Genomic DNA, 165696 nt, shown 5'->3' with positions numbered 1-165696 from the left:
CAACCACTTGCGCTTCCGATCTCTCGTTAGCGGGAGGCGAATTCTACAGCGTTACACGCTGCTGTCAACACCTCTTTTTCTCCGCTTTCGACCGAGAAGATCGAAACGTTAATAGAGCCTAACAACACTGCTCTACCAACTCCTTCCAGGCTTCGATGAACTGAAGCAGGCCGCTGTCGAATCTCGTATAACTCTTTGTTTACCAAGGAGTTTTCCGTTTCGACTGCGCCGGAAGTGGGGCGAATTATAGACGTACAGGATTTGCCGTCAACACCTTTCTTCACAATTCTGTCATATAGGTCAAAAAGGCCCCAGAAACGCGAAAGCCGGCCCCAAAGGGCCGGCTTTCAACACGCCTTACAAGCTAGGGAAGGCAAACTGTGACGCTTCATGACTGGCCCGTTGCGGCCAGCGCTGGGTAATTGCCTTGCGCCGGGTATAGAAGCGCACCCCATCCGGTCCATAAGCATGCAAGCCACCAAACAACGAGCGCTTCCAGCCACCAAAGCTGTGGTAGGCCACCGGCACCGGCAGTGGAACGTTCACGCCGACCATGCCCACTTCAATCTCGTCACAGAACAGACGCGCCGCTTCACCATCACGGGTGAAGATGCACGTGCCGTTGCCGTATTCGTGATCGTTGATCAACTGCATCGCCGCTTCCAGGCTATTGACCCGTACCACGCACAGCACCGGCCCGAAGATTTCTTCTTTATAGATACGCATCTGCGGCGTCACGCGATCAAACAAACTGCCGCCAAGGAAGAAACCCTGCTCATGCCCGGCAACGCTCAAGCCACGGCCATCGACCACCAGCTCAGCCCCCGCAGCCACGCCGTCTTCTATATAGCCACTGACCTTATCCCGCGCCTGGCCAGTGACCAGTGGCCCCATATCCAGACCGCACGACGTGCCCGCCCCAATCTTCAGCGCCTTGACCTGCGGTACCAACTTGGCGATCAACGCATCCGCCACCTGATCGCCCACGCAGACAGCCACCGAGATCGCCATGCAACGCTCACCACAGGAACCATACGCCGCGCCCATCAAGGCACTGACCGCGTTATCCAGATCCGCATCCGGCATCAGCACCGCATGGTTCTTCGCACCGCCCAGCGCTTGCACACGTTTGCCGCGCTTGGTCGCTTCGGCGTAGATGTACTCGGCAATCGGCGTCGAGCCCACAAAGCTCAAGGCCTTGACCTCCGGCGCTTCGATCAGCGCATCCACCGCGCCTTTGTCGCCATGTACCACGCTCAGCACGCCCTTAGGCAGGCCGGCCTCCTGCAGCAATTGCGCGATCAACAGCGTCGAACTCGGATCACGCTCCGACGGTTTGAGGATAAAGCAGTTGCCGCAGACGATCGCCAGCGGGTACATCCACAACGGCACCATCGCCGGGAAGTTGAACGGGGTAATCCCGGCCACCACGCCCAATGGCTGGAAATCGGACCAGGCATCGATGTTCGGCCCCACATTGCGGCTGTACTCTCCCTTGAGAATTTCCGGCGCCGAGCACGCGTACTCCACGTTCTCGATCCCACGCTTCAATTCCCCTGCCGCGTCTTCCAGGGTCTTGCCGTGCTCCTCGCTGATCAACTGCGAGATACGCGCTTCGTTCTGCTCCAGCAACTGCTTGAAACGGTACATCACCTGGGCACGCCTGGCCGCCGGCGTATTACGCCAGGCCGGGAACGCCGCCTTGGCCGAGTCGATCGCGCTTTGGATGGTTTCGCGACTGGCCAGCGGCACTTGGTGAATCACTTGGCCGGTGGACGGGTTGTACACATCGGCAGTGCGACCGGACTCGCTGACCAACTGGCCGTTGATCAAATGCTGGATAAGGCTCATGCAGGGCTCCTGAAAAGTTGTTCTATATAGAAGGAGAAATCAGTCGATCTTGTTCAGCACTTCGCCGACCGCATCGAACAAGCGATCCAGGTCCTGCGGCTTGCTGTTGAAGGTCGGCCCGAACTGCAGGGTGTCGCCGCCAAAACGCACGTAGAAGCCGGCTTTCCACAAGGCCATGCCGGCCTCGAATGGACGCACGATGGCATCACCGTCACGCGGGGCAATCTGGATCGCGCCGGCCAGGCCGTAATTGCGGATATCGATCACGTTCTTGCTGCCCTTCAAACCGTGCAGCGCATTCTCAAAGTGCGGGGCGACTTCGGCTACGCTCTGCACCAGGTTTTCCTTCTGCAGCAGGTCCAATGCAGCCAGCCCAGCCGCGCAAGCGACCGGATGCGCCGAGTAGGTGTAGCCGTGAGGGAATTCCACCGCGTACTCAGGCGTCGGCTGGTTCATGAACGTCTGATAGATCTCGCTGCTGGCAATCACCGCGCCCATCGGAATCGCGCCGTTGGTGATTTGCTTGGCGATGCACATCAGGTCCGGGGTCACGCCGAAACTGTCGGCACCGAACATCGAGCCGGTACGGCCGAAACCGGTGATCACTTCGTCGAACACCAACAGGATGTTGTGCTGGTCGCAAATCTCACGCAGGCGCTTGAGGTAACCCTGCGGCGGCACCAGCACGCCAGCGGAGCCGGCCATCGGTTCGACAAACACCGCGGCGATGTTCGATGCGTCATGCAACTCGACCAACTTGAGCAGTTCATCGGCCAACGCAATACCGCCCTGCTCCGGCATGCCGCGCGAGAATGCGTTGCTCGCCAGCAAGGTGTGAGGCAGATGGTCAACGTCCATCATCGCTTGACCAAACATCTTACGGTTGCCATTGACACCGCCCAGGCTGGTGCCAGCGATGTTCACCCCGTGATAGCCACGGGCACGGCCAATCATCTTGGTCTTGGTGGCCTGACCTTTTAGGCGCCAGTACGCACGCACCATCTTCACCGCCGTATCGGCGCACTCGGAGCCGGAGTTTGTGAAGAACACATGGTTGAGGTTGCCCGGGGTCAGGTCGGTGATTTTTTCCGCCAGTTGAAACGACAACGGATGACCGTATTGGAAGGCCGGCGAGTAGTCCAACGTACCCAGTTGCTTGGCGACCGCTTCCTGGATTTCCTTGCGGGTGTGCCCGGCGCCGCACGTCCACAGGCCCGACAACGAATCGTAGATCTTGCGGCCCTTGTCATCGGTCAACCAACTGCCTTCGGCGGCCACGATCAGGCGCGGGTCACGCTGGAAGTTACGGTTGGCGGTGTACGGCATCCAGTGAGCGTCCAACTTCAGTTGGCTGGCCAGGGACGAAGGGGCGTTTTCGGGCATGTTCATCAGCAAAACCTCGCAAGGCAAAAGGCAGCGTCGGGATTGAAAAGCGTTCTTGCAGCTAAATTGCCATGAGGATAAAGTCGATGAAACCCAACTCTTCTAACCTTCAGTCAGGCTCTCACTAAACTATGAGCATCCGTCGACCCGATCCGCTGGCCCAAGTCAGCGACTTCGATATTCGCCTACTGCGCATATTTCGCAGTGTGGTGGAGTGTGGCGGCTTCTCGGCGGCGGAAAGCGTGCTCGGCATTGGGCGCTCGGCCATCAGCCAGCAGATGAACGATCTGGAACAACGCCTTGGATTACGCCTGTGCCAGCGCGGGCGCGCCGGATTCTCCCTGACCGAAGAAGGCCGCGAGGTCTATCAGTCGGCGCTGCAACTATTGAGTGCCCTGGAAAGCTTTCGCACCGAGGTCAACGGCCTGCACCAGCATTTGCGCGGCGAACTGACCATCGGCCTCACCGACAACCTCGTCACCCTGCCCCATATGCGCATCACCCACGCCCTGGCGCAGTTGAAGGAACGCGGCCCGGACGTGCAGATTCAGATCCGCATGATCGCCCCCAATGAAGTGGAACAGGGCGTACTCGACGGCCGCCTGCATGTTGGCGTGGTGCCCCAGGCCAGCGCGCTGTCCGGCCTGGAATACCAGGCGCTGTACAGCGAACGCTCGCTGCTCTACTGCGCCGTCGGCCATCCGCTGTTCTACGCCGACGACAAGCAGTTGGACGATATACGGATCGACAGCCAGGATGCGATCGCCCCGACCTTTCGCCTGCCCGCCGATATCCAGGCCCACTACCAGGCACTCAACTGCACCGCCAGCGCTTCGGACCGCGAAGGCATGGCGTTCCTGATCCTCACCGGCCGCTACATCGGCTACCTGCCCGATCACTACGCCAGCCTGTGGGTGCAACAAGGCCGACTACGCGCGCTGAAACCGGCTACACGTTTTTACGATTTGAGCCTGGCATCGGTCACGCGCAAGGGGCGCCGCCCTCATTTGGTGCTGGAAAGTTTCCTCGAGAGCCTCGCGGCAACCCGCTAATTCGGGCCTCGCACAAAAAGCTGAGCAAGTGGACAGCTTTTTGCAAGGACACCAGGACCTAGAACCGTCCGCCTCGAGTTTGCCCGCCATGCCACCAGAAACGTCCAGCCCCAGCGATCTGATCTACGGCCTCAACGACCGCCCAAAACCCCTGCCCGCCCTACTGGCCGCCCTGCAACATGTATTGGCCGCCTTCGTCGGCATCATCACGCCGCCGTTGATCATCGGCTCCACCCTGGGCCTGGCTGCTCACCTGCCCTACCTGATCAGCATGGCGCTGATGGTCTCCGGTGTCGGCACGTTCATCCAGGCGCGCAGGCCGTTTGGCATCGGCGCCGGCATGATCTGCCTGCAAGGCACCAGCTTTGCGTTTCTCGGCGCCGTACTGTCGGCGGGCTTCCTGGTGAAGCAACGCGGCGGCAGCCCGGAAGACATCATGGCGATGATCTTCGGTGTGTGCTTTTTCGGCGCCGCCGTACAAATCGTCCTGAGCCGGTTTATCGGGCAACTGCGCCGGGTAATCACACCGCTGGTCACCGGCATCGTGATTACCCTGATCGGCATCAGCCTGATCAAAGTCGGTATCACCGACCTCGGCGGTGGTTTTAATGCCCCCGACTTCGGCGCGCCCATCAACCTGGCCTTGGGCCTGTTCGTGGTGTTGACGATCATCTTGCTCAACCGTTCGAACACACCCTGGGTACGTCTCTCGGCGATCATCATCGGCCTGGCCCTCGGCAGCCTCGCGGCCTGGTTCAGCGGAAAACTGGTGCCCCAGGCCCTGCCCGACCTGCCGTTGATCAGCCTGCCGATCCCGTTTCGTTATGGTTTCAACTTCGACTGGAGCGCCTTCCTACCGATCGCGCTGATATATCTGATCAGCAGCATCGAAACCGTGGGCGACCTTACCGCCAACTGCATGATTGCCCGCCAGCCCATCAGCGGCCCTTCTTATATAAGCCGACTCAAGGGCGGCGTACTCGGCGACGGGGTGAGTTGCATGATCGCCGCCACCTTCAGCGCGTTCCCCAACACCACGTTCGCCCAGAACAATGGCGTGATCCAACTCACTGGCGTGGCGAGCCGTTATGTCGGCCTGTACATCGGCGTGGTGCTGTTTTGCCTCGGTTTGTTTCCGTCGATCGGCGTGGTGCTGCAGCAAATCCCCAAGCCGGTATTGGGCGGCGCGACCCTGGTGATGTTCGGCAGCGTGGCGGCCGCCGGCGTGCGTATTCTCGCCCAGGCGCCGCTGGACCGACGCAGCATGCTGATCATCGCCACCTCGTTTGGCGTCGGCCTGGGCATTGCCGCCCAACCGAACCTGCTGCACTTGATGCCGACGCTGGTACAAAACCTGTTCGACTCGGCCATCACCAGCGGCGGGCTGACCGCCATCGCGTTGTGCCTGTTACTGCCGGAAGCCAAAGCGAGCGCCGCCACAAACAGCGCGCTGCAAGGCGATACGCTGGAACCGCTTTAATGGTTTTATTGCTTCAGGACTTGTCTGAGGCTTGAGGGTGGGTTATCTGTGCACACGTCGCCTCTATCGATCAGCACGGAAACCTCCATGAGCCTCGAAGTTCCTGCCCACAACACCCTCGCTGGGAAGCCCGCCAGCCGCATTCGACAAAAGAACGAGCAAGCGATTCTTCAAGCCGCCGAAGACGAGTTCGCGCGTCACGGCTACAAGGGCACCAGCATGAACACCATCGCTGCCAGCGCCGGGCTGCCCAAGGCCAACCTGCATTACTACTTCACCAACAAGCTGGGCCTGTACATCGCGGTGCTCAGCAATATCCTCGAACTGTGGGACAGCACCTTCAACGCGCTGACCGCAGAGGACGACCCGGCCGTGGCCCTCACCCGCTACATCCGCACCAAAATGGAATTTTCCCGACGACAGCCCCAGGCCTCGCGGATCTTCGCCATGGAGATCATCAGCGGCGGCGAATGCCTCACCGAATACTTCGGGCAGGACTACCGCGCCTGGTTCAGTGGCCGGGCGGCGGTGTTCCAGGCCTGGATCGAAGCCGGCAAGATGGACCCCGTCGACCCCGTCCACCTGATCTTCCTGCTGTGGGGCAGCACCCAGCACTATGCCGACTTCGCCACCCAGATCTGCCGCGTCACCGGGCGCACCAAGCTGACCAAGCAAGATATGGAAGACGCCGGCACCAACCTGATCCATATCATTCTCAAAGGCTGTGGCATCAAGCCTGTCCTCTAGACGACGCCTCTTATGCCTTTCACGCTCATCGGCCTTTGCGAGTTTCGCGAAGAAATACGCAAAAGCCGCTTTATTACCCTCGCCGCACCGATCACCAGTGCGCAAGAAGCGCAGGCGTTCATCGAGCAGCACAGCGACCTGAACGCCACGCACAACTGCTGGGCCTGGAAGCTCGCCGACCAGTACCGCAGCAACGACGACGGCGAACCTGGCGGCACCGCCGGGCGACCGATCCTCGCCGCCATTGAGGCCCAGGGCTTCGATCAGGTGGTGGTGCTGGTGATTCGCTGGTACGGCGGCACTCAACTGGGTACGGGCGGGCTGGCGCGGGCGTATGGCGGCGGCGCCAACAAATGCCTGCAAACCGCCGAGCGCATTGAGCTGATCAGCCGCGTGCCGTTGAGCTGCGCCTGCGGGTTTTCCGAGCTGAACCTGGTCAAGTTGCGGGTCGCCGAACTCGGCGGGCTGGTGGTGGAGGAACACTTCACCGCCAACGGCGTGGAGCTGCAACTGGCCCTGGGCGAAGCACACATCGATACCCTGCAAAGCCAGCTTGCCGACCTGAGCCGAGGGCGAATCCTGCTGCAATGCTGAAACTGCTAAGGTTATCCGCTGAACTCCCTGAACCGCGACGCCAAAGGAAGCCCTCCATGTCTACGCCAAAAACCGCACTGATCATCGGCGCCTCACGCGGGCTGGGCCTTGGCCTGGTCAAGCAGTTGCTCAAAGATGGCTGGGACGTGACCGCCACCGTGCGTGACCCGAACAAGGCCGACGCCCTGAAAGCCGTGGGCCCGGTACAGATCGAGAAACTCGACATGGACGATCAGCAAGCCGTGATCGCCCTGAGCCAGCGTCTCAAGGACCGCACATTCGACCTGCTGTTCGTCAACGCCGGCATCAAGGGCCCGGCGAACCAGGAGCCAGGCCACGCCACCCTGGCGGAAGTCGGCCAGTTGTTTTTCACCAACGCCGTGGCGCCGATCAACCTGGCCCAGCGCTTTGCCGGGCAGATCCGCAAGGACTCCGGCGTGCTGGCGTTCATGAGTTCAGTCCTGGGTAGCGTGACCATCCCCGACGGCTCCGACCTGGCGCTCTATAAGGCGAGCAAGGCCGCCCTCAACTCGATGACCAACAGCTTTATCACCCAGCTCGGTGAGCAAAAAATGACCGTGTTGTCGCTGCATCCAGGTTGGGTCAAGACCGACATGGGCGGCGAAAACGCGCACATTGATGTCGAGACCAGCGTGCGCGGCCTGGTCGATCAGGTGAATGGCTACACCGGCAAAGGCGGCCATCACTTTGTGGACTACAGAGGCAACACCGTTCCCTGGTAAGCCGCAATCAAATGTGGGAGCGAGCTGGCGTGCGATGAGCTCGAGAGCAGCACGCTCCTACAGGTAGACCGGATCTAGAACTACACGTAATCTAGCCACCTCGCCCTCACCGGCGACCCTGGATCAGCAGACAGGGCAACACTGAGCTGGCAAACCTGAACCCATCATTCAGAGGAGCCGGCCCATGCCTGCGACCCGTATCTGGTTAAAAAACCCCCTCGCGATTTTCACTGCCAACGGCCTCGATGCCCGTGGCGGCCTGGTGCTGCAAGACGGTGTGATCACCGAACTGCTGGCCATCGGGCAAGCGCCTGCACTGCCCTGCACACAAGTGTTCGACGCCCGCGAGCATGTGGTCCTCCCGGGGCTGATCAACACTCACCACCACTTCTACCAGACCCTGACCCGCGCCTGGGCGCCGGTGGTCAATCAGCCGCTGTTTCCCTGGTTGAAAACCCTGTACCCGGTGTGGGCGCGGCTGACCCCGGAAAAACTCGCGCTGGCCAGCAAAGTCGCGCTGGCGGAATTGCTGCTCTCGGGCTGCACCACGGCGGCAGACCACCACTACCTGTTCCCGGACGGCCTGGAACATGCCATCGACGTGCAAGTCGACACGGTGCGCGAACTGGGCATGCGCGCCATGCTCACTCGCGGGTCCATGAGCATGGGCGAAGCCGACGGCGGCTTGCCGCCGCAACAAACCGTGCAACAGGGCGCGGTGATTCTGGACGATAGCGAACGCCTGATCCGCCAGTACCACGAACGCGGCGACGGCGCGCAAATCCAGATCGCCCTGGCGCCCTGCTCACCGTTTTCCGTCACCCCAGAAATCATGCAAGCCAGCGCCGAACTGGCCGAGAGCCTCGACGTGCGCCTACACACGCACCTGGCGGAAACCCTCGACGAGGAAGACTTCTGCCTACAACGCTTCGGCCTGCGCACCGTGGACTACCTCGACAGCGTCGGCTGGCTCGGCCCGCGCACCTGGCTGGCCCATGGCATTCACTTCAACCCGGATGAGATCGCCCGCCTGGGCGCCGCCGGCACCGGTATCTGCCATTGCCCAAGCTCGAACATGCGCCTGGCCTCCGGCATCTGCCCGACCCTGGACCTGCTCGCCGCCGGGGCCCCGATCGGCCTGGGCGTGGACGGCTCGGCGTCCAACGATGCGTCGAACATGATCCTCGAAGCCCGCCAGGCCCTGTACATCCAGCGCCTGCGTTATGGTGCGGAAAAGATCACCCCGCAAGGCGTGCTGGGTTGGGCGACCAAAGGCTCGGCGCAGTTGCTTGGCCGTTCGGATATCGGTGAGTTAGCCGTAGGAAAGCAGGCCGATCTGGCGCTGTTCAAACTGGATGAGCTGCGCTTTTCCGGCAGTCACGATCCGATTTCGGCGCTGCTGTTGTGCGGCGCCGACCGGGCGGACCGGGTGATGATCGGCGGGAAGTGGCGGGTGATCGACGGCCAGGTTGAAGGCCTGGACTTGAAAAGCTTGATCGCCGATCACAGCCAGGCCGCCCGCCAGCTCATCGCTGGAACCTGAGTCAAACACCGTTCTGCGGGACGCGGAAGAACCGGTTACACCCCCAACAGCGACAACATGATAAAGGTCGCAAACAGCACAAAGTGGGTCATCCCTTCGATGGCGTTGGTTTCGCCATCGTTGAGGTTGATCGCACTGACGATCAGCGTGATCAACACCATCACGCTTTGCACCGGCGTCATCGCCATCTGGAACGGCTGGCCGGTGTAGAGCGCCATCGCTTCCATCACCGGCACCGTCAGGATCACCGTCGACAACGATGCGCCCAGTGCAATGTTGACCACCGACTGCATGCGGTTGGCCAGGGCGGCGCGCAAGGCGGTCAGAATTTCCGGCGCCGCCGAGATGGCCGCGACCACAATCGCCGTCACCACCGGCGGTGCGCCCGTGCCTTCCAGGCCCAGGTCGAGGGTCTTGGACATCACCTCGGCCAGCGCCCCAATCACAATCACCCCGAACACCAGCGTACCGATGGAAAGCGCCAGGTTCACCGGCGGCGCCTGTTCTTCCGGCAACGTCTTGCGGCGTTTGTCCGGGTAGCTGTAGCTGAAGAAATAACTGTGCGGGCCCACCTGCATGCGCAGGAACAGGGTGTAGAGCACCACCATCGCGCCGATGGTGAAGGCCGAGTAAATCTTCCAGTCTGCTTCGGGGATGAATTCCGGCACCACCATCGACACGCCCATGGCGGTGAGGATCATCACGCTGTAGGTCCGCGCCGAATCATCATTGTAGGACTGTTCACCATGCTTGATGCCGCCCATCAGCGCGGCCAGGCCGAGGATGCCGTTGATATCGAGCATGACCGCCGAGTAGATGGTGTCGCGCACCAGCGTCGGTGACGGTTCGTTGCTCATCATGATCGCCAGGATCACCACTTCCACCAGCACGGCGGCCAGGGTCAGGATCATGGTGCCGTAGGGGTCGCCAACCTTTTCCGCGAGTTGCTCGGCATGGTGGGCGACGCGCATCGACGCGACCACGATAAAGCCGATCAGCGCCATGCCGGCCAGCAGCGCGACCATTTGCCCGTTATGGAGCATCCAGTGCTCCAGCGGGTATGCGGCGATGGCGGCAATCAGCGCCAGCAGCATGAATTTTTCTTGCTTGAGGAATGTGAGCATTGCGGGCCTTTTGTGCGGCAAATCAGTCGTGGATGAGGTACAGACTGCACTACACCGCTAACGTTTCGTTACAGCTTAGTTCGCACCGCCCTTGTGCGAATAGGACCGATACTCTCCTCCTGGTCAGGTTTTGCCGATTATTTCAGTCATCGCCTGTAGAATGCCGCCATTGCACCTGATGAGATTTTAGACATGTACGATTGGCTCAACGCCCTGCCCAAGGCTGAACTGCACCTGCACCTGGAAGGCTCGCTGGAGCCTGAGCTGCTGTTCGCCCTGGCCGAGCGCAACAAGATTGCGCTGCCCTGGAACGACGTCGACACCCTGCGCAAGGCCTACGCCTTCAACAACCTGCAAGAGTTTCTCGACCTGTATTACAAGGGCGCCGATGTGCTGCGCACCTCCCAGGACTTCTACGACCTGACCTGGGCCTACCTGCTGCGCTGCAAAGCGCAGAACGTGATCCACACCGAGCCCTTCTTCGACCCGCAAACCCACACCGACCGTGGCGTGCCGTTCGAAGTGGTGCTCAACGGCATCGCCGCCGCGCTCAAAGATGGCGAGCAGCAACTGGGCATCACCAGCGGTTTGATCCTCAGCTTCCTGCGCCACTTGAGCGAAGCCGAAGCCGAGAAAACCCTCGACCAGGCGCTGCCGTTCCGTGACGCGTTCGTGGCCGTGGGCCTGGACAGTTCGGAAATGGGCCACCCGCCGAGCAAGTTCCAGCGCGTGTTCGACCGTGCCCGCCACGAAGGCTTCCTCACCGTGGCCCACGCCGGCGAAGAAGGCCCGCCCGAGTACATATGGGAAGCCATCGACCTGCTGAAAATCCAGCGTATCGACCATGGCGTGCGCGCCATCGAAGACGAGCGCCTGATGCAACGGATCATCGACGAACAGATCCCGCTGACCGTGTGCCCGCTGTCCAACACCAAGTTGCGCGTGTTCGACGACATGGCCCAGCACAACATCCTCGACATGCTCGAGCGTGGGGTGAAGGTGACGGTAAACTCGGACGATCCGGCGTACTTCGGCGGTTATGTCACCGAGAACTTCTATGCGCTGCACACCGCCCTGGGCATGACCCAGGACCAGGCCAAACGCCTGGCGCAAAACAGCCTGGATGCGCGGTTGGTGAAGCCATAACTGAATAAACACCGACTCACCATGTGGGAGCAGGCCCGCTCCCACATGCGTTGTGTATTACCAGTTAAATTTCGCTCAACTCTTCCAGCGTCTTCCCCTTCGTCTCCATCCCAAACACCCACACCACCAACGCCGCCACCGCAAAGCACAATGCGCCCAAGGCGAACACCCCGCCCTGCCCGGTGATCGGGAACACCAGCCCGGTCACCAGCGGCCCGAGCAACGACCCGACCCGCCCGATCGCCGACGCAAACCCGGCCCCCGTCGCCCGCGCCGAGGTGGGGTACAACTCCGGCGTGTAGGTGTACAGCACCGCCCACATGCCAAACAGAAAGAACTGCATCAACAGCCCCGAGGTAATCAGCAGGCCCACATTGCCGCCGAACACCGCGCTTTGCCCATACAGAAACGCCATCACCCCACCGCCGAGCAACGTCACGACGCACACCGGCTTGCGCCCCCAACGCTCCACCAGCCAGGCCGCCATCAGGAAGCCGGGAATCCCGCCCAGGGAAATGATCACGGTGTAATACACCGACTGGGTCACCGCAAACCCCGACTGCTGCAACAACGCACTCAACCACGACGTCAGCCCGTAAAACCCGAGCAAGGCGAAGAACCACACACTCCAGATCATCATCGTGCGTTGGCGATACTGCGCCGACCATAACTGCTGGAACGCCGAGAAGAAGTTCCCCGGCACACTCTCCACCCGTGGCAGGCGAATGGGCTCCGGCAAGTCGGCGCGGCCCAGGGAGTCGCGCACTTTCTGCTCGATCCCCAGCAACACCTTATCTGCCGCCGCATGTCGCCCGGCCTGCTCCAGCCAGCGCGGCGACTCCGGGATAAAAAACCGAATCGCCAACACAAACACCGCCGGCACCGCCAGCACCAGGAAGATGTCGCGCCAGCCGATCACCGGCAGCAAAAAGTACGACAGCACCCCCGCAGCCACAAAACCCAACGGCCAAAAGCCATCCATCAACGCGATATAGCGCCCGCGCTTCTTGGCCGGAATCAGCTCCGAAAGCATCGACTGCGCAATGGGAAACTCCATGCCCATGCCAATGCCGAGCAGGATGCGAAACAGCGTCAGCGTCTCCACCGTCAGCGCCGTGGAACATAAGTAGCTGGCGATCCCCCACAATACGATGCTCCACTGGAACACCGGCTTGCGCCCGAATCGATCCGCGAGCATCCCGGACAACGACGCGCCCACCACCATGCCGAAAAAACTCGAACTGGCCAGCAAGCCCGCCTGGGCCGTGCTCAGGCCGAACTCGGTTTTGATCGAGCCGAGCAGGAAGGTCATCATCGCCAGATCCATGGAGTCGAAGAAAAACGCCAGGGCGATGATGATAAAAATGACTCGGTGGTAACCGCTGATGGGCAACCGTTCCAGCCGTTCTGCTGCGCTATAGCCGTGCGTACCCATGCCCCATCCCCCGTGTGAAAAATCCCTATTGGGAGTGTGGGGCATCGTTTTTCCGGGTTATTGCTGGGTGCGACCTGATCGCAACTCTGAACGACGCCATCCGGCATCAGAGCGCGTCGGGCCCGGCCAACCGCGTGATTTCCGCGAGCCCGGTGTCGCTGACCAGCAAGGCGCGGGACTCGTTGATCGCACTGATCCAGTTCGACTGCAAAAACAGTTGCAACAGCCCGGCCCCCAGCGCGCCACCCAGATGCGGTTGTTGCTGGCTCCAATCGAAACAGTCACACACCAGCGGTAACGCCAGCGCCTGGGTAAAGATGCCGAGGCCGGCCAGGTGCTGCGCGCCTTTGACCGTGACCTGGGTGCGGTGCTCGCAGCGCTCGATCCACCCAGCCGCGATCATCCGCTGATACAGCTGCGCCGCCAGCTCGCCACCCAGGTGGCCATGGCATAACCGCGCATGGCGCAGCAGGGCCGGAGCCGCAAGCGTCATCGGTGAAGCCTGCGGTGTGCTGCGCGCGGCACTGGCCATGGTGGTGCTGGCCAACGCATCGATCGCGGTGCTGACATCAGCCGCCGCCACACGAAACAGGCGCTTGCCGCGACGGGCCTCGACGCGCAGCAAACCGCCCCCGGTAAGCCGCGCCAGATGCGCGTTCGCCGAGGCCGGCGACAGCCCGACGAGCGTCGCCAGTTCGTGCGAAGACTTGGCCGAGCCGTCCATCAAGGCCCAGAGCATAGCGGTGCGTTTTGGCTCGGCGAGCAAGCTGGCAATCTGACTGATGCAAGGTGCCTGTTCCATCGGTTCACTCCTTGTTAGATCATTTGTCTGCTGTGGTTGGCGCCAAAGTATAGGTGCGCGAGCAACCAGTTCCCCGGCGTCTGACAGCGCGGATAGGGACAGGATCTGAGTGAAATTTCCTGCTTTCGTGGAGGCTATTACCCACTGGTGAATTGTTCCGACCGTTGCGCGGTCAATGTCGCACAGCGGGACACGAGCATTTCCCGCAGCAGATTAATGGGCTTACTCAACTGCGCACGATGGGCGCATAACAGGTTGAGCGGCGTGCGCTCGCCGCGCAGCTCAGACAGAATCACGCGTAAGCGCCCGGCGAGGACATCGCTGCTCACATCCAACCAGGACTTGTAGGCGATGCCCACCCCTGCCACAGCCCATCGACGTACAACGTCAGCATCGTCACTGAAGCGGTCGCCGCCGACAGTCAGGCTGACTTCGCGTTTGCCGTCATGAAACGTCCAGTGGTCATGCACGCGACTGCCGAGCATATACAGCAGGCAATTGTGCTGGGCGAGTTGCTCCAGATAGCGCGGTTCGCCGTGGCGTGCGAGATAGCTGGGCGCCGCGCACAGCACGCGCACGTTATCCGGCGCGACAGGCAGCGCGACCAGGCTGGAATCTTCCGGTTCGCCATAGCGCAGGGCGATATCCACCGGCTGGCGGAACAGGTCGGCAATGCGGTCACCCAGCAGCAGGCGCACGGTCAGTTGCGGGTATTCACGCTGGAACTCGTCAAGCCAGGGCAACAGCTGGTTGCGGCCAAAATCCGAGGGCGCCGACAGTTGCAACACGCCGCTGACACGGTCCTGGGCACTGGCCAATAAGCGTCGCCCTTCATCCAGAGAACTTAGCGCCGCGCGCGCATATTCGAGAAAGCCTTCACCTTCAGCGGTGAGGCGCAGGCTGCGGGTGGAGCGCGCCAGCAAGCGTGTGCCGAGTTGCTGTTCGATGCGCTTCAACGCCGCGCTGGCCACCGCCGGCGACAGGTCCATGACCCGCGCTGCGGCCGACAAACTACCCAGGTCCGCCGCGCGCACGAACAACTGCAAATCATCAAAGCGCAGCATCCAATCCCACCCATTATCAATATATTGTTGAAACAGCCTGCTGTTTTAGCCGCTTTTATCTGCACGGGAAATAGCCAATCATCTGCCCATCCCGTACATCCCGCGTCAGGAGTTGAATATGTCCTCTGCCTTTAACGTCATCGCCACGCTGATCGCCAAACCTGGCCAACAAGACATCCTCGAGCCCCTGCTGCGCGGCCTGCTGGAACCGACCCGCCAGGAAGCCGGTTGCGAGCAGTACGACCTGCATCAGGACCTGCAACACCCCGAGACGTTCTACCTGCTCGAACGCTGGCGCGACGACGCCGCCCTGGCCGACCACGACCAGAGCGCACACATCCAGAGTTTCCGCGCCAAGGCCGCCGACGTGCTCGCGCACTTCGAACTCAAGCGCCTGAAGTTTCTTGCCTGATCACCGCCCTTTTTCCGGAGCCCCCATGAAAGCCATTGCCTACTACGCCTCACTGCCGATCAACGATCCGAAATCCCTGCAAGACATCGAACTGCCGGAACCGATCGCCGGCCCGCGCGACCTGTTGGTGGAAGTCAAAGCCATCTCGGTCAACCCGGTGGACACCAAGGTCCGCCAGAACGTCGCCCCGGAAAACGGCGCCGCCAAGGTGCTCGGCTGGGACGTGGCCGGTGTGGTCAAGGCCGTCGGCAGTGAAGTGACGCTGTTCAAGGCCGGTGACAAGGTGTTCTACGCTGGGTCCCTGGTACGCCCCGGCGGCAACAGCGAACGGCACACCGTGGACGAGCGCATCGTCGGCCATATGCCCAAGAGCCTGGGTTTTGCCGAAGCGGCCGCCTTGCCGCTGACCGCCATCACCGCCTGGGAACTGTTGTTCGAACGCCTGCAAGTGCGCGAGGGTCAAGCGGATGAAGGCCAGAGCCTGCTGATCGTCGGCGCCGCCGGCGGCGTGGGTTCGATCCTGACCCAACTGGCCAGCCGGCTCACCGCACTGAAGGTCATCGGCACCGCATCGCGCCCGGAGACCCAGGCCTGGGCCAAGGCCCTTGGTGCCGACCTGGTGATCGACCATCGCCAGCCGCTGAGCGAAGCCCTGAAACACGCCGGTGTGGCCCACGTGACCCACGTCGCCAGCCTGACCCAGACCGACCAGCATTTGGACCAACTGGTCGAAGCCCTGCAGCCCCAGGGCAAGCTGGCGCTGATCGACGATCCCAAGGCCCTGGACGTGAGCAAACTCAAGCGCAAGAGCCTGTCGCTGCACTGGGAGTTCATGTACACCCGTTCGATGTTCGAAACGCCGGACATGATCGAGCAACACAACCTGCTCAATCGCGTGGCCGAACTGATCGATGCCGGCACCCTGAAAACCACGCTGGGCGAACACTTCGGGGTGATCAACGCCGAGAACCTGCGCCGCGCCCATACGCTGCTGGAAAGCGGCAAGGCCAAGGGCAAGATCGTGCTGGAAGGGTTCTGAAAAAGGTCTGTCAGTGTCGTCCGTCATTCGTGTGAGTGATGGACGTGGCCACTAGTCAGAGAATTGACCTTTGTCATATTTGTGAGCGTATTCGGGTTTATATTGGCCGCCTTTGCCACGATTTTTTTACGTGAGGAAGTCAGCAATGAAGATCCTGATAAAAGCGTTAGCAAAATCCTCGGGCAATAAATGGCAGGTCCGTCTCGACGGCGACGCCATCACCTTCCGCAGTGAGGCCGAGGCCCGCGCCTTCGCCGAGACGCTGCAAGCTCGCATCCAGGCGCCCCATCGGTTCCCACTCGGCCAGCAACGCTCTGCCGCTGGCTGACCGACGTTTTTTCAGACCTGCGCCTGCCGGGCCCGTGCCCGCTGCAGGCGCTGGGTCGACATCCCAATCGTCACCGCCAAGACCCCGCACAAGCTGATGACCATGGCCATCGGCATCGCCGTGCCGTCGTGCAACACGCCCACCAACGAAGCCGCTCCCGCCGCCACGCCGAACTGAATGCAACCGAGCATTGCCGAGGCGCTACCGGCCCGTGCGCCCTGCCCGCTCATGGCGCAGGCCGAGGTGTTGGGCAAAATGCAGCCCAGGCTGGCGATGCAGATAAACAGTGGCACCAGCAACGGCCACAACGCATCGGTGCGCAAGGCCGCGACGCCGAGCAGCGCCAACGCCGCCAGCATGTAGAGCCACACGGTGCGCGACAGCAAGAACGCCGGCCCGCGCTTGGCGAGCATGCGCGCATTGACTTGGGCCATCAGGATAAAGCCAGCGGCGTTGGAGCCGAATACCCAGCCGTAATGCTCGGCGGGCACGCCATAGAGTTTGATGAAGACGAACGGCGAACCGGCGATGTAGGCAAACATCCCGGCAATCGAAATGCCCCCGGTCAGGGCGTAACCGAGGTAGACCCGGTCCGACAACAGGTCGATATAGCGGCGCAGCGACCCGGACAACGGTTGCCGTGGCTGATGGGCCGGAAAGGTTTCCGGCAGGCCGACCGCCACCGCGATCGCGGCCATCACGCTGAACACCGTCAGGGCCAGGAAGATCGACTGCCAGCCCCACACACCGACCATCAACCCGCCCGCCAATGGCGCGAGGATCGGCGCCAGGCCAGTCACCAGCATCAGTTGCGAATACACCTTGGCCGAGGTCACCACATCACACTTGTCGCTGACCACCGCGCGGGAAATCACCATTCCCGCGCAACCGCCGAGGGCCTGCACGAAACGTGCGCCGATCAGCCATTCCAGGGACGGCGCGTAGGCGCATGCGAAGGATGCCAGCGTAAACAACGTGACACCGCTGAGCAGCGGCACACGGCGACCAAAGCGATCCGCCAGCGGACCGTAGATCAATTGACCGATGGCCAGGCCAGCGAAGTACACCGCCAAGGTCAACTGGATATGTTTTTCATCGGTGGCAAAAGCCGTGGCCATTGCCGGGAAGCCCGGCAGGTAAAAGTCAATCGCCAGCGGCGCGAAGGCGCTCAAGGCGCCCAAAATCAGGAGTATGCGCAGGTTCATCAGGCACCCAAGTATGTCGGCAGCCCGACAGTCTAGCCGCGCTTGGGTGCGTTGAACATTACGATAGCTCGCTAACTATTAAATCAGGCGACGCTGTAGCCTTCTTCCCGGATCAAGCCGGCGATCACGTCGCGGCTCAACTGGCTCTGCACGCTGACTTGCTTTGCCGCCAGGTCCACGTTCACTTCGGCTGCCGGGTCCTGATTCTGCACTGCCTGGGTCACCGCCCGGACGCAATGGCCGCAGGTCATTCCTTCAACGTTGAATACTTGCATGACATGACTCCTTGAATGAGGGTGGACGCAGTATCGACCTTGCCACGATGGCAAGGTCAAGCGGCAAAAATATCCGCCGGGCTGGTATTCGGTGACGCAGTCGGCCAAGCTTCACCCATCTTTGATGTGAACCACGGAGCACGCGCCATGCGCTGGTCGTTTTTTGCCCTTGTCGGCCTGATGAGCTTGTCTGCCGCTGCGCCCATGGCCAGCGCCGCCGAAGACTATGCGGTGCTGATCATTTCCCGCGAACGCCTAGAAGTACCGACCAACTGCGAGATCGGCCTGTACATCCAGGACCAGTTGGCCGGGCGCCTGTTCCAGGAACAGTCCACCTCGTTCAACCTGCCGGCCGGCAACGTATCGCTGCGCCTGAAGCTGCTGCCGGGCCAATCGCCTGGCTGCCTGCCGAGCCTGCTGGCGCCACCCGCGCAGAACATCACGCTGAAAGCCGGTGATGTGCGCAAATTACGCATCGCCCAAGGCCCGGAAGGCATGTACCTCAAGCCGGCGGCATTGGAATACTAAAGACGCTTGACCTTCCCCACAGGTCAAGGTTGATCCTAGGGGCAACTTCTTCAGGAGGACTGCCCCATGAATGGAACCACCACGTTTGACCTGCCCATCGGCGGCATGACCTGCGCCAGCTGCGCCGGGCGTGTCGAGCGCGCGCTGGGTAAGGTGCCGGGGGTGCAACGTGTCAGCGTGAACCTGGCCAACGAGCGCGCCCATATCGAGGTGCTCGGCCAAATGGACCCCGCCGTACTGATCGCCGCCGTCGACAAGGCCGGCTACAGCGCGTCCCTGCCCCAAAGCGAAACCAAGACCGAGGCCGATCAAGCCCAACGCCTGCACCACGAACGCTGGGCGCTGCTGCTGGCGATTGTGCTCGCATTGCCGCTGGTGCTGCCGATGCTGGCACAGCCCTTCGGCCTGCACTGGATGCTCCCGGCCTGGGTGCAGTTCGCCCTGGCCACGCCGGTACAGTTCATCTTCGGTGCGCGCTTTTATATTGCCGCATGGAAAGCCGTGCGCGCCGGTGCAGGCAATATGGACCTGCTGGTGGCAATCGGCACCAGCGCCGGTTACGGCCTGAGCCTGTATGAATGGCTCACCGCACCCGCCGGCAGCATGCCGCACCTGTATTTCGAAGCCTCGGCGGTGGTGATCGCCCTGGTGCTGCTCGGCAAATACCTGGAAAGCCGCGCCAAACGCCAGACCGCCAGCGCGATCCGGGCCCTGGAAGCCTTACGCCCGGAGCACGCGATTCGGGTGGTTGACGGCCGCGAAGAAGACGTCGCCATCAGCGCGCTGAAGCTCGGCGACCAAGTGCTGGTCAAACCCGGCGAGCGCTTCCCGGTGGACGGCGAAGTGGTCGACGGCCAAAGCCATGCCGACGAAGCGCTGATCAGCGGCGAAAGCCTGCCGGTGCCGAAACAACCGGGCGACAAGGTCACCGGCGGCGCCATCAACGGCGAAGGGCGCTTGCTAGTGCGCACCGTGGCCCTCGGCGCGGAAAGCGTGCTGGCGCGAATCATCCGCCTGGTGGAAGACGCCCAGGCGGCCAAGGCACCGATCCAGAAACTGGTGGATAAAGTCAGCCAGGTCTTCGTGCCGACGGTGCTGGTGCTGGCCTTGCTCACGCTGCTGGGCTGGTGGCTGTACGGCGCCTCGCTGGAGATCGCGATCATCAATGCGGTCGCCGTGCTGGTGATCGCCTGCCCGTGCGCCCTGGGCCTGGCCACACCGACCGCGATCATGGCCGGCACCGGCGTTGCCGCACGCCACGGCATTCTGATCAAGGATGCGGATGCGCTGGAGCGCGCCCACGCCGTGAGCGCGGTGGTCTTCGACAAGACCGGCACGCTCACCTCCGGCACGCCGAAAATCGCCCACCTGGCGGCGGTAGACGGCAACGAGCCGCTACTGCTGCAACAGGCCGGCGCCTTGCAACGCGGCAGCGAACACCCGCTGGCCAAGGCGGTGCTGGATGCCTGCCGCGAACAAGGGCTGAACGTCGCCGATGTGAGCGCCAGCCAGTCCCTGACCGGGCGCGGCATTGCCGGCACCCTCGACGGTCGGCCACTGGCCCTGGGCAACCGCCGCCTGCTGGAAGACAACGGGCTGGACGCGGGCGCACTGAGCCCTTCGGCCAAGGCTTGGGAAGCCGAAGGCCGCACCTTGTCCTGGCTGATCGAACAAGGCGCGCAACCGCGCGTACTCGGGCTGTTCGCCTTCGGCGACACCCTCAAGCCCGGCGCGCTGGAAGCCGTGGCCCAACTCAAGGCGCGGCACATCAGCAGCCACTTGCTCACCGGCGATAATCGCGGCAGTGCGCGGGTCGTCGCCGAGGCACTGGGCATCGACGATGTCCACGCCGAAGTGCTCCCGGCCGATAAAGCCGCCACCGTCGCCGAACTGAAAAAAACCGGCGTGGTGGCGATGGTCGGCGACGGCATCAACGACGCTCCAGCCCTGGCCGCCGCCGATATCGGCATCGCTATGGGCGGCGGCACCGACGTGGCCATGCACGCCGCCGGCATCACCCTGATGCGCGGTGATCCACGCCTGGTGCCGGCGGCGCTGGAGATCAGCCGCAAGACCTACGCGAAGATCCGTCAGAACCTGTTCTGGGCCTTTGTGTATAACTTGATCGGCATTCCCCTGGCGGCGTTCGGCCTGCTCAACCCGGTGTTGGCCGGCGCGGCGATGGCGCTGTCGAGCGTCAGCGTGGTGAGCAATGCGCTGTTGTTGAAAACCTGGAAACCCAAGGATCTGGAGGACCCGCACCCATGAACATGAACATGAACATCGGCCAGGCGGCGCGTTCAAGCGGTTTGAGCGCCAAGATGATTCGCTACTACGAATCCACCGGCCTGTTGAAAGCCGCCCACCGCACCGACAGCGGCTACCGCGTGTACGGCCCCGACGACTTGCACACCCTGGCGTTTATCAAGCGTTCGCGGGACCTGGGGTTTTCCCTGGAAGAGGTCGGCAAGTTGCTGACGTTGTGGCAGGACCGACAACGGGCCAGCGCCGATGTGAAAGCCTTGGCGCGCCAGCATATTGAAGAGCTGAATCAGAAGATTCGCGAACTGGGGCAGTTGCGCGATACGTTGCAGGACCTGGTGGAACACTGCCACGGCGATCATCGGCCGGATTGTCCGATTCTCAAGGAGTTGGCGTCGGGTAGTTGCTGCGCCTGAAGGGGTAAGTGGTGCACACAAAACCCATGTGGGAGGGGGGCTTGCCCCCGATAGCGGTGGACCAGTCAATATAAGTATCGACTGACACGGCGCCATCGGGGGCAAGCCCCCTCCCACATTTAGATCTTCAATTGCCTGGAGATCATTTCCACACGTCAGGAAGTTGCTGCGCCTGAAGGGGAAGGGGTAAGGGGTGTACACAAAACCAATGTGGGAGGGGGCTTGCCCCCGATAGCGGTGGACCAGTCAATATAAGTATCGACTGACACGGCGCCATCGGGGGCAAGCCCCCTCCCACATTTTTAGATCTTCAATTGCCTGGAGATCATTCCCACACCTCGGGAAGTTGCTGCGACTGAAGGGGGAAGCGGTAAGGGGTGTACACAAAACCAATGTGGGAGGGGGCTTGCCCCCGATAGCAGTGGACCAGTCAATATAAGTATCGACTGACACGGCGCCATCGGGGGCGAGCCCCCTCCCACATTTAGATCTTCAATTACCTGAAGATCATTTCCACATTTTTAGATCTCCAACGGTTTGGAGATCACTGCATCCAAGGCGGCGGCGGTTCTTCCGCTGTCTTGCTCGCGGGGGCATCATCCGCCGCGCGGATCGCCTGGCGCCGTTCGTCATCCAGTCGCGCCGCTTCGATCTCGCGGATCACGCCACCGACATCCGCCAGTTCTTCCGGTTCGTCGAACTCGCCGGTCAAGATGCTGCCAGGGTGCAAGGTGCCGGCTTCGTACAGCGCCCACATTTCCTTGGCGTACTTGGTAGTCCTCAACTCCGGGGCAAAACGTCCGAAGTAGGAAGCCATGTTGCCCACATCCCGCTCCAGCATGCTGAACGCGTGGTTGTTACCCGCCGCATCCACCGCCTGGGGCAGGTCGATGATCACCGGGCCCGTCGGCGTGAGCAGTACGTTGAACTCGGACAGGTCACCGTGCACCAGGCCGGTACACAGCATCAGCACGATCTGGGAGATCAGGAACGCGTGGTACTCGCGCGCCTGGTCCGGTTCCAGCGTCACGTCGTTCAGACGCGGCGCCGCATCGCCGTACTCATCGGCCACCAGTTCCATCAACAGCACGCCTTCCAGGAAGTCATACGGCTGGGGCACGCGAACGCCCGCACCGGCCAGGCGGAACAACGCCGCAACTTCGGCGTTCTGCCAGGCATCTTCGGTTTCTTTCTTGCCGAATTTGGAGCCCTTGGCCATGGCCCGGGCCTGCCGGCTGTTACGGACCTTACGGCCCTCCTGGTACTCGGACGCTTGACGAAAACTTCGTTTGTTCGCCTCCTTGTAAACCTTGGCGCAACGCAATTCATTGCCGCAGCGCACCACATAAACAGCTGCTTCTTTACCACTCATAAGTGGGCGCAGCACTTCGTCGACCAGACCGTCTTCGATCAGGGGTTCAATGCGTTTAGGAGTCTTCATCAGCTTTTATTGTGGGTCCTTTATTACCAAACACGCGTATGGCACTCGTTATACGGCAATCGGCTCGCCTCGGGGAGGGGCTACCGAGCTTTGACCACCGAAGAATGCATCCAATATGCCAGTTTTTAAGCAATTCAACGCTCAATGATTGCCGTCACGCCCTGCCCACCTGCGGCACAGATCGAAATCAGCCCGCGCCCCTTGCCCGCAACGTCCAACAGCTTGGCCAGGTTGGCGATGATACGCCCGCCCGTCGCGGCAAACGGATGCCCGGCGGCCAGGGAGCTGCCCTTGACGTTGAGACGGCTGCGGTCAATCGAACCCAACGGCGCGTCGAGCCCTAGGTGGGTCTTGCAGTAGTCTGCATCTTCCCAGGCCTTGAGCGTGCACAACACTTGGGCAGCGAATGCTTCGTGGATCTCGTAGTAATCAAAGTCCTGCAGTGTCAGGCCATTCCGCGCCAGCAAACGCGGCACGGCGTACACCGGCGCCATCAACAGGCCTTCGGCACCGTTGACGAAATCCACCGCCGCCGCTTCGCCGTCGCGCAGGTAAGCCAGGATCGGCAAGCCGCGCTCCCTGGCCCAGGCTTCGCTGCCGAGCAACACCAGGGAAGCACCGTCCGTCAGCGGCGTGGAATTGCCGGCGGTGAGCGTGCCTTTGGCGCTACGCTCGAAGGCGGGCTTGAGGCCGGCGAGTTTTTCCAGGGTCAGGTCGGGGCGCAGGTTGTTGTCACGGGTGAGGCCCAGAAACGGGGTGAGCAAATCGTTGTGCCAGCCTTCGGCGTAGGACGCGGCCATTTTCTGGTGACTTTCCAGGGCCAACTGGTCCTGCTCGGCACGGGGGATCTGCCAGGTCTGCGCCATCAGTTCACAGTGCTGGCCCATGGATAAACCGGTGCGCGGTTCGCCATTGCGCGGCAGTTCCGGCTTGAGGTGATGCGGACGAAGTTGTAACAGGACTTTTAGTTTGTCCGCCATAGACCGGCTGCGATTGGCCTGCAGCAAAATCTTGCGCAGCCCTTCATTCACCCCGATCGGTGCGTCGGACGTGGTGTCCACCCCTCCGGCAATCCCGCATTCGATCTGGCCCAGGGCAATCTTGTTGGCCACCAGCAACGCTGCTTCCAGCCCGGTGCCGCAAGCCTGCTGAATGTCATAGGCCGGGGTTTGCGGCGACAGGCGCGAGCCCAGCACGCATTCGCGAGTCAGGTTGAAGTCGCGTGAATGCTTGAGCACCGCGCCGGCGGCCACCTCGCCCAGGCGCAGGCCGTGCAGGTTGTAGCGCTCGATCAGGCCCTCCAGGGTGGCCGTCAGCATCGCCTGATTGCTCGCTGTGGCATACGGGCCATTGGAGCGGGCGAACGGAATCCGATTACCGCCAATGATCGCTACACGGCGCAATTGAGTCATGGAAAGCTCCCTGTCGGTTGTGGGGTAAGTCCTTCAGACTAGCCTAGGCTCAATCGAACGACTGCCGCCCCGGGGTGGTCAACCCTTTGAACCCCAGCCTTCGGAGAGCGTTCCATGTCTGACCGTTATATTGACTTCGCCAACTCAAGCCTCGGCCATCGCCTGGTCGCCGCCATTGGCCTGCCGTCACCGGTACGCCTGGAACGCTGGCAAGCCGGGCGCCTGCGCCCGGTCGATGGCGCACTGCTGCTCGGCGGCGGCGCGCTGGCGGCCAAGGTGCTGGCGTTTGCGCACAAACTCACCGAGGCCATTTATAGCTACGGCGCCGGGGCACTGGAAGCACCGGCCTGGATTCCCGGGCACGGCCCCAAACTCAAGGCGCTGGTGTTCGACGCCAGCGACTTGCAACACACCGACCAACTCAAGCAACTGCGTGAGTTCTTTCAGCCACTGCTGAAAAATCTCGATCACAGCGCGCACCTGGTGATCCTCGGCCGCGCCCCGGAAAGTCTCAGCGACCCGTTCGCCGCCAGCGCCCAGCGCGCCCTCGAAGGGTTCAGTCGCTCCCTGGCCAAGGAACTGCGCAACGGTGGCGTGTTGCAATTGCTGTCGGTCGGCCAAGGTGCCGAGGACCAGTTGGAAGGGGCGCTACGGTTTTTCCTCTCGCCCAAAAGTGCCTATATCTCGGGTCAGGTGATTCGTCTGGAAGCCTGCACCACCCCCGTCGAAGACTGGACGCGCCCGCTTGCCGGGCGCAAAGCGCTGGTCACCGGCGCGGCGCGGGGCATTGGCGCCGCCATCGCCGAAACCCTCGCCCGTGACGGCGCCGAGGTCATTCTGCTGGATGTGCCCCAAGCCAAGGCCGACCTCGAAGCCCTGGCCGCGCGCCTGGGAGGGCGCACCGTCGTGCTGGATATCTGCGCCGAAGACGCCGCCCGCCAGTTGATCGAACAACTACCCGATGGCCTCGACATTCTGGTCCATAACGCCGGCATCACCCGCGACAAAACCCTGGCCAACATGACCCCGGAATACTGGGACGCCGTGCTGGCGGTCAACCTCAACGCGCCACAAGTGCTGACCAAGGCCCTGCTCGACAGCGGCACCCTGCACGACAACGCGCGCGTGGTGCTGCTGGCCTCCATCAGCGGGATTGCCGGCAACCGCGGGCAAACCAACTATGCCGCGAGCAAGGCCGGGCTGATCGGGCTGGCCCAGGCCTGGGCACCACGGTTGAAGGCGCGGGGGATCAGCATCAACGCCGTAGCCCCCGGTTTTATCGAAACCCAGATGACCGCGCATATCCCGTTCGCGCTGCGTGAGGCCGGGCGCCGCATGAGCTCGCTGGGCCAGGGCGGCTTGCCGCAGGATGTCGCCGAAGCGGTGGCCTGGCTCGGTCAACCGGGCTCCGGCGCGGTCAGCGGCCAAGCGCTGCGGGTGTGTGGGCAAAGTGTGCTGGGAGCGTAAGCATGGAATGGAAAACCCTCGACCGCCCACCGATGCTTGCGCCGTTGTACTGGCACGCGGTGCTCAAGCGCAAAATCACCGGCAGCCACTTGCCCGAGCAGGGGTTTCGCTGCCGTGTGAGCGTCAACCCCCAGCATGTGGCGGCGTATCGCAAGGTGTGCGGCTTTGCCGACAGCCCAATGCTGCCGGCAACTTATCCACACATCCTGGCATTCGGCCTGCAGTTGCAACTGCTGACGGCCCCATCGTTTCCGTTCCCGCTGTTGGGGCTGGTCCACCTCAGCAATCGCATCCGTGTTCACCGGCCCTTGGGTGCGGTGAGTGACCTGACCATCGCCGTACACGCAGAAAACCTCCAGCCCCACGCCAAGGGCGCGACGTTTGAGGTGGTGACCACCGTCGAAGATGCCCTCGGCCTGCTGTGGGAAGCGCAGAGCCGCATGCTCTGCCGTGGCGTGAAGCTCGACGGCGCGGCGGCGGACGACGCCTTGCCCACGCCCTCCCAGCTCAGCGAATTGACCCACTGGAAAGCCCCCGCCGATATCGGCCGTCGCTACGCCTGGGTGTCCGGCGATTACAACCCGATCCATTTAAGCGTCCTGACTGCCAAATTATTCGGTTTCCCCCAAGCCATTGCCCACGGCCTGTGGAACAAGGCGCGGACCCTCGCCGCCCTGGGTGAGCACCTGCCCGTGGCGAATATCGACATAGACGTCGAGTTCAAGAAACCGGTACGCCTGCCCAGCGCGGTCGCCCTGCACGCCAGCGGCGCTGGTTCCAGTGGCGAGTTGTGGTTAAAAGGCTCGGGGGATATTGAACACATGGTGGGTAGATGGCGGCCGATTGGCTGAAACCGGCCGGTGATCTCGCTCGGGCAACGCAGTTTCAGTGCGGTGGATAGCTGGAAAGGATTCGGCTGACCGTCTTGCGGATGGCGTTGCTACGATCCTGCGGGTCGGGCGAGTTGGCCATGATTTGCTCGTCGCTACCGCGCCAGACGAGTTTGCCGTCCTTGCCGTCGAGCAGGTCGATCTGGAGGGTCGCCACCTTGTAGCTGATGCTGCGCGTTTCGTTGTACATCGGCGCGCCCCAGTAGCCATTCCACGGCCCGCCCCAGGCGCCACCGTAGTTGGTGCTGACTTGTTGCTGGCGGTCTTCGACGATCAGGTAGGCCTGTGCAGTCAGGTCCGCCCTGGTGCCCACCGATGCGGGGCGCAGGCCGCGTTGGTCGAGTTGTTCGCCGACGGCCTGGCGGATACGTTGCTCGGTGAGGTCGCTCTTGATCCGCGGATCATCGGGACGGTATTGCACCGCCGGGTCTTTCCAGGCCCAACTGCGGTAGGCACCGAAGTCTCGGCTGGCATCGAAGTCGTGGTTGACCTGGCTGGTCTGGCAACCGCCCAACAGCGCGACAAAAGCGAGCGTTGCGATACGTCGAAACATGGTGGTTCTCCAACGAGCGATCCGGGCATTAAATGAGAATAGCTGTTAACTGGGAGGATACGCCGTCATTGCCTTTTGCACCGCCTGGCGCAACGCATCCGCCCGCTCACTGAGGCTGCCCTGGCTGCCGGTTTCAGCACTGGCACTCCACACCGGCTGACCGCTGCGCGCATCGAACAGATTGACCCGCACGACGACGACCTGAACTTCATAGGTGCGCACGATCGGCGCCGAGTTGTACATGCCGTAGCGATTGTAGCCGCCATACCCATAGCCGTAGTCATCCTGGACCTGCTTGAGGCGCTTCTCCAGATGCACGTCGGCGCTCACCAGCAGGTCGGGCGCGCGGTTGTCGTGCAGGGGGCGCAAGCCACGCTGGTCGAGGGCGCCGCTGACCGCTTCGGCAATCTGCGCCGAGTCCGCCCAGGCCGTGCCCGCCGGCAACTGGCCGTTGCGCCAGGCCCAAATGCGATAGGCGCCGTAGTCACGTACCGGCGCGGGGTACGCGCTGGTATCAAAGGTCTGGGCCGCCTGGGCTGGCGCCGGCGGCATCGGCGCCGAGGCGGCCACATAAGGATTGGGGCTGGAGCAGGCGCCCAGCCCAAGGGACAACAGGATTAACCCGAAACGACGCATTTCGACCTCCACTGACTGGGCCGCTTAAACCGGACGGCAGATCCAGTGCAAATAACGCCCAAGCCCGGCAAAACTTGGGTGACGACGATGAGCGAGTTCCATCTCCAACACCTCCTTCAAATCCACGCGAGCCTGGAATTCCACCGGCATATAGTCGTGGAACACCCGCACGCCGCTCTGGCTTTCGACCTGCCAAAGCCCATCGAGTTGCGCCGCCAGCTCTCGCGGATCGAGCGGCTGTTGCGGGGTCAGGCTTTGCTTTTCGCCGGCCATGTCGTTCTTGCGCATTTTGCGGAAGTGGCCTTTGAGCAGGTTGCGGTAAATCAGCGCATCGCGGTTGTAGAACGCCAGCGACAGCCAGCCGCCGGGCACCGTCAACTGGTGCAACACGGGCAGGATCGCGTGGGGTTCGGCCAGCCATTCGAGGACGGCGTGGCACAGCACCACATCGTAGGGCTCGGTGAGTTGGCCGAGCAGGTCTTGCCAGGGCGCGTGGATAAAGGTCGCGGTCTGCCCGGCCTCGGCGAAGCGTTGGCGCGCACCGCTAAGCATCGGCTCGGCGGGTTCGGCCAGGGTCACCTGATGCCCGCGCTCGGCCAGCCACAGCGACATATGCCCCAGGCCCGCGCCAATATCCAGCACACGCAGCGGCCGCTGCGGCAAGGCTTCGGTGAGGTCGGCCTGCAACACTGCCAGGCGAATCGCGCCCTTGGCGCCGCCGTAGATTTTCTCGGCAAAACGCGTGGCCAGTTGGTCGAAGTGACGATCACTCATGGGCAAACCGCCGTTCGCTGTCGGCCAGCTTGGCACGCACCACCTCGTTCATGTCCAGGCCCAACTCGCTGCACAGCAACAGCAGGTACAGCACGATATCGCCGACTTCCTGGCCGGCGTGGGCGAGTGTGTCGGCGGACAACTGGCGCGACTGGTCTTCGGTGAGCCATTGGAAGATTTCGACCAGTTCGGCCATTTCCACACTGGCGGCCATGGCCAGGTTTTTCGGGCTGTGGAATTGTTTCCAATTGTTGGTATCGCGGATGCGATGCAGGCGTTCGGTGAGGTGTTCGAGGTTCATGGGGGGCTCCTGAAGGCGTATAGCTTCGGGGGGATCAGGGATGAAGGCAAGTGAATCCGGGGGATGGACTTTAGGGCGCTATCGCAGGCAAGCCTGCTCCCACATTTGAATGGATTCACACAGCAGAATGTGGGGGCTGGCTTGGCAGTGATGGGGTCTAGTCGACGACGCTGAATTCGATTCGGGCGGTTTGGCCGGCCTCGTCGAGAACGCTGAGCTGATAGCGGCCCAATTGCTCGAAACTGGCGTTGATGCTCTCCTGGTTGGCGCTGTCGCCCAACGGCGCGCCGTTGAGGAACCACCAGCGCCGGCCACTGCCGCCCAGGGCGGAGAGGTTCAGGCGCAGCGTCTGTTGGCTGGCGGCGGGCAGGCGCAGTTGATCGCCCTCGCGCACGCCGACGATCGACAACGGCGACGACGCGGCCAGTGCCGGCGGCGGGCAATCGGGGTCAGCGGCCGGCAGGCGCGCATCACGACGCTCAGCCCTTGGCAGCCAGGGCTCCAACGGCGCGGGCCACAGGGCGATGTTTTTCAACACTGCGCCGGGGCAATGGGCGTCCACCCTCAAGCCCTTGGGGTTGACCCAGACGCTTTCCATCAAGCCCACACTCAACGGCTGATCCAGTGCCTGCAAGGTCGGCGGCGTGGTGTTGTCCAGCGTCCAGGCGAAGCGCTGGCGGCGACAATTGGGATCGTTGCGGCTCATGGGCTGGCCCAGCGGCCAACAGATCGCCGCCACGCCAACATTCGCCGGCACCGGTTTGACCGGCGCGCTGATGCCACGCTGGCTGTCGCGGTTGGTCAACACGTCATGCACCTGCAACATCAACGGTGCGGCCGAGGCCAAGCCGAACTGCCCCGGCACTGGCGTGCCGTCGGGGCGGCCAATCCACACACCGATCAAATAGCGCGGCCCCACGCCGATCGCCCAGGCATCCCGAAACCCGTAGCTGGTGCCGGTTTTCCAGGCCAGCGCCGGGCGCTGCACCAGTTCGGCACGCGGGTCGCGGTCGGGCCGCGCCTGACCGCTGAGGATACGCCGCACAATCCAGGCGGACCCTGGCGACAGTAATGGCCGTTCTTTAAGCGTATCGTCCGGCTGTAATCGAATCGTGGCGCTCCTCCCGTCGCGGGCGAAGGCGCTGTAACCGCTCACCAGATCTTCCAGGCGACTGCCCGCGCCGCCCAGGATCAACGCCAGGTTCGGCTCGGCCAACGCCGGCAACGCCAACGGCACCCCGCCGATGCGCATCTGCGCGGCAAAGCGCTTCGGCCCGTAGGCTTCCAGCAACTGCACCGCCGGCAGGTTGAGCGAACTGGACAACGCCGTGCTCGCCGGCACCGCGCCACTAAATCCCAGGGAGAAGTTACCCGGCCGGTAATCGCCATAACGCCTGGGCACATCCTGCAACAGCGATTCGGAGTGAATCAGCCCTTCGTCCAGGGCCATGCCATACAGGAAGGGCTTGAGGGTCGAGCCCGGCGAACGCAACGCGCTGATCATGTCCACATGGCCGAAGCGCTTGGCGTCATTGATATCCACCGAGCCGAGGTAGGCGCGCACGGCCATGCTGTCTTCCTCCACCACCAGGATCGCCGCCGAGGTGTATTCCGGCAAACGCGCGCGCCAGCCCAGCAGCAGGTCTTCGAGGCGGCGCTGCAGGGTGGCGTCCAGGGTGGTGCGGATCAGCGGCGGGCTGTCGGAGCGGTTCAGGCGGCGGGCAAGCAAGGGCGCCAGGCTGGGCTCCAGGCGCGGCGCGAGCAGCAACGGTTCTTCCAGGGCCTCGGCCACCGCCGACGCGGGCCATACCTGGAACTCGCCGAGGCGGCGCAGCACCTTGTCCCGGGCTTCCTGGGCGCGCTGGGGGTGGCGGTCGGGGCGCAGGCGGCTCGGCGCCTGGGGCAACACGGCGAGCAAGGCGGCTTCGGCATGAGTCAGTTGCGCCGGCGACTTGCCCAGATAAGCCCAACTGGCCGCTGCCACGCCTTGCAACGTGCCGCCAAACGGCGCGCGGTTCAGGTACAGGTTAAGAATCTCGGCCTTGGACAAATGCCATTCCAACTGCGCGGTGCGCCACAGTTGGCGCAGCTTGCCGTGGAACGTGCGCGAATGGGGATCGAGCAAACGGGCGACCTGCATCGACAAGGTACTGCCACCCGACACCACCCGCGCGCCGGTCAGGTTCTGCCACGTCGCCCGCGCCAGCGCCAACGGGTTCACGCCGGGATGCTGGTAGAACCAACGGTCCTCATAGGTGAGCAGCGCATCGAGGTAATACGGCGACACTTCACCGGTTTGCACCGGGTAACGCCACACGCCATTGGCATCGGCAAATCGCCACAACGGCGTGCCATCCTCGGCCAGCACCACCCGCGCCAAATCATCCTTAGGCAACGGCAACGGCCAGATGCGGTCGGCCGCCCACAACAGCGCAATCACCAGGAGCAGGCTCGCCAGGGTCCAGCGAGCAACTAAACGCAAATTCAAACGGGCAAACCTCTATGCTTGCAGGGAACTAGCCGGCGTTATCAACAACCAAAGGCACAGACACGCCCACCTTCTCATCAGGACACGCACATGCAGGTAGAAAGCTTTTTCGAATGGTTGGGCCAGGCGCTCGGCTCCGTCATCCGTTTTATCGTCGACGGCCTCAGCGGCATCTTCGGTGCCTTGACCCACGCCGGTGGCAACTTTATCGATGGCCTGTCGCGCACCTTGGGCATGGACACGTCCATCATCAGCATCATTACCCTGATCCTCGGCCTGATGCTGCTGTACTCGGCCGTTCGCGCCTTCATGCGCGCATCGATCATCATGGGCATCATCTGGCTGATGCTCGGCCTATGGCTGCTCAGTTGGGTCGTCCACTAACCCCCCCCCAAAAACACCACAAATCCCTGTGGGAGGGGGCTTGCCCCCGATAGCGGTGGGTCAGTCAGTAGATTTGATACTGATACACCGCAATCGGGGGCAAGCCCCCTCCCACATTTAGCCCCCATTCCCAGATTTAGCCTCCACTGCACATTTAGCCTCCCTCCCAGACTTAGCCACCCTCCCACATCGCGCTCACCGCCCCTTGATCACCAAATCCACCGGAGTCTCCCCCACCGCCTGCCAGTTCGGCCGATACATCGACTCCACCTGCGGCGGCGGCACCCGATACGTCCCCGGCGTCACCGCCCGCGCCAGATACAACAAGTGCGTGGTGCCATAGCCATCCAGGTTCATCGCCGCCACATAGCGGTCATCACGAAACTCCTGATGCTTGAGTGACGCGTTCTGCATCGACTCGCGCCATTCCTTCACCTGGCTGCTGGCGTTTTCCAGGCTTGCGGCGCTTTGCGCCAGGTTCTGGTTTTCCAACTCCAGGCCCGCCGGCAACAGGTCCACCACCAGGGCGTCCGGCACGCGCTGCTTGGCGCTCACCGCCAGATGCACCAGCACCAGATCGCCGCTGTTGAGGCTACGCAGGTTCAGCGGCTGGCCGTTCATGCCCAGGTATTCGCGGCGGATGCTCAGGTTGTCGCCGCCGGCAGCCGGTGGCACCTGTGGATAACCCGAGATCGTCAACTGCTGGTACACCGGCGTCTCGCCCTGATTGCTCAGGCTCAGGTCGCTGGACAGCAGCGCGCCGACCAACGCCAACGTCGACTGTTGATTATTCAATTCGCGCACGCCGCCACTGCCGGTGAGCGACACCTGCCAATTCGACTCAGGCTGGGCGAACCCGAGGCGCCCGGCGAGGAACAGCGAATTACGTTCCTGGGTCGACAAGTACGGGCTGGCCGCCAATTGATCCGACAGCGTAAACAAACGCTCTTCACGCTTGCCCTTGGCCAGGTCATTTTCTTCGAGCAGCGCCAGGATCATCGCCTGGTCCCGCAGCGGGCTGCCATAGTCGGCCAGCCATTCCTTGGCATTGCGTTGCGCCGCCAACCCTGCGAGCAAGGCTTGATCGGCGCGCGGCTGGTCGCCCATTTTCTGCAAGGCGATGGCCAGTTGCACCAACGGCAACCCGGAACGCGCATCGCTGCGCCGCTCGAACAGACTGCGCAACGCGCCCAACGGCGCCTGCTGACTGCGCGCCAGTACCAGGCCGGCGTAGGCCTGCACGGCAAAGCGGGTGTGCTCGGCGTTGTCGCTGTAGTCGACTTCGATCAGGTTGCGCTCCTGCACATAACGCAGCAGGCGCTCACTGGCTTTTTTCAAGGCGTCCGGCGGCACGGCAAAGCCCTGGTCGCGGGCGCGCAGCAGGAAGTCGGTGACGTAGGCGGTCAGCCAGTATTCCTCTTCGCCATCGGCGCCCCACAAGCCAAAGCTGCCGTTGTAGCGCTGCATGCCCAGCAGGCGTTCGATGCCCAGCTCGATCTTGCGTTTGCGCTCGGCGTCCGGCTCGCCCTTGACGCCCAGGCGCTTGAGCAAGGCATCGTCGGCATACAGCGACGGGTACAGGCCACTGGCGGTCTGCTCCAGGCAACCGTAGGGGTAAGCCTTGAGCGCAGTGATTTGCGCGCCGAGGTTCAACGGCGGCCGGCTCGACAGGCTCAGCAACGCCTCGCGCCCCGAGCTGTCGAACTGATCGAGCGCGCCCGCCGGTAGGCTCCACGGCTGCTCCTTGAGCACCGCGCGATACTGCTTGAGCAAGGCCGGGTAGGCCGGGCGCACGCCCAGGGTCCATTCGCGGCTGAACGGCGGCAGGTTTTCACCGGGCAGGTCCAGGCCGTTCACCGTGACCTTGAACTTGCCTTGCCCCAGGCCGCCCCAGGCTTTCACCGGGATGCGCAGCGTGGTGCGCTGGCCTTGTTTGAGTTCAACCGATTGCGCGCCACCGTTGACCAGCTCCAACTGCCCTTCGGCACTCAGTTGCACATCGAGCTTTTGCGCCTTGCCCGACAGGTTGGACAGGTCCAGCGCCAAGGTGGTCTGGTCGCCACCCGCAAGGAAGCGCGGCGCAGACAATTCGGCAATCAGCGGTGCGGCGATCACGGTTTTGGCTTCAGCCATGCCGTAGCGATCATCACTCCAGGCCTGGGCCATCAGGCGCAGCTCACCGTTGAAATCCGGGATATTGACGCTGATTTCGCCCTCGCCCTGCTCGTTCAACGTCACCGGCGCGCTTTGCAGGGCGACGATGGTCACGCTGGTGTCCGGGCGTTTGCCGCCTTTGGCCAACGCAGCGTCACCACCGAAGGCCAGGCTCGCCAGGCGCCCCTGGCCGGCCTCGATCAGTTGGCCATAGATGTCGAACTGGTCCACGCCATACGCCTTGCGGCCGAACAAGCTGGAATACGGATCGGGCGTCGGGTATTCGGTGATATTGAGGATGCCCACGTCCACCGCCGCCACCAGCACATGCACCTGTTTGGGCACGCTGCCATCGGCATTTTTTGCGGCGACTTTCACCGTCAGCGCTTGTTTGGGGCGCATTTTTTCCGGGGCGGTGAGGGTCAGCGCAAGTTTGCGCTGGGTGCGATCCAACGGCAGGTGCAGCAGGCCCACCGCCCGTTTGGGGGTGATGTTGGCTTTGCGCTCGCCAGGGCGAATCACCAGGGCGCTGACGTAGAGATCATGACGCGCCCATTTCGGGTCGAGCTTCACGGCGAAACGTTTGCCCTCGGCTGGCACGTCGATTTCCTGCCACCACAGCGGCCCCTCGGCAGACTCCACCAGCAGGTAGCCTTTACCGGCCGCCGGCGGCGTCACGGTGACGTTGGCGGTATCGCCGTCGCCATAGGCGGGCTTGTCCAGCGCCAGCTTGACCTGATCGGGCCGCACGGCGCCGCCTTCGGTGTTGTCCTGGGCCTGGTAACCGGCCCAGAAGCGCAGGCTGCTGACCAGCCCGGTCTGCGGGTCTTCGACCTCGACGCGGTACGGGCCCCACTCCACCTGGAAGCTGACCTTGGCGGTGTCGCCGGCCTTGATGTTCAGGGTCTGCTCGTCAAGGTTGAGGAGTTTCTGGTTGTAGTGATAGCTCCAGCCGTCGCTCTCCGAGTAATTCCAGTAGTAGTCGCGGCGCTCGCGCACCAGGCGCACCTTGAGGTTTTTCGCGGCGAGTTTCTGCCCGGCCTGGTTGGCCAGCAGCACTTCAAATTCCGCCGGGCCGTCGCCGTTGGTTTCCTTGCCGTCAAACAGCCCGCGCAGACCCGGCAGTTGCTCGGCCGGCCAGATCGGCTGCACCAGGCGCCGGGTGATCGGGCGTCCGCCCGATTCGTGCAGGCTGGCTTGCACGATCAGTTGCAGCGGCGACTTGGCGTCGGCCCATTTGCTTTCCAGGCTCAGGGCTTCCTGGCCCTTGGCGTCGAGTACGCTTTCATCCAGTTCAAAATCCTGGCTCAGCTCTTCTTCGGTGACGGAGCCGAACTGGTAACCCGGCAGCGATTTCACCGCCTCGCGCAGCGGGCGCACATACACCTGCCCGCTGACCCGGTTGCCCGCCGCCGGCGCGCCGTAGAGGTAGCGGCCATTGACCTGGATGACCGGGTTCTCCGCCGGGCTCAATGCCGTGTCGCTGCCCTTGAGCTCCAGCGCCAGGCGCTCGGGCAGGAAGTCTTCGACAAGGAATTCATACAACTGTGGCTTGCCGTCGCCCAGGTCGAACACCAACTGCCAACGCCCGGTCGGCGCTTCGCCGGCCAGTTGCAGTTGATATTGATAGAGGCCGGACGCGTCGGCATCCCAGACGAATTTACGGCTAACCTGCTCATCCGGGCGACGCACTTCGACGCTCACCGGCTGCGGTTTAACTGCATTGCCGTCCTTGTCGCGCAACAAGGCGTTAAGCAGCACGGTTTCGCCAGGGCGATACAGATCGCGCGGGCCGAACACAAAGAATTGCAGCGGGTGCGACGGTTGCCCGCCGATATCGAACTCCGCCAGATCGAGGGCAGCACTGTCCAGGCGCAACAGGCTGGTCTGTTCGCCCTGCTTGGCCAGCAGCACCTGGGCCTTTTTCGGCAACGGCAGTTCGGCGTGACCGCCCTTCTCGGTCTTGCCCTGGCCCACCACCCGGCCCTCGGCGTCGAGCACTTCAAGGTCGACGCCATCCAGCGCCTTGCCGCCGTCCAACGCCTGAGTAAACACGTCCAGGCGATTGGCGTAGCGGTGAACCGACAAGCCGATATCACTCAAGGTGAACAACGTGGCCGGTTGCGAATAGTTGTAGGTGCCCGACGCACGCATCACCGCCAGGTACACACCCGGCTGCTGCAATTGCTTGAGGCCGGCGATCGGCAGCAACAGGGTTTCACGGGTATTGCGCGCCGGGTTCAGGTCGAAACGGCCGCCGTAGACCAGATCGGCCAGCGGCAGCAGTTCGCGCGATTCATAGCTTTGCAGGCTGGTGTTGCGCCCCCACTGCGCGAGGAACGACGGCAGGGATTCGGCCTTGATCCGGAAGAACTCGACGTCGATCTTGTCGACATTCAGCGCAATCACCGGCAACCCCTCGGCCAGGCGCGTGGGCAACAGCGTGCCACGGCTGGCGAAGCCGACAGTGGCTTGCAGGTCGCGGGTTTCCAGGCGGGCGATGTACTCGGCGGGCAACAGGTTGTTATTCACCGCGCGCACGCCGGGGTCGACCGTCAGCACCAACTTGCGCTGCGGTTCCAGGTGGCGCAGGCGCAGCTCCATCAAGTTATCCGACAGCTCCCAGGCGCCGTCGACCTTGCCCGACTTGCTGTCCACCAGATGCAACTTGTCGGCGAATTTCTGCTCCGGGTCCAACGGGATGGAAAAACTCACCGACAACGTGCTGGCGCCGTCCAACTGCACCTCCGACACGTCCACCACACTCAGCTCACGCCCGGCATACCGCTGCTTCAACGCCGCCACATCCACCGCCGCCTTGGCTGCCTTCGGCGCTACGCTGCTCGCTGCTGGGGCGGGCGGGGCAGCCGGTTTATCGGAGGAATCGCAGGCGCTCAGCAGGGCCAGCGCACAAGCCAGGAACAGTCCTTTGTTAAGCATGAGGCACTCGTAGTCAGAGGAAACCGAGGGGTGAACTATATATCAGCGCCGGCCAAGCCGCTGTGGCGCCGGTCACATTGACCGACGGAGGGCGGTTTGGTTCTTCGCATCCCCCGACCCAAGCCAAATCCCACAAACACCGAAGATCAACATCACCGGAGATCAAAATCACTGGAGATCAAAATGTGGAATGAGGGGCTAAATGTGGAATGAGGGCTAAATGTGGGAGGGGGCTTGCCCCCGATTGCAGTGGGTCAGCTACAAATAAGCTGACTGACTCACCGCCATCGGGAGCAAGCCCCCTCCCACATTTAACCCCCCATTCCACATTGGTTCTGCGGCGTGCTGGGGGACGGTTACAATGCCACTCCCCCAAGGAGCCCAAATGACTTCACTGCTCAGCGACTGGCGCCACCGCCCAACCCACCGCCGCGTCTGGGCCCTGGCCGCGCCGATGATCCTGTCGAACATCTCGGTACCGCTGGTTGCCCTGGTCGACAGCATAGTCATCGGCCACCTGCCCCACGCCCACCAACTGGGCGCCGTCGCCGTCGGGGCCAGCCTGTATACCTTCCTCGCCTGGGCCATGGGGTTTCTGCGCATGGGCTCCACCGGCTTCGCCGCCCAAGCCGCCGGGCGCAATGACGGCGCGGCGCTGCGGCAAATCCTGCTGCAAGGTCTGTTGCTCGCGCTGGGGCTGGCGATGTTGCTTGGCACGGTGGGCATCCCCCTGAGTCACCTGGCCCTGGAGTGGATGCAACCCTCCCCCGAACTGAACCAACTGACCCGCGAATTTTTCCACACCCGCCTGTTCGGCCTGCCCGCGGCCCTCGCCAGCTACGCCCTGGTCGGCTGGTTCCTCGGCACGCAAAACGCCCGCGCACCGCTGGCGATCCTGCTGACCACCAACCTGGTCAACATCGCCCTGAACCTGTGGTTTGTACTCGGCCTGGACTGGGGGGTGGTCGGTTCCGCACGGGCGTCGGTGATCGCCGAATGGACCGGCGCACTGCTCGGCCTGGCCCTCACGCAAAAAGCCCTGCGCGCCTACCCCGGGCATATCGCCTGGGCCGCTTTGCAACGGTGGCACAGCTGGCGCCCGCTGCTGGCGGTGAACCGCGACATCTTTATCCGCAGCCTGGCGTTGCAGTCGGTGTTTTTCATGATCACGGTACAAGGCGCCCGGTTGGGCGATGCCACGGTGGCGGCCAACGCGCTGCTGCTCAATGGCCTGTTGCTGACCGCCCATGCGCTGGACGGTTTGGCCCACGCCGTCGAAGCTCTGTGCGGCCACGCCATCGGCGCCCATGACCGCCACGCGTTGCGCCGCTCACTGGTCGTCGCCTGCGGTTGGTCGCTGATCGCCAGCGTCGGTTTTGCCTTGCTGTTCAGCTTCGCCGGCCATCTGTTTATCGCCATGCAGACCGATATCCCCAGCGTGCGCGAAACCGCCGACATCTACCTGCCTTACCTCGCGGTACTGCCGTTGATTGCGGTGTGGAGTTATCTGCTGGACGGGCTGTTTATCGGCGCCACCCGTGCGCGGGAAATGCGCAATGGCATGCTGCTGACAGTGCTGATTACGCTGCCGTTCGCCTGGGCGTTGCAGGGTTTGGGCAACCACGGGCTGTGGATAACCTTTCTGCTGTTCATGGCGGTGCGCAGTCTGACGCTCTGGGCGATTGCCTGGCGACTCAAGCGGCGGGGGCTTTGGTTGGGCGGGAATTGAAGGAAGGGCGGAATTGCCTACGATGGCGGGGTATCGGCAGTTAAATCACTGCCTCACACACCACCATCGCGGGCAAGCCCGGCTCCCACATTGGAGCCGGGTCGCTGCACTTATGAGGACAGGTAAGACGAACGCGTCAGGCCCAGACGCAACGCATCGAGAAACTGCGTGCGCTCGCTGGCGCTGATCTTCGCGCTCGCGCACTTGTCCCGGTAATGCGTCATCAACTCTTCCGGCGACAAGTGAACATAACGCAGCATGTCTTCGATGGTGTCGTGGGTCTCGATCCCGGCGCTGTACACCGAACCGTCGGCACGCTGGTAGATGTTCACCGAGTCGGTGTCGCCGAACAGGTTGTGCATGTCACCGAGGATTTCCTGGTACGCGCCGACCAGGAAGATACCCAGCAGGTAATCTTCGCCATCCTTCAACGCGTGTACCGGCAGGCTGGTCTCGATACTCTGCTCGTCGACGTATTGCTTGATCTTGCCGTCGGAGTCGCAGGTCAAGTCCTGCAATACCGCGCGGCGCATCGGCTCTTCGTCGAGACGGTGCAGCGGCAGGATCGGCAGTACCTGGCCGATGGCCCAGGTATCCGGCAGGCTCTGGAACACCGAGAAGTTGCAGATGTATTTATCCGCCAGCTTGTCGTTGAGTTCGTCGAGCACCTGGCGGTGCGAACGCTGGCGCGCCTTCAGCGAGTTATGCAGGCGGCGGCACACGGCGAAGTAGCATTGCTCGGCCAGGGCTTTTTCCGCCAGGGTCAGTTTGCCGTCGGCGTACTGAGTGGCCACGTCGCTCATGTAGTGAGTGGCGCGCCAGTAGGTTTCGGTGACCATCTCGATGTCGGTCGGGCCGAGCAGGTCTACCAGCCATTGCACGGTTTCCGGCAGGTTCTCCTTGTTCTCGATCTGCGGCATTTCGTCGTTGTGTTTCTCGACGTCGGTGACTTGCACCACCAGCATGGCGTGGTGGGCGGTCAGGGAACGGCCGCTCTCGGAGAAGATGTTCGGGTGCGGCAGGCTCTGCGCGTCGCAGAATTCCTTGAGCATGCCCACGACCACACCGGCGTAGTCGTCCATGTCGTAGTTGATCGAGCTGGCGTTACGCGAGTGGGTGCCGTCGTAGTCCACGCCCAGGCCGCCGCCGACGTCGATGTGATCCACCGGCAGGCCGAGGTTGCGCAGTTCGCCGTAGTAACGAATGGCTTCCTTGAACCCGTGCTGGTAGTCGGCCAGGTTGGCGATCTGCGAGCCCATGTGGAAGTGCAGCAGGCGGATGCCCTGGTCCAGGCTGGCGGCGCGGAAGCGCTCGACCACCGACAACAGTTGCGCCGCCGACAGCCCGAACTTGGACTTCTCGCCGCCGGTGTCAGCCCACTTGCTCGACGCCAGGGACGACAGGCGCACGCGCAGGCCGATCTGAGGCTTGACCTTGAGGTTGGCGGCTTCTTCGATCACCAGCCCAACTTCGGACTCTTTCTCGATCACGATGAACACGTTGTGACCCAGCTTCTGGCCCATCAGCGCCAGGCGGATGAATTCGCGGTCCTTGTAACCGTTGCAGACGATGGTCCCGCCTTTCGGCGCCAGCGCCAGCACGGCCAGCAGTTCCGGCTTGGAGCCGGCTTCCAGGCCGATGGACACGTCCTGGGTGGCGATGATGTTTTCGATCACCGCTTCCTGCTGGTTCACCTTGATCGGGTACAGCGCGGTGTATTTGCTCTGGTATTCCAGGCGCTCGATGTTCGAGTCGAATGCGCCGGTCAACTGGCGCACGCGGTCTTGCAGGATGTCGGGAAAACGCACCAGCAACGGCAAGGACAAGCCGCTTTTGCGCAGCGCGTCGACTTGCTCGTACAGGTCGACCGGCGTGCTGTTCGGGCCGTTCGGACGAACTTCAACGCGACCGGCATCATTGATCGCGAAATACCCGGCCCCCCAATGGCGAATCCCGTAAACACTGCGGCTGTCCGCAACTGTCCATTGGCTGCCATCGTCTTTGCGTGTGCGTCGTACGGACATCGAAGTCCCCTATAAATGAAGTCGAAGGCGCCGCCCCTCGTTCGAGGCTGGCGCAGTCTAAAGAATGAAAATGACGATTTGCCTGTAAGCAAGGTCAGACCCCACTCGCAGGACAGAGTTTAGACACAGGCTGGGAAGAGGCTTTCAGCCACCGGACTTCTTGGCCTTGTACCCGAGCTTGATCAACTCGGCCAACAGCAACTCGACGTGATCGCCCTGGATCTCGATGACCCCGTCTTTCAACGCGCCACCGGTGCCACAGCGCTTTTTCAGCGTGGTAGCCAGTTCCTTCAAGGCGTCTTCGGCCAGCGGCGCGCCGGTGATGGTGGTCACCGTTTTGCCGCCACGGCCTTTGCTCTCGCGTCGCACGCGGGCAATGCCGTCGCCTTCGGGGATCAGGGTTTGTTTGCAGGTACAGGCGTCCACGGGCTGACGACAGTCCGGGCAGTGTCGACCTGCGTCGGTGGAAAATACCAGGCCGCCGAGGGCGGCGAAGGATGCGGCTTTTTTGGCCACCGGCAATCCTCTCGTGAGGACAAAGACTGATCGGCACACGCTCAGGAGGTTGCCGACCGCGAAGCCCCACTCAGGCAGGGGCAGCGCTACCGACCCGCCAAGGCGGTTCGGGTGAAAAGTCGCGCAGTGTAACCACAAAAGGCCCACTTGCTAAGGGCCAAATGGCGCCAATTTATACAACTTTAGCGACGTGAGGCCAGATAGCGGCGCAAGCCCTCTTGCGCGTCCGGGCAGTAGGGCTTTTGTTCAGCTTCCTGTAGGACTATTTCAAGGGGTAAAAAGCGCGCTTCCATGACTTCTTCAGGCTGCAGGCTCAGCGCGCCATCCCATACGGCTGCGTAGGACTTGCACCAGAGCCGGCTGTCGCCGTCCTCGAAGTAGAAATGGTCGTGTTCAACCAGTTCCACCCCGCCTACGCCGAGTTCTTCTTCAAGCTCCCGGGCGGCCGAATCGGCATAACTCTCGCCGTCCGCCACCATCCCGCCCGCGGCCGTGTCCCAGAATCCGGGGTACAGGGCTTTGCTCAGGGTGCGGCGATGCACGCACAGTTCACCTGCCGAGTTGAACAGGAAGATAAAGGTGCAACGGCCGATCAGGCCGCGCTGGCGAAGGTCGGACCGGACCAGGGCGCCGAGCAGGTTGTCGTGCTCGTCGACCCAGCAGATCAGTTCCGCATCGGAGGCCGCGCGGTGCGCGGCCTCCTTTTGAGTCACGTCCATCATTACCCTTGGTTAAGGAGTTGACGCAAGTCGATCACGGCCGCGTTGGCCCGGGAAATGTAGTTGGCCATCACCAATGAGTGGTTGGCCAGTATGCCAAAGCCGCTGCCGTTGAGGATCATCGGGCTCCAGACCGGCTCTTGCGAAGCCTCCAGCTCACGAATGATCTGGCGCACGCTGACCGTAGCGTTTTTCTTGGCCAGCACGTCGGCAAAGTCGACTTCGATAGCGCGCAACAAGTGGGACAAGGCCCAGGCCTGGCCACGGGCTTCGTAGAACACGTTGTCGATCTGCATCCATGGGGTTTCCACCACTTCTTCATCGAGCTGCGGCACTTGACCCGGCGCCAGCGCTTCGGTTTTCAGTGAGGTGTTCAGCTTGACCCGGCCGACACTCGCCGACAGACGTTGCGACAACGAACCCAGGCGCGTGGCGACATCGCCCAGCCAGTTGTTGAGGTTGTCGGCGCGCGCATAGAACAACGCGCCGCGCTGGTTCGGGTCGGACAGGCGCGCTTCATAGCGGCTCAGGGAGTTGATGCCTTCCTGGTACTCAGACTCGCTGGAAGGCAGCACCCAGCTCTTGTTGTCAAAGTTGAAACGCGGCTCAGCCTTGGCGAGGTCGGTGTCTTCCGCCGACTGCGACTGGGAGCGGGCGAAATCCTTACGCAAGGCACGGGTCAGGTCGCGCACCTGCACCAGCACGCCGTATTCCCAGCTCGGCATGTTGTCCATCCACAGGCCAGGCGGGAAACGGTCGTTGGAAATATAGCCACCGGGCTTGTTCAGCAAGGTGCCGGCCACGGCCTTGAGGGTTTCCACGGTGGTGTAACCCACCACCATCTGCTTGCCTTCCTTTTCGGCGGCAAGCTGGGCGTTCTGCTGGACCGGGAACAGCGCCGGCTCTTCGCTCCAGTACCAACCCAAAGCACCGGTAACCAACAGATACAAGCCAAGTACGCTGAGCACCGCTCGGCTCATCAGCATGCTACGCAAATAGCTGCGGTTGCCCGACTTGGGTTCAGGGGCGGGGCCTTTGGCACTGCCTGCACGGTTTTTCCAGTCCAGCATGGCGATATCCTTTCAATCACTTGAGTTCATGCACTTCAATCGACGGCGTGCGTTCAAACACTCCGACAGCAACCCTACCCCATCGTGCCGGTCAATGCGGGGCTTTTCATCGCACAGCCGTCATCCAATGGGCGTACCTGGGGGCATCCGACTATAAAGGATGCAGGTTTTTTTCGCTGTGCGACCAATGAGTCAGCAACTGAATGCCAGGGATACGCAGTTAATTGACGTATGACACTCATCGAACCGAAAAGAGGTGCTAGCATAGAGCCATTAGTCGACCTCAGTACGCACCTTCACTAGTAGTCAAGATATGACCGAGCCAGAAGACCCCAGCCGTGAGCGTCTCAAGCAGCACTTTGCCCAGCGGGTAATTCATCAGGCACGTCAAATTCTTGAGATCTGGCAGCGCCTGCAGCGCAGCGAATGGTCCGACGTCGACTTCTCCGAACTCAGCGAAGCCAACCTGCGACTGCTGCGCTTCGCCGAACGCTTCGAACAGCCCGAGCACCACCAGTTGGCCCAGCATATCGGCGAGTCGCTCAAAGCGGTGGACGCCAATCGCGGCCGCCTGAGCAGCCAACTGATCACCGAAATCAACCGCCTGATGCAACGCCTGTCCCGCACCGGCCTGCGCCAGGGCGACCAGCTTGAGCAAACCTTCCTGCCGCCGATGCGCAAGCCGATCTACGTGATGCTGGCCGATCACGATCGCGCCGAGCGCCTGGCCAAGCAACTGGAATTCTTTGGCTTGAGCGCCCAGTCCCTGGACAGCGTGGCGGCGTATCGTGTGGCGATGGCCGAGCGCCTGCCGTCGGCGATTGTGATGGACGTGGACTTCTGCGGCCCGGGCCTGGGCCTCCAACTGGCCGCCGAGGCCCAGGAAGGCCTGGAGCAAAAGCTGCCGTTGCTGTTTTTCAGCCTGCATGAAACCGACACCCCGACCCGCCTCGCCGCCGTGCGCGCCGGCGGCGAAGAGTTCCTGACCGGCACGCTGGAAGCCTCGAGCCTGCTGGAAAAAATCGAAGTGCTGACCTGCGTTGCGCAGTACGACCCCTATAAAGTGCTGATCATCGACGACTCACGGGCGCAGGCGCTGCACACCGAGCGCCTGCTCAACAGTGCCGGCATCATCACCCGCACGCTGATCGAGCCGATCAAGGCCATGGCCGAGCTGGCGGATTTCCAGCCCGACCTGATCATCCTCGACATGTACATGCCCGCCTGTACCGGCACCGAACTGGCCAAGGTGATTCGTCACAACGACCGTTACGTCAGCGTGCCGATCATCTACCTGTCGGCCGAGGACGACCTGGATAAACAGCTGGACGCCATGAGCGAAGGCGGCGACGACTTCCTCACCAAGCCGATCAAGCCGCGCCACCTGATCACCACCGTGCGCAACCGCGCGGCCCGTGCGCGCAACCTCAAGGCGCGGATGGTGCGCGACAGCCTGACCGGCCTGTACAACCACACCCATATCCTGCAACTGCTCGAAGACTGCAGCTTCCGCGCACGCCGCGAGAACAAGCCGTTGAGCTTTGCCATGCTCGACATCGACCACTTCAAGCGGGTCAACGACAGCCACGGCCACCCCATGGGCGACCGGGTGATCAAGAGCCTGGCGCTGTTTCTCAAACAGCGCTTGCGCAAGACCGACTACATCGGCCGCTACGGCGGTGAAGAGTTTGCGATTGTGATGCCCGATACCGACCTGGAATCGGCCTGCAAGGTGCTGGATGAGATTCGTGGGCGCTTTGCCGAAATTCACTACCCGGCCCAACCGCATGACCTGTGGTGTACCTTCAGCGCCGGGCTGGTGGAGTTGTGCGACGACTCCGACAGCCTGATGATGGCCACCCTAGCCGACGAAGCGCTGTACCGCGCCAAGGATGCCGGACGCAATCGCGTTCAAGCCGCGCGCACATCAAAGCAAAGTGCCATCTTTTCACCGGAATCCAGTGATTCCGTCATAACTTTGTAACGGAAACGCAATAACTTCAGGCACTTAACTTTTGCTGTCGGTTGAAACCACGCATGCGCCTGAAGCTGCTGACCAATCTCAACACCCTCCTTCTAGTGGCCGTGTGCTTGGCACTCGGGGCGACGCTCTGGTGGTCGCAACGCGCGCTGGAACGGCCTTACTTGCTGATGGAACGCTACCTGGGGTTGTCGCAGACCTTCCAGAACCAGGCCGCACGCAATATCGACGACTACCTGGCCAGCGGCGACGCCCTGCGCCTGAGCAGCGCCAGCCAAAGCCTGGAAAGCCTGCTGCAGCACTTGGATGAATTGCCTGCCGACCTCGCGCAAAGCCTGCGCCCCAGTCTGATGGAACTCGATACCTTCAGCAAAACCGACCTGCTCGCCGCCGGCAAACTGGCCGGCGACCCGCAAGCGCTGCTGCTGCAAGCCGAGCGCGAATTGGGCGCGAACCTGGAGCAACTGAGCCAGTACGCCAGCGGGGCCAATTCGCCCGACGCGGCGCGCTACCTGCCGCCGCTGCTGGCGGCCTCGCAGCACCTGGGCAAGCTGTCCCTGGCCCGCGACAAGCTGGTGAGCAGCGGGCGGGCGGAACTGGCGGATGATGTGGAGCGCGAAGTCGCCAATATCCGTGGCCAGGCCGACCTGCTGGAGCAACTGCCCTTACTCGGGGTCAAGGCCAGCGCCGGTTCGAACACCGATGACTTTTCGGCACTGATGGGCCTGGAAAACAGCGAAAAAGCCGAAACACAAGACACCGGCGTCGACCTCAAGCGCGAACTCAACAGCCTGCTGACCCGCTACCCGGCCGAACTCAAGCGCACCCGCGAGCAAATCCAGCAGCGCGCCAACCTGGCCGCCGGCACCCAACTGAAAATCGCCGCCGTGCAACAGGCCATCGCAGGCCTGGAGCCGGTCGTGCGTGGGCAACACGCCGCGATCCAGGGCGAAGTGCGCTTGATGCAAGGGGTGATGATCGGCCTGATCCTGCTGATCGCGCTGCTGATCGATACCCTGCAACGGCGCCTGGCGCGGGTGCTGACCAACCTGGCACCGGCCCTGTCGACCTGGGCCGAAGGCGACTTCAGCCAGCCGATTGCCCTGGGCAAGACCAACCGCGAACTGCGCGACATCGAAGCCTCCCTCAACCGCCTGCGCGCCTATCTGGTGGACTTGGTGGGCACCATTCGCGGCAATGCCGAGGAAGTGGCGGGCAGCAGCCGCGCCCTGGCCGAGTTGAGCAGCGGCCTACACGACGGCGCCGAGCGTCAGGCCGGGGACACCGCCCAGATCCGCGACTCGCTGGGCGAACTCGAAGCAACCATCCAGCAGGTGGCCGGCGACGCCAGCCAGGCCGCCGGCGCCAGCCGCAGCGCGGGCCAGGCGGTGGAACAAGGCCAGCGGGTGATCGGCCTGAGCCTGACCGGGCTGCATGCGCTGGTCGGCGAAGTGCAGCAAAACGCACAGATGATCGAGAAACTCGCCGAAGAGTCCGCGACCATCGGCGGCGTGTTGACGGTGATTCGCTCGATAGCCGACCAGACCAACCTGCTGGCGCTCAACGCGGCCATTGAAGCCGCCCGCGCCGGGGAAGCCGGGCGCGGTTTCGCCGTGGTCGCCGACGAAGTGCGCTCCCTGGCCCAACGCACCGCAGGCGCCACCGCCGAAATCCAGGGCCTGATCGCCGGCCTGCAAACCGCTGCCCGCCAGTCGGTGGAAGGCATGCGCGCGCAGGTCGAACACGCCGAAGCCACCGCCCAGCAAGCACAAGCGGCCGACGGCGCGCTGGATGAAATTGTCGGAGCGATACAGACCATTTCCGACACCGCCGTGCGCATCGCCGATGTGACCGCGCAGCAGAGCGGTGCCGTGAGTGAGATTCGCGATAACAGCGAACGGATTCATCAGCTGGGTGAGGACAACCTGCTACGCATCGGCCAGGGCCGCAGCCAGGGTGAACACCTGTTGGTGCTGGGCGGCCAACTCAACACTGCCGTCCAAGCCTTCCGCGTCTGACCCGATCTAGCGCCATGCGAAGAACCAATGTGGGAGGGGGCTTGCCCCCGATAGCGGTGTGCCAGTCTCAATATCTGTAACTGATCCACCGCTATCGGGGGCAAGCCCCCTCCCACATTTGACCTCCTGTGTTTTCAAAATCGTGTTGCCAATGACCAGGCCGGGCAACTTGGTCACAAATTTTGCGCAATCCTCGCTAATCGTGCAGCCTACTGCATAGAACTGGACAGTCATAAAGACTTTGCGGCATAGTCGCCGGGTTCTGCCGTACCCACATCAATAACAAGGAACAGCCGATGGCGACCTTACTGGTTCTTCACGGACCCAACCTGAACCTGCTCGGCACCCGCGAACCGGGCGTCTACGGGACTGTGACCCTGGAACAGATCAACCTCGATCTGGAGCGACGGGCTCGTGAAGCCGGCCACCATCTGCTGTACCTGCAAAGCAACGCCGAGTACGAATTAATTGATCGCATCCACGCCGCGCGCGGCGAAGGCGTGGACTTTATCCTGATCAATCCCGCCGCTTTTACGCACACAAGTGTTGCATTACGTGACGCGCTGCTGGCGGTGAGCATCCCATTCATCGAAGTGCATTTGTCGAACGTGTACAAACGCGAACCTTTCCGCCATCACTCTTACTTCTCCGACGTTGCGGTAGGAGTGATCTGCGGCCTTGGCGCCAGCGGTTACCGACTGGCCCTGGAGGCCGCCCTGGAACAACTTGAACAACCGGCCAAGCGCCCCTGACCGACCCTTGGGAGTTGATGATTCATGGATATCCGTAAAGTTAAGAAACTGATCGAACTGCTGGAAGAGTCCGGTATCGACGAGCTGGAAATCAAGGAAGGCGAAGAGTCCGTCCGGATCAGCCGTCACAGCAAGACCCCGGCCCAGCAGTTCTACGCGCCACAGATGCAAGCCCCGGCACCCGCTGCTCCGGCTGCCGCACCTGCTGCCGCCGCGCCTGCCGCCCCGGCCGCGCCTGTGCTGAATGGCTTCGTGGTCAAGTCGCCAATGGTCGGTACGTTCTACCGCACCCCGGCACCGACCTCGCCAGCCTTCGTTGAAGTCGGCAAGACCGTGAAAGTGGGCGACACCATTTGCATCGTGGAAGCGATGAAAATGATGAACCACATCACGGCCGAAAAAGCCGGCGTCATCGAATCCATCCTGGTAGAAAACGGTCAGCCGGTTGAATACGACCAGCCGCTGTTCACCATCGTTTGAACCGCGGAGCGCCTTCGATGTTGAAACCTGCGAAGAAACTGCAAAAAGTCCTGATCGCCAACCGCGGCGAGATCGCGCTGCGTATCCTGCGCGCCTGTAAGGAAGAGGGCATCAAGACCGTCGCTGTTTACTCGACGGCCGATACCGAACTGATGCACGTAAAACTGGCGGACGAAAGCATCTGCATCGGCCCGCCACTGGCCGCGAACTCGTACCTAAAAGTCGCGAACATCATCGCCGCCGCAGAAGTGACCGGCGCTGATGGCATTCACCCGGGCTACGGCTTCCTCGCGGAAAACGCCGATTTCGCCGAACAGGTGGAAAAGTCCGGGTTTGCCTTCATCGGCCCGAAAGCCGAGACCATTCGCCTGATGGGCGACAAGGTCTCGGCCAAGGACGCCATGATCGAAGCCGGCGTGCCAACCGTTCCCGGCTCCGACGGCCCGCTGCCTGAAGACGAGACAACCGCTCTGCGCATTGGTCGCGAAGTCGGTTACCCGGTGATCATCAAGGCCGCAGGCGGCGGCGGTGGTCGCGGCATGCGCGTGGTGCATAAAGAAGAAGACCTGATCGAAGCGGCCAAGCAGACTCGCTCCGAAGCGGCTGCCTGGTTCGGCAACCCGATGGTCTACCTGGAAAAGTACCTGACCAACCCACGTCACGTGGAAGTGCAGGTGCTGTCCGACGGCCAGGGCCACGCCATCCACCTGGGCGACCGCGATTGCTCGCTGCAACGTCGTCACCAGAAGGTATTGGAAGAAGCACCGGCACCGGGCCTGGACGAGAAAGCCCGTGAGGAAGTGCTCGCGCGTTGCGTCAAGGCATGCATCGACATCAACTACCGTGGCGCCGGTACCTTCGAGTTCCTCTACGAGAACGGTCGTTTCTACTTCATCGAGATGAACACTCGCGTACAGGTAGAACACCCGGTTTCGGAGATGGTCACCGGTATCGATATCGTCAAGGAGATGCTGAGCATCGCCGCCGGTAACGAGCTGTCCTTCACCCAGGACGACGTGAAGATCCACGGCCACTCCCTGGAGTGCCGGATCAACGCCGAAGACCCGAAAACCTTTATCCCGAGTCCAGGCCTGGTCAAGCATTTCCATGCTCCAGGCGGCAACGGCGTTCGCGTCGATTCGCACCTGTACAGCGGCTACAAGGTTCCGTCCAACTACGACTCGCTGATCGGCAAGCTGATCACCTGGGGCGCCACCCGTGACGAGGCCATGGCCCGCATGCGTAACGCCCTGGACGAAATCGTGGTCGACGGCATCAATACCAACATCCCGCTGCATCGGGATCTGGTCCGTGATGAAGGCTTCTGCAAAGGTGGTGTGAACATTCACTACCTGGAACACAAGCTGGCCAACCAGTAAGTGCTCCACCCAACAAAGCCGCCTTCGGGCGGCTTTGTTGTTTCTGTGCGCTCTATTTTGAAGATGCACACAGTCCAAATGTGGGAGGGGGCTTGCTCCCGATAGCAGTGTGTCAGTCAACTTATCTGAGACTGAACCACCGCTATCGGGGGCAAGCCCCCTCCCACATTTGACCGGCGTACAGTCAGCACAGTCGTCTTCTGCCCGCCGCTCGCGTAAACTTGCGCGCTTTCGCAGCCCCTCCCCGCTGCACACTCATTTTTTCAAAGGTGCCCGCCATGCCTTGGCTGCAAGTCCGTCTCGCCATCAGCCCAGAACAAGCCGAAACCTACGAAGACGCGTTCCTTGAAGTGGGCGCCGTCTCGGTGACCTTCATGGACGCCGAAGACCAGCCGATCTTTGAGCCGGAACTCAACACCACCCCACTGTGGTCCCACACCCACTTGCTGGCCCTGTTCGAAGACGGCACCGATGCCGCCGCCGTCCTGGCCCATATGGAACTGCTCACCGGCGGCCCGCTGCCCGAGCACCACAGCGAAATCATCGAAGACCAGGACTGGGAACGCAGCTGGATGGACAATTTCCAGCCGATGCGTTTCGGCCAGCGCCTGTGGATCGTCCCGAGCTGGCATGCCGCGCCTGAACCAGAGGCGGTGAACCTGCTGCTGGACCCGGGCCTGGCGTTCGGCACCGGCACACACCCGACCACCGCGCTGTGCCTGGAATGGCTGGACGGCCAGGACCTGAACGATTGCCACGTGCTGGACTTCGGCTGCGGCTCGGGGATTCTGGCGATTGCTGCCCTATTGCTGGGCGCCAAGGAAGCCGTCGGCACCGATATCGACGTACAAGCCCTGGAAGCCTCCCGCGATAACGCCGGGCGCAACCACATTGCTGAAAGCAAATTCCCACTGTACCTGCCAGAGCAATTGCCCCAGGTGCAGGCGGATGTGCTGGTGGCCAATATCCTCGCCGGCCCGCTGGTGGCCCTGGCGCCGCAGTTGTCGAGCCTGGTCAAGCCGGGGGGCCGTCTGGCACTGTCGGGCATCCTCGCCGAACAGGGTGACGACGTTGCCGCCGCCTATGCACAGGATTTCGAGCTCGACCCGATCGCCAATCGTGATGGCTGGGTACGCATCAGCGGGCGTCGGCGCTAGAATGAGCGCTTGCCTGAATCGGATGGCCGCATGACCGACAGTTTCGTCACCCAGTGCCCACATTGCCAAACGCGCTTTCGCGTCAGCCATGCTCAGTTGAACGTGGCACGCGGTGTCGTGCGCTGCGGCTCGTGCCTGCAAGTGTTCAACGCTGCGCGCCAGTTGCTGGAGCAGCGCGCCCACGCGCAAGCGCCGAAGCCTGAACAGCCGGCCACAGCGGAACACGCCGCCGAGGCGCCCCGGGCAATCAGCCAGAAGCAGTGGACAGCCCAAGAGCTGGACCTGGACAACCTGGACCTGGACGAAGAGCTGGCAAAGCTGGAACGCCGCGAGATTCAGCACACCCAGCCGCAGGGTGCGGAACGCCGTCAAGGCGCCGACCGGCGCAAAAAGGAAGATGCCCTCAGCGCCAGCCGCGACACGATCAAGGCCGAGGAAGAAAAATGGGCCGCCAGCCTGTTCAGCGAACCGCCTGAAGAACGCGCCAAGGCGCCCGAAGACGAACCTGAACCGGCAAATCCCTCTGCGACCAAACAGCGCACCGAGCCGTCAATGTCACTCGACACCGACGACATCGACGATGAGCCACCACTGCGCGCCACGCCCGCCGATGAGCACGAGCAACTCGACCCGCCCGTGAGCGCTGTCAGCGACGAAGCCGACGAACCTGAACCCGACGAGCGCCCGCTGTCCGGCCGCAAGCGCTCGCGCACTGCCGCCAGCGCCCACGACGACCTGCTGCAGGACCTCGAAGATGACCCGCTGCACTTGTACTCAGGCAAACGCCCGTCGAGCTGGGGCCGTCGCCTGATCTGGCTGCTGCTGGTGCTGATCGCCGCCGCCGGCCTCGCTGGCCAGTACATTGCCTACCAGTTCGACGACCTGGCGCGCCAGGACGCCTATCGCCCGTGGTTCCAGCAACTGTGCCCGACACTGGGCTGCACGGTGCCATCACGGGTCGATATCGCGCACATCAAGAGCAGCAACCTGGTGGTGCGCAGCCACCCGGAATTCGCCGGCGCGCTGGTGGTGGATGCCATCATCTACAACCGCGCGACGTTCTCCCAGCCGTTCCCGCTGCTGGAGCTGCGGTTTGCCGACCTGAACGGCAGCCTGATCGCCAGTCGTCGCTTCAAGCCCGCCGAGTACCTGAGCGGTGAGCTGGCCGGGGTCAGCGAAATGCCGTCGCAGACGCCGATCCATATCTCCCTGGACATCCTCGACCCCGGCAACAAAGCCGTGAATTACAGCCTGAGCTTCCACTCGCCCGAGTGAATCGGCTCGGTCACCGAGGTTTGACGGCAGATTATTGACCGGACCGCCGGCAACCAAACCAGCAGCGATAAAGAAATAACTGTTCAGATTTTATCCAATTCAGCCTTTATCCAGTCATCGAGAGCGGGTATCATGCCAACCCTTTTTCGAACTCTAATGATCCGGCCCCACAACAGGGAAGTCCTATGTCGGCGGTACGCATCGGCCCATACACATTGCACAATGGCTTGATTCTCGCCCCAATGGCGGGAGTCACCGACCAGCCCTTTCGTCAGCTGTGCAAGCGTTTGGGCGCGGGTCTAGTAGTCTCGGAAATGGTCACCAGCGACATGAGCTTGTGGAACACCCGCAAATCGCGGCTGCGCATGATCCACGAAGGCGATCCCGAGCCCCGCTCGGTGCAGATCGCCGGTGGCGATGCACAGATGCTGGCGCAGGCGGCCCGGGCCAACGTGGAGCTGGGCGCGCAGATCATTGATATCAACATGGGCTGCCCGGCCAAGAAGGTCTGTAACAAGGCCGCCGGTTCCGCGTTGTTGAAGGATGAACAGTTGGTCACCGAGATCCTGCAGGCCGTTGTCGCCGCAGTGAATGTACCGGTCACCCTGAAGATTCGTACCGGTTGGGACCGGGACAACAAGAATGGCCTGACGGTGGCGAAGATCGCCGAACAGGCGGGTATTTCAGCGCTGGCGGTGCATGGCCGCACCCGCGCCGACCTTTACACCGGTGAAGCCGAGTACGACACCATTGCCGCGATCAAGCAGGCGGTGTCGATGCCGGTGTTTGCCAATGGCGATATCGACTCAGCCGAGAAAGCCCGGCGCGTGCTGCACGCGACCGGCGCCGATGGCCTGTTGATTGGCCGGGCCGCCCAGGGGCGGCCGTGGATTTTTCGTGAAATCGAGCATTTTCTGCGTACCGGCGAGCTCCTGCCGGCACCGGGGTTGATCGAGGTGGAACGTATTCTGCTAGAGCATCTGGCCGCCCTGCACGTCTTCTATGGAGACGTGATGGGAGTACGCATTGCTCGCAAGCATGTCGGCTGGTATCTCGCAACCCTGCCGGGCGCCAGGGAGTTTCGCGCCCAGTTCAATCGTTTGGATGATACGCAAGCACAGGTCGCCACCGTTCGAGAGTACTTCAGCGAGCGTGACAAGAGCCTGGTGACAGGGGACGGAGAAGGGGTGGCCGCATGACGACGATGACCGAGACTTTAGTGAGTGGAACAACACCCGTGAGCGACAACGTCAATTTGAAACAGCACCTCAACACGCCGAGCGAAGAAGGCCAGACCCTTCGCGGGAGTGTCGAGAAGGCGCTGCACAATTATTTCGCCCACCTTGAGGGCGCTTCCGTCACGGACGTGTACAACCTCGTGCTCTCCGAAGTCGAGGCGCCCTTGCTCGAAAGCGTGATGAACTACGTCAAGGGCAACCAGACCAAAGCCAGTGAACTGCTGGGTCTGAACCGTGGCACCTTGCGCAAAAAGCTCAAACAATACGATTTGCTGTAAGCATTCAATCCGACCAGAAAGGCGCCCGCGTAACACCGGTCGCCTTTTTTGCTGACTCCTTTGCTTTTGATGGAAATTGAAATGACCGACCAGACCACCCGCCTGCCGATCCGCCGCGCCTTGATCAGTGTCTCCGACAAGACCGGGGTTCTCGAATTTGCCCGGGGGCTGGAAGCCCTGGGTGTGGAAATCCTCTCCACGGGCGGGACCTTCAAACTGCTGCAGGACAACGGCGTGGCCGCAGTTGAAGTCGCGGACTACACCGGTTTCGCAGAAATGATGGACGGTCGGGTCAAGACCCTGCACCCGAAAATCCACGGTGGCATCCTCGGCCGTCGTGGTATCGACGAGGCCATCATGAACGAGCACGGCATCAAGCCGATCGATCTGGTCGCGGTGAACCTCTACCCGTTTGAAGCTACCATCAACAAGCCGGGCTGCGACCTGCCGAGCGCCATCGAAAACATCGATATCGGCGGCCCAACCATGGTTCGCTCGGCCGCCAAGAACCACAAAGACGTGGCCATCGTGGTCAACGCCAGCGACTACGCCCAGGTGCTTGAAAGCCTGCAAGCCGGTGGCCTGACCTACGCCCAGCGTTTCGATCTGATGCTCAAGGCGTTCGAACACACTGCCGCCTATGACGGCATGATCGCCAACTACATGGGCACCGTGAACCAGGCCGCCGAGACCCTCAGCACAGAAGGTCGCAGCCAGTTCCCACGGACCTTCAACAGCCAGTTCATCAAGGCCCAGGAAATGCGCTACGGCGAGAACCCGCACCAGAGTGCGGCGTTCTACGTGGAAGCCAAGCCGGCCGAAGTGGGCATCGCCACCGCGACCCAACTGCAAGGCAAAGAACTGTCCTACAACAACGTGGCCGATACCGACGCCGCGCTGGAATGCGTGAAGAGCTTCGTCAAGCCGGCCTGCGTGATCGTCAAACACGCCAACCCATGCGGCGTGGCCGTGAGCCCGGACGCTGAAGGCGGTATCCGCCAGGCCTACGAACTGGCCTACGCCACCGACACCGAATCGGCCTTCGGCGGCATCATCGCCTTCAACCGCGAACTCGACGCCGAGACCGCCAAGGCCATCGTCGAGCGTCAGTTCGTCGAAGTGATCATTGCCCCGTCCGTCAGCGAAGAAGCCCGCGCCATCGTCGCCGCCAAAGCCAACGTGCGCCTGCTGGCCTGCGGTGAGTGGTCGGCTGAACGTGCCGCTGCCTGGGACTACAAGCGCGTCAACGGCGGCCTGCTGGTGCAAAGCCGCGACATCGGCATGATCAGCAGCGCCGATCTGAAAGTGGTGACCAAGCGCGCGCCGACCGAGCAGGAAATCAACGACCTGATCTTCGCCTGGAAAGTGGCCAAGTACGTTAAGTCCAACGCCATCGTCTACGCCAAAAACCGCCAGACCATCGGTGTCGGCGCCGGCCAGATGAGCCGCGTAAACTCGGCGCGTATCGCTGCGATCAAGGCTGAACACGCCGGTTTGCAGGTTGCGGGCTCGGTGATGGCGTCCGACGCGTTCTTCCCGTTCCGCGACGGCCTGGACAATGCCGCGAACGCTGGCGTGACCGCGGTGATCCAACCGGGCGGCTCGATGCGTGATGCCGAAGTGATTGCTGCTGCTGACGAAGCCGGCATCGCCATGGTCTTCACCGGCATGCGCCACTTCCGTCACTAAACAGCACCGCTTCCCGACTGTAGGAGCGAGCTTGCTCGCGAAAAGCTCAAAAACGCCACGGGGTGTCAGGTTTCCCTCGTTATCGTTGACGACCTTCGCGAGCAAGCTCGCTCCTACAGGGAAGCACAGCGTTTCTCAGAGGTTTTTGAAATGAATGTTTTGATCATTGGCAGCGGTGGCCGTGAACACGCCCTGGCCTGGAAAGTTGCCCAGGACCCACGCGTCCAGAAAGTATTCGTAGCCCCCGGCAACGCCGGCACCGCCATTGAAGCCAAGTGCGAAAACGTCGCCATCGACGTGCTGGCGCTGGAACAACTGGCAGACTTTGCCGAGAAAAACGTTTCCCTGACCATCGTCGGTCCGGAAGTGCCCCTGGTTGCCGGCGTCGTCGACCTGTTCCGCAGCCGCGGCCTGGATTGCTTCGGCCCGACCGCCGGCGCGGCCCAACTGGAAGGCTCCAAGGCGTTCACCAAGGATTTCCTGGCGCGCCACAAGATCCCGACCGCCGACTACCAGAACTTCACCGAGATCGAGCCGGCCCTGGCTTATCTGCGTGAAAAAGGCGCGCCGATCGTGATCAAGGCCGACGGCCTGGCTGCGGGCAAAGGCGTGATCGTCGCCATGACCTTGCAGGAAGCCGAAGACGCCGTGCGCGACATGCTCGCCGGCAACGCCTTCGGTGAAGCCGGTTCGCGCGTGGTCATCGAAGAGTTCCTCGACGGCGAAGAAGCCAGCTTTATCGTGATGGTCGACGGCAAGAACGTCCTGCCGATGGCCACCAGCCAGGACCACAAGCGCGTCGGCGACGGCGACAGCGGCCCGAACACCGGCGGCATGGGGGCTTACTCCCCGGCCCCGGTGGTCACCAGCGAAGTGCACAAACGCGTGATGGACCTGGTGATCTGGCCAACCGTGCGTGGCATGGCCGACGAAGGCAACGTGTACACCGGTTTCCTCTACGCCGGTCTGATGATCGACAAAGCCGGTAACCCGAAAGTCATCGAGTTCAACTGCCGCTTCGGCGACCCGGAAACCCAACCGGTGATGCTGCGCCTGCAATCGAGCCTGGTGCTGCTGGTGGAAGCCGCACTGGCCCAGGCCCTGGACAAGGTTGAAGCGCAGTGGGACCCACGTCCGAGCGTCGGCATTGTGCTGGCGGCCGGTGGTTACCCTGCCGACTACGCCAAGGGCGATGTGATTGAAGGCCTGGACGCGGCGGCGACGCTGGAAGGCAAGGTGTTCCATGCGGGCACCGCGCTCCAGGACGGCAAGGTCGTAACCGCAGGTGGCCGTGTGCTGTGTGCCACGGCGATGGGCGCCAGTGTCGACGCCGCGCAGCAACAGGCCTACAAGCTGGCCGCAAAAATCAGCTGGAAAGGCTGCTTCTACCGCAAAGACATCGGCTATCGCGCGATTGCCCGTGAACGTGGCGAGACGCATTAAGTCGCTATCCGTTCGGTTAGGTGAGGGCCTCTGGCCCTTGCCGTACTCAGGTCACCCCGCGCATAGTTAACCCGTGCATCAACCTACGAAGGGATTTCGCCGTGCGCTGGCTCAGGATCGCCATAGGTTTCACTCTCAGTCTGCTGACATTGCTCTGTTTGCTCCCGACCCAGGCCGCCGCGCAAGGCAGTGGCTGGGCAGTATTGCTTGATGAACAAGCCGACCTGCAACTGAGCGACATTCGTTCCCCGCGCTACACCAACCAATTCAGCCCCACCGAACTGGACCGGATCACCGCCGCCGAGCCGGAGGGTGCGTTGTGGGTACGTTTCAAGCTGCAGCCCGGCCAGCACGAGCAAGTGCTGCGGGTATTCGCCCCGGACGTTTCCCACCTGAGCCTCTATGTGCTGGATGGCGACACCCTGGTGGAACAGCAAACCACCGGCACCCGCCAGCCCCAATCCGAGCGACCGCTGCCCAGCAGCGACTTCATGCTGCCGATGCCACAGAGCCCGAAGCCCCTTGAGGTCTACCTGCGCCTGGTCTCGGAACACGAACTGCGCCCCTATATCACCCTGGAACCGGCCGTACTCGCCGCCGCCGACCAGACCCAGACGCTGATCTACGGCCTGTTGTTCGGCTGCCTGCTGATGCTGATCCTGCACAACCTCTCCCGCTTCGCCTACCACCGCTCACGCAGCAGCCTGTGGCTGGCGGCCAGCGAATTGCTGTTGATGCTCAGCCTGGCGTTGCTGCTCAACCTGCTGGGGCCATGGCTGAAAAATTGGCACGCGGTCCAGACACCGGGCGCCTACCTCGCCCTGCTGCTGACCGCGCCGTGCGGGCTGATGTTTGCCTATCGCTTCTTCATGCCCCTGGGCCCGCACCCGCTGAACAAACTGTTGATGGCCGACATTCTGCTGATCGTGCTGTGCGGCCTGTTGCTGTTGTTCGTCAACACCTTGCCGCTGAACTTCATCACCTACGCCCTGGTGGCCCTGGCCGGCCTGAGCATGTTGTTTGTCTCGGCGTATCACTGGCAAAAAGGCTACCGGCCGGCGCGGTTGTTCGTGGCGGGGATGGTGGTGTTCAACATCGGCATACTGATCATCCTGCCCGCCCTGCTTGGCCTCACGCGGCTGGCGCCGCAAGGCTTGATCATTACCCTGCTCGGCTTTATCTGCCTCAGCGGCCTGCTGATGAGCCTGGCCCTGGGCGAGCGCCAACGCGCCCTCGTCGAAGCACGCTTCAACCTCAGCCGTGAGCTGGCGGCCAGCAACGCCGAAATCGCCGCCAAGGCCGAGTTCCTGGCGAAGATCAGCCACGAAATCCGCACCCCCATGAACGGCGTGCTGGGCATGACCGAGCTGCTGCTGGGCACGCCGTTGTCGGTAAAGCAGCGCGACTATGTGCAGACAATCCACAGCGCCGGTAACGAACTGCTCACACTGATCAACGAAATCCTCGATATCTCCAAGCTGGAATCCGGACAGATCGAATTGGACGACGTGCAATTCGACCTCAATGCGCTGATCGAAGATTGCCTGAGCATCTTCCGCGCCAAGGCCGAGCAGCAGAACGTCGAGCTGATCAGCTTTATCCAGCCCCAGGTGCCGCGGGTGATCAGCGGCGACCCGACGCGCCTGCGCCAGGCAATGTTGAGCCTGCTGGAAAACGCCCTGCAGAAAACCGACGAAGGCGAAGTGTTGATCGTCGTCGCCCTCGACGAGCGCAGCACCAAGCCGCGCCTGCGCATTGCCGTGCAAGACAGCGGCCTGCCGATGGAAGCCGCCGAACGCGATGCGTTGCTGCACAGCGAACTGCACAGTAAGAACTTCCTCTCGGCCACCCGCTTGAGCGGTCACCTGGGCCTTGTCATCGCGCGCCAGTTGATCCTGTTGATGAACGGCGAATTCGGCATCAAGAGCGGCGCGCAACAGGGCAGCACCCTGTGGCTGACCCTGCCGCTGGACCCGGAACGCCTGGAACACCCGACCTCCGACCTCGACGGCCCGCTCAAGGGCGCCCGGGTGCTGGTGGTGGACGACAACGACACCTGCCGCAAAGTGCTGGTGCAGCAATGCACCGCCTGGGGCCTCAACGTCAGCGCAGTGCCGTCGGGCAAAGAAGCCCTGGCGTTGTTGCGCACCAAGGCGCACCTGCGTGATTACTTCGACGTGGTGCTGCTGGACCAGAACATGCCCGGCATGACCGGCATGCAACTGGCGGCAAAGATCAAGGAAGACCCGAGCCTGAACCACGACATCCTGCTGATCATGCTCACCGGCATCAGTAACGCGCCGAGCAAGATCATTGCGCGCAATTGCGGGATCAAGCGCATCCTCGCCAAGCCAGTGGCCGGCTACACCCTCAAGACCACCCTGGCCGACGAACTGACCCAGCGCAGCAAAGGCGGCGGGCAGCCACGCGCGCCCCTCAACATCCCGGCGCCCATCACCGTGCCCAGCGACTTCCGCATCCTGGTGGCCGAAGACAACAGCATCTCCACCAAAGTCATCCGCGGCATGCTCGGCAAGCTCAACCTCAACCCGGACACCGCGAGCAACGGCGAAGAAGCCCTGCTGGCGATGAAAGCCCAGCGCTACGACCTGGTGTTGATGGACTGTGAAATGCCGATCCTCGATGGCTTCTCCGCGACCCAGCAGCTACGGGCCTGGGAAGTCAGCCACCAGCGCATTCGCACGCCGGTGGTGGCGCTCACTGCACACATCCTCTCGGAACACAAAGAGCGCGCACGCCAGGCCGGGATGGACGGGCACATGGCCAAACCGGTGGAGTTGTCGCAATTGCGCGAACTGGTGGAATACTGGGTGGCGCAGCGCCAGCCACAGCCGGAGCGCGCGCCCTCTTAACGTCAAACGCAGGCTCAGTGTGGGGGGGGCTTGCCCCCGATGGCGGCGGATCAGTCACCAATGCATCGACTGAAAGACAGCGATGGCAAGCTTGTTCCCGATAGCGCTGGAACAGTTACACATAAGCTGACTCTCACACCGCCATCGGGGGCAAGCCCCCTCCCACACTGAACCTGCGTCTGTCACACAATGGATAAACACCACAGATCCTATGTGGGAGGGGGCTTGCCCCCGATGGCGGCGGATCAGTCACCGATGCATCGACTGAAAGACAGCGATGGCAAGCTTGCTCCCGATAGCGCTGGAACAGTTACACATAAGCTGACTCTCACACCGCCATCGGGGGCAAGCCCCCTCCCACACTGAACCTGCGTCTGCCACACAATGGATGAACACCACAGATCCTATGTGGGAGGGGGCTTGCCCCCGATGGCGGCGGATCAGTCACCGATGCATCGACTGAAAGACAGCGATGGCAAGCTTGCTCCCGATAACGCTGGAACAGTTACACATAAGCTGGCTCTCACACCGCCATCGGGGGCAAGCCCCCTCCCACACTGAGCCTGCGTCTGCCACACAATGGATGAACACCACCGATCCTATGTGGGAGGGGGCTTGCCCCCGATAGCGGCGGATCAGTCACCTATGCATCGACTGAAAGACCGCGATGGCAAGCTTGTTCCCGATAGCGCTGGAACAGTTACAAATAAGCGGACTGTCACACCGCCATCGGGGGCAAGCCCCCTCCCACACTGAGCCTGCGTCTGCCACACAATGGATGAACACCACAGATCCTATGTGGGAGGGGCCTGCCCCCTCGCACATTTGTGCGCTGTCGCCTGATAGACTCCGCCAATCTCCTTCTGTCGCGAGCCACCCCCATGCTCCACGTGTTATTCAGCGTTTACCTGAAGATGCTGGTGCTCTACAGCCCGTTCTTCGTGTTGTCCTGTTTTATCAGCCTGACCCGCGGCTACTCCAGCAAAGAACGGCGACGCCTGGCCTGGAAAGTGGCGCTGGCGACCCTGGTGTCGAGCGTCTTGCTCTACCTGTTCGGCCGGGTGATTTTCAGTGTGTTCGGCATCACCGTGGACGCCTTCCGCATCGGCGCCGGTAGCGTGCTGTTTATCTCGGCGCTGGGCATGGCCCAGGGCAAGTCGGCGGTGCAGACCGATAACGTGCAGCAGGACGTGACCATCGTCCCGCTGACCATCCCCCTCACCGTCGGCCCCGGCACCATCGGCGCGCTGCTGGTGATGGGCGTCAGCCAGCCCCATTGGGATGACAAGCTCACCGCCATCCTCAGCATCGCCCTGGCCAGCTTCACGGTGGGTGTGGTGCTGTATTTGTCCAACCGTATCGAACGGATTCTCGGTGACCAGGGCTTGCAAATTGTCAGTCGGTTAATGGGCTTGTTCGTGTGCGCCTTGGCCGCACAAATTATCTTTACCGGGGTGCGCGGCTACCTGGTGCCTTAGATCCGGTATTTGGCGATCGCCAGTTGCACCTTGTCGCCCGCACTCTCACGCATCAACTGGATGGTTTTTGCGTTGACCACCGAGGTATTCAGCACCAGGCAGGTTTGCCCGCTGAAGGCCTCGAACGAGGAACTGTCCCACTCAAGAAAGGGCAGCCCCACCTGTTTGCTGACGCCATGGGAGCTGTAGGTCACCAGCACCATCATGACTTCGCCGTCGGTTTCGGCGCAGGAGGCCAGGCCAAAATCGCCGCCCTGATGCACCGTGCTATTGCGCTTGAACAGCTCGAACGACGCGGGCATCTGCTTCAAGGCGTCCAGCGCATCGGCAGCCAATTTCGGTAGGGCCGCCAGCAGTGGCCCGGTCAATGAGGTCGAGGCCAGCAGGGTCGCGATGATATTCAGCGCCGCCAGTTGCACCGTCAGGCCCTTGCCGGCGCTTGAGACCCGCTCGAAACGGCTACGCACCGGCAGCCAGCCCAGGCTGATCATCACCTTGATAAATTCGTCGTACCAACCCTCCGTGCCGCGACGCACTTTCAAGACATCGCTCACGTAGCTGCTGGCCAACAGATAACTTTTGCGGATGTATTCGCGGTTCAGGCTGCTCAGGCCATCGGCGAACGAGATCACGCCATTGTTGACCACTGCCGCGTTGCAGTCGTCCTCGGTATCCAGCGGTAAAACAGCGTGCGTCCCCGGCGCACCCGGCAGCTTATAGGCCGCAATCAATTTGCGCCGTTTGGTGCTGTTGATCCTTCTGTGATGTCGCTCCATTTTCAGTTCTCCACAAGCACCCCACATGGGGCGTGTGTCCACACTAGTCCAGGCGCTGGCGGGCTTTCCACACGACAAACATGCCTTGCCAACAGCGCCCGCACGGCGCTGCCCAGCATTCGTTGGGTGCCCCGTGGGCACGTGCGTATTTCATCGACAAAAAAAGAAAAAGCCCCGAATGACGGCGGGTGTTCACCCAACGTCATTCGGAGCTTTCCGGCGGTTGTGCGGCGGTTTTCAGGAGGTCGGTTTTTCTCCGTACCAGCGCGGTGTGTACACCCACTCACCGCCGCCCGCACGCGGGAACACGCAGGTGGTGGACGAGCCGATCAGCACCATGGTGCGCATGTCCACCTGTTCCGGGGTCAGTTGCCCCAGCGTGGTCACGCGCAGGGTCTGGCCCGGACGCCCGATGTCGCGGCCCAGCACCACCGGTGTTTCGGCGCTGCGGTGTTGCGCGACGATCTCCAGGGCGCGCCCCAATTGCCACGGGCGCGCACGCGAGATCGGGTTGTAGAACGCCAGGGCCAGGTCGGCCTGGGACGCCAGGTCCAGGCGCTGCTCGATGATCGACCAGGGCTTGAGATTGTCCGACAGCGACATCACGCAGAAGTCATGCCCCAACGGCGCGCCGGCTTGGGCGGCGGTGGCCAGGGAGGCGGAAACACCCGGCAGGATTTGCAGGTCGACCTGGTGCCAGGCCGGGTCGCTGGACTCATGCAGCGCCTCGATCACCGCCGCCGCCATGGCGAATACGCCAGGGTCGCCGGACGACACCACCACCACCGAACGGCCTTGGGCGGCCAATTCGAAGGCGTGGCGGGCGCGCTGCATTTCTTCGCGGTTATCGGTGCAGTGCTGCACCTGATCGTCACGGAACGGCCCGGCCATGCGCACGTAAGTCTCGTACCCCAGCACATCGGTACAGCGCGCCAGTTCGGCCTTCACCGCCGGCACCATCAGGTCGGCGGCGCCAGGGCCGAGGCCGATCACCGCAAGGCGGCCACGCGGGCGACCGACTTGGGACACGTTCAGGGGCTGCTCGGCGACCGAAACAACGATGTCTTCCGCTTGCGCCACCTCGGCGAAACGCAGCGGCACACCCAATTCCAACGCGGCTTCGTGCAACGACGGTTCGGCCATCTGGGTATCGCTGGCCAACAGGCAGGCCAGGGACTGCACGGCAAGCCCCGACGCATGCAACGCCGCGCGCACACGCTGCGCCAATTGCGCACCGGGCTTGCAGGTGGCGCATACGTTCTGTGGATAAATCAGCAACTCGTTGGGCGCCGGTACACGCTCGGCGCTGCCCACGTGGATCGCCAGGCGCGCCTGTTGGTCCTGCGGCAGGTTGGCCTGGTCAAGCCACGGCGCGGCGCCTTCGATACGCACGCTTTCCCCGGCGAGCAGGTCAGAGACGAAGCGCTTGCCCAGCTCCAGGTCCGCCAGTTGATAACCCGTCGGCGGGTTGAGCAGGCACGTGCCGAACCGCAGCTCGCCACTGGTGGTGATCGCGGCGGTCGCGCCCAACGCAGCGGCAATCTCCCGCGCCATGCCATTCACCCCGCCCAGGCCACCGAGCAACGGCACCACCGCGCTGCCGTCTTCGGCCACCGCCAGCACGGCGGGCTCTTCGCCTTTTTCCAGCAGCAGCGGCGCCAGGGTGCGGATCACGATGCCGGCGGCGCACAGCGCGATCAGCGGCGTGCCTTGCTGATAGAGCTGGCGCAGGGTCGTGCCGAATTCGCTGTAGGTTTGGTCTGCGCCGTCAACCCGGCCCAGCAGACCGTGGATCACCGCGCCCGGATACGCCTGCGCAATCCGGCGCGCCGTGGCCAGGCTGCCCTGCCCCAGAATGACAATCGCCGGGCGCATCAACCTTGCCACCGTTCACCAGGCACGATGATCAGCGAGAAATACGGCGAGGACATCGGCTCGACTTGATCCAACGCCACTATCTTCTGGTTGGCCATGGTCGCGCGCTCCACATACAGCGCACGCTCGGCCAGGCCGAGCTCTTCGAGCACCTGGCGCACCTTGGGGAAGTTGCGCCCCAGCTTCATGATCACCGCCGCGTCGGCATCCGCCAGGCGGCGCTTGAGGTCTTCATGGGGCAGCACCCCCGACAGTACCGACAGGCTCTGGTTGCGATACACCAGCGGGGCGCCGAGCACCGAGGCGCCGCCGAGCATCGAACACACACCGGGGATAACCTGCGCTTCGTAACGCTCGGCCAGGCGGTCATGCAGGTACATGTAGGAGCCGTAGAAGAACGGGTCGCCTTCACAGATCACCGCCACATCGCGGCCGGCGTCCAGGTGCGCGGCGACGTCCAGGCTGGCGCTGTCGTAGAAATCGCTGATCACTTGTTCATAGGACAGCGGCGCCGGCAACGCCTCGGTGGTCACCGGGTACACCAGCGGCATCAGGGTTTGCTGCGCCACCAGATGGTCTTCGATGATGCCAAAGGCGTTGCCCTTTTTGCCCTTGGCCACGAAGTACGCCACCACGGGCGATTCGCGCAGCAGGCGCAGGGCCTTGAGGGTGATCAGTTCCGGGTCGCCGGGGCCTACGCCCAGGCCAATCAAACGTCCGCGTGCCGACATTATTCGACCTCCGTGGCCAGGGCATTGACCGCCGCCGCCGCCATCGCGCTGCCGCCCAGACGGCCCTGCATGATCACGAACGGTACGCCACGGCTGTCGGCAGCCAGCATCGCCTTGGATTCGGCGGCGCCGACGAAGCCCACCGGGAAGCCAAGGATCAACGCCGGTTTCGGCGCGCCGGCGTCGAGCATTTCCAGCAGGTAGAACAAGGCGGTCGGTGCGTTGCCGATCACCACCACACTGCCGGCCAGGTGCGGGCGCCACAGTTCCAGGGCGGCGGCGGAACGGGTGTTGCCCAGTTCCTGCGCCAACGCCGGCACGCGGTCGTCGCGCAGGGTACAGATCACTTCGTTGTTAGCCGGCAGGCGCGCACGGGTCACGCCTTCGGAGACCATCCGCGCATCGCACAGAATCGGCGCGCCGGCGGCCAGCGCTGCGCGCCCGGCCTTGCCTGCGCCTTCGGAGAACTGCAGGCCGTCGATCGCCTCGACCATGCCGCAGGCATGAATCACCCGCACCGCGAGTTTTTCCAGGTCGGCCGGGATGCGCTCCAACTTGGCTTCCGCGCGAATAATGGCGAAGGAGTTGCGATAGATCTCCTGACCGTCGCGGATGTAATCAATCATCGGTGTTGCTCCGTGGGTGAGCGCGCAGCAGGGCGCCCGCCGCTTCAATAGAAAGAGTGCGCGCGTGCAGCCGGCCGAAACCGGGCTGGGCTGCCTCGCGAAAATAGACGTCGTAGTGACCGGGGCTGACCGCCAGCAAAGTGACCGGCGCACTGTGCGCCGCCGCGCAGGAACGCGGGCAGCCGGACAGGTGTACCGCGTGGCCGGGGTGCAGCGCGGCCAGTTGCACGGCGTCGGCCTTGGTGTCGGCCAGGCCTTTGCCGCAGCCACTGGAGCCGGTGCAGGCGATCAGGTGCGCCAGCGGTTGCTCCGCCGAGCAGAGGAAGCCCAACTGTTCCAGACGCGCAGTGATCGCGGCGGCATCGTGGCTTTTGGCGTTGGGCAGCAGCAGGCCTTGCCAGGGGGTAAAGCGCAGCGTGCCGTCGCCATACTCATTGGCAAGTTGGGCTGCGCCCTTGAGCATGCTTGAGTCGAGTCGACCCAGCGGCGCCACGGCGGCGACGTAGACCCGATCCTGCTGACGTTGTGGATAACTTCCCAGGTGCAGCAACGCCCCGCTGGCCGGGCGTTTGAAGCCATCGACCGGCAACAGCGGCAGGTGCAGACCCGCGAGGAAGTTATCCACAGGCAGATGACGCATCCGCGTGTGCGCCGGCGTGGCCAGGTCCAGAAACCGTTCCAGCACCGCCACCACCAAGGCGTGCCCCTGCTCCAGTCGCACCGCCGCCAGCGGCGCATCCAACCCCGGGCAGCCGGCCAGGCCGAACGCGAGCAGCGTCTCGCCGTGTTGTTCAAAGGCCGACAGCCACAGGTCATGGTGATGTTCGAGCATCGCCAGGGCCTCAAAGCCATCCAGTTGCACGGCGAACTTGGCCGACAGCTCATGGAAGCGCGCGTGGGTTTGCAGGGTGGCGAGGATCTGGTCGGCCAGCGGGCGCGTGTCGAACAGCATCTGCGGGTCGATACCGGCGCTGGGGCTGAGCATCAGGTTGCGCACGTCGTCACCGGCGGCGGTGCTGGGCCCGAGGCCTGCGGCAAGGAGCATTGCGATCAAGGCGTCCTGCTCGGCGCCGATCCCGCGAATCTGCAGGTTGGCGCGGTTGGTCGCCTCGATCACCCCGCCCGCATAGGCCTGGGCCGCATCCGCCACGGCATGGGCTTGCGCGGCGCTGATGGCGCCGCCGGCCAGTTTGATCCGGCAAATGCCGCCGTCCAACGCCTGGACGATACGCAGCAACCCCGGACAAGCCGAGGGGCGCAAGGTGTTCAGAGCAGGGATTGGGTTCACGGGGCTACCGGTTCGCGGGTCAAGGCGCGGTATTATGCCTGCTTTGTCCGACGGCATGAAAAGCCTGCCCGTCGGATGTCGTTCAAGGAATTCATATGTCGCCCTGGCTGACGGTAATAGGCATCGGTGAAGACGGCTTCAAAGGGCTGGGCAGAAACGCCCGGCATGCCTTGTTGCGCGCGTCGCGGATCATCGGAGGCCAACGCCAACTGGACCTGTTGCCGCTGTGTATTCGCGGCGAGCGCCAGGTATGGCCGAGCCCGTTTTCCCTGGAACCGGTGTTGGCGCGGCGCGGTGAACCGGTGTGCGTGCTGGCCAGCGGCGATCCGATGTTCTACGGCGTCGGCGCCAGCCTGGCGCGGCAGGTGCCGGCTGAAGAGTTGCTGGTTTTGCCGGCGCCCTCCTCCGTGTCGTTGGCGGCGGCGCGTCTGGGCTGGCCGCTGCAGGACGTGATGACGTTATCCGTGGTGGCCCGGCCCCTGGCGGCGCTGAATGCACATCTGGCCAGCGGCGTGCGTTTGCTGGTGTTGAGCAATGACGGGCAGAGCCCGGCGGCGATTGCGGCGCTGTTGGTTGAAGCCGGCTTTGGGCCGAGTCGTCTGAGCGTCTTTGAACATCTGGGCGGTGCGCATGAGCAGCGTCTCGATGGCGTGGCCCACGATTGGCCGCACGCCTCAGTCGCCGATCTGAACCTGGTCGCCATCGACTGCCTGGCCGACGCCAATACCCCGCGCCTGTCGCGCCTCGCCGGCCTGCCGGACGCGGCGTTCAAGCACGACGGTCAACTGACCAAACGCGACGTGCGCGCCATGACCCTGGCCCGCCTGGCGCCACTGCCCGGCGAACTGCTGTGGGACGTGGGCGCGGGCAGCGGCTCCATCGGCATCGAATGGATGCGTGCCCACCCGAGCTGCCGCGCCTTGGCGATTGAGGCCGATGCCGGCCGCCAAACGCTGATCGAACATAACCGCGACGCGCTCGGCGTGCCCGGCCTGCAACTGGTACGCGGCACCGCACCCGCAGCCCTGGGCGGCCTGGAAACGCCCGACGCGATCTTCATCGGCGGCGGCGTCACCCGCGACGGCGTGCTCGAGACCTGCTGGCAACACCTGCGCCCCGGCGGGCGCCTGGTCGCCAATGCCGTGACCCTGCAAAGCGAAATGACCCTGATGGCCTGGCGCGCCCAACACGGCGGCGAGCTGACCCGTATCCACGTGGCCCAGGCCCAGCCGCTCGGTGAATTCGACACCTGGCGCCAGGCGCTGCCGATCACCCTGCTGGACGTGATCAAGCCACTATGAAACGCATCCTGCTGCTGGGCGGCGTCACCGAAGCCCTCGCCATCGCCCGCACCCTGGGGCCGGAACATATCTACAGCCTGGCCGGAGTGGGCCGCGTGCCGACTGACCTCACGTGCCAAGTGCGGGTCGGTGGCTACGGCGGGTTTGAAGGCTTGGCGCAGTTCGTGCGCGACGAGCAGATCAGCCTGATCCTCGACGCCACCCATCCTTACGCGGCACAGATCAGCCACAACGCCGCCCAGGCGGCGCGGTTGTGCGGTGTTCCGTGCTGGGCCCTGCGCCGCCCGGCGTGGCAAGCGCAAGCGGGAGATGACTGGCGCGAAGTCGGTGACTGGGCCGAGCTGATCGACGCACTGAAACCGTTCAAGCGCCCGCTGTTCACGTTGGGCCGCGAGCCGTTGCAGCATCTTGATGAAATCCCGCAGGAGCAGTTCTGGACGCTACGCGCGCTGGAGGTGTATCCGGGCAATGAACGCTGCGAAGTGATCGGCGCGCGTGGGCCGTTTCTGATCGAAGACGAGCGCGCGTTGTTCGAACGACAACAGATCGATGTGCTGATCAGCAAGAACAGCGGCAGCACCGCCACCGAACCGAAGCTGGAAGTGGCGCGCGAGCGTGGGGTGCCGGTGTTGGTGTTGAGGCGGCCGGTGTTGGCTGCGGCAGATCGAGAATTCACAACCGTGGCTGCGGTGCTACAGGCAATCTGGTCTCGCTAAACGACACCTCGCCAATGTGGGGACTTGCTGTGGCGAGGGAACTTGCTCCCGTTCGACTGCGTAGCAGTCGCATGATCGCTGAGTTTGCAGCGATGTCCGCAGACTAGAGATCACGTTTGCGACCAGCAACCTCAAAAAGGTGTCGCACGTTTCTGTTTGTACGAACACCTAGCCAAAACACCCACTGTTTGGTTTACCCAGCAGAAAGACGATTCACCTTACGACCAACTCCGAACCAGCCGGCTGGTTCAGCTAAAAGCCCCCGCCCTAACCTCCCCTCTCGCGGTTTTGCACCAGCTTGCGCGATGGGGATGCACTGCTTTTGCAGCGCGTCGCAGCTTGCCATTCTGTATCCCAAGGAATACGATTTGCGATGATTGAGTTCGAAGAATCCATCGAGTTTGTCAAATGGCTCGAAGCAATGCGCGATCCGCTCGCAAAAGTACGCGTTGTGACGAGGCTGCGCATGGCGCAAGCAGGAAACTTCGGCGACTGTGAGGCTGTAGGTGAGGGTGTTTGCGAAATGCGAATCCACCAAGGCCCCGGGTATCGGGTCTACTTCACTCGCCGAGACAAGGTGGTTTATCTGCTGCTGATGGGCGGCGACAAATCAACACAAAGCCGAGACATCAAGCGTGCAATACACATGGCAAAAAATCTTGGCAGCCAGGAGTGACTTATGAGCGAATCTTTTACCCGTTTCGATGCGGCAAAATACCTTAAGACTCCTTTTGAGATGGCCGCCTATCTGGATGCTTGCTTTGAAGAAGATGCTGGCGACGGTCTGTTGATTCGCACAGCGCTGAACGATATCGCTCGCGCCCAAGGCATGACCCAAGTCGCTCGCGACGCTGGCCTAGGGAGAGAAAGTTTGTACAAAGCCCTCTCCAGCACTGGCAATCCCGAGTTCGCGACTATCATGAAAGTCATGAAAGCGTTGGGCCTCAAACTTCACGCCACAGCGGTCTGACACACTGCGACACCAAACCACACCGCCACTTTTTACTTATCCCCCCCGATCAGGCTAAATACCCACCTGATCGTTTAACCCTACGGATTGTCCGCCATGGCCCGTCAACGCTTTGCAATCGTCTGGATCGCCTGCTTTGCAGTGCTGTTCAACGCCTTTGCCATGCCGCTGGCCGGGGCGATGCAGCAGTCCAAGGACCCCGTGCAGCAACTGCTGTGGGGCAGCTTCTGTTCGTCCAATGGCGCCAGCCTGAAAACCATTGCCCTGGGCAAGTTGGACATCCCGGCACCGCAGCAGGACGATCACTCCGCCATGCAGCATTGCTGGTGTTGCTCGGGCTCGGCGCCGTTGGTGGCGTTGCCGGGGCATGTGCCGCTGTTGTATGTCACACGGTTCGAGGCGGTGCAGAGCCTGCCGCCGCCGTCATTGCAGTCGCCCACGCCGCGCCAGCAATGGCCGAGCCTTAACCCGCGTGCCTCTCCAACGGTCTGATGGTCTTCGCAAATCAACTGCGTTTAGAACCGTTCTGGAGAACTGCCATGCTCAAATCTTCCCTGCTTCTGGCCGCGTTGCTGCTGCCGGTGTTCAGTGCTGCCAATGCTGATGACTACAAGGCCGGCGACCTGCTGGTCAGCGATCCCTGGTCCCAGGAATTGCCACCCAATGCGCCGACCGTCGCGGCCTACTTTGTGGTTCACAATACCGGCGAAACCCCGGACCGCCTGCTCAGCGTCAAGACCCCGGTGGCAGACAAAGCCGAACTGCATGAGCATGTGATGCAAGGCGCCTTGATGAAGATGCAACAAGTGCCCAGCGTTGCCGTGCCGGCCAAGGGTGACTTGACCTTCGCGCCCATGGCGTATCACGTGATGTTGTTCGGTCTCAAAGACCGCAGCGTGCTGGCTGACGGCAAACACTTCCCACTGACCCTGACCTTCGAAAAGGCCGGGGACGTCGAGGTGCAAGTGTCCGTACAGAAAGTCCCGCAGATGCCCCCCCACGAGCATAAACACGCCGAGTAGGCCAACACTCGATGGGCGCCCCGCGCGCCAGGTTGTCCGTGCATCGCCGCCGGCCCATAAGCCTTAAGCGCGGCAGTTGGATCAGCCTGTTCGCCATGCTGATGATCTTTATCGGTCCGCTGATTTCCCAAGCGATGCCGATGAATCAGCACGCCGGTATGTCCATGAGCATGTCCATGGACATGCCCGAGTGCCACGGCGAACCGCAACAGCGTCCGACGCAAAAACAGGCCCCCGACGAACACCACGTCCTCTGGGAAAAGTGCGGCTATTGCAGCCTGCTCTTCAGTTGCCCGGCACTGCCTGGCAGCGTGTCCCACGTCACCCTCGGCGCCCCACCGCCGATCAACGCCCTCATCCCCTCACCGCGCCTGGGCCATGCCCGGCAGAGCATTTTCCCCGGCGCACGCAGCCGTGCCCCGCCCATCGCCGCGTAAGCACTCAATACCGTTACCTCACCCCGGCCGACTTTAGACAGACAGCCGCAGGCTGCTGGCCGTGTTGTTTACGATTGATCGATGGAATTTTTCATGTCCAGGTTTTCTGCTGACACCCGTTTGGGAAGCACCTCCGTGTTCGCCGTTTTGTGCGGCGCGCTCTTGATTCCACAGGCCCATGCCGATACCGATGAGCACGCCGAGCACGAACTGAGCCCCACCGTGATCACGGCGATCGCGCCCAGCTCGCCGCTGACGGTGGTCACCAACCCGAAAGACCCACGCCAGCCGGTGCCCGCCAGCGATGGCGGCGACTACCTCAAGACCATCCCCGGTTTCGCCCTGGTGCGCAACGGCGGCACCAATGGCGACCCGGTATTGCGCGGCATGTTCGGCTCACGCCTGAACATCCTCACCAACGGCAGCATGATGCTCGGCGCCTGCCCCGGCCGGATGGACGCGCCTACGTCGTACATTTCCCCGGAAACCTACGACAAACTCACCGTGATCAAAGGCCCGCAAACCGTGCTCTGGGGCCCGGGCGCATCGGCGGGCACCGTCCTGTTCGAGCGCGAGCCCGAGCACTTCGGCGAACTGGGCACGCGGCTCAACGCCAGCGTGCTGGCCGGCTCCAACGGGCGCTTCGACAAAGTCGTCGATGCCGCTGCCGGCGGGCCCCTGGGCTACGTGCGGGTGATCGGCAACCAAGCGCACTCCGACGACTACAAGGACGGCAATAACAACACGGTTGCCTCGCGTTACGACAAGTGGAACGGCGACGTCGCAGTCGGTTTCACTCCCGACGCCGACACCCTGCTCGAACTCAGCGCTGGCCGCGGCGATGGCGAGGCGCGCTACGCCGGGCGCGGTATGGACGGCTCACAGTTCCTGCGCGAAAGCCTGGGGCTGCGCTTCGAGAAGTCCAACATCGGCGAGGTGTTGGACAAGGTCGAAGCCCAGGTCTACTACAACTACGCCGACCACGTAATGGACAACTACAGCCTGCGCGTCCCGTCGGGCACCGGGATGATGGCCGGCCCCATGGCCTCCAACGTCGACCGCCGCACCCTCGGCGCGCGAATCAAGGCGACCTGGCGCTGGGCCGACCTGCAACTGATCGGCGGCCTGGATGCGCAGACCAACGAACACCGCCAGCGCAGCAGCATGGGCGTCGACACCTACAAGGAGTTGCCGCGCAACAAGGACGCCAATTTCCATAACTACGGCGTCTTCGGCGAACTGACCTGGTACGCCGCCGACCGCGACCGCCTGATCACCGGCGCCCGCCTGGACCGCGCCTCGGCCCGGGACTTCCGCCAGACCATCGGCTCAGGCATGTCGGCACGCGCCAACCCGACCGCCGATGACACCCGCGCCGACACCCTGCCCTCGGGCTTCATGCGTTATGAGCACGACCTGGCAGACACCCCGACCACGCTCTACGCCGGGCTGGGCCACGCCGAGCGCTTCCCGGATTACTGGGAACTGTTTTCCGCCAACACCGGCGCGGCCGGTTCGGTCAATGCGTTCGATGGCGTGAAGCCGGAGAAAACCACTCAGCTCGACTTCGGCGCGCAATACAAGACCGCTGACCTCGAAGCCTGGGCCTCGGGTTATATCGGCCAGGTGCGCGACTTCATCCTCTTCGACTACCAGGCCGGAATGATGGGCACCACGTCCCAGGCGCGTAACGTCGACGCACGGATCATGGGCGGCGAACTGGGCGCGGCGTACAAGCTGACCCAACACTGGAAGGCCGACGCCACCCTCGCCTATGCCTGGGGCAAGAACAGCAGCGACGGCAAGCCCCTGCCGCAAATGCCACCGCTGGATGCGCGCCTGGGCCTGACCTACAGCGAGGACGACTGGAGCGCCGGCGCCTTGTGGCGAGTGGTCGCCGCGCAAAACCGCATCGACCCGAACAAAGGCAACGTGGTCGGCAAGGACTACGACAAGAGCAGCGGCTTTGGCGTGTTCTCGCTGAACGCGGCGTACCGCATCAATAAAAACTTCAAGGTCAGCACCGGCGTCGACAACCTGTTCGGCAAAGCCTACGCCGAGCATTTGAACCTGGCCGGCAACGCCGGGTTCGGCTACCCGGCCAACGATCCGCAAGCCATCAATGAGCCGGGGCGCACGCTCTGGACCAAGGTCGACATGAGCTTCTAAAGCATCGGGGGCAAGCCCCCTCCCACACTTGAAATGCACTTCAAATGTGGGAGGGGCTTGCCCCCGATGGCGGTGTAACTGCCCCCAAAAAATCAAACCCTTGCGGAGCCCCCCGATGAGCACACAAAAAATCTCCTTCTACAACCTGGCCTGGCGTTGGCACTTCTACGCCGGGCTGTTTGTCGCCCCCTTCATGGTGCTGCTGGCGCTGACCGGCATCATCTACCTGTTCAAGCCCCAGCTCGACCCGCTGATGTACGGCGACCTGCTCACCGTCCCCGCCGCCGAACACGCGCTGAGCGCCGACGAGCAACTGCAGCGCGCCAAGGCCGCCTACCCCCGGGGCACGCTCAGCAAATACCTGCCACCGGCCGACGCCACCAGCAGCGCCCAGTTCGTCATGCACGACGGCGGCCGCGAAGTGACGGTGTTCGTCGACCCGTATCGCGGCACCGTGCTCGGCACGCAGGACGCGAAAAACAACCTGCAAGCCATCGCCCGCGCCCTGCACGGCGAGTTGATGATCGGCACCGTGGGTGATCGCCTGATCGAGCTCGCCGCCGGCTGGGGCGTGATGCTGGTGATCTCCGGCGTGTACTTGTGGTGGCCGCGCGGCAAGTCATCGTCCGGCATGTTGTGGCCGCGCTTCACTACCCGTGGCCGGGTGTTCTGGCGCGACCTGCACGTGGTCACCGGCTTCTGGGGCGCCGCGTTGTTGCTGGTGATGCTGCTCAGCGGCATGGCCTGGACCGGCTTCTGGGGCAAGCAATACGCCGAGCTGTGGAACCGCTTCCCGGCGGCGATGTGGAACGCCATACCGACCTCCGATCAACAGGCCCGCGTGCTCAACACCGCGACACAACAGACCGTGCCCTGGGCCCTGGAAAACACACCGATGCCGGTGTCCGGCGACCATGCCGAACACATGAACCACGGCGCGATGCATGCCGCCCCTGCCGCGCCCACCATCCGCCTGCAACAAGTGGTCGACCTGGCCACCGCACGCAAGGTCGAACCCGGCTACAGCATCACCCCGCCCACCACTGCCGAGGGCGTATTCACTGTCGCCGTATTCGCCAACGACCCGCGCAATGACGCGACCCTGCATGTGGACCAGTACACCGGCAAGGTCCTGGCCGATGTGCGCTGGGAACACTACAACGGCGTGGCGCGAGCGACCGAGACCGGCGTGATGTTGCACGAGGGCAAGATGTTCGGCTGGGTCAATCAACTGATTGTGCTGCTGATCTGCCTGATGATCCTGCTCAGCGCCGTCAGCGGCGTGGTGATCTGGTGGAAGCGGCGACCGGCGGGCGGCCTGGGTGTGCCGCCGTTGCGTCATGACCTGCCGAAGTGGAAAACCGCGATGGTGATCATGCTCGGGTTGGCGATCATCTTTCCGTTGGTGGGCGCGTCGTTGATCGTCGTATGGGCATTGGATCGCCTGCTGCTGTCGCGGCTGTTTGCGCAACCCTCGCGCGTTTGACGCCGACGCCGCCGTGGATCGGTCGATCCACGGCGGCCGGCTTCGGCAGCGCTGAACACCTGTCAGAGTTCGTCCTTGTCGCGACCGTACAGCACGGCCTGCGGGTCCGGCTCGGCGAGTACATCCTTGACCTGCCATTCCGCGCCCAGTGCCCCCGGACGCGTCCAGAAGGCATCGGTTTCCAGCACGGCCAGCATGCCGGCCTCGCGCAAGCCGCTGACCAGCACGCTGGGCAACGGTGATGCGTCGACACTCAGCAGTCGCGTCTCATCCTCCGTGAAACCCGGCACATACTTCAGGAGCGCACCGCCGCGACACGACAGGTAGACACTGTCGGCGACCGGACGGTTACTGCCGATGATGTCCAGGTACAGGCGCAGATCATCCTTGTCGACAAAGTTGTCCAGCAAGCGCTGATCCAGCGACGGCAGATTCAGACGCAAAGGGATGACTTTGTAAAACGCCTGCAGCGCTTTGATGGTGTAGAAGAACAGCGGGTGATCGGGCGTGACATCGAAGCCGAGATGGCCGAACCAGAACAGTTGTGAAATCGTGTCCGCCAGCCACGCACGGTGGTCCTCCACCGGCTCAAGCGCGACAAACCCCCGCCCCTTTGGCGGCGCCAGCACGGCGCCGAGGTATTCGCGGCCCTTGAAGCTGCCCAGCTGTTTTTCGGCCCAGCGTGCGGCGTCGTCGGCATGGTTGAACAGCGGCCCGCAAAATGACAGAAAGTGCGGGTTGTCCTGCACCGGCCAGGGCGCGGTGTTGGGCTGCCATTGCGCGGTAACGGCTTGTTCCTTGCCCCACACCACGCTTCTGACACGCACATACAACTCGCCCTGGGTCGCAAGCCCGCGCACGTAGTCGGCAACCGTCGCGGTGCCGGCCAGCAACTTAGGCTCGAGGGTTCTGGCCTCGGCGTTCAGCGCACTCAGCGATTGCCGCCCGTTCTTGGTGAATGAATACCTCAGCAGCGCGCCGTCGGCGCACAGCAGGTAGAGCGGCAGGGCACCGTTACCCGCCAGGCTGCTGACAAAATTGACGCCGTTGGCCAGGGCCTGGGGCGAGAAAAAGCTCAGCGCCATGGCATCGTTCGATGGCGCAATCGCCACGGTAGAGGCGCACAAATACAAGCCCTCCAGCGTATACCCCTGGGGCAACAAACCATCGACGAAGACCTGCTCGAAGCGCGTGTAGTCGCCGCGCACCAACGGTAACGTCGTCATATAGGCCTGCTTGCGCGCGTCCTTGAGTACATAACCGAACCGCAACTGCGCCTGCGGCGACGCCAACCGCTGTGCATAACGCACGGCGTCGTAAGCCTGGGTAAAGATCGGGCTGCATGGCGCATCGGCAAACACCTGCTTGATCGCCAGCGCCGCCTGGGAGACCACGTTCGGCACGAACGGCGCGCTCAACCGTCGCGGATAGCCCCACAGATGATTACCGTTGACCACCTGTAAATCGCCGGCCTTCGCCACCTGTGTGACGAAGTCGACCGGGGCCAGCGCGCCGCTGCGCAGTTGCCGTTCGATTTGATTGTCCGCGACATCCTCCCTGACCAGGTTCAAGGCCGCCAACGTCGGCTTGAGCGCCTCCTCCTCAGGGGACCCCGTCAGTTGGTAACTCAGGATCACACCCTCGGGGCCGAACAGGTATTCGCGCTTGATGTGGACTTTACGGCGCAGCAGGTCCGACAACACGCTGGTGGGCAACATGCTCTGGTAGACGGCTTTTTGGGTGGCCGACAACAGTATCTGCGTCTCCTGCCTGAGCACTGAGCGATACCGCGCGACGATGGTACTTCCCGGCGGATACAGCCCTTGCGTAATCGCCGACTCAGGGTAAATCCAGTTCAGTGCAAACCCCTGGGGCGGCACCACCAGCGGATCAGTCGCCACGAACAAGCCATCGGGCAGCCTGAGCAAGACGCCGCCATAGGTGCGGCGCCGGCCTTCACCGACAATGGCCGCGGCATAACGCGCCGCATCGTCCGGGTTGGCAAACGCCGGGCCAACGCGGCGTCGGGTCAGGTTTTCGTAGCCGGACCAGGTGCGCGGCACCCGCCCGTGTTTGTCCCAGCATTGGCTGGTGCGCACCACGTTGAGTTCCCCGCCGTTGGCCCACTCCCGGACAAATGTCTGCGTCGTCTTCTGACCGGAGGCCAACGCGGTACTGGCCGCTTCAAAGGCGCTTTCCACCGGCCCGCCGCTGCCCACGTTGAAGGGCAGCGGTACGAATCGCAACAAGGCCCCCTCTTGCGTCGAAAAATACACCGGCAGGTTTCTACCGCTGTTGTATTTCGCCCCTCTGCGCTTGCTCTCGTAAATCGCCTCGTACAACACCATCGGCATCACAAAATAGCGGGTCAGCCAAGCACTGGACGCCGACAGCCCGCTCGGCTGCCATTGCTGCGAGCGAAACAGCCCGCAGAGCACAAACCCATCAGGAAACCGATAGTCACTCGCTTGTGTCGGGGCAAACACACTGTTGAGATTGAACAACTTGGCCTGTTGATTGACGCCCACCACCTCGGTGGCCACGTAGTGCGCCGTTTCCTTGTGCTTGAGGATAAAACCAAAGTACGCCTGCTCGGGCAGGTTGCGCCCATGGACCCGCGCATGCAGATCACGGGCGGCTTCATCCGCCGTGCTGAACAGCGCGCCATAGGTGGCATAGTCGGGTGCGCCGAGCCTGGGCGCATAGTCGAAAGAGGGCGTCCAATCCTTATAGATCGGCGAACGCGGGCCCCATAACGGGTTGCCTTGGACCACCCGCAAATCAGCCGTCTCAGCTAACCTGGCGACCCACAGTGCGGGCTTGAAAAACCCGCTGTCCATGCGCTTTTGGGCCACGCTGCCACCCGGTTTCGGCGCGGTGGCCGTTAACAGCAGTGCCTCCTGCGCGGAGCCGCTCGGGGTGTACGCCAGCAAACAGTCCTCGGCCCCCGACAAGTACGCAGGGCGCCCTGACTGGATCACGTCGTGGAGTTCAGCCGCGTCAAAAATCTGCAGGTTGATAAGGGCGTCTTCGCGCGTCCAGTCGCGTTGCTTGACCCAGCCGGGGTCAACCATCGACAGCGCCGGGTGGGAGCCGAAACGGCCGTGAACGAAGTACGGCTCGGGCGGGATCAACGGGCCCGGTATATCCGCCGAAAAAAACAGCTTATGGGCGAACGGGTTGGGGTCGCTTGCCTGGGGCTGGGTGATGAAGAAACGGCCGTCCTTGTCCTTGAGTATGTAGCCGCCGTAGGCACGGTCGCGCCGTGAGCCGATCTGCTCGTGGGCATAGACGGCCGCGTCGTGCGCGCCAATAAAGGGCGGGCTTAATACCGCCTGATGGAAACCGTTCAACACCGCCGAGCGATTGTCCACCGCACCGACCGTGCGCCAGAGCAACCCAGCCTCGACCACTGACAACGCCGTCGCGGCAATCACCCGACGCACGTAGTCGCGCGGGCTGAGGGTGCCGGCCTTCAGCGCGGCCTGGGCACCATTGTCGTCGAGCAGGCCATCGCGGCCCTCTTTGACCAGCCCGCCGGCATCACTCGCCAGTGGCACCTTGAGTACAAGCAGTGCGTCATCCGAGGTTTGAATGTAAAGGCGCAAACCTCGGCTGCTGTTCTGTATGTCCTGGGTCGCTTCTGACTGCGTGATCGCCGCCACCAACTCCGCAGGCGTCGGGAATGTGGCGTACAACCAGGGCTCGTTTTCGGGGATATCCGTTGGCTCGGGTTTAGAGCGGTAGTAGAGGGCTTCCAGCCGAAAGTTGGAGGGCAGCTTCAGTTTGCCCGGGGCTCGCTCGGGGAACAGCCCTGCTGCGGCGAACAAGGGCGGGCGCGCCTCCTCTGGAAAAGTCGCCACATAGCGTTCGTCCGTCAGATGCTTGAGCACAACCCCGAAGGTGCGACGGTCGGGCGTCGTCGGGGCATGACGCTGCGCCGCACTCACCGCCGCTTCAGCGCTGCCGAGGAGCGCGGTAAACAAGGGCTGGCGGGTCACGGCGTTAGACGTGAACGGCTCGAACACCACCCAGTCCGCCGGCACCGTGCCGATGGAGCCGCCCCACAATGCAGTGGGTACGATCAGGCTCAATTCGCCCAGAGTGGAGAGCTTCTTCACGAACTCGCTGAACGGGCCATACACCCCCACCGCGTTGCCGGCCGGCTTGCCGGCGCCGATCCACAGCGCGAAACTTCGCTCCCTTGGCGAGCCACTGGGCGCATAGCGAATCAGCGAGCCGTCCGGCCCGGACAGATACGCCGCCGGGAAAAACTGCCGCTCATTGACGTCGTAAAAGAAGTCGGCCGACGAAAAAAAATTCACGAACGCTTTGACCATGCGCTCATCCATCGAGGGGTCGTCCCGGGCCACTTGCGCATGGATCGCCGGGTGTGAATGGTAGCTGGCCACACAGGTGTAGCCCTTGGGTTGCTGATAAAAACCGTCGGCACCGACCGCCAGGACCTTGAGCAAGTCGAACTCCTGTTTTTCCCCAGGCACAGGCTCGGTCGCCAGATACTTGCCCGTCGCCCCGCGCACAATCACTCCGCCGTACTCACGGTCTCTTTTTGCACCGATCCGGGTGTGCGCCCAGTAAGCGGCATCCTCTTCCTTTAAAAATTCCGGGCTCAGCATTGGCAGGCTCGTAGCGCCCCTGCGTGAACCGGCGGCACGTTCTTCCCGCGATAATCTGATAGCCATAAACACTCCCTGCAGAACACCTGAATCGATGTTGTCAGGGGGCATTCTTGTCACGCCGAGCCCGGCTCAAGCGGTAGCTAATTAACCAACGCCCAAAACAGCCCCTTTAGGGTGCGCGAGCGTGCACGGCGCGCCCGTAACGGCGCCGAACTGGTGCACCGATGCCCCTCAACGCATGTGCATCGCTGCACGCGCCCCCGCGAATACGCACCTCGGCACAGCCTTTGCAAAAGCCTGTGCAACGCCCTCATAACAACATCGAGTTCACGGAGATCGCACCATGAAGCGTCGCAGCTTGATCAAGGCTTTCACACTCACAGCATCGATTGCCGCCATGGGCATGACCTGGACCGTGCAGGCCGCCGAGACCATCAAGGTCGGCATCCTGCATTCGTTGTCCGGCACCATGGCCATCTCCGAAACCTCGCTCAAAGACATGGCGCTGATGACCATCGACGAGATCAACGCCAAGGGCGGTGTGAACGGCAAGATGCTGGAGCCTGTGGTAGTGGACCCGGCGTCGAACTGGCCGCTGTTCGCCGAAAAAGGCCGGCAGTTGCTGACCCAGGACAAGGTCGCCGTGGTATTCGGCTGCTGGACCTCGGTGTCGCGCAAATCGGTGTTGCCGGTGTTCGAAGAGCTCAACGGCCTGCTGTTCTACCCGGTGCAATACGAAGGCGAAGAGATGTCGCCGAACGTGTTCTATACCGGTGCGGCGCCGAACCAGCAGGCGATCCCGGCGGTGGAATACCTGATGAGCGAAGAAGGCGGCAGCGCCAAGCGTTTCTTCCTGCTGGGCACCGACTACGTGTACCCGCGCACCACCAACAAGATCCTGCGCTCGTTCCTGCATTCCAAGGGCGTTGCGGATAAAGACATCGAAGAGGTCTACACCCCGTTCGGCCACGCCGATTACCAGACCATCGTCGCCAACATCAAGAAGTTCTCCGCCGGCGGCAAGACGGCGGTGATCTCCACCGTCAATGGCGACTCCAACGTGCCGTTCTACAAGGAACTGGCCAACCAGGGCCTGAAGGCCACCGACGTGCCGGTGGTGGCCTTCTCGGTGGGCGAAGAAGAACTGCGCGGCATCGACACCAAGCCGCTGGTGGGCAACCTCGCTGCCTGGAACTACTTCCAGTCAGTGGAGAACCCGGTGAACACCAAGTTCGTCGCCGACTGGAAAGCCTACGCCAAGAAACACAACCTGCCGGGCGCGGACAAAGCCGTGACCAACGACCCGATGGAAGCCACCTACGTGGGCATTCATATGTGGGCACAGGCGGCGGAGCAGGCCAAGTCCACCGACGTCGACAAAGTGCGTGAAGCCCTCGCCGGCCAGACCTTCGCCGCGCCGTCGGGCTTCACCCTGACCATGGACAAGACCAACCACCACCTGCACAAGCCGGTGATGATCGGTGAGATCCAGGCCGACGGGCAGTTCTCGGTGGTCTGGCAGACCCAGGAACCGATCCGCGCACAGCCATGGAGCCCGTACATCCCCGGCAACGACAAGAAACCTGATTACGCCGTGAAAAGTAACTAAGCCCCGCCACGGACCCATGTGGGAGGGGGCTTGCTCCCGATAGCGGTGGATCAGTCAGCACATGCATTGCCTGACACATCGCTATCGGGGGCAAGCCCCCTCCCACATAAAGCCGACCCGTGCATGCTCAGGACATTTTGTTATGCCCACTGCCCTCTACCGTTTCATCCTCGCCGCCCTGCTGTTGCTGCCTTTCGGCGCACACGCCGGTGACGCCGAAGATTTCCTTGCCGCCAACCCGACGCAACAAGCCAAACTGCTGCAGGACTGGGCCGCCCAGCCAGACCCGGCGCGCATCGAATTGGTGGACGCCCTGCAACAAGGCCAACTCACGGTCAATGGCGAAACCAAGACCGTGCGCCTGAACAACCGCCTGCGCGGTCTGATCGACAACGTACAGGCCAGCCAGCAACTGCTCGCCGCCGACCCCAAGGTGCGCCTCGCGGCCGCGCAAACCCTGCAAAAAACCGCGCAACCGGCGCAGCTTAAATTCCTCGACCAGCGCGTCGCCGCCGAAACCGTCGAAGACGTCCACACCTCCCTCAGCCTGGCCCTGGCCAACCTGCAATTGGTAGACGCCGACCCGGCGGTGCGCCTCGCCGCCGTGCGCTTGCTCGGCAGCACCGGCGACCCGCTGGCCCGCACCCGCCTCGAAACCCTGCTCGCCCCCGGCGTGGAAACCGACGCTGCGGTGCATACCGCCGCCGAGACCAGCCTGGCCCAGGTCAAACGCAAATTGATGCTGGGCGAGATCCTCGGCCAGGCCTTCAGCGGCATGTCCCTCGGTTCGATCCTGCTGCTCGCGGCCTTGGGCCTGGCGATCACGTTCGGCCTGCTGGGCGTGATCAACATGGCCCACGGTGAGATGCTGATGCTCGGCGCCTACTCCACCTATGTGGTGCAGTTGCTGATGCAGCGCTACGTGCCGCACGCCATCGAGTTCTACCCGCTGATCGCGCTGCCGGTGGCGTTTTTCGTCACCGCCGCCATCGGCATGGCTCTGGAGCGCACGGTGATTCGTCACCTGTACGGCCGCCCCCTGGAAACCCTGCTCGCCACCTGGGGCATCAGCCTGATGCTGATCCAACTGGTGCGCCTGGTGTTCGGCGCGCAGAACGTCGAAGTGGCCAACCCCGCCTGGCTGTCCGGCGGCATTCAAGTGCTGCCCAACCTGGTGCTGCCGTACAACCGCATCGTGATCATCGCCTTCGCCTTGTGCGTGGTGGTGCTGACCTGGCTGCTGCTGAACAAGACGCGCCTGGGCCTCAACGTGCGCGCCGTCACCCAGAACCGCAACATGGCCGCCTGCTGCGGCGTACCCACCGGGCGCGTGGACATGCTCGCGTTTGGCCTGGGCTCCGGCATCGCCGGGTTGGGCGGCGTGGCGCTGAGCCAGATCGGCAACGTCGGCCCAGACCTGGGCCAGAGCTACATCATCGATTCCTTCCTGGTCGTCGTGCTCGGCGGTGTCGGCCAATTGGCCGGTAGCGTGATGGCCGCGTTCGGCCTGGGGATCGCCAACAAGATCCTCGAACCGCAGATCGGCGCCGTGCTCGGCAAGATCCTGATCCTTGCGCTGATCATTCTGTTTATCCAGAAACGCCCGCAAGGCCTCTTCGCACTCAAAGGACGGGTGATCGACTGATGAACCAGCCATTGATGCTCACGGCCACACAAAAGGCCGGCCCCAAGCTGACGATTGCCGTCGGCGCCGTGATCCTGATCCTGCTGCTGGCCCTGCCGCTGTGTTCGCTGTTGTCGCCGGACAATCCGCTGCACGTCTCGGCCTACACGCTGACGCTGGTAGGCAAAATCCTCTGCTACGCCATCGTGGCCCTCGCGCTCGACCTGGTGTGGGGTTACGCCGGGATGTTGTCCCTCGGCCACGGCTTGTTCTTCGCCCTCGGCGGTTATGCCATGGGCATGTACCTGATGCGCCAGGCCTCCGGCGATGAGTTGCCGGCGTTCATGACCTTCTTGTCGTGGACCGAATTGCCCTGGTACTGGGTCGGTACCGAGCACTTCCTCTGGGCCTTGTGCTTGGTGGTGTTGGCGCCGGGGTTGCTGGCGTTGGTGTTCGGCTTCTTCGCCTTTCGCTCGCGGATCAAGGGCGTGTACTTCTCGATCATGACCCAAGCCCTGACCTTCGCCGGGATGCTGTTGTTCTTTCGCAACGAGACCGGGTTCGGTGGTAATAACGGCTTTACCAATTTCCGCAGCATCCTCGGCTTCGGCATTACCGAACCGGGCACGCGCGCGGCGTTGTTTGTGGCCACCGTGCTGTTGCTGGTGAGCAGCCTGTACATCGGCTGGCGCCTGGCCCGCAGCAAGTTCGGCCGGGTACTGACCGCCTTGCGCGACGCCGAGAACCGCCTGATGTTCTGCGGCTACGACCCGCGTGGCTTTAAGCTGTTCGTGTGGGTGTTGAGCGCGGTGCTGTGCGGCCTGGCGGGGGCGTTGTACGTGCCGCAGGTGGGCATCATCAACCCCAGCGAAATGTCGCCGACCAATTCCATCGAAGCCGCCGTGTGGGTGGCCTTGGGTGGGCGCGGCACCTTGATCGGGCCGCTGCTCGGTGCCGGGGTGGTGAACGGCATGAAGAGCTGGTTCACCGTGGCGTTCCCGGAGTATTGGCTGTTCTTCCTGGGGGCGCTGTTCATCATCGTCACCCTGTATTTGCCCAAGGGCGTGATCGGGCTGTTGAAGAAACGGGGTGAACAATGAGAGTCACGGCGACCGCAGAATTTATGCTCGAACCTATTCTCGACGCCGGCAGCGGCCGCGATGCGATCGGCATCGGCCAGGCCGCCGGCACGGGCCTCAACACGCGCCACGGCACGATCCTGACCCTGGAAGACATCAGCGTCAGCTTCGACGGCTTCAAGGCACTCAACGCCTTGAACCTGTACATCAGCGTCGGCGAATTGCGCTGCATCATCGGCCCCAACGGCGCGGGCAAAACCACGCTGATGGACGTGATCACCGGCAAGACCCGGCCCAGCCACGGCAACGCCTGGTTCGGCGAAACACTCGACCTGACCGCGATGAGCGAAGTGCAGATCGCCCAGGCCGGCATCGGCCGCAAGTTCCAGAAACCCACGGTGTTCGAAGCCTTGAGCGTGTTCGAAAACCTGGAGCTCGCGCAGAAGACCGACAAGTCGGTGTGGGCCAGCCTGCGCGCACGCCTGAGCGGCGAGCAGAAAGACCGCATCGATGAAGTGCTCGACACCATCCGCCTCACCGCCTCGGTGCAGCGCCCGGCCGGCCTGCTGTCCCACGGCCAGAAGCAGTTCCTGGAAATCGGCATGCTGCTGATGCAAGACCCGCAACTGTTGCTGCTCGACGAACCGGTGGCGGGCATGACCGACGCCGAAACCGAATTCACCGCCGAACTGTTCAAGCGCCTGGCGGGCAAGCACTCGCTGATGGTGGTGGAACACGACATGGGCTTTGTCGGCTCGATTGCCGACCATGTGACCGTGTTGCACCAGGGCAGCGTGCTGGCCGAAGGGTCGCTGGAACAGGTGCAGGAAAACGAGCGCGTGATCGAGGTGTACCTCGGGCGCTGAGTTCGCTTTTCTGTAGGAGCGAGCTTGCTCGTGAAAATCGTTAACGATAACGCGGGCAGCCTGAATGCACGCGGCGCCCTCAGGTTTTTCGCGAGCAAGCTCGCTCCTACAGGGAATTGAGGAGATTTTGGATATGTTGCAAGTCGACAAGCTGCACCAATACTACGGCGGTAGCCACATCCTGCGTGGGCTGTCCTTTGACGTGAAGATCGGCGAAGTCACCTGCCTGCTCGGCCGTAACGGCGTGGGCAAGACCACCCTGCTCAAGTGCCTGATGGGCCTACTGCCCGCCAAAGAGGGCACGGTGAACTGGGAAGGCAAGGCCATCACCGGCTTCAAGCCGCACCAGCGCGTACACGCCGGGATCGCCTACGTGCCCCAGGGGCGCGAGATTTTCGGACGGCTGACGGTGGAAGAAAACCTGCTGATGGGCCTGTCGCGCTTCCCCGGCGCCGAAGCCAGGGAAGTCCCGGCGTTTATCTACGAACTGTTCCCGGTGCTGCTGCAAATGAAGCACCGCCGTGGCGGTGACTTATCCGGTGGCCAGCAACAGCAGTTGGCGATTGGCCGCGCCCTGGCGAGCCGCCCGCGCCTGTTGATTCTCGACGAGCCAACCGAAGGCATCCAGCCGTCGGTGATCAAGGAGATCGCGGCGGTGATCAAGAAACTCGCGGCCCGTGGCGACATGGCGATTCTGTTGGTGGAGCAGTTCTACGACTTTGCCGCCGAACTGGCCGACCAGTACCTGGTGATGTCGCGCGGTGAAATCGTCCAGCAAGGCCGTGGAGAAAATATGGAAAGCGACGGTGTGCGCGGTCTCGTAACCATCTAATCTGTAGCCTCCTAACGACAAGCACACGCCATGAACCTGCCCGTTTCCCCTGCCCTGTTCACCCCCAGCTGGCACGCCGAGCTGGAACTCGGCTACGCGCGTTTCGGCGACACCACGCGCCCGGTGATGCGTCGCCACCTCGGCCCGCTGCGCGTGCAAAAACACCTGTACGCCGAAGGCCCCGAGGTGTGCCAGCACATCATCGTGCATCCGCCCGGCGGGATTGCCGGCGGCGACCGCCTGGACATCCGCGCCCACGTCGCCGAGGGCGCTTGGGCGCAATTGACCAGCCCTGGCGCGGCCAAGTGGTACCGCGCCAGCGGCCCGGCGTTTCAGCAACTCGAGCTGAGCGTCGAGGCCGGCGCCACCCTGGAATGGCTGCCCCAGGAAACCATCGTGTTCAGCGCCGCCCAGGCCGAACTCAGCACACGCATCGCGCTGCACGGCGATGCGCGGCTGTTCTACTGGGACGTAGTCGCCCTGGGCCGCCCGGCCAGCGGCGAGCGCTTCGACCTCGGGCACTTTCAAGCGCACCTGGACATCCGCCGCGACGGCCAGTTGCTCTGGCACGAACGCCAGCGCATTGTGGGCGACGATGGCTTGCTCGACTCGCCGATCGGCCTGGACGGGCAACCGGTCTTCGCCACCTTGTTGCTGACCGGCGATATCGAGCCTGAGTTACTCGAACACTGCCGCTCGCTGCCCCACGCGGTGCGCGGCGACCTGACCCAACTGCCCGGCCTGCTGGTCGCCCGCTGCCTGGCGAGCGAAGCGCTGCTGGCGCGGGGCTGGTTGATTGATTTATGGAAATTGTTACGCCCGGCAGTACTGGGCCGTGAAGCCGTAGCACCCCGAATCTGGAGCACATGAAGATCAAAATGTGGGAGGGGGCTTGCCCCCGATAGGGGAGTGTCAGGCAATGCATCTGTCACTGACCCACCACCATCGGGGGCAAGCCCCCTCCCACACTTGATCTCCATTGTATTTAAGAATGCATTTTATGAAGGACCTTGAACCATGGACCTGACCCCACGGGAAAAAGACAAACTGCTGATCTTCACCGCAGGCTTAGTCGCCGAACGGCGCCTGGCGCGCGGTGTGAAGCTCAACTACCCGGAAACCATCGCCTACATCTCCGCGGCGCTGATGGAAGGCGCCCGCGACGGCCGCACCGTGGCCGACCTGATGCACTTCGGCACCACCCTGCTCAGCCGCGAACAGGTGATGGAAGGCATCCCGGAAATGATCCCGGATATCCAGGTGGAAGCCACCTTTCCCGATGGCACCAAACTGGTGACCGTCCACCAACCCATCGCGTGAGGCCCCGCCATGATTCGTGATGCAACCGAGCACGACCTGCCCGCGATCCGCGACATCTACAACGACGCGGTGCTGAACACCACGGCGATCTGGAATGAGCAACTGGTGGACCTGGCCAACCGCCAGGCCTGGTTCAGCGCGCGCCAGGCGCAGCGCTACCCGATCCTGGTCGCGGTGGAAAACCACGAAGTGACGGGCTACGCCTCGTTCGGCGATTGGCGCCCCTTCGAAGGCTATCGCTACAGCGTCGAGCACTCGGTGTACGTGCGCAACGATCAGCGCGGCAAAGGCCTCGGCCCACGCCTGATGCAAACCCTGATCGAACGCGCCCGCGCCGGCGGCAAACACGTGATGGTCGCGGCCATTGAAAGCGGCAACCAGGCCTCGCTCCGCCTGCATGAGCGCCTGGGTTTCAGCACCACCGGGCAGATGCCGCAAGTGGGCATCAAGTTCGGCCGCTGGCTCGACCTGACCTTTATGCAACTGACCTTGAATCCGGGCGCCGAACCGCCCCAGGAGTGAGATCGATGAACGCCGCGCAACTGCGTCGAGTCAATGCTGAAAGTTTTGCCCACTATCGCCAGGGCTTGATCGAGCTGTTGCTGGATGCGGTCAGGCACGGCGCGTCGATCGGCTTCATGGCCGACTTCGATGAGGCCCAGGCCCGCGCGTATTTGCACGGCGTGCAAGCGAGCATCGAAGACGCCAGCCTGTTGCTGTGGGTGGTGGTGCGCGACGAGCGCGTGATCGCCAGCGTACAACTGGCGCTGTGCCAGAAAGCCAACGGTTTGAACCGCGCCGAAGTGCAAAAACTGCTGGTACACAGCAGCGCCCGTCGCCACGGCCTGGGCCACCAATTGATGCAAGCCCTGGAACTCGCCGCGCGCCAACACAAGCGCGGCCTGCTGTACCTGGACACCGAAGCCGGCTCCGAGGCCGAAGCCTTCTATCAGGCGCTGCGCTACACCAAGGTCGGTGAACTGCCCGATTACTGCCAAAGCCCGGAAGGGCGCTACAGCCCGACCGCTATCTACTACAAGACCCTGGGGCAACCTGCATGATTCCTGGTGAATTTCAGATCCAGCCTGGTGACATCGAACTCAACGTCGGCCGCCGCACCGTCAGCCTGAGCGTGGCCAACAGCGGCGACCGGCCGATCCAGGTGGGCTCGCACTATCATTTTTTCGAAACCAATGACGCGCTGACCTTCGACCGTGCGCTGAGCCGGGGCATGCGCCTGAATATTCCAGCGGGCACGGCGGTGCGGTTTGAGCCGGGGCAGAGTCGCGAGGTCGAGTTGGTCGATTTCGGCGGTGGGCGGCGGGTGTTTGGGTTTGCCGGGCGGATTATGGGCGACCTTTAGCGCCTCATCGGGGGCAAGCCCCCTCCCACAGTTGGAATGCATTCCCATGTGGGAGGGGGCTTGCCCCCGATAGCTGACTCACATTCAACATAAATTTTCCAGGGCAACCACACATGAAAATCAGCCGCCAAGCCTACGCCGACATGTACGGCCCCACCGTCGGAGACAAGGTCCGCCTGGCCGACACCGAGCTGTTTGTCGAAGTGGAACAAGACTTCACCGTCTATGGCGAAGAAGTGAAATTCGGCGGCGGCAAGGTCATCCGCGATGGCCAGGGCCAGAGCCAGTTGCTCGCCCATGAAGTGGTCGACACGTTGATCACCAACGCGCTGATCATCGATCACTGGGGCATCGTCAAGGCCGACGTCGGCCTCAAGAACGGCCGCATCCACGCCATCGGCAAAGCCGGCAACCCGGACATCCAGCCCGGCGTGACCATGGCCATCGGCGCCAGCACCGAAGTGATCGCCGGTGAAGGCATGATCCTCACCGCCGGCGGTATCGACTCCCACGTGCATTTCATCTGCCCGCAGCAGATCGAAGAGGCGCTGACCAGCGGCGTCACCACCATGATCGGCGGCGGCACCGGCCCGGCCACCGGCACTAACGCGACGACCTGCACCTCCGGCCCGTGGCACCTGGCGCGCATGCTGCAGGCCAGCGACTCGTTCCCGATGAACATCGGTTTCACCGGCAAGGGCAACGCCAGTTTGCCCGAGCCGTTGATCGAGCAGGTCAAGGCCGGCGCCATCGGTTTGAAGCTGCACGAAGACTGGGGCACCACACCCGCGAGCATCGATAACTGCCTGAACGTCGCCGACCAATACGACGTGCAGGTGGCGATCCACAGCGACACCCTCAACGAGTCCGGCTTCGTCGAAACAACGCTGGCCGCGCTCAAGGGCCGCACTATCCACACCTATCACACCGAAGGCGCCGGCGGCGGCCACGCGCCGGACATCATCAAGGCCTGCGGTTTCCCCAACGTGCTGCCCAGCTCAACCAACCCGACGCGGCCATTCACGCGCAACACCATCGACGAACACCTCGACATGCTGATGGTCTGCCATCACCTCGACCCGAGCATCGCCGAAGACGTGGCCTTCGCCGAAAGCCGCATCCGCCGCGAAACCATCGCCGCCGAAGACATCCTGCACGACCTCGGCGCGTTCTCGATGATCAGCTCCGACAGCCAGGCCATGGGCCGCGTCGGCGAAGTGATCACGCGTACCTGGCAAACCGCCGACAAGATGAAAAAACAGCGCGGCGCCCTGCCCGGCGACGGCCCCGGCAACGATAACTTCCGCGCCAAGCGCTACATCGCCAAGTACACCATCAACCCGGCGATCACCCACGGCATCAGCCATATCGTCGGCTCCATCGAAGTCGGCAAATGGGCTGATCTGGTGCTGTGGCGCCCGGCATTCTTCGGCATCAAGCCGACCCTGATCCTCAAGGGCGGCGCGATTGCCTCAAGCCTGATGGGCGACGCCAACGCCTCGATTCCCACGCCGCAGCCGGTCCACTACCGGCCGATGTTCGCCAGCTTCGGCAGCGCCCTGCACGCCACCAGCCTGACCTTTATCAGCCAGGCCGCCGAGGATGCCGGCTTACCGCAAGCCTTGGGTTTGAAGAAGCAGATCGCGGTGGTCAAGGGCTGTCGCAACGTGCAGAAAACCGACCTGATCCACAACGACTACCTGCCGCACATCGACGTGGACCCACAGACGTATCAGGTCAAGGCCGACGGCGTGTTGCTGTGGTGCGAACCGGCGGACGTGCTGCCGATGGCGCAGCGGTATTTCTTGTTTTAGCGCCGCTGATTCAACCCTGAAAACCGAGGTGTTCAGGGTTGCGTTGCACGCCGCATGATCAATCGACGCTGCGCCCCATCGCCTGGTCGCAGAGCCGGCGCAGGATGTTTTTACTTTCCTCGGCCAACACGGCAATGTCTGCGTAGTATCGCGCGTCACTCATCACCTGGCCGGGGGCGATTTCGCTGGCGGGCTTGCCCAGGGTGCGGGCGGTGGTTTCGATGATTTTTCGTTGTGCGGCCTTTTGCGTATCCGACAGGTTGCCATCGGTGGCCCACGCCGTCTGCGCTTCCAGCAGATCATCCAGCGCCCGGCTCTTATTGAGCAGCACCTCAAACGCCTCGGCGTTTGTGGCTTCAAGGTAGTTGCGCCAGAAGTCCTGCTCGATCAGTTGTTCCCGCAGCAGATCGCCCTCCTCCAGGCGCGTGACACGCTCATAGGCGTCATCGAGCATCTTGGGGGTCACGTCCGGTTCACTGAAGCGCATGCTCCTGGATTGCCAGGGCAGGTCCAGCCTTTGGGCAAGCCCGGTGACATACGCCAGGTGGATCTCCACCTCATCCAGCGTGCGTAACCGGTTGCCTTGGTCATCGTACTGGGCAACCAAATTCCCCTCGGCATCGTAGCGAGGAAAAGGCCGCCCCTGTGCCCTGAGTTCTTCCACGCGGGCGCGGGCGATCCTGCCCACCTCCTCCAAGCGCGACTTGCCCTTGGCCAGGTCCAGCAGTTCAAGCCGGACCCATTCCGGGCGACCCGACGCATGGGCTTCCCACTGCAGTACCTCGACCCCCATCGCGTTGAACAGTTGGGCGCCGGCGTCAACACAGGTAGTCGGCGCCGTGGCCATTTGGAAGAGTTTTGCGCGTAGCCGGGGTTCGGCGTCGGCAGCCTCGAGCATGCGCCAGACTTTCGCCGTCAGTTCGATCTTGTACGGCGCTAAAAGCGCATCGGACGACTCCGACAGCTTTCTGATCTCATCGAAAAATGGTTCCGAACCGTGCGCGCCTTCCACGGCATCCCAGACCGGCTGTTTGGCCTGCCATTCGTCCGCCGTCAAACCGGCCATCCAGTGCGCACTGTCTTGCGTCCCGGCGGGCGGTAGGCGCCGCTGCGGGTCGATACCGACGGACTCGATATAGCCTCTGAGCGTGCTGCGCACCTCTGGCGTCAAGAGCAACTGGTCAACACGCGCGCGGGCGAGCACACCGGCTTGATCAGAGCCCAGGGCCACAGCGGGTATGCGGTCAATGGAGTTGGCGCTTAAATCCAGCACGAACGAGCGCGGCCGTGGCACCTCAAGGAGGCCTACAGGCCAGTCGGTCAGCCCGGTGCCGCCCAGCCAGAGCAATCGCAGCTCGCGCATTTGGCTGATATCAGGCGCGAGCCCCAACGGGTTGCCATCCAGCCACAGTTCGCGTAAATGCCGCATCAGCCTCAAGCGCCCGACCGCCTCTGCATCCAGAACGATATGGTTTTCCGCCATTTCCAGCACCCCAAGACGTGACATCTGCGTGATCTGCGGCGGCAGTCGAGTCAGCTCGCACGCGGCAATATCCAGGGCTTGCAGGGCGGTAAAGTGCGACAGGAACGGCACGTTTACATCGCTGAAATCGGAGTTCGACAGATCCAGCCCGCTCACATGGTCAAAGTTGGCACTCAATGCCGGCAGGCTTTGCAGTTGCCGGTGAAACGGTTTGTTCGCCAGTTCGATCTTCTGCCCCAGGTAGCGCCCGGCGGCGTCGTAATGCCGGGCGCCGATCCGGCGCCAGGCATCCTTGAGCGCGCGCACGATCTCGCTGCGCATCAGCAACTGTTCGTGGTAGGCCGGGCTGCCGAACTCACCCACGCCTTCAATCGGTACGCTCATCCAATGTTGCAGCGCGGCATCCAGCACCTTGTACTCGCGCTCCAGCGCCTTGAGCCACAGGTCGCTGTAGGGATCGTTGGCCGCCCGCAGTGCAATCACCTCCTCGTCGGTGAAGTCCGGGTACAAGCTGCTCAGGCGCGCCTCAAGGAGGCGATCCCAGTCCCCCAGGCCTACGCCCCGGCCACTCAAGGGATAGCCACGGCGATTGCCGGGCAAGACGCTGGGCGCGACGAAGAACGGCCGGCTCTCGGGCAGCATTTGCAACAGACTGCGTAATTGCGGCCGGGGCAAGGCATGTCGCTGGATCAGCGCCTTCAATTGTTGCCCCTGCCCGACGTGAGGCAAGCCCAGGGAAACGCGATGCGCATCAGGCAAAGCATGCTGGATCGAGCCATAGAGACTGTTGATGATGTACAGCGAATTGGCCGCTTCATCGAACGCCTGATACCGACCTGGAGACACCCACACCAGCACCTTGCGGCTGCTCGCGTCGACGGGGCCGACACTGGCGCGCAATGCGCCCTCGTAGTCACGTTCGCGCACCTCCAGCCGCAAGTCGTCTTGCCAGCCGGGCAGCGCTTCGAGGGTGTTGAGCACCAGCGTCTCGGTGTCCGGGCCGACCAGGGCCTCCAGGTACAGCCCTTGATAGGCGCGCACCAGGCGCACCTGGCGCTGCATGCCACGGGCCTTCTGAGCCAGCGCCAGCGGCACCTTGCCGGTGTGTTTGAGGCTCACCAGCTCAGCCGTAGGCGCACCGTCAAGCAACTCGCGGCCCATGGCATTCGGCAAACCTTTGAAATCACGCTGCAACACCTGCAATGCCGAGTCGGCGACAGGCGCCTGACGGTGATACAAACTGTTGAACAACCGCGCGCGTTGCCCGACCGAAAAATCCGCCAGGGCCGATTGAAGCAGCGTTATGCGCGCGGCGTTATCGACGGGAATGTACTGATAGAACTGGCGCAGGATCTGCGCCACCTGGTCTCGACTGAACGCCTGGATGATGCGTTCGGGTAATTTGCCGGTCATCAGGTCCGTCATGCTGATGTTGATCACCTGCGTCGCGGACTGCCCCGCAGGCGCGTACCGAACACGTTGGGTCGCTGCTCCCGAGCCCTCAGTCACTTCAATGGCCCACGAAGCCGGCCACTCTGGCAGCTCTACCGCCAGCGGCACCGCATACTGGGCCAAGGGGCTGGACAGGTTGCCGCTGCGAATCAGCTCGCTCACCTTCACCGCATCGGCGTAGGCCCGAAACTGGCTGGCCGTGTCGTTAAGCACGGCCGGGACCGCCGCGCTTTCGCTGTGTACGCGGCGCAATACGCCGTCATCCACGTCACTGACCGTGCGAATCTGCTCCAGCTCGATGTCGTTGAAAGCCTCCATGGACGATCCCAGGCGTTGCATCAAGCGTGGCGGCTGCCAGCTCAGCGGCTGCTCCATCTCATGGTGCCAGCCACCGGAACCGTTGTGACGGATCTCCGGCTGGTAGGCATCGGGGCGCCGCGGATGCTGAATGCGATATTTGCCGGGGTACGGGTCTTTTTTCAGCTCCAAGGGCTGGCCTTCGAGCAGCAGAATCTGGTCACGCCCATAGATATGCAAGCCTTCCGCCGAGGGCAGCGAATCCGCCGCGATGTGGATGTTGCGCACATAGGGTTTGAGGTCCGGCTTCCAGAGCCGGACTTTGCCGCCGGGCACTTTGACCAACTTCAGGCTTTCGACAAACGGCGAGACGCTAAAGTGGAAAACCACTGCGCCGGCGCCGAGCATCACCAGGTTTCCCAACACATCGCCCACGTGCAACCATCCGGCCTCGCGGTCCCCGGAGCTCAGCTCATGAACCCCTTCAAAGACCTCAAACAGCAACTGGGCAGCCGTCACCGCCAACATCGCATAGCCCAATGGCGGCACCGCCATCGAGACCGTATTCAACACCAACATGCCCAGGCCCAGGTAATGCGACCAGCGGCGGGCGCGGTTGGCGGCATCGGCATGCGCGGTCGTTATGGCTTCGGCGAGCCCATCGTCCAGCAAGCGCTCGAGCTGGCTTTCGTAGAGTTCGTCCCACAGGTCGATGATGCTCCAGAGCCCCTTGATCGGGTCGCTGTTGATATCCAGATTCGGGCCTTTGATGGGGATTCGAACGGTATGGGCGGGGTCACCCAGCACCTGGGTGAACGGCGTCGGCGCGAGCAATTTTGACCAGAACTGCCCACGCTCCGAGCGCATCCACCGCGCCGCCCATGACTGCTGCGGCGCGTCATCGACCAACTCCGTCAACCGGCGAAAGTAATAGGGGCGGTCCTTTTTGGCCACAAAACGGCTGAAAAACACTTGGTATTGCGTGGGTTCGATGCCCTTGGATCGGTCGTCATCTTGGCTGCCGTGGGTCAGGCGGTCCGTCATGTCCTGGCGGAATTCGGCAAACGACGCGTAGCGCTTGATCGGCTGGACCGGATCGTCGGGAAACCAGGCGATAAACCAGGTGCCATAACGCCGGATCACGCTCGGCTCGATGAGCAAACAGCCTTGAAGCCGCAGGTGCATCAGGCAGGGCGTGCTGTACCAGATCTGTTTGTCGCCGATCTTGATGTTTTGCTCACCGCTGGCCACTTTCAACAGCAACGCAAAATCATCCGCGCCGATATCCCCCTTGAGCAACGCGAGGTGCGCCGCGACCTTGAGGGCGTCTTTTTTCCAGCGGGTAAAGCGCAGGCGCAACAACGCCTCGTCGACCACATTGGCGCAGCGCAGGTGGCTATTGAGGTAGGCCTGGTACTGACCGCCCAGGTCCAGCTCACGGCAGAGCGTGACGAACGTATCGAGGGGAAGCGCGGTGGTGACACGCTCAAAACGACCGGTGTCATCGTTGGGCCGGGTGATGAAACCTGAAGCACTGTTGAAAAAGCCGGGCGCCGCTTCCGGTGCTTCAAAGTTGTTCAGCGCCGCTTGCAGCAGGGAAAACGTCTTGGTCTTGAACCCGCCCGTTTGCCGGCCGAAGGCGTCTTCTGCCGGCACATACAGCAGCAGATACGTTTGCTGCACATCCAGCGTGTAACCGGCGTCTTTTAGTGCGGTTTCCAACAACGGCCGGGCGAACGCCGTGACCGTCTGGACCTTTGCCATCTGCGCTTCCCATTGGTTCAATGAGTTCCAACTGGCGTCGACAAAGGTCTTGAGCGTGTCTTTTTGCTGCTGCGTGGTCCAGATGTACCAGCCAGGCAACTCAGGGCTGAGCTGGCGCAGTGCGGCGCGGTTGTGCGCGGAGGCGTTGACGAGTGCCTGCGGTATCAGGCTGGCGAGCGTTGCGTAGTGCTGCCCTTGGTCTCCCGCAGGAAGCGGGGCTTGGGTATGGGCCATGAAAAACTACCTCATTGTGAAAATGAGCAGCTTATTCATGGCCCCCACGGGCCTGGGCCTAACTATGCAAGACAGTTGCCCGGGTGGATCAGTTGTTCCAGCCTTTGCGCGGATCGAAGGCGGCGCTGTCGGCCAGTGCCTTCCACAACCCGAGCACTTCCTCGCTGGCCTCTTTGGGCATCACCACTTTCAGTTGGATGAACAGATAACCGCGCTGCCCGCCCTTGTTCATCAGGCCATGGCCCTTGGCGCGCATGCGCTGGCCGTTCTGGCTGCCGGCCGGGACCTTGAGGTTGATCTTGCCGGTCAGGGTCGGCACGGCGACTTCGGTGCCCAACGCCAGTTCCCACGGTGCCACCGGCACGGTGATCACCAGGTTTTCGCCTTCGACCTCGAATGTTGGGTGCGGCGCAAACTTGACGATCAGGTACAGATCACCGTTGGCCCCACCGCCAATGCCCGGTGCGCCCTGGCCTTTGAGGCGGATGCGCTCCCCGTCGGTGACCCCGGAGGGGATCTTCACGTTCAGGCTCTTGACGGTGTTGCTGACATGCCGGCCCGAAGCGTCGTATTGCGGTACCTGGAAGCTGATCTGCTTGGACTCGGTGGACAGCGTCTCTTCAAGAAACACCGACAGTTGCATCTCCACATCCTGGCCTTTGCGCCCGGTACTGCGGCGCTGACCGCCGCTGAAGCCGTCGCCACGGGCGCCGAAGATCGAGCTGAAAAAGTCCGAAAAATCCCCCTGATCCTCGCCGCCACTGTAGCCGCCACGGCTCTGCCAGCCCGGTGGCCCCTGGAACGGCTGGCCATGCTGGCCGTATTTGCGCAACTCATCGTACTCGGCGCGCTTGTCGGCGCTTTTCAGCGCTTCATAGGCTTCAGACGCGTCCTTGAACTTGGCTTCGGCGTCTTTTTCCTTGCTCACGTCCGGGTGATATTTGCGCGCCAGCTTGCGATAGGCGGTCTTGATCGCCTTGTCGTCCGCCGTCGGCTCCACGCCAAGGATCTTGTAATAGTCTTTAAAGTCCATCTGGGGGGTCACCCTCCGTCATCGATATCGCACAGCCAGCGGCACAGCATGCGCCGGTTTGCAGCGTTTGGATTGACTGAACTCAATCCCAAGCCGATGGCTGCGTCAGAAGTTTATCGGCACCGCACGAATAACCTTGCAGCCACCGACCGTATGCTGGACAAGTTGGGGGCAAACGCTGGTCTTTCAAGGCGCGCGGCCGGCTATTTAACAGATCGTCGGCCTACGCATCTGCGCGCGGGTGGCATACACTGCGCGGCCGTTTTTCAACCGGAACCCGATAGACATGAAAAACCCATCCCCAGCCCGTGCCTGCGGCATCGACTTTGGCACGTCCAACTCCACCGTCGGCTGGATTCGTCCCGGCATGGAAACGCTTATCGCGCTGGAGGACGACAAAATCACCTTGCCGTCGGTGGTGTTCTTCAACTTCGAGGAGCGCCGCCCGGTCTACGGTCGCCTGGCGCTGCACGAATACCTGGAGAACTACGAAGGCCGGCTGATGCGCTCGCTCAAGAGCCTGCTGGGTTCCAAGCTGATCAAGCATGACACCAGCGTGCTGGGCACCGCGATGCCGTTCACCGACTTGCTGGCGCTGTTTATCGGCCAACTCAAGAGCCGCGCCGAAACTGCTGCCGGCCGCGAGTTCGAAGAAGTGGTGCTGGGTCGCCCGGTATTTTTCGTCGATGACGACCCGATGGCCGACCAGGAAGCCGAAAACACCTTGGTCGACGTGGCACGCAAGATCGGCTTCAAGGACATCTCGTTCCAGTACGAACCGATTGCCGCGGCCTTCGACTACGAGTCCACCATCGAAAAAGAAGAGCTGGTGCTGATTGTCGACATCGGCGGCGGTACCTCGGACTTCTCGCTGGTGCGCCTGTCGCCGGACCGTCGTCACAACGACAACCGCCACGACGACATCCTCGCCACCGGCGGCGTCCACATCGGCGGTACCGACTTCGACAAACAGCTCTCGCTGGCCGGCATGATGCCGCTGTTCGGCTACGGCAGCCGCATGAAAAGCGGCGCCTACATGCCCACCAGCCACCACATGAACCTGGCCACGTGGCACACCATCAACTCGGTGTACTCGCAAAAATCCCAGCTGGCGTTGGGCAGCATGCGCTACGACATCGAAGACACCGGCGGCATCGACCGCCTGTTCAAGCTGATCGAACAGCGTGCCGGCCACTGGTTGGCGATGGAAGTCGAAGAAACCAAGATCCAGCTGACCCACGAAAACAGCCGCCATGTGCTGCTCGACCGGGTGGAGCCAGGGTTGAGCGTGGACCTGAGCCGTGCGCTGTTCGAGTCGGCCATCGATGCGCTGCTCGAGCGCGTGCGTAACAGCGTCACCCAATTGCTCACCGACGCGTCGGTGGACGTGGCGCAGGTGGACACGGTGTTCTTTACCGGCGGTTCCAGCGGCATTCCGGCGCTGCGCCACAGCATCTCGGCGATGCTGCCGAATGCGCGGCATGTGGAAGGGAATATCTTTGGCAGTATCGGTAGCGGGTTGGCGATTGAGGCGAGCAAGCGCTACGGCTGCTGATCTGCCCTCAACTCACGGGCACTGAAAATCAAAATGTGGGAGGGGGCTTGCCCCCGATGGCATTCGCTCAGTTGATACCTGCATCGACTGAAACTCCGCTATCGGGGGCAAGCCCCCTCCCACATTGGATTGCATCAAGGCTGGGCGTTGAGGAGGGTTGCCATTAGTTGATTGACCCGCTCCGCCGCCTCCAACTTTTGAAATGCAATCTAAATTGTGGGAGGGGGCTTGCCCCCGATTGCAGTGGGTCAGTCACCAGGAATATTGACTGACACATCGCTATCGGGGGCAAGTCGAATCGTCGCACCGCCCCTCCCACACTCAGACCATCCCACCGAGCTTCAACTCACTCTTCAAATACGCGTAGTAAATCGGCCCAGCCACCACGCCTGGTAGGCCGAACGCGGCCTCGAACACCAGCATCGCCAACAACAACTCCCAGGATTTGGCACTGATCTGCCCGCCGACGATCCGCGCGTTGAGGAAGTACTCGACCTTGTGGATCACGATCAAATACCCCAGCGCCGCCACCGCCACCCAGATCGACAGCGACAGCGCGACGATGGTGATCAGGGTGTTGGACATCAGGTTGCCGATCACCGGCAGCAGGCCGAGCAGGAAGGTCAGCACGATCAGGGTTTTGGTCAGCGGCAGGTGAATCCCGCACAGCGGCAGCACCACGGCGAGGAACACGGCGGTAAACACGGTGTTGAGGGCCGCGATCTTGATCTGTGCAAAGACGATGTTACGAAACGCCTGGACCAACAGGTGCAGACGATCGAACAGCGCGGCGGCCAAGGGTTTGCGTTTGGTCAGGTCAGGCACGCGCTGCAGCGCCATGATCGCGCCGAGCACCATGCCGATCAGCAGGGTGACGAACATGTGGGCGGCATCTTTGCCCACCAGTTGCAGGTCGCTCAGGTGTTTGCTGATCCAGTCGCCAATGGCCACCCGGAATTCGGCGGCGCTGGCGGGCAGGTAGGCATCGAGAAACGGTGGCAGTTGGCCGCGCGCGCGGTCGACCACGCCCATGAATTTGTCGAGGGAGGCCCCGGGATTTTCCGCTTCGTGGAGCAGGAAGCTGATCGCGCCGGCAAAAATCAGGGCCAACACGCTGACGATCAAGGTGCCGAGCAAGGCGACGGCGAGCCAGCGCGCACGCCGACCTTCGATCAGCCGTTGCAGTTGAGGGGTAAGCATGTTGACCAGTTCAAACACCAACAGACCGGCCAGCAGGCTGGGCAGTAACTTCAGCGGCAGAACCAGCAGTAACCCGCCGAAAATGATGATGTAACTGGCCAGCAACAACACGTGACGCTGAGAAAACGTTGGCATACAGCCTCAAAACGAACGGCGTTAAAGGATGGGCAGTCTGCCAGCCTTGGCGGAATCAAGCGAGGGGATCGGTGGTGAATGCGATCAAGTGTGGGAGCTGGCGTGCTATCGCAGGCAAGCCAGCCTCACACATTTGCTCTTCAGCGGCCGCGAAATCGCCATCAGCCTTTGAGGCAGGTGCTCATGAACGTCTTGCGTGCATCGCCAATCAGCGCCTTGGTTTTCGCCGACGCATTGCAATCCTTCATCTTCTGCTGCTGCGGGGTCAATGTCTTCGCATCATTGGCCGCCGGCGCCGACAGGCAGGTTTTCATGAAGGTCTTGCGCTCCTCGCCCTTGAGCGTCTTGGTGGTGGCCTCGGCATTGCAGGTGGTCATTTTAGTTTGCTGGGCGGTCGCGGCAAAACCTTGGGAACACAGCATCAGGCCCATCATCAACAACGGAATTCGCAGCATCTTCATGGAGTTTTCTCCCTGTTACCGTGCCGGACGGCACGGCCTACCGACGAGTGTAGCCAAACCTTGTAACATCTTCACCGGCCACGGATGTTTGCCCGTCGGTACTGCTCCGGGGTACAGCCGGCGTGGCGCTGGAACATCGCGATAAACGCCGAGGCGGTGCTGTAGCCGAGGTCGAAGGCCACCTGTTGCACGCTGCGCTCGCTGTCGAGGGCTTCGATGGCTGCCAGGTAGCGCAGGCGCTGGCGCCATTCGCCGAAGCTCATGCCCAGCTCGCGCACAAATTGGCGGGCCAGGGTGCGTTCGCTCACATGCACCTGCTCGGCCCATTGCGCCAAGGGGCGGCTATCCCCCGGTTCGGCCTGCATGCCTTCGAGCACGCCGAGCAGCCCGGATTGGCGCGCGTAGGGCAGGAAACCATCGTGGACCGGTGCCTGCTTGAGCTGGTCCACCAACACCTGGGCCAGGCGGATATCGGCTTCGGTGTGGGGGATGTTGACGTCACGCTGGGCGAAGTCACTGAGAATCGCCTTGAGGATATCGCTGATCGCCAGGGTACAAGGCTGCTTGGGCAGTTGCGCGCACAACGCCGGGGCGAGGCCCACCGAGCGGTAGACAATTGCCTGGGCATTGTAGGAACTGTGCTCGGTGTCCGGCGGTATCCACACCGCGTACTGCGGCGGCGACATAAAGCGGCTGCCGGCCACTTCCATGCGCATCACCCCGCTGGCCGAATAATCCAACGAACCCCAGAAGTGCCGGTGCGGGGTGCATTCGGTGTTCGGGGCAAAATCGGAGTAACGGAAGTACACCGGGCTCGGCAGGCTGGGGAAATCCGCAAGGCGGACGGTGTGTCTGGGCATGTTGTCTGGATTCAGAGGTCGTTTGTCTGGATCGCAGTATAGGCTTCGATCCAGACAGAGGGATAATCGCGCCTCATCAACACATTGGGCTGCTTTCAATGCAATACGCGTATCCCCTGCTGGCCATTTTCATCTGGGCCGGCAACACCGTGGTCAACAAACTGGCCGTGGGTTCGATCTTCCCCGCTGAAATTGGCTTCTACCGCTGGTTGCTGGCGGCGCTGCTGTTTACCCCGTTCATGCTCAAGCCGGTGATTGCGCAGTGGCCGATCATCCGCCCGAACCTGGGCAAGATATTTATCCTCGGCGTGCTGGGCATGGCGGTGTATCAAAGCCTGGCCTATTACGCCGCGTCGCTGACCAGCGCCACCAACATGGGCATCATCCTGTCGCTGATGCCATTGATGGCGTTGACGGCGGCGATCATCAGCCTCGGCCAACGCCTGACGTTTGGCGCACTGAGCGGCGCGCTGCTGTCGTTCGCCGGCGTGGTGGTGGTGGTGTCGTCCGGCAGCCTGGGCGCGTTGCTGCAACACGGGGTCAACCTGGGCGACGCGATGATGCTGGTCGCCACCCTGGCCTACGCGGTCTACAGCACCCTGCTGAAAAAATGGCAGCTGCGCCTCCCGCCGTTGGTGTTGCTGTATTTGCAGGTGCTGGTGGCGGTGGTGGTGCTGTTTCCGCTGTTTCTGTTTTCGGCAAAAGCCGGGCTGGGCTGGGCGAATATCCCGTTGGTGCTGTACGCCTGCCTGCTGGCCTCGATGCTCGCGCCGTTGGCCTGGATGCACTCGGTCAAAACCCTGGGGCCGAGCCGCACCACGTTGTTTTTCAACCTGCTGCCGCTGATTACCGCGCTGATTGCGGCGCTGGTGTTGAAGGAAGCGTTGGCGCCGTATCACCTGGTGGGCGGGCTGTTGACGTTGGGCGGGGTGATTTTGTCGGAGCGCTGGACCACGCCGGTTGGCCGCAAGCTGGGCGTTGCCTGAGCTATCGCTATCGGGGGCAAGCCCCCTCCCACATTGGACCGCGTTCGCCCTGGCGCCTCGGTCAACTGTGGGAGGGGGCTTGCCCCCGATGAACGATAACGCGGTGCATCTGCTACACCCCAGCCGCCTTGAGCCGCCGCGCATGCTCGACAAACAAGCGGATCGGCTGCGCCCCCTTGCCCACCAACCCCAGCGACTGGTTGACGATATCGAAATGGTCGAGGGCGTAGTCATCGCCGATCACCGTGCCCAGGTGTGAGCTGTAGCGCCCGACCATGCCATCGCACTGGCCCTTTTCGCGCACGAAGCTGCGGGCGAACAGGCGACAACTGCGATTCGTGCCATCGAACAGGTTGCGCCCGCGATCGGTCTTACCCGGTTGCAAGGTGCCGGACCACGAGTAATAGCGCACGCCATTCACCGCTTCGGCGCCCTGCCCGCCCCACGTCTGCGGCAATCCCTGGGGATATTCACGATTAAACAACGCCACCCCCGCGCGGGTCAGCGACTGGTGCGAGGCGTGCAGGTCCGCCTTGAAGCGCGGGCCACGGTAGCCGGTTTCGAGCAGGCTCATGACGGCGGCGACCAAGTGAAACAGCGCGCTGACGACCCGGCCTTTGACGCTGTCCATCGGGTAATGGGCATGGAAATAATCCGCCAGCTCCGAGCCGTGATTGGGCCCGGCCACCGACGTCACCGACGCGATCCACTCCGGGCGCTTGGCGGCGGCATAACGCGCGGTGAGCGCGCCCTGGCTATGGCCGATCAGGTTGACCTTGTCGGCGCCGGTTTCGCGGCGAATCCGCTCGACCTGCACCAGCAACTGCTCACCGCGCACCTCACTGGCATCGAGCGGCGCCACCTGCACCGCAAACACCTGCGCCCCACCCGCCCGCAGCGCCGGGACGATGCCATACCAGTAAGGAAACAACCCCAGGCGCACAAACCCCAGCATGCCCGGCACCAGCACCAAGGGGTAACGCGTGGCTAACGACTGCGACATGAAGCGAACGTCCTTGATCAAGAAAGGATGCGAGCAGGCTAACCCAATCCGGCGACGCGCTGATGACACCTGTCGGTAAATCCAATAAAACTTTTTGCGTTGCGCACGACTCACACCTTGGAGCGATCACGCCGGCAGAGCGTGGCGTAAAACCGGATTAGCACCAGGAGATTGAGATGACCGAAGCACACTTGACTGACGTTGCGACCCTGCGCCAGCGCGCCCGCCAGAACGTCGAAAACGGCGCCGTGACCGAAGGCTACGGCGCCGACCGCGAAGAGATCATTCGCCTGCTCAACGCCTCGCTGGCCACTGAACTGGTCTGCGTGCTGCGCTACAAGCGCCACTACTTCATGGCCAGCGGCGTGAAAGCGCAGATCGCCGCTGAAGAATTCCTCGAACATGCGACCCAGGAAGGCGAACACGCCGACAAACTCGCCGAACGTATCGTGCAGTTGGGTGGCGAGCCGGAATTCAACCCGGACCTGCTGTCGAAGAACGCCCACGCGCAATACGTGGCCGGCAACAATTTGAAGGAAATGGTCTACGAAGACCTCGTCGCCGAGCGGATTGCGGTCGACAGCTACCGCGAAATCATCCAGTACATCGGCGATAAAGACCCGACCACTCGCCGTCTGCTTGAAGAAATCCTGGCTCAGGAAGAAGAGCATGCGGATGACATGGCGGATATTCTCGAAAGTCTGTAAATGACTGCGCATCTAAAAAGGGGGAAGCGGGTTAGCCCGCTTCCCCTTTTGACCGTCAGTTCGTCAGAAACCATGATAGGGCCATCCCCGCCATGGACGAGAGTGTGAGCAGGTAGGGAAGAACACTGTCACTGTGGCGAGGGAGCTTGCTCCCTCGCCACGGGTTAGCGGTTGCCCGCTCTATCGCTTAACTGACCGGCATTAGCGCCGAATCAACCTTTCACAGTCTTCGGCGCCTTGCCTTCCTTCATCTGCTGCAACAACGGCGCGCACTGATTGGGCACATCACCGCTCGGCGCGACCAGTGCCAGCAACCCGGCGGCCGGGCCGGCGATGATCCCCAACGCGACCATGCCGGCGCCGCGCAGTGCCAGGGGGATGGCTTTCACGCCGGCATTCGGTTTGATGAACGGACCGTTCACATACAGCGGTGAGCGCAGGGAGAACAGGCGGAAGCCTTTCGACTCCGGGGTGATGGTCAGGTCAAGCTGCTCCGAGGCCATGTTCGCCGTGCCATCGATGTAGATGATCGCGTTCTCGGTATCGAACACAAACAAGCGTGTGGTCGCGAGCCCGGTCTTGATGCCGAAGTCCGCCGCTGCGCAGTTGATCTTCACTTCCTTGTCGCCAAACAAACGCCCGACGACGTAGTTGCCCACGTTGAGCCCGACGATTTCCATCAGCCCCCGGCTGATGGCGCCGTCGTTGATCAGCATCTTCAGGTCGCCGTTGGCCGAGCCCAGCAACGCCGCCACCGAGTTGCCGCGCCCGGCAATATCCGCATCGCCATTGAGTTCGCCAAAGCTGGTTTTCATCGGTTCGAAGGTCGGGAACAACTGCTTGAGCTTGAAGTTGCGCGCGGTCAATTTGGCGCGGCCTTCCATTGGCGTGACGCGCCCGTTCAGGCGAATCTGCGCATCGAGCTTGCCGCCAGCCACGCCGAACCGCAGGGGTTGCAGGCTCAGTTCGCCGTCGGTGAGCACCAGGTGCGTGTAGAGGTCGGTGAAGGGCAAGTCGGTGCTGTGGACGATGCGTTTGCCGGTGAATTCGACGTCGGCATCCATGTCACGCCAACGCTCGGTGCGGAAGGCTTCCACCGGCAGTACTTTGGTCGCCGGCTGTTTACTCATCCCGCCCCGGGCCTTTTGCTTGGCGTTGGAATCAGCACCGATCAAGGGGGCAAGGTCGGCCATCAACAGTTGATTGGACACCAGCGTGCCGCTGAGTTTGGGGCGTGGCTGGCTGGCGACGTAGGCCAGGTTGCCGTGGATATCGCTGGCGCCGATCTTGCCGTTGAAGTTTTCGTAGCGGAACGTCGCGCCGCTGGCTTGGTGCAGTTGGGCGATCAGGTGCCCGTCGGTGGAATAGGCCGGCGAGTCCGGCAGGGTGACACCGGTCAGCGGGTACAGGTTGCCCAGGCTTGCGCCTGCGAGTTTCAAGCGCAGGTCCAGGGCGCCGAGATTGAGCGGGTCGGTCAGGGTGCCGGCCAGGGCGATGCGGGTGTCGGCGATGTTCACCTGGGCTTGCAGCGGGAACGGCTTGGCCGCGTCCTGCAAAGCGAGCAGGCCGCCGATCTTGCCGCTGCCGTCGAGTTTCTGGCCGTGGTACTGGCCTTTGACCTTGAGACCGAACGCGTAGTCCTGGGGGGCCGCGCCTTTTTCCAGGGCCTTTTTGGCATCCGTCTCGCCGACGATTTCACCGAAGGGGATGGGTTTGCCCAACGGGTCGACGATCACGTCCAGCTGGGTTTTGAGGGTCTGGTCGTCGAGCGTCACGTGGCCCTTGTCGAAGCCGATGGCGCCGATCTCCACCACCCAGTTGGAGGGCTCAGCGTTGGGGTCCTTGGGATCAAATGTGAATACCCAGTTGGCACGCCCATCGGCCAGGCGCTGCAACTCGGCGCTCGGCTCGGTGAGGTCGATGCGCGGGATCACCACGCGCTGCACCAGCAAGGCCAACGGTGAGATACGCAGTTCCACTCGCTTGAGCGTGACCATTTGCGGGGTTTTCGACCACTCGGGGTTGCCCAGGCTCAGGTCTTCGGCGATCACATGGGGCCATGGCACCCAGGCACGCCAGCCACCCTGGTCCAGTTCACGGCGCCACACCACCGCCAGGTTGCCATTGACGGCAAACGGGCGATGCAGTTCTTCGGAGACCTTGGCATTGAGCGGCGGTTTGATGCGGTTCCAGTCGAAGAACAACAAAAACACCACCACCACGACGATTGACAGAACGATGCTGGCGCAACACCAAGCGACGATTTTACGAGTGCGCGTCATTGCACAGAACTCCTGAATACGACTGGCCGAGTCACAGCCCTTAAGACAACTTATACAGCTAGGACTGGCAAACCACCCCGGGGTTTAACCCGATCGGCGTTTTGCCAGAAAAAACCCATTTTTCTGACCGCCTCGACAGTTTTTTCCTACGCCAGCGCACCATTGGTACCCAGGTGCGTGTCGAAAATACCCAGTACGGTGCAAAACCGCGGGCTTGAGAGGCACGACTTAGAGCCTCCTACGAGAACAATCAATTCCGTTGATTATTACCATTGTGTTTATGAACTTTTATATCGACTTATCGAGAGTAGCATTAGCCCCGTACCCACTTAATCGCCCTCCCAAGGAGCAACCGATCATGAAACGCCAAGTACTCGCTACCGTGCTGCTGTCTGTCCTCGCTTCCAGTGCTTTTGCCCTGCCGGCCGCTGAACAAGCGATCCCACAAGTCAAAGCCGATGCCGTTCAGTTCAGCCAAACCCTCGCCCGTAGCGGGTCGCAAGAAGAAGAGAACCGTGACTACGCCAAAGGTGCCGTTGCTGAAAATGGTTCGGAACAAGCCAACAAACGCGCTTACACCGAAGGTGTAACCGAAAACGGCCGCAACCGCCTGGAAGAGAAAGGTCTGGTTGAAGGTGGTGCTGAACAAGCCAACGAACGCGCCTACACCCAAGGTGTTGCTGAAGGTGGTGCTGACCGTCTGCAAGAACTGCATCAAGCTCAGAGCTAAGCCCGTGGTGGCCCGGAAAAAAGCCCGATCCCTGGATCGGGCTTTTGACTTTTTGCAGAACGTGTCACGTATCCACGCAGCAATCCCCCGCCAAGTTCGACGTCAATGAAGCGGTTTTGCTAGAGTGCGTCGCTGTACTTGCCGACAAAGCCCGCCTGCCATGCTGCCCCGTGCCGAACAGAAGCAACAGACCCGCCTCGCCCTGATGGACGCAGCCCGCCATCTGATGGAGTGTGGCCGTGGGTTCGGCAGCCTGAGCCTGCGCGAAGTGGCCAAGACGGCCGGGATCGTGCCCACCGGGTTCTATCGTCACTTTGCCGACATGGACCAACTGGGCCTGGTGCTGGTCAGCGAAGTCGGCCAGACCTTCCGCGCTACGATCCGCCTGGTGCGCCACAACGAATTCGTGATGGGCGGCATTATCGATGCGTCCGTGCGGATCTTCCTGGATGTGGTCTCAGCCAATCGTTCGCAATTCCTGTTCCTGGCCCGCGAACAGTACGGTGGCTGCCTCGCCGTGCGCCAAGCCATCGGCGCCTTGCGCGAAGACATCACCCGTGACCTGGCCGCCGACCTGACCTTGATGCCCAAGCTCCAGCACCTGGATGCCGACGGCCTGCACGTGATGGCCGACCTGATCGTCAAAAGTGTGTTCGCCACCCTGCCTGACATCATCGACCCGCCCGCCCACGCGCTGCCCGCCCATCTCACGCCCCAGGCGAAAATCACCCAGCAGTTGCGCTTCATCTTCATTGGCCTCAAGCACTGGCAGGGCCTCGGCAGCACCGAGTAAGCCGTCAACCCGCTTTATGGAAACGCTTGGCGCCGGTGTAGTTCTTGTTCCAGTAGTTGTTGCCGAGCGAATCGATGCGCACGTTCTTGCCGGCCCGCGGCGAATGAATGAATTTACCTTCGCCGATATACAGCCCCACATGGCTGACCTGGCCGCGCCCGTTGCCTTTGAAAAACACCGCGTCCCCCGGCTTGAGCTCGTTGCGCTTGACGGTCGCGGCCGTTGAACGGTGCATCGCCGCCGTGGTACGCGGGATATGAATGTTGGCTTCGGTCTTGAACAGATAGACCAGGAAACTGCTGCAATCAAACCCCTGCTCGGCCGAGCTGCCGCCCCATTTGTAAGGCGTGCCCAGCAAGGCATGGGCGCGGTCGATCACATTCGCCACCGAAGACGATGGAACACCTTGCAGCGAAGAGCCGAAGGTCGATTGGGATTTCAGGTTGGCCGAGGCCGATGAGATGACACAAGAGAGAGAGAAAAGGATTAAAAAGAAAAATGACTTGAACATGACGAACATCGCTGTGGTGTAAAGACGGCGCAAATCCTAAAGAAATAGTGCGTAGCTTTTTGAACGCCGAATCCGGTTACCGCGTAGGAGAAATCCGAAAAAGTACAAGTGCGAAATAGATGAAGGAAACTTCATACTGCACGTACACGATATCCACACAAATGCACCCATCCAGTGCCACACTTCCAGTGCGCGCACCAAATTGAAGCACGCAGAAAAATAGCTGACGCCCTATTCGGTGGCACGGCCTGTTTACCTACAGGGAATTCCTACCCCCGCACGTGATTGGCAAGCCCCTTGCTCTAGCTCTCTTATCGCTCATAGCTGGAAGCCTTCTGATGCTGGTGATCCACCGCCGAATCGCCCCGCAAGCCCTCTGGGCCGCCGAGTTGCTGCTGAACTTCGAAGCCCGCAGCAAAAGCCGCCTGCGCTGTTTCAGTGCCGACGGCGAAGACGTCGGCCTGTTCCTGGAGCGTGGCCAGCCGCCGCTGCACGATGGCGAGTTCCTACAGGCTGAAGACGGACGTGTCGTGCGTGTCTGCGCGCGCCCTGAACAATTGCTGCACGTCACCTGCCGCAACGCATTTGAACTGACCCGCGCCGCGTATCACCTGGGCAATCGCCATGTGGCCTTGCAAGTGGGCGACGGCTGGCTGCGCCTGCTGGATGATTACGTGCTCAAGGCCATGCTTGAACAACTGGGCGCGCAGACCGAAAGCCTCGAAGCGCCGTTCCAACCGGAACACGGGGCCTACGGCGGCGGGCACCATCATTCGCGCCATGGCGATGAAGATTTCAACTACCCGCCGAAGCTGCATCAATTCGGCGTGCGTTTATGAACCCAGCCTGGGCGCTGCTGCGTCTGGCCAGTCCGCAATTGCCGATTGGCGGCTACAGCTATTCCCAGGGCCTGGAAATGGCCGTGGAAAATGGCCGCGTCAAGGATGCGCCCGGCGCCCGCCGTTGGATCAGCGACCAGTTGCTGCTCAACCTCGCGCGTTTCGAAGCGCCACTGTTGCTCGCGCATTGCCGCGCCGCCGTGGCCGGCGATTGGTCGCAACTGGCGCAACGGTGCGAAGAACACCGCGCCAGTCGCGAGACCCGCGAGCTGTATCAGGAGAGCCGGCAGATGGGGTACTCCCTGCAGCAACTGCTCAACGGCCTGCCGGAACTGGACGACGCGGCGCGTGATTTTCTCGCACAACACGCCGAGCCGCATCTGGCGCTGGGCTGGGCCTTGGCCGCACGCGCCTGGGGCATCAGCCCGGACGACGCCCTCGCCGCCTGGCTGTGGAGCTGGCTGGAAAACCAATTGACCGTGCTGATGAAAACCCTGCCGCTCGGCCAGCAAGCCGCGCAGCGCCTGACCAGTGAACTGCTGCCCCTGCTGCAGCACGCCCAACAGGACGCCGGCCGCATCGAGCCCAACCATTTGGGCAGCGCCGCGTTCGGCCTGTCCCTGGCGTGCATGGCCCACGAGCGCCAGTACAGCCGCCTGTTCCGTTCATAAGCGCGTTTACTTTGGCGCCTTTTATTTTGGAGAAGCACATGAACACACAACCTTTGCGTGTCGGCATCGGCGGCCCGGTGGGCTCCGGCAAGACGGCCCTGACCCTGGCCCTGTGCCTGGCCTTGCGCGATCGCTACAACCTGGCGGTGGTCACCAACGACATCTATACCCGCGAAGACGCCGACTTCCTGGTGCGCAATCAGGCCCTGGCGCCCGAACGCATCATCGGCGTGGAAACCGGCGGCTGCCCGCACACGGCGATCCGTGAAGACGCCTCGATCAACCTGGAAGCGGTGGACCAACTGAACCGGCGCTTTCCCGGCCTGGACCTGATCCTGGTCGAGTCGGGCGGCGATAACCTGTCGGCGACGTTCAGCCCGGAGCTGTCGGACCTGACCATCTATGTGATCGATGTGTCGGCCGGCGACAAGCTGCCGCGCAAAGGCGGTCCGGGTATCTGCAAATCCGACCTGCTGGTGATCAACAAGATCGACCTAGCGCCCCTGGTCGGTGCCTCGCTGGAGCTGATGAACAGCGACACCCAACGCATGCGCAACGGTAAACCCTTTGTGTTCAGCAACCAGAAAACCGGCGTCGGCCTGGATGAGATCGTCGCCTTCATCGAACGCCAGGGCCTGCTGACCGCGGCCTGATCAACCCATAAGGAAGCTGTCCATGAGCCTGAAAAAACTCTTCACCGCCGCCGCCCTGCTGCTCGCCCCAGCCCTGGCCTTCGCTCACCCGGGTCACGGTGACAACGGCCTGGTGGCGGGTATCAGCCATCCATTGGGCGGTCTCGACCATTTGCTGGCCATGGTGGCGGTCGGTTTGTGGGCCGCCCAGCAAAAAGGCGCGGCGCGTTGGGCGCTGCCCTGCACCTTCGTCGGCACTATGCTGCTGGGCGGCCTATTGGGCTTTGAAGGCCTGGCGTTGCCGGCGCTGGAAAGCGGGATTGCCGCTTCGGTGCTGGCCCTGGGCCTGGCCGTTGCGCTGGCGGTGCGGCCGCCATTGTTCATGGCGCTGGGGGCCACGGCGTTGTTCGCGCTGTTCCACGGCGTGGCCCATGGTTTGGAGCTGCCGGACATGTCCAGCCCTTGGGCGTATGCCGCCGGATTTGTCGGCGCAACCGCTGTGTTGCACGCGGCCGGTTATGCCGTGGTGCGCTGGCTGCCGACTGCGGCGGCGCCGTTGGTGCGGGTTGCCGGGGCGGCTTCGGCGGCGACTGGGGTTTGGTTACTGGCTGGCTGATTTGCGGCGCGATTAAGCGCCTCATCGGGGGCAAGTCGAATCGTCGCACCGCCCCTCCCACATTCGCTTGGGTTCACAGCTCAAACCTGTGGGAGGGGGCTTGCCCCCGATAGCGGTGGCGCAGACACCACCGCTCCCAAGCCTGCTACCATGCGCGCCTACACCCCTGCCGTGACGACGCCAGCCGATGCCCATCGCTCCAAGCTCCGCCCCTCAGCCTTCCTTGAATGCCGTGCTCACGCACTTCCATGACCTGATCGTGCCGCTCTGGCAGGGCCCGGGCTGGAACGCCGAGCTGGCGCTGCCCTATGAGGCGCTGGACGCCGACCACCGGCCGTTGCCGCCGCAACGCTACCGTGCCATGGCCTGCGCCCGGCAGTTGTACCTGTTCGCCAGCCTGATCGGCGAACCCGGCGCAGCCTTTGCCGAAGACCGCGCCGCCGAGTTGTTCCGCTCGCTGCAACGGCATTTCCACGACGCCGAGCACGGCGGCTGGTTCTACAGCATCGACCCCGCCGGCCAGCCGCTGGACAAGCGCAAGGATCTCTACACCCACGCCTTCATCATCTTCGCCTGCGCCCATTACTGGGCCAAAGTGCGCGAACCGCTGGTGGAGTCGGTGTTAAATGCGGCGCTGGAAGTGGTCGCCCAACGCTTCGCCAGCGGCGATGGCCTGTACGAGGCGGTGCTGGAGCGTAACTGGTCGTCGCTCAAGTCCGGCCCATTGCAAAACCCGTTGATGCACCTGGCTGAAGGCTTCCTCGCCACCCTGGCGGTGCGTGCAGACGCCGAGGTGCAAAGCGCATTACTGGCCTTGGCGACGGCCATGCAGCAGCGTTTCATCGAGCCCCAGCATGGCGTGATGATGGAAAAACCGCTGGGTGCTGTGGATAACTGGTTTGAGCCGGGGCACCAGTTCGAATGGTTCTTCTTGCTCGAGTCTTCAGACGTGCTGCGCGGCACACCGCTGCATGCTTCGCTGACGCGGGCCTTTGCTTATGCCGAGCACAAGGGTGTGGATAAGCAGACTGGTGCGGTCAGCGGCATGCTCACCCTGGACGGCAGTGTGCGCGACGGCACCCAGCGCATCTGGGCGCAGGCGGAATACCTGCGCGCATTGACCTTGCGCCCGGGCAGCGAAGCCGTGCTGCGGCGCCAGTTGCTTGCGTTGCAGCAACGCTTCCTGCATGCCAAAGGCTGGCATGAGTGCCTGGATGCCCAGGGCAGCGTGAGCCGACGGGATATGCCGTCGACCACGCCGTATCATCTGGCGACTTGTTATCAGGGGTTGGTCAAGGTTTTCGGTTGACCTCAGGGGCCTCATCGGGGGCAAGTCGAATCGTCGCACCGCCCCTCCCACACTGGATTGGGTTCACAGATTTTGATGTGTGAACCCATTCAAATGTGGGAGGGGGCTTGCCCCCGATGCAGGCGACTCGGTCTAACCCCTTACTTGGCCCCACGCTCAATCGCAAACCCGGCCCAGGTCTGGCTCACCGGCATCAGCTCCAGGCGGTTGATGTTGACGTGCGCCGGGGTGTTCAGCACCCAGAAGATGGTGTCGGCGATGTCCTGCGGCTGGATCGGCTCGGCGCCAGCGTAGGTGGCGTCGTAGCGCGCCTGGTCGCCGCCGAAGCGCACCAGGGAGAACTCGCTTTCGCACAGGCCCGGCTCGATGTTGGTCACGCGCACGCCGGTGCCTTGCAGGTCGCAGCGCAGGTTCAGCGAGAATTGCTTCACGAACGCTTTGGAACCGCCATACACGTGGCTGCCCGGGTACGGGTAGCTGCCGGCGATGGAGCCCAGGTTGACGATCCCCGCACCGCGACCATGAGCGATCAGGCGTGGCAGCAGCAGGCTGGTGGTGGTCAGCAGGCCCTTGATGTTGGTATCGACCATGGTTTCCCAGTCGTCGAGGCTGCACTTGGGCGCGGGGTCGGTGCCCACGGCCAGGCCGGCGTTGTTGATCAGGCCACGCAGCGTGGCGAACGACGGCGGTAGGTTGGCGATAGCGTCTTCCATGCCCTTGCGGTCACGCACGTCGACCACCAGGCCGTGTACTTCGGTCTGCTTGGAAAGCTCTTCGACCAGCGCGTTCAAACGCTCGGCACGACGACCGGTGAGCACCAGTTTCCAGCCGGCTTCGGCAAACCGACGGGCGCAGGCTTCGCCGAAACCGGACGTGGCGCCGGTGATAAACAGAGTGGATGTCATGTTGCTCTCCTCGAAGGGCCGCTGTAGCCACAGATAAAAACCGTGAGCAGCATGCCCGGCTCGGCGCGCAGCGGCAACCGCGCCGTCTATCGGCTTAAGGCACATTGGATCTGTGCGAAGCTGCCTCCGTTCAAGGTCACCACCGTGGCGCTGGTTTTTTCGATTTCATCCGGCAGGCTCAGGTGCAAATCACGCTCTGCGCTCTGGGGGTTTTCCCATAGGATTTTCTTGTAGTCCACGTAGCCTTTGGCTTCACCGCCACCGGCCACCAGGCGCACCGTGCTGCCACCCGGTCGGAAGTAAAGCGTAGTGCTCGCGCCGGTACAGAGGTAAGCGTTGTCCTTCTGTGGCGTGGGCATCAGGTGGCCAGACAAACCGCCAATCAGGCCGTATAGCAACCCGCTGGCCAGCAGAATCACGACGATACCGGTAAGCACGCGGATCAGCCCCGCATAGGGGCGCTTTTCGTGGCGAGCCTCCGCGAGTACCTCGACAGGCTGTGGCGCAACCGGCTCACGCGGCAGCGGCAGCGGCAGCGACTGCACCTGCGCCAGCATCAGCACCGGCTCAATCACCGGCACCGGCACCACCGTTCGCAACCTGGGCGCAGGCCGGGGCAAGCGTAGACGTTGGCGCTGGATAATCCCTGACTGGACCAGCACAAAGACAGCACACAACAACGGCACTACCTGGTTCAGCGCGGGGGACTGAGTATTGACCCACCCCACCACCACCGGATCGGATACCGCAATGTCACCCGCGATGTACCCCAACAGGGCGCCCCCCACCGGCACCAGCATCCGATAACGCTGCAACAGGCCACTGACCCAGACGCTACCGAACATCAACATCGGCACGCTCAACAGCAGGCCCAGCACCAGATAGAACAGATTGCCTTGCGCCACAGCCGCCAGCCCGACCACGTTATCCAGGCTCATGATCAGGTCGGCGCTCAACACCGTCAGCACCGCACTGCCGAGGGTCATCAGCGAAGGAACCGGTGGCTGGCCGTCTTCTGCTGCTTCTTCTTCGCAGAGTAAACGGATTGCAATCACCACCAACAACAGCGCCCCGGCCAACTTGAACCAAGGCACCAGCAGCAGCCAGCCGGCCAGGGTCGTCAACAGTACGCGCAGGATAATCGCCCCGCTGGTGCCGATCATCACCGCCCGCCGCACTTGCTCTGCCGGCAGGCCTCGACAGGCCAGGGCAATGACCAGCACATTGTCGCCAGACAGGATCAAGTCCAGGACAAACACCTGAAAGACCATACTCAGCCCGTGCAGCGCACCTTCAAATAACATGCAGAAAATTCCTGAACAAAGAGGGCGTCATCCCAGAGTACCGCTGAGCCCGACGCCCTATGAGGCGCCGGCACAACGCCTTGCTGTCAGCGGGAACGCGAAGGGCCGTCATTTCCCACTGACAGCCGCAGGCCCGGTTTGAAACTGTTTGAGGAATTCCGCGGAGGGCGTCAACACCAGCATCGGCTGGCTCTCGGCCAAGGTCTGGCGGTAGGTTTGCAACGAACGATACAACTTGTAGAACGCCGGGTCCTTGCTGAAGGCCAGCGATAAAATCTGGTTGGCATCGGCGTCCGCTTCACCATGGGTGATCGCCGCCTGGCGCTGGACTTCAGACAGCAACACAGTACGGTCGCGGTCGGCCTTGGCCTGGATCTGCTGCGCCCACTCGAAGCCCTGGGCACGCAATTCCTTGGCTTCGCGCTGGCGCTCGGACTTCATGCGATCGTAAATAGCCTGGCTGGCTTCGAACGGCAAATCCGCGCGGTGCAGGCGCACTTCGGTGACCTCAATCCCCAGGGACCGGGCTTTGTCGGCGACGTCTTTCTCGATGATGGCCACTTCGTCCCGACGTGCCGGTGACAATAACGAACGCAGGGCAACCTCACCCAACTCCCGGCGCACCGAGGAACTGACCATCTGCGTCAACTGCGCGTTGGCTTGATCAAGGGTGCCCACCGCCTGGTAGAACCGCAGAGGGTCGCTGATACGAAAACGCGTGAAGGTCTCCACTTCAATACGCTTCTGGTCGCCCAGAATCACCTGCTCGGCGGGAGACAATAAGGTTTGCAGGCGGCTGTCATAGAACACCACCGAATCACTGAACGGCACCTTGAATTTCAGCCCCGGCTCGCCGGCCACGCCCATCGGCGCACCAAAGCGGATAATCAGCGCCTGCTGCGACTCATCCACCACGTAGGCCGAAGACGCCAGCGCCCAGAGCGCCACCGCCGCGAGGGCCGCAGCCAACCACTTGAGTTTGCCGATCATGGTCGGGTGTCCTTCTGCACGGGTTTGCCCTGCTCGCTCAGCGGCATATAAGGCACCACGCCAGACATGCCTTTACCTGAAGAATCGATGATGACCTTGGACGCCTTCTTCAAGACTTCGTCCATGCTCTCCATGTACAAGCGCCAGGCGGTCACCTCCTTGGATTGAACGTAGCTGTTGTAGACCGACAGAAAGCGCTTGGCCTCACCGTCAGCCAGGTTGCCCACCTGGGCCTTGTAGGCTTCGGCGTCTTGGGTGATGCGCGCCGCATCGCCACGGGCCCGTGGGATCACATCGTTGGCGTAGGCTTCGGCTTCGTTGCGGGCACGCTCCTGGTCGGCACGGGCGCGTTGCACATCGTTGAACGCATCGATCACCTGGGGCGGCGGATCGACCCGCTGCAATTGCACCTGCGTGATCAGGATTCCGGCTTGTTCGTGGTCCAGCAGTTGCTGGAGCAGGTCGCGGGTTTCATCGGCAATCTGCGCCCGCTTGTCGGACATCACCGACTGGATCGGCGTGCGCCCGATGACTTCCCGCAGGGCGCTCTCGGCGGCCAATTTCACCGAGCGCTCAGGGTCGCTGATCTTGAACAGGTAGAAACGCGCATCTTTGATACGCCAGAACACCGTGCAATCGGCTTCGACGATATTCTCGTCGCCAGTCAGCATCTGCTTGTCCCGAGCGCCGTTACCGGCGGAGCTCAAGCCACTGGCGCCGCTGCCCAATTGCAGTTGGTTGACCTGAGTGATCCGGGGCAGCAGGACGGTTTCGATCGGATAGGGCAAGTGGTAGTGCAACCCCGATTCGGCGGTCTGCTGCCATCGGCCAAAGCGCAGCACAATGCCTTGCTCGTCGGGCTGCACCTTGTAGATGCCCGAACTGAGCCAGGCCAGCAGCAACAGCCCGCCGATCAAGACAAAACCGCGCCCGCGCAGATCCAGCAAGGCCAGGTTATAGCGGATTCGCTCGCGCAGCCGCAGCGTCGGGCTGCCAGGCGCCACAGGAACAGAGGCGGGGCTATCGGTCATGCAGTTACTCCAGTCGTCAAACCACAGACGCCCCTATAGGGGCATGGCGCAGATTACCCGGCGCCATGCCCCTCATCGGGAGGGTTGGGCCAAGGCCGTTGTACAAAAAACACCCAGCGGCGCCCAAGCCTTGCTGGCCGTACCTCACAGCCAGCTACGCGCACCTTATCCACAGGGCGGTCCACAGTCTTTGGGGGCAAGTCGAAAACTGCTCAAGCCGCTATCTACAAGGCCTGCAGCACGTCCATGGAAGTTTTTTGCTTGACCCGCTCCCTGCGCTTATGTAGCCCTTCCTCCATCCTGGACATTAGAGCAGCGTAACGGGATGGCTCCAAGCCAGTAATTACGCCGCCTGCCGGAGTCTTTCCAGAGTTTAGTCACAGACTTATCCACAGGCTGGAACGACGTGCTTTGGTCATATTGCTGTTTCGATAAACAGGTTGACAAAACCTTCGACAGGTTACGAAAAACGCCCTGCTCAAAAACCGATCAACCCTCTGTAGCCCACGTAATCAAAGGCCTGCAGCCAGCTACTCCCACGTTACCCACAGGCCGTTCCACAGCAATCGGGGACAAGTCAAAATCATGACAAAACAAGTGTTTGCAGCGTCTTTATGCCGCGCGACAACAAGTCCCAAAATTGTTTTCCACAATTTCGAGATTAGGCGCCCGGCATAAAAAAACGCCCTGACTTGGAGCAAGTCAGGGCGTCTTTTCATGTGGGCCGCGTGTTTTTTAATGTCCGCCCAGATAAGCGTTACGCACCTCTTCATTCACCAGCAGTTCCTTACCGGTGCCTGTCAGGCGAATCTCGCCGTTGACCATCACATACGCCCGGTCTGACAGACGCAGCGCGTGGTTGGCGTTCTGCTCCACCAGGAAGATGGTCATCCCGGTGGCCGCCAACTCGCGCAGGGTCGCGAAGATCTGCTTCACCACAATCGGCGCCAGGCCCAGGCTCGGTTCGTCCAGCAGCAGCAACTTGGGCCGGCTCATCAGTGCGCGGGCGATGGCGAGCATTTGCTGTTCGCCACCGGACATGGTCATCGCCCGCTGGTTACGCCGCTCCTTGAGCCGTGGGAACAGCTCGAACATGCGCTGCATGTCTTCCTGAGCGAACTTGTCGCCGATGGGGATGGTGCCCATCAGCAGGTTTTCCTCGACGGTCATGTCGGGGAACACCCGCCGCCCTTCCGGCGACTGCGCGATGCCGTTGGACGCGATGTAGTGGGACGACTTTTGGGTGATGTCGACGCCGTTGTAGATGATCTGCCCCGACTCCGCCCGTGGCTGGCCGAAGATCGACATCAGCAGCGTGGATTTACCCGCGCCGTTGGAGCCGATCAGGCTGACGGTTTCGCCTTCGTTGATGTGCAGCGAGACTTTCTTCAGGGCCTGGATCGGCCCGTAGAACACGTCCAGGTCCTTGATTTCGAGGATAGGCCCGTTCATACAAGCTCCTCCTCATCGGCGCCGAGGTAGGCGGCAATCACTTTCGGGTCGTTGCGGATCGCGTCCGGCCCGCCCTCGGCAATCACGTTGCCGTGGTCGAGGACCACGATGTGGTCGGAAATACTCATCACCATGCCCATGTCGTGTTCGATCAGCACCACCGTGAGGTCGTGTTCGTCGCGCAGCAGGCGAATCATCGCGCTGAGGGCTTCGGTTTCCTGGGGGTTGAGGCCCGCTGCCGGTTCGTCGAGGCAGATGATCTGCGGCCGCGTACACATGGCGCGGGCAATTTCCAGGCGGCGCTGTTGGCCGTAGGAGAGTTCGCCGGCCAGGCGGTTGGCGCAGTCCACCAGGTCGACCACTTCCAGCCAGTAGAACGCGTGGTCGAGGGCGTCGCTTTCAGCCTTGCGGTAGCCCTTGGTGTTGAGGATGCCCGCGAGCATGTTGCGGTTGACCCACATGTGCTGGGCGACCAGCAGGTTTTCCAGCACCGACATTTCCTTGAACAGGCGAATGTTCTGGAAGGTCCGCGCCAGACCGGCGCGGTTCACCAGGTGGGTGCCGCCGAACATCTTGTAGTACACACGGCTGAAGAAACTTTTCGGCGAGACGAAATCGACGGCCTCGAAGCGTTCGCCGAGCAGTTGGATCACGTTGGTCTTCTGGCCGCGCACGTTGAGCTCAATCTTGCCGCCACTGGCTTTGTAGAAGCCGGTGAGGCAGTTGAACACCGTGGTCTTGCCGGCGCCGTTGGGGCCGATCAGGGCGAAGATCGAGTTGCGTTCGACCTTGAGGCTTACGTCGCTCAAGGCCTTGATGCCACCGAAGTGCATCATCAGATGTTCCACGGACAGGACGACTTCCTTGCTCATGGCGCCACTCCTTTACGTGGGGTCACACCGGTACGGCTGATCCGGATCAGGCCGCGCGGTCGCCAGATCATCATCACCACCATCAATACGCCAAACAGCAGCACGCGGTACTCGGAGAAGCTGCGCAGCAGTTCCGGCGCCACGGTCAAGACGAACGCCGCGATCACCACGCCGACCGTCGAGCCCATGCCGCCCAGTACCACGATGGCCAGGATCAGCGCCGACTCGAAGAAAGTGAACGACGACGGGTTGACGAAGCCCTGGTAGCTGGCAAAGAACACCCCGGCCAGACCGGCGGTGGACGCACCAATGGTGAAGGCCGAGAGCTTGACCAGCACGTGGTTCAGGCCCATGGAACGGCAGGCGATTTCATCTTCGCGCAAGGCTTCCCAGGCGCGGCCGACCGGCATGCGGGTCAGGCGATGCTTGATGTACAGCACGGCCAGCACCACCAGGAACAGCACGATGTAGATGAACATGAACTTGATGTTGGGGTTGTAATCGATGCCGAAGAACTCGTGGAACGGAATCCCGCCATCCTTCGCTTTACGCCCGAACTCCAGGCCGAGGAAGGTCGGCGATGGCACCGGCATACCGTTTGGCCCGCCGGTGAACGACAGCCAGTTGTTCAGCACCAGGCGGATGATTTCGCCAAAACCCAGGGTCACGATTGCCAGGTAATCGCCGTGCATGCGCAACACCGGGAAGCCGAGTAGGCACCCCGCCAGCGCCGCCGCGATGGCCGCCAGCGGCAGCACCGTCCAGAAACCCAGGCCGAGGTATTGATACCCCAGCGCGAGGCCGTAGGCACCGATCGCGTAGAACGCCACGTAACCCAGGTCGAGCAAGCCGGCCAGGCCGACCACGATGTTCAGGCCCAGGCCGAGCAACACGTAGATCAGCCCGAGGATCACCACGGTGAGCAGGTACTTGTTGGCGAAGATCGGGAACACGATGGCGATCACGATCAGCGCCGGGATGATCCAGCGCAGCCGCGACTTGTAGTCCGGCGCCAGCACGTGGACGCCGGAACCGCTGCTCTCGAAGCCCTGCAGAATCTTCACGCCTTTGGGCGTTTGCAGGAACAGGCTGAGGGCGAAGCGACCGGCCATCACGATGGCGACCAGGATCGCCACGCGCGCAGGTTGCAGGTTGAAGCTGTAGCCGTCGAGCACCACGCCGACGATCGGACCGAACACGATCAACGCAATCAGCCCGGCGAGGACCGTATCGACCACACTTTTTTTGATATCAATCGATTTGGCAGCAGACATGTTTACACCTTCGCCACGAGTGGGCGACCAAGCAGGCCCTGGGGACGGAAAATCAGAATCACCACCAACAGGGAGAAACTGAACACATCTTTGTAATCAGAGTTGATCAACCCCGAGAACAGCGACTCCGAAATACCGAGGATGATCCCGCCCAGCATGGCCCCAGGCAGGGAACCGATGCCGCCGAGTACCGCTGCGGTGAAGGCCTTGATGCCGATGATGAAGCCGGCGTAGAAGTCGAACGTGCCGTAGTTGAGGGTGATCAACACGCCGGCCAGGGCCGCCATGGCGGCACCGATGACAAACACGTAGGAGATCACGCGGTCGGTGTTGATGCCCAGGATCGAGGCCATCTTGCGGTCTTGCTGGGTCGCGCGGCACATGCGGCCGAGCTTGGTGTACTTGATGATGTAGGTCAGCAAGGCCATGCCGGCGAAGGCAGCGACCAGGATGAAGACCTTGGTGTACGTCAACTGGACGAACCCGGTGCCGATATCGACGCGCCAAGCGCCGGCCAGCAGGGTAGGAATGCCTTGTTGCTTGGCGCCCTGGGCGATCTGCGCGTAGTTCTGCAGGATCAGGGAGATCCCGATGGCGCTGATCAGCGGTGCCAGTCGGGTGGAGTTACGCAGCGGTTTGTAGGCGACCCGTTCGATGACCCAACCGTAAACGCCGGTAACGACGACGGTGAAGACCAGAGTGCCGAGAATGAGCAGCGGGAAGGATTCGATGCCGAAGTAAGCCAGCAGTGCCAGACTGATCGCCGCGAGGTAAGCGGAAATCATATAAACCTCGCCATGGGCGAAGTTGATCATGCCAATGATGCCATAGACCATTGTGTAGCCGATGGCGATCAGGCCATAGACCGACCCGAGGGTCAGGCCGTTGACCAGTTGCTGCAGGAAAATACCATCCATAACGCAATCTCACGCGGTGAGAACCTGCACACCGCTAGGTGTGCGGTCCTTCTGGAGGAAAAGACAGATCTCAATAACAACACAGTCCCCCTGTGGGAGGGGGCTTGCCCCCGATGCGGTGGGTCAGTTACACATCTGTTGACTGGCACACCGCTATCGGGAGCAAGCCCCCTCCCACCTGGATTACTTCTGCTTTTCCAACTGGCGGTATTTGCCGTCTTTGTCCCACTGGTAAACCACGTAGTCGGAGATTTTCAGGTCGCCCTTGGCATCCCAGGTTTTTTCACCCATCACGGTTTTTACCGGGTGAGCCTTGAGCCACTTGGCAGCTTCTTCACCCTTGTTGGACTTGGCACCGTTGAAGCCGGCAGCCAGGGCCTGAACCGACGCGTAGGCATACAGGGTGTAGCCTTCTGGCTCGGTGCCGTTTTTACGGAACTCTTCAACCACCGCCTTGCTGTCCGGCAGCAGGCGCGGGTCGGCGCCGAAGGTCATGTACACGCCATCCACATATTGCTTGCCACCGGCGGTCGCCACCAGTTCGTCGGTCACGATGCCGTCGTCGGACATGAACTTCACGTCCTTGAGGCCCGCTTCACGAATCTGACGAACCAGCGGACCGGCTTCCGGGTGCAGGCCGCCGAAGTACACGACGTCGGCGCCCAGGGAGCGGATTTTGGTGACCAGGGCGCTGAAGTCTTTCTCGCCACGGGTCAGGCCTTCTTCCAGCACCGGTTTCACGCCGCGCTTGGTCAACTGGGCAGCGGTGGCGTCGGCCAGGCCTTTGCCGTAGGTGTCCTTGTCGTTGATGACCGCGACTTTCTTGCCCTTGAGCACGTCGACGATGTAGTCGCCGGCCACGATGCCTTGCTGGTCGTCACGTCCGCACATACGGAACATGGCGCCCAGGCCGCGTTCGGTGACCTGTGGGTTGGTGGAGCCCGGGGTGATTGCGATGATGCCGGCTTCGTCGTAGACCTCGGACGCCGGGATGGTGTTGGACGAGCAGAAGTGCCCGACCACGCCGATCACTTTGTCCTGGTCCGCCAGGCGGTTGGCCACAGCCACGGCCTGCTTGGGTTCACAGGCATCGTCGCCGGCAACCAGCTTGATCTGCTCACCGTTGATGCCGCCGGCCTTGTTGATGGCATCGGCTGCCGCCTGGGCGCCCTTCATGTACTGCTCACCGAAAGCGGCGTTGGCGCCCGTCATCGGCCCCGCCACGCCAATCTTCACATCAGCTTGAACAAACGCAGAAAAACCCAGCGCCGCTGCAACGGCGAGGGCCAGAAAACCTTTCTTGTAAAACGTCTGGGACATGAGTGGTGCTCCGAGGTTTTTGTTTATTGGCACTACGTATTCACTGCAAACCTTCAACTAAAACTTTCAGTGAAAGCCCAGAGCAAGCCGCGTGCCATTACTTTTTTATTCTTCAAAAAGACACGGTGTCATTGTTATTGCAGGCGTTTCGGCGCCGTTCGTCAGTACGTGCAACCCTCTAACTTCAATAGGTGCAACCCATGGACCAAAAAAGTACAACCTCCACGGGTCGCACCTGCAACCGGACAGCCAAACGACACTTCCTACAGCTGTAACCATGCACGTAACGGAACTGCACATTTACAGTGCGTGATTGCTACAACTTGCACCAATACAGATGAGTAGCCGGCGAAGAACATGCCGGCTTCTGAGGGCTATTTCGCTGATCAGATCACGATCCGCAAGCATTGGCCTGCGTGATACAGCGAAAATCCGGCTTCATACAGGCAACTGCGCAGGCCCACCCCGGCCAGCGGTTGCATCGGCGCAAACGGAATCGGCAACGCCTGGGGATTCTGGTGACATAAGTAGTCGGCAAAGGCCTTGCCGACCACGCTGCCGGTGGTCACACCGCGGCCGTTGTAGCCGGTCACGGCCACCAGGCCGGGCGCGGGTTCGAACAAGCGCATCAGATGGTCCGGCGTGAACGCGATGCAGCCGGTCCAAGTGCATTCCCACTGCACCGATTTGAGGTACGGAAAGTAGTGCTGCTGCACCCGATCGGCCCACGCCTTGAGGAACCACGCCGGTTTCTGGTTGCCGTTGCCCAGGCTGCCGAGCAACAGGCGGCCATCGGCATCGCGGCGGATGCTGCTGAGCACCTGGCGTGTGTCCCAGGAACCCTGGCCGCCGGGGAGGATGTGTTTGGCCGCGTCGTCGGTCAGCGGCGCGGAGGCGACCTGGTAGTAATAGCCAGGGAAGAAATTGCGCCGCAGCGCAGTCCATTCGCCTTCGGTGTAGGCATTGGAGGCGATCACCACTTGTGCAGCCTGCACCGCACCGTTCGCGGTCTGCACCGACCAATTCGCACCTTGGCGTTCCAACTGCGTGACGGGGGAATGGTCGAAAAGCTGCCCGCCCAACCCCACGGCCGCGTTGGCCAGACCGCTGGTATAGGCCATCGGGTTCAAGGTGCCGGCACGTCTATCCAGCAACGCAGCGGCGATTTTTTTAGTCCCGGTGGCTTGCTCGCAGGCCGCGCCGGTGAGCAATTCAACCGGCGCCCCACGGCGCTGCCATTGTTCTTCACGACTGCGCAAATCCGCCTCGCCCCGGGCGTTGTGCGCCATGTGCAAAGTGCCCTCGCGGCGCAATTGGCAATCGATGTTGTATTTGTCGACCAGGCTGAACACCAACGACGGCGCCGCGCCCAGCATGCGGTTGAGCTGGCTGCCCACCGCCTCGCCGAAACCGGCTTCGATCTCGTCCGGGGGAATCCACAGCCCGGCGTTGACCAGCCCGACATTGCGCCCCGACCCGCCATGGCCGGTGCGATGGGCTTCGAGCACGGCGACAGTTTTACCCTGTTCCAGCAAGTGAATGGCCGCCGACAAACCGGTAATCCCGGCGCCGATCACGCACACATCCACCGTCACTTCACCCTTGAGCGCGGCGCGATCCGGCCGGCCAGGGGTGAGTTGTTCCCACAAACATGTTTCGCGCAGTGCCATTGCCAGACTCCGATGAGACCTAACAAACATCTATTCCAAACTGCAAATGAGGTCAAATGCGGGAGGGGCTTGCTCCCGATGGCAGTGGATCAGCTTTACATCTGTTGACTGACACACCGCCATCGGGGGCAAGCCCCCTCCCACCTTTTTAACCGTGTTTCGACAGGTAATCAGTCGAAGGTGATGCCCTGGGCCAGCGGCAGTTCCAGCGAGTAGTTCACGGTGTTGGTCTGGCGACGCATGTACCCACGCCACGCATCCGAACCCGACTCACGCCCGCCGCCCGTTTCTTTCTCACCGCCAAACGCGCCGCCGATTTCTGCGCCGCTCGGGCCGATGTTGACGTTGGCAATGCCGCAGTCGCTGCCCACCGCCGACATGAACTGCTCGGCTTCGCGCACATCGGTGGTGAAGATGCACGACGACAGGCCTTGCGGCACGGCGTTGTTCAGGCGCAGGGCTTCGGCGAAGTCGCTGTAGCCAACCACGTACAGGATCGGCGCGAAGGTTTCAGTGCAGACCACGTCGCTTTGCTCCGGCATTTCCACAATCGCCGGCGACACGTAGTAGGCATTCGGGAATTTGTCTTCCAACTGGCGCTTGCCGCCGAACACCTTGCCGCCTTCGCTCAGGGCTTGCTCCAGGGCGTCCTGCATGCTGTCGAAGCCGTGCTTGTCGATCAGCGGGCCGATCAGGTTGCCTTCCAGCGGGTGGCCGATGCGCACCTTGGAATAGGCGGCCTTGAGGCGGGTGACGATTTCTTCCTTGACCGATTCATGCGCGATCAGCCGGCGCAGCGTGGTGCAGCGCTGCCCAGCGGTGCCGACGGCGCTGAACAGGATGGCGCGCACGGCCATGTCCAGGTCGGCGCTTGGGCCGAGGATCATCGCGTTGTTGCCGCCCAGTTCGAGAATGCTGCGGGCAAACCGCGCGGCGACTTTCGGCGCCACTTCACGGCCCATGCGGGTGCTGCCGGTGGCGCTGATCAGCGCGACACGCGGGTCATCCACCAGCGCCGCACCGGCCTCGCGGCCGCCGATGATCACTTGGCTCAGGTATTGCGGCGCGTCGTTGAATTTTTTCAGCACGCGCTCGAACAGCGCCTGGCAAGCCAGGGCGGTCAGCGGGGTCTTTTCCGACGGTTTCCAGATCACGGCGTTGCCGCACACCAGGGCCAAGGTGGTGTTCCACGCCCACACCGCCACCGGGAAGTTGAACGCGCTGATCACGCCGACCACGCCCAGCGGGTGCCAGGTTTCACGCATGTGGTGACCGGGGCGCTCAGAGGCGATGGTCAAGCCATACAACTGGCGCGACAGGCCGACGGCGAAGTCGCAGATGTCGATCATTTCCTGCACTTCACCCAGGCCTTCCTGGGTGATCTTGCCGGCTTCCCAGGAGACCAGTTCGCCCAGGTCGGCCTTGTATTCGCGCAACACGTCGCCGAGCTGGCGCACTAGCTCGCCGCGACGCGGGGCCGGCACTTTGCGCCAGGCCTCGAATGCATGCTCGGCACGACTGACCTGTTGCTCCACCTCGGCGGCACCTTCCCAGTTCACACTGCCGATACGGCTGCCATCGATCGGCGAATGCACGGGTTGTTTCCCCGCTTGGTACAGCGCCGGGTTTACCCCGAGACGATCAAGCAATGCGGCGACCATGGGTCACTCCTTCAATCTACAAACAGAAAAATTGCGCCGCAGCCCGCACGGCGATCCAAGGCTTATTTGTAGCTGCCCCAAGACTTGCCAACAAACGACGATTAGGCGAGATATCATTCCGTTTATTCATGCAAAGAACAAAACGAGGCGTGCCGTGCAGAACAAAAGACATTTGCCCTCGATCACTGCCCTGCAGTGTTTCGAAGCCGCCACCCGCCACCTGAGCTTCACCCGCGCCGCCGAGGAGCTGAACCTTACGCAAAGCGCGGTGAGCAAACAGGTGGCGCAGTTGGAAGAACTGCTGCAGCACCTGCTGTTTCGCCGGGTACGCCGACGCTTGCAAATGACCCCGGCGGGCAATTTGTATTTGGTGGAAGTGCGCAAAATCCTCACGCAGGTGGAGATGTCCACCCATTACCTGCGCTCCTACGGCGGCGAGACCGAAGTATTACGCGTGTCCACGCCCTACACCTTCGGCGCCCGCTGGCTGGTGCCGCGCCTCAAGGGCTGGCGCTTGCGTCACCCGCAGATCCACCTGGACCTGTGCAACGAACAGGAACCGGACGAGCTGCTGCAAGGCAAGGCCGATATGGCGTTCTACTTCGGCCAAGGCTCACGCCCCGGCACCGAGAGCCTGAAACTGTTCAGCGAAGAACTGATCCCCGTGTGTGCCCCGGAAAGCCTGCCCGCGCAGCCATTCACCGACCCCACGCAACTGAGCAACCTGGTGCTGCTGCAAAACGCCTCGCGGCCCCAGGGCTGGCATGACTGGTTCGCCGACCAGGGCTTTCACACCGAGCACAGCTATCACGGGCCGCGCTTCGACACCTTCTATATGTGCATTCGTGCAGCGCAGGTGGGCTGTGGCGTGGCGCTGTTGCCGCGGTTCCTGGTGGAAGAAGAGCTGGCCGACGGTAAGTTGGTGATCCCCTGGCAGCATGCGATGCCGAGCCAGGATGCGTATTACCTGGCGTACCCCGAGCATTCGGCGGAGGTGCCCAAGGTGCGGGAGTTTGTGAAGTGGATGATGGAGCAGGTGTGAACCTGTGTTGTCTGCAGCCCCCTCCCACATTTGAAACGCATTCCAACCTGTGGGAGGGGGCTTGCCCCCGATAGTGCCTGTGGCCTCACTGAAAAAATCACTGGCAAAACCCCACAGGTCTATGCGCCACTAGCCCCCTTCCCTAATTGTGCGTAAAGGTCGGCGCCCGTCGCCGTCCCGTCTGGAGATTCCCGTTATGAGCGAGAGTGTGTTTGCCGATCGAATCGTGCAGAACCTGCTCGACACCGACTTCTACAAGCTGACCATGATGCAGGCGGTGCTGCACAACTACCCCAACGTGGAAGTTGAATGGGAGTTTCGTTGCCGCAACAGTGAAGACCTGCGCCCGTACCTGGCGGAGATCCGCTACCAGATCGAGCGCCTCGCCGAGCTGAGCCTGAGCCCTGACCAACTGGGTTTCCTGGAACGCATCAGCTTCATGAAACCGGACTTTTTGCGTTTCCTCGGCTTGTTCCGCTTCAATCTGCGCTATGTCCACACCGGCATCGAAAACGGCGAGCTGTTTATCCGCCTGCGCGGGCCGTGGCTGCATGTGATCCTGTTTGAAGTGCCGATGCTCGCGATCATCAGCGAAGTGCGTAACCGCTACCGCTACCAGTCCGTGACCCTGGAGCAGGCCCGCGAGCAGTTGTACCGCAAGTTCGACTGGCTGACCGCGAACGCCAGCAGCGACGAGCTCTCCGAGCTGCAGGTGGCGGACTTCGGCACGCGCCGACGCTTCTCCTACCGCGTGCAGGAAGAAGTGGTGAGCGTGCTCAAGCACGATTTCCCCGGCCGGTTTGTCGGCACCAGTAACGTCCACCTGGCCCGCGAGTTCGATATGAAACCGCTGGGCACCATGGCCCATGAATGGATCATGGCCCACCAGCAACTCGGCCCGCGCCTGATCGACAGCCAGATCGCTGCCCTTGATTGCTGGGTCCGCGAATACCGCGGCCTGCTGGGTATCGCCCTGACCGATTGCATCACCACCGATGCCTTCCTCGGCGACTTCGACTTGTACTTCGCCAAGCTGTTCGACGGCCTGCGCCACGACTCCGGCGACCCGGTGCAATGGGCAGAAAAAGCCATCGCCCACTATCACAAGCTGGGCATCGAGCCGATGAGCAAGACCCTGGTGTTCTCCGACAGCCTGACGCTGCCCAAGGCCCTGGAGATATTCCGGGCGCTGCGCGGTCGAATCAATGTGAGCTTTGGCATCGGCACCAACCTGACCTGCGATATTCCAGGTGTGGAACCGATGAGCATTGTGCTTAAAATGACGGCCTGCAATGGCCAGCCCGTCGCGAAGATCTCCGATGAAGCGGGCAAGACCCACTGCACCGACCCGAATTTCGTCGCCTATTTGCGGCACGTTTTCAAAGTACCTGCCCTTTCCAGCAAGGAGTGAATCATGCAAGCCGTACAGCGTGAGATTGCGCAGCAGCTCAAGGTTCAAGCACCGTTCAAAGACCAGGCCGCCCTTGAGTCCGAAATCGCCCGGCGCGTGACCTTTATCCAGGACTGCCTGCGCAATTCAGGGCTCAAGACATTGGTGCTGGGCATCAGCGGTGGCGTCGACTCCCTGACCGCAGGCCTGCTGGCCCAACGCGCCATGCAGGAACTGCGTTCCAGTACCGGCGACGAAGGCTACCGTTTTATCGCCGTGCGCCTACCCTACGAAACCCAGTTCGATGAAATCGACGCCCAGGCCTCGGTGGACTTTATCGAACCGGACGAGCGCCACACCGTGAACATCGGCCCGGCGGTGAAATCCCTGGCCAATGAAGTGGCGGTGTTTGAAGGCAAGGCTGCGGTATCGCGCGATTTTGTGCTGGGCAACACCAAGGCGCGTATGCGCATGGTCGCGCAGTACACCATCGCCGGCGCGGCCAGTGGCCTGGTGATCGGCACCGACCATGCGGCGGAAGCGGTGATGGGCTTTTTCACCAAATTCGGCGATGGCGCCTGCGATCTGGCACCGTTGAGCGGGTTGGTGAAGAATCAGGTGCGGGCGATTGCGCGGCACTTCGGGGCGCCGGAGTCGCTGGTGGAGAAGGTCCCGACCGCCGACCTGGAAGACCTCTCGCCGGGCAAGCCGGACGAGGCGTCACATGGCGTGACCTATGCCGAGATCGATGCGTTCCTGCACGGCGAGCCAGTGCGGGAGGAAGCGTTCAGGATCATCTGCGAGACGTATCGCAAGACCGAGCACAAGCGGGTGATGCCGTTTGCGCCGTGAGGTGAACCAGATAGTTTTGTGTTGATTGTCAGGCAGCCATCGGGGGCAAGTCGAATCGTCGCACCGCCCCTCCCACATTCGAAATGCATTCCAAGTGTGGGAGGGGGCTTGCCCCCGATGAACGATAACGCGGTCTTACTTGACGACCACAGTGCCTTTCATCATCGCAATGTGGCCCGGGAACGAGCAGAAGAACGCATAGTCAGTGCCCGCTTTCAGCTTGGACACATCAAAGCTCACCGAATCTTTCTCGCCAGCACCAATCACCTTGGTGTGGGCGATGATGCGCTCGTCGCCTTCTTTCAGGTAGTTCTTGTCGAGGCCGGCAGCCATGCCGTCGGTCGCAACCGGTTGCATGTCGGCGGCGCTGGCCAGCACCCAGTTATGACCCATGACGTTTTTCGGCAAGCTGCCGGAGTGAGTCAGCTCGACGGTGAACGTCTTGCAGCTCTTGTCGATCACGATTTCCTTGGTGTTGTAGGACATCTGGTCGGTAGAGTCGACGGTGACCTTGCACTCTGCAGCAAGCAACTGGCCACTTGCCAGAGTCAGCAGGGAAACAGCAACGAGTTTGGCAAACATGTGAATCTCCAAGGCAGGGTTTTAAAAGCGCGTATTGCGACAAGCGTGCCTGAGACAGGCAGAAATTCTTATGACCTGAATCAACAGATTGTATACAACTTTAGGCTATCAGACTTATCGACACAATCAACCAGCCAAAGTGCCACAGCCCGCCTATGATCGGTCCATCACCCACTGGAGTACGGATCATGCACCTCAATCATCTATTCAGCGGTCTGTTGGCCGCATACGCCTGCGGTAAGTGAAGGCCAAGCGCGCCGCGAAGCTGCTACCATAGCGACCCAAGGCAGCTGCGCGCCGCCCACCCTCACCTTCGACCCTAGAGGATCGCCCATGGCCAAACCTAATTACTCCTTCGCCAAACGTCAAAGAGACTTGGCCAAGGAACAGAAGAAAGACGAAAAGCTGCAACGCAAGAAAGCCGCTGCAGATGAAGAGGCCGGCGCATTGAACCCGGATGCGGAAGGCGAAGTGACAACCGACGACACCGAAACACCGAAAGACCCGGCGCCAGACGCCTGAGAAACACCGGATTCTGATCATTCCCGCAGCCTGCGCGGGGATGATCTTTACTCCAGCGGCATCACCGTCACCCGCACTTCCGGGTCATGGCTCCCTCCCCCCAGAATCACCCCACGCAACGGCGAAACATCGGAGAAGTCCCGGCCCCAGGCCAGGGTGATGTGCTCCAGTGCCGGCTGCACATTGTTGGTCGGATCAAAGTCCACCCAGCCCAACACCGGGCAATACACCGAAATCCACGCATGGGACGCATCCGCGCCGATCATCCGTGGCTGGCCGGGCGGTGGCTGGGTCAGCAGGTAGCCGCTGATATAGCGCGCCGCCAGGCCCCGTGAGCGCAGGCAGGCGAGCATCAGGTGAGCGAAGTCCTGGCACACGCCGCGTCGGCGCTCGAGCACTTCCACCAGCGGCGTGGCGACTTGGGTGGCTTCGGCATCGAAGGTGAATTCGCCGAAGATTTTTTCCATCAGGGCCTGGGCTCCCAGCAGCAACGGACGGCCAGGAGGGAAACAGCTTTCGGAGAAATCGACGAAGGTTTTCTTCAAATGCACGTAGGGCGATTCGAAACGAAAGCGACAGGCTTCGATCAACGCCGGTGACAGCGGCTGGCTGCTGTAGGTCAGGCTGTCGCGGGTTTGGTCCCAGGCCAACGACTGTTGGAAATCCAGCAGCGGCCGCGCCAGCACTTCCACGGTCAGCCCGGCGTTCACCAACAATTCATCATGGGGCCGCTCGAACGCCAGGCGGGTGATCGGGTTGCCGAACACGTCCAGCTCATCGCGGCGCGACGACGGCAACGGGCTGATATCCAACTGCTGCGAGGTGCAGCGCTGCCAGGCGCATGGCCGTGGCCACAGATGCGCCAACTGCTGGGCCAGGGACACTGGGCTGTCGTAGTGGTAATGGGTATCGTGAAAAATCTGATAGCGCGCACTCATCACACCGACACCGTTCGCTGGCTGACATCATCCACATGGGCAAAATGGCGCAAGGCCAGGCGATCCGACACTTGCCCGCTCTCATCGGCGACCGCTTGCAGCAGGTCGGCCAGGCCGTCCAACGCGGCACGCACGCTGGTCTCGCCAAACAGCGAGTTTTCCAGGCAACCCAGGTCGAACCGCGCAAGGCGCTCGACCAAAGGCGCCAGGCCGGTTTCCCGGGGCACCGCGAAATCATCGTTGAGGCGACGCAAGGTGCGGCTCACCAGCTTCAACTGGAACAGCACGGCGTGGGGGTTCTGCTCATCCAGCAGCAACAAGTCGAGCACCGGGATCAGTTGCGGCACCGCCAGGTAGCGCGAGCGGTAGGTGATGCTGCTGTTGCCCAGTTCCAGCAACCACTCCAGCCCAGCTTGATCGAACACCGCCACGCCACGCAGGAACGCCGCGAGGCTGCTGCTGAGAAACTGCAGGCGCTCGATGCGCCGGCCCATCATCAGAAAGCGCCAGCCTTCGTCGCGGGTCATGTCGTCCAGGGCAAACCCGGACAGCGCCGCCAGGGACATCACCAGGCGGTTGAGGAAGTCCAGCAACTCGCCAAAGTCCGGGGTTTCGCTTTCCAGCTCCAGGGCTTCGCGTTGCAGCTCCACCAGGGCCTGCCAGTTCTCCCGGGACAACTTACCGCGCACCTGGGACGCGGCCCACTGCAAGCGCTGCAGGTTGGCGCGCAGGCTCGACGGCCAGTCGTCGCCGAGCAAGGCCGCGAGCAGGCGCTCGGGCAACTCGCCCTCCTCCGGCAGCAAGTGCAGGCTTTCGCCCAGCTCGACCGCCGCCTGCAACGCCAGCGGATCGTCGCCGTCGACATAGCGCGCTAACACGATGCGCAGCCAGCGCGCGCTGTCATCGCAGCGCTCGCAATAACGGCCAAACCAAAACAGGTTTTCCACCACCCGCGACGGCAGATAAGGGTCGCGGCGTACCAGGTCATGGGCGCCGATCGGCCGCTGCGCGCGCCAGTGCTCGCTGCCGGCTGCGCGTTCGCCGAGCACCCAGGTGTCCTTGCTCGCGCCGCCGCGTTGCATCGAAACGACCTCGGCATCGGCATCGGCTGCCACGCGGGTCAGGCCGCCGGGCAATACCCGGTAACCGTCAGCGCTGGCCACGGCGTAGACGCGCATGCCGATGGCGCGGTGTTGCAGGTGATCCTCGACGGTGTGCCACACCGGCGCCTGGGACAGCTGCGCCAGCTCCTGGGCGACATACGCGTAAGGCCGTGCGCGCATGCGCTCGGCCAGAGCCTGGCGTTGCTCGTCATCCAGGTCGCGACCGAAAATCGGATTAAAACTTTGCGAAGGGAATGCCGGCTTGATCAGCAGCTCGGGCAGTTTCTCCAGGGCTTCGGCAAGCACCGGCGCTTCGCCGCACCACCACGTTGCAATGGACGGCAGGATCAGTTCTTCGCCAAACAAAAACTCGTTGATCTTCGGCAGAAAGCCCAACAGGCCAGGGGACTCCAGCACACCGCTGCCCAGGGCATTGGCCACCAGCACGTTACCTTGGCGCGCGGCGTCGAGCAGGCCGGGCACGCCGAGGGCCGAGTCGGTGCGCAGCTCAAGGGGGTCGCAGAAATCGTCGTCCAGGCGGCGCATGATCGCGTGTACCCGGCGCAGGCCGCTGAGGGTTTTCAGGAACACCGTGCTGTCGCGCACCGTGAGGTCGCCGCCTTCCACCAGCGGGTAGCCAAGCTGGCGGGCGAGGTACAGGTGTTCGAAATAGCTTTCGTTGAAACGCCCGGGCGTGAGCAGCACGATCAATGGCGGTTGCTCATCGCTGGGCGCCTGGCGCGCCAGGGTTTCCTGCAGGGTGCGGAAGAAACCGGTGAGGTGCTGCACCTGCAGGTCGCGGTACAGGTCCGGAAAGGCACGCGACACGATGGTGCGGTTTTCCAGCGCATAACCGGCGCCGGAAGGGGCCTGGGTGCGGTCGGCGGTGACCCACCAGCGGCCATCCGGGGTGCGCGCCAAATCGACGGCGTACAGGTGCAAAAACGCGCCGTCGGGCGGCTGGATGCCCTGGCACGGCCAGAGGAAGTTGTTATGCCCGAACACCAGTTCGGCCGGCAGCAAGCCTTCCTTGATCAAGCGTTGCGGGCCGTAGAGGTCCGCCAGCACCGCGTTGAGCAGCCGCGCACGCTGGGCGATGCCGGCCGACAAGTGCTGCCACTCATCGGCCGCCAGCACGTGGGGCAGCAGGTCCAGTTCCCACGGGCGATCAGCGCCCTTGGGGTCGGCGTAGACGTTGTAGGTCACGCCGTTTTCCTGGATCTGCCGGGTCAGCAACGCCTGGCGCTGGGCCAGTTGCGCGGGGGTGCTGCGTTGCAGGTGGTCGAGCAGGCGCTGCCAATGGGCACGCACCGCGCCGCGATCGTCCAGCAGTTCGTGATAAGTGCCCGCGGTCAGCGGGTAACGGTCGAGCAAGTCGGACATGGAACGCTCGGCAGGGGCAAGGGGGCTCAGATTAACCTAACAAACACTGCAAATCCTTTGTGGGAGGGGGCTTGCTCCCGATTGCGGTGGGTCAGTCAACTCATGTATCGGCTGATTCACCGCAATCGGGAGCAAGTCGAATCGTCGCACCGCCCCTCCCACATTTTGGATTGCATTCAGTCATTTTTATTTGGGAAACGTCGCAGATCCAAGGTCATCGGTAATTCATCGTTCACCACGACGGTCTGCACCGGCAGCTTGCCCGGGCTATGCCCCAAGCGGAAAAACCGCGCCATGCGCCGACTCTCGGCTTCATTGGCGTTCACCGGCAGGCTGTCGTAGTTCCGCCCGCCCGGATGCGCCACATGATACTGGCAACCGCCCAGCGAGCGCTGCATCCAGGTGTCCAGCAGGTCGAACACCAACGGCGCATGCACCTCGATGGTCGGTTGCAGGCAGTTGGCCGGTTGCCAGGCGCGATACCGCACGCCGGCGACGAACTCGCCGATGCGCCCGGTCGGTTGCAGCGGCACCGGGATGCCGTTGCAGGTCAGCAAATAGCGCTGCGGTGGCAGCCCGCTCAACTTCACCTGCAGGCGTTCCAGGGACGAATCCACATAGCGCACCGTGCCGCCGACCGCGCCCTCCTCGCCCAGCACATGCCAGGGCTCCAGGGCCTGGCGCAGTTCCAGTTCGATGCCACTGACGGCGTAGTCGCCGACTTTGGGAAAGCGGAATTCCAGGTGCGCGGCAAACCATTCGGCGCGCAGCGGGTAGCCGGCGGCGTTGAGTTCGACGATCACGTCGGCAAAATCCTGCTCGATGAAGTGCGGCAGCAGGAAGCGGTCATGCAACTCGGTGCCCCAGCGCGCCAGTTTCGGCGGCGCATACGGCTCGCGCCAGAAGCGTGCCACCAGCGCGCGCAGCAGCAATTGCTGGGTCAGGCTCATGCGTGCATGGGGCGGCATTTCAAAGGCGCGCAACTCCAGCAGGCCCAGGCGCCCGGTGGCACCATCGGGGGAGTAGAGCTTGTCGACGCAAAATTCGGCGCGGTGAGTGTTGCCGGTCACGTCGATCAGCAGATTGCGCAACAGCCGGTCCACCAACCACGGCGGGCATTCTTCGCCTGGCGCGGGCATTTGCGCGAAGGCGATTTCCAGCTCATACAGCGCATCGTTACGGGCTTCATCGACCCTGGGCGCCTGGGACGTCGGGCCGATGAACAAGCCGGAAAACAGGTAGGACAACGACGGATGGTTGTGCCAGTAACTGATCAAGCTGCGCAGCAAATCGGGACGCCGCAGGAACGGTGAGTCCTTGGGTGTCGCGCCGCCCAGCACGAAGTGGTTACCGCCGCCGGTGCCGGTGTGGCGCCCGTCGATCATGAACTTTTCGGTGGTCAGGCGGGTTTGCCGCGCCTCTTCGTAGAGGAACTCGGTGCGCTCCACCAACTCGTCCCAGGTGGCGGACGGCTGCACGTTGACCTCGATCACACCTGGGTCAGGCGTGACCCGGAAGTTGCTCAGACGGTAATCCGCCGGCGGCTCGTAGCCTTCCAGCAGCACCGGGCAGTGCAGTTCTTCGGCGGTGGCTTCGATGGCGGCCACCAGCTCCAGGTAGTCCTCGACGCGCTCCAGCGGCGGCATGAACAGATACAGGCGGCCTTCGCGCGCTTCGGCGCACAGCGCGGTGCGGGTCAGCCAGTCGGCGGACTCGTCGATCTTCGGCAGGCGTTCGGCGCTCGGCGCCGGTTCGCCATGGCGTTGCAATTGCGCCGTGCTCGGCAGCTCGGGCAGGTCCTGGTTGGGGTCGGTCGGGTGGACAAACGGGTACTCCGCCGCCGTCACCCAGGGCTGCGAGGCCAGCGGCAGGCGATAACCCAGCGGCGAATCCCCCGGCACCAGTCGGCAATGGTTGTCGCGCAGGTACCAACGCCCACTCTGCCAGCGGTCATTGGCGGCGGTGCGCGCCAGAGGCAGCACTTGGCCGATGACTTTATCCAGGCCCTGGCTGAACACTTTGCGCAGGCGCTCGCGCTCCAGCTCATCGCTCAGACGCGGGTCGAGGGCGGTGACGTTTTGCGGCAGCGCGCCTTCGCGCCACAGGTAGTAGAAGTTGTCCTCAAAGGCCGGGAACACAAACCGCGCCGGCAGTTTCAGGCGCTCGGCAACGCTGGCCAGGAAACGCCCGGCCAACACGCCATCAGCGCCGTAGTCCTGTTGCTCATCGGCGATCAACGCGCTGTTGTGCCAAATCGGCTCGCCGTCGCGACGCCAGTAACAGTTGAGCGACCAGCGCGGCAATTGCTCGCCGGGGTACCACTTGCCCTGGCCGAAATGCACCAGGCCTTTGGGCGCGTAGTGTTTGCGCATGCGCTGGAACAGCTCGGCCGACAGGCGACGCTTGTCCGGCCCCAGGGCAGCGGTGTTCCACTCGGCGCCGTCGGGGTCGTCGATGGAGACGAAGGTCGGCTCGCCGCCCATGGTCAGGCGCACGTCGTCCGCCAGCAGGTCGCCATCGATCTGCCGACCCAGTGCCTGGATCGCCAGCCATTGTTCTTCGCTGTAGGGCTTGGTCACCCGTGGCGCTTCCCAGATGCGCTCTACCGACATCTCGTGGGTGAATTCGCACTCGCACGGCTCCACCAGGCCACTGATCGGCGCGGCAGACGATGGATCGGGACTACAGGCCAACGGAATATGGCCTTCACCGGCGAACAACCCGGAGGTGGCATCCAGGCCGATCCAGCCGGCGCCGGGCAAATACACTTCGCACCAGGCGTGCAGGTCGGTGAAGTCCACCTCGGTGCCGGACGGGCCATCGAGGGCTTTGACGTCGGCGGTGAGTTGGATCAGATAACCGGAGACAAACCGCGCCGCCAGCCCCAGGTTGCGCAGCAATTGCACCAGCAGCCAGGCTGAATCGCGGCACGAGCCGGAGGCGTTTTCCAGGGTGAATTCCGGGGTCTGCACGCCGGGTTCCATGCGGATCAGGTAGCCGATGTCGGCGGCCAGGCGCTGGTTGAGGCCTACAAGGAAATCCACGGCCGGCAGCGGCGTGCGGTCGATACCCGCCAGGTAAGTGGCGAACTTCGGCGTCAGCGGCAAGGTTTCCAGGTACGGCGCCAACTCGCGCTGCTCGTCGGCGGCGTAGCGAAACGGGATTTTTTCCGCGTAGGGCTCAAGGAAAAAGTCGAACGGGTTGAAGACCGCCATCTCGGCGACCAGGTCGACTTCGATACGCAGTTCGTCAGTCTTTTCCGGGAACACCAGGCGCGCCAGGTAATTGCCCTGGGGGTCCTGCTGCCAATTGATGAAATGCTGCTCGGGCAGCACTTTCAGTGCGTAGGACAAAATCCGCGTGCGGCTATGGGCCGCCGGGCGCAAACGCACGATCTGTGGGCCGAGTTCGACAGCGCGGTCGTAGCGGTAATGCGTAACGTGGTGCAACGCGACATGAATCGACACGGCGGCCTCCTGCGAGCCAGGGCATGGACACAACGCGCGCAAGACTTATGCCAGAGCGGCAGTCATTGCGCTTTATCGTAAGACCCGGTGCAGTACAGCACCAAAACGGCGCCAACGTTGGTGCGATGGTGCAAGAGCTGCACATATTTGTGGCAGGGAGTGGGTGGGGTGGTATCGGTTTGGTGGGGGCTGGGTGGGGAATCACCTCGGTTTTTTTATTCTGATTATTGCGCGCTCGTGTTTACGCCGCTGTTCAATGGCAACCATTACCTTTCCGCGCATGTGGCGAAGTTCTACGCATTTGGCACGCATTTCCCGGTGGCGTTTGCTGCGAAGTAGCAGCAGGCCGAGTACCGGCCAAAAGAAGCATTCGGCGTAAATGAATGGGCTCGGTGAAAAATGAAAACCTGGCACAGCAACCAACAGGCAGGCGATGAAAAGGCCATACATGCCCCAGACCCACTTAGGTCGCCCGTAGGCGATCATGAAATTGCAATGGGCGATAAACCAGGCCAGGACCACGCCGGCACTTTTAGCAACCGCGTTCGATAACGATGGAAAATAATAGTTTTCCACCAGCACAACAACAGAAGAACTGCCGAAGATGCCCGCTAAAATTACGCCGATAAACACGGGAAAGTAGCGCAAAAGAAAAGGGCGCACCGGTATGAGAGGTTTCCGTCCGAGAAGTCTCACTCTGATATATCCTCATACAGCCCAACCGCGACGATACGTATGTTCCCGAACAGTAAGTTGTCGGGAATGAGGCAACGCTCCCAATTAATCAAAGCAAAATCACCTTTTTTGTAGCCTGTCAGCAATTTTTCGTATCCGTTTTCGCCTAAAACGAAGTTCAACAAGCTTCCCACGCATCTCACGATGACGCTTGCTGTTGAGAATCAGCAGACCAAGCAATGGCCAAAACAGACTTTCGGCATAGATGAACAGATGAGGGTAATAACGAATGGCCGGAAGAGCGGTAACCAGACAGGCTCCAAAATAGACAACCATGACCCACACCCAGTCTCGTCGCCCACGGACAATCATAATGTTGCTAAGACTCAAGGCGCATGCCAGAACGACACATGCCCACCACGCTACTTGTGCCGAAATAGCTAAAGAAATGGCTTTGAGATAGTAATTTTGCACTACCACCACTACGGAAGATCCAGCAAAAATGCTTGAAAAAATCCCCCCGAGAAACACGGGTAAGTAACGTTTTAGAAAAGGGCGTATAGGTATGAGAGGTCTCACACATTACCTCGATTTCTTTATTCTGATTATTGCGCGCTCGTGTTTACGCCGCTTTTCAATGGCCACCATTACCTTCCCGCGCATATGGCGAAGTTCTACGCATTTGGCACGCATTTCCCGGTGGCGTTTGCTGCGAAGCAGCAGCAGGCCGAGTACCGGCCAAAAGAAGCATTCAGCGTAAATGAATGGGTTCGGTGAAAAATGAAAACCTGGCACAGCGACCAACAGGCAGGCGATGAAAAGGCCATACATGCCCCAGACCCACTTAGGTCGCCCGTAGGCGATCATGAAATTGCAGAGCGTGATAAAGAGAGCTAACACCCTCCCGATATTTTCAGCAGCAGCATTCGTTAACGATGGGAAATAGTAGTTTTCCACCAGCACGACAAGAGTAGCAGTGCCGAAAAGACTCGAAAAAATTACGCCGATAAACACAGGAAAGTAGCGCAAAAGAAAAGGGCGTATCGGTATGAGAGGTTTCCGTCCGAGAAGTCTCACTCTGATATATCCTCATACAGCCCAACCGCGATAATCCGGATGTTCCCGGACCGCACGCTGCCAGCAACGCCCAACGCCGCGCCAAGGGCATCGAGCATCTGCAAGATGGTCCCATTTCTTACTTCTGCCGAGGTGTAGCGCTTGGGCATATCTCCAGCCAGTTGTTTGAGTTTGATCATTTTTCGAGTCATCTCCGGATGGTTGATGCTCAGTAACTCCTTAGTGAGCTTTACCCGTTCTTGCCGATTCAAGCCTTTGAGTACCTGGTGCGTGTTTTTCCCCGTTGTCTTTTTAAGCGTATTGACGAGTCGGATTGTCGACATTGCTGCTGTACCAGCGCTTAACAACGAAGCCGCATCCAGCCCGGCCATTAAGGCCTGATGCCATTGATCGCTGTCCATGGCGTCGTTAAGGGCAGGGTCATTAATTTCATTTCTAGTCCGGCGAATGCCAATCCAGCATTGAGCAGTGCTGGCTGACGCGCCTACGACGCTAATCGCAGCCGCTACGCCGGTAGTCCCAAACGTAAACGGACTCAACCCTAACCCACCCGCTATCACCAACCAACTAATCACCGCCGAAGTACACGCCAACCCCATATTCACCGCCTCAAACGCCACCTGCGAGTCTCGCGGTTCATTCGCCAGTTGCCGAGCGAACTCCACCCGCCCGACATAGCTGGGCGCCTCGCGCAAAATCACATTCTTCGGCGCGATACTGCAAATCGGCTGAAATTCACGCAGCACAACCATCCGTAGCTGCGCGTCGAGGTACACCACGCCGGCACCGACGATGGCCGGATCAGCATCAATCGCCGCAAATAACTTGCGCAGATCAATGCTGTTTTCCAACCACTGCCGCGTCATGTAATTGGAACTGAGGAAACCGTCTCTGAATACGCTGGAAGTCATCCCTTTACTCCTGAGGTTCACAAGAGCGCAGAGGGTAAAGACTGCCTCCCCCCGAAAAATGTCAGAAGTTTCGCTTTATCCGGACAGATACTTCCTGATCGTGATGCAGCACCTTGTAAGCCATATCCCGAATAAGAAAAAGTACGCCCCGCGCCACTTCCGGCGCACACCAAAACAGGGAGCGACAATGGCAACTGACATGTTTTTGAAGTTGGGGGACATCAAGGGCGAGTCCAAAGACCAAGCCCATCGCGACGAAATCGAGATCAGCCGATGGGGCTGGGGCATGTCCCAGACCGGTTCCATGCATACCGGTAGCGGAGGTGGTGCCGGCAAGGTCAATATCGAAAACCTGTCCATCTCCAAGGTCATGGACAAGTCTTCACCCAACCTGATGATGGCCTGCTCCACCGGCAAGCATTACCCGGAGGCGCGGTTGGTGGTGCGCAAGGCCGGTGGCAGCAATGCCGTGGAGTATCTGGTGATCACGCTGAAGGAAGTCATGGTCACGTCCTACCAAACCGACGCGGTGACCAGCAGCGATGTACTGACTGAGGTGATAGCCCTGAACTTCGCCACGGTCGAAGTCAGCTACCAGCCGCAAAAGTCCGACGGCGGCAAGGACGGCGGCGCGGTCAAGTACGGCTGGAACATTCGCCAGAACGTCAAAGTCTGAAACCGCGCGCCGAGGCTACAGCCCGGCCTTGGCCGCCTCCCGCAACCGCCGCACTTCGACCAACTTGCTCACCATCGACCGATAACCCTTACTGTTGATCAGCAGCAACCCGAGCAATGGCCAGAACAGGCTTTCACTGTAGATAAACCAGTGCGGCCGGTAGTGCAGCGTCGGCAGGACCACCAGCAGGCACGTCGTAAAAAACGCTACCATCCCCCACACCGCCCAGGCTCGGCCGCGCACCACCAAAAAGTTGCTGTTGGCCACGAACAGTGCAGCCGCTATCACCACGAACCAGGACACGCTGGCATTGGTGGCCATGGGCACGTCGGCGAAATAGGTGCTGGCCGCCAGGGAAATCGCCGCAGAACCGCCGAGACAACCGGCGAGAATCACCCCTATAAACGCGGGAAAATGTTCCAGCAAAAACGGTTTCAACGACGGAACACCACTCATCACTCGGCCTCTTCGTACAAGCCAATCGCGAAGGTCTTGGCCTGTTCGTAGTTATCCGAACGCTTCAAGCCCCAGACGCTCAGCCCCGCACTGAAGGCATCGCCCAATTGGACGTAGGTGGCGTGCTTGAGCTGGGTCGGCGTAAAGCGTTTAGGCAACTCGCCGCTCAGTTGCAGCAGCTTGCGCATCTTGTTCGACATTTGCGGGTCGGCCACTTTCAGCAGCTCTTTGGTGAGTTTCTCCCGCTCCTGCCCGTTCAGACCTTTCAGCACCTGACGCATGCTTTTGCCTGTGGCCGCACGAGCGACGTTGACCAGCTTGACTGTCGTCAACGCCGATGCGCCGACGCCGACCAAGGCGGCACCGTCGAGAATCTTGGTCGCCGCTTGGTACCACTCTTCGTTATCCAGGTAATCGTTCATCGCCGGGTTGACGATTTCGTTGCGTGTACGGAACCCACCGACCAGGCACGACACGGTGCTGGCCGAGGCAGCGGTATAGCCGATGGCCGTCACGACCGTGCTGGCTCCGGCGGTAAACGGGATGGCGATGGTGCCGCTCAACACCACCAGCCAGCCAATGACCGCGCCGCCGCAGGACAAGGTGGTGTTGAAGGCTTCACTCACCAATCGCGATTCGCGTGGGTTGTTCAGCACTTGGTCGGCGAACTGTGCCGGGGCGATGTATTTCTGCGCTTCGCGCACAATGATGCGCTTGGGTCGAATGCTGCAGATCGGTTTGAACTCGCGCAGGGTCACGACGTTGAAGTCGGCGTCGATATACACCACGCCAGCGCCGACGATGCCAGGGTCGGCGTCGATGATGGCAAACAGCCGGGGCAGGTTGACTTCACTCTCGATGCGCTGGCGCGCCATGAACTGCGAGCGGTTAGAGTCCATGCCGATGTTGAGCAGGGGGTTGCTCATGGGGGGTGTTCTTCCTTGAAAAGTTGGGGACAGGACTGACGCTATCGGGGGCAAGCTCCCTCCCACATTTTGAATGTATTCACACATCTAATGTGGGAGGGGCGGTGCGACTTGCTCCCGATGGCGATTTAATGGGCGCCACCTTAACAAACAGGCTACCCACCGGCTAGAAAGCAAAACGCCAGCACGAGGCTGGCGTTTGGCATATTCAGGCTGCGATCAACGCGGCACCACCGGCTTGCGGGCTGGCTTGCCGCCCTTACCCTTGGCCGCATCAGTGCGTTCCTTGGCGGCCTGTTTGTTGCGCACCATGGCCGCAGCCTTGGCTTGTTCGCGCTTGTCCCAGGGGTTGCTGCCGTCGCTGCCACGGGGCGGCAGGCCGGTGTGTTGGGTGAGGATCTTGGTGGTGGTTTCCTTCGCGACCTTGTGGCTGCCGGCCGGCGTCGAGTTTTTGCGACGCGCACTCTGGTAGCTGTCGGTGGCCGGCTGGTGCAACGGGATCAGTTGATCCTTGCCCGGCCCGATCAGGTCGGCGCGGCCCATACGGGTCAGCGCTTCACGCAGCATCGGCCAGCCTTTCGGATCGTGGTAGCGCAGGAACGCCTTGTGCAGGCGGCGCTGTTCTTCGCTCTTGACGATGGTCACCGATTCGCTCTTGTAGCTGACCTTGCGCAGCGGGTTCTTGCCCGAGTGGTACATCGCGGTGGCGGTGGCCATCGGCGACGGGTAGAACGCCTGCACCTGGTCGGCGCGGAAGCCGTTGCCCTTGAGCCACAGGGCCAGGTTCATCATGTCTTCATCGGTGGTGCCGGGGTGGGCGGCGATGAAGTACGGGATCAGGTACTGTTCCTTGCCCGCTTCCTTGGTGTACTTCTCGAACATGCGCTTGAACTTGTCATAGCTGCCAATGCCCGGCTTCATCATCTGGTTGAGCGGACCTTCCTCGGTGTGTTCCGGGGCGATCTTCAGGTAACCACCGACGTGGTGGGTGACCAGCTCCTTCACATACTCCGGCGACTCAACGGCCAGGTCGTAGCGCAGGCCGGAAGCGATCAGGATTTTCTTCACACCCGGCAACGCACGGGCGCTGCGGTACAGCTGGATCAGCGACGAGTGGTCGGTGTTCAGGTTCGGGCAGATACCTGGGAACACGCACGACGGCTTACGGCACGCGGATTCGATTTCCGGGCTCTTGCAGGCGATACGGTACATGTTCGCGGTCGGGCCGCCGAGGTCGGAAATCACGCCAGTGAAGCCCGGGACCTTGTCGCGGATTTCTTCGATTTCGCGAATGATCGACTCTTCGGAGCGATTCTGGATGATCCGGCCTTCGTGCTCGGTGATCGAGCAGAAGGTGCAGCCGCCGAAACAGCCACGCATGATGTTCACCGAGAAACGGATCATGTCGTAGGCCGGGATTTTTTCCTTGCCATACACCGGGTGCGGGACACGCGCGTAAGGCATGCCAAACACGTAGTCCATTTCTTCGGTGGTCATCGGAATGGGCGGCGGGTTGAACCACACGTCCACTTCACCGTGCTTCTGCACCAGGGCGCGGGCGTTGCCCGGGTTGGTTTCCAGATGCAACACGCGGTTCGCGTGGGCATAGAGCACCGCGTCGCCACGGACTTTTTCCACCGATGGCAGGCGGATCACGGTCTTGTCGCGGGTCATGCGCGGGCTGGCCAATATCTGCACGACCTTGGCTTCTTCCGGGTCATCGACCGGGCCCTTTTCCTGCTCGATGGCGCAGGCCTGGGTGTCCTGGGTGTTCACATACGGGTTGATGATCTTGTCGACCTTGCCCGGCCGGTCGATACGCGTGGAGTCCACTTCGTACCAGCCCGCCGGCGTATCACGGCGAATGAACGCGGTGCCGCGCACGTCGGTGATGTCTTCGATCTTGTGGCCCCACGACAGGCGTTGGGCCACCTCGACGATGGCACGCTCGGCGTTGCCGTACAGCAGGATGTCGGCGGCGGCGTCGATCAGGATCGAGTTGCGCACCCGGTCCTGCCAGTAGTCGTAGTGGGCGATGCGGCGCAAGGACGCTTCGATGCCACCGAGGACAATCGGCACGTTCTTGTAGGCTTCCTTACACCGCTGGCTGTACACCAGGCTCGCGCGGTCCGGGCGTTTGCCGGCCATGCCGCCTGGGGTGTAGGCGTCGTCGGAGCGGATTTTCTTGTCGGCGGTGTAGCGGTTGATCATCGAGTCCATGTTGCCGGCCGCGACGCCGAAGAACAGGTTCGGCTCGCCGAGCTTCATGAAGTCGTCTTTGGACTGCCAGTTGGGCTGGGCAATGATCCCGACGCGAAAGCCCTGGGACTCCAGCAGCCGGCCGATGATTGCCATGCCGAACGACGGATGGTCAACGTAGGCATCACCGGTGACGATGATGATGTCGCAGGAATCCCAGCCAAGCTGATCCATCTCCTCCCTGCTCATCGGCAGGAATGGCGCAGGACCGAAACATTCGGCCCAATACTTGGGATAGTCAAATAACGGCTTGGCTGTTTGCATGACGGTGACCGGTGTTGAGATGAAAAATCGCGGGCGCGGAATATAGCACAAATTTTAACCAATTCCGACCTTTGCAGTAGGAATTAGAAAAGGCGCTTTTACTCGTCGTCGAAGTTATAGCTGCCCGGCGCAAGGTTTTCGAAACGGGTGTATTTGCCGATAAAGGCCAGGCGCGTGGTGCCGATGGGGCCGTTACGCTGCTTACCGATGATGATTTCAGCGATGCCCTTATGCTCGGTTTCCGGGTGATAGACCTCATCGCGGTAAACGAACATGATCACGTCAGCATCCTGCTCGATCGCTCCGGATTCCCGCAAGTCGGAGTTGATCGGGCGCTTGTTCGGCCGTTGCTCCAGGGAACGGTTGAGCTGCGACAGGGCAACCACCGGGCAGTTGAATTCCTTGGCCAAGGCTTTCAACGAGCGGGAAATCTCGGAAATCTCGTTGGTACGGCTGTCGCCACTGGAACCCGGGATCTGCATCAACTGCAGGTAGTCGATCATGATCAGGCCGATATCGCCGTGCTCACGCACCAGGCGACGGGTACGTGCGCGCATTTCCGAGGGACTGATACCCGCGGTGTCATCGATAAACAGCTTGCGGTCGTTGAGCAGGTTGACGGCCGAGGTCAGGCGCGGCCAATCGTCGTCTTCCAGACGACCGGCACGCACCTTGGTCTGGTCGATACGCCCCAGGGACGACAACATCCGCATGATCAGCGATTCGCCTGGCATCTCCAGCGAGTAGACCAGTACGGCCTTTTCGCTGCGCAGTACGGCGTTCTCCACCAGGTTCATCGCAAAGGTGGTTTTACCCATGGATGGACGGCCGGCGACGATGATCAGGTCAGACGGTTGCAGGCCGCTGGTCATGCCATCGAGGTCGGTGTAGCCGGTGGACAGGCCGGTGATGGCGTTGTCGGTGTTGAACAGGGTATCGATCCGGTCGATGGCCTTGGTCAACAGGTCGTTGACGCTGACCGGGCCGCCGGTTTTCGGGCGGGCTTCGGCGATCTGGAAAATCTGCCGTTCGGCTTCGTCGAGAATTTCTTCAGCGGTGCGGCCTTCCGGGTTGAAGGCACTGTCAGCGATCTCGGTGGCGATACCGATCAATTGCCGCAGCGTGGCCCGCGCACGGACGATCTGCGCATAGGCCTTGATGTTGGCAACCGACGGCGTGTTTTTCGCCAGTTCGCCCAGGTAGCCCAGGCCGCCGACTTGTGAAGTATGGCCTTCCTTGTCCAGTTGCTCGGCCAGCGTCACCACGTCGATCGGTGAGTTCTGGTCGGCCAGCCGGGCAATGGCGCGGAAGATCAAGCGGTGGTCATGCCGATAGAAATCACCGTCCGAGACTTGATCCAGCACGCGTTCCCAGGCGTTGTTGTCCAGCATCAAACCACCGAGCACGGCCTGTTCGGCCTCGATGGAATGCGGCGGCACCTTAAGGGCAGCGGTTTGCAGATCGTATTGCTCAGGAGCTGAAATATCGTTCATGGCCACTTGGAATTAGGGGGTGTGTAAAAAAACAAAAGGCACGACCTGTAAACAGGATCGTGCCCGATGTTAACCGCCTGGCACGCGAGGTGCCAGTCAGTTAGGTGTTGCTTAAGCTGCTACCACGACAACGCGTACGGTGGCTTCAACTTCAGCGTGCAGATGCACGGCTACGTCGAACTCACCTACGTTGCGGATGGTGCCGTTCGGCAGACGAACTTCGCTTTTCGCAACTTCAACGCCGGAGGCGGTCAGTGCGTCAGCGATGTCGTGGGTGCCGATCGAACCGAACAGCTTGCCTTCGTCACCGGCGGTGGCAGTGATAGTCACTTCCAGCTCAGCCAGTTGGGCAGCGCGAGTTTCGGCCGAAGCTTTTTTGTCTGCTGCTGCTTTTTCCAGGTCAGCACGACGCTCTTCAAACGCAGCCAGGTTGGCAGCGGTTGCAGCGGTGGCTTTGCCGTATGGCAGCAGGTAGTTACGACCGTAGCCGGCCTTAACGTTTACTTTGTCGCCCAGGTTGCCCAGGTTGGCGACTTTTTCCAGAAGGATCAGTTGCATGTGAAAATCCTCTAACTTTTAACCTTCACCGTTCGCGTTATCGGCGTCTTTGGACGCGAGACGACCGCGAATATCAATCAGGCTATCGACAATGGCCAAGACCACGAATAACGGACCGATCAAGTGCATGAGCGGCAAGACCGTGACGTAAAACCCCACCAGCCAGAAACTGGCCAATTTTTTCTGCGCGACCAGTCCATGCAGCAAAGACAGCCCAGCGAAGAACAGCGGCACACTGCACAGCGGCAACAGGATCAAGGCGTTCCACCCGATAAGCGGAGCAACACACATGACGGCCAGCAGTGACAGCGCAACGCGCTTGGGGATTCGGATTGCGCGAAACTCGCGTCCGAAACCACCGGGGTTATACAACAACGCCTGCCAGTAGCGCCCAAGAATCAGGCACAACACACTAAAGATCTGCAACGAAACCGCCGTCGAAATGATCATCAGTGGGACCGTCAGTGAAGCGAGAACTGCTTTCTGGTCTGCCGAGAGTTTCTCGTAAGACTCACCCATCACCAGCGGCATAACGTGTTGAAACGTCTGCGCCAATGATTCGATGAAGGAACCGAATACGGTTCCCAGACTCACCGCACACAACAATCCCACGGCCGTGCTGACCAGCAGCACGCGATTCCAGGAGTAACCGGCGCGTAAAACCAACGCCAGACCGCAAGTCCCGAGCAGCACCAAAAGGGCCGTTGGATCTTGCAGGAAGTGCCAGCTCACCAACACTGACAACACGCCTACACCCAGGACGCTCAAGGCGTCCGAACCGCGCCGCAGCAGCACAAGGCAAACCGCGGCGGCACTCAACCAAAACAACAACGGCAACACTGCAGCTCCAGCCACTACCAGAGTGGCCTGCACACGACCGCGCATGATGAACTCAGCTAAGGCGCGCATGCATTCAATCCCTTACTACTTGTCGACTGCCCGGTCTCAGCGGCCGTGGCTGTCGGTGTAGGCCAGCAGGGCCAGGAAGCGGGCGCGCTTGATAGCGGTGGCCAGCTGACGCTGATAACGTGCTTTGGTACCGGTGATACGGCTTGGAACGATTTTGCCGGTCTCGGATACGTAGGCTTTCAGAGTGTTGAGATCTTTGTAATCGATCTCTTTCACGTCTTCAGCGGTGAAGCGGCAGAATTTACGACGACGGAAGAAACGTGCCATTTGATAGGCTCCTTAAAAGGTCCGTGGATTACTCGTCAGCGTTATCGCTGTTGTCGCTGTCATCACTATCAGCGCTTTCAGCGCCTTCGTGCTCAGGACGGTCGCGACGCTCACGGCGCTCACTGCGGTTTTCTTCAGCCTTGAGCATCTCGGATTGGCCGGTAACGGCTTCTTCGCGACGGATGACCAGGTTACGGATCACAGCATCGTTGTAGCGGAAGTTGTCTTCCAGCTCGGACAGAGCCTTGCCAGTGCATTCAACGTTCAGCATCACGTAGTGAGCCTTGTGAACATTGTTGATTGCATAGGCCAGTTGACGACGGCCCCAATCTTCCAGACGGTGGATTTTGCCGCCGTCTTCTTCGATCAGCTTGGTGTAACGCTCTACCATGCCGCCGACTTGCTCGCTTTGATCCGGGTGGACCAAAAAGATGATTTCGTAATGACGCATGAATGCTCCTTACGGGTTGTAGCCTGCCGCTCAAAAACGGTCAGACAAGGAGTGAATGACACTTATGGATCTTGCCGCAGGGAGGCACATCGGTGCCTGCCAGGAAGGCAAGGGGCGCAATTGTAGAGAAGGGGGAGGACGGGCGCAAGGTGATTGGTGATTATTTGAACAATCACCCAGACACCTCAAAACAAATGTGGGAGGGTGCTTGCTCCCGATTGCGGTTTATCAGTGACACAATGTGTGACTGCCTTACCGCTATCGGGAGCAAGCACCCTCCCACATTTTGCATCTATGCCAGACTCAAAATTACTTCTTGGTCTTGGCCTTGGCGCCGCGCTGGCGTCGGGCTTCAAACAAGCACACACCCGTCGCAACAGACACATTGAGGCTACTGACGCTACCGGCCATTGGCAGGTGAACCAGATAATCACAATGCTCGCGGGTCAGGCGACGCATGCCTTTGCCTTCGGCGCCCATGATCAGGATGGTCGGGCCGGTGAGGTCTTGGTCATAAATGCTGACCTCCGCCTCCCCCGCCGTACCCACGACCCACAGGCCGCGCTGCTGGAGTTTCTCCAGGGTGCGCGCGAGGTTGGTCACGGCCACCAGCGGAATCACTTCCGCCGCCCCGCACGCGACTTTACGCACAACCGGCGTCAACGTGGCCGACTTGTCCTTGGGCACGATCACCGCCAGCGCACCAGCAGCATCCGCCGAACGCAGGCAGGCGCCGAGATTGTGCGGGTCGGTCACGCCGTCCAGCACCAGCAACAGCGGTGGGCCTTCGGTCCGGTCGAGCAACTCGTCGAGCATGGCCTCGCCCCATACCTGGCTCGGGCTGACATCCGCGACGACGCCTTGGTGAACGCCTTCAACCCACACGTCCATTTCGCGACGCTCGGCCTGGCCGATCGCTACGCGGTTTTCGTTGGCCAACTCGACCAACGCCTGCACGCGCGGCTCGCTGCGACCTTCCGCCAGCCAAACCTGCTTGACGCGTTTAGGGTGATGACGCAGCAGTGCTTCTACGGCGTGGACGCCGTAGATTTTTTCCAGACTCATGACTTGGCCTTAGGTTTACGCGACCCGCCGCTTTTCGCGGGAGCCGAACCCGCTTTGGGCGGGCCTTTACGATGTTTACTGGGCTTGCTCGACGGTTTTTCCGCCCCTTGGGACTTTCCCCCAGACGCCGCTTTACCACCGCTTTTGGCTTCGCTGAGCAACTGCTGCTTCAACTCACGGCTCTTGCGCAGCTCGGCGTTTTTCGCCGCTGCATCGCTCGGGCGGTAGGCTTCAGGGGCCTTGTCCTTGGCAGCCGGACGACGACCAGCCTTCGCCGGCGCAGGCTCGGTGGCGGCAGCTTTCGCAGGAGCACCCTTGCCTTTGGTGGCCGGAGCTGCGGTTTCGCTGCCACGCTTTTTACGGCCGATCGGCGCGGCGATGGTTTTTTCGGCCATCTCGAAGTCGATCTTGCGCTCGTCCAGGTCGACGCGCATCACGCGCACTTCGACGGTGTCGCCCAAGCGGAAGCTGCGACCGGTACGCTCGCCCGCCAGGCGGTGATGCACAGGATCGAAGTGGTAGTAGTCACCCGGCAAGGCGGTGACATGCACCAGGCCCTCGACGTAGATATCGGTCAGTTCGACAAACAGACCAAAGCCGGTCACGGCCGTGATCACGCCTGGGAACGACTCGCCTACGCGGTCTTTCATGAACTCGCACTTGAGCCAGTTCACAACGTCGCGGGTGGCTTCGTCGGCACGGCGCTCGCTCATGGAGCACTGCTCCCCGAGCTGTTCCAGGGCCGCTTCGTCGTATGGATAGATCCGCGCCTTCGGAATGGTCATGGCACCGGCGCGCTTGACGTGCGGGGTGTCCTGCTTGGAGTGGATCACGCTGCGGATCGCGCGGTGCGTGAGCAAGTCCGGGTAACGCCGGATCGGCGACGTGAAGTGGGTGTACGCCTCGTAATTCAGGCCGAAGTGGCCCTGGTTGTCGGCGCTGTACACCGCCTGGCTCAGGGAACGCAGCATCACGGTCTGGATCAGGTGGAAATCCGGACGGTCCTTGATGCTGGCCAGCAGTGCCTGGTAATCCTTCGGCGACGGGCCATCCTTGCCTTTGTGCAGGGACAGGCCGAGCTCGCCGAGGAAGGCGCGCAGTTTTTCCAGACGCTCCGGCGGCGGACCATCATGCACCCGGTACAGCGCAGGAATTTCGTGCTTCTTCAGGAATTCTGCGGTGGCCACGTTGGCCGCCAGCATGCATTCCTCGATCAGCTTGTGCGCGTCGTTGCGGGTGGTCGGGGTGATCTCGGCGATCTTGCGCTCGGAACCGAAAATGATCCGGGTTTCCTGGGTCTCAAAATCGATCGCACCACGCACATGGCGTGCGCCCAGCAACACCTTGTACAGCGCATACAGCTGCTTGAGATGCGGCACCACACCGGCGTATTCAGTACGCAAGGCCTTGGCTTCGCTGGTCTTCGGCGCTTCCAGGATGGTGCTGACCTTGTTGTAGGTCAGGCGCGCCTGGGAGTAGATCACCGCTTCGTAGAACTGGTAGTCGGTCATTTCGCCGGTTTTCGAGATGGTCATCTCGCACACCATGGCCAAACGGTCGACTTTCGGGTTCAGCGAGCACAGGCCGTTGGACAACTGCTCAGGCAGCATCGGGATCACACGCTCAGGAAAGTACACGGAGTTGCCGCGCACCTGAGCTTCGTTATCCAGCGCCGAACCGATCTTCACGTAGCTGGAGACGTCGGCAATCGCCACGTACAACTTCCAGCCACCCGAGAACAGGCGCAGCTTGCCAGGCTTGGCTTCGCAATACACCGCATCGTCGAAGTCGCGGGCGTCTTCGCCGTCGATGGTGACGAACGGCAGATGGCGCAGGTCAATGCGCTTCTCTTTGTCCTTATCTTCGACTTCCGGCTTGAGCTTGGCGGCTTCCTTGAGCACGGCGTCAGGCCACACGTGAGGAATATCGTAGGTGCGCAGCGCGACGTCGATTTCCATGCCCGGCGCCATGTAGTTGCCGACCACTTCGACGATATCGCCCTGGGGCTGGAAGCGCGGGGTTGGCCAGTGAGTGATTTTCACCTCCACGAACTGACCGACCTTGGCGGCGCCATTGCGGCCCGGGGTCACCAGCACTTCCTGCTGGACCTTCGGGTTGTCCGGAATGACGAAGCCGATGCCGCCTTCTTCGAAGTAACGCCCGACGATGGACTCACGGGCACGGGACACTACTTCGACGATCACGCCTTCACGGCGGCCGCGACGGTCCAGGCCCGACACGCGCGCCAACGCACGGTCGCCATCGAACACCAGGCGCATTTGCGCCGGGCTCATGAACAGGTCGTCGCTGCCGTCATCCGGGATCAGGAAGCCGAAGCCGTCACGGTGGCCAGCAATGCGGCCCAGGATCAGGTCGAGCTTGTCCACGGGCGCATACGTGCCACGGCGGGTGTAGATCAACTGAGCATCGCGCTCCATGGCACGCAGGCGGCGGCGCAGGGCTTCGAGCTGGTCTTCGGTGGTCAGACCGAACTCTTCAACCAACTGCTCGCGGCTAGCAGGCGAACCACGATCGGCGAGATGCGCCAGGATCAGTTCGCGGCTAGGAATAGGGTTTTCATATTTTTCCGCTTCACGAGCGGCCTCGGGATCGAGGGACTGCCAATCGGCCATTAGAGAGTTTTCACCTTGTCTATATGTGGGTTAGTTTGGCATACGCGTATTGAAACGGGAAATTTCAGGCGTCAACAAGCGTTTTAAAACACTTTGTAGCCCCCAAGACGCACCTTGCACGACCATTGGCGAAATTTTCCAGGCTTTTTTCATGGCGGGGGTTTACAGTTCAAAAACCACTCCGTATAGTGCGCGCCATCGACGACGGCAACGTTGTTGATGCTGCCCAGGTGGTGAAATTGGTAGACACGCCAGCTTCAGGTGCTGGTGATCGCAAGGTCGTGGAAGTTCGAGTCTTCTCCTGGGCACCAATTTCAAACTCAAGGTTCAACCTTGAGTCTCCCAAAAACCCGCGAAAGCGGGTTTTTGCGTTTCAGGCCTTTGATTTTTAAAGCAAATCCCGATTTATTTTTTTGAATCAGGGGTTTACAGATCAAAAAGCCCGCCGTATAGTTCGCTCCATCGACAGCGGCAACGTTGCTTGATAATGCCCAGGTGGTGAAATTGGTAGACACGCCAGCTTCAGGTGCTGGTGATCGCAAGGTCGTGGAAGTTCGAGTCTTCTCCTGGGCACCAAATTCAGATCAAACCCGCGAAAGCGGGTTTTTTCGTTTCCGGGGCATGAAAACTTCCCCATCGATTTCCCCCTCGTCCGCACTTGAGAAGCTTTATCGTTTATCCTTGCAACGATTTGTTGCACTCAAGCGAGGAAACTTCCGGATGATGATCCGCGACACCCATCTCAAGACATCTCTTCTGCGCGGCCTGAGCATCACTCTGCTCGGCCTGACCCTGCTCTCGCCCGCGGCCTATTGCGCCGACAAAATCTCCCTAACCCTGTACAACGGCCAACACAAAGAAGTCGGCGATGGCCTCGCCAAGGCCTTCGAAGCCAAGACCGGCATCCACGTCAATGTGCGCAAAAGCAGCAGCAACCAGTTGGCCAGCCAGGTCGTCGAAGAAGGCGAGCGCTCCCCGGCCGACGTTATCTACACAGAAGAATCGCCGCCGCTGAACAAACTCGGCGAGCAAGGCCTGCTGGCAAAAATCGACGCCAGCACGCTCGATGTATTACCCAAGGACTATGTCAGCAGGAATGGCGACTGGATGGGCGTGACCGCACGCACCCGCGTCGTAGCCTTCAACCCGAAACTGATTGCCGAGAAAGACCTGCCCAAGTCGGTGCTGGATTTCGCCCGCCCCGAATGGCAAGGCAAGGTCGGCTTCGTACCCACCAGCGGCGCGTTCCAGGAGCAGGCCGTGGCGATCATCACGCTGCACGGTCGTGAGGCCGCCGAAGAATGGCTGACCGGCCTGCGCGCCTTCGGCAAGGTGTACAGCAACAACATGGTCGCCCTCAAAGCCGTGGAAAACGGCGAAGTCGCCACCGTTCTGGTGAATAACTACTACTGGTTTGCCCTGAAGAAGGAAAAAACCAACCTGGACTCGCAGTTGCACTACTTCACCAATGGCGATGCTGGCGGCCTGATCACCGTGTCTTCCGCTGCCGCGCTGAAATCCAGCAAGCACCCGAAAGAAGCCCAACAACTGCTGGCGTTCATGACCAGTGAAGAAGGCCAGCGCGTGATCACCAACACCTCGGCCGAATACCCGCTGCGCAAGGGCATGGAGTCCAATCGCGGCCTCAAGCCGTTCAGCGAGCTGCAACCGCCGAAAGTCACCCCCGCCGACCTGGGCAACGCTGAAGAAGCCCTGGAAATGGAACGTGACGTTGGCCTGAACTGATGAACCCATCGCTCCCCACCCCGGCCTTGCGCGGGGGTTACAGCCCGAGGCGCAAGCGTCCTTCGATCTGGCTGTTGCTGCCCGTGCTGCTTCTGGTTGGCTTGAGCCTGCTGCCGCTGGCGTATGTCGGGCTCAAAGCCTGGCAAGCCGGCTGGGCGGAAGCGGTGCATCTGCTGTGGCGGCCGTATGTGTTCGGGCTGCTGCGCAACACCCTGGCCCTGATGATTGGAGTGACGGTGGCGTGCGGCGTGATTGGCCTGTCCCTGGCCTGGCTGCTGGAGCGTAGCAACCTACCGGGGCGCCGCCTGTGGGGCGTGATCCTGTGCCTGCCGTTTGCGGTGCCGGCGTTTGTCAGCAGCTTTACCTGGGTGTCGCTGAGCGCCAACTTCGAAGGGCTCGGCGGGGCGATCCTGGTGATGACCCTGTCCAAATACCCGCTGGTGTTTCTACCCGTGGCGGCGACCCTGCGCAATCTCGACCCCTCCCTTGAAGAGTCTGCGCGCACCCTGGGACTGAATCGCTGGGGCGTGTTCTGGCGCATCACTTTGCCCTTGCTGTGGCCGTCACTGCTGGCCGGGGCACTGCTGATCGCGCTGCATATGCTGGTGGAGTTCGGCGCGCTGTCGATCATCGGCCTGCAGACCTTTACCACAGCGATCTACCAGCAATTCGAACTGGAATTCAGCAATGCCAATGCCGCGATGTTGTCGGCGGTGTTGCTGGCGATGTGCCTGACGCTGCTGTGGCTGGAGTTGCGCGTGCGCGGCAAGGGTCGACATGTGCGTATCGGCCAGGGTGCGGCGCGGCATGCGGAGCAGGTTCGACTGGGCAAGTGGGCGCCGCTGGGGCAGCTGTATTGCCTGGCGCTGGCGATCATCGGCAGCGGCATTCCATTGGGGATGCTCGGCTATTGGCTGGCGGTAGGCTCGTCGGCCGCGTTCCCGGTGACCGAAATTGGCCAGGCGTTGCTGTCCTCCCTGGCGCTGTCGCTGGCTGGCGCGGCACTGTGCCTGGTACTCGCGGTGCCGGTGGGGTTGTTGGTGGTGCGCTATAAAGGCCATCTGGCGATTTGGGCCGAGCGCCTGCCGTACTTGCTGCACGCCCTGCCCGGCCTGGTGATTGCACTGACACTGGTGTACTTCGCCTTGCATTACGTGCCGGCGCTGTACCAGACGTCAGCACTGTTGCTGATTGCTTATGCGCTGCTGTTTTTGCCATTGGCCCAGGCGCCGATTCGCACAGCCCTGAACAAGGCTGCGCCGCAATTGGAGGAAGCCGCTCGCACACTGGGTGCTTCATCGTTCAGCGCTTTTTGCCGGGTGACCTTGCCGATTATTTTCCCGGCATTGGGTGCGGCGTTCGCGCTGGTGTTTCTCGATGCGATGAAGGAATTGACGGCGACGTTGCTACTGAGCCCGACCGGGTTGAATACCCTGGCGACCGCCGTGTGGGCGCATACCTCGAACGTGGAGTTCGCGGCGGCAGCGCCTTATGCAGGGTTGTTGATTCTGGTGTCGGGGTTGCCGGTTTATTTGCTCACCACTCGGATGTATTTGAGCCGCTGAAACCGCTATCGGGGGCAAGCCCCCCCTCCCACATTCGGCCGCATTCCAAATGCTGGAACTCGGTCAACTGTGGGAGGGGGCTTGCTCCCGATGGCGGCGGCACAGACAACACTAAGCCCGGAACTGCCCCAGGCTCGCCTTCAACTGCGCCGCCAAACCATCCAGCACCTTGCCACTGGCCGTGGTTTCCACCACAGCCTGCGCGGCACGCTCGGCCTGAGCGTGAATCACCTCGACCCGCCCACGTACCGCATGCGCGCCCCGAGCTTGATGCTCAGCCGCACGAGTGGCCAGGCCAATCGCCGCGTGTACCTGCTCCACCGAGACCTGCACCGTCTGCTGCAAGCGCACACTGTCGCGCAGCACCAGCAAGCCCTCGTTGGCCTGGCGCCCTGCCTTGCCGATGGTTTCGACCGCCTCGCGAGCGCCCTGCTGCAACGCCACGATATGCGCCTGAATATCACCGGTGGAGCTCTGGGTTTTACTCGCCAGCGCACGCACCTCGTCTGCCACCACCGCAAAGCCACGCCCGGTCTCACCGGCACGCGCCGCTTCGATGGCCGCGTTGAGCGCCAGCAGGTTGGTCTGCTCGGCGATGCCGTGGATCACTGTCAGCACCACTTCGATCTGCTCGCTTTGCGCTGCCAGGCGCTCGATGACTTTGGAACCGGCCTGCACCTGGCCCGCCAGCGCTTCGATCAAGCTGCCCACTTCAGCCGACGTGCGTGAGTTTTCATCCGTAGCCTGGCGAATATCCACCACCTGCTGCAGCGCGGCCTGCATCGCATGGCTTTCGGCCTGGGCCTCATCGGCCATCTGCGACAGCGCGCGCAGGCTCTCGGCCACTTCGTCGCGCTGCAAACCCGCCGCCGCGTCGGCGCCGGCATTGCGCAAGGTCATCGCGCCGATTTCCACACCGGTACGCTGCGCCACATCGCCGGCCTCGCGCACGATGGGCTGCAACTTATCCACAAAGCGATTGACCGCGGAGGCCATGTCGCCGATCTCATCTTTGCTGTTGATCTGCACGCGCTTGGTGAGGTCACCCTCGCCCGCCGCCAGGTCATCCATGGCCGCGATCAACAGTTTCAGACGATTAACCACGCGCCGCCCGAGCACCACCGCGATCAGCAGCAAGACACCAAAACCGACCACCGCGAGCCCCATGCCGATGCGCCAGCGCAGCGTACCCGCCGCTTCTTGCACGACACTCGTGGTGTTGGCGGTCATCTGGGTAGCGGTCGCCTGCGCCGATTGCAACCTCGCGCCCATGGCGGCAGCACTATCCGCCGCAGCGCCCTTGAGGCTGTCACCCACCAACTGATCGCCGCTGGCAATCAGTGCCGCAAAGCGCTTATCCAGCGCCAGCAGGTCGGCCTCTACCGACGCGGTCGAGACGCCCATGCGGACCTTGCCGATCTCGACACCGTTGGGGCTGATGGACGCTTCGACGTAGTACACGGAGGCGTCCGCCTTGGCGGCGTCCAGCACTTTATCGAGAGCACGGTCGCCCTTGCCCTTTTCCAGCAAAGCCTGGTTGATCGGGTTTTCCCGGTTCAGATAGCGCGTCAGATGCTCACCGGCAGCGTCGTCATACACCACGAACAACACGTTGGGATTGCGCTGGGCCCGTCGGGCGAACTCCGACAGCGTCGGCACATCGTTGTCCCACATGGCACGGGGCGCCACGGAGGCCAGCAATTGCGCCATGTCATTAGCGGAGTCTTGCAGGTCTTTTTCCAGGGTCGCACGCAGTTGCTTCTGCTCTTCCTGCAGGCGCGCGGAAAGCCCAGCAGTCAGACGCTGACGGGTGCTGCTGGACAAGCTGTCCAGGCTGGATGTGACTTCTTTGCCAGCCTGGGCCAATTCGCTCGACAGTTTCTGACTGTCGAGCCCCAGGCGATTGCCCAAATCAGCTTCCAGCGCCGTGACTGTGCTCCGAGTTAGAGCAACCGCCACCAGCACTTGCACCAAAAGAGCGATACCTAGGGTAACGAACACCGGCCGCAACAGTCGACTTTGTAACAATGAGAGAACGGCAGACATCGGGAATCCCTCCACCACGGGTGCCAGTAATTTGATAGCACCGCGAAAAAAGGAAATACAGCAAGGGTCGTGCCGTTTGGCGAACTGAAACGACAAAGGGCTCCCGAAGGAGCCCTTTGCTTTTTACATCAACAGCTTATTAAGCGAACGGGTGACGCAGAACGATGGTCTCGTTGCGGTCCGGGCCCGTCGAAATAATGTCAATCGGCGCGCCGATCAGCTCTTCAACGCGCTTGATGTAAGCACGCGCATTGGCTGGCAGCTCTTCCAGGGTTTTGACACCCACGGTCGATTCGGTCCAGCCTGGCACTTCTTCGTACACCGGCTGCAGACCCACGTAACTGTCAGCGTCAGTCGGAGCAACGCTCTTACCTTCTGCATCTTTGTAGCCGACGCAGATGTTGATGGTTTCCAGACCGTCGAGCACGTCCAGCTTGGTCAGGCAGATACCCGAGATGCTGTTCACATCGATAGCACGACGCAGGATAACGGCATCGAACCAGCCACAACGACGAGCACGGCCGGTGGTTGCGCCGAACTCGTGACCTTGCTTGGCCAGGTGTGCACCGACTTCGTCGAACAGCTCAGTCGGGAATGGACCCGAACCGACGCGAGTGGTGTAAGCCTTGGTAATGCCCAGGATGTAGTCCAGGAACATAGGGCCAACACCCGAACCGGTAGCCACGCCACCAGCGGTAGTGTTGGAGCTGGTCACATACGGGTAGGTACCGTGGTCGATGTCCAGCAACGAGCCTTGAGCGCCTTCGAACATGATGTCTTTGCCAGCACGACGCAGGTCGTGCAGCTCGGCGGTCACGTCGAGCATCAGCGGCTTGAGCAGCTCAGCGTATTCCTTGCATTCGGCCAGGGTCTTGTCGAATTCGATGGCTGGCTCTTTGTAGTAACCCACCAACATGAAGTTGTGGTATTCCACCAGTTCGCGCAGTTTGTCTTCAAAGCGCGGCATGTTGAGCAGGTCGCCAACACGCAGGCCGCGACGCGCGACTTTATCTTCATAGGCCGGGCCGATACCGCGACCGGTGGTGCCGATCTTCAGCTCGCCACGCGCCTTTTCACGGGCCTGGTCCAGCGCAACGTGGAAGGACAGGATCAGCGGGCAGGACGGGCTGATACGCAGGCGCTCGCGCACCGGTACGCCTTTCTCTTCCAGTTTGGTGATCTCGCGCAGCAGGGCATCCGGTGCAACCACGACGCCGTTGCCGATCAGGCACTGCACGCCTTCGCGCAGTACGCCCGACGGGATCAGGTGCAAGACGGTTTTTTCGCCATCGATGACCAGGGTGTGGCCAGCGTTGTGGCCGCCTTGGTAGCGCACTACGGCGGCAGCATGTTCGGTCAGCAGATCAACGATCTTGCCTTTGCCCTCATCACCCCATTGGGTGCCCAGGACTACGACATTCTTACCCATAACACTTGTCCTCATTCGCGCAAACTTGGTGCCGGCGTTGGCCGGCAGGAAAACTCAAGAAGCCAGTGGCGATACTTGCCAAAGCCCGTTCTGCAGAATCAATTGCCGGTCGCAGTCCGCTTCACGGGCGGCGGCCAATGGTTGCCCAGGCAAAGCCTGGACGACACGCTGACCCTCACCGCGCAACTGGCAAACCTGCTGCCAGAGTGCTGCATCCGTACTGTCGGGCATCCAGATGCCACCAGACGGCAGCTCGACCTCAGCACGCCCCAGGGTCACCAGGGTTTTCAAATCGGTGGAGAAACCGGTGGCCGGACGCGCACGACCGAAGTCGGCGCCGATATCGTCATAGCGACCGCCTTGGGCGATGGCTTGGCCAACACCCGGCACAAACACCGCGAACACCACACCGGTGTGGTAGTGGTAGCCGCGCAACTCGCCCAGGTCGAAATACAGCGGGAGTTGCGGGAACCGTGCCGACAACTGCTCTGCAATCGCCAGCACGTCATCCAGTGCCGCCAATACCGGCGCCGGCGCATTGGCCAGGCGCTCACGTGCAGCATCCAGAACTTCGCGGCTGCCGCACAGGTTCACCAACGCGCGCAGCATGTCAGCCAGTTCGGCCGGCACGCCTTCGGTCAGGGCAATGACTTCGTCGATCGCCTTGCGCTGCAGGGCATCGAACAACTGTTGTTCCACTTCACCGGACAACCCCGCCGCACGGGCCAGGCCACGGTAGATACCAACGTGGCCCAGGTCCATGTGGACATCCGGCACGTCAGCCAGTTGCAGCATGGCCAGCATCAGGCTGATGACTTCCACGTCACTGCTCGGGCTGGCATCGCCGTATAACTCGGCGCCCAACTGGATCGGGCTGCGCGACGACGACAACGCCCGCGGCTTTGCATGCAGCACGCTGCCGGCGTAGCACAGACGGCTCGGGCCTTCGCGACGCAGGGTGTGCGCATCGATGCGCGCCACTTGCGGCGTGATGTCGGCACGGAACCCCATTTGCCGGCCCGATTGCGGGTCGATGACCTTGAAGGTGCGCAGATCCAGGTCCTGGCCCGCGCCGGTCAGCAGGGATTCCAGGTACTCGATATGGGGGGTCACGACAAACTCGTAACCCCAGCTCTGGAACAGATCCAACACCTGGCGACGCGCAACTTCAATGCGCGCAGCTTCTGGTGGCAGTACTTCTTCGATGCCATCTGGCAGCAGCCAGCGGTCTACCGTTGCCATTACGCCATTCCCCTATGATCCGGGCGGCCAACCCTCGGCCGAGCCTTGAGTGAAGCAGAAAATGCCCGCCCCTGGCATAAACCACGCGCAAGAGCGACGTGACGAACGGCCTGCAAACGGCCTCGTCGGGCACTTTCCTCGAAAAACCTGTCGCGCCTGCCGAATCAAACATGCAGACGCAAAAAAGCCGGGAATTTCCCGGCTGCCGCATCATACACCCGTTTTCTCAAAGGATCACCCCGCCAGGCGTTTTAGCCGCCCGACGGGAGTGAACATTGAGTTACTTGGACTTTTCCAGGTAACGGAAGAAGTCGCTGCTCGGGTCCAGCACCATGACGTCGGTTTTGCTCGCGAAGCTTTCACGGTAGGCACGCAGGCTACGGTAAAACGCGTAGAACTCCTGGTCCTGGCCGTAGGCTTTAGAGTAGATCGACGCGGCTTGCGCATCACCATCACCACGCGCTTCTTCAGACTCGCGATAGGCCTCGGCCAACAGCACACGACGCTGACGGTCGGCATCCGCACGGATACCCTCGGCCAGCTCGTTACCTTTGGCACGGTGCTCACGCGCTTCACGCTCACGCTCGGTGCTCATGCGCTCGAACACGCTGCGGTTCACTTCCTTCGGCAGATCGATGGCCTTGACCCGGACATCGACAACTTCGATCCCCAGCTCTTTTTCCGCCATCGTATTCAACGAACGAGTGATATCCGCCATCAGCGCATCACGCTCACCGGACACCACCTCGTGCAGGGTGCGCTTACCAAACTGGTCACGCAGACCCGATTCCAGACGACGCGACAAGCGCTCGTCGGCAATCTGCTTGAGGCCGGAGGTCGCGGTGTAGAAGCGCTCGGCATCCTTGACGCGCCACTTGGCGTAGGCGTCAACCATCACGGCTTTCTTTTCCAGGGTCAGGAAACGCTGTGTCGGTGCATCCAGGGTCATCAGGCGTGCGTCGAACTTGCGCACCTGGTTGACGTAGGGGACTTTCACATGCAGGCCCGGCTGGACATCCGCCTGGACCACGCGACCGAATTGCAGCAGCACCGCACGCTCGGTCTGAGCCACGATGTAGAAGCAGTTCCAGGCAGCGATGACCACGACGACGCCCACAATCAGGGCTGTCAGCGATTTATTGTTCATCAACGACTCTCCCTGGTACGTGTTTGCTGTTGCAGCAAGTCAGCGGCCGCACGGGCGCTCGCTTCGTTGGCAGCGGCATTCGAACCGGTAGCCGGTGCGCTGGCGCCGCTACGACCACCTTCGATCATCTTGTCCAGCGGCAGGTACAGCAGGTTGTTCTGCCCACCCTTGCTGCCGGTCACGAGAACCTTGCTGGTGTTGCTGAAGACTTCCTGCATGGTGTCCAGGTACAGACGCTCACGCGTAACTTCCGGTGCCTTGCGGTACTCGGCGACCAGTTTGGTAAAGCGATCCGCTTCACCCTTGGCACGGGAGACCACTTCATCGCGGTAACCGTTGGCATCTTCAAGGATGCGCTGGGCCTGACCACGGGCTTCCGGCACGACGCCGTTGGCGTAGGTTTCAGCCTGGTTGCGCGAACGCTGCTCGTCTTCACGGGCGCGGATCACGTCATCAAAGGCCTCCTGTACTTCGCGCGGTGCGGCTGCGCTCTGTATGTTGACCTGGGTGACGGTGATGCCGGTGCGATACGTGTCGAGGAACCGTTGCAGGCGCTCCTTGATCTCGCTGGCCATCAACTCACGACCCTCGGTGAGCACCTGATCCATCGCGGTGGAGCCCACCACGTGGCGCAAGGCGCTCTCAGTCGCCTGTTGCAGGCTGACTTCCGGCTGATCGACGTTCAGCACGAAGTCCTGCAGGTTGCTGATCTTGTACTGCACGGTCAGCGGCACTTCGACGATGTTCTCGTCTTCAGTCAGCATCTGGCCCTGCTTGGTGTAGGCACGCTCACGCGTGACGTTCTCCATGTACTTCTTGTCGATCGGCGGGAAGTAGATGTTCAGGCCTGGGCCGACAGTCTCGTAGTACTTGCCGAAGCGCAGCACCACGGCCTGCTCCTGCTCGTCCACCACGTAGACCGCGCTATACAGCCACACAGCCGCGAGCACGACAAGCCCAAGGCCCAGCAGGCCGTAGCCGCCGCCCTTGCTTGTGCGACCGCCATCGTCACCACCGCGTTTTTTTCCACCACCGAACAACCCATTCAGGCTTTCCTGCAGCTTTCGGAAGGCCTCGTCGAGATCCGGTGGCCCCTTGCGGTCGCCATTATTGCGGCGCTTACCACCCCAAGGATCCTGATTATTCGAGTTGCCACCCGGCTCATTCCAAGCCATAGCGCTCTCCATCTGATAAAGCAAAGACGCACCCACGGCGCGCCGACCAATGCTACAGAATGCCTGCTACTGCGGCACAACCGCTTTCTCAGGCTTTTATTGCAAAGTGTGTTGCTCGATGAACTCTGTCGGTATAACGCCTTCGCGGCTGACTAGCCGATTCAGCTCCGAGCGCGGCAATCGAACGGCCAGCAAGCTGACACCTTCTTCATCGTGCTCTTCTTTCTGTACCGCGCCCAACTCGAAAAACTGTGCACGCAGTCGAGCAAAACGCTGAGGCAAGCGCAAGGTGCCGACGAACAAATCGTTGCCGAGCAACTCGGCGATCGCTTGCTCAAGCAAGTCCAGGCCGCGACCATCACGCGCCGACAACCAGACCCGCTGGGGCTTGCCGTCTTCGTCGCGCTGAATTTGTGGCTCAACGCCTTCAAGCAAATCGAGTTTGTTATAGACCTCGAGGATGGGCAAGTCCTGGGCACCAATCTCGCCCAGCACCACCATCACCTGTTCAATCTGCAACATGCGATCAGGCTCAGCCGCATCAATCACGTGCAACAGCAGGTCGGAGTTGCTCGACTCTTCGAGCGTAGACCGAAATGCCTCGACCAGTTTGTGCGGCAAGTGACGAATGAAGCCCACTGTGTCGGCCAGGACAATCGGCCCCAGGTCCGCCAGTTCCAGGCGGCGCAGGGTCGGGTCAAGGGTCGCGAACAGTTGGTCGGCCGCGTACACGTCCGATTTGGTCAAGTTGTTGAACAGCGTGGACTTGCCGGCGTTGGTGTAACCCACCAGGGAAACGGTAGGGATATCCGCTCGGCTGCGGCCACGTCGCGATTGTTCGCGCTGACTGCGGACTTTTTCCAGCCGGCCCTTGATCTGACGCAGGCGAACCCGCAGCAGTCGCCGGTCGGTTTCGAGCTGGGTCTCGCCAGGGCCACGCATGCCGATACCGCCACCCTGGCGCTCAAGGTGAGTCCAGCCACGCACCAGCCGGGTGCTCATGTGGTCAAGCTGGGCCAGTTCAACCTGGAGCTTGCCCTCATGGGTACGGGCGCGCTGGGCGAAAATATCGAGAATCAGGCCGGTACGGTCGATCACGCGACACTCGAAAACACGTTCGAGGTTACGCTCCTGACTGGGCGTGAGGATGTGATTGAAAATCACCAGATCGGCCTGTTCGGCATGGACCAGGTCGCGCAGTTCCTCGACCTTGCCGCTGCCAATCAGGTATTTGGCGGTTGGCCGATGACGCGGTACGTTAAAAAACGCAACGGTCTCGGCGCCGGCCGAATTAGCCAACTCCTGAAACTCCTGCGGATCTTCGCGCGCCTCAGGGTCCTGTCCATCCAAGTGAACGAGGATCACTCGCTCACCACCACCGTGGCGCTCAAAGAACAAAGGAGACTCCTATCAGGCGTTACCTGGCTCAGCGTCACCCTGTTCGCCATCGGCCGCGCTAGGCAGACGGATTGGACGAACTGGAACGACTGTCGAGATAGCGTGCTTGTAAACCATTTGGCTGACGGTGTTTTTCAGCAGGATCACGAACTGGTCGAACGACTCGATCGTACCTTGCAGCTTGATACCGTTGACCAAGTAGATGGAAACCCCAACTTTCTCTTTACGTAAAGTATTCAAGTAAGGGTCTTGTAGCGAATGCCCTTTTGACATGTGCCGCACTCCTTTAAGGATCAATAATAAAAAATCGGAAAATAGATAGCTTATGGCCGTCACACCCCCAAGGATAGACGGCAATTGCAAGGACTCAGCTCAATATGGAGACCGTTCCCAAGTATTTCAAGGCGCGTGACAGATTGTCGCTGTCCAGGCTGTCCAGCCAGTGCAAATCGCTCCAACTGCGCAGCCAGGTGAACTGACGCTTCGCCAATTGGCGCGTGGCAATAATGCCGCGCTCCCGCATTTCGGCTGACGTCAGCTTGCCATCCAGATGATCCCAGACTTGGCGATAGCCTACAGCACGTATCGAAGGCAACCCTGAATGCAGATCACCTCTTGAACGCAGTGCTACGACCTCGTCCACAAACCCCTGTTCCAACATAATTGTGAATCTTTGTGCAATTCGTTCATGCAGCACCTGGCGATTTGCCGGAGCAATCGCCAGATTCGCCACAGTATAGGGCAATTGTGACCGCCCCGATGCGCCTGCGTCAGCACTTTGCGCAGATTGTCGCTGCCGATGCTCGGTCATGGTCTGACCACTTACCCGCCAGACTTCCAGGGCTCGGCTGAGGCGCTGGGGGTCGTTGGGGTGGATGCGCGCGGCGGACACCGGATCGACTGCCGCCAATTGGTCGTGCAGGGCTTGCCAGCCAAGGCGCGCTGCTTCTTCTTCGAGCTCGGCGCGCACCTGGGCGTCGGCCGGCGGCATATCCGCCAGGCCTTCCTGCAAAGCCTTGTAGTAGAGCATCGTGCCGCCCACCAACAGCGGGATGTTGCCGCGCGCGGTGATCTCGGCCATAGCCGCCAGCGCGTCGGTGCGGAAATCTGCCGCCGAATAGCTCATTGCGGGGTCGATGATGTCGATCAATCGGTGCGGATAGTGAGCCAGCAGTTCCTTTGAAGGCTTGGCAGTTCCGATATCCATACCACGGTAAACCAAGGCAGAGTCGACACTGATCAGCTCGCAGGGCAGCACTTTGCTCAGCTCGATGGCCAGGTCGGTCTTGCCGGCGGCCGTGGGGCCCATCAGGAAGATCGCGGGGGGCAAGGCACTCATCAACGGCCGCGCAAGAACAGTTTGTCCAGATCGTCCAGGCCCATTTGGGTCCAGGTCGGTCGGCCATGGTTGCATTGTCCACTGCGCTCGGTGTTTTCCATATCGCGCAGCAGGCCGTTCATTTCCGGCAAGGCCAGGCGGCGATTGGCGCGGATCGCACCGTGACAGGCCATGGTGCCAAGCAGCTCGTTGATGTGCGCCTGGATACGGTCGCTGGTGCCGTATTCCATCAGGTCCGCCAAGACGTCGGCCACCAGCCGGTTGGCCTCGGCTTGCTTAAGCAACGCGGGAATCTGGCGGATCGCCAGGGTTTCCGGGCCCAGGCGTTGCAGTTCGAAACCCAGCTTCTGGAACACGCTGGCGTGCTCTTCGGCGCAATCGGCTTCACGCTGGCTGACCGCCAGGGATTCCGGCACCAGCAGCGGCTGGCCGCTCAGGCCTTCGCTGGCCATGGCGATTTTCAGGCGCTCGTACATGATCCGCTCGTGGGCCGCGTGCATGTCCACCAGCACCAGGCCGTGGGCGTTTTCCGCGAGGATATAGATGCCCTTGAGCTGCGCCAACGCATAGCCCAATGGCGGAATATCCCCCCCTCCTTCGGGCAGGGCGACGGCGCTCGGCTCGGCCCCCGGTAGCGGCGCAAAGAACTCACGGTAGGCCGCCTGCGCTTCAGCTACCGGCACCGCCGATTGCGGACGCGGAGTGTATTGATACTGATAGCCCGCCCCCGAACCCGTGCCCGGCGCCGTGTAGTTCGGCTGCGGTTGCGGCGATTGCAGCAGGTTGCCCGCCAGGCTCATTTCGCCCTGTGGGCCGAACTCGCCGGCTTCCGGGCCACTCGGGCGAACCACCGCCGTCACGATCGGCGCGGACAGTTGGTCATCCGGACGCACATCGCCCAGCGCGCGGTGCAAGGTGCCGTAGAGGAAGTCATGCACCATGCGCCCATCACGGAAGCGCACTTCATGCTTGGTCGGGTGTACGTTGACGTCGACCACCGACGGATCGACCTCGAAGAACAGCACAAACGTCGGGTGCCGCCCGTTGAACAGCACGTCGCGATACGCCTGGCGCACCGCGTGGGCCACCAGTTTGTCGCGCACCGCCCGCCCGTTCACAAAGAAATACTGCAAGTCCGCCTGGCTGCGCGAGAACGTCGGCAACCCCACCCAACCCCACAGGCGCAAGCCATTGCGTTCGATTTCAATCGGCAGCGCCTGCTCCAGGAACCCCGCGCCGCAGACCGCCGCCACCCGCCGGGCGCGCGCGGCGTCGTCATTGGCTTCGTGCAGGCTGAGGATGGTCTTGCCGTTGTGACGCAGATGAAATGCCACGTCGAACCGCGCCAGGGCCAGGCGCTTGATGACTTCCTGCAGGTGATCGAATTCGGTTTTCTCGGCCTTGAGGAATTTGCGTCGCGCCGGGGTGTTGAAGAACAGGTCACGCACTTCCACCGAAGTGCCCACCGGATGCGCAGCCGGCTGGACCCGAGGCGCCATGTCGCGGCCTTCGGTCTCCACTTGCCAGGCCTGGTCGGCGCTGCGCGTGCGCGAGGTCAGGGTCAGGCGCGCCACGGAGCTGATCGAGGCCAGGGCCTCGCCGCGAAAGCCCAGGCTCATCACGCGCTCAAGGTCTTCAAGGTCGCGAATCTTGCTGGTGGCGTGCCGCGCCAGAGCCAGTGGCAGGTCGTCGGAGGAGATGCCGCTGCCGTCGTCACGCACCCGCAGCAGCTTGACGCCGCCCTGCTCGACGTCGACATCGATGCGCTTGGCGCCGGAGTCGATGCTGTTTTCCAGCAACTCCTTGATCACCGAAGCCGGCCGCTCGACCACCTCGCCCGCCGCAATCTGGTTGGCAAGGCGCGGGCTGAGCAGTTCGATGCGCGAGCCGCTGTTGAGGATCGATTCACTCATTACTGTGCCGCCAATTCAGTGCCGGGGATGGTCAACACCTGGCCGACCTTCAACTCATCGGTTTTCAGGTTGTTAGCGCTGCGCAAGGTCGCGGCCGACACTTGGAAACGCACCGCCAGCATGGCCAGGGTGTCGCCAGGCTGTACACGATGGTCACGCGGGCCCTGGGCGATTTTCCCGGAGTCGCGCAGCCAGGCGACATACGTGCCCGGCGGCGGGTTCTGCTGGAAGAACTGACGCACACCGGCACTGATGGAGCGTGCCAATGCCTGCTGGTGGCTGGCGCTGGCCAGTTTCGAGGCTTCGTTGGCGTTGGAGATAAACCCGGTCTCCACC

Annotated in this window: 141 protein-coding genes, 2 tRNA genes and 2 pseudogenes (1 of these 145 running past the window's edge); 70 read left to right on the top strand and 75 right to left on the bottom strand. The window is 62.0% G+C overall.

The genetic code is table 11. From position 1 onward, the window contains the following. Window positions 1–357 precede the first annotated feature (357 nt). Window positions 358–1851, bottom strand: a complete 1494-nt coding sequence (locus ACP7CJ_RS11620; RefSeq protein WP_426100289.1) for a CoA-acylating methylmalonate-semialdehyde dehydrogenase — start codon at window positions 1849–1851, stop codon at window positions 358–360. Window positions 1852–1890: 39 nt separating this feature from the next. Beyond that, entirely contained in the window at window positions 1891–3240 is a 1350-nt protein-coding gene (locus ACP7CJ_RS11615; protein WP_276196354.1) for an aspartate aminotransferase family protein, read from the bottom strand. Window positions 3241–3365: 125 nt separating this feature from the next. Between ACP7CJ_RS11615 and ACP7CJ_RS11610 the strand changes: the two genes are divergently transcribed. The 6 genes from ACP7CJ_RS11610 (at window position 3366) to ACP7CJ_RS11585 (ending at window position 9393) form a co-directional block, all read left to right on the top strand. Then, window positions 3366–4286 (top strand): LysR family transcriptional regulator, encoded by a 921-nt coding sequence (locus tag ACP7CJ_RS11610; RefSeq protein ID WP_276196353.1) that lies wholly within the window; start codon window positions 3366–3368, stop codon window positions 4284–4286. 88 nt (window positions 4287–4374) lie between these two features. Further along, on the top strand, window positions 4375–5766 hold the full coding sequence (locus ACP7CJ_RS11605; RefSeq protein WP_426100291.1) for a uracil-xanthine permease family protein: 1392 nt from the start codon (window positions 4375–4377) through the stop codon (window positions 5764–5766). An 87-nt stretch (window positions 5767–5853) separates the two neighbouring features. Next, window positions 5854–6513, top strand: a complete 660-nt coding sequence (locus ACP7CJ_RS11600; protein WP_276196351.1) for a TetR/AcrR family transcriptional regulator — start codon at window positions 5854–5856, stop codon at window positions 6511–6513. Window positions 6514–6525: 12 nt separating this feature from the next. Beyond that, window positions 6526–7107: an IMPACT family protein gene (locus tag ACP7CJ_RS11595; protein ID WP_426100293.1), complete on the top strand. Its 582-nt coding sequence runs from the start codon at window positions 6526–6528 to the stop codon at window positions 7105–7107. A 56-nt stretch (window positions 7108–7163) separates the two neighbouring features. Beyond that, a complete protein-coding gene (locus ACP7CJ_RS11590) occupies window positions 7164–7850 on the top strand; it encodes an SDR family oxidoreductase (protein WP_426100295.1) in 687 nt (228 codons plus the stop codon). Between the two features lie 184 nt (window positions 7851–8034). Then, the gene (locus ACP7CJ_RS11585) at window positions 8035–9393 is read left to right on the top strand and encodes an 8-oxoguanine deaminase (RefSeq protein WP_426100297.1); all 1359 of its coding nucleotides are present in this window, start codon (window positions 8035–8037) and stop codon (window positions 9391–9393) included. A gap of 35 nt (window positions 9394–9428) precedes the next feature. Here ACP7CJ_RS11585 and ACP7CJ_RS11580 read toward each other — a convergent pair whose 3' ends face one another. Beyond that, a complete protein-coding gene (locus ACP7CJ_RS11580) occupies window positions 9429–10517 on the bottom strand; it encodes a calcium:proton antiporter (protein WP_276196347.1) in 1089 nt (362 codons plus the stop codon). 192 nt (window positions 10518–10709) lie between these two features. Here ACP7CJ_RS11580 and ACP7CJ_RS11575 point away from each other — a divergent pair, with 192 nt between their 5' ends. Continuing rightward, window positions 10710–11663 carry an adenosine deaminase gene (locus tag ACP7CJ_RS11575; RefSeq protein WP_247402074.1) on the top strand — a complete coding sequence of 318 codons (954 nt, stop codon included), beginning with the start codon at window positions 10710–10712 and terminating at the stop codon, window positions 11661–11663. 64 nt (window positions 11664–11727) lie between these two features. Here ACP7CJ_RS11575 and ACP7CJ_RS11570 read toward each other — a convergent pair whose 3' ends face one another. The 3 genes from ACP7CJ_RS11570 to ACP7CJ_RS11560 form a co-directional block, all read right to left on the bottom strand. Further along, window positions 11728–13098 (bottom strand): MFS transporter, encoded by a 1371-nt coding sequence (locus ACP7CJ_RS11570; RefSeq protein WP_426100299.1) that lies wholly within the window; start codon window positions 13096–13098, stop codon window positions 11728–11730. A gap of 106 nt (window positions 13099–13204) precedes the next feature. After that, window positions 13205–13900, bottom strand: a complete 696-nt coding sequence (locus tag ACP7CJ_RS11565) for an ArsR/SmtB family transcription factor (protein ID WP_426100301.1) — start codon at window positions 13898–13900, stop codon at window positions 13205–13207. Between the two features lie 137 nt (window positions 13901–14037). Continuing rightward, the gene (locus tag ACP7CJ_RS11560; protein ID WP_426100303.1) at window positions 14038–14964 is read right to left on the bottom strand and encodes a LysR family transcriptional regulator; all 927 of its coding nucleotides are present in this window, start codon (window positions 14962–14964) and stop codon (window positions 14038–14040) included. Window positions 14965–15082: 118 nt separating this feature from the next. Between ACP7CJ_RS11560 and ACP7CJ_RS11555 the strand changes: the two genes are divergently transcribed. From ACP7CJ_RS11555 to ACP7CJ_RS11545, 3 genes are all read left to right on the top strand, one after another. Beyond that, window positions 15083–15376: a putative quinol monooxygenase gene (locus tag ACP7CJ_RS11555; protein WP_426100305.1), complete on the top strand. Its 294-nt coding sequence runs from the start codon at window positions 15083–15085 to the stop codon at window positions 15374–15376. A 25-nt stretch (window positions 15377–15401) separates the two neighbouring features. After that, a complete protein-coding gene (locus tag ACP7CJ_RS11550; RefSeq protein WP_247402559.1) occupies window positions 15402–16415 on the top strand; it encodes a zinc-binding alcohol dehydrogenase family protein in 1014 nt (337 codons plus the stop codon). Between the two features lie 145 nt (window positions 16416–16560). Further along, the gene (locus ACP7CJ_RS11545; protein WP_247402562.1) at window positions 16561–16743 is read left to right on the top strand and encodes a hypothetical protein; all 183 of its coding nucleotides are present in this window, start codon (window positions 16561–16563) and stop codon (window positions 16741–16743) included. A gap of 11 nt (window positions 16744–16754) precedes the next feature. Here ACP7CJ_RS11545 and ACP7CJ_RS11540 read toward each other — a convergent pair whose 3' ends face one another. Beyond that, window positions 16755–17948 (bottom strand): multidrug effflux MFS transporter, encoded by a 1194-nt coding sequence (locus ACP7CJ_RS11540; protein ID WP_426100307.1) that lies wholly within the window; start codon window positions 17946–17948, stop codon window positions 16755–16757. 83 nt (window positions 17949–18031) lie between these two features. After that, window positions 18032–18223, bottom strand: a complete 192-nt coding sequence (locus ACP7CJ_RS11535; RefSeq protein WP_276196341.1) for a heavy-metal-associated domain-containing protein — start codon at window positions 18221–18223, stop codon at window positions 18032–18034. 147 nt (window positions 18224–18370) lie between these two features. Here ACP7CJ_RS11535 and ACP7CJ_RS11530 point away from each other — a divergent pair, with 147 nt between their 5' ends. The 3 genes from ACP7CJ_RS11530 to cueR all read left to right on the top strand — a co-directional run bounded on the left by ACP7CJ_RS11530 (window position 18371) and on the right by cueR (window position 21429). Next, window positions 18371–18751, top strand: coding sequence for a hypothetical protein (locus tag ACP7CJ_RS11530; protein ID WP_276196340.1), 381 nt, complete (start codon window positions 18371–18373; stop codon window positions 18749–18751). 66 nt (window positions 18752–18817) lie between these two features. Beyond that, a complete protein-coding gene (locus tag ACP7CJ_RS11525; RefSeq protein WP_426100309.1) occupies window positions 18818–21019 on the top strand; it encodes a heavy metal translocating P-type ATPase in 2202 nt (733 codons plus the stop codon). 8 nt (window positions 21020–21027) lie between these two features. Beyond that, window positions 21028–21429 (top strand): Cu(I)-responsive transcriptional regulator, encoded by a 402-nt coding sequence (cueR, locus tag ACP7CJ_RS11520; protein WP_426100491.1) that lies wholly within the window; start codon window positions 21028–21030, stop codon window positions 21427–21429. A gap of 544 nt (window positions 21430–21973) precedes the next feature. Here cueR and ACP7CJ_RS11515 read toward each other — a convergent pair. Both ACP7CJ_RS11515 and ACP7CJ_RS11510 read right to left on the bottom strand, forming a co-directional pair. Next, the gene (locus tag ACP7CJ_RS11515; RefSeq protein WP_276196338.1) at window positions 21974–22870 is read right to left on the bottom strand and encodes a PA4780 family RIO1-like protein kinase; all 897 of its coding nucleotides are present in this window, start codon (window positions 22868–22870) and stop codon (window positions 21974–21976) included. A 134-nt stretch (window positions 22871–23004) separates the two neighbouring features. Then, window positions 23005–24282 (bottom strand): acetyl-CoA C-acetyltransferase, encoded by a 1278-nt coding sequence (locus ACP7CJ_RS11510; protein ID WP_426100311.1) that lies wholly within the window; start codon window positions 24280–24282, stop codon window positions 23005–23007. A 114-nt stretch (window positions 24283–24396) separates the two neighbouring features. Here ACP7CJ_RS11510 and ACP7CJ_RS11505 point away from each other — a divergent pair, with 114 nt between their 5' ends. Both ACP7CJ_RS11505 and ACP7CJ_RS11500 read left to right on the top strand, forming a co-directional pair. After that, window positions 24397–25749: a 3-oxoacyl-ACP reductase gene (locus tag ACP7CJ_RS11505; RefSeq protein WP_426100313.1), complete on the top strand. Its 1353-nt coding sequence runs from the start codon at window positions 24397–24399 to the stop codon at window positions 25747–25749. 2 nt (window positions 25750–25751) lie between these two features. Beyond that, complete coding sequence (locus tag ACP7CJ_RS11500; protein ID WP_426100315.1) at window positions 25752–26600, top strand: MaoC family dehydratase; 849 nt, start codon at window positions 25752–25754, stop codon at window positions 26598–26600. 34 nt (window positions 26601–26634) lie between these two features. Here the strand turns inward: ACP7CJ_RS11500 and ACP7CJ_RS11495 are convergent, their stop codons facing one another. From ACP7CJ_RS11495 to pbpC, 5 genes are all read right to left on the bottom strand, one after another. Then, window positions 26635–27192, bottom strand: a complete 558-nt coding sequence (locus tag ACP7CJ_RS11495) for a DUF4136 domain-containing protein (protein WP_426100317.1) — start codon at window positions 27190–27192, stop codon at window positions 26635–26637. Between the two features lie 45 nt (window positions 27193–27237). Continuing rightward, window positions 27238–27828 carry a DUF4136 domain-containing protein gene (locus ACP7CJ_RS11490; protein ID WP_426100319.1) on the bottom strand — a complete coding sequence of 197 codons (591 nt, stop codon included), beginning with the start codon at window positions 27826–27828 and terminating at the stop codon, window positions 27238–27240. A gap of 24 nt (window positions 27829–27852) precedes the next feature. Further along, window positions 27853–28602 carry a methyltransferase gene (locus tag ACP7CJ_RS11485; RefSeq protein WP_253393210.1) on the bottom strand — a complete coding sequence of 250 codons (750 nt, stop codon included), beginning with the start codon at window positions 28600–28602 and terminating at the stop codon, window positions 27853–27855. Next, entirely contained in the window at window positions 28595–28903 is a 309-nt protein-coding gene (locus ACP7CJ_RS11480; RefSeq protein WP_276196331.1) for a MazG-like family protein, read from the bottom strand. The genes ACP7CJ_RS11485 and ACP7CJ_RS11480 overlap by 8 nt, the downstream gene beginning before the upstream one ends. Window positions 28904–29060: 157 nt before the next feature. Then, window positions 29061–31391: a peptidoglycan glycosyltransferase PbpC gene (pbpC, locus tag ACP7CJ_RS11475; protein WP_426100321.1), complete on the bottom strand. Its 2331-nt coding sequence runs from the start codon at window positions 31389–31391 to the stop codon at window positions 29061–29063. Window positions 31392–31481: 90 nt separating this feature from the next. Here pbpC and ACP7CJ_RS11470 point away from each other — a divergent pair, with 90 nt between their 5' ends. Next, window positions 31482–31775, top strand: a complete 294-nt coding sequence (locus tag ACP7CJ_RS11470) for a hypothetical protein (RefSeq protein ID WP_017849656.1) — start codon at window positions 31482–31484, stop codon at window positions 31773–31775. A gap of 195 nt (window positions 31776–31970) precedes the next feature. Here ACP7CJ_RS11470 and ACP7CJ_RS11465 read toward each other — a convergent pair whose 3' ends face one another. Next, entirely contained in the window at window positions 31971–36869 is a 4899-nt protein-coding gene (locus ACP7CJ_RS11465; protein ID WP_426100323.1) for an alpha-2-macroglobulin family protein, read from the bottom strand. A 385-nt stretch (window positions 36870–37254) separates the two neighbouring features. Between ACP7CJ_RS11465 and ACP7CJ_RS11460 the strand changes: the two genes are divergently transcribed. Continuing rightward, the gene (locus tag ACP7CJ_RS11460) at window positions 37255–38598 is read left to right on the top strand and encodes an MATE family efflux transporter (RefSeq protein ID WP_247400135.1); all 1344 of its coding nucleotides are present in this window, start codon (window positions 37255–37257) and stop codon (window positions 38596–38598) included. Window positions 38599–38708: 110 nt separating this feature from the next. Here ACP7CJ_RS11460 and speA read toward each other — a convergent pair whose 3' ends face one another. The 4 genes from speA to ACP7CJ_RS11440 form a co-directional block, all read right to left on the bottom strand. Further along, complete coding sequence (speA, locus tag ACP7CJ_RS11455; protein ID WP_276196327.1) at window positions 38709–40622, bottom strand: arginine decarboxylase; 1914 nt, start codon at window positions 40620–40622, stop codon at window positions 38709–38711. A gap of 144 nt (window positions 40623–40766) precedes the next feature. Further along, window positions 40767–41138, bottom strand: a complete 372-nt coding sequence (locus ACP7CJ_RS11450) for a translation initiation factor Sui1 (RefSeq protein WP_247400115.1) — start codon at window positions 41136–41138, stop codon at window positions 40767–40769. A 182-nt stretch (window positions 41139–41320) separates the two neighbouring features. After that, complete coding sequence (locus ACP7CJ_RS11445) at window positions 41321–41857, bottom strand: NUDIX hydrolase (RefSeq protein ID WP_247400113.1); 537 nt, start codon at window positions 41855–41857, stop codon at window positions 41321–41323. A gap of 2 nt (window positions 41858–41859) precedes the next feature. Beyond that, complete coding sequence (locus tag ACP7CJ_RS11440; RefSeq protein WP_426100493.1) at window positions 41860–42843, bottom strand: DUF2333 family protein; 984 nt, start codon at window positions 42841–42843, stop codon at window positions 41860–41862. Between the two features lie 397 nt (window positions 42844–43240). On the opposite strand from ACP7CJ_RS11440, the gene ACP7CJ_RS11435 reads away from it, so the two are divergent. From ACP7CJ_RS11435 to purH, 10 genes are all read left to right on the top strand, one after another. Beyond that, window positions 43241–44911, top strand: a complete 1671-nt coding sequence (locus ACP7CJ_RS11435; RefSeq protein ID WP_276196325.1) for a diguanylate cyclase — start codon at window positions 43241–43243, stop codon at window positions 44909–44911. A 53-nt stretch (window positions 44912–44964) separates the two neighbouring features. Then, window positions 44965–46926, top strand: coding sequence for a methyl-accepting chemotaxis protein (locus ACP7CJ_RS11430; protein WP_426100325.1), 1962 nt, complete (start codon window positions 44965–44967; stop codon window positions 46924–46926). 296 nt (window positions 46927–47222) lie between these two features. Beyond that, entirely contained in the window at window positions 47223–47678 is a 456-nt protein-coding gene (aroQ, locus tag ACP7CJ_RS11425; protein WP_198865635.1) for a type II 3-dehydroquinate dehydratase, read from the top strand. Between the two features lie 24 nt (window positions 47679–47702). Next, on the top strand, window positions 47703–48158 hold the full coding sequence (accB, locus tag ACP7CJ_RS11420; RefSeq protein WP_276196323.1) for an acetyl-CoA carboxylase biotin carboxyl carrier protein: 456 nt from the start codon (window positions 47703–47705) through the stop codon (window positions 48156–48158). Window positions 48159–48175: 17 nt separating this feature from the next. Next, window positions 48176–49537 (top strand): acetyl-CoA carboxylase biotin carboxylase subunit, encoded by a 1362-nt coding sequence (gene accC, locus ACP7CJ_RS11415; RefSeq protein WP_276196322.1) that lies wholly within the window; start codon window positions 48176–48178, stop codon window positions 49535–49537. 278 nt (window positions 49538–49815) lie between these two features. Beyond that, window positions 49816–50694: a 50S ribosomal protein L11 methyltransferase gene (prmA, locus tag ACP7CJ_RS11410; RefSeq protein ID WP_276196321.1), complete on the top strand. Its 879-nt coding sequence runs from the start codon at window positions 49816–49818 to the stop codon at window positions 50692–50694. A gap of 30 nt (window positions 50695–50724) precedes the next feature. Then, window positions 50725–51969, top strand: a complete 1245-nt coding sequence (locus ACP7CJ_RS11405; protein WP_276196320.1) for a DUF3426 domain-containing protein — start codon at window positions 50725–50727, stop codon at window positions 51967–51969. 185 nt (window positions 51970–52154) lie between these two features. Further along, a complete protein-coding gene (gene dusB, locus ACP7CJ_RS11400) occupies window positions 52155–53168 on the top strand; it encodes a tRNA dihydrouridine synthase DusB (RefSeq protein ID WP_247398770.1) in 1014 nt (337 codons plus the stop codon). Further along, the gene (fis, locus tag ACP7CJ_RS11395) at window positions 53165–53485 is read left to right on the top strand and encodes a DNA-binding transcriptional regulator Fis (RefSeq protein ID WP_043049474.1); all 321 of its coding nucleotides are present in this window, start codon (window positions 53165–53167) and stop codon (window positions 53483–53485) included. The genes dusB and fis overlap by 4 nt, the downstream gene beginning before the upstream one ends. Window positions 53486–53566: 81 nt before the next feature. Beyond that, window positions 53567–55174 (top strand): bifunctional phosphoribosylaminoimidazolecarboxamide formyltransferase/IMP cyclohydrolase, encoded by a 1608-nt coding sequence (gene purH / locus ACP7CJ_RS11390; protein WP_426100327.1) that lies wholly within the window; start codon window positions 53567–53569, stop codon window positions 55172–55174. 15 nt (window positions 55175–55189) lie between these two features. Here the strand turns inward: purH and ACP7CJ_RS11385 are convergent. Continuing rightward, window positions 55190–55303, bottom strand: a pseudogene (locus ACP7CJ_RS11385) (outer membrane lipoprotein carrier protein LolA); the annotation flags it as partial. Between the two features lie 21 nt (window positions 55304–55324). Between ACP7CJ_RS11385 and purD the strand changes: the two are divergent. From purD to ACP7CJ_RS11370, 3 genes are all read left to right on the top strand, one after another. Next, window positions 55325–56617 carry a phosphoribosylamine--glycine ligase gene (gene purD, locus ACP7CJ_RS11380; protein ID WP_276196318.1) on the top strand — a complete coding sequence of 431 codons (1293 nt, stop codon included), beginning with the start codon at window positions 55325–55327 and terminating at the stop codon, window positions 56615–56617. 101 nt (window positions 56618–56718) lie between these two features. Beyond that, window positions 56719–59490 carry a response regulator gene (locus tag ACP7CJ_RS11375; RefSeq protein ID WP_426100329.1) on the top strand — a complete coding sequence of 924 codons (2772 nt, stop codon included), beginning with the start codon at window positions 56719–56721 and terminating at the stop codon, window positions 59488–59490. Window positions 59491–60371: 881 nt separating this feature from the next. Next, entirely contained in the window at window positions 60372–60968 is a 597-nt protein-coding gene (locus ACP7CJ_RS11370) for a MarC family protein (protein WP_221809711.1), read from the top strand. On the opposite strand, the gene ACP7CJ_RS11365 is transcribed toward ACP7CJ_RS11370, so the two are convergent. The 5 genes from ACP7CJ_RS11365 to cobG all read right to left on the bottom strand — a co-directional run bounded on the left by ACP7CJ_RS11365 (window position 60965) and on the right by cobG (window position 66321). Next, window positions 60965–61744, bottom strand: a complete 780-nt coding sequence (locus ACP7CJ_RS11365; RefSeq protein ID WP_426100331.1) for a hypothetical protein — start codon at window positions 61742–61744, stop codon at window positions 60965–60967. The genes ACP7CJ_RS11370 and ACP7CJ_RS11365 overlap by 4 nt on opposite strands. Before the next feature lie 237 nt (window positions 61745–61981). Continuing rightward, window positions 61982–63619 (bottom strand): precorrin-3B C(17)-methyltransferase, encoded by a 1638-nt coding sequence (gene cobJ, locus ACP7CJ_RS11360; protein WP_426100333.1) that lies wholly within the window; start codon window positions 63617–63619, stop codon window positions 61982–61984. Continuing rightward, window positions 63619–64353: a precorrin-2 C(20)-methyltransferase gene (locus ACP7CJ_RS11355; protein ID WP_276197889.1), complete on the bottom strand. Its 735-nt coding sequence runs from the start codon at window positions 64351–64353 to the stop codon at window positions 63619–63621. The genes cobJ and ACP7CJ_RS11355 overlap by 1 nt, the downstream gene beginning before the upstream one ends. Continuing rightward, window positions 64350–64976: a precorrin-8X methylmutase gene (locus ACP7CJ_RS11350; protein WP_276196314.1), complete on the bottom strand. Its 627-nt coding sequence runs from the start codon at window positions 64974–64976 to the stop codon at window positions 64350–64352. The genes ACP7CJ_RS11355 and ACP7CJ_RS11350 overlap by 4 nt, the downstream gene beginning before the upstream one ends. Next, window positions 64969–66321, bottom strand: a complete 1353-nt coding sequence (cobG, locus tag ACP7CJ_RS11345; protein ID WP_276196313.1) for a precorrin-3B synthase — start codon at window positions 66319–66321, stop codon at window positions 64969–64971. The genes ACP7CJ_RS11350 and cobG overlap by 8 nt, the downstream gene beginning before the upstream one ends. A gap of 38 nt (window positions 66322–66359) precedes the next feature. Between cobG and cbiE the strand changes: the two genes are divergently transcribed. From cbiE to ACP7CJ_RS11300, 9 genes are all read left to right on the top strand, one after another. Next, the gene (gene cbiE, locus ACP7CJ_RS11340; RefSeq protein ID WP_426100335.1) at window positions 66360–67565 is read left to right on the top strand and encodes a precorrin-6y C5,15-methyltransferase (decarboxylating) subunit CbiE; all 1206 of its coding nucleotides are present in this window, start codon (window positions 66360–66362) and stop codon (window positions 67563–67565) included. Beyond that, on the top strand, window positions 67562–68281 hold the full coding sequence (locus ACP7CJ_RS11335; protein WP_426100337.1) for a cobalt-precorrin-6A reductase: 720 nt from the start codon (window positions 67562–67564) through the stop codon (window positions 68279–68281). The genes cbiE and ACP7CJ_RS11335 overlap by 4 nt, the downstream gene beginning before the upstream one ends. A 373-nt stretch (window positions 68282–68654) precedes the next feature. After that, window positions 68655–68957 carry a type II toxin-antitoxin system RelE/ParE family toxin gene (locus tag ACP7CJ_RS11330; protein ID WP_247407437.1) on the top strand — a complete coding sequence of 101 codons (303 nt, stop codon included), beginning with the start codon at window positions 68655–68657 and terminating at the stop codon, window positions 68955–68957. A gap of 3 nt (window positions 68958–68960) precedes the next feature. Further along, window positions 68961–69251, top strand: a complete 291-nt coding sequence (locus ACP7CJ_RS11325; RefSeq protein WP_198718356.1) for an addiction module antidote protein — start codon at window positions 68961–68963, stop codon at window positions 69249–69251. A 96-nt stretch (window positions 69252–69347) separates the two neighbouring features. Beyond that, window positions 69348–69743, top strand: coding sequence for a DUF2946 domain-containing protein (locus ACP7CJ_RS11320; RefSeq protein WP_247407434.1), 396 nt, complete (start codon window positions 69348–69350; stop codon window positions 69741–69743). A 47-nt stretch (window positions 69744–69790) separates the two neighbouring features. Next, window positions 69791–70273, top strand: coding sequence for a copper chaperone PCu(A)C (locus ACP7CJ_RS11315; protein ID WP_276196310.1), 483 nt, complete (start codon window positions 69791–69793; stop codon window positions 70271–70273). A gap of 11 nt (window positions 70274–70284) precedes the next feature. Continuing rightward, window positions 70285–70710, top strand: a complete 426-nt coding sequence (locus ACP7CJ_RS11310; RefSeq protein ID WP_426100339.1) for a DUF2946 domain-containing protein — start codon at window positions 70285–70287, stop codon at window positions 70708–70710. Window positions 70711–70803: 93 nt separating this feature from the next. Beyond that, complete coding sequence (locus ACP7CJ_RS11305) at window positions 70804–72879, top strand: TonB-dependent copper receptor (RefSeq protein ID WP_426100341.1); 2076 nt, start codon at window positions 70804–70806, stop codon at window positions 72877–72879. A 115-nt stretch (window positions 72880–72994) separates the two neighbouring features. Continuing rightward, window positions 72995–74365, top strand: a complete 1371-nt coding sequence (locus ACP7CJ_RS11300) for a PepSY-associated TM helix domain-containing protein (RefSeq protein ID WP_426100343.1) — start codon at window positions 72995–72997, stop codon at window positions 74363–74365. Between the two features lie 62 nt (window positions 74366–74427). Here the strand turns inward: ACP7CJ_RS11300 and ACP7CJ_RS11295 are convergent, their stop codons facing one another. Further along, on the bottom strand, window positions 74428–79068 hold the full coding sequence (locus ACP7CJ_RS11295) for a DUF4329 domain-containing protein (RefSeq protein ID WP_426100345.1): 4641 nt from the start codon (window positions 79066–79068) through the stop codon (window positions 74428–74430). A 280-nt stretch (window positions 79069–79348) separates the two neighbouring features. On the opposite strand from ACP7CJ_RS11295, the gene urtA reads away from it, so the two are divergent. From urtA to ureC, 12 genes and pseudogenes are all read left to right on the top strand, one after another. Next, the gene (gene urtA, locus ACP7CJ_RS11290; protein ID WP_276196305.1) at window positions 79349–80614 is read left to right on the top strand and encodes an urea ABC transporter substrate-binding protein; all 1266 of its coding nucleotides are present in this window, start codon (window positions 79349–79351) and stop codon (window positions 80612–80614) included. 142 nt (window positions 80615–80756) lie between these two features. Beyond that, window positions 80757–82259: an urea ABC transporter permease subunit UrtB gene (gene urtB, locus ACP7CJ_RS11285; RefSeq protein WP_426100347.1), complete on the top strand. Its 1503-nt coding sequence runs from the start codon at window positions 80757–80759 to the stop codon at window positions 82257–82259. Then, on the top strand, window positions 82259–83338 hold the full coding sequence (urtC, locus tag ACP7CJ_RS11280; RefSeq protein WP_426100349.1) for an urea ABC transporter permease subunit UrtC: 1080 nt from the start codon (window positions 82259–82261) through the stop codon (window positions 83336–83338). The genes urtB and urtC overlap by 1 nt, the downstream gene beginning before the upstream one ends. Next, window positions 83335–84183, top strand: a complete 849-nt coding sequence (urtD, locus tag ACP7CJ_RS11275) for an urea ABC transporter ATP-binding protein UrtD (RefSeq protein ID WP_247407980.1) — start codon at window positions 83335–83337, stop codon at window positions 84181–84183. The genes urtC and urtD overlap by 4 nt, the downstream gene beginning before the upstream one ends. A 24-nt stretch (window positions 84184–84207) precedes the next feature. Further along, window positions 84208–84294 (top strand): annotated as a pseudogene (locus ACP7CJ_RS11270) (outer membrane lipoprotein carrier protein LolA); the annotation flags it as partial. Between the two features lie 22 nt (window positions 84295–84316). After that, window positions 84317–85015 (top strand): urea ABC transporter ATP-binding subunit UrtE, encoded by a 699-nt coding sequence (gene urtE, locus ACP7CJ_RS11265; protein WP_426100351.1) that lies wholly within the window; start codon window positions 84317–84319, stop codon window positions 85013–85015. A gap of 30 nt (window positions 85016–85045) precedes the next feature. Then, window positions 85046–85885, top strand: coding sequence for an urease accessory protein UreD (locus tag ACP7CJ_RS11260; RefSeq protein ID WP_426100353.1), 840 nt, complete (start codon window positions 85046–85048; stop codon window positions 85883–85885). A gap of 147 nt (window positions 85886–86032) precedes the next feature. Then, complete coding sequence (locus tag ACP7CJ_RS11255; RefSeq protein WP_010213535.1) at window positions 86033–86335, top strand: urease subunit gamma; 303 nt, start codon at window positions 86033–86035, stop codon at window positions 86333–86335. A 9-nt stretch (window positions 86336–86344) separates the two neighbouring features. Further along, complete coding sequence (locus ACP7CJ_RS11250) at window positions 86345–86857, top strand: GNAT family N-acetyltransferase (protein WP_426100355.1); 513 nt, start codon at window positions 86345–86347, stop codon at window positions 86855–86857. 5 nt (window positions 86858–86862) lie between these two features. Further along, complete coding sequence (locus tag ACP7CJ_RS11245; RefSeq protein WP_426100357.1) at window positions 86863–87396, top strand: GNAT family N-acetyltransferase; 534 nt, start codon at window positions 86863–86865, stop codon at window positions 87394–87396. Continuing rightward, entirely contained in the window at window positions 87393–87698 is a 306-nt protein-coding gene (locus tag ACP7CJ_RS11240) for an urease subunit beta (protein WP_017849702.1), read from the top strand. The genes ACP7CJ_RS11245 and ACP7CJ_RS11240 overlap by 4 nt, the downstream gene beginning before the upstream one ends. Before the next feature lie 113 nt (window positions 87699–87811). Beyond that, window positions 87812–89512, top strand: coding sequence for an urease subunit alpha (gene ureC, locus ACP7CJ_RS11235; protein ID WP_426100359.1), 1701 nt, complete (start codon window positions 87812–87814; stop codon window positions 89510–89512). Between the two features lie 58 nt (window positions 89513–89570). On the opposite strand, the gene ACP7CJ_RS11230 is transcribed toward ureC, so the two are convergent. Next, window positions 89571–94742, bottom strand: a complete 5172-nt coding sequence (locus tag ACP7CJ_RS11230) for an NEL-type E3 ubiquitin ligase domain-containing protein (protein WP_426100361.1) — start codon at window positions 94740–94742, stop codon at window positions 89571–89573. Window positions 94743–94830: 88 nt separating this feature from the next. Continuing rightward, window positions 94831–95775, bottom strand: coding sequence for a DnaJ C-terminal domain-containing protein (locus ACP7CJ_RS11225; protein ID WP_276196287.1), 945 nt, complete (start codon window positions 95773–95775; stop codon window positions 94831–94833). A gap of 286 nt (window positions 95776–96061) precedes the next feature. Here ACP7CJ_RS11225 and ACP7CJ_RS11220 point away from each other — a divergent pair, with 286 nt between their 5' ends. Further along, on the top strand, window positions 96062–97330 hold the full coding sequence (locus ACP7CJ_RS11220; RefSeq protein ID WP_247400746.1) for an Hsp70 family protein: 1269 nt from the start codon (window positions 96062–96064) through the stop codon (window positions 97328–97330). A gap of 321 nt (window positions 97331–97651) precedes the next feature. Here ACP7CJ_RS11220 and ACP7CJ_RS11215 read toward each other — a convergent pair whose 3' ends face one another. The 3 genes from ACP7CJ_RS11215 to ACP7CJ_RS11205 all read right to left on the bottom strand — a co-directional run bounded on the left by ACP7CJ_RS11215 (window position 97652) and on the right by ACP7CJ_RS11205 (window position 99986). Continuing rightward, window positions 97652–98665: an AI-2E family transporter gene (locus ACP7CJ_RS11215; RefSeq protein ID WP_276196285.1), complete on the bottom strand. Its 1014-nt coding sequence runs from the start codon at window positions 98663–98665 to the stop codon at window positions 97652–97654. A 161-nt stretch (window positions 98666–98826) separates the two neighbouring features. After that, complete coding sequence (locus tag ACP7CJ_RS11210) at window positions 98827–99126, bottom strand: PsiF family protein (RefSeq protein ID WP_276196284.1); 300 nt, start codon at window positions 99124–99126, stop codon at window positions 98827–98829. Between the two features lie 71 nt (window positions 99127–99197). Further along, window positions 99198–99986 (bottom strand): AraC family transcriptional regulator, encoded by a 789-nt coding sequence (locus ACP7CJ_RS11205; protein ID WP_276196282.1) that lies wholly within the window; start codon window positions 99984–99986, stop codon window positions 99198–99200. A gap of 98 nt (window positions 99987–100084) precedes the next feature. Here ACP7CJ_RS11205 and ACP7CJ_RS11200 point away from each other — a divergent pair, with 98 nt between their 5' ends. Beyond that, window positions 100085–100972, top strand: a complete 888-nt coding sequence (locus ACP7CJ_RS11200; protein ID WP_426100363.1) for a DMT family transporter — start codon at window positions 100085–100087, stop codon at window positions 100970–100972. Between the two features lie 112 nt (window positions 100973–101084). Here the strand turns inward: ACP7CJ_RS11200 and ACP7CJ_RS11195 are convergent, their stop codons facing one another. Further along, window positions 101085–101975 (bottom strand): esterase/lipase family protein, encoded by an 891-nt coding sequence (locus ACP7CJ_RS11195; protein ID WP_426100365.1) that lies wholly within the window; start codon window positions 101973–101975, stop codon window positions 101085–101087. A 176-nt stretch (window positions 101976–102151) separates the two neighbouring features. On the opposite strand from ACP7CJ_RS11195, the gene ACP7CJ_RS11190 reads away from it, so the two are divergent. Then, window positions 102152–102682, top strand: a complete 531-nt coding sequence (locus ACP7CJ_RS11190; RefSeq protein WP_276196276.1) for a ferritin-like domain-containing protein — start codon at window positions 102152–102154, stop codon at window positions 102680–102682. Window positions 102683–102894: 212 nt separating this feature from the next. Here the strand turns inward: ACP7CJ_RS11190 and ACP7CJ_RS11185 are convergent, their stop codons facing one another. After that, window positions 102895–104964: an AsmA family protein gene (locus tag ACP7CJ_RS11185; protein WP_276196275.1), complete on the bottom strand. Its 2070-nt coding sequence runs from the start codon at window positions 104962–104964 to the stop codon at window positions 102895–102897. 358 nt (window positions 104965–105322) lie between these two features. On the opposite strand from ACP7CJ_RS11185, the gene ACP7CJ_RS11180 reads away from it, so the two are divergent. Together ACP7CJ_RS11180 and ACP7CJ_RS11175 are read left to right on the top strand one after the other, a co-directional pair. Further along, complete coding sequence (locus tag ACP7CJ_RS11180) at window positions 105323–105694, top strand: hypothetical protein (protein ID WP_276196274.1); 372 nt, start codon at window positions 105323–105325, stop codon at window positions 105692–105694. A gap of 160 nt (window positions 105695–105854) precedes the next feature. Beyond that, entirely contained in the window at window positions 105855–106487 is a 633-nt protein-coding gene (locus ACP7CJ_RS11175) for a TetR family transcriptional regulator (RefSeq protein WP_253393162.1), read from the top strand. 4 nt (window positions 106488–106491) lie between these two features. Here the strand turns inward: ACP7CJ_RS11175 and ACP7CJ_RS11170 are convergent, their stop codons facing one another. Continuing rightward, entirely contained in the window at window positions 106492–106998 is a 507-nt protein-coding gene (locus ACP7CJ_RS11170; RefSeq protein ID WP_426100367.1) for a C40 family peptidase, read from the bottom strand. A gap of 338 nt (window positions 106999–107336) precedes the next feature. Between ACP7CJ_RS11170 and ureE the strand changes: the two genes are divergently transcribed. The 5 genes from ureE (at window position 107337) to ACP7CJ_RS11145 (ending at window position 111065) form a co-directional block, all read left to right on the top strand. After that, window positions 107337–107837, top strand: coding sequence for an urease accessory protein UreE (gene ureE / locus ACP7CJ_RS11165; RefSeq protein ID WP_247400546.1), 501 nt, complete (start codon window positions 107337–107339; stop codon window positions 107835–107837). Further along, a complete protein-coding gene (locus ACP7CJ_RS11160; protein WP_426100369.1) occupies window positions 107834–108508 on the top strand; it encodes an urease accessory protein UreF in 675 nt (224 codons plus the stop codon). The genes ureE and ACP7CJ_RS11160 overlap by 4 nt, the downstream gene beginning before the upstream one ends. A 38-nt stretch (window positions 108509–108546) precedes the next feature. Beyond that, window positions 108547–109161 (top strand): urease accessory protein UreG, encoded by a 615-nt coding sequence (ureG, locus tag ACP7CJ_RS11155; RefSeq protein WP_017849719.1) that lies wholly within the window; start codon window positions 108547–108549, stop codon window positions 109159–109161. A 22-nt stretch (window positions 109162–109183) separates the two neighbouring features. Then, window positions 109184–109756, top strand: a complete 573-nt coding sequence (locus ACP7CJ_RS11150; RefSeq protein ID WP_426100371.1) for a HupE/UreJ family protein — start codon at window positions 109184–109186, stop codon at window positions 109754–109756. A gap of 187 nt (window positions 109757–109943) precedes the next feature. Next, a complete protein-coding gene (locus ACP7CJ_RS11145) occupies window positions 109944–111065 on the top strand; it encodes an AGE family epimerase/isomerase (protein WP_426100373.1) in 1122 nt (373 codons plus the stop codon). Between the two features lie 140 nt (window positions 111066–111205). Here ACP7CJ_RS11145 and ACP7CJ_RS11140 read toward each other — a convergent pair whose 3' ends face one another. The 11 genes from ACP7CJ_RS11140 to ACP7CJ_RS11090 all read right to left on the bottom strand — a co-directional run bounded on the left by ACP7CJ_RS11140 (window position 111206) and on the right by ACP7CJ_RS11090 (window position 124461). Then, complete coding sequence (locus tag ACP7CJ_RS11140; RefSeq protein ID WP_276196265.1) at window positions 111206–111970, bottom strand: SDR family oxidoreductase; 765 nt, start codon at window positions 111968–111970, stop codon at window positions 111206–111208. A gap of 86 nt (window positions 111971–112056) precedes the next feature. After that, complete coding sequence (locus tag ACP7CJ_RS11135) at window positions 112057–113274, bottom strand: TerC family protein (protein WP_426100375.1); 1218 nt, start codon at window positions 113272–113274, stop codon at window positions 112057–112059. A 108-nt stretch (window positions 113275–113382) separates the two neighbouring features. After that, a complete protein-coding gene (gene hflC / locus ACP7CJ_RS11130; RefSeq protein WP_276196261.1) occupies window positions 113383–114264 on the bottom strand; it encodes a protease modulator HflC in 882 nt (293 codons plus the stop codon). Further along, complete coding sequence (gene hflK / locus ACP7CJ_RS11125; RefSeq protein ID WP_426100377.1) at window positions 114261–115295, bottom strand: FtsH protease activity modulator HflK; 1035 nt, start codon at window positions 115293–115295, stop codon at window positions 114261–114263. The genes hflC (ACP7CJ_RS11130) and hflK (ACP7CJ_RS11125) overlap by 4 nt, the downstream gene beginning before the upstream one ends. A gap of 735 nt (window positions 115296–116030) precedes the next feature. Continuing rightward, window positions 116031–116747, bottom strand: coding sequence for an ABC transporter ATP-binding protein (locus tag ACP7CJ_RS11120; protein ID WP_276196258.1), 717 nt, complete (start codon window positions 116745–116747; stop codon window positions 116031–116033). Beyond that, the gene (locus ACP7CJ_RS11115; protein ID WP_247397735.1) at window positions 116744–117619 is read right to left on the bottom strand and encodes an ABC transporter ATP-binding protein; all 876 of its coding nucleotides are present in this window, start codon (window positions 117617–117619) and stop codon (window positions 116744–116746) included. Before ACP7CJ_RS11115 ends, ACP7CJ_RS11120 begins: the two co-directional genes overlap by 4 nt. Further along, a complete protein-coding gene (livM, locus tag ACP7CJ_RS11110; RefSeq protein ID WP_276196256.1) occupies window positions 117616–118893 on the bottom strand; it encodes a high-affinity branched-chain amino acid ABC transporter permease LivM in 1278 nt (425 codons plus the stop codon). The genes ACP7CJ_RS11115 and livM overlap by 4 nt, the downstream gene beginning before the upstream one ends. Before the next feature lie 2 nt (window positions 118894–118895). Beyond that, a complete protein-coding gene (locus ACP7CJ_RS11105; protein ID WP_048727385.1) occupies window positions 118896–119810 on the bottom strand; it encodes an ABC transporter permease subunit in 915 nt (304 codons plus the stop codon). A 183-nt stretch (window positions 119811–119993) separates the two neighbouring features. Next, window positions 119994–121130, bottom strand: a complete 1137-nt coding sequence (locus ACP7CJ_RS11100) for a branched-chain amino acid ABC transporter substrate-binding protein (protein ID WP_426100379.1) — start codon at window positions 121128–121130, stop codon at window positions 119994–119996. A gap of 386 nt (window positions 121131–121516) precedes the next feature. Then, the gene (locus ACP7CJ_RS11095; protein ID WP_276196252.1) at window positions 121517–122800 is read right to left on the bottom strand and encodes an L-pipecolate oxidase; all 1284 of its coding nucleotides are present in this window, start codon (window positions 122798–122800) and stop codon (window positions 121517–121519) included. Between the two features lie 170 nt (window positions 122801–122970). Next, window positions 122971–124461 carry an L-piperidine-6-carboxylate dehydrogenase gene (locus ACP7CJ_RS11090; RefSeq protein ID WP_276196251.1) on the bottom strand — a complete coding sequence of 497 codons (1491 nt, stop codon included), beginning with the start codon at window positions 124459–124461 and terminating at the stop codon, window positions 122971–122973. A 154-nt stretch (window positions 124462–124615) separates the two neighbouring features. Here ACP7CJ_RS11090 and ACP7CJ_RS11085 point away from each other — a divergent pair, with 154 nt between their 5' ends. The 3 genes from ACP7CJ_RS11085 to nadE all read left to right on the top strand — a co-directional run bounded on the left by ACP7CJ_RS11085 (window position 124616) and on the right by nadE (window position 127745). After that, window positions 124616–125503, top strand: a complete 888-nt coding sequence (locus ACP7CJ_RS11085; protein ID WP_426100381.1) for a LysR family transcriptional regulator — start codon at window positions 124616–124618, stop codon at window positions 125501–125503. A 196-nt stretch (window positions 125504–125699) separates the two neighbouring features. Continuing rightward, entirely contained in the window at window positions 125700–126914 is a 1215-nt protein-coding gene (gene pncB / locus ACP7CJ_RS11080; protein WP_276196249.1) for a nicotinate phosphoribosyltransferase, read from the top strand. Between the two features lie 3 nt (window positions 126915–126917). After that, complete coding sequence (gene nadE, locus ACP7CJ_RS11075) at window positions 126918–127745, top strand: ammonia-dependent NAD(+) synthetase (protein ID WP_426100383.1); 828 nt, start codon at window positions 126918–126920, stop codon at window positions 127743–127745. A 135-nt stretch (window positions 127746–127880) separates the two neighbouring features. Here the strand turns inward: nadE and azu are convergent, their stop codons facing one another. Next, the gene (gene azu / locus ACP7CJ_RS11070) at window positions 127881–128327 is read right to left on the bottom strand and encodes an azurin (RefSeq protein WP_276196245.1); all 447 of its coding nucleotides are present in this window, start codon (window positions 128325–128327) and stop codon (window positions 127881–127883) included. A 333-nt stretch (window positions 128328–128660) separates the two neighbouring features. Here azu and ACP7CJ_RS11065 point away from each other — a divergent pair, with 333 nt between their 5' ends. Then, a complete protein-coding gene (locus ACP7CJ_RS11065) occupies window positions 128661–128849 on the top strand; it encodes a hypothetical protein (RefSeq protein WP_276196243.1) in 189 nt (62 codons plus the stop codon). A 47-nt stretch (window positions 128850–128896) separates the two neighbouring features. Here the strand turns inward: ACP7CJ_RS11065 and ACP7CJ_RS11060 are convergent, their stop codons facing one another. From ACP7CJ_RS11060 to ACP7CJ_RS11030, 7 genes are all read right to left on the bottom strand, one after another. Beyond that, complete coding sequence (locus ACP7CJ_RS11060; protein WP_247405602.1) at window positions 128897–129787, bottom strand: transglutaminase family protein; 891 nt, start codon at window positions 129785–129787, stop codon at window positions 128897–128899. Further along, window positions 129787–132273 carry a circularly permuted type 2 ATP-grasp protein gene (locus ACP7CJ_RS11055; RefSeq protein ID WP_426100385.1) on the bottom strand — a complete coding sequence of 829 codons (2487 nt, stop codon included), beginning with the start codon at window positions 132271–132273 and terminating at the stop codon, window positions 129787–129789. The genes ACP7CJ_RS11060 and ACP7CJ_RS11055 overlap by 1 nt, the downstream gene beginning before the upstream one ends. 176 nt (window positions 132274–132449) lie before the next feature. Then, window positions 132450–135740 carry a DUF2126 domain-containing protein gene (locus ACP7CJ_RS11050; protein ID WP_426100387.1) on the bottom strand — a complete coding sequence of 1097 codons (3291 nt, stop codon included), beginning with the start codon at window positions 135738–135740 and terminating at the stop codon, window positions 132450–132452. Between the two features lie 201 nt (window positions 135741–135941). Next, on the bottom strand, window positions 135942–136436 hold the full coding sequence (locus tag ACP7CJ_RS11045; protein WP_426100389.1) for a hypothetical protein: 495 nt from the start codon (window positions 136434–136436) through the stop codon (window positions 135942–135944). Window positions 136437–136535: 99 nt separating this feature from the next. Next, window positions 136536–136889, bottom strand: a complete 354-nt coding sequence (locus tag ACP7CJ_RS11040) for a hypothetical protein (protein ID WP_426120556.1) — start codon at window positions 136887–136889, stop codon at window positions 136536–136538. 108 nt (window positions 136890–136997) lie between these two features. Beyond that, window positions 136998–137492: a hypothetical protein gene (locus ACP7CJ_RS11035; protein ID WP_276196236.1), complete on the bottom strand. Its 495-nt coding sequence runs from the start codon at window positions 137490–137492 to the stop codon at window positions 136998–137000. Beyond that, window positions 137489–138403: an NAD synthetase gene (locus ACP7CJ_RS11030; RefSeq protein WP_426100393.1), complete on the bottom strand. Its 915-nt coding sequence runs from the start codon at window positions 138401–138403 to the stop codon at window positions 137489–137491. The genes ACP7CJ_RS11035 and ACP7CJ_RS11030 overlap by 4 nt, the downstream gene beginning before the upstream one ends. A gap of 187 nt (window positions 138404–138590) precedes the next feature. Here ACP7CJ_RS11030 and ACP7CJ_RS11025 point away from each other — a divergent pair, with 187 nt between their 5' ends. Then, the gene (locus ACP7CJ_RS11025; RefSeq protein ID WP_247399627.1) at window positions 138591–139079 is read left to right on the top strand and encodes an Hcp family type VI secretion system effector; all 489 of its coding nucleotides are present in this window, start codon (window positions 138591–138593) and stop codon (window positions 139077–139079) included. Window positions 139080–139094: 15 nt separating this feature from the next. Here the strand turns inward: ACP7CJ_RS11025 and ACP7CJ_RS11020 are convergent, their stop codons facing one another. The 10 genes from ACP7CJ_RS11020 to rnr form a co-directional block, all read right to left on the bottom strand. Beyond that, window positions 139095–139535, bottom strand: a complete 441-nt coding sequence (locus ACP7CJ_RS11020; RefSeq protein WP_426100395.1) for a hypothetical protein — start codon at window positions 139533–139535, stop codon at window positions 139095–139097. Then, the gene (locus ACP7CJ_RS11015) at window positions 139535–140461 is read right to left on the bottom strand and encodes an NAD synthetase (protein WP_426100397.1); all 927 of its coding nucleotides are present in this window, start codon (window positions 140459–140461) and stop codon (window positions 139535–139537) included. Before ACP7CJ_RS11015 ends, ACP7CJ_RS11020 begins: the two co-directional genes overlap by 1 nt. A gap of 219 nt (window positions 140462–140680) precedes the next feature. Continuing rightward, window positions 140681–142984 (bottom strand): YgiQ family radical SAM protein, encoded by a 2304-nt coding sequence (locus ACP7CJ_RS11010; RefSeq protein WP_276196230.1) that lies wholly within the window; start codon window positions 142982–142984, stop codon window positions 140681–140683. 98 nt (window positions 142985–143082) lie between these two features. Beyond that, entirely contained in the window at window positions 143083–144477 is a 1395-nt protein-coding gene (gene dnaB / locus ACP7CJ_RS11005; protein ID WP_276196228.1) for a replicative DNA helicase, read from the bottom strand. A 111-nt stretch (window positions 144478–144588) separates the two neighbouring features. Then, window positions 144589–145035: a 50S ribosomal protein L9 gene (gene rplI, locus ACP7CJ_RS11000; protein ID WP_247399617.1), complete on the bottom strand. Its 447-nt coding sequence runs from the start codon at window positions 145033–145035 to the stop codon at window positions 144589–144591. Between the two features lie 18 nt (window positions 145036–145053). Continuing rightward, on the bottom strand, window positions 145054–145944 hold the full coding sequence (locus ACP7CJ_RS10995) for a hypothetical protein (protein WP_276196226.1): 891 nt from the start codon (window positions 145942–145944) through the stop codon (window positions 145054–145056). Between the two features lie 36 nt (window positions 145945–145980). Further along, window positions 145981–146211, bottom strand: coding sequence for a 30S ribosomal protein S18 (rpsR, locus tag ACP7CJ_RS10990; protein ID WP_002551829.1), 231 nt, complete (start codon window positions 146209–146211; stop codon window positions 145981–145983). Window positions 146212–146239: 28 nt separating this feature from the next. Next, window positions 146240–146662 (bottom strand): 30S ribosomal protein S6, encoded by a 423-nt coding sequence (gene rpsF, locus ACP7CJ_RS10985; protein WP_226505553.1) that lies wholly within the window; start codon window positions 146660–146662, stop codon window positions 146240–146242. Window positions 146663–146971: 309 nt separating this feature from the next. Continuing rightward, window positions 146972–147727, bottom strand: a complete 756-nt coding sequence (rlmB, locus tag ACP7CJ_RS10980) for a 23S rRNA (guanosine(2251)-2'-O)-methyltransferase RlmB (RefSeq protein WP_276196081.1) — start codon at window positions 147725–147727, stop codon at window positions 146972–146974. Then, entirely contained in the window at window positions 147724–150360 is a 2637-nt protein-coding gene (gene rnr, locus ACP7CJ_RS10975; protein ID WP_426100399.1) for a ribonuclease R, read from the bottom strand. Before rnr ends, rlmB begins: the two co-directional genes overlap by 4 nt. A 224-nt stretch (window positions 150361–150584) precedes the next feature. Between rnr and ACP7CJ_RS10970 the strand changes: the two genes are divergently transcribed. Beyond that, window positions 150585–150671 (top strand) — tRNA-Leu (locus ACP7CJ_RS10970). Window positions 150672–150680: 9 nt separating this feature from the next. Here the strand turns inward: ACP7CJ_RS10970 and ACP7CJ_RS10965 are convergent. Continuing rightward, on the bottom strand, window positions 150681–150875 hold the full coding sequence (locus tag ACP7CJ_RS10965) for a hypothetical protein (RefSeq protein WP_276196078.1): 195 nt from the start codon (window positions 150873–150875) through the stop codon (window positions 150681–150683). Between ACP7CJ_RS10965 and ACP7CJ_RS10960 the strand changes: the two genes are divergently transcribed. The 3 genes from ACP7CJ_RS10960 (at window position 150850) to ACP7CJ_RS10950 (ending at window position 153671) form a co-directional block, all read left to right on the top strand. Then, a tRNA-Leu gene (locus ACP7CJ_RS10960) sits at window positions 150850–150936 on the top strand. The two genes, ACP7CJ_RS10965 and ACP7CJ_RS10960, sit on opposite strands and share 26 nt — an antisense overlap. A 144-nt stretch (window positions 150937–151080) precedes the next feature. Beyond that, on the top strand, window positions 151081–152106 hold the full coding sequence (locus tag ACP7CJ_RS10955) for an iron ABC transporter substrate-binding protein (RefSeq protein WP_426100401.1): 1026 nt from the start codon (window positions 151081–151083) through the stop codon (window positions 152104–152106). Next, complete coding sequence (locus ACP7CJ_RS10950; protein WP_426100403.1) at window positions 152106–153671, top strand: ABC transporter permease; 1566 nt, start codon at window positions 152106–152108, stop codon at window positions 153669–153671. The genes ACP7CJ_RS10955 and ACP7CJ_RS10950 overlap by 1 nt, the downstream gene beginning before the upstream one ends. A gap of 111 nt (window positions 153672–153782) precedes the next feature. On the opposite strand, the gene ACP7CJ_RS10945 is transcribed toward ACP7CJ_RS10950, so the two are convergent. The 10 genes from ACP7CJ_RS10945 to ACP7CJ_RS10900 all read right to left on the bottom strand — a co-directional run. Beyond that, complete coding sequence (locus tag ACP7CJ_RS10945) at window positions 153783–155717, bottom strand: methyl-accepting chemotaxis protein (RefSeq protein WP_276196073.1); 1935 nt, start codon at window positions 155715–155717, stop codon at window positions 153783–153785. Between the two features lie 139 nt (window positions 155718–155856). After that, window positions 155857–157146: an adenylosuccinate synthase gene (locus ACP7CJ_RS10940; RefSeq protein WP_276196072.1), complete on the bottom strand. Its 1290-nt coding sequence runs from the start codon at window positions 157144–157146 to the stop codon at window positions 155857–155859. 54 nt (window positions 157147–157200) lie between these two features. After that, window positions 157201–158388: an ATP phosphoribosyltransferase regulatory subunit gene (locus ACP7CJ_RS10935; RefSeq protein ID WP_276196070.1), complete on the bottom strand. Its 1188-nt coding sequence runs from the start codon at window positions 158386–158388 to the stop codon at window positions 157201–157203. A gap of 280 nt (window positions 158389–158668) precedes the next feature. Beyond that, the gene (gene hflC, locus ACP7CJ_RS10930) at window positions 158669–159535 is read right to left on the bottom strand and encodes a protease modulator HflC (protein ID WP_247398201.1); all 867 of its coding nucleotides are present in this window, start codon (window positions 159533–159535) and stop codon (window positions 158669–158671) included. Further along, window positions 159535–160710: an FtsH protease activity modulator HflK gene (hflK, locus tag ACP7CJ_RS10925; RefSeq protein ID WP_276196068.1), complete on the bottom strand. Its 1176-nt coding sequence runs from the start codon at window positions 160708–160710 to the stop codon at window positions 159535–159537. The genes hflC (ACP7CJ_RS10930) and hflK (ACP7CJ_RS10925) overlap by 1 nt, the downstream gene beginning before the upstream one ends. Window positions 160711–160806: 96 nt before the next feature. Then, window positions 160807–162108 carry a ribosome rescue GTPase HflX gene (gene hflX, locus ACP7CJ_RS10920; RefSeq protein WP_247398214.1) on the bottom strand — a complete coding sequence of 434 codons (1302 nt, stop codon included), beginning with the start codon at window positions 162106–162108 and terminating at the stop codon, window positions 160807–160809. 12 nt (window positions 162109–162120) lie between these two features. After that, window positions 162121–162381, bottom strand: coding sequence for an RNA chaperone Hfq (gene hfq, locus ACP7CJ_RS10915; RefSeq protein WP_276196066.1), 261 nt, complete (start codon window positions 162379–162381; stop codon window positions 162121–162123). Between the two features lie 94 nt (window positions 162382–162475). Then, window positions 162476–163447, bottom strand: coding sequence for a tRNA (adenosine(37)-N6)-dimethylallyltransferase MiaA (gene miaA, locus ACP7CJ_RS10910; RefSeq protein ID WP_276196064.1), 972 nt, complete (start codon window positions 163445–163447; stop codon window positions 162476–162478). Next, a complete protein-coding gene (gene mutL, locus ACP7CJ_RS10905) occupies window positions 163447–165360 on the bottom strand; it encodes a DNA mismatch repair endonuclease MutL (protein ID WP_276196063.1) in 1914 nt (637 codons plus the stop codon). The genes miaA and mutL overlap by 1 nt, the downstream gene beginning before the upstream one ends. Next, a protein-coding gene (locus ACP7CJ_RS10900; RefSeq protein ID WP_276196062.1) for an N-acetylmuramoyl-L-alanine amidase crosses the window boundary here: on the bottom strand, window positions 165360–165696 show its 3' portion. 1085 nt of this gene lie beyond the right edge of the window; 337 of the gene's 1422 nt are visible here — the last part of the coding sequence; its start codon lies beyond the right edge, outside the window; the stop codon is at window positions 165360–165362. The genes mutL and ACP7CJ_RS10900 overlap by 1 nt, the downstream gene beginning before the upstream one ends.

This window comes from Pseudomonas sp. PSPC3-2, from assembly GCF_049897085.1.
Lineage (GTDB): Bacteria > Pseudomonadota > Gammaproteobacteria > Pseudomonadales > Pseudomonadaceae > Aquipseudomonas > Aquipseudomonas paraveronii.
This window is presented reverse-complemented; position numbering and strand designations above follow the sequence as displayed.

Bases quoted from the DNA above. Each gene is read 5' to 3' on its own strand.
- ACP7CJ_RS11620 (WP_426100289.1), bottom strand. From the start codon at position 1,851: ATGAGCCTTATCCAGCATTTGATCAACGGCCAGTTGGTCAGCGAGTCC.
- ACP7CJ_RS11615 (WP_276196354.1), bottom strand. From the start codon at position 3,240: ATGAACATGCCCGAAAACGCCCCTTCGTCCCTGGCCAGCCAACTGAAG.
- ACP7CJ_RS11610 (WP_276196353.1), top strand. From the start codon at position 3,366: ATGAGCATCCGTCGACCCGATCCGCTGGCCCAAGTCAGCGACTTCGAT.
- ACP7CJ_RS11605 (WP_426100291.1), top strand. From the start codon at position 4,375: ATGCCACCAGAAACGTCCAGCCCCAGCGATCTGATCTACGGCCTCAAC.
- ACP7CJ_RS11600 (WP_276196351.1), top strand. From the start codon at position 5,854: ATGAGCCTCGAAGTTCCTGCCCACAACACCCTCGCTGGGAAGCCCGCC.
- ACP7CJ_RS11595 (WP_426100293.1), top strand. From the start codon at position 6,526: ATGCCTTTCACGCTCATCGGCCTTTGCGAGTTTCGCGAAGAAATACGC.
- ACP7CJ_RS11590 (WP_426100295.1), top strand. From the start codon at position 7,164: ATGTCTACGCCAAAAACCGCACTGATCATCGGCGCCTCACGCGGGCTG.
- ACP7CJ_RS11585 (WP_426100297.1), top strand. From the start codon at position 8,035: ATGCCTGCGACCCGTATCTGGTTAAAAAACCCCCTCGCGATTTTCACT.
- ACP7CJ_RS11580 (WP_276196347.1), bottom strand. From the start codon at position 10,517: ATGCTCACATTCCTCAAGCAAGAAAAATTCATGCTGCTGGCGCTGATT.
- ACP7CJ_RS11575 (WP_247402074.1), top strand. From the start codon at position 10,710: ATGTACGATTGGCTCAACGCCCTGCCCAAGGCTGAACTGCACCTGCAC.
- ACP7CJ_RS11570 (WP_426100299.1), bottom strand. From the start codon at position 13,098: ATGGGTACGCACGGCTATAGCGCAGCAGAACGGCTGGAACGGTTGCCC.
- ACP7CJ_RS11565 (WP_426100301.1), bottom strand. From the start codon at position 13,900: ATGGAACAGGCACCTTGCATCAGTCAGATTGCCAGCTTGCTCGCCGAG.
- ACP7CJ_RS11560 (WP_426100303.1), bottom strand. From the start codon at position 14,964: ATGCTGCGCTTTGATGATTTGCAGTTGTTCGTGCGCGCGGCGGACCTG.
- ACP7CJ_RS11555 (WP_426100305.1), top strand. From the start codon at position 15,083: ATGTCCTCTGCCTTTAACGTCATCGCCACGCTGATCGCCAAACCTGGC.
- ACP7CJ_RS11550 (WP_247402559.1), top strand. From the start codon at position 15,402: ATGAAAGCCATTGCCTACTACGCCTCACTGCCGATCAACGATCCGAAA.
- ACP7CJ_RS11545 (WP_247402562.1), top strand. From the start codon at position 16,561: ATGAAGATCCTGATAAAAGCGTTAGCAAAATCCTCGGGCAATAAATGG.
- ACP7CJ_RS11540 (WP_426100307.1), bottom strand. From the start codon at position 17,948: ATGAACCTGCGCATACTCCTGATTTTGGGCGCCTTGAGCGCCTTCGCG.
- ACP7CJ_RS11535 (WP_276196341.1), bottom strand. From the start codon at position 18,223: ATGCAAGTATTCAACGTTGAAGGAATGACCTGCGGCCATTGCGTCCGG.
- ACP7CJ_RS11530 (WP_276196340.1), top strand. From the start codon at position 18,371: ATGCGCTGGTCGTTTTTTGCCCTTGTCGGCCTGATGAGCTTGTCTGCC.
- ACP7CJ_RS11525 (WP_426100309.1), top strand. From the start codon at position 18,818: ATGAATGGAACCACCACGTTTGACCTGCCCATCGGCGGCATGACCTGC.
- cueR (WP_426100491.1), top strand. From the start codon at position 21,028: ATGAACATCGGCCAGGCGGCGCGTTCAAGCGGTTTGAGCGCCAAGATG.
- ACP7CJ_RS11515 (WP_276196338.1), bottom strand. From the start codon at position 22,870: ATGAAGACTCCTAAACGCATTGAACCCCTGATCGAAGACGGTCTGGTC.
- ACP7CJ_RS11510 (WP_426100311.1), bottom strand. From the start codon at position 24,282: ATGACTCAATTGCGCCGTGTAGCGATCATTGGCGGTAATCGGATTCCG.
- ACP7CJ_RS11505 (WP_426100313.1), top strand. From the start codon at position 24,397: ATGTCTGACCGTTATATTGACTTCGCCAACTCAAGCCTCGGCCATCGC.
- ACP7CJ_RS11500 (WP_426100315.1), top strand. From the start codon at position 25,752: ATGGAATGGAAAACCCTCGACCGCCCACCGATGCTTGCGCCGTTGTAC.
- ACP7CJ_RS11495 (WP_426100317.1), bottom strand. From the start codon at position 27,192: ATGTTTCGACGTATCGCAACGCTCGCTTTTGTCGCGCTGTTGGGCGGT.
- ACP7CJ_RS11490 (WP_426100319.1), bottom strand. From the start codon at position 27,828: ATGCGTCGTTTCGGGTTAATCCTGTTGTCCCTTGGGCTGGGCGCCTGC.
- ACP7CJ_RS11485 (WP_253393210.1), bottom strand. From the start codon at position 28,602: ATGAGTGATCGTCACTTCGACCAACTGGCCACGCGTTTTGCCGAGAAA.
- ACP7CJ_RS11480 (WP_276196331.1), bottom strand. From the start codon at position 28,903: ATGAACCTCGAACACCTCACCGAACGCCTGCATCGCATCCGCGATACC.
- ACP7CJ_RS11470 (WP_017849656.1), top strand. From the start codon at position 31,482: ATGCAGGTAGAAAGCTTTTTCGAATGGTTGGGCCAGGCGCTCGGCTCC.
- ACP7CJ_RS11465 (WP_426100323.1), bottom strand. From the start codon at position 36,869: ATGCTTAACAAAGGACTGTTCCTGGCTTGTGCGCTGGCCCTGCTGAGC.
- ACP7CJ_RS11460 (WP_247400135.1), top strand. From the start codon at position 37,255: ATGACTTCACTGCTCAGCGACTGGCGCCACCGCCCAACCCACCGCCGC.
- speA (WP_276196327.1), bottom strand. From the start codon at position 40,622: ATGTCCGTACGACGCACACGCAAAGACGATGGCAGCCAATGGACAGTT.
- ACP7CJ_RS11445 (WP_247400113.1), bottom strand. From the start codon at position 41,857: ATGGACGTGACTCAAAAGGAGGCCGCGCACCGCGCGGCCTCCGATGCG.
- ACP7CJ_RS11440 (WP_426100493.1), bottom strand. From the start codon at position 42,843: ATGCTGATGAGCCGAGCGGTGCTCAGCGTACTTGGCTTGTATCTGTTG.
- ACP7CJ_RS11435 (WP_276196325.1), top strand. From the start codon at position 43,241: ATGACCGAGCCAGAAGACCCCAGCCGTGAGCGTCTCAAGCAGCACTTT.
- ACP7CJ_RS11430 (WP_426100325.1), top strand. From the start codon at position 44,965: ATGCGCCTGAAGCTGCTGACCAATCTCAACACCCTCCTTCTAGTGGCC.
- aroQ (WP_198865635.1), top strand. From the start codon at position 47,223: ATGGCGACCTTACTGGTTCTTCACGGACCCAACCTGAACCTGCTCGGC.
- accB (WP_276196323.1), top strand. From the start codon at position 47,703: ATGGATATCCGTAAAGTTAAGAAACTGATCGAACTGCTGGAAGAGTCC.
- accC (WP_276196322.1), top strand. From the start codon at position 48,176: ATGTTGAAACCTGCGAAGAAACTGCAAAAAGTCCTGATCGCCAACCGC.
- prmA (WP_276196321.1), top strand. From the start codon at position 49,816: ATGCCTTGGCTGCAAGTCCGTCTCGCCATCAGCCCAGAACAAGCCGAA.
- ACP7CJ_RS11405 (WP_276196320.1), top strand. From the start codon at position 50,725: ATGACCGACAGTTTCGTCACCCAGTGCCCACATTGCCAAACGCGCTTT.
- dusB (WP_247398770.1), top strand. From the start codon at position 52,155: ATGTCGGCGGTACGCATCGGCCCATACACATTGCACAATGGCTTGATT.
- fis (WP_043049474.1), top strand. From the start codon at position 53,165: ATGACGACGATGACCGAGACTTTAGTGAGTGGAACAACACCCGTGAGC.
- purH (WP_426100327.1), top strand. From the start codon at position 53,567: ATGACCGACCAGACCACCCGCCTGCCGATCCGCCGCGCCTTGATCAGT.
- purD (WP_276196318.1), top strand. From the start codon at position 55,325: ATGAATGTTTTGATCATTGGCAGCGGTGGCCGTGAACACGCCCTGGCC.
- ACP7CJ_RS11370 (WP_221809711.1), top strand. From the start codon at position 60,372: ATGCTCCACGTGTTATTCAGCGTTTACCTGAAGATGCTGGTGCTCTAC.
- ACP7CJ_RS11365 (WP_426100331.1), bottom strand. From the start codon at position 61,744: ATGGAGCGACATCACAGAAGGATCAACAGCACCAAACGGCGCAAATTG.
- cobJ (WP_426100333.1), bottom strand. From the start codon at position 63,619: ATGCGCCCGGCGATTGTCATTCTGGGGCAGGGCAGCCTGGCCACGGCG.
- ACP7CJ_RS11350 (WP_276196314.1), bottom strand. From the start codon at position 64,976: ATGATTGATTACATCCGCGACGGTCAGGAGATCTATCGCAACTCCTTC.
- cobG (WP_276196313.1), bottom strand. From the start codon at position 66,321: ATGCCGTCGGACAAAGCAGGCATAATACCGCGCCTTGACCCGCGAACC.
- cbiE (WP_426100335.1), top strand. From the start codon at position 66,360: ATGTCGCCCTGGCTGACGGTAATAGGCATCGGTGAAGACGGCTTCAAA.
- ACP7CJ_RS11335 (WP_426100337.1), top strand. From the start codon at position 67,562: ATGAAACGCATCCTGCTGCTGGGCGGCGTCACCGAAGCCCTCGCCATC.
- ACP7CJ_RS11330 (WP_247407437.1), top strand. From the start codon at position 68,655: ATGATTGAGTTCGAAGAATCCATCGAGTTTGTCAAATGGCTCGAAGCA.
- ACP7CJ_RS11325 (WP_198718356.1), top strand. From the start codon at position 68,961: ATGAGCGAATCTTTTACCCGTTTCGATGCGGCAAAATACCTTAAGACT.
- ACP7CJ_RS11320 (WP_247407434.1), top strand. From the start codon at position 69,348: ATGGCCCGTCAACGCTTTGCAATCGTCTGGATCGCCTGCTTTGCAGTG.
- ACP7CJ_RS11315 (WP_276196310.1), top strand. From the start codon at position 69,791: ATGCTCAAATCTTCCCTGCTTCTGGCCGCGTTGCTGCTGCCGGTGTTC.
- ACP7CJ_RS11310 (WP_426100339.1), top strand. From the start codon at position 70,285: ATGGGCGCCCCGCGCGCCAGGTTGTCCGTGCATCGCCGCCGGCCCATA.
- ACP7CJ_RS11305 (WP_426100341.1), top strand. From the start codon at position 70,804: ATGTCCAGGTTTTCTGCTGACACCCGTTTGGGAAGCACCTCCGTGTTC.
- ACP7CJ_RS11300 (WP_426100343.1), top strand. From the start codon at position 72,995: ATGAGCACACAAAAAATCTCCTTCTACAACCTGGCCTGGCGTTGGCAC.
- ACP7CJ_RS11295 (WP_426100345.1), bottom strand. From the start codon at position 79,068: ATGGCTATCAGATTATCGCGGGAAGAACGTGCCGCCGGTTCACGCAGG.
- urtA (WP_276196305.1), top strand. From the start codon at position 79,349: ATGAAGCGTCGCAGCTTGATCAAGGCTTTCACACTCACAGCATCGATT.
- urtB (WP_426100347.1), top strand. From the start codon at position 80,757: ATGCCCACTGCCCTCTACCGTTTCATCCTCGCCGCCCTGCTGTTGCTG.
- urtC (WP_426100349.1), top strand. From the start codon at position 82,259: ATGAACCAGCCATTGATGCTCACGGCCACACAAAAGGCCGGCCCCAAG.
- urtD (WP_247407980.1), top strand. From the start codon at position 83,335: ATGAGAGTCACGGCGACCGCAGAATTTATGCTCGAACCTATTCTCGAC.
- urtE (WP_426100351.1), top strand. From the start codon at position 84,317: ATGTTGCAAGTCGACAAGCTGCACCAATACTACGGCGGTAGCCACATC.
- ACP7CJ_RS11260 (WP_426100353.1), top strand. From the start codon at position 85,046: ATGAACCTGCCCGTTTCCCCTGCCCTGTTCACCCCCAGCTGGCACGCC.
- ACP7CJ_RS11255 (WP_010213535.1), top strand. From the start codon at position 86,033: ATGGACCTGACCCCACGGGAAAAAGACAAACTGCTGATCTTCACCGCA.
- ACP7CJ_RS11250 (WP_426100355.1), top strand. From the start codon at position 86,345: ATGATTCGTGATGCAACCGAGCACGACCTGCCCGCGATCCGCGACATC.
- ACP7CJ_RS11245 (WP_426100357.1), top strand. From the start codon at position 86,863: ATGAACGCCGCGCAACTGCGTCGAGTCAATGCTGAAAGTTTTGCCCAC.
- ACP7CJ_RS11240 (WP_017849702.1), top strand. From the start codon at position 87,393: ATGATTCCTGGTGAATTTCAGATCCAGCCTGGTGACATCGAACTCAAC.
- ureC (WP_426100359.1), top strand. From the start codon at position 87,812: ATGAAAATCAGCCGCCAAGCCTACGCCGACATGTACGGCCCCACCGTC.
- ACP7CJ_RS11230 (WP_426100361.1), bottom strand. From the start codon at position 94,742: ATGGCCCATACCCAAGCCCCGCTTCCTGCGGGAGACCAAGGGCAGCAC.
- ACP7CJ_RS11225 (WP_276196287.1), bottom strand. From the start codon at position 95,775: ATGGACTTTAAAGACTATTACAAGATCCTTGGCGTGGAGCCGACGGCG.
- ACP7CJ_RS11220 (WP_247400746.1), top strand. From the start codon at position 96,062: ATGAAAAACCCATCCCCAGCCCGTGCCTGCGGCATCGACTTTGGCACG.
- ACP7CJ_RS11215 (WP_276196285.1), bottom strand. From the start codon at position 98,665: ATGCCAACGTTTTCTCAGCGTCACGTGTTGTTGCTGGCCAGTTACATC.
- ACP7CJ_RS11210 (WP_276196284.1), bottom strand. From the start codon at position 99,126: ATGAAGATGCTGCGAATTCCGTTGTTGATGATGGGCCTGATGCTGTGT.
- ACP7CJ_RS11205 (WP_276196282.1), bottom strand. From the start codon at position 99,986: ATGCCCAGACACACCGTCCGCCTTGCGGATTTCCCCAGCCTGCCGAGC.
- ACP7CJ_RS11200 (WP_426100363.1), top strand. From the start codon at position 100,085: ATGCAATACGCGTATCCCCTGCTGGCCATTTTCATCTGGGCCGGCAAC.
- ACP7CJ_RS11195 (WP_426100365.1), bottom strand. From the start codon at position 101,975: ATGTCGCAGTCGTTAGCCACGCGTTACCCCTTGGTGCTGGTGCCGGGC.
- ACP7CJ_RS11190 (WP_276196276.1), top strand. From the start codon at position 102,152: ATGACCGAAGCACACTTGACTGACGTTGCGACCCTGCGCCAGCGCGCC.
- ACP7CJ_RS11185 (WP_276196275.1), bottom strand. From the start codon at position 104,964: ATGACGCGCACTCGTAAAATCGTCGCTTGGTGTTGCGCCAGCATCGTT.
- ACP7CJ_RS11180 (WP_276196274.1), top strand. From the start codon at position 105,323: ATGAAACGCCAAGTACTCGCTACCGTGCTGCTGTCTGTCCTCGCTTCC.
- ACP7CJ_RS11175 (WP_253393162.1), top strand. From the start codon at position 105,855: ATGCTGCCCCGTGCCGAACAGAAGCAACAGACCCGCCTCGCCCTGATG.
- ACP7CJ_RS11170 (WP_426100367.1), bottom strand. From the start codon at position 106,998: ATGTTCAAGTCATTTTTCTTTTTAATCCTTTTCTCTCTCTCTTGTGTC.
- ureE (WP_247400546.1), top strand. From the start codon at position 107,337: ATGCTGGTGATCCACCGCCGAATCGCCCCGCAAGCCCTCTGGGCCGCC.
- ACP7CJ_RS11160 (WP_426100369.1), top strand. From the start codon at position 107,834: ATGAACCCAGCCTGGGCGCTGCTGCGTCTGGCCAGTCCGCAATTGCCG.
- ureG (WP_017849719.1), top strand. From the start codon at position 108,547: ATGAACACACAACCTTTGCGTGTCGGCATCGGCGGCCCGGTGGGCTCC.
- ACP7CJ_RS11150 (WP_426100371.1), top strand. From the start codon at position 109,184: ATGAGCCTGAAAAAACTCTTCACCGCCGCCGCCCTGCTGCTCGCCCCA.
- ACP7CJ_RS11145 (WP_426100373.1), top strand. From the start codon at position 109,944: ATGCCCATCGCTCCAAGCTCCGCCCCTCAGCCTTCCTTGAATGCCGTG.
- ACP7CJ_RS11140 (WP_276196265.1), bottom strand. From the start codon at position 111,970: ATGACATCCACTCTGTTTATCACCGGCGCCACGTCCGGTTTCGGCGAA.
- ACP7CJ_RS11135 (WP_426100375.1), bottom strand. From the start codon at position 113,274: ATGTTATTTGAAGGTGCGCTGCACGGGCTGAGTATGGTCTTTCAGGTG.
- hflC (WP_276196261.1), bottom strand. From the start codon at position 114,264: ATGATCGGCAAACTCAAGTGGTTGGCTGCGGCCCTCGCGGCGGTGGCG.
- hflK (WP_426100377.1), bottom strand. From the start codon at position 115,295: ATGACCGATAGCCCCGCCTCTGTTCCTGTGGCGCCTGGCAGCCCGACG.
- ACP7CJ_RS11120 (WP_276196258.1), bottom strand. From the start codon at position 116,747: ATGAACGGGCCTATCCTCGAAATCAAGGACCTGGACGTGTTCTACGGG.
- ACP7CJ_RS11115 (WP_247397735.1), bottom strand. From the start codon at position 117,619: ATGAGCAAGGAAGTCGTCCTGTCCGTGGAACATCTGATGATGCACTTC.
- livM (WP_276196256.1), bottom strand. From the start codon at position 118,893: ATGTCTGCTGCCAAATCGATTGATATCAAAAAAAGTGTGGTCGATACG.
- ACP7CJ_RS11105 (WP_048727385.1), bottom strand. From the start codon at position 119,810: ATGGATGGTATTTTCCTGCAGCAACTGGTCAACGGCCTGACCCTCGGG.
- ACP7CJ_RS11100 (WP_426100379.1), bottom strand. From the start codon at position 121,130: ATGTCCCAGACGTTTTACAAGAAAGGTTTTCTGGCCCTCGCCGTTGCA.
- ACP7CJ_RS11095 (WP_276196252.1), bottom strand. From the start codon at position 122,800: ATGGCACTGCGCGAAACATGTTTGTGGGAACAACTCACCCCTGGCCGG.
- ACP7CJ_RS11090 (WP_276196251.1), bottom strand. From the start codon at position 124,461: ATGGTCGCCGCATTGCTTGATCGTCTCGGGGTAAACCCGGCGCTGTAC.
- pncB (WP_276196249.1), top strand. From the start codon at position 125,700: ATGAGCGAGAGTGTGTTTGCCGATCGAATCGTGCAGAACCTGCTCGAC.
- nadE (WP_426100383.1), top strand. From the start codon at position 126,918: ATGCAAGCCGTACAGCGTGAGATTGCGCAGCAGCTCAAGGTTCAAGCA.
- azu (WP_276196245.1), bottom strand. From the start codon at position 128,327: ATGTTTGCCAAACTCGTTGCTGTTTCCCTGCTGACTCTGGCAAGTGGC.
- ACP7CJ_RS11065 (WP_276196243.1), top strand. From the start codon at position 128,661: ATGGCCAAACCTAATTACTCCTTCGCCAAACGTCAAAGAGACTTGGCC.
- ACP7CJ_RS11060 (WP_247405602.1), bottom strand. From the start codon at position 129,787: ATGAGTGCGCGCTATCAGATTTTTCACGATACCCATTACCACTACGAC.
- ACP7CJ_RS11055 (WP_426100385.1), bottom strand. From the start codon at position 132,273: ATGTCCGACTTGCTCGACCGTTACCCGCTGACCGCGGGCACTTATCAC.
- ACP7CJ_RS11030 (WP_426100393.1), bottom strand. From the start codon at position 138,403: ATGACTTCCAGCGTATTCAGAGACGGTTTCCTCAGTTCCAATTACATG.
- ACP7CJ_RS11025 (WP_247399627.1), top strand. From the start codon at position 138,591: ATGGCAACTGACATGTTTTTGAAGTTGGGGGACATCAAGGGCGAGTCC.
- ACP7CJ_RS11020 (WP_426100395.1), bottom strand. From the start codon at position 139,535: ATGAGTGGTGTTCCGTCGTTGAAACCGTTTTTGCTGGAACATTTTCCC.
- ACP7CJ_RS11015 (WP_426100397.1), bottom strand. From the start codon at position 140,461: ATGAGCAACCCCCTGCTCAACATCGGCATGGACTCTAACCGCTCGCAG.
- ACP7CJ_RS11010 (WP_276196230.1), bottom strand. From the start codon at position 142,984: ATGCAAACAGCCAAGCCGTTATTTGACTATCCCAAGTATTGGGCCGAA.
- dnaB (WP_276196228.1), bottom strand. From the start codon at position 144,477: ATGAACGATATTTCAGCTCCTGAGCAATACGATCTGCAAACCGCTGCC.
- rplI (WP_247399617.1), bottom strand. From the start codon at position 145,035: ATGCAACTGATCCTTCTGGAAAAAGTCGCCAACCTGGGCAACCTGGGC.
- ACP7CJ_RS10995 (WP_276196226.1), bottom strand. From the start codon at position 145,944: ATGCGCGCCTTAGCTGAGTTCATCATGCGCGGTCGTGTGCAGGCCACT.
- rpsR (WP_002551829.1), bottom strand. From the start codon at position 146,211: ATGGCACGTTTCTTCCGTCGTCGTAAATTCTGCCGCTTCACCGCTGAA.
- rpsF (WP_226505553.1), bottom strand. From the start codon at position 146,662: ATGCGTCATTACGAAATCATCTTTTTGGTCCACCCGGATCAAAGCGAG.
- rlmB (WP_276196081.1), bottom strand. From the start codon at position 147,727: ATGAGTCTGGAAAAAATCTACGGCGTCCACGCCGTAGAAGCACTGCTG.
- rnr (WP_426100399.1), bottom strand. From the start codon at position 150,360: ATGGCCGATTGGCAGTCCCTCGATCCCGAGGCCGCTCGTGAAGCGGAA.
- ACP7CJ_RS10955 (WP_426100401.1), top strand. From the start codon at position 151,081: ATGATGATCCGCGACACCCATCTCAAGACATCTCTTCTGCGCGGCCTG.
- ACP7CJ_RS10950 (WP_426100403.1), top strand. From the start codon at position 152,106: ATGAACCCATCGCTCCCCACCCCGGCCTTGCGCGGGGGTTACAGCCCG.
- ACP7CJ_RS10945 (WP_276196073.1), bottom strand. From the start codon at position 155,717: ATGTCTGCCGTTCTCTCATTGTTACAAAGTCGACTGTTGCGGCCGGTG.
- ACP7CJ_RS10940 (WP_276196072.1), bottom strand. From the start codon at position 157,146: ATGGGTAAGAATGTCGTAGTCCTGGGCACCCAATGGGGTGATGAGGGC.
- ACP7CJ_RS10935 (WP_276196070.1), bottom strand. From the start codon at position 158,388: ATGGCAACGGTAGACCGCTGGCTGCTGCCAGATGGCATCGAAGAAGTA.
- hflC (WP_247398201.1), bottom strand. From the start codon at position 159,535: ATGAACAATAAATCGCTGACAGCCCTGATTGTGGGCGTCGTCGTGGTC.
- hflK (WP_276196068.1), bottom strand. From the start codon at position 160,710: ATGGCTTGGAATGAGCCGGGTGGCAACTCGAATAATCAGGATCCTTGG.
- hfq (WP_276196066.1), bottom strand. From the start codon at position 162,381: ATGTCAAAAGGGCATTCGCTACAAGACCCTTACTTGAATACTTTACGT.
- miaA (WP_276196064.1), bottom strand. From the start codon at position 163,447: ATGAGTGCCTTGCCCCCCGCGATCTTCCTGATGGGCCCCACGGCCGCC.
- mutL (WP_276196063.1), bottom strand. From the start codon at position 165,360: ATGAGTGAATCGATCCTCAACAGCGGCTCGCGCATCGAACTGCTCAGC.